The sequence below is a fragment of the Escherichia sp. MOD1-EC6819 genome (assembly GCF_002965765.1).
Classification (GTDB): Bacteria; Pseudomonadota; Gammaproteobacteria; order Enterobacterales; family Enterobacteriaceae; genus Escherichia; species Escherichia ruysiae.
Genome location: NZ_PTRG01000001.1, coordinates 1 through 230,686 on the forward strand (window position 1 = coordinate 1; position 230,686 = coordinate 230,686).

The 230,686-nt window shown below is 51.3% G+C and carries 206 protein-coding genes, 4 tRNA genes and 2 rRNA genes; 121 read left to right on the forward strand and 91 right to left on the reverse strand.

All coding sequences use genetic code 11. The features are described from left to right. Both A7Z06_RS00005 and rrf read left to right on the forward strand, forming a co-directional pair. Positions 1–115: ribosomal RNA gene (locus tag A7Z06_RS00005) — 23S ribosomal RNA — on the forward strand; the annotation flags it as partial. A 98-nt stretch (positions 116–213) separates the two neighbouring features. Beyond that, positions 214–329 (forward strand): 5S ribosomal RNA (rrf, locus tag A7Z06_RS00010). Between the two features lie 285 nt (positions 330–614). On the opposite strand, the gene A7Z06_RS00015 is transcribed toward rrf, so the two are convergent. Further along, complete coding sequence (locus A7Z06_RS00015) at positions 615–1,058, reverse strand: acetyltransferase (RefSeq protein ID WP_000236982.1); 444 nt, start codon at positions 1,056–1,058, stop codon at positions 615–617. A gap of 156 nt (positions 1,059–1,214) precedes the next feature. Here A7Z06_RS00015 and metA point away from each other — a divergent pair, with 156 nt between their 5' ends. The 4 genes from metA to aceK all read left to right on the forward strand — a co-directional run bounded on the left by metA (position 1,215) and on the right by aceK (position 7,121). After that, entirely contained in the window at positions 1,215–2,144 is a 930-nt protein-coding gene (metA, locus tag A7Z06_RS00020; protein ID WP_001122790.1) for a homoserine O-acetyltransferase MetA, read from the forward strand. A gap of 268 nt (positions 2,145–2,412) precedes the next feature. Then, on the forward strand, positions 2,413–4,014 hold the full coding sequence (gene aceB / locus A7Z06_RS00025) for a malate synthase A (protein WP_105279296.1): 1,602 nt from the start codon (positions 2,413–2,415) through the stop codon (positions 4,012–4,014). Between the two features lie 29 nt (positions 4,015–4,043). Continuing rightward, positions 4,044–5,348, forward strand: coding sequence for an isocitrate lyase (aceA, locus tag A7Z06_RS00030; protein WP_000857853.1), 1,305 nt, complete (start codon positions 4,044–4,046; stop codon positions 5,346–5,348). A 48-nt stretch (positions 5,349–5,396) separates the two neighbouring features. Beyond that, on the forward strand, positions 5,397–7,121 hold the full coding sequence (gene aceK / locus A7Z06_RS00035) for a bifunctional isocitrate dehydrogenase kinase/phosphatase (protein ID WP_001137207.1): 1,725 nt from the start codon (positions 5,397–5,399) through the stop codon (positions 7,119–7,121). A gap of 15 nt (positions 7,122–7,136) precedes the next feature. On the opposite strand, the gene iclR is transcribed toward aceK, so the two are convergent. Then, the gene (gene iclR / locus A7Z06_RS00040; RefSeq protein WP_000226416.1) at positions 7,137–7,961 is read right to left on the reverse strand and encodes a glyoxylate bypass operon transcriptional repressor IclR; all 825 of its coding nucleotides are present in this window, start codon (positions 7,959–7,961) and stop codon (positions 7,137–7,139) included. Between the two features lie 199 nt (positions 7,962–8,160). Here iclR and metH point away from each other — a divergent pair, with 199 nt between their 5' ends. Then, complete coding sequence (gene metH, locus A7Z06_RS00045) at positions 8,161–11,844, forward strand: methionine synthase (protein ID WP_000095987.1); 3,684 nt, start codon at positions 8,161–8,163, stop codon at positions 11,842–11,844. Positions 11,845–12,013: 169 nt separating this feature from the next. Next, positions 12,014–13,645 carry a Na/Pi cotransporter family protein gene (locus A7Z06_RS00050; protein ID WP_000956836.1) on the forward strand — a complete coding sequence of 544 codons (1,632 nt, stop codon included), beginning with the start codon at positions 12,014–12,016 and terminating at the stop codon, positions 13,643–13,645. An 89-nt stretch (positions 13,646–13,734) separates the two neighbouring features. On the opposite strand, the gene pepE is transcribed toward A7Z06_RS00050, so the two are convergent. The 9 genes from pepE to A7Z06_RS00095 all read right to left on the reverse strand — a co-directional run bounded on the left by pepE (position 13,735) and on the right by A7Z06_RS00095 (position 21,248). After that, positions 13,735–14,424, reverse strand: coding sequence for a dipeptidase PepE (gene pepE, locus A7Z06_RS00055; protein ID WP_000421753.1), 690 nt, complete (start codon positions 14,422–14,424; stop codon positions 13,735–13,737). A 304-nt stretch (positions 14,425–14,728) separates the two neighbouring features. Further along, a complete protein-coding gene (locus A7Z06_RS00060; RefSeq protein WP_000610345.1) occupies positions 14,729–15,541 on the reverse strand; it encodes a shikimate 5-dehydrogenase in 813 nt (270 codons plus the stop codon). Further along, positions 15,534–16,763 (reverse strand): L-sorbose 1-phosphate reductase, encoded by a 1,230-nt coding sequence (sorE, locus tag A7Z06_RS00065; protein WP_000858581.1) that lies wholly within the window; start codon positions 16,761–16,763, stop codon positions 15,534–15,536. Before sorE ends, A7Z06_RS00060 begins: the two co-directional genes overlap by 8 nt. Positions 16,764–16,814: 51 nt before the next feature. After that, positions 16,815–17,639, reverse strand: coding sequence for a PTS system mannose/fructose/sorbose family transporter subunit IID (locus A7Z06_RS00070; RefSeq protein ID WP_000437892.1), 825 nt, complete (start codon positions 17,637–17,639; stop codon positions 16,815–16,817). Positions 17,640–17,649: 10 nt separating this feature from the next. Next, positions 17,650–18,447: a PTS mannose/fructose/sorbose transporter subunit IIC gene (locus A7Z06_RS00075; protein WP_000406331.1), complete on the reverse strand. Its 798-nt coding sequence runs from the start codon at positions 18,445–18,447 to the stop codon at positions 17,650–17,652. A 65-nt stretch (positions 18,448–18,512) separates the two neighbouring features. Beyond that, entirely contained in the window at positions 18,513–19,007 is a 495-nt protein-coding gene (locus A7Z06_RS00080) for a PTS system mannose/fructose/N-acetylgalactosamine-transporter subunit IIB (RefSeq protein WP_001027842.1), read from the reverse strand. Further along, positions 19,007–19,414 (reverse strand): mannose/fructose/sorbose PTS transporter subunit IIA, encoded by a 408-nt coding sequence (locus A7Z06_RS00085; RefSeq protein ID WP_000245648.1) that lies wholly within the window; start codon positions 19,412–19,414, stop codon positions 19,007–19,009. Before A7Z06_RS00085 ends, A7Z06_RS00080 begins: the two co-directional genes overlap by 1 nt. Before the next feature lie 9 nt (positions 19,415–19,423). After that, on the reverse strand, positions 19,424–20,230 hold the full coding sequence (locus A7Z06_RS00090) for an SDR family oxidoreductase (RefSeq protein WP_001195443.1): 807 nt from the start codon (positions 20,228–20,230) through the stop codon (positions 19,424–19,426). A 70-nt stretch (positions 20,231–20,300) separates the two neighbouring features. Next, positions 20,301–21,248: a sugar-binding transcriptional regulator gene (locus tag A7Z06_RS00095; protein ID WP_105279297.1), complete on the reverse strand. Its 948-nt coding sequence runs from the start codon at positions 21,246–21,248 to the stop codon at positions 20,301–20,303. A gap of 348 nt (positions 21,249–21,596) precedes the next feature. Between A7Z06_RS00095 and rluF the strand changes: the two genes are divergently transcribed. Next, positions 21,597–22,469 (forward strand): 23S rRNA pseudouridine(2604) synthase RluF, encoded by an 873-nt coding sequence (gene rluF / locus A7Z06_RS00100; RefSeq protein WP_000936363.1) that lies wholly within the window; start codon positions 21,597–21,599, stop codon positions 22,467–22,469. Here rluF and A7Z06_RS00105 read toward each other — a convergent pair whose 3' ends face one another. Further along, entirely contained in the window at positions 22,470–22,742 is a 273-nt protein-coding gene (locus tag A7Z06_RS00105; RefSeq protein ID WP_001207630.1) for a DUF3811 domain-containing protein, read from the reverse strand. A gap of 303 nt (positions 22,743–23,045) precedes the next feature. On the opposite strand from A7Z06_RS00105, the gene A7Z06_RS00110 reads away from it, so the two are divergent. Then, positions 23,046–23,834, forward strand: coding sequence for a nucleotidyltransferase domain-containing protein (locus A7Z06_RS00110; RefSeq protein ID WP_001130535.1), 789 nt, complete (start codon positions 23,046–23,048; stop codon positions 23,832–23,834). 37 nt (positions 23,835–23,871) lie between these two features. On the opposite strand, the gene lysC is transcribed toward A7Z06_RS00110, so the two are convergent. Next, a complete protein-coding gene (lysC, locus tag A7Z06_RS00115) occupies positions 23,872–25,221 on the reverse strand; it encodes a lysine-sensitive aspartokinase 3 (protein WP_001112913.1) in 1,350 nt (449 codons plus the stop codon). A 293-nt stretch (positions 25,222–25,514) separates the two neighbouring features. Here lysC and pgi point away from each other — a divergent pair, with 293 nt between their 5' ends. The 5 genes from pgi to A7Z06_RS00140 all read left to right on the forward strand — a co-directional run bounded on the left by pgi (position 25,515) and on the right by A7Z06_RS00140 (position 31,573). Then, a complete protein-coding gene (gene pgi / locus A7Z06_RS00120) occupies positions 25,515–27,164 on the forward strand; it encodes a glucose-6-phosphate isomerase (protein ID WP_000789996.1) in 1,650 nt (549 codons plus the stop codon). 511 nt (positions 27,165–27,675) lie between these two features. Beyond that, a complete protein-coding gene (yjbE, locus tag A7Z06_RS00125; protein WP_001233407.1) occupies positions 27,676–27,918 on the forward strand; it encodes an exopolysaccharide production protein YjbE in 243 nt (80 codons plus the stop codon). A gap of 186 nt (positions 27,919–28,104) precedes the next feature. Then, positions 28,105–28,743 carry a YjbF family lipoprotein gene (locus tag A7Z06_RS00130; RefSeq protein WP_010344804.1) on the forward strand — a complete coding sequence of 213 codons (639 nt, stop codon included), beginning with the start codon at positions 28,105–28,107 and terminating at the stop codon, positions 28,741–28,743. Then, a complete protein-coding gene (locus tag A7Z06_RS00135) occupies positions 28,740–29,477 on the forward strand; it encodes a capsule biosynthesis GfcC family protein (protein WP_000595527.1) in 738 nt (245 codons plus the stop codon). The genes A7Z06_RS00130 and A7Z06_RS00135 overlap by 4 nt, the downstream gene beginning before the upstream one ends. Next, entirely contained in the window at positions 29,477–31,573 is a 2,097-nt protein-coding gene (locus tag A7Z06_RS00140; protein WP_000745786.1) for a YjbH domain-containing protein, read from the forward strand. The genes A7Z06_RS00135 and A7Z06_RS00140 overlap by 1 nt, the downstream gene beginning before the upstream one ends. A 46-nt stretch (positions 31,574–31,619) precedes the next feature. Here A7Z06_RS00140 and A7Z06_RS00145 read toward each other — a convergent pair whose 3' ends face one another. Continuing rightward, entirely contained in the window at positions 31,620–31,898 is a 279-nt protein-coding gene (locus tag A7Z06_RS00145; RefSeq protein WP_010344805.1) for a hypothetical protein, read from the reverse strand. A gap of 213 nt (positions 31,899–32,111) precedes the next feature. On the opposite strand from A7Z06_RS00145, the gene psiE reads away from it, so the two are divergent. Next, positions 32,112–32,522 (forward strand): phosphate-starvation-inducible protein PsiE, encoded by a 411-nt coding sequence (psiE, locus tag A7Z06_RS00150; RefSeq protein WP_000202898.1) that lies wholly within the window; start codon positions 32,112–32,114, stop codon positions 32,520–32,522. A gap of 93 nt (positions 32,523–32,615) precedes the next feature. Here psiE and malG read toward each other — a convergent pair whose 3' ends face one another. From malG to malE, 3 genes are all read right to left on the reverse strand, one after another. Beyond that, on the reverse strand, positions 32,616–33,506 hold the full coding sequence (gene malG / locus A7Z06_RS00155) for a maltose ABC transporter permease MalG (protein ID WP_001252058.1): 891 nt from the start codon (positions 33,504–33,506) through the stop codon (positions 32,616–32,618). Positions 33,507–33,520: 14 nt separating this feature from the next. Next, entirely contained in the window at positions 33,521–35,065 is a 1,545-nt protein-coding gene (malF, locus tag A7Z06_RS00160) for a maltose ABC transporter permease MalF (RefSeq protein ID WP_010344809.1), read from the reverse strand. 380 nt (positions 35,066–35,445) lie between these two features. After that, positions 35,446–36,636 carry a maltose/maltodextrin ABC transporter substrate-binding protein MalE gene (gene malE, locus A7Z06_RS00165; RefSeq protein WP_000695405.1) on the reverse strand — a complete coding sequence of 397 codons (1,191 nt, stop codon included), beginning with the start codon at positions 36,634–36,636 and terminating at the stop codon, positions 35,446–35,448. A gap of 364 nt (positions 36,637–37,000) precedes the next feature. Here malE and malK point away from each other — a divergent pair, with 364 nt between their 5' ends. The 5 genes from malK to ubiA all read left to right on the forward strand — a co-directional run bounded on the left by malK (position 37,001) and on the right by ubiA (position 42,362). Then, positions 37,001–38,116 carry a maltose/maltodextrin ABC transporter ATP-binding protein MalK gene (malK, locus tag A7Z06_RS00170; RefSeq protein WP_000179160.1) on the forward strand — a complete coding sequence of 372 codons (1,116 nt, stop codon included), beginning with the start codon at positions 37,001–37,003 and terminating at the stop codon, positions 38,114–38,116. Between the two features lie 72 nt (positions 38,117–38,188). After that, positions 38,189–39,529, forward strand: a complete 1,341-nt coding sequence (gene lamB / locus A7Z06_RS00175; RefSeq protein WP_105279298.1) for a maltoporin LamB — start codon at positions 38,189–38,191, stop codon at positions 39,527–39,529. Positions 39,530–39,861: 332 nt separating this feature from the next. Further along, positions 39,862–40,800: a maltose operon protein MalM gene (gene malM, locus A7Z06_RS00180; protein ID WP_010344810.1), complete on the forward strand. Its 939-nt coding sequence runs from the start codon at positions 39,862–39,864 to the stop codon at positions 40,798–40,800. 179 nt (positions 40,801–40,979) lie between these two features. After that, positions 40,980–41,477, forward strand: coding sequence for a chorismate lyase (gene ubiC, locus A7Z06_RS00185; RefSeq protein ID WP_000019215.1), 498 nt, complete (start codon positions 40,980–40,982; stop codon positions 41,475–41,477). A gap of 12 nt (positions 41,478–41,489) precedes the next feature. After that, the gene (gene ubiA, locus A7Z06_RS00190) at positions 41,490–42,362 is read left to right on the forward strand and encodes a 4-hydroxybenzoate octaprenyltransferase (protein ID WP_000455237.1); all 873 of its coding nucleotides are present in this window, start codon (positions 41,490–41,492) and stop codon (positions 42,360–42,362) included. Between the two features lie 166 nt (positions 42,363–42,528). Here ubiA and plsB read toward each other — a convergent pair whose 3' ends face one another. Beyond that, positions 42,529–44,952, reverse strand: coding sequence for a glycerol-3-phosphate 1-O-acyltransferase PlsB (plsB, locus tag A7Z06_RS00195; protein ID WP_016159874.1), 2,424 nt, complete (start codon positions 44,950–44,952; stop codon positions 42,529–42,531). A 169-nt stretch (positions 44,953–45,121) separates the two neighbouring features. Here plsB and dgkA point away from each other — a divergent pair, with 169 nt between their 5' ends. The 4 genes from dgkA (at position 45,122) to A7Z06_RS00215 (ending at position 47,931) form a co-directional block, all read left to right on the forward strand. Beyond that, the gene (gene dgkA, locus A7Z06_RS00200) at positions 45,122–45,490 is read left to right on the forward strand and encodes a diacylglycerol kinase (RefSeq protein WP_000002906.1); all 369 of its coding nucleotides are present in this window, start codon (positions 45,122–45,124) and stop codon (positions 45,488–45,490) included. Between the two features lie 109 nt (positions 45,491–45,599). Next, positions 45,600–46,208, forward strand: a complete 609-nt coding sequence (gene lexA / locus A7Z06_RS00205; RefSeq protein WP_000646078.1) for a transcriptional repressor LexA — start codon at positions 45,600–45,602, stop codon at positions 46,206–46,208. Positions 46,209–46,280: 72 nt separating this feature from the next. Beyond that, positions 46,281–47,606, forward strand: coding sequence for an MATE family efflux transporter DinF (gene dinF, locus A7Z06_RS00210; RefSeq protein WP_000874978.1), 1,326 nt, complete (start codon positions 46,281–46,283; stop codon positions 47,604–47,606). 115 nt (positions 47,607–47,721) lie between these two features. Continuing rightward, positions 47,722–47,931 (forward strand): CsbD family protein, encoded by a 210-nt coding sequence (locus tag A7Z06_RS00215; protein ID WP_001030603.1) that lies wholly within the window; start codon positions 47,722–47,724, stop codon positions 47,929–47,931. Positions 47,932–47,972: 41 nt separating this feature from the next. Here the strand turns inward: A7Z06_RS00215 and zur are convergent, their stop codons facing one another. After that, positions 47,973–48,488 carry a zinc uptake transcriptional repressor Zur gene (gene zur, locus A7Z06_RS00220; RefSeq protein ID WP_000416266.1) on the reverse strand — a complete coding sequence of 172 codons (516 nt, stop codon included), beginning with the start codon at positions 48,486–48,488 and terminating at the stop codon, positions 47,973–47,975. A 154-nt stretch (positions 48,489–48,642) separates the two neighbouring features. Between zur and dusA the strand changes: the two genes are divergently transcribed. Both dusA and pspG read left to right on the forward strand, forming a co-directional pair. Then, positions 48,643–49,638 (forward strand): tRNA dihydrouridine(20/20a) synthase DusA, encoded by a 996-nt coding sequence (dusA, locus tag A7Z06_RS00225; protein WP_001272043.1) that lies wholly within the window; start codon positions 48,643–48,645, stop codon positions 49,636–49,638. Between the two features lie 135 nt (positions 49,639–49,773). Further along, positions 49,774–50,016 (forward strand): envelope stress response protein PspG, encoded by a 243-nt coding sequence (pspG, locus tag A7Z06_RS00230; protein WP_000891404.1) that lies wholly within the window; start codon positions 49,774–49,776, stop codon positions 50,014–50,016. A gap of 163 nt (positions 50,017–50,179) precedes the next feature. Here the strand turns inward: pspG and A7Z06_RS00235 are convergent, their stop codons facing one another. Continuing rightward, positions 50,180–51,163, reverse strand: coding sequence for a quinone oxidoreductase (locus A7Z06_RS00235; protein ID WP_000235546.1), 984 nt, complete (start codon positions 51,161–51,163; stop codon positions 50,180–50,182). An 82-nt stretch (positions 51,164–51,245) separates the two neighbouring features. On the opposite strand from A7Z06_RS00235, the gene dnaB reads away from it, so the two are divergent. The 6 genes from dnaB to A7Z06_RS00265 all read left to right on the forward strand — a co-directional run bounded on the left by dnaB (position 51,246) and on the right by A7Z06_RS00265 (position 57,165). Continuing rightward, the gene (gene dnaB / locus A7Z06_RS00240; protein ID WP_000918355.1) at positions 51,246–52,661 is read left to right on the forward strand and encodes a replicative DNA helicase; all 1,416 of its coding nucleotides are present in this window, start codon (positions 51,246–51,248) and stop codon (positions 52,659–52,661) included. 52 nt (positions 52,662–52,713) lie between these two features. Then, complete coding sequence (gene alr, locus A7Z06_RS00245) at positions 52,714–53,793, forward strand: alanine racemase (RefSeq protein ID WP_001147290.1); 1,080 nt, start codon at positions 52,714–52,716, stop codon at positions 53,791–53,793. A gap of 242 nt (positions 53,794–54,035) precedes the next feature. Further along, a complete protein-coding gene (gene tyrB / locus A7Z06_RS00250) occupies positions 54,036–55,229 on the forward strand; it encodes an aromatic amino acid transaminase (protein ID WP_000486927.1) in 1,194 nt (397 codons plus the stop codon). A 335-nt stretch (positions 55,230–55,564) separates the two neighbouring features. Then, a complete protein-coding gene (aphA, locus tag A7Z06_RS00255) occupies positions 55,565–56,278 on the forward strand; it encodes an acid phosphatase AphA (RefSeq protein WP_010344812.1) in 714 nt (237 codons plus the stop codon). 110 nt (positions 56,279–56,388) lie between these two features. Next, positions 56,389–56,805 carry a secondary thiamine-phosphate synthase enzyme YjbQ gene (locus tag A7Z06_RS00260; RefSeq protein ID WP_000270381.1) on the forward strand — a complete coding sequence of 139 codons (417 nt, stop codon included), beginning with the start codon at positions 56,389–56,391 and terminating at the stop codon, positions 56,803–56,805. Between the two features lie 3 nt (positions 56,806–56,808). Further along, positions 56,809–57,165, forward strand: a complete 357-nt coding sequence (locus A7Z06_RS00265) for an MmcQ/YjbR family DNA-binding protein (RefSeq protein WP_000155671.1) — start codon at positions 56,809–56,811, stop codon at positions 57,163–57,165. A gap of 165 nt (positions 57,166–57,330) precedes the next feature. On the opposite strand, the gene uvrA is transcribed toward A7Z06_RS00265, so the two are convergent. After that, positions 57,331–60,153, reverse strand: a complete 2,823-nt coding sequence (gene uvrA, locus A7Z06_RS00270; protein ID WP_000357757.1) for an excinuclease ABC subunit UvrA — start codon at positions 60,151–60,153, stop codon at positions 57,331–57,333. A gap of 250 nt (positions 60,154–60,403) precedes the next feature. Between uvrA and ssb1 the strand changes: the two genes are divergently transcribed. The 6 genes from ssb1 (at position 60,404) to avs4 (ending at position 71,171) form a co-directional block, all read left to right on the forward strand. Beyond that, on the forward strand, positions 60,404–60,940 hold the full coding sequence (ssb1, locus tag A7Z06_RS00275; protein WP_000168309.1) for a single-stranded DNA-binding protein SSB1: 537 nt from the start codon (positions 60,404–60,406) through the stop codon (positions 60,938–60,940). 158 nt (positions 60,941–61,098) lie between these two features. Next, positions 61,099–62,346 (forward strand): tyrosine-type recombinase/integrase, encoded by a 1,248-nt coding sequence (locus A7Z06_RS00280; protein ID WP_000654660.1) that lies wholly within the window; start codon positions 61,099–61,101, stop codon positions 62,344–62,346. Beyond that, positions 62,333–63,895, forward strand: a complete 1,563-nt coding sequence (locus tag A7Z06_RS00285) for a site-specific integrase (RefSeq protein ID WP_021571019.1) — start codon at positions 62,333–62,335, stop codon at positions 63,893–63,895. The genes A7Z06_RS00280 and A7Z06_RS00285 overlap by 14 nt, the downstream gene beginning before the upstream one ends. Beyond that, a complete protein-coding gene (locus A7Z06_RS00290) occupies positions 63,888–65,921 on the forward strand; it encodes a hypothetical protein (protein WP_000807724.1) in 2,034 nt (677 codons plus the stop codon). The genes A7Z06_RS00285 and A7Z06_RS00290 overlap by 8 nt, the downstream gene beginning before the upstream one ends. After that, positions 65,914–66,333 (forward strand): hypothetical protein, encoded by a 420-nt coding sequence (locus tag A7Z06_RS21850; protein ID WP_001062124.1) that lies wholly within the window; start codon positions 65,914–65,916, stop codon positions 66,331–66,333. Before A7Z06_RS00290 ends, A7Z06_RS21850 begins: the two co-directional genes overlap by 8 nt. Before the next feature lie 74 nt (positions 66,334–66,407). Further along, the gene (avs4, locus tag A7Z06_RS00300; protein ID WP_105279299.1) at positions 66,408–71,171 is read left to right on the forward strand and encodes an AVAST type 4 anti-phage nuclease Avs4; all 4,764 of its coding nucleotides are present in this window, start codon (positions 66,408–66,410) and stop codon (positions 71,169–71,171) included. 537 nt (positions 71,172–71,708) lie between these two features. Here avs4 and A7Z06_RS00315 read toward each other — a convergent pair. Next, a complete protein-coding gene (locus A7Z06_RS00315) occupies positions 71,709–72,530 on the reverse strand; it encodes an abortive infection system antitoxin AbiGi family protein (protein ID WP_001272931.1) in 822 nt (273 codons plus the stop codon). A 405-nt stretch (positions 72,531–72,935) separates the two neighbouring features. Next, a complete protein-coding gene (locus A7Z06_RS00320) occupies positions 72,936–73,217 on the reverse strand; it encodes a YjcB family protein (RefSeq protein WP_000224317.1) in 282 nt (93 codons plus the stop codon). 447 nt (positions 73,218–73,664) lie between these two features. Here A7Z06_RS00320 and A7Z06_RS00330 point away from each other — a divergent pair, with 447 nt between their 5' ends. After that, positions 73,665–75,251 carry an EAL domain-containing protein gene (locus A7Z06_RS00330; RefSeq protein ID WP_000019888.1) on the forward strand — a complete coding sequence of 529 codons (1,587 nt, stop codon included), beginning with the start codon at positions 73,665–73,667 and terminating at the stop codon, positions 75,249–75,251. A 2-nt stretch (positions 75,252–75,253) separates the two neighbouring features. Here A7Z06_RS00330 and soxS read toward each other — a convergent pair whose 3' ends face one another. After that, a complete protein-coding gene (gene soxS, locus A7Z06_RS00335; protein ID WP_000019357.1) occupies positions 75,254–75,577 on the reverse strand; it encodes a superoxide response transcriptional regulator SoxS in 324 nt (107 codons plus the stop codon). A gap of 85 nt (positions 75,578–75,662) precedes the next feature. On the opposite strand from soxS, the gene soxR reads away from it, so the two are divergent. The 3 genes from soxR (at position 75,663) to A7Z06_RS00360 (ending at position 79,824) form a co-directional block, all read left to right on the forward strand. After that, positions 75,663–76,127, forward strand: coding sequence for a redox-sensitive transcriptional activator SoxR (gene soxR, locus A7Z06_RS00340; protein WP_000412428.1), 465 nt, complete (start codon positions 75,663–75,665; stop codon positions 76,125–76,127). 547 nt (positions 76,128–76,674) lie between these two features. After that, the gene (ghxP, locus tag A7Z06_RS00355) at positions 76,675–78,024 is read left to right on the forward strand and encodes a guanine/hypoxanthine transporter GhxP (RefSeq protein ID WP_000106864.1); all 1,350 of its coding nucleotides are present in this window, start codon (positions 76,675–76,677) and stop codon (positions 78,022–78,024) included. 150 nt (positions 78,025–78,174) lie between these two features. Continuing rightward, positions 78,175–79,824, forward strand: a complete 1,650-nt coding sequence (locus tag A7Z06_RS00360; RefSeq protein ID WP_000402198.1) for a Na+/H+ antiporter — start codon at positions 78,175–78,177, stop codon at positions 79,822–79,824. A 35-nt stretch (positions 79,825–79,859) separates the two neighbouring features. Here A7Z06_RS00360 and A7Z06_RS00365 read toward each other — a convergent pair whose 3' ends face one another. Then, a complete protein-coding gene (locus A7Z06_RS00365; RefSeq protein ID WP_000354952.1) occupies positions 79,860–80,744 on the reverse strand; it encodes a LysR family transcriptional regulator in 885 nt (294 codons plus the stop codon). Positions 80,745–80,847: 103 nt separating this feature from the next. Between A7Z06_RS00365 and A7Z06_RS00370 the strand changes: the two genes are divergently transcribed. Then, on the forward strand, positions 80,848–81,258 hold the full coding sequence (locus A7Z06_RS00370) for a CidA/LrgA family protein (protein ID WP_000109436.1): 411 nt from the start codon (positions 80,848–80,850) through the stop codon (positions 81,256–81,258). Next, positions 81,251–81,940 carry an LrgB family protein gene (locus tag A7Z06_RS00375; RefSeq protein WP_000181102.1) on the forward strand — a complete coding sequence of 230 codons (690 nt, stop codon included), beginning with the start codon at positions 81,251–81,253 and terminating at the stop codon, positions 81,938–81,940. Before A7Z06_RS00370 ends, A7Z06_RS00375 begins: the two co-directional genes overlap by 8 nt. Positions 81,941–81,978: 38 nt before the next feature. Here the strand turns inward: A7Z06_RS00375 and actP are convergent, their stop codons facing one another. The 3 genes from actP to acs all read right to left on the reverse strand — a co-directional run bounded on the left by actP (position 81,979) and on the right by acs (position 86,073). After that, positions 81,979–83,628: a cation/acetate symporter ActP gene (gene actP / locus A7Z06_RS00380; RefSeq protein ID WP_000832546.1), complete on the reverse strand. Its 1,650-nt coding sequence runs from the start codon at positions 83,626–83,628 to the stop codon at positions 81,979–81,981. Beyond that, complete coding sequence (locus A7Z06_RS00385) at positions 83,625–83,939, reverse strand: DUF485 domain-containing protein (protein ID WP_001296646.1); 315 nt, start codon at positions 83,937–83,939, stop codon at positions 83,625–83,627. The genes actP and A7Z06_RS00385 overlap by 4 nt, the downstream gene beginning before the upstream one ends. Positions 83,940–84,114: 175 nt before the next feature. Next, the gene (acs, locus tag A7Z06_RS00390; protein WP_000078202.1) at positions 84,115–86,073 is read right to left on the reverse strand and encodes an acetate--CoA ligase; all 1,959 of its coding nucleotides are present in this window, start codon (positions 86,071–86,073) and stop codon (positions 84,115–84,117) included. 393 nt (positions 86,074–86,466) lie between these two features. Here acs and nrfA point away from each other — a divergent pair, with 393 nt between their 5' ends. The 8 genes from nrfA to gltP all read left to right on the forward strand — a co-directional run bounded on the left by nrfA (position 86,467) and on the right by gltP (position 94,498). Continuing rightward, positions 86,467–87,903 (forward strand): ammonia-forming nitrite reductase cytochrome c552 subunit, encoded by a 1,437-nt coding sequence (gene nrfA, locus A7Z06_RS00405; protein WP_000196872.1) that lies wholly within the window; start codon positions 86,467–86,469, stop codon positions 87,901–87,903. Positions 87,904–87,948: 45 nt separating this feature from the next. Continuing rightward, positions 87,949–88,515 carry a cytochrome c nitrite reductase pentaheme subunit gene (gene nrfB, locus A7Z06_RS00410; protein WP_010344836.1) on the forward strand — a complete coding sequence of 189 codons (567 nt, stop codon included), beginning with the start codon at positions 87,949–87,951 and terminating at the stop codon, positions 88,513–88,515. Continuing rightward, on the forward strand, positions 88,512–89,183 hold the full coding sequence (gene nrfC, locus A7Z06_RS00415; RefSeq protein WP_000220269.1) for a cytochrome c nitrite reductase Fe-S protein: 672 nt from the start codon (positions 88,512–88,514) through the stop codon (positions 89,181–89,183). The genes nrfB and nrfC overlap by 4 nt, the downstream gene beginning before the upstream one ends. After that, positions 89,180–90,136: a cytochrome c nitrite reductase subunit NrfD gene (gene nrfD, locus A7Z06_RS00420; RefSeq protein ID WP_105279301.1), complete on the forward strand. Its 957-nt coding sequence runs from the start codon at positions 89,180–89,182 to the stop codon at positions 90,134–90,136. The genes nrfC and nrfD overlap by 4 nt, the downstream gene beginning before the upstream one ends. Before the next feature lie 19 nt (positions 90,137–90,155). Continuing rightward, positions 90,156–91,874: a heme lyase CcmF/NrfE family subunit gene (locus A7Z06_RS00425; RefSeq protein WP_105279302.1), complete on the forward strand. Its 1,719-nt coding sequence runs from the start codon at positions 90,156–90,158 to the stop codon at positions 91,872–91,874. Beyond that, on the forward strand, positions 91,867–92,250 hold the full coding sequence (gene nrfF / locus A7Z06_RS00430) for a heme lyase NrfEFG subunit NrfF (protein WP_001032546.1): 384 nt from the start codon (positions 91,867–91,869) through the stop codon (positions 92,248–92,250). Before A7Z06_RS00425 ends, nrfF begins: the two co-directional genes overlap by 8 nt. Continuing rightward, positions 92,247–92,843 (forward strand): heme lyase NrfEFG subunit NrfG, encoded by a 597-nt coding sequence (gene nrfG / locus A7Z06_RS00435; RefSeq protein ID WP_000812885.1) that lies wholly within the window; start codon positions 92,247–92,249, stop codon positions 92,841–92,843. The genes nrfF and nrfG overlap by 4 nt, the downstream gene beginning before the upstream one ends. A 341-nt stretch (positions 92,844–93,184) precedes the next feature. Beyond that, entirely contained in the window at positions 93,185–94,498 is a 1,314-nt protein-coding gene (gene gltP, locus A7Z06_RS00445) for a glutamate/aspartate:proton symporter GltP (RefSeq protein ID WP_000789605.1), read from the forward strand. 307 nt (positions 94,499–94,805) lie between these two features. On the opposite strand, the gene yjcO is transcribed toward gltP, so the two are convergent. The 7 genes from yjcO to yjcS all read right to left on the reverse strand — a co-directional run bounded on the left by yjcO (position 94,806) and on the right by yjcS (position 104,967). After that, positions 94,806–95,495 (reverse strand): Sel1 family TPR-like repeat protein YjcO, encoded by a 690-nt coding sequence (gene yjcO, locus A7Z06_RS00450; protein WP_000719884.1) that lies wholly within the window; start codon positions 95,493–95,495, stop codon positions 94,806–94,808. A 93-nt stretch (positions 95,496–95,588) separates the two neighbouring features. Continuing rightward, positions 95,589–97,736 carry a formate dehydrogenase subunit alpha gene (fdhF, locus tag A7Z06_RS00455; RefSeq protein WP_077629703.1) on the reverse strand — a complete coding sequence of 716 codons (2,148 nt, stop codon included), beginning with the start codon at positions 97,734–97,736 and terminating at the stop codon, positions 95,589–95,591. A gap of 197 nt (positions 97,737–97,933) precedes the next feature. Continuing rightward, positions 97,934–99,400 (reverse strand): multidrug efflux transporter outer membrane subunit MdtP, encoded by a 1,467-nt coding sequence (gene mdtP, locus A7Z06_RS00460; RefSeq protein WP_000610617.1) that lies wholly within the window; start codon positions 99,398–99,400, stop codon positions 97,934–97,936. Next, complete coding sequence (gene mdtO, locus A7Z06_RS00465) at positions 99,397–101,448, reverse strand: multidrug efflux transporter permease subunit MdtO (RefSeq protein ID WP_001275237.1); 2,052 nt, start codon at positions 101,446–101,448, stop codon at positions 99,397–99,399. Before mdtO ends, mdtP begins: the two co-directional genes overlap by 4 nt. Then, positions 101,448–102,479: a multidrug efflux transporter periplasmic adaptor subunit MdtN gene (gene mdtN, locus A7Z06_RS00470; RefSeq protein WP_000446395.1), complete on the reverse strand. Its 1,032-nt coding sequence runs from the start codon at positions 102,477–102,479 to the stop codon at positions 101,448–101,450. Before mdtN ends, mdtO begins: the two co-directional genes overlap by 1 nt. Positions 102,480–102,497: 18 nt before the next feature. Continuing rightward, a complete protein-coding gene (locus tag A7Z06_RS00475) occupies positions 102,498–102,773 on the reverse strand; it encodes a YtcA family lipoprotein (RefSeq protein WP_010344852.1) in 276 nt (91 codons plus the stop codon). Positions 102,774–102,981: 208 nt separating this feature from the next. Next, positions 102,982–104,967: an alkyl sulfatase YjcS gene (gene yjcS, locus A7Z06_RS00480; protein ID WP_010344854.1), complete on the reverse strand. Its 1,986-nt coding sequence runs from the start codon at positions 104,965–104,967 to the stop codon at positions 102,982–102,984. Between the two features lie 290 nt (positions 104,968–105,257). Here yjcS and A7Z06_RS00485 point away from each other — a divergent pair, with 290 nt between their 5' ends. Continuing rightward, positions 105,258–105,965, forward strand: coding sequence for a response regulator transcription factor (locus A7Z06_RS00485; RefSeq protein ID WP_000805926.1), 708 nt, complete (start codon positions 105,258–105,260; stop codon positions 105,963–105,965). On the opposite strand, the gene A7Z06_RS00490 is transcribed toward A7Z06_RS00485, so the two are convergent. Genes A7Z06_RS00490 through A7Z06_RS00505 form a run of 4 tightly spaced genes read right to left on the reverse strand, consistent with a single transcriptional unit; the run spans position 105,962 to position 110,487 of the window. Then, the gene (locus A7Z06_RS00490) at positions 105,962–106,963 is read right to left on the reverse strand and encodes a carbohydrate kinase family protein (protein WP_000970595.1); all 1,002 of its coding nucleotides are present in this window, start codon (positions 106,961–106,963) and stop codon (positions 105,962–105,964) included. The genes A7Z06_RS00485 and A7Z06_RS00490 overlap by 4 nt on opposite strands. 60 nt (positions 106,964–107,023) lie before the next feature. Further along, on the reverse strand, positions 107,024–107,965 hold the full coding sequence (locus A7Z06_RS00495; RefSeq protein WP_001237473.1) for an ABC transporter substrate-binding protein: 942 nt from the start codon (positions 107,963–107,965) through the stop codon (positions 107,024–107,026). Positions 107,966–107,995: 30 nt separating this feature from the next. Continuing rightward, complete coding sequence (locus A7Z06_RS00500) at positions 107,996–108,970, reverse strand: ABC transporter permease subunit (RefSeq protein WP_000213467.1); 975 nt, start codon at positions 108,968–108,970, stop codon at positions 107,996–107,998. After that, positions 108,967–110,487 (reverse strand): sugar ABC transporter ATP-binding protein, encoded by a 1,521-nt coding sequence (locus A7Z06_RS00505; RefSeq protein ID WP_001089396.1) that lies wholly within the window; start codon positions 110,485–110,487, stop codon positions 108,967–108,969. The genes A7Z06_RS00500 and A7Z06_RS00505 overlap by 4 nt, the downstream gene beginning before the upstream one ends. A gap of 113 nt (positions 110,488–110,600) precedes the next feature. On the opposite strand from A7Z06_RS00505, the gene A7Z06_RS00515 reads away from it, so the two are divergent. The 3 genes from A7Z06_RS00515 (at position 110,601) to yjdP (ending at position 114,008) form a co-directional block, all read left to right on the forward strand. Further along, positions 110,601–112,865 carry a hybrid sensor histidine kinase/response regulator gene (locus tag A7Z06_RS00515; RefSeq protein ID WP_000940968.1) on the forward strand — a complete coding sequence of 755 codons (2,265 nt, stop codon included), beginning with the start codon at positions 110,601–110,603 and terminating at the stop codon, positions 112,863–112,865. 112 nt (positions 112,866–112,977) lie between these two features. Then, positions 112,978–113,610, forward strand: coding sequence for an N-acetyltransferase (locus A7Z06_RS00520; RefSeq protein WP_000636711.1), 633 nt, complete (start codon positions 112,978–112,980; stop codon positions 113,608–113,610). Positions 113,611–113,678: 68 nt separating this feature from the next. Continuing rightward, the gene (gene yjdP / locus A7Z06_RS00525) at positions 113,679–114,008 is read left to right on the forward strand and encodes a DDRRRQL repeat protein YjdP (protein ID WP_000806200.1); all 330 of its coding nucleotides are present in this window, start codon (positions 113,679–113,681) and stop codon (positions 114,006–114,008) included. A 63-nt stretch (positions 114,009–114,071) separates the two neighbouring features. Here the strand turns inward: yjdP and yjdN are convergent, their stop codons facing one another. Further along, positions 114,072–114,515 (reverse strand): VOC family metalloprotein YjdN, encoded by a 444-nt coding sequence (gene yjdN, locus A7Z06_RS00530; RefSeq protein WP_001131294.1) that lies wholly within the window; start codon positions 114,513–114,515, stop codon positions 114,072–114,074. 239 nt (positions 114,516–114,754) lie between these two features. After that, entirely contained in the window at positions 114,755–115,090 is a 336-nt protein-coding gene (locus tag A7Z06_RS00535; protein ID WP_001300891.1) for a zinc ribbon domain-containing protein YjdM, read from the reverse strand. A 399-nt stretch (positions 115,091–115,489) separates the two neighbouring features. Here A7Z06_RS00535 and crfC point away from each other — a divergent pair, with 399 nt between their 5' ends. The 4 genes from crfC to pmrR all read left to right on the forward strand — a co-directional run bounded on the left by crfC (position 115,490) and on the right by pmrR (position 120,563). Next, on the forward strand, positions 115,490–117,718 hold the full coding sequence (gene crfC / locus A7Z06_RS00545) for a clamp-binding protein CrfC (RefSeq protein WP_105279303.1): 2,229 nt from the start codon (positions 115,490–115,492) through the stop codon (positions 117,716–117,718). Further along, a complete protein-coding gene (locus A7Z06_RS00550; protein WP_000169207.1) occupies positions 117,715–118,587 on the forward strand; it encodes a diguanylate cyclase regulator RdcB family protein in 873 nt (290 codons plus the stop codon). The genes crfC and A7Z06_RS00550 overlap by 4 nt, the downstream gene beginning before the upstream one ends. 269 nt (positions 118,588–118,856) lie before the next feature. Further along, positions 118,857–120,359, forward strand: a complete 1,503-nt coding sequence (gene proP / locus A7Z06_RS00555) for a glycine betaine/L-proline transporter ProP (protein WP_032226450.1) — start codon at positions 118,857–118,859, stop codon at positions 120,357–120,359. A gap of 114 nt (positions 120,360–120,473) precedes the next feature. After that, positions 120,474–120,563: an LpxT activity modulator PmrR gene (gene pmrR, locus A7Z06_RS00560; protein WP_000797657.1), complete on the forward strand. Its 90-nt coding sequence runs from the start codon at positions 120,474–120,476 to the stop codon at positions 120,561–120,563. On the opposite strand, the gene pmrB is transcribed toward pmrR, so the two are convergent. The 7 genes from pmrB to melR form a co-directional block, all read right to left on the reverse strand. Beyond that, on the reverse strand, positions 120,539–121,639 hold the full coding sequence (pmrB, locus tag A7Z06_RS00565; protein ID WP_001052143.1) for a two-component system sensor histidine kinase PmrB: 1,101 nt from the start codon (positions 121,637–121,639) through the stop codon (positions 120,539–120,541). The two genes, pmrR and pmrB, sit on opposite strands and share 25 nt — an antisense overlap. Beyond that, positions 121,640–122,308: a two-component system response regulator BasR gene (gene basR / locus A7Z06_RS00570; RefSeq protein ID WP_000697918.1), complete on the reverse strand. Its 669-nt coding sequence runs from the start codon at positions 122,306–122,308 to the stop codon at positions 121,640–121,642. Next, positions 122,305–123,948, reverse strand: a complete 1,644-nt coding sequence (gene eptA, locus A7Z06_RS00575) for a phosphoethanolamine transferase EptA (protein ID WP_010344876.1) — start codon at positions 123,946–123,948, stop codon at positions 122,305–122,307. The genes basR and eptA overlap by 4 nt, the downstream gene beginning before the upstream one ends. A 103-nt stretch (positions 123,949–124,051) precedes the next feature. Next, entirely contained in the window at positions 124,052–125,389 is a 1,338-nt protein-coding gene (gene adiC, locus A7Z06_RS00580) for an arginine/agmatine antiporter (RefSeq protein WP_000093134.1), read from the reverse strand. Between the two features lie 136 nt (positions 125,390–125,525). Next, positions 125,526–126,287 (reverse strand): AraC family transcriptional regulator, encoded by a 762-nt coding sequence (locus A7Z06_RS00585; RefSeq protein ID WP_001217089.1) that lies wholly within the window; start codon positions 126,285–126,287, stop codon positions 125,526–125,528. Positions 126,288–126,623: 336 nt separating this feature from the next. Next, complete coding sequence (gene adiA, locus A7Z06_RS00590; protein ID WP_105279329.1) at positions 126,624–128,891, reverse strand: arginine decarboxylase; 2,268 nt, start codon at positions 128,889–128,891, stop codon at positions 126,624–126,626. A 197-nt stretch (positions 128,892–129,088) separates the two neighbouring features. Then, the gene (gene melR, locus A7Z06_RS00595; protein WP_001090775.1) at positions 129,089–129,997 is read right to left on the reverse strand and encodes a transcriptional regulator MelR; all 909 of its coding nucleotides are present in this window, start codon (positions 129,995–129,997) and stop codon (positions 129,089–129,091) included. 260 nt (positions 129,998–130,257) lie between these two features. On the opposite strand from melR, the gene melA reads away from it, so the two are divergent. Next, entirely contained in the window at positions 130,258–131,613 is a 1,356-nt protein-coding gene (gene melA, locus A7Z06_RS00600; protein WP_000986630.1) for an alpha-galactosidase, read from the forward strand. Here melA and A7Z06_RS00605 read toward each other — a convergent pair. The 5 genes from A7Z06_RS00605 to A7Z06_RS00625 form a co-directional block, all read right to left on the reverse strand. Beyond that, entirely contained in the window at positions 131,610–132,260 is a 651-nt protein-coding gene (locus tag A7Z06_RS00605) for a DUF2238 domain-containing protein (protein WP_000198775.1), read from the reverse strand. The two genes, melA and A7Z06_RS00605, sit on opposite strands and share 4 nt — an antisense overlap. A gap of 122 nt (positions 132,261–132,382) precedes the next feature. Further along, complete coding sequence (fumB, locus tag A7Z06_RS00610; RefSeq protein WP_000066143.1) at positions 132,383–134,029, reverse strand: class I fumarate hydratase; 1,647 nt, start codon at positions 134,027–134,029, stop codon at positions 132,383–132,385. A gap of 77 nt (positions 134,030–134,106) precedes the next feature. Continuing rightward, a complete protein-coding gene (dcuB, locus tag A7Z06_RS00615) occupies positions 134,107–135,447 on the reverse strand; it encodes an anaerobic C4-dicarboxylate transporter DcuB (protein ID WP_000899528.1) in 1,341 nt (446 codons plus the stop codon). A 571-nt stretch (positions 135,448–136,018) separates the two neighbouring features. Continuing rightward, the gene (dcuR, locus tag A7Z06_RS00620; protein ID WP_000611279.1) at positions 136,019–136,738 is read right to left on the reverse strand and encodes a two-component system response regulator DcuR; all 720 of its coding nucleotides are present in this window, start codon (positions 136,736–136,738) and stop codon (positions 136,019–136,021) included. Further along, on the reverse strand, positions 136,735–138,366 hold the full coding sequence (locus A7Z06_RS00625) for a sensor histidine kinase (protein WP_016159910.1): 1,632 nt from the start codon (positions 138,364–138,366) through the stop codon (positions 136,735–136,737). Before A7Z06_RS00625 ends, dcuR begins: the two co-directional genes overlap by 4 nt. Positions 138,367–138,544: 178 nt before the next feature. On the opposite strand from A7Z06_RS00625, the gene yjdI reads away from it, so the two are divergent. Then, positions 138,545–138,775 (forward strand): 4Fe-4S mono-cluster protein YjdI, encoded by a 231-nt coding sequence (gene yjdI / locus A7Z06_RS00630; RefSeq protein WP_000371863.1) that lies wholly within the window; start codon positions 138,545–138,547, stop codon positions 138,773–138,775. 11 nt (positions 138,776–138,786) lie between these two features. Then, positions 138,787–139,059 (forward strand): GNAT family N-acetyltransferase, encoded by a 273-nt coding sequence (locus A7Z06_RS00635; RefSeq protein WP_000401742.1) that lies wholly within the window; start codon positions 138,787–138,789, stop codon positions 139,057–139,059. A 71-nt stretch (positions 139,060–139,130) separates the two neighbouring features. On the opposite strand, the gene A7Z06_RS00640 is transcribed toward A7Z06_RS00635, so the two are convergent. From A7Z06_RS00640 to aspA, 6 genes are all read right to left on the reverse strand, one after another. Further along, positions 139,131–139,206, reverse strand: a tRNA-Phe gene (locus tag A7Z06_RS00640). A gap of 109 nt (positions 139,207–139,315) precedes the next feature. Beyond that, complete coding sequence (locus tag A7Z06_RS00645; protein WP_001188520.1) at positions 139,316–139,891, reverse strand: transcriptional regulator; 576 nt, start codon at positions 139,889–139,891, stop codon at positions 139,316–139,318. Between the two features lie 36 nt (positions 139,892–139,927). Next, on the reverse strand, positions 139,928–141,625 hold the full coding sequence (dsbD, locus tag A7Z06_RS00650; RefSeq protein WP_000068988.1) for a protein-disulfide reductase DsbD: 1,698 nt from the start codon (positions 141,623–141,625) through the stop codon (positions 139,928–139,930). Continuing rightward, complete coding sequence (cutA, locus tag A7Z06_RS00655; protein ID WP_000883314.1) at positions 141,601–141,939, reverse strand: divalent cation tolerance protein CutA; 339 nt, start codon at positions 141,937–141,939, stop codon at positions 141,601–141,603. Before cutA ends, dsbD begins: the two co-directional genes overlap by 25 nt. Before the next feature lie 115 nt (positions 141,940–142,054). Continuing rightward, positions 142,055–143,356 carry an anaerobic C4-dicarboxylate transporter DcuA gene (gene dcuA, locus A7Z06_RS00660; RefSeq protein WP_000961959.1) on the reverse strand — a complete coding sequence of 434 codons (1,302 nt, stop codon included), beginning with the start codon at positions 143,354–143,356 and terminating at the stop codon, positions 142,055–142,057. A gap of 117 nt (positions 143,357–143,473) precedes the next feature. Then, entirely contained in the window at positions 143,474–144,910 is a 1,437-nt protein-coding gene (gene aspA / locus A7Z06_RS00665; RefSeq protein ID WP_010344893.1) for an aspartate ammonia-lyase, read from the reverse strand. Between the two features lie 336 nt (positions 144,911–145,246). On the opposite strand from aspA, the gene A7Z06_RS00670 reads away from it, so the two are divergent. Continuing rightward, positions 145,247–145,723, forward strand: coding sequence for an FxsA family protein (locus tag A7Z06_RS00670; protein WP_001267446.1), 477 nt, complete (start codon positions 145,247–145,249; stop codon positions 145,721–145,723). Between the two features lie 15 nt (positions 145,724–145,738). On the opposite strand, the gene yjeH is transcribed toward A7Z06_RS00670, so the two are convergent. After that, a complete protein-coding gene (gene yjeH, locus A7Z06_RS00675) occupies positions 145,739–146,995 on the reverse strand; it encodes an L-methionine/branched-chain amino acid transporter (RefSeq protein WP_000015831.1) in 1,257 nt (418 codons plus the stop codon). Positions 146,996–147,270: 275 nt separating this feature from the next. Here yjeH and A7Z06_RS00680 point away from each other — a divergent pair, with 275 nt between their 5' ends. The 3 genes from A7Z06_RS00680 to A7Z06_RS00695 all read left to right on the forward strand — a co-directional run bounded on the left by A7Z06_RS00680 (position 147,271) and on the right by A7Z06_RS00695 (position 149,745). After that, positions 147,271–147,564 (forward strand): co-chaperone GroES, encoded by a 294-nt coding sequence (locus A7Z06_RS00680; protein ID WP_001026276.1) that lies wholly within the window; start codon positions 147,271–147,273, stop codon positions 147,562–147,564. A gap of 43 nt (positions 147,565–147,607) precedes the next feature. Continuing rightward, complete coding sequence (groL, locus tag A7Z06_RS00685; protein ID WP_000729121.1) at positions 147,608–149,254, forward strand: chaperonin GroEL; 1,647 nt, start codon at positions 147,608–147,610, stop codon at positions 149,252–149,254. 137 nt (positions 149,255–149,391) lie between these two features. Then, the gene (locus A7Z06_RS00695) at positions 149,392–149,745 is read left to right on the forward strand and encodes a DUF4156 domain-containing protein (RefSeq protein WP_000558209.1); all 354 of its coding nucleotides are present in this window, start codon (positions 149,392–149,394) and stop codon (positions 149,743–149,745) included. Positions 149,746–149,947: 202 nt separating this feature from the next. On the opposite strand, the gene A7Z06_RS00700 is transcribed toward A7Z06_RS00695, so the two are convergent. Then, positions 149,948–150,817 carry a YjeJ family protein gene (locus A7Z06_RS00700; RefSeq protein ID WP_001008064.1) on the reverse strand — a complete coding sequence of 290 codons (870 nt, stop codon included), beginning with the start codon at positions 150,815–150,817 and terminating at the stop codon, positions 149,948–149,950. 381 nt (positions 150,818–151,198) lie between these two features. After that, positions 151,199–152,227 (reverse strand): EF-P beta-lysylation protein EpmB, encoded by a 1,029-nt coding sequence (gene epmB, locus A7Z06_RS00705; RefSeq protein ID WP_000940512.1) that lies wholly within the window; start codon positions 152,225–152,227, stop codon positions 151,199–151,201. Between the two features lie 41 nt (positions 152,228–152,268). Between epmB and efp the strand changes: the two genes are divergently transcribed. From efp to sugE, 4 genes are all read left to right on the forward strand, one after another. Beyond that, positions 152,269–152,835: an elongation factor P gene (gene efp / locus A7Z06_RS00710; protein WP_000257278.1), complete on the forward strand. Its 567-nt coding sequence runs from the start codon at positions 152,269–152,271 to the stop codon at positions 152,833–152,835. 51 nt (positions 152,836–152,886) lie between these two features. Next, positions 152,887–153,012, forward strand: coding sequence for a lipoprotein antitoxin entericidin A (gene ecnA / locus A7Z06_RS00715; protein WP_000977757.1), 126 nt, complete (start codon positions 152,887–152,889; stop codon positions 153,010–153,012). Positions 153,013–153,123: 111 nt separating this feature from the next. Beyond that, positions 153,124–153,270, forward strand: coding sequence for a lipoprotein toxin entericidin B (gene ecnB / locus A7Z06_RS00720; RefSeq protein ID WP_000239596.1), 147 nt, complete (start codon positions 153,124–153,126; stop codon positions 153,268–153,270). A 176-nt stretch (positions 153,271–153,446) separates the two neighbouring features. Beyond that, positions 153,447–153,764 carry a quaternary ammonium compound efflux SMR transporter SugE gene (gene sugE / locus A7Z06_RS00725; protein ID WP_000118487.1) on the forward strand — a complete coding sequence of 106 codons (318 nt, stop codon included), beginning with the start codon at positions 153,447–153,449 and terminating at the stop codon, positions 153,762–153,764. On the opposite strand, the gene blc is transcribed toward sugE, so the two are convergent. The 6 genes from blc to frdA all read right to left on the reverse strand — a co-directional run bounded on the left by blc (position 153,761) and on the right by frdA (position 158,891). Next, positions 153,761–154,294 carry a lipocalin Blc gene (blc, locus tag A7Z06_RS00730; RefSeq protein WP_001238383.1) on the reverse strand — a complete coding sequence of 178 codons (534 nt, stop codon included), beginning with the start codon at positions 154,292–154,294 and terminating at the stop codon, positions 153,761–153,763. The two genes, sugE and blc, sit on opposite strands and share 4 nt — an antisense overlap. Before the next feature lie 89 nt (positions 154,295–154,383). Beyond that, positions 154,384–155,517, reverse strand: coding sequence for a BlaEC family class C beta-lactamase (locus tag A7Z06_RS00735; RefSeq protein ID WP_000477362.1), 1,134 nt, complete (start codon positions 155,515–155,517; stop codon positions 154,384–154,386). 62 nt (positions 155,518–155,579) lie between these two features. Beyond that, positions 155,580–155,939, reverse strand: coding sequence for a fumarate reductase subunit FrdD (frdD, locus tag A7Z06_RS00740; protein WP_010344911.1), 360 nt, complete (start codon positions 155,937–155,939; stop codon positions 155,580–155,582). Positions 155,940–155,949: 10 nt separating this feature from the next. Next, positions 155,950–156,345: a fumarate reductase subunit FrdC gene (gene frdC, locus A7Z06_RS00745; protein ID WP_000208757.1), complete on the reverse strand. Its 396-nt coding sequence runs from the start codon at positions 156,343–156,345 to the stop codon at positions 155,950–155,952. 10 nt (positions 156,346–156,355) lie between these two features. Next, the gene (frdB, locus tag A7Z06_RS00750; RefSeq protein WP_000829498.1) at positions 156,356–157,090 is read right to left on the reverse strand and encodes a fumarate reductase iron-sulfur protein; all 735 of its coding nucleotides are present in this window, start codon (positions 157,088–157,090) and stop codon (positions 156,356–156,358) included. After that, on the reverse strand, positions 157,083–158,891 hold the full coding sequence (gene frdA / locus A7Z06_RS00755) for a fumarate reductase (quinol) flavoprotein subunit (RefSeq protein WP_001192969.1): 1,809 nt from the start codon (positions 158,889–158,891) through the stop codon (positions 157,083–157,085). The genes frdB and frdA overlap by 8 nt, the downstream gene beginning before the upstream one ends. 324 nt (positions 158,892–159,215) lie before the next feature. Here frdA and epmA point away from each other — a divergent pair, with 324 nt between their 5' ends. Both epmA and yjeM read left to right on the forward strand, forming a co-directional pair. Further along, a complete protein-coding gene (gene epmA / locus A7Z06_RS00760; protein ID WP_000004775.1) occupies positions 159,216–160,193 on the forward strand; it encodes an elongation factor P--(R)-beta-lysine ligase in 978 nt (325 codons plus the stop codon). 217 nt (positions 160,194–160,410) lie between these two features. Then, on the forward strand, positions 160,411–161,913 hold the full coding sequence (gene yjeM / locus A7Z06_RS00765; protein ID WP_010344917.1) for a glutamate/gamma-aminobutyrate family transporter YjeM: 1,503 nt from the start codon (positions 160,411–160,413) through the stop codon (positions 161,911–161,913). A 149-nt stretch (positions 161,914–162,062) separates the two neighbouring features. Here yjeM and mscM read toward each other — a convergent pair whose 3' ends face one another. The 3 genes from mscM to rsgA form a co-directional block, all read right to left on the reverse strand. Then, on the reverse strand, positions 162,063–165,386 hold the full coding sequence (gene mscM, locus A7Z06_RS00770; RefSeq protein ID WP_105279304.1) for a miniconductance mechanosensitive channel MscM: 3,324 nt from the start codon (positions 165,384–165,386) through the stop codon (positions 162,063–162,065). 21 nt (positions 165,387–165,407) lie between these two features. Then, a complete protein-coding gene (gene asd, locus A7Z06_RS00775) occupies positions 165,408–166,376 on the reverse strand; it encodes an archaetidylserine decarboxylase (RefSeq protein WP_000934903.1) in 969 nt (322 codons plus the stop codon). Positions 166,377–166,472: 96 nt separating this feature from the next. Beyond that, entirely contained in the window at positions 166,473–167,525 is a 1,053-nt protein-coding gene (rsgA, locus tag A7Z06_RS00780) for a small ribosomal subunit biogenesis GTPase RsgA (RefSeq protein ID WP_000041984.1), read from the reverse strand. Between the two features lie 95 nt (positions 167,526–167,620). Here rsgA and orn point away from each other — a divergent pair, with 95 nt between their 5' ends. The 5 genes from orn to A7Z06_RS00805 all read left to right on the forward strand — a co-directional run bounded on the left by orn (position 167,621) and on the right by A7Z06_RS00805 (position 168,961). Continuing rightward, a complete protein-coding gene (gene orn, locus A7Z06_RS00785; protein WP_001275617.1) occupies positions 167,621–168,166 on the forward strand; it encodes an oligoribonuclease in 546 nt (181 codons plus the stop codon). Positions 168,167–168,376: 210 nt separating this feature from the next. Next, a tRNA-Gly gene (locus A7Z06_RS00790) sits at positions 168,377–168,452 on the forward strand. Positions 168,453–168,487: 35 nt separating this feature from the next. Continuing rightward, positions 168,488–168,563: transfer RNA gene (locus A7Z06_RS00795), tRNA-Gly, on the forward strand. 35 nt (positions 168,564–168,598) lie between these two features. Continuing rightward, a tRNA-Gly gene (locus A7Z06_RS00800) sits at positions 168,599–168,674 on the forward strand. Between the two features lie 233 nt (positions 168,675–168,907). Continuing rightward, complete coding sequence (locus tag A7Z06_RS00805) at positions 168,908–168,961, forward strand: hypothetical protein (RefSeq protein ID WP_105279330.1); 54 nt, start codon at positions 168,908–168,910, stop codon at positions 168,959–168,961. Here the strand turns inward: A7Z06_RS00805 and queG are convergent. Then, complete coding sequence (gene queG, locus A7Z06_RS00810; RefSeq protein WP_010344921.1) at positions 168,944–170,083, reverse strand: tRNA epoxyqueuosine(34) reductase QueG; 1,140 nt, start codon at positions 170,081–170,083, stop codon at positions 168,944–168,946. The genes A7Z06_RS00805 and queG overlap by 18 nt on opposite strands. Here queG and nnr point away from each other — a divergent pair. From nnr to A7Z06_RS00915, 21 genes are all read left to right on the forward strand, one after another. Next, a complete protein-coding gene (gene nnr / locus A7Z06_RS00815; RefSeq protein WP_105279305.1) occupies positions 170,082–171,629 on the forward strand; it encodes a bifunctional ADP-dependent NAD(P)H-hydrate dehydratase/NAD(P)H-hydrate epimerase in 1,548 nt (515 codons plus the stop codon). The two genes, queG and nnr, sit on opposite strands and share 2 nt — an antisense overlap. After that, positions 171,601–172,062 (forward strand): tRNA (adenosine(37)-N6)-threonylcarbamoyltransferase complex ATPase subunit type 1 TsaE, encoded by a 462-nt coding sequence (tsaE, locus tag A7Z06_RS00820; RefSeq protein WP_000981977.1) that lies wholly within the window; start codon positions 171,601–171,603, stop codon positions 172,060–172,062. Before nnr ends, tsaE begins: the two co-directional genes overlap by 29 nt. 17 nt (positions 172,063–172,079) lie before the next feature. Then, positions 172,080–173,417, forward strand: a complete 1,338-nt coding sequence (gene amiB, locus A7Z06_RS00825; protein ID WP_000990342.1) for an N-acetylmuramoyl-L-alanine amidase AmiB — start codon at positions 172,080–172,082, stop codon at positions 173,415–173,417. Between the two features lie 9 nt (positions 173,418–173,426). Further along, on the forward strand, positions 173,427–175,274 hold the full coding sequence (gene mutL, locus A7Z06_RS00830) for a DNA mismatch repair endonuclease MutL (RefSeq protein WP_001122463.1): 1,848 nt from the start codon (positions 173,427–173,429) through the stop codon (positions 175,272–175,274). Further along, entirely contained in the window at positions 175,267–176,217 is a 951-nt protein-coding gene (gene miaA / locus A7Z06_RS00835) for a tRNA (adenosine(37)-N6)-dimethylallyltransferase MiaA (RefSeq protein ID WP_001280351.1), read from the forward strand. Before mutL ends, miaA begins: the two co-directional genes overlap by 8 nt. An 85-nt stretch (positions 176,218–176,302) precedes the next feature. Next, on the forward strand, positions 176,303–176,611 hold the full coding sequence (gene hfq / locus A7Z06_RS00840) for an RNA chaperone Hfq (protein ID WP_001051883.1): 309 nt from the start codon (positions 176,303–176,305) through the stop codon (positions 176,609–176,611). Positions 176,612–176,687: 76 nt separating this feature from the next. Then, complete coding sequence (gene hflX / locus A7Z06_RS00845; RefSeq protein ID WP_000460360.1) at positions 176,688–177,968, forward strand: ribosome rescue GTPase HflX; 1,281 nt, start codon at positions 176,688–176,690, stop codon at positions 177,966–177,968. 86 nt (positions 177,969–178,054) lie between these two features. Continuing rightward, complete coding sequence (gene hflK / locus A7Z06_RS00850; RefSeq protein ID WP_000312488.1) at positions 178,055–179,314, forward strand: FtsH protease activity modulator HflK; 1,260 nt, start codon at positions 178,055–178,057, stop codon at positions 179,312–179,314. 2 nt (positions 179,315–179,316) lie between these two features. After that, on the forward strand, positions 179,317–180,321 hold the full coding sequence (gene hflC / locus A7Z06_RS00855; RefSeq protein WP_001232412.1) for a protease modulator HflC: 1,005 nt from the start codon (positions 179,317–179,319) through the stop codon (positions 180,319–180,321). A gap of 81 nt (positions 180,322–180,402) precedes the next feature. Further along, positions 180,403–180,600, forward strand: coding sequence for a DUF2065 domain-containing protein (locus A7Z06_RS00860; RefSeq protein WP_001089300.1), 198 nt, complete (start codon positions 180,403–180,405; stop codon positions 180,598–180,600). Between the two features lie 103 nt (positions 180,601–180,703). Further along, positions 180,704–182,002 carry an adenylosuccinate synthase gene (gene purA, locus A7Z06_RS00865; RefSeq protein ID WP_000527963.1) on the forward strand — a complete coding sequence of 433 codons (1,299 nt, stop codon included), beginning with the start codon at positions 180,704–180,706 and terminating at the stop codon, positions 182,000–182,002. 204 nt (positions 182,003–182,206) lie between these two features. Beyond that, on the forward strand, positions 182,207–182,632 hold the full coding sequence (gene nsrR / locus A7Z06_RS00870; RefSeq protein WP_001177639.1) for a nitric oxide-sensing transcriptional repressor NsrR: 426 nt from the start codon (positions 182,207–182,209) through the stop codon (positions 182,630–182,632). A 38-nt stretch (positions 182,633–182,670) separates the two neighbouring features. Next, positions 182,671–185,112: a ribonuclease R gene (gene rnr, locus A7Z06_RS00875; protein ID WP_000076288.1), complete on the forward strand. Its 2,442-nt coding sequence runs from the start codon at positions 182,671–182,673 to the stop codon at positions 185,110–185,112. 295 nt (positions 185,113–185,407) lie between these two features. Next, positions 185,408–186,139, forward strand: a complete 732-nt coding sequence (gene rlmB / locus A7Z06_RS00880) for a 23S rRNA (guanosine(2251)-2'-O)-methyltransferase RlmB (protein WP_001293282.1) — start codon at positions 185,408–185,410, stop codon at positions 186,137–186,139. 126 nt (positions 186,140–186,265) lie between these two features. Next, positions 186,266–186,667 (forward strand): YjfI family protein, encoded by a 402-nt coding sequence (locus tag A7Z06_RS00885; protein WP_000220148.1) that lies wholly within the window; start codon positions 186,266–186,268, stop codon positions 186,665–186,667. 18 nt (positions 186,668–186,685) lie between these two features. Beyond that, complete coding sequence (locus A7Z06_RS00890; RefSeq protein ID WP_000511939.1) at positions 186,686–187,384, forward strand: PspA/IM30 family protein; 699 nt, start codon at positions 186,686–186,688, stop codon at positions 187,382–187,384. A gap of 50 nt (positions 187,385–187,434) precedes the next feature. After that, complete coding sequence (locus A7Z06_RS00895; protein ID WP_105279306.1) at positions 187,435–188,094, forward strand: YjfK family protein; 660 nt, start codon at positions 187,435–187,437, stop codon at positions 188,092–188,094. Between the two features lie 17 nt (positions 188,095–188,111). Continuing rightward, positions 188,112–188,510 (forward strand): DUF350 domain-containing protein, encoded by a 399-nt coding sequence (locus tag A7Z06_RS00900; RefSeq protein WP_000547757.1) that lies wholly within the window; start codon positions 188,112–188,114, stop codon positions 188,508–188,510. A 9-nt stretch (positions 188,511–188,519) separates the two neighbouring features. Further along, on the forward strand, positions 188,520–189,158 hold the full coding sequence (locus A7Z06_RS00905) for a DUF1190 domain-containing protein (protein ID WP_105279307.1): 639 nt from the start codon (positions 188,520–188,522) through the stop codon (positions 189,156–189,158). A gap of 2 nt (positions 189,159–189,160) precedes the next feature. Next, positions 189,161–190,324, forward strand: a complete 1,164-nt coding sequence (locus tag A7Z06_RS00910; protein WP_000943938.1) for a glutathionylspermidine synthase family protein — start codon at positions 189,161–189,163, stop codon at positions 190,322–190,324. A gap of 83 nt (positions 190,325–190,407) precedes the next feature. Beyond that, positions 190,408–192,033, forward strand: a complete 1,626-nt coding sequence (locus A7Z06_RS00915) for an isovaleryl-CoA dehydrogenase (protein WP_024212398.1) — start codon at positions 190,408–190,410, stop codon at positions 192,031–192,033. A gap of 104 nt (positions 192,034–192,137) precedes the next feature. On the opposite strand, the gene yjfN is transcribed toward A7Z06_RS00915, so the two are convergent. Beyond that, positions 192,138–192,413 (reverse strand): DUF1471 family protease activator YjfN, encoded by a 276-nt coding sequence (gene yjfN / locus A7Z06_RS00920; protein ID WP_010348195.1) that lies wholly within the window; start codon positions 192,411–192,413, stop codon positions 192,138–192,140. 341 nt (positions 192,414–192,754) lie between these two features. Then, positions 192,755–193,084, reverse strand: coding sequence for a biofilm peroxide resistance protein BsmA (gene bsmA, locus A7Z06_RS00930; protein ID WP_000254628.1), 330 nt, complete (start codon positions 193,082–193,084; stop codon positions 192,755–192,757). Positions 193,085–193,265: 181 nt separating this feature from the next. Between bsmA and yjfP the strand changes: the two genes are divergently transcribed. Beyond that, a complete protein-coding gene (yjfP, locus tag A7Z06_RS00935; protein ID WP_000571043.1) occupies positions 193,266–194,015 on the forward strand; it encodes an esterase in 750 nt (249 codons plus the stop codon). Here the strand turns inward: yjfP and ulaR are convergent. Together ulaR and ulaG are read right to left on the reverse strand one after the other, a co-directional pair. Next, the gene (ulaR, locus tag A7Z06_RS00940) at positions 194,012–194,767 is read right to left on the reverse strand and encodes an HTH-type transcriptional regulator UlaR (RefSeq protein ID WP_000133636.1); all 756 of its coding nucleotides are present in this window, start codon (positions 194,765–194,767) and stop codon (positions 194,012–194,014) included. The two genes, yjfP and ulaR, sit on opposite strands and share 4 nt — an antisense overlap. A 107-nt stretch (positions 194,768–194,874) precedes the next feature. Next, positions 194,875–195,939, reverse strand: a complete 1,065-nt coding sequence (ulaG, locus tag A7Z06_RS00945) for an L-ascorbate 6-phosphate lactonase (protein ID WP_001295191.1) — start codon at positions 195,937–195,939, stop codon at positions 194,875–194,877. Between the two features lie 354 nt (positions 195,940–196,293). Here ulaG and ulaA point away from each other — a divergent pair, with 354 nt between their 5' ends. From ulaA to A7Z06_RS00980, 7 genes are all read left to right on the forward strand, one after another. Further along, positions 196,294–197,691, forward strand: coding sequence for a PTS ascorbate transporter subunit IIC (ulaA, locus tag A7Z06_RS00950; protein WP_001355100.1), 1,398 nt, complete (start codon positions 196,294–196,296; stop codon positions 197,689–197,691). A gap of 15 nt (positions 197,692–197,706) precedes the next feature. Beyond that, a complete protein-coding gene (gene ulaB / locus A7Z06_RS00955) occupies positions 197,707–198,012 on the forward strand; it encodes a PTS ascorbate transporter subunit IIB (RefSeq protein WP_000218362.1) in 306 nt (101 codons plus the stop codon). Between the two features lie 9 nt (positions 198,013–198,021). After that, positions 198,022–198,486 (forward strand): PTS ascorbate transporter subunit IIA, encoded by a 465-nt coding sequence (ulaC, locus tag A7Z06_RS00960; protein ID WP_000776514.1) that lies wholly within the window; start codon positions 198,022–198,024, stop codon positions 198,484–198,486. 13 nt (positions 198,487–198,499) lie between these two features. Then, positions 198,500–199,150, forward strand: a complete 651-nt coding sequence (ulaD, locus tag A7Z06_RS00965) for a 3-keto-L-gulonate-6-phosphate decarboxylase UlaD (protein WP_000056760.1) — start codon at positions 198,500–198,502, stop codon at positions 199,148–199,150. 9 nt (positions 199,151–199,159) lie between these two features. After that, complete coding sequence (gene ulaE, locus A7Z06_RS00970; protein ID WP_000949497.1) at positions 199,160–200,014, forward strand: L-ribulose-5-phosphate 3-epimerase UlaE; 855 nt, start codon at positions 199,160–199,162, stop codon at positions 200,012–200,014. Further along, positions 200,014–200,700, forward strand: a complete 687-nt coding sequence (ulaF, locus tag A7Z06_RS00975) for an L-ribulose-5-phosphate 4-epimerase UlaF (RefSeq protein ID WP_001170794.1) — start codon at positions 200,014–200,016, stop codon at positions 200,698–200,700. Before ulaE ends, ulaF begins: the two co-directional genes overlap by 1 nt. 96 nt (positions 200,701–200,796) lie before the next feature. Further along, positions 200,797–201,348 (forward strand): YagU family protein, encoded by a 552-nt coding sequence (locus tag A7Z06_RS00980; RefSeq protein ID WP_000155761.1) that lies wholly within the window; start codon positions 200,797–200,799, stop codon positions 201,346–201,348. Between the two features lie 74 nt (positions 201,349–201,422). Here the strand turns inward: A7Z06_RS00980 and yjfY are convergent, their stop codons facing one another. Continuing rightward, on the reverse strand, positions 201,423–201,698 hold the full coding sequence (gene yjfY, locus A7Z06_RS00985; RefSeq protein WP_000492914.1) for a DUF1471 family protein YjfY: 276 nt from the start codon (positions 201,696–201,698) through the stop codon (positions 201,423–201,425). A gap of 326 nt (positions 201,699–202,024) precedes the next feature. Here yjfY and rpsF point away from each other — a divergent pair, with 326 nt between their 5' ends. From rpsF to rplI, 4 genes are read left to right on the forward strand one after another with little or no spacing between them, the layout of a single operon-like run. Continuing rightward, positions 202,025–202,420 carry a 30S ribosomal protein S6 gene (rpsF, locus tag A7Z06_RS00990; RefSeq protein WP_001216676.1) on the forward strand — a complete coding sequence of 132 codons (396 nt, stop codon included), beginning with the start codon at positions 202,025–202,027 and terminating at the stop codon, positions 202,418–202,420. Between the two features lie 6 nt (positions 202,421–202,426). Continuing rightward, positions 202,427–202,741, forward strand: coding sequence for a primosomal replication protein N (gene priB, locus A7Z06_RS00995; protein WP_001296681.1), 315 nt, complete (start codon positions 202,427–202,429; stop codon positions 202,739–202,741). 4 nt (positions 202,742–202,745) lie between these two features. Next, positions 202,746–202,973: a 30S ribosomal protein S18 gene (rpsR, locus tag A7Z06_RS01000; protein ID WP_000135199.1), complete on the forward strand. Its 228-nt coding sequence runs from the start codon at positions 202,746–202,748 to the stop codon at positions 202,971–202,973. Positions 202,974–203,014: 41 nt separating this feature from the next. Then, complete coding sequence (rplI, locus tag A7Z06_RS01005) at positions 203,015–203,464, forward strand: 50S ribosomal protein L9 (protein ID WP_001196062.1); 450 nt, start codon at positions 203,015–203,017, stop codon at positions 203,462–203,464. Between the two features lie 101 nt (positions 203,465–203,565). Here the strand turns inward: rplI and A7Z06_RS01010 are convergent, their stop codons facing one another. The 6 genes from A7Z06_RS01010 to A7Z06_RS01035 form a co-directional block, all read right to left on the reverse strand. After that, a complete protein-coding gene (locus A7Z06_RS01010) occupies positions 203,566–204,843 on the reverse strand; it encodes an MFS transporter (protein ID WP_001033620.1) in 1,278 nt (425 codons plus the stop codon). Positions 204,844–204,938: 95 nt separating this feature from the next. Continuing rightward, complete coding sequence (locus A7Z06_RS01015) at positions 204,939–207,008, reverse strand: FAD-dependent oxidoreductase (RefSeq protein WP_105279308.1); 2,070 nt, start codon at positions 207,006–207,008, stop codon at positions 204,939–204,941. Then, positions 207,005–208,546 (reverse strand): acyl CoA:acetate/3-ketoacid CoA transferase, encoded by a 1,542-nt coding sequence (locus tag A7Z06_RS01020; RefSeq protein WP_001226969.1) that lies wholly within the window; start codon positions 208,544–208,546, stop codon positions 207,005–207,007. Before A7Z06_RS01020 ends, A7Z06_RS01015 begins: the two co-directional genes overlap by 4 nt. 9 nt (positions 208,547–208,555) lie before the next feature. Further along, entirely contained in the window at positions 208,556–209,332 is a 777-nt protein-coding gene (locus A7Z06_RS01025; protein ID WP_001283553.1) for an enoyl-CoA hydratase/isomerase family protein, read from the reverse strand. A gap of 9 nt (positions 209,333–209,341) precedes the next feature. Next, positions 209,342–210,184 (reverse strand): sugar phosphate isomerase/epimerase family protein, encoded by an 843-nt coding sequence (locus A7Z06_RS01030; RefSeq protein WP_001205263.1) that lies wholly within the window; start codon positions 210,182–210,184, stop codon positions 209,342–209,344. A gap of 9 nt (positions 210,185–210,193) precedes the next feature. Beyond that, positions 210,194–210,985 carry a 3-ketoacyl-ACP reductase gene (locus tag A7Z06_RS01035; RefSeq protein WP_000843399.1) on the reverse strand — a complete coding sequence of 264 codons (792 nt, stop codon included), beginning with the start codon at positions 210,983–210,985 and terminating at the stop codon, positions 210,194–210,196. A gap of 211 nt (positions 210,986–211,196) precedes the next feature. On the opposite strand from A7Z06_RS01035, the gene A7Z06_RS01040 reads away from it, so the two are divergent. Beyond that, on the forward strand, positions 211,197–211,844 hold the full coding sequence (locus A7Z06_RS01040) for a TetR/AcrR family transcriptional regulator (protein WP_010348212.1): 648 nt from the start codon (positions 211,197–211,199) through the stop codon (positions 211,842–211,844). Here the strand turns inward: A7Z06_RS01040 and ytfB are convergent. Then, positions 211,828–212,466: a cell division protein YtfB gene (gene ytfB, locus A7Z06_RS01045; protein WP_001119455.1), complete on the reverse strand. Its 639-nt coding sequence runs from the start codon at positions 212,464–212,466 to the stop codon at positions 211,828–211,830. The genes A7Z06_RS01040 and ytfB overlap by 17 nt on opposite strands. Positions 212,467–212,683: 217 nt before the next feature. Here ytfB and fklB point away from each other — a divergent pair, with 217 nt between their 5' ends. Continuing rightward, a complete protein-coding gene (gene fklB, locus A7Z06_RS01055; protein ID WP_000211237.1) occupies positions 212,684–213,304 on the forward strand; it encodes an FKBP-type peptidyl-prolyl cis-trans isomerase in 621 nt (206 codons plus the stop codon). 308 nt (positions 213,305–213,612) lie between these two features. After that, a complete protein-coding gene (gene cycA, locus A7Z06_RS01060) occupies positions 213,613–215,025 on the forward strand; it encodes a D-serine/D-alanine/glycine transporter (protein WP_000228333.1) in 1,413 nt (470 codons plus the stop codon). A gap of 44 nt (positions 215,026–215,069) precedes the next feature. On the opposite strand, the gene ytfE is transcribed toward cycA, so the two are convergent. The 3 genes from ytfE to qorB all read right to left on the reverse strand — a co-directional run bounded on the left by ytfE (position 215,070) and on the right by qorB (position 217,773). After that, entirely contained in the window at positions 215,070–215,732 is a 663-nt protein-coding gene (gene ytfE, locus A7Z06_RS01065) for an iron-sulfur cluster repair protein YtfE (protein WP_105279309.1), read from the reverse strand. 107 nt (positions 215,733–215,839) lie between these two features. Continuing rightward, a complete protein-coding gene (locus A7Z06_RS01070) occupies positions 215,840–216,805 on the reverse strand; it encodes a DMT family transporter (protein WP_010348216.1) in 966 nt (321 codons plus the stop codon). Positions 216,806–216,912: 107 nt separating this feature from the next. Next, complete coding sequence (qorB, locus tag A7Z06_RS01075) at positions 216,913–217,773, reverse strand: NAD(P)H:quinone oxidoreductase (protein WP_000560593.1); 861 nt, start codon at positions 217,771–217,773, stop codon at positions 216,913–216,915. Positions 217,774–217,861: 88 nt separating this feature from the next. Between qorB and A7Z06_RS01080 the strand changes: the two genes are divergently transcribed. Continuing rightward, positions 217,862–218,242: a winged helix-turn-helix transcriptional regulator gene (locus tag A7Z06_RS01080; protein WP_010348218.1), complete on the forward strand. Its 381-nt coding sequence runs from the start codon at positions 217,862–217,864 to the stop codon at positions 218,240–218,242. Between the two features lie 128 nt (positions 218,243–218,370). Here A7Z06_RS01080 and cpdB read toward each other — a convergent pair whose 3' ends face one another. Further along, positions 218,371–220,314: a 2',3'-cyclic-nucleotide 2'-phosphodiesterase gene (cpdB, locus tag A7Z06_RS01085; protein WP_000238254.1), complete on the reverse strand. Its 1,944-nt coding sequence runs from the start codon at positions 220,312–220,314 to the stop codon at positions 218,371–218,373. A gap of 170 nt (positions 220,315–220,484) precedes the next feature. Here cpdB and cysQ point away from each other — a divergent pair, with 170 nt between their 5' ends. Beyond that, positions 220,485–221,225, forward strand: a complete 741-nt coding sequence (gene cysQ, locus A7Z06_RS01090; protein WP_000893402.1) for a 3'(2'),5'-bisphosphate nucleotidase CysQ — start codon at positions 220,485–220,487, stop codon at positions 221,223–221,225. On the opposite strand, the gene A7Z06_RS01095 is transcribed toward cysQ, so the two are convergent. Further along, a complete protein-coding gene (locus A7Z06_RS01095) occupies positions 221,215–221,772 on the reverse strand; it encodes a YtfJ family protein (protein ID WP_000175265.1) in 558 nt (185 codons plus the stop codon). The two genes, cysQ and A7Z06_RS01095, sit on opposite strands and share 11 nt — an antisense overlap. A 324-nt stretch (positions 221,773–222,096) precedes the next feature. Between A7Z06_RS01095 and A7Z06_RS01100 the strand changes: the two genes are divergently transcribed. Further along, entirely contained in the window at positions 222,097–222,303 is a 207-nt protein-coding gene (locus A7Z06_RS01100; protein WP_000689228.1) for a DUF1107 domain-containing protein, read from the forward strand. A 59-nt stretch (positions 222,304–222,362) separates the two neighbouring features. Here A7Z06_RS01100 and A7Z06_RS01105 read toward each other — a convergent pair whose 3' ends face one another. Continuing rightward, positions 222,363–223,706 (reverse strand): hemolysin family protein, encoded by a 1,344-nt coding sequence (locus A7Z06_RS01105; RefSeq protein WP_000935031.1) that lies wholly within the window; start codon positions 223,704–223,706, stop codon positions 222,363–222,365. A 187-nt stretch (positions 223,707–223,893) separates the two neighbouring features. Continuing rightward, positions 223,894–224,532 (reverse strand): peptide-methionine (S)-S-oxide reductase MsrA, encoded by a 639-nt coding sequence (gene msrA, locus A7Z06_RS01110; RefSeq protein WP_000051459.1) that lies wholly within the window; start codon positions 224,530–224,532, stop codon positions 223,894–223,896. 204 nt (positions 224,533–224,736) lie between these two features. Between msrA and tamA the strand changes: the two genes are divergently transcribed. Genes tamA through A7Z06_RS01130 form a run of 3 tightly spaced genes read left to right on the forward strand, consistent with a single transcriptional unit; the run spans position 224,737 to position 230,593 of the window. Beyond that, a complete protein-coding gene (tamA, locus tag A7Z06_RS01120; RefSeq protein WP_032226403.1) occupies positions 224,737–226,470 on the forward strand; it encodes an autotransporter assembly complex protein TamA in 1,734 nt (577 codons plus the stop codon). Next, entirely contained in the window at positions 226,467–230,246 is a 3,780-nt protein-coding gene (gene tamB, locus A7Z06_RS01125; protein WP_105279310.1) for an autotransporter assembly complex protein TamB, read from the forward strand. Before tamA ends, tamB begins: the two co-directional genes overlap by 4 nt. Before the next feature lie 2 nt (positions 230,247–230,248). Continuing rightward, entirely contained in the window at positions 230,249–230,593 is a 345-nt protein-coding gene (locus A7Z06_RS01130) for a gamma-glutamylcyclotransferase family protein (protein WP_001219162.1), read from the forward strand. The last annotated feature ends 93 nt before the right edge of the window (positions 230,594–230,686 follow it).

A 230,686-nucleotide genomic window follows, 5' to 3' on the forward strand; every position in this document is an offset into this window, starting at 1 on the left:
TGACTCCTTGAGAGTCCTGAAGGAACGTTGAAGACGACGACGTTGATAGGCCGGGTGTGTAAGCGCAGCGATGCGTTGAGCTAACCGGTACTAATGAACCGTGAGGCTTAACCTTACAACGCCGAAGGTGTTTTGGCGGATGAGAGAAGATTTTCAGCCTGATACAGATTAAATCGACAGGTCAGAACAGGACGTGTTGATAAACAGAATTTGCCTGGCGGCCGTAGCGCGGTGGTCCCACCTGACCCCATGCCGAACTCAGAAGTGAAACGCCGTAGCGCCGATGGTAGTGTGGGGTCTCCCCATGCGAGAGTAGGGAACTGCCAGGCATCAAATAAAACAAAAGGCTCAGTCGGAAGACTGGGCCTTTTGTTTTATTTGTTGTTTGTCGGTGAACGCTCTCCTGAGCAGGACAAATCCGCCGGGAGCGGATTTGAACGTTGCGAAGCAACGGCCCGGAGGGTGGCGGGCAGGACGCCCGCCATAAACTGCCAGGCATCAGATAAAGCAGAAGGCCATCCGTAAGGATGGCCTTTTTGCGTTGGTGCAAAAAAAATGCCGGATGCGACGCTGGCGCGTCTTGTCCGGTCTACGCAGGCACGGTAGGGGGCAGCTTATTCCCCCACATACGCCAGATTCAGCAACGGATACGGTTTCCCCAGATCGTCGACTTCCGAACGTCCTGTAACCTTAAACCCCATCTTCTTATAGAACCCAACCGCCTGCGTATTTTGCTCATTAACGTTGGTTGTCAGTTCTGGTGCCCTTGAGAGCGCATGTTTCACCAGCATTCGACCCACGCCAGCGCCACGCACATCAGGATCGATAAACAGCGCATCCATATGCTGTCCGCTTAGCAACATAAACCCAACCGGCCGATCCCGCTCATTAACCGCGACCCACAATGGCGCTTCCGGCAGAAACGAACGTACCAGTTCTTCCAGTTCAGCCCGATACTCTGCTGATAAAAAATCATGGGTGGCATCGACAGAACGACACCAAATTGCAACCAGCTCTTCCCCTTCCTCATGCCGTGAGCGGCGAATACTAATAACCATTTTCTCTCCTTTTATTGGTGCTTATATCCTAACGCAATCTTTTCCTTGAAACTTTCTCACCTTCGACATGCAGGCTCGACATTGACGAATTTTCTGGTTATCTTCAGCTATCTGGATGTCTAAACGTATAAGCGTATGTAAAGAGGTAATCAGGTTATGCCGATTCGTGTGCCGGACGAGCTGCCCGCCGTCAATTTCTTGCGTGAAGAAAATGTCTTTGTGATGACAACTTCTCGCGCGTCTGGTCAGGAAATTCGTCCGCTAAAGGTGCTTATCCTTAACCTGATGCCGAAGAAGATCGAAACTGAAAATCAGTTTTTACGCCTGCTTTCAAACTCACCTTTGCAGGTCGATATTCAGCTGTTGCGCATCGATTCCCGTGAATCGCGCAACACGCCCGCAGAGCATCTGAATAATTTTTACTGCAACTTTGAAGATATTCAGGAACAAAACTTTGACGGTCTGATTGTAACTGGCGCGCCACTGGGTCTGGTGGAGTTTAATGACGTCGCTTACTGGCCGCAGATCAAACAGGTGCTGGAGTGGTCGAAAGATCACGTCACCTCAACGCTGTTTGTCTGTTGGGCGGTTCAGGCCGCGCTCAATATCCTCTACGGCATTCCTAAGCAAACCCGCACCGACAAACTCTCTGGCGTTTACGAGCATCATATTCTCCATCCCCATGCGCTTCTGACGCGTGGCTTTGATGATTCATTTCTGGCGCCACATTCGCGTTATGCAGACTTTCCGGCAGCGTTGATTCGTGATTACACCGATCTGGAAATTCTGGCGGAGACAGAAGAAGGGGACGCATATCTGTTTGCCAGCAAAGATAAGCGCATTGCCTTTGTAACGGGGCATCCGGAATACGATGCGCAAACGCTGGCACAGGAATATTTCCGCGATGTGGAAGCCGGGCTAAATCCGGATGTTCCGTATAACTATTTCCCGCACAACGACCCGCAAAACAAACCGCGAGCGAGCTGGCGTAGCCACGGCAATTTGCTGTTTACCAACTGGCTCAACTATTACGTTTACCAGATCACGCCATACGATCTACGCCATATGAATCCTACGCTGGATTAATCTTCTGCTGAGCTCGATCGTTAAGCGATTCAGCACCTTACCTCAGGCACCTTCGGGTGCCTTTTTTATTTCCGAAACACACCGCAACAGGTGAATAAATTTTATTCTTATTGTTATCAGTAAGTTAAATGCAATTTAAATTAAAAATGGAAATTGTTTTTGATTTTGCATTTTAAATGAGTAGTCTTAGTTGTGCTGAACGAAAAGCGCACAACGATCCTTCGTTCACAGTGGGGAAGTTTTCGGATCCATGACGAGGAGCTGCACGATGACTGAACAGGCAACAACAACCGATGAACTGGCTTTCACAAGGCCGTATGGCGAGCAGGAGAAGCAAATTCTTACTGCCGAAGCGGTAGAATTTCTGACTGAGCTGGTGACGCATTTTACGCCACAACGCAATAAACTTCTGGCAGCGCGCATTCAGCAGCAGCAAGATATTGATAACGGAACGTTGCCTGATTTTATTTCGGAAACAGCTTCCATTCGTGATGCTGGCTGGAAAATTCGCGGGATTCCTGCGGACTTAGAAGATCGTCGGGTAGAGATAACTGGCCCGGTAGAGCGCAAGATGGTGATCAACGCGCTCAACGCCAATGTGAAAGTCTTTATGGCCGATTTCGAAGATTCACTGGCTCCGGACTGGAACAAAGTGATCGACGGGCAAATTAACCTGCGTGATGCGGTTAACGGCACCATCAGTTACACCAACGAATCCGGCAAAATTTATCAACTCAAACCCAATCCGGCTGTTTTAATTTGTCGGGTACGCGGTCTGCACTTGCCGGAAAAACATGTCACCTGGCGCGGCGAAGCGATCCCAGGCAGCCTGTTTGATTTTGCCCTCTATTTCTTCCACAACTACCAGGCGCTATTAGCAAAAGGCAGCGGTCCCTATTTCTATCTGCCGAAAACCCAGTCCTGGCAGGAAGCGGCCTGGTGGAGCGAAGTCTTTAGCTATGCCGAAGATCGCTTTAATCTGCCGCGCGGCACTATCAAGGCGACGTTGCTGATCGAAACGCTGCCTGCCGTGTTCCAGATGGACGAAATTCTCTATGCGTTGCGCGACCATATTGTGGGTCTGAATTGCGGTCGCTGGGATTACATCTTCAGCTATATCAAAACGTTGAAAAACTATTCCGATCGTGTCCTGCCAGACAGACAGGCTGTGACGATGGATAAACCGTTCCTTAATGCCTACTCACGCCTGTTAATCAAAACCTGCCATAAACGCGGCGCATTTGCGATGGGCGGCATGGCGGCGTTTATTCCGAGCAAAGATGAAGAGCGCAATAACCAGGTGCTCAACAAAGTGAAAGCGGATAAATCGCTGGAAGCGAATAACGGTCACGATGGCACATGGATCGCCCATCCAGGCCTTGCTGATACCGCAATGGCGGTTTTCAACGACATCCTCGGCTCCCGCAAAAATCAGCTTGAGGTGATGCGCGAAAAAGACGCGCCGATTACCGCCGATCAACTGCTGGCACCTTGTGACGGTGAACGCACCGAAGAAGGTATGCGCGCCAATATTCGCGTAGCCGTCCAGTACATCGAGGCATGGATCTCCGGCAACGGTTGTGTGCCGATTTATGGCCTGATGGAAGATGCGGCGACGGCTGAAATCTCCCGTACTTCCATCTGGCAGTGGATCCATCATCAAAAAACCTTGAGTAATGGCAAACCGGTGACCAAAGCCCTGTTCCGCCAGATGCTGGGGGAAGAGATGAAGGTCATTGCCAGCGAACTGGGCGAAGAGCGTTTCTCCCAGGGGCGTTTTGACGACGCCGCACGCCTGATGGAACAGATCACCACTTCTGATGAGTTAATTGATTTCCTGACCCTGCCAGGCTACCGCCTGTTAGCGTAAACCACCACATAACTATGGAGCATCTGCACATGAAAACCCGTACACAACAAATTGAAGAATTACAGAAAGAGTGGACTCAACCGCGTTGGGAAGGCATTACCCGTCCGTACAGCGCGGAAGATGTGGTGAAATTACGCGGTTCGGTCAATCCGGAATGTACGCTGGCGCAACTGGGTGCGGCGAAAATGTGGCGTCTGCTGCACGGCGAGTCGAAAAAAGGCTACATCAACAGCCTCGGTGCACTGACTGGCGGTCAGGCGCTGCAACAGGCGAAAGCGGGTATCGAAGCGGTTTACCTGTCTGGCTGGCAGGTAGCGGCGGACGCTAACCTGGCGGCCAGCATGTATCCGGACCAGTCGCTCTACCCGGCAAACTCGGTGCCTGCAGTGGTGGAGCGGATCAACAACACCTTCCGTCGTGCGGATCAGATCCAGTGGTCTGCTGGCATTGAGCCGGGCGATCCGCGCTATGTCGATTACTTCCTGCCGATCGTTGCCGATGCGGAAGCCGGTTTTGGCGGTGTACTTAATGCCTTTGAACTGATGAAAGCGATGATTGAAGCCGGTGCAGCGGCAGTTCACTTCGAAGATCAGCTCGCTTCAGTGAAAAAATGTGGTCATATGGGCGGCAAAGTGCTGGTGCCGACTCAGGAAGCGATCCAGAAACTGGTCGCTGCGCGCCTGGCTGCCGATGTTACGGGAGTACCAACCCTGCTGGTTGCTCGTACCGATGCCGATGCGGCGGATCTGATCACCTCCGATTGCGACCCGTATGACAGCGAATTTATTACCGGCGAGCGTACCAGTGAAGGCTTCTTCCGTACTCATGCTGGCATTGAGCAAGCGATCAGCCGTGGTCTGGCGTATGCGCCGTATGCCGACCTGGTTTGGTGTGAAACTTCCACGCCAGACCTGGAACTGGCGCGTCGCTTTGCGGAAGCTATCCACGCGAAATATCCGGGCAAGCTGCTGGCTTATAACTGTTCGCCGTCGTTCAACTGGCAGAAAAACCTCGACGACAAAACTATTGCCAGCTTCCAGCAGCAGTTGTCGGATATGGGCTACAAATTCCAGTTCATCACCCTGGCCGGTATCCACAGCATGTGGTTCAACATGTTCGACCTGGCAAACGCCTATGCGCAGGGTGAAGGTATGAAGCACTATGTTGAGAAAGTGCAGCAGCCGGAATTTGCTGCCGCGAAAGATGGCTATACCTTCGTTTCTCACCAGCAGGAAGTGGGTACGGGTTACTTCGATAAAGTGACGACCATTATTCAGGGCGGCACGTCGTCAGTTACCGCGCTGACTGGCTCCACCGAAGAATCGCAGTTCTAATAACCAACGCCCCTTTCCGTAAGGCGAGGGGCGAATTAAGGAGAGGCGATGCCGCGTGGCCTGGAATTACTGATTGCACAAACGATTTTGCAAGGTTTTGACGCCCAGTATGGTCGATTCCTCGAAGTGACTTCCGGGGCGCAGCAGCGTTTCGAACAAGCCGACTGGCACGCTGTCCAGCAGGCGATGAAAAACCGTATCCATCTTTATGATCATCACGTTGGTCTGGTGGTGGAGCAATTGCGCTGTATCACCAACGGGCAAAGCACGGACGCGGCATTTTTACTACACGTCAAAGAGCATTACACCCGGCTGTTGCCGGATTACCCGCGCTTCGAGATTGCGGAGAGCTTTTTTAACTCCGTGTACTGTCGGTTATTTGACCACCGCTCGCTTACTCCCGAGCGGCTTTTTATCTTTAGCTCCCAGCCAGAGCGCCGCTTTCGTACCATTCCACGCCCACTGGCGAAAGATTTCTACCCCGATCACGGCTGGGAATCTTTGCTGATGCGCGTTATCAGCGACCTGCCGTTGCGTCTGCGCTGGCAAAATAAAAGCCGTGACATTCATTACATCATTCGCCATCTGACGGAAACGCTGGGGACAGACAACCTCGCCGAAAGCCATCTACAGGTGGCGAACGAACTGTTTTATCGCAATAAAGCCGCCTGGCTGGTGGGCAAACTGATCACGCCTTCCGGCACGTTGCCATTTTTGCTGCCGATCCACCAGACGGACGACGGCGAGTTGTTTATTGATACCTGCCTGACGACGACCGCCGAAGCGAGCATCGTCTTTGGCTTCGCGCGATCCTATTTTATGGTTTACGCGCCGCTGCCTGCTGCGCTGGTCGAATGGTTACGGGAAATTCTGCCGGGAAAAACCACCGCAGAACTGTATATGGCTATCGGCTGCCAGAAACACGCCAAAACCGAAAGTTACCGCGAATATCTCGTTTATCTACAGGGCTGTAATGAACAGTTTATTGAAGCGCCGGGCATTCGTGGAATGGTGATGCTGGTGTTCACGCTACCGGGTTTTGATCGGGTATTCAAAGTGATCAAAGATAAATTCGCGCCGCAGAAAGAGATGTCTGCTGCTCACGTCCGCGCCTGCTATCAACTGGTTAAGGAACACGATCGTGTTGGCCGAATGGCGGATACCCAGGAATTTGAAAACTTTGTACTAGAGAAGCGGCATATTTCCCCGGCATTAATGGAATTACTGCTCCAGGAAGCGCCGGAAAAAATCACCGATCTTGGAGAACAAATTGTGATTCGCCATCTCTATATCGAACGGCGGATGGTGCCGCTCAATATCTGGCTTGAGCAAGTTGAAGGGCAGCAACTGCGCGACGCTATTGAAGAGTATGGCAACGCCATTCGCCAGCTTGCCGCCGCCAATATCTTCCCAGGCGACATGCTATTTAAAAACTTTGGCGTCACTCGTCACGGTCGCGTGGTGTTTTATGATTACGACGAAATTTGCTACATGACGGAAGTTAATTTCCGTGACATCCCGCCGCCGCGCTACCCGGAAGACGAACTCGCCAGCGAACCGTGGTACAGCGTCTCGCCAGGCGATGTTTTCCCGGAAGAGTTCCGTCACTGGTTATGTGCCGATCCGCGCATTGGCTCGCTGTTTGAAGATATGCACGCTGACTTGTTCCGCGCCGATTATTGGCGCGCCTTACAAAAACGTATCCGTGAGGGGCATGTAGAAGATGTCTATGCTTATCGGCGCAGGCAGCGGTTTAGCGTGCGGTTTGTATAAATTGGAGGCGAAAAGTTACCGCATTCCACCATATGCCAGCGTCACTTCCTTCGCCGCTTTAATCACCATCGCGCCGAACTCGGTTACGCGGTCATCGGTAATACGTGAAATCGGCCCGGAAATCGAAATTGCGGCAAACGGTTCGCGGTGCTCATCGAAAATACACGCCGCGAGACAACGCAGTCCCAGCGCATGTTCCTCATCATCAAACGAATAACCTCGTTTGCGCGTTTGCGCGAGATCTTCTTTTAAATGCACAGGAGAAACCAGCGTTGCGTGGGTATAGGCATGTAAACCTTTGCGATGCAGCAGCTTCGTCACCTGGTCTTCGCTCAGTTGGGCTAAAAAGGCTTTACCGGCACCGGAAGCGTGCATCGGTAATTTACCGCCGATAGGGGCGGACATACGCATCAGATGCGTACACTGTACCTGGTCGATAATAATCGCTTCGTGATCGCTTTGATCGAGCACCGCCATATTGACCGTTTCGCCAGACTCTTCCATCAGATTACGCAGAATAGGATGGACAATGGCTAACAAATTACGGCTCTGGAGAAAGCTGCTGCCGACCATAAAAGCATGTGCGCCTATCGCCCAGTGACCCAGTTCGCCAACCTGACGGACAAAGCCTTGTTGCTGCATGGTTGTGAGCAATCGATGGGTAGTAGAGTTGGGTAATCCGGCTTGTTGCGCCAGTTCGGTTAACGCCACGCTGCCATTGGATTCGGCAATCCACTCCAGTAATTTCAGCCCACGCGTTAAAGACTGAACCTGTCCAGTCGCAGGTGTGGTGGCAACGGCGGGTTTTCTGCCGCGTTTTGCGGGAATGGGTGCGACCATGACAGCCTCCTTTTTCTGTATCGTGGAAATCATTTTCATTTTTATTGTTGGCTAATGCAATAGTTACTGAACTGATCCGATGAGTTAATGTTGAACAAATCTCATGTTGTGTGGTGGTCGCTTTTACCGCAGATGCGTTTATGCCAGTATGGTTTGTTGAATTTTTATTAAATCTGGGTTGAGCGTGTCGGGAGCAAGTGTGAGCAGCAAAGTGGAACAACTGCGTGCGCAGTTAAATGAACGTATTCTGGTGCTGGACGGCGGTATGGGCACCATGATCCAGAGCTATCGACTGAACGAAGCCGATTTTCGTGGTGAACGCTTTGCCGACTGGCCATGCGATCTCAAAGGCAACAACGACCTGCTGGTGCTCAGTAAACCGGACGTGATCGCCGCTATCCACAACGCTTACTTTGAAGCAGGCGCGGATATCATCGAAACCAACACCTTCAACTCCACGACCATTGCGATGGCGGATTACCAGATGGAATCCCTGTCGGCAGAGATCAACTTTGCTGCGGCGAAACTGGCGCGTGCCTGTGCCGACGAGTGGAGCGCCCGCACGCCGGATAAACCGCGCTATGTTGCCGGCGTTCTCGGCCCAACCAACCGCACAGCATCTATTTCTCCGGACGTAAACGATCCGGCATTCCGTAACATCTCCTTTGATCAGCTGGTGGCAGCCTATCGCGAATCCACCAAAGCACTGGTGGAAGGCGGTGTAGACCTGATTCTGATTGAAACCGTCTTCGACACCCTCAACGCCAAAGCGGCGGTATTTGCGGTGAAAACGGAGTTTGAAGCCCTGGGCGTTGAACTGCCGATTATGATCTCCGGCACCATTACCGACGCCTCCGGGCGCACGCTCTCCGGGCAAACCACTGAAGCGTTTTACAACTCTCTGCGCCATGCCGAAGCCCTGACTTTCGGCCTCAACTGTGCACTGGGGCCAGACGAACTGCGCCAGTACGTTCAGGAGCTGTCGCGTATAGCAGAATGTTACGTCACTGCGCACCCGAACGCCGGGCTGCCTAACGCCTTTGGTGAATACGATCTCGACGCTGACACGATGGCAAAGCAGATTCGCGAATGGGCGCAAGCGGGCTTCCTGAATATCGTCGGCGGTTGCTGCGGCACTACTCCTCAACATATTGCGGCGATGAGCCGTGCAGTAGAAGGATTAGCGCCGCGCAAATTGCTGGAGATCCCCGTAGCCTGCCGTTTATCAGGCCTGGAGCCGCTGAACATTGGCGACGATAGCCTGTTTGTGAACGTGGGTGAACGCACCAACGTCACCGGTTCCGCTAAGTTCAAACGCCTGATCAAAGAAGAGAAATACAGCGAGGCGCTGGACGTGGCGCGTCAGCAGGTGGAAAACGGCGCACAGATTATCGATATCAATATGGATGAAGGGATGCTCGACGCCGAAGCGGCGATGGTGCGTTTCCTCAGCCTGATTGCGGGTGAACCAGATATTGCCCGCGTGCCGATTATGATCGACTCCTCAAAATGGGAGGTCATTGAAAAAGGTCTGAAGTGTATTCAGGGCAAAGGCATTGTTAACTCAATCTCAATGAAAGAGGGCGTTGACGCCTTTATCCATCACGCGAAACTGTTGCGTCGTTACGGTGCAGCAGTGGTGGTGATGGCCTTTGACGAACAGGGACAGGCCGATACCCGCGCGCGGAAAATCGAGATTTGCCGTCGGGCGTACAAAATCCTCACCGAAGAGGTTGGCTTTCCGCCGGAAGATATCATCTTTGACCCGAACATCTTCGCGGTCGCAACTGGCATTGAAGAGCATAACAACTACGCGCAGGATTTTATCGGCGCGTGTGAAGACATCAAACGCGAACTGCCGCACGCGCTGATTTCCGGCGGCGTTTCCAACGTTTCCTTCTCGTTCCGTGGTAACGATCCGGTACGCGAAGCTATTCACGCAGTGTTTCTCTACTACGCCATCCGTAACGGTATGGATATGGGGATCGTCAACGCCGGGCAACTGGCAATTTACGACGATCTACCCGCCGAGCTGCGCGACGCGGTGGAGGATGTGATCCTCAACCGACGCGACGATGGCACTGAGCGTTTACTGGAGCTTGCCGAGAAATATCGCGGCAGCAAAACCGACGACACCGCTAACGCCCAGCAGGCGGAGTGGCGCTCGTGGGAAGTGAATAAACGTCTGGAATACTCGCTGGTAAAAGGCATTACCGAGTTTATCGAGCAGGATACCGAAGAAGCCCGCCAGCAGGCTACGCGCCCGATTGAAGTGATTGAGGGCCCGTTGATGGACGGCATGAACGTGGTCGGCGATCTGTTCGGCGAAGGAAAAATGTTCCTGCCGCAGGTGGTCAAATCGGCGCGCGTAATGAAGCAGGCGGTGGCGTATCTCGAACCGTTTATTGAAGCCAGCAAAGAGCAGGGCAAAACCAACGGCAAGATGGTGATCGCCACCGTGAAGGGCGACGTCCACGATATCGGTAAAAATATCGTTGGCGTGGTGCTGCAATGTAATAACTACGAAATTGTCGATCTCGGCGTGATGGTGCCTGCGGAAAAAATTCTCCGCACTGCCAAAGAAGTGAATGCCGATTTGATTGGCCTTTCGGGGCTGATCACGCCGTCGCTGGACGAAATGGTTAACGTGGCGAAAGAGATGGAGCGTCAGGGCTTTACTATTCCACTATTGATTGGCGGTGCGACGACCTCAAAAGCGCACACGGCGGTGAAAATCGAGCAGAACTACAGCGGCCCGACGGTGTATGTGCAGAACGCTTCACGCACCGTTGGCGTCGTGGCGGCGCTGCTTTCCGATACTCAGCGTGATGACTTTGTCGCTCGTACCCGCAAAGAGTACGAAACCGTGCGTATTCAGCACGGGCGCAAGAAACCGCGCACGCCACCAGTCACGCTGGAAGCGGCGCGTGATAACGATTTCGCTTTTGACTGGCAGGCTTACACGCCGCCGGTGGCACACCGTCTCGGCGTGCAGGAAGTCGAAGCCAGCATCGAAACGCTGCGTAATTACATCGACTGGACGCCGTTCTTTATGACCTGGTCGCTGGCCGGGAAGTATCCGCGCATTCTGGAAGATGAAGTGGTAGGCGTTGAGGCGAAACGCCTGTTTAAAGACGCCAATGACATGCTGGATAAATTAAGCGCCGAAAAAACGCTGAATCCACGCGGCGTGGTTGGTCTGTTCCCGGCAAACCGTGTGGGCGACGACATTGAAATCTACCGCGACGAAACACGCACCCATGTGATCAACGTCAGCCACCATCTACGCCAACAGACGGAAAAAACCGGCTTCGCCAACTACTGCCTTGCGGATTTCGTGGCACCAAAGATTTCTGGTAAAGCGGATTACATTGGCGCATTTGCCGTGACTGGCGGGCTGGAAGAGGACGCGTTGGCAGAAGCGTTCGAAGCGCAGCACGATGATTACAACAAAATCATGGTGAAAGCCCTTGCCGACCGTCTGGCTGAAGCCTTTGCGGAGTATCTCCATGAGCGGGTACGTAAAGTTTACTGGGGGTATGCGCCGAACGAGAACCTCAGCAATGAAGAGCTGATCCGCGAAAACTATCAGGGAATCCGCCCGGCACCAGGCTACCCAGCCTGCCCGGAACACACGGAAAAAGCCACCATCTGGGAGCTGCTGGAAGTGGAAAAACACACCGGCATGAAACTCACGGAATCTTTCGCGATGTGGCCTGGTGCTTCGGTTTCGGGTTGGTATTTCAGCCACCCGGACAGCAAGTATTACGCCGTGGCGCAAATTCAGCGCGACCAGGTGGAAGACTATGCCCGCCGTAAAGGCATGAGCGTTGCTGATGTTGAACGCTGGCTGGCGCCGAATCTGGGGTATGACGCGGACTGATTCACAAATCTGTCACTTTTCCTTACAACAAACAGGGCGCTCAATGAGTGCCCTGTCTCTTTATTAATATGAAACACTTATACTGGTCTTATATCGAACCGGAAAAGCGCAGCTCGCCCCCTTCGGTATCTGTTTCAGGAGCATATAACGATAAGGAGAACCTGAACTCGTGTTAACACTGCTTCACCTGCTTTCTGCCGTCGCCCTGCTGGTCTGGGGGACACATATTGTTCGTACCGGCGTAATGCGCGTCTTCGGTGCGCGCCTGCGTACCGTCCTCAGCCGGAGCGTCGAAAAGAAGCCGCTCGCCTTTTGCGCGGGGATAGGCGTTACCGCACTGGTACAGAGCAGTAATGCCACCACCATGCTGGTGACGTCGTTTGTCGCTCAGGATCTGGTTGCCCTTGCACCCGCGTTGGTCATTGTGCTGGGGGCCGATGTCGGGACGGCGCTAATGGCGCGTATTCTTACCTTCGATTTATCCTGGCTGTCACCGTTACTTATTTTTATCGGCGTGATTTTTTTCCTCGGACGCAAACAGTCGCGCGCCGGGCAACTGGGGCGCGTCGGTATCGGTCTTGGGCTGATTTTGCTGGCACTGGAGTTGATTGTGCAGGCAGTAACGCCGATCACCCAGGCTAACGGCGTTCAGGTGATCTTTGCCTCGCTGACTGGCGATATTTTACTGGATGCGCTGATTGGCGCGATGTTCGCCATTATCAGTTACTCCAGTCTTGCCGCCGTACTGCTGACCGCCACCCTGACCGCCGCAGGCATTATCTCCTTCCCGGTGGCGCTCTGCCTGGTCATCGGCGCTAACCTCGGCTCCGGCCTGCTGGCGATGCTCAACAACAGTGCCGCCAATGCCGCTGCTCGTCGTGTGGCGCTGGGTAGCCTGCTGTTTAAGCTGGTGGGAAGCCTGATTATCCTGCCGTTTGTCCATGTTCTGGCTGAATCCATGGATAAACTGCCTTTACCAAAAGCGGAACTGGTTATCTATTTCCACGTCTTCTACAACCTTGTGCGCTGTCTGGTAATGCTGCCATTTGTTGACCCGATGGCGCGGTTTTGCAAAACGATTATTCGCGATGAGCCCGAACTGGATGCCCATCTGAAACCGAAACATCTGGACGTTAGCGCGCTGGATACGCCAACGCTCGCCCTGGCCAATGCGGCGCGCGAAACATTGCGCATCGGTGACGCAATGGAACAGATGATGGAAGGGCTGAATAAAGTGATGCACGGCGCACCTCGTGAAGAGAAAGAGCTGCGCAAGCTGGCGGATGATATCAACGTGTTGTATACCGCGATTAAACTTTACCTGGCACGGATGCCAAAAGAGGAACTGGCGGAGGAAGAGTCTCGTCGCTGGGCGGAAATCATTGAAATGGCGCTCAATCTGGAACAGGCTTCCGATATTGTCGAGCGTATGGGCAGCGAAATTGCTGACAAATCGCTGGCAGCGCGGCGGGCATTTTCGATTGATGGGTTGAAGGAACTGGATGCGCTCTATGAGCAATTGCTCAGCAATTTAAAGCTGGCTATGTCGGTTTTCTTCTCTGGCGATGTCACCAGCGCCCGTCGTTTACGCCGCAGTAAGCATCGTTTTCGCATTCTTAATCGCCGTTATTCCCACGCTCACGTCGATCGCTTGCATCAGCAAAACGTGCAGAGTATTGAAACCAGTTCGTTACATTTAGGCTTACTGGGAGATATGCAGCGTCTGAACTCGCTGTTTTGTTCGGTGGCTTACAGCGTGCTGGAACAACCAGATGAAGATGAGGGGCGGGACGAGTATTAATACAGGAACCCTGTAGGCCTGATAAGACGCGTCAAGCGTCGCATCAGGCATTGTGTACAAGATGCCGGATAATGCATCCGGCAATTTACTTAAAAACGGTGCCCGGCTTCCAGCGGTACTGCTTCCTCACCCGCTTTAAACACATAGGTGGTATTCGGGCCGCCCAGCGTAGCGTGACCTTTACTCACCGTGATCCAGTTACCTTCCGGCAGACCAATAATCGTCAACTCTGGCGCAACCACCAGCAGTTCGCGAATACGCTGCTCGCGTGTTTCACCTTTGTGGCCTTCCGGCAGCGCGTTGGTGAAGTGCGGGTTGATTTGCAGCGGGAACAGATTTAGCGCATCGAAACCTTGCGGATCGACAATCGGCATATCGTTGGTGGTGCGGATAGTTGGGCAAGCGAGGTTAGCGCCTGCGCTCCAGCCAATATACAGCGCGCCGCGTTTCACCACGTCAACAATTGGTGCCAGCAGACCGCGCACACGACATTCCTTCAGTAACTGGAAAGTGTTGCCACCGCCGACAATCACGATTTCCGCATTTTCAATCGCGGCAACAGGATCGGCAACACTATGAATACCGGTGACAGAAACACCCAGCGGAGCGAGAACCGCAGCCGTTTTGGCGGTGTAATCATCCCAGGTTTGCGTTACGCCAGCGAAAGGAATAAACACCGCTGAACGGCGACCCTGCAACTGTTCAGCAATCAGCGGCAGCGCATGTTCCAGCCAGGCTTTTCCCGGCAGCGTCGAGTTACTCAATAAAAGCAGTTCCATTACTTCTCCGGTTAGTAAGAAATCACGGGAGCCATGCTACCACCGCGAATTTCACCACTTACTGACATGGCTCACGATGTCGTGTATTGCACCAGGCATTCTGGGGACGGTTGGCAAACAAGGCGTTGAGATTGATGACAGCGTAAGATGGCCTGATGCGCTACGCGTATCAGGCCTACCAGATAATTACAAAATATTGAATTTTCAATATTTTGTAGGCCGAATAAGGCGTTCACGCCGCATCCGGCATAAACAACGCGCACTTTGCCAGTAATCTGAGCGCCCTTTAAGGCGCTGATGTTTCTTATCCTTCTCGTGCAAATTGTGCCGCTTCAGCAATCAGCTGCGCATCGGGTCGCACGCCGGTATACATCGCGAATTGCTCGACGGCCTGTAAGGCTATCACCTCCGCGCCGCTGATCGTCTGCTTATCAAGCCGTTGCGCCAGGCGAATGAGCGGCGTTTCCGGCGGCAAGGCTACGACATCAAAAACGACGCTTGCCGTTGAGACCATCGCTTCGCTGAAGGCCAGCTCATGACTCTCTTTACTGCCCGTCATGCCAAGGGGCGTCACGTTGACCAGAATGTCGAAGGCGATACCTTCCGGCAGCGGTTGCCACTGAAACCCATACTGCTTCGCCAGCGTCGAGCCGCTCTCGCGGTTGCGGGCGGCGATGGCGACATCCGTAAAACCCGCGTCGCGAAAGGCGGCAATCACCGCTTTGCCCATTCCGCCGCTGCCGCGAATCATCACGCGTGCGGTGGTATTAAACTGGTGGTGGGCTATCAGATTTTTCACCGCGATATAGTCGGTGTTAAATCCGGTCAGCTTGCCCTCGTCATTTACAATAGTATTCACTGAATCAATGACTTTTGCCGACGGATCGATAGCATCGAGAAAGGGCATACAGCTTTCTTTAAACGGCATCGACACGGCGCAGCCGCGAATCCCCAACGCGCGGACGCCGTTCACCGCCGCTGCAATATCCTGGGTAGTGAACGCTTTATAGATGAAATTCAGCCCCAGCTTTTCATAAAGATAATTGTGAAAACGCGTGCCGAAGTTGCCGGGGCGACCGGCAAGCGACATGCAGAGTTGAGTATCGCGATTAATCATGAGTAATCGCCTCTGCATGAGCGAGCAGGTATTGCTCCGCTTCACCGGACCAGATTCCCTGATGACGCGCTAGAATCGCCGCCAGGCCTTCATCCTGAATCTGCGTGAGTGACGTCAGCAGCAGATATTTCCCGGTATACACCAGCTTTTTCCCGCCGCCGACGGCGGGCAATTCCAGCGTGGTTTCGCCCGCAGCATTCAGCCCAAGAATATGTGTAACCACTTTTGCGGCCTGCACTTTTTTCTCTTCGATCAGTTTGACCGCCGCGCGCATGTCATCGGTATTGCCGCCTGACGTGCCCACGTAATGGGTAAATGCATAATGCACATCGTAGAAATTAATCGGCGCGCTGAAGTGTTTATCCTGCGGCCCGGCGAAGAAGTTCAGGCAACCATCTGTCGCTAGCAAGGAAGAGGCGAGAGTCACCAGTCCTTCATTAGGCACAAAGACGAAAATATCATCGAAGCCGTGACCGCCACTCAGCGCCATTAACGTATCAAATGCTGCATCGGTGGCATTGAGATAATGAATCAGCGTTTGCGGCTCTGACGGATAGTGTTTCCGCGCATAGCTCAGCTTGTCGTTATTGGTATCAGTGACAATTAACAGCGACGGGTTAACCGGCCCATGCAGCGCATAATCAATCGCCAGCAGCCCCATCGGGCCAGTGCCGCCAAGGATCAGCGTCCGTCCCTGCGGGCGAATCCCCATCTTGTGGTTATAGGTGCCTTCCTGCAGATGATAGTTAGCGTTGAACGCGCCAATCACGCAGGAGAGCGGTTCAACCAGCGAGCCTTCAAAGTAGGTCTCGCCTTCGTATGCCAACAGACAATCCTGCTCCATGACCTCGTTGGGAATAACCACATGCGTTGCTTCGCCGCCCACCCACGGGAAGGAGTAACCGGGGCAGTCCGGGCGATCCGGCAGTTGCAGGTTGGCCTGAATCACATAGCGCTGGCCTGGCTGGAATTTGTGCTGCCACTTTTTACCGACGGCCAGAATATCGCCGCAAAACTCGTGGCCGATGATGATCGGGTTGGTCGCCACATCGCCGGGCACTTTTTTATGGTTTTCACCCAGGTTGGCCTCTTTCCAGGAAGAAAGACACAGGCTGTCGGTGACTACTGTCGCCAGAATTTCATCCTCCTGCATTTCAGGAAGGTCAAAGGTTTCCAGACGCAGGTCACGTTTACCGTAAAGACGCAGAGCTGTTGTTTTCATAAACCACCTCATGTTGAGCGATGGCCTCGGCAGTCGCGCCGGGGCGAAGAATCAGGACAGGAAGCCCAGCGCATTGCCGATAATCCCTAAGCCAAACAGGGCGAAGATCAGCCATACGGGGTTAATTTTTTTGTTGAGCAGACGCACCATCAGCAGTGTCAGGCCGAGCGCCAGCAGGCCAGGGCAGAGCTGGTCAAGAATGTTCTGCACGGTCATGGTGACGGTGGAACCGTCTGCGGCAGGTGTTTGCGAGACGACCAGCGGCACGTTGATTGATGTCCATTTGGTGACCAGCACTCCCATGACAAACAGGCCAAGAATCGACGCGCCCTCGGTCAGTTTTTGCAGCACATTCCCGCCCATATCGCTGACAATATTCACGCCTTTGCGAAAGCCGAGTTGTAGCCCATACCACTTCATCGCCAGACGCACCGCGTTGAAAATAAAGAAGAACAGCAGCGGGCCGAGAATGTTGCCGGACAACGCCAGCGATGCGCCGAGCGCGGCGGTAATCGGGCGCAGTGTTCCCCAGACCAGCGGGTCGCCAACGCCCGCCAGCGGCCCCATCAGGCCGACTTTGATGCCGTTTATTGCACCGTCATCAATTTCTGCACCGTTGGCTCGTGCTTCTTCCATTGCCGCCGTCACACCAATCACCGGGCCACAGGCTGCAGGCGTGGTATTGAAGAACACCAGGTGTCGCCTGAGCGCCGCAACCTGATCCTCTTTTAATGGGTAAAGTCGCTTGATGGCGGGGATCATGTCGTAGCAAAAACCCAGCCCGTGAATACGTTCAAAGTTAAAGGACGCCTGTTGCAGGTTGGAGCGCAGAAACATGCTCACCAGATCGCTGCGTGTAATTTTTCTCTGTTCCATGATGGCTCCGTTAATCGTCAAGTTGGTCAAGGGCGGTGGAGGCGGTGGCCTGGAGTTGAGGTTCAGCTTTACGCCACTGTGGATTTAGCTGGATGTAGACCAGGGCCATGATCACGCCGACGCCACCGAACGCCAGCAGACTGAGATCGAGGTAGCCACCTGCGAGGAAACCGAGGAAAAAGAAAGGCATCAAATATTTCACGCCCATCATACGTAGCACCATGGCGTAACCGACCACCACGATAAAACCGCCAGCAATCTGTAGTCCTCGGGTCACAAATTCGGGAATGGCGTTTAACATATTGCTGACCATATCGGCGCTGACGAACAGCGAGACAATCAGTGCCGGAATAGCAACGCGCAGCGCCTGCACGCCAAGCGCGGAGACATGCAGAATATCGAGAGTGCGAAACCGCGCCTCTTCCGCTGCTTTATCCGCCGCGTGCTGGAACACTACGGTGATGGTACGGGCAAACACCGTCAGCACCTGGCCTGCCGCAGCCACAGGCAACGCGATGGCGATTCCGGTGGCGATGCTTTGCTGACCAACGATAACCAGAATGGCGGAGATTATGCTGGCGAGTGCAGAGTCCGGAGATTGCGCCGCGCCGACGTTCATCCAGCCGAGAGCTATCAATTCCAGCGTGCCACCGAGCATAATTCCGGTTTTTAAATCACCGAGAATTAAACCAATCACCGTACAGGCAATTAACGGGCGGTGAGTCTGAAATTCATCCAGCACGCTGCCCATTCCGGCAATACAGGAAAAAAGAAATATTGCAATGATTTGTAGGGTACTTATTTCCATTATTTGTCACCTTTTAAGTGTCGTCATCCCTGCCTGTTAAAGCATATGTACACAGGCGCTATTATTTAATTTGCGACTAACTGTTCTTTTATTTTGTCGAGAATATTAACGGATGGGTCGGAGGCCACGACGCGTAAATCCAGTTTCACGCCCTGTTTATCCAGCGCATAAAATGCCTGTATATCGTCTTCATCCAGTGAAACCGCTTTGGTTAATTGTTTTTTACCCGGCCGCCAGGCCATTCCGCCAATATTCAGGGTATCGATTTTCACCCCCAGCCTAACCATCGCTAAAGCATCCTGTGGTCGGGTAAAGAGATAAAAAACAGTTTCATCTTTATATTGTGGGTTGTGATACACAGCGACGGCTTTTTCAATATTCACCACGTTAACCTTCATTCCCGGTGGTGCGGCCTGACGTAATAATGTCCGGCGGACTTCATCGTTATATACGTCGTCATTACAGATAATAATCCGTTGCGCGTTGGCCACTTTTGACCAGACGGTGGTGACCTGACCGTGGATCAGACGGTCATCTATGCGAGCCAGCGTAATGTTCATCAAAAATCCTCCTCGGTCGTTTCAAGTTGTTTCCAGACGACGCAGGTTTGTTGGGCAATTGTCAGCAAGTGATCGCAAAGTTCATCGGCGTTCATACTGCTCTGGTTATCCACCAGTTCCAGAGCCAGCGGGAGAGACAGGCCGCTAATCACGCGGAGTCTGGGGTTGCGCATAGCGAGCATCACTGCCGCATTCCACGGGCTGCCGCACTGTAAATCCACGGCAATCAGCCACTCATCTTGATTGTGAATGCTTACTAACTTTTCCAGCTTTGCTACGATGTCTCCGGCGTTCTCGCCGGGCACAAATTCAACGGCTTCAACATTGGCGTTGCCGTAAACCATCTGAACCGATTCCAGCATGGCGCAAGCTAATTTGCCGTGGGCACAAAAAATGGCGTTGACCATAAAGCCTCCTTATCCGCGTGTTTTTCCGCCCGCAATGTTAGTGGTTACTCCGGTGATGTAGCTGGCGCGTTCAGACAGCAGATAACAAACAAAATCAGCGACTTCTGCTAATCTTCCGGCGCGCCCAATAGGAATGGCGTTTTTGGTATAGCCTTCACGCAGCTGCTCGACGGTGATATTGCGCGTCCACGCCAGCGCCTCTTCATATTCCGGCGTGCGTAGCCCGGTTTTTTCCAGAATCCCCGGCGCGATACCGACTACACGGATACCGTGTTTACCCAATTCTTTCGACCAGGATCGCGTGAAGCTATTAAGCGCGGCTTTGGTAGCGGCGTAACAGCTTTGGCCTTCTGAGCCTTCCAGTCCACTTTCTGAGGAAACATTCACAATCACGCCATCATGTTGTTTGACCATCTGTCGCGCCACCGCCTGCGACATCAGAAAAACGCCTTTCTGGTTGATATTGACCATTTTTTCGAATGCAGCTTCGTTGAGTTCATACTGCCCGGCAGGCGCTTTCTCATCGACCAGTAGACGCGGGAAATTGACCCCGGCGTTATTGACCAGACCGTCGATGCGGCCAAAGCGTTGGATAATTTCCGCCACCGTATGATTCACTTCTTTGGCGCTGGAAATATCGGTCGGCCAGAATTGATAACCTTTATGGCCTTCATATTGACCGTCACCACCGTGAATATCGGCCATCTGCACATTCGCGCCTTGTGCTAATAATTCTTCCACAATTGCCAGACCAATGCCGGATGCGCCGCCGGTGACAATAATGGTTTTATCCTGCAAATTTAACCACGTTTGCATAACAGACTCCTGATTTTAGGTAACAGAGGCCCGCCGTAATTTTTCATTACGGTAAAAGTCGGGCAGATTTTTATTTCAGTAACAGTTCAGCTGTGTCGCTATTCGTAACCAAACAATTAATATATTTTCCGCGCAGTGCACCAATAATTCCGCTGTATTTTTCTTCACTCATGGCAATGCCAATGGAATATCGTGCCTGCTTTAATTTATTCATTTCGATAGAGAGTGTTTTTTCGCTCATATTCGTTTCAACCATTGCGCCGTGAATATCAAAAAAGCGCGAGCAAATATCGCCAGCAACCTGGCGGGCATTCAGGTCGTCACTCTCTTCACCACCATAAAACGCATGCCAGTTAGCGCCGTCGCGAATGGCCGGTGAGCCAATTCCCACCAGGGCGACATCCAGATTATCCCAGTAGGCAGAGATGGTTTTAAAGTGCTGAGACTGCATGATCCCATTACGAATTAATGGGTTATCCAGCAGAGCCGGAAAATCCGCGAGATGCGATTCCCCTTTCAGCTTCGCCGCCGCGCTGTAGGTTAATGTGTTTACATGATAGCGGCTTTCGAGTTTACCGGACGGTCCGCCAATAATTGGTACGCAGATTAACTGCCGCGATTGCCCCGCCTGCGGTAAGTTTTCAACCAGTGCGCTCACCGCGCGACCCCAGGAAAAACCGACAATATCGCCAGGCTCCAGCAAGCGATCCAGCAGTTGCGCGCCGTGTAACCCCATCATCGCCAGTTGAGTCTCTTCATCCTCATCATTTCCCGACACCACCACAACGTCTTTCAGGCCAAACTTTTGCTTCAGTTGCTGCTCCAGCCAGAGATTTTCGTTGTAGTCATAGTTGATGGCGATGGTGACAATTCCCTGATCGCGGCCTCGTTTAAGCAAGCGGCTGATGGTGGTGCGGTAAATACCTAGTTCGCGCGCAATTTGCGCCTGCGTCATATCCTGTTCGTAATAGAGTTGGGCAATCTTCACAATCAAACGGATATCGTCACTGTTTTCCATCGCCGCCTCCTGATTTTGCACATTTGTGCAAATACGCTTTTTAACCACTTGATCTGATATAACTCCATCATGGTGGCCTTTAAAAGTGATTTTTCACTCTTTGTTTGGGCTGGAATGGCGCTTTATCTTGCACATTTGTTTCTCTGCGTAGTAGTCGTCAGCACAGGTGTGCAAATATTCGTAATATATTGATTATCCTGGTTTTCGCCAGGCAAATTTGCATCGGGCTTCTGGTGACACTTTTGTGATAAAAGGCGCGGCAGATCACATTTAATTTCGACGTTGCTGCATAACCCTGTTTTTCCCCGTTAAGAGGTACGGTATATTCCGCGTTTTACAGGAGAATTTATGCTGCCCGACTCATCAGTCCGTTTAAATAAATACATCAGCGAAAGCGGAATTTGCTCACGCCGCGAAGCGGATCGCTATATCGAGCAAGGCAATGTGTTCCTTAATGGCAAGCGTGCCACCATTGGCGATCAGGTAAAACCCGGCGACGTTGTAAAAGTAAACGGTCAACTGATTGAGCCACGGGAAGCCGAAGATTTAGTGCTTATCGCCCTGAATAAACCTGTTGGCATTGTCAGCACCACCGAAGATGGCGAGCGAGATAACATTGTCGATTTCGTTAATCACAGTAAACGCGTCTTCCCGATTGGTCGCCTGGATAAAGACTCTCAGGGACTGATTTTTCTCACCAATCACGGCGATCTGGTGAATAAGATCCTCCGTGCGGGTAATGACCATGAGAAAGAGTATCTGGTGACGGTGGATAAACCGATTACCGATGAATTTATTCGTGGCATGGGCGCAGGCGTACCGATCCTCGGGACGGTGACCAAAAAATGCAAAGTCAAAAAAGAAGCGCCATTTGTCTTTCGCATAACCCTGGTGCAGGGGCTGAACCGTCAGATTCGTCGCATGTGTGAGCACTTTGGCTACGAAGTGAAGAAGTTGGAACGCACACGCATCATGAACGTCAGCTTAAGCGGCATTCCACTGGGCGAGTGGCGCGATTTAACTGACGATGAACTCATCGATCTTTTTAAGCTCATCGAAAATTCCTCTTCCGAGGCAAAACCCAAAGCGAAGGCCAAACCGAAAACGGCGGGTATCAAGCGCCCGGTGGTGAAGATGGAAAAAACGGCGGAAAAAGGGAGTCGCCCGGCATCAAACGGCAAGCGTTTCACCTCGCCGGGGCGGAAGAAAAAAGGGCGTTAATCAGCGTCTGCCGCGCGTCGATGTATTTGCCGACCAACTGAATGACGCTTCAGGGTCCGGTTTGTAAGCCTGCTTTTTCTTCAACTGGCGGGCTTTTTTCGCCTCAGCCTCACGCTCAACCATCAGCTTATCAATGTACTCTTTTTTAATGCTGTTGGTTTCGGCATTGGTCAACACACGACCATGCGCAATACGCGCCCGATCCAGTAGCGTCTTTAATTCGCGCTGTTCACGCTCGGTCATCTCTTTTTGTGTAATACGGGGGAGTGCCATGATGGTGCCCTCTGTTAATCGGATAGTTCAGTGTACGGGAATTTATTTGCAAGCAGAACTGATAAGATTCATTTGCCTTCTCTTTATTTTTATCTGCTTAGATAATTGGCGATAAATACAGATAAAAATTTAACGAAAATAAATGACCGCTAACTTATCAAATTTGATTAATTCTTTTTTATTCAATGCATTAAAGTTGTGATTTTACTTCTGGCCTGTTTCTCGCATTAACGCTATCGCATTGATAATATCTCTGTTTTCAGTGGTCTGGTACGGGGTAGTTAATATCAAAGGATGAGTCACATGCCATTAAATGGAGTCAGTGCTGCGATGCGCGAACGGGTATCGCAGCAGTTAAAAGAAATTGAACGGCGCTATGGCGTGAAAGTGCTGTACGCCTGCGAATCGGGGAGTCGCGGTTGGGGATTTGCCTCACCCGACAGTGACTATGATGTGCGTTTTTTGTATGCCCATCCGCTGGAATGGTATCTGCGGGTGGAGTCACCGCGCGATGTTATCGAACTGCCCATCGACGATGAGCTGGATGTTTCAGGTTGGGAGTGGCGTAAGGCGCTGGGATTATTGAAAGGCGCGAACCCGACGCTGATTGAATGGCTGGATTCACCGGTGGTCTATCAGCAAGACGAAGAAACGATAACGGCGCTAAAGGCGATGGTGCCGAAGTGGTTTTCTCCGCTACGTGCGCGCTGGCATTATTATTCGATGGCGCGGAAAAACTTTCGCAGTTATTTGCAGGGCGACGAAGTTCGGCTGAAAAAATACTTTTACGTGCTGCGTCCATTGCTGGCTGTACGCTGGGTTGAAGCGGGTAAAGGTGTACCGCCAATGCGTTTTGCCGAGCTACTGGCGGGAAGCGAACTTGATGCGGCGTTACGCGCAGAAATAGACGAATTGCTGGAACGTAAACAGCGGGCGGGAGAAGCGGTGTATGATTCGCGGCGTCCTTTGTTGCATGAGTTTATTCGTGCGGAACTGGCGCGCGGGGAAATTCCTCCGATGTTACAGGATAGCAGGGACGGAGATGTCAGGGAACTGGATGGGTTGTTATATCAAACGGTAATGGGGAAATAAATACGACCCGGGGCACTTCATCCGGGCCGCACTGTTTTTACTCAAACAAATTACTATGCAATGTCTGCACCACCTGTTCCGCATCAGCACCCGGCACCAGGAAGCACAGGTTATTGCTGGAAGCGCCGTAGCAAATCATGCGGATGTTGAACGGTTCCAGCACGCCAAATACTTCTTTGCCGACGCCGCAGGCTTTTGACAGGTCATTACCAATCAGCGCCACCAGTGCCAGGCCTTCTTCCACTTCCACGCGGCACAGCGCCGAAAGCTCCATCAGCAGTGATTGCGTCAACAATGTATCGCCAGTGGAAGTTGAACCAGTCGTATCAAGAGTTAATGCCACGCTCACTTCGGACGTAGTAATTAAATCCACCGAAATATTATGCCGCGCGAGGATACCGAAAACTTCCGCGAGGAAGCCACGGGAATGCAGCATATTCAGGCTGTGCAGGGTTAATAGCGTTTGTTTACGGCGCAGAGCCAGTGCACGGAACAGCGGTGGATTTTCGGTTTTATTACACACCAACGTACCGCCAGCACGTGGGTCTTTGCTGGAACCGACAAACACCGGAATATCGCTGCGCACTGCGGGCAGCAACGTCGCTGGATGCAGCACTTTCGCGCCAAAGGTCGCCATTTCAGCGGCCTCTTCAAAAGCGATTTTATCAATGCGTTTTGCTGCTGGCACCACGCGCGGATCGGTCGTGTAGATGCCAGGGACGTCAGTCCAGATATCAACGCGAGATGCGTGTAAGGCTTCCGCCAACAAGGCTGCCGTATAATCGCTGCCGCCACGTCCAAGTGTTGTAGTACGCCCTTTACTTTCGCTACCAATAAAGCCCTGGGTGATGACTAAACCTTCACTGAGCCGTGGAGTCAGATGCAACGCAGACAGTTCCGCCAGTGCAACAACATCTGGCTCCGCGCGACCAAACCGGTCGTTGGTGCGCATCACTTTACGCACATCAAACCACTGCGCCTGGACATCGCGTTCGCGCAGGATTTCAACAAATAGTAGAGTAGACATCAGTTCGCCGTGGCTAACCAGTTCATCCGTCAGAGCCGGAGATGTTGCCAGCGCCGCCGCTTCGGCCAGAACGGTAATGTTCTCCAACAAACGTTCAATCTCTTCACGGATGACGTTCGGGTAACGCAGGCGCTCCAGAATGGCGAACTGAATATTGCGAATAGCATCGAGTTTTTCGAAACGCTCAACCGGTTCCAGACCTTCAGCCAGTGCAACAAGTAGGTTAGTAATCCCCGCAGAAGCAGAAAGCACAACTAAACGAACATTCTCATCAGAAAGCACAATGTCGGCGCTGCGGTTCATGGCGTCGAAATCAGCCACGCTAGTACCACCAAATTTGGAGACAACAATATCGGGCATAACAACCTCGTGTCAGGGAATGAAAGAAGCGACCTTGGCACAAAGGCAAAATAGAAACCGGTGCAGGCGCAGACCGTATTTATAAATAAAAGGTGTAGGGGAGTGTGTCAACGCCGGGATTATGCGGATTATTCATGCAGCGGGCGTGGTCAGAAATTGTGCTTATAACGTCTATACTTTTTATCCTCTTCAGTAGTTAGCTGAGCTAACGGCACTAAAACCATCACATTTTTCTGTGACTGGCGCTACAATCTTCCACAGTCACAATTCTCAATATCAGAAGAGTATTGCTAATGAAAAACATCAATCCAACGCAGACCGCTGCCTGGCAGGCACTACAGAAACACTTCGATGAAATGAAAGACGTTACGATCGCCGATCTTTTTGCTAAAGATGGCGATCGTTTTTCTAAGTTCTCCGCAACCTTCGACGATCAGATGCTGGTGGATTACTCCAAAAACCGCATCACCGAAGAAACTCTGGCGAAATTGCAGGATCTGGCGAAAGAGTGCGATCTGGCTGGCGCGATTAAGTCGATGTTCTCTGGCGAGAAGATTAACCGCACCGAAAACCGTGCCGTGCTGCACGTGGCGCTGCGTAATCGTAGTAATACGCCGATTCTGGTTGATGGCAAAGACGTAATGCCGGAAGTCAACGCGGTGCTGGAGAAGATGAAAACCTTCTCGCAAGCGATTATTTCCGGTGAGTGGAAGGGTTATACCGGCAAAGCAATCACCGACGTGGTGAACATCGGTATCGGCGGTTCTGACCTCGGCCCGTACATGGTGACCGAAGCACTGCGTCCGTACAAAAATCACCTGAATATGCACTTCGTTTCTAACGTTGACGGAACTCACATCGCAGAAGTGCTGAAAAAAGTGAACCCTGAAACCACGCTGTTCCTGGTAGCGTCTAAAACCTTCACCACTCAGGAAACCATGACCAACGCCCATAGCGCGCGTGACTGGTTCCTGAAAGCGGCCGGTGATGAGAAGCACGTTGCGAAACACTTTGCGGCGCTCTCCACCAATGCGAAAGCCGTTGGCGAGTTTGGTATTGATACCGCCAACATGTTCGAGTTCTGGGACTGGGTCGGCGGCCGTTACTCTTTGTGGTCAGCGATTGGTCTGTCAATTGTTCTCTCCATCGGCTTTGATAACTTCGTTGAACTGCTTTCCGGCGCACACGCGATGGACAAGCATTTCTCCACCACGCCAGCCGAGAAAAACCTGCCTGTATTGCTGGCGCTAATCGGCATCTGGTACAACAATTTCTTTGGCGCGGAAACTGAAGCGATTCTGCCGTATGACCAGTATATGCACCGTTTCGCGGCGTACTTCCAGCAGGGCAATATGGAATCCAACGGCAAATACGTTGACCGTAACGGTAACGTAGTGGATTACCAGACTGGCCCGATTATCTGGGGTGAGCCGGGTACAAACGGGCAACATGCGTTTTACCAGCTGATCCACCAGGGAACCAAAATGGTGCCGTGCGATTTCATCGCGCCGGCTATCACCCATAACCCGCTCTCTGATCACCACCAGAAACTGCTGTCTAACTTCTTCGCTCAGACCGAAGCTCTGGCCTTTGGTAAATCCCGCGAAGTGGTAGAGCAGGAATATCGCGATCAGGGTAAAGATCCGGCGACGCTCGACTATGTAGTGCCGTTTAAAGTGTTCGAAGGTAACCGTCCGACCAACTCCATCCTGCTGCGCGAAATCACCCCGTTCAGCCTGGGGGCGTTGATTGCGCTGTATGAGCACAAAATCTTTACTCAGGGCGTGATCCTGAACATCTTCACCTTCGACCAGTGGGGCGTGGAGCTGGGTAAACAGCTGGCGAACCGTATTCTGCCGGAACTGAAAGATGACAAAGAAATCAGCAGCCACGATAGCTCGACCAATGGTCTGATTAACCGCTATAAGGCGTGGCGCGGTTAATCATCGTGCATGTCTGATGCCGCTACGTAGGCCGGATAAGGCGTTTATGCCGCATCCGGCAACCGGTGCCTGATGCGACGCGGTCGCGTCTTATCAGGCCTACAGGTCGATGCCGATATGCACATCGTATTCGGCAATTAATACATAGCACGATTGATTAAATAACCTTAATAACAATGCCGACTATAAGTCGGCATTGTTCTATCAGATAAATCCTCTTGTCTGTGATTTAACGAAAATCATATCGTGAGGTTAATCCTAAAATAGATTTTTAGTCTGTAATTATTTCGGAAAATACGCAGGTCAATCGCTTTTGTGTTTATTTTAACCTCATGATTAACATAATTATTTATATATAATAAAAAATATATAATTGATATTTATTCCAATTATCCTAAAACCCCACCACTAATTCCTCGCGCCGTAATTCACATGCTTTAGTTGTGTATACTCGATCCCGCCCGAAATGTTTTTGGGTAAATCTCCATTCATTCAATGAAGGGAAATTGTTATGAGAAAAGTTCTGTATGGCATTTTAGCCATATCTGCGCTTGCGGCGACTTCTGCGTGGGCTGCACCTGTACAGGTGGGCGAAGCGGCAGGGTCGGCAGCAACGTCGGTTTCGGCGGGCAGTTCCTCCGCGACCAGCGTCAGCACCGTAAGCTCGGCGGTGGGTGTCGCACTCGCGGCAACCGGTGGCGGTGATGGTTCTAATACCGGAACCACCACAACCACGACCACCAGTACCCAGTAATAACGTATGTATCCCCAAAATAATTCGAGTTGCAGGAAGGCGACAAGCGAGTGAGTCCCCGGGAGCATAGATAACTATGTGACCGGGGTGAACGAGTGCGGTCACCGCATCTGCAGCTTGAAGTATGACGGGGATTAACCATAACCACACTCCGGTGTGGTTATTCTGCCCCTCTGGAGAAGAGTCGTGAAGCGACCTGCACTCATTCTTATCTGCCTGCTATTACAGGCCTGTTCAGCCACGACTAAAGAGCTGGGCAATTCACTGTGGGACAGTCTGTTCGGCACGCCAGGCGTACAGCTGACGGACGATGATATTCAAAATATGCCCTACGCCAGCCAGTACATGCAGCTTAATGGCGGGCCGCAGTTATTTGTGGTGCTGGCCTTCGCTGAAGACGGACAACAAAAATGGGTCACTCAGGATCAGGCCACTCTCGTCACACAACATGGTCGTCTGGTGAAGACTTTGCTTGGCGGCGACAACCTGATTGAAGTAAATAACCTTGCCGCCGACCCGCTGATTAAACCCGCACAAATTGTTGATGGCGCAACATGGACGCGCACGATGGGCTGGACCGAGTACCAGCAGGTACGTTACGCCACCGCACGCTCAGTCTTCAAATGGGATGGCACCGATACCGTCAAAGTCGGCAGCGATGAAACTCCGGTTCGCGTGCTGGACGAAGAAGTCTCCACCGACCAGGCGCGCTGGCATAACCGCTACTGGATCGACAGCGAAGGACAAATTCGCCAGTCGGAACAGTATCTCGGCGCGGATTATTTCCCGGTGAAAACCACTCTCATCAAGGCAGCAACACAATGATTAAACAAACTATTGTCGCGTTGATTTTGAGCGTGGGAGCGTCATCGGTCTTTGCTGCGGGCACCGTCAAGGTGTTCAGCAATGGCAGCAGTGAGGCCAAAACGCTGACGGGCGCAGAGCATTTAATCGATCTGGTGGGGCAACCGCGACTGGCGAATAGCTGGTGGCCCGGTGCGGTGATCAGCGAAGAGCTGGCAACGGCAGCAGCATTGCGGCAGCAGCAGGCGTTGCTGACACGGCTGGCAGAACTGGCCACAGATTCCAGCGCCGAGGATGCCGCCGCGATTAACGCCTTACGTCAGCAAATTCAGGCGTTGAAGGTGACGGGCAGGCAAAAAATCAATCTTGATCCCGATATCGTCCGCGTTGCGGAACGTGGCAACCCGCCGTTGCAGGGCAACTACACGCTGTGGGTGGGTTCCGCTCCGTCAACGGTCACGCTGTTCGGGCTTATCAGTCGTCCTGGCAATCAGCCATTCACCCCAGGTCGCGACGTAGCGAGCTATCTCTCCGGGCAGAGCCTGCTTAGCGGTGCAGATCGCAGCTATGCGTGGGTGGTTTACCCGGACGGGCGAACGCAAAAAGCGCCGGTGGCTTACTGGAACAAGCGTCACGTAGAGCCGATGCCCGGCAGCATTATTTATGTTGGCCTGGCGGACTCCGTCTGGAGTAAGACGCCTGATGCCCTGAACGCCGACATTCTTCAGACTCTGACGCAGCGGATACCGCAATAATGAAAAAAAGACATCTGCTTAGCTTACTGGCGCTGGGCATTAGCACGGCCTGCTATGGCGAAACGTATCCAGCGCCCATCGGGCCGTCGCAATCGGATTTCGGCGGCGTCGGTCTGTTACAAACGCCCACCGCGCGCATGGCGCGGGAAGGGGAATTAAGTTTGAACTATCGTGATAACGATCAGTACCGTTATTACTCTGCTTCAGTGCAACTCTTCCCGTGGCTGGAAACAACGCTGCGCTACACCGATGTGCGCACCCGGCAGTACAGCAGCGTCGAAGCGTTCTCTGGCGATCAAACGTATAAAGATAAAGCCTTCGATCTCAAACTGCGTTTGTGGGAAGAGAGTTACTGGCTGCCGCAAGTGGCGGTTGGTGCGCGGGATATCGGCGGTACGGGGCTGTTTGATGCGGAATATCTTGTTGCCAGCAAAGCCTGGGGGCCGTTCGATTTTACGCTCGGCCTGGGCTGGGGATATCTGGGCACCAGCGGTAATGTGAAAAATCCGCTCTGTTCAGCCAGTGATAAATATTGCTATCGCGATAACAGCTACAAACAGGCGGGATCTATCGACGGTAGCCAGATGTTCCACGGTCCTGCCTCACTGTTTGGCGGCGTGGAATACCAGACGCCCTGGCAACCGCTGCGCCTGAAACTGGAGTATGAAGGCAATAATTATCAGCAGGATTTTGCCGGTAAGCTGGAGCAAAAAAGTAAGTTTAACGTCGGGGCGATTTATCGCGTTACCGATTGGGCCGACGTTAACCTTAGCTATGAACGTGGCAACACCTTTATGTTTGGCGTTACGTTGCGCACCAACTTTAACGATCTGCGCCCGTCTTACAACGATAACGCCCGCTCGCAATATCAACCGCAGCCGCAGGATGCCATTTTGCAGCATTCGGTGGTGGCGAATCAGTTAACGCTGTTGAAATACAATGCCGGACTTGCCGATCCGCAGATCCAGGCGAAAGGCGATACGCTGTATGTCACCGGCGAGCAGGTGAAATATCGTGATTCGCGTGAAGGGATCATCCGTGCTAATCGGATCGTGATGAACGATCTGCCGGATGGGATCAAAACGATCCGCATTACGGAAAATCGCCTTAACATGCCGCAGGTGACGACGGAAACCGATGTCGCCAGCCTGAAAAATCATCTCGCCGGAGAGCCGTTGGGCCACGAAACGACGCTGGCGCAAAAACGCGTCGAGCCGGTGGTTCCGCAGTCCACCGAGCAGGGCTGGTATATCGACAAATCGCGCTTTGATTTCCATATCGATCCGGTGCTGAACCAGTCGGTTGGTGGCCCGGAAAACTTTTACATGTACCAACTGGGCGTGATGGGAACGGCGGATTTGTGGCTGACGGATCACCTGCTCACCACCGGTAGTCTGTTTGCTAACCTTGCCAACAACTACGACAAGTTTAACTACACTAATCCACCGCAGGACTCGCACTTACCGCGCGTTCGTACCCACGTGCGTGAGTATGTGCAGAACGATGTCTATGTGAATAACCTGCAAGCCAACTACTTCCAGCATCTTGGCAACGGCTTCTACGGTCAGGTCTACGGAGGTTATCTCGAAACCATGTTTGGCGGTGCGGGGGCGGAAGTGTTGTATCGCCCGCTGGACAGCAACTGGGCGTTTGGTCTGGATGCCAACTACGTTAAACAGCGTGACTGGCGTAGCGCGAAAGATATGATGAAGTTCACTGATTACAGCGTGAAAACCGGTCATTTGACCGCGTACTGGACGCCATCTTTCGCCCAGGATGTGTTAGTGAAAGCCAGCGTCGGGCAGTATCTGGCAGGGGATAAAGGTGGCACGCTGGAGATCGCCAAACGCTTTGATAGCGGCGTGGTGGTGGGTGGCTATGCCACGATCACGAATGTTTCGAAAGAAGAGTACGGAGAAGGGGACTTCACCAAAGGCGTGTATGTCTCTGTACCGTTGGATCTCTTCTCGTCTGGCCCGACACGCAGCCGTGCGGCAATTGGCTGGACGCCGCTGACGCGTGACGGTGGTCAGCAACTTGGGCGTAAGTTCCAGTTGTATGACATGACCAGCGACCGAAGCGTGAATTTCCGCTAAGCCGTGGGAAAGGTGCCAGTTTTCGCAATCACTGGCCCCCTCATTCTTAATGGCCTGTCGAGCCATCAGGAACGCAGTTCACCCCCGGTTTGCGATCTGGTGTGTAAAGGCGAAAACATTCTGTCTTCCTGTCCGTCGATATCGGTTGCAGGTCTGATTGCCTGAGCGACTGAGCCATCATTGGGCTGGAGACATTGCTTTGCGGAAGGTCGGCTTTATCAGCAGTACCGAGCGGACCGGCAAAAGCAGGAAGAACAGAGACTGATAACAACAAAGCAGCAAAATAAGGCTTCATTTTTACCACCTTTATCAGGTTACGTTTCATTTGTTCCAGAGGAACATTGTCGATTTTTCGCGCTTTGCTGGTGGCCGGGAATCACCTGAATGGGTGATTTTTTGAGGCTGTGTGTTTTGCCAGATGCGACGTTGATGGGAGATGCCCACTTAATTGAGCTGAACAAAACATACACAAAAAATATAGATCCCCGTCACATTTTTGCGTTATACAGGAAGCTCGCCACTGAGTTGGAGGGCTGTTATGACGTCGTTATCTCGTCCGCGCGTGGAGTTTATCTCCACCATTTTGCAGACCGTTCTCAATCTTGGCCTGCTGTGCCTCGGCCTGATTCTGGTCGTATTCCTCGGCAAAGAAACGGTGCATCTGGCTGATGTGCTGTTCGCCCCAGAAAAAACCAGCAAATATGAGCTGGTGGAAGGGCTGGTGGTTTACTTTCTCTATTTCGAATTTATCGCCCTGATTGTGAAGTACTTCCAGTCCGGTTTTCACTTTCCCTTACGTTACTTTGTCTATATCGGGATCACCGCCATTGTGCGCTTGATCATCGTCGATCATAAATCGCCACTGGATGTATTGATCTACTCGGCAGCGATCCTGTTACTGGTGATCACACTATGGCTGTGTAATTCGAAGCGGCTGAAGCGGGAGTAAAAAAAGGCGCTCCAGGGAGCGCCGAATAACAGTCACAAGTTGGGATAACGTAAGTTGAGGGTGCAGCGGCATAACATTGGCAGAACAACATCTTTAACCTTTCACACCACCTGCCGTCAGGCCATTGACCAGCCAGCGTTGAGCTAGCAAGAAGACGATGGTGATCGGTAATGCAGACATCACGGCAGCGGCGGCAAAATCGCCCCACAGGTAGTTTTGTGGGTTGAGGTATTGCTGCATCCCCACGGCCAGGGTGTAGCTGTTCACGTCACGCAGTAACAACGACGCGACCGGAACTTCAGTAATGGCAGCGATAAACGACAGGATGAACACTACCGCCAGAATTGGTACTGACAGCGGCAGCAGTACGAGGCGGAAGGCTTGCCACGGTGTCGCACCGTCCAGCGCCGCCGCTTCTTCCAGCGAACTGTCGATGGTTTCGAAATAACCTTTAATCGTCCAGACGTGCAGCGCAATCCCGCCCAGGTAAGCAAAGATAACGCCGCCGTGGGTATTCAGACCGATAAACGGAATGTACTCACCCAGACGGTCAAACAACGCATACAACGCCACCAGTGAGAGTACCGCCGGGAACATCTGGAAAATCAGCATTCCTTTCAGCAGCGTCGCTTTGCCTGGAAAGCGCATACGGGCAAAAGCGTAGGCGCAGGTGGTGGAGAGCGCCACGATACCAATCGCGGAAATCCCGGCGACCTTTACTGAGTTCCACAGCCACAGCAATACCGGGAACGGCGGTGGCGTAATGCGACCATCGGCCTGTTCAACGCTAAAGCCTAACGCCAGTTTCCAGTGATCCCACGAGATTTGCTCCGGGATCAGGCTGCCGGTCGCGAAGTTCCCCTGACGCAGCGAGATGGCGACGACCATCAGCAGCGGGAACATAATCGCCGCGATAAAAAGTAGCAGTAGCAGGTGAGTAATAAACAAACGTGCTTTTTGCGATTTCGGTTGGACCATTGCCATTTTTGTTATCTCCCTTAATCAAACTTCATTCGCGTGGCTTTCAGGTTCACTATCGCCAGCGCACCCACCAGCAGGAAAATCAGCGTGGCAATCGCTGCTGCCAGACCGAAGTCCTGACCCCCGCCGCCTTCAAAAGCGATACGGTAGGTGTAGTTAACGAGCAGGTCGGTATAACCGGCTGGCGTGGTGGTGCCAAGACGATCCGGGCCACCGTTGGTCAACAGTTGAATCAGCACGAAGTTGTTAAAGTTAAAGGCGAAGCTGGCGATCATCAGCGGTGTCAGCGGCTTGATCAGCAGCGGCAGCGTGATTTTAAAGAAGTTCTGGAATGGACTTGCGCCATCCATCGCTGAGGCTTCATACAGGTCGTCAGGAATCGCTTTCAGCAAGCCCATGCAGAGGATCATCATGTACGGATAACCCAGCCACGTGTTGACGATAATCAGCATCGTCCGTGCGGTGGTCGGATCGCTAAACCAGGCGGGCTTCACGCCAAACAGCGCGCTCAACATCATGTTGATTTCACCGAAGCTCTGGTTAAACAACCCTTTGAAAATCAAGATTGAAATAAACGATGGCACCGCGTAGGGCAGAATCAGCAGGACGCGATAGACCGCTTTGCCGCGCAACGCTTCCCATTGCACCAGACAGGCCAGCACCATGCCGACTGCAACCGTTAAAAAGACAGTGATCAGTGAGAACATCACGGTCCAGACGAAAATCGCGAGGAACGGTTTCTGAATGCCTTCGTCGGTGAAGACGCGGGTAAAGTTTTTCCAGCCGGTAGTCACGGTGTAACCGGGGCTGAGTTTGTCGTCGCCCCAGTTGCCATCGGCGGTGATGGACTGGTAAAAGCCGGTCTGGTCATTCGGGCGATATTTGACGCCACTCTGGTTATTGGTCAGCGTACCGTCATCGCCCAGTGTGTAGAGCGGTTGTGTGCCAGAGAACTGGCGCAGGGAGCTCATCATCACTTTGTTGTCATCCGGGAGGATGGCGGTAATGTTGCTCAGCGCCTGACGATTTTGGGTAATCACGCGCAGATTTGCGCGCTCGCCCTCAGGCTGTGTGGCACTTTCTTTCAGTTGCAGCTTTTGCTCGCCGCCAAATTTAAAGGCATCGGAGAGATAATGCTTACCGGTTTCGCCATCGGTGAGCGCCAGTTGCCACTCATCACCTGCCGGATAAAGCCCGAAGTTATAGGTTTTGCCCGCTTGCCAGGAACGATCTAACAGAACTTCCTGGGCGCGTTCAAAAGTTAGCTGGTTAGTGCTGCTGTAGTTGGTAAAAGCAATGGCGATGGTGCAGACCAGAGGGAAGAGCACGAACAGCCCCATTCCTGCCATTCCCGGATAAACATAGCGCCAGGCGTAGGCTTTCCGGTTGGCGAAAATATACAGCCCCGCAGAACTTAAAATCAGCGTGGTAATGGCGAACAGGTACTCCCCTTGTGCGTACATTAAAACAACAAGGTAACCCACCAGCAGGCCAAGCAGACCTAACACTGACCATTTCAGCGCGTCGCTTTGCCACCAATGTTTCTTTTTAATGACATCCATGGGGTTCTTCCTCATTCCTGGACGGATAAATGATTACACCGCATCCGGCAACAACCGCCTGATGCGGCGCTGGCGCGCCTTATCAGGCTTACGTACAGTTCGTTTTTCCAGGTCGGATGAAGCATTTACGCCGTATCCGACAACAACCGCCTGATGCGACGCTGACGCGTCTTATCAGGCCTACATATGCTTCGGTTTCGTAGGCCGGATAAGGCGTTCACGCCGCATCCGGCATTTAGTTTTGTATGTCGGATGAAGTATTTACGCCGTATCCGACAATAACCGCCTGATGCGACGCTGACGCGTCTTATCAGGCCTACATATGTTTTGGTTTCGTAGGCCGGATAAGGCGTTCACGCCGCATCCGGCATTTCACAGCATTACTTGGTGATACGACCCTGCGCATCTTTCAGCGCGGCATCAACAGTTTGACGACCGCTGGCGGCGTTGATCACTGCGGTACGCACGGCATACCAGAAGGCCGACATCTGCGGGATATTCGGCATGATTTCACCGTTCTTGGCGTTATCCATGGTGGCGGCAATGCGTTGATCTTTCGCCAGCTGATCCTGGTAAGACTTCAGCGCCACGGCGCCCAGCGGTTTATCTTTATTTACCGCTTCCAGCCCTTCGTCAGTCAGCAGGTAGTTTTCGAGGAACTCTTTTGCCAGTTCTTTGTTCGGGCTGGCAGCGTTGATGCCTGCACTCAGAACGCCAACGAACGGTTTGGAAGGTTGTCCCTTGAAGGTCGGCAGCAGCGTCACACCGTAGTTCACTTTGCTGGTATCGATGTTGGACCATGCCCACGGACCGTTGATGGTCATCGCCGTTTCACCTTTGTTAAAGGCCGCCTCTGCGATGGAGTAATCAGTATCCGCATTCATGTGTTTGTTTTTAACCAGATCAACCAGGAAGGTCAGACCCGCTTTTGCGCCGGCGTTATCCACACCAACGTCTTTCACATTGTATTTGTCATTTTCATACTTGAACGCATAACCACCGTCGGCAGCAATCAGCGGCCAGGTGAAGTACGGTTCTTGCAGGTTGAACATCAGCGCGCTCTTACCTTTCGCTTTCAGTTCTTTATCCAGTGCCGGGATTTCTTCCCAGGTTTTTGGCGGATTCGGCAGCAGGTCTTTGTTATAAATTAGCGATAACGCTTCAACGGCAATCGGATAAGCAATCAGTTTGCCGTTATAACGTACAGCATCCCAGGTAAACGGATACAGCTTGTCCTGTAACGCTTTGTCTGGGGAGATTTCAGCCAACAGGCCAGATTGGGCATAGCCGCCAAAGCGGTCGTGCGCCCAGAAAATAATGTCCGGACCATCGCCAGTGGCCGCAACTTGGGGGAACTTCTCTTCCAGCTTATCTGGATGCTCAACGGTGACTTTAATTCCGGTATCTTTCTCGAATTTATTACCCACTTCTGCGAGGCCGTTGTAGCCTTTATCGCCGTTGATCCAGATTACCAGTTTACCTTCTTCGATTTTGGCGAGAGCCGAGGCGGAAAACATCATCGTCGTCAAAACAGATAATGCGAGGATGCGTGCACCTGTTTTTATTTTCATAATCTCTGGTCCTTGTTGGTGAAGTGCTTGTGAAAACGCCTGAACGGACTCTAGTTTCTTTATACGGCAACCTCTTTCCATCCTCCTTGCCCCTACGCCCCACCTTTGTTTTATGTGATCTGCATCGCAGAAACGGCAGTATTGCGGTAAGGCGCACACAAAATTGCCATGTTTTTTGCAAGCAATATCACGAATTTCCTTACTTTCCCTCGGATTAGTATGCAGACCCCACCTTCTCATCCTCCCGCCTCCTCCCCCATAAAAAAGCCAGGGGGTGGAGGATTTAAGCCATCTTCCGATGACGCATAGTCACTGCATCATGAATGTTGCTGTCGATGACAGGTTGTAACGAAGGGAGAAGGGCATGGCGAGCGTACAGCTGCAAAATGTAACGAAGGCCTGGGGGGATGTGGTGGTATCGAAAGATATCAATCTCGACATCCACGAAGGTGAGTTCGTGGTGTTTGTCGGACCGTCTGGCTGCGGTAAATCCACTTTACTGCGCATGATTGCCGGTCTTGAGACGATCACCAGCGGCGACCTGTTCATCGGTGATAAACGAATGAACGATACCCCGCCAGCAGAACGCGGCGTCGGCATGGTGTTCCAGTCCTATGCGCTCTATCCCCACCTGTCTGTGGCAGAAAATATGTCTTTTGGCCTGAAATTAGCAGGCGCAAAGAAAGAGGTCATCAACCAGCGTGTTAACCAGGTGGCGGAAGTGCTGCAACTGGCGCACTTGCTGGATCGCAAACCGAAGGCGCTCTCCGGCGGACAACGTCAACGTGTGGCGATTGGTCGTACGCTGGTGGCCGAGCCAAGCGTGTTTTTACTCGATGAACCACTTTCCAACCTTGATGCCGCGCTACGTGTACAGATGCGTATCGAAATTTCCCGTCTGCATAAACGCCTGGGGCGCACGATGATTTACGTCACCCACGACCAGGTCGAAGCGATGACGTTGGCCGACAAAATCGTGGTGCTGGACGCCGGTCGCGTGGCGCAGGTCGGGAAGCCGCTTGAGTTGTATCACTATCCGGCCGACCGCTTTGTCGCCGGTTTTATCGGTTCACCGAAAATGAATTTCCTGCCGGTAAAAGTGACCGCCGTTGCAATCGATCAAGTCCAGGTTGAGCTGCCGATGCCAAACCTCCAGCAGGTCTGGCTGCCGGTTGAAAGCCACAACGTTCAGGTCGGCGCCAACATGTCGCTGGGCATTCGCCCGGAACATTTACTGCCAAGCGATATCGCCGACGTCATCCTTGAGGGGGAAGTTCAGGTGGTCGAGCAGCTCGGCAACGAAACGCAAATTCATATCCAGATCCCTTCCATTCGTCAAAACCTGGTGTACCGCCAGTCTGACGTGGTGTTGGTAGAAGAAGGTGCCACATTCGCTATCGGCCTGCCGCCAGAGCGTTGCCATCTGTTCCGTGAGGATGGCACTGCATGTCGTCGACTGCATCAGGAGCCGGGCGTTTAAGCACCCCTAAAAAAGACACAAAGCCTGTGACAGGCGATGTGAAAAAAGAAAAGCAATGACTCAGGAGATAGAATGATGATTACTCTGCGCAAACTTCCTCTGACGGTTGCCGTCGCAGCAGGCGTAATGTCTGCTCAGGCAATGGCTGTGGATTTCCACGGTTACGCTCGTTCCGGGATCGGCTGGACAGGGAGCGGCGGTGAACAACAGTGTTTCCAGACCACTGGCGCTCAAAGTAAATACCGTCTTGGCAACGAATGTGAAACTTATGCTGAATTAAAATTGGGTCAGGAAGTGTGGAAAGAGGGCGATAAGAGCTTCTATTTCGACACTAACGTGGCCTATTCCGTAGCACAACAGAATGACTGGGAAGCCACCGATCCGGCCTTCCGTGAAGCGAACGTGCAGGGGAAAAACCTGATTGAATGGCTGCCAGGCGCCACTATTTGGGCCGGTAAGCGTTTCTATCAGCGTCATGACGTTCATATGATCGACTTCTACTACTGGGATATTTCTGGTCCTGGTGCCGGTCTGGAAAACATCGACGTTGGCTTCGGTAAACTTTCTCTGGCAGCAACGCGTTCTTCTGAAGCGGGCGGTTCTTCTTCTTTCGCCAGCAACAATATCTATGACTATACCAACGAGACTGCGAACGACGTCTTCGACGTGCGTTTAGCGCAGATGGAAATCAACCCGGGCGGCACCCTGGAACTGGGTGTTGACTACGGTCGCGCTAACCTGCGTGATAACTATCGTCTGGTTGATGGCGCATCGAAAGATGGCTGGATGTTCACTGCCGAGCATACCCAGAGCATCCTGAAAGGCTTCAACAAGTTTGTTGTTCAGTACGCAACAGACTCGATGACCTCGCAGGGTAAAGGTCTGTCGCAGGGTTCTGGCGTTGCGTTTGATAACGAAAAATTTGCCTACAATATCAACAATAACGGTCACCTGCTGCGTATCCTCGATCACGGTGCGATCTCCATGGGCGACAACTGGGACATGATGTACGTGGGTATGTACCAGGATATCAACTGGGATAACGACAACGGCACCAAATGGTGGACCGTCGGTATTCGTCCAATGTACAAGTGGACGCCTATCATGAGTACCTTGCTGGAAGTGGGCTACGACAACGTCGAATCCCAGCGCACTGGCGACAAGAACAATCAGTACAAAATCACCCTCGCACAACAATGGCAGGCTGGCGACAGCATCTGGTCACGCCCGGCTATTCGTGTCTTCGCAACCTACGCCAAGTGGGATGAGAAATGGGGTTATGACTACAACGGTAGCTCCTCTTCCAACCCGAACTACGGCAAAGCTGTTCCGGCGAATTTCGAAGGCGGTAGCTTCGGTCGCGGTGATAGCGATGAGTGGACATTCGGTGCCCAGATGGAAATCTGGTGGTAATAGCAATATGTAGGCCGGATAAGGTGCTTGTACCGCATCCGGCAATCAACGCCTGATGCGACGCTGCCGCGTCTTATCAGGTCTACAACCGCTGCCGAATGTAGGCCGGATAAGGCGTTTACGCCGCATCCGGCAACCAGTGCCTGATGCGACGCAGTCGCGTCTTATCAGGTCTACAACCGCTGCCGAATGTAGGTCGGATAAGGCGTTCACGCCGCATCCGGCATAAAACAGGTTGTCATTATTTATAAGGGGCGTAAGCCCCTCTGATTATCGGGTTAAGCGCGCTATTGCCTGGCTACCGCTGAACTCCAGATTTTGAGGTGAAAACAATGAAAATGAATAAAAGTCTCATCGCCCTCTGTTTATCAGCAGGGTTGCTGGCAAGCGCGCCTGGAATCAGCCTTGCCGATGTTAACTACGTACCGCAAAACACCAGCGATGCGCCAGCCATTCCATCTGCCGCGCTGCAACAATTAACCTGGACACCAGTCGATCAATCTAAAACCCAGACCACCCGGTTAGCTACTGGCGGTCAACAACTGAACGTCCCTGGCATCAGCGGTTCGGTTGCCGCATACAGCGTCCCGGCAAACATTGGCGAGCTGACACTGACGCTGACCAGTGAAGTGAACAAACAAACCAGCGTATTTGCGCCGAACGTGCTGATTCTTGATCAGAACATGACACCATCGGCCTTCTTCCCCAGCAGTTATTTCACCTACCAGGAACCTGGCGTGATGAGTGCAGATCGTCTGGAAGGCGTTATGCGACTGACACCTGCATTAGGGCAGCAGAAACTTTATGTGCTGGTCTTTACCACTGAAAAAGATCTCCAGCAGACGACACAACTGCTCGATCCGGCAAAAGCCTATGCCAAAGGTGTTGGTAACTCGGTGCCGGATATTCCAGACCCGGTTGCCCGTCATACCACCGATGGTCTGCTGAAACTGAAAGTGAAAACCAACTCCAGCTCCAGCGTGTTGGTGGGGCCGTTGTTTGGTTCTTCCGCTCCAGCTCCGGTTACGGTAGGCAACACTGCGGCACCGGCGACCTACACGGCACCAGCCGCCGCCGCACCTGCTCCGGCACCGGCGAAGAAAAGTGAACCTATGCTCAACGACACGGAAAGTTATTTTAATACCGCGATTAAAAACGCTGTCGCGAAAGGTGATGTTGATAAGGCGTTAAAACTGCTTGATGAAGCTGAACGCCTGGGCTCGACATCTGCCCGTTCCACCTTTATCAGCAGTGTAAAAGGCAAGGGGTAATTACGCCCCACAGTGCTGATTTTGCAACAACTGGTGCGTCTTCGGGCGCACCTTTTTTTCTCTCTCTCCTGTGATTGTTGCGTTATTGTTGCGTATTAGATCACTTAATATGCTTTACATCTCCCGTTAACGCTTTTCTGCGATACAATGCCTTTACGTTATGTAACGGAGAGTTCGGCATGTCACACCCCGCGTTAACGCAACTGCGTGCGCTGCGCTATTTTGCAGAGATCCCTGCGCTGGAACCGCAACTGCTCGACTGGTTGTTGCTGGAAGATTCCATGACCAAACGTTTTGAACAGCAGGGAAAAACGGTGAGCGTGACGATGATCCGCGAAGGGTTTGTCGAGCAGAATGAAATCCCCGAAGAATTACCGCTGCTGCCGAAAGAATCCCGTTACTGGTTACGTGAGATTTTGTTATGTGCAGATGGAGAACCGTGGCTTGCCGGTCGCACTGTCGTTCCTGTGTCAACGCTAAGCGGCCCCGAGCTGGCGTTACAAAATTTGGGTAAAACGCCGTTAGGACGCTATCTGTTTACATCATCGACATTAACTCGTGACTTTATTGAGATAGGCAGTGATGCCGGACTTTGGGGGCGACGTTCCCGCCTGCGATTAAGTGGTAAGCCGCTGCTGCTGACCGAACTGTTTTTACCGGCATCACCGTTGTACTAAGAGGAAAAAAATATGGAGTGGAGTCTGACGCAAAATAAGCTGCTGGCGTTTCACCGCTTAATGCGTACGGATAAGCCAATTGGTGCGTTACTGCTGCTCTGGCCAACTTTATGGGCGCTATGGGTGGCGACACCCGGTGTTCCCCAACTCTGGATCCTGGCGGTGTTTGTCGCTGGCGTCTGGCTGATGCGTGCCGCCGGTTGTGTAGTGAATGACTATGCTGATCGTAAGTTTGATGGTCATGTTAAGCGCACGGCAAACCGACCGCTTCCCAGTGGCGCGGTGACGGAGAAAGAGGCGCGAACGCTATTTGTGGTGCTGGTGCTGATTTCGTTCTTACTGGTATTGACGCTGAACACGATGACCATTCTGTTGTCGATTGCCGGACTGGCGTTGGCGTGGGTGTACCCGTTTATGAAGCGGTATACCCATTTACCGCAAGTAGTGCTGGGTGCGGCGTTTGGTTGGTCGATTCCAATGGCTTTTGCCGCTGTGAGTGAATCGGTGCCGTTAAGCTGCTGGTTAATGTTCCTCGCCAATATTCTGTGGGCGGTGGCTTACGACACGCAGTATGCGATGGTTGACCGTGATGACGACGTGAAGATTGGCATTAAGTCCACCGCGATCCTGTTTGGTCAATACGATAAGTTGATTATCGGCATTTTGCAGATTGGCGTGCTGGTGCTGATGGCGATTATCGGCGAGTTAAATGGCTTAGGCTGGGGATATTACTGGTCAATACTGATCGCGGGCGCACTGTTTGTTTATCAACAAAAACTGATTGCCAACCGCGAGCGTGAAGCCTGTTTTAAAGCGTTTATGAATAATAACTATGTTGGCCTGGTACTGTTTTTAGGGCTGGCAATGAGTTACTGGCATTTCTGATGATGTAAAAAAGCCGGATGATCATGGTCATCCGGCTTTTTTTCTGTGAAATGCTGCCTGATGCGCTGCGCTTATCAGGCCTACATAACACATCGCAATTTATTGAATTTGCAGGTCATAGTAGGCCGGGTAAGGCGTTTGCGCCGCATCCGGCAACGCTCATCAGTTACCCTTCGCCCTGCGTCGCACTCTCAATCGTTAAGCGTACATCGGACGTAATCAACTCCGCCAGCAACTGATAAACCTTCATCGTTTCTGCCGGTTCGGCGTCGCCGCTGTCGCTGATATATCCTTCATCACGCAGCGTCAGCACCAGAGAACTGAACACCGCTTTGTCGAAGAACTCCGGTGCGTTGATGCCGTGCAGCACGGAAAGACGTTGTGCCACAGTGCGGCTCTCTTTCTCCAGCGTACCGCGATTGATCGACGGGTTGGCGCTCAACAGCCAGAAGGTAATCGCATAACGTTGCAGCGTTTCACGCGCGCCTGCGGCAAGCAACTGAAGCGTGCGGGAGTGCGCCGGATTGATATGTAACTCATCATCTTGCAGCGTAATCAGCCCCTGGCGTTGCATCTCATTCGCCAGCGCATCAATAACACCCGGCAACTCGTCACGCTCCCAGCGCAGGAACAGCTCCGCTTTTAGCATTGGGTAAAGCACATTGACGTGCTCCATCAACACTTCGCGGGAGATGTGCCGATGCTGCGTCACAATTGCTGCCATCAGCGAAGGCAGAACCAACATATGCGCAATGTTGTTGCGATAGTAGGTCATCAGCACCGCTTGCTCACGCGGCAGGATAATAATGTCGCCGATGGTGTCTTTCTCAACTTCAAACTTGTTCATTTGCAGCGCGTGATCAATCAGCTCACCGGCGCTGGCTGAAGGAACGGTAGAGTCCGTGGAGTAAGGCACGTTGCGCATCAAATCGAGATAACAATTCAGCTGCTCAGTCAATTGCTCGCGAGTGAGTGAACGCTGACGTGACGCCAGCAGCGCAGTACAGCACAGGTTCATGGCGTTAGCCGCGCCTGCGTTGTTAATGCGCACCATCAGATCGGCAGCAATGTTATTGACTGTCGGCGTTAACCAGGCCGGGCGTACAGCTTCAATGGGATCAATAGATTCACGCCAGTCTGGCACGTGCTGGTTGAGATAGGTCATCAACGGCATCGGTTCACCGAAGTTGACATACCCCTGACCGAGATTACGCAGCTTGCTTAAACCGCGCAGCATCTGCGGCAGGCTCTCTTTCTCTTTTGTCGCGCCGCGCAGTTCTTTGGCGTAAGTACCCACTTCCATGACGTGCTCATAACCGATGTAGATCGGAATCAACGTAATCGGACGCGTACCGCCACGCAGCATCGCCTGAATGGTCATCGACAGTGTGCCGGTTTTCGGATCAAGCAAACGTCCTGTACGCGAACGACCGCCTTCCACAAAGTACTCAACGGAATAACCACGGCTGAACAGTTCGCCGAGATATTCACGGAATACGGTAGAGTAGAGTTTATTGCCTTTAAAAGTACGGCGAATAAAGAACGCCCCCAGACGGCGGAAAATCGGCCCGGCAGGCCAGAAGTTCAGGTTGATCCCGGCGGCGATATGCGGCGGCACCAGCCCCTGGTGATACAGCACGTAAGAGAGCAGCAGGTAGTCCATGTGGCTACGGTGGCATGGCACATACACCAGCTCATGACCGTCGTGAGCCAGCTGGCGAACGCGTTCGGCATTATGGACGTTGATTCCCTGATAGAGCCGGTTCCAGGTGAAGCCCAGAATACGGTCAGTCAGGCGGATCATCTCGTAAGAGAAATTCGCCGCAATCTCTTCCATCAGCGCAATCGCGTTCTGCTGCGCTTTTTCATGGGAGATTTTTTTGCTGCGCGCTTCATCTTCTACCGCTTTGGCAATTGCACGCGAGGCGAGCAGCTTATTGAACAAATCCTGACGAGCAGGCAAGCGTGGACCCACGGCAGCCAGACGCTGACGGGCAAAGTGCATACGCGCCACGCGCGCCAGTTTTTGGGCGATAGTTTTATCTGTGCCGTGTTCATCAGCCATGCGGCGTAGCGAAACTGACGGCGAGAAACGCACAAAGCTATCGCGACCAAGCCACAGTACGGCGAAAAATTTCTGCACGCCGTTGAGCATACGTAGTGGCGGGTTTACTTCGCCTTTTTCACGTCCTGGCGCACGACCAAACATCACCGATACCGGCACCATCTGCACATCCAGATTTGGGTTGCTACGGTGCAGATCGAGATAGTCGTGGAACAGCTTAATAGACTCTTCTTTCGGCGTGTAATAGGTGAAAACACGCGGCCCGCCATGAATAAACACATAGCGCGGCAGTAGCGTGCCGTCTACCTCCAGCGGCTCTAATGGATCAGGCAGATCATGCGCCAGGCACTGGGCGCGCAACGTCAGCAAATCCGCTTTTGAGTTGTACGGTAAAACGTACATAATTGGACGAGAGGTATCGAGCCCCAATTCCGGGGCAGGATCTGCCGGAATAGACTTGCTTTTTACCAGGATGCTTAATGGTAAATTCAGTAATTTGTAGTAAATTCGTGGCCAGCCGGACATAAACGATGTAAAGCCTCTGGTTAATAATGCAAATGCGCGGGAAGGATAGCAGAAAGTCATGGGAAATTCTGTGGTATCCGCTCATGTTTCGCGCGGCGCTACGCTACCGGAATCATCGGATTCAACGGTACACTGATATTGACGCTCATAATGTAAAAAGGTTCTTTCAATGGCCAATAATACCACTGGATTCACTCGAATTATCAAAGCCGCTGGCTATTCCTGGAAAGGTTTACGCGCTGCATGGATCAACGAAGCGGCATTCCGTCAGGAAGGCGTGGCGGTATTGTTGGCGGTGGTCATCGCTTGCTGGCTGGATGTGGACGCGATAACCCGCGTACTGCTTATTAGCTCCGTCATGTTGGTGATGATTGTGGAAATTCTCAATAGCGCCATCGAAGCGGTGGTTGATCGTATTGGCTCTGAATACCACGAGCTTTCCGGGCGGGCGAAAGATATGGGATCCGCTGCGGTGCTGATCGCGATTATCGTCGCTGTGGCAACCTGGGTCATTCTGTTATGGTCGCATTTTGGATAACCCTTCCAGAATTCGATAAATCTCTGGTTTATTGTGTAGTTTATGGTTCCAAAATCGCCTTTTGCTGTATATACTCACAGCATAACTGTATATACACCCAGGGGGCGGAATGAAAGCGTTAACGGCCAGGCAACAAGAGGTGTTTGATCTCATTCGTGATCACATCAGCCAGACAGGTATGCCGCCGACGCGTGCGGAAATCGCGCAGCGTTTGGGGTTCCGTTCCCCAAACGCGGCTGAAGAACATCTGAAAGCGTTGGCACGCAAAGGCGTAATTGAAATTGTTTCCGGCGCATCGCGTGGGATTCGTTTGTTGCAGGAAGAGGAAGAAGGGTTGCCATTGGTAGGTCGTGTGGCTGCCGGTGAACCGCTTCTGGCGCAGCAGCATATTGAAGGTCATTATCAGGTCGATCCTTCCTTGTTCAAGCCGAATGCCGATTTCCTGCTGCGCGTCAGCGGAATGTCGATGAAAGATATCGGCATTATGGATGGCGACTTGCTGGCAGTGCATAAAACTCAGGATGTACGTAATGGTCAGGTCGTTGTCGCACGTATTGATGACGAAGTTACCGTTAAGCGTCTGAAAAAACAGGGCAATAAAGTCGAATTATTGCCAGAAAACAGCGAGTTTAAACCGATTGTCGTTGACCTTCGTCAGCAGAGCTTCACCATTGAAGGGCTGGCCGTTGGGGTTATTCGCAACGGCGACTGGCTGTAACAGATCTCTGATACCGCGATGCCGCCTGGCGTCGCGGTTTGTTTTTCATCTCTCTTCATCAGGCTTGTCTGCATGGCATTCCTCACTTCATCTGATAAAGCTCTCTGGCATCTCGCCTTACCTATGATTTTCTCCAATATCACCGTTCCGTTGCTGGGGCTGGTTGATACGGCGGTAATTGGTCATCTTGATAGTCCGGTTTATCTGGGCGGCGTGGCGGTTGGCGCAACGGCGACCAGCTTTCTCTTTATGCTGTTGCTGTTTTTGCGCATGAGCACTACCGGGCTTACTGCGCAGGCGTATGGTGCCAAAAATCCTCAGGCATTAGCGCGTGCGCTGGTGCAGCCGTTGCTACTGGCGCTGGGGGCTGGCGCGTTGATTGCTCTGTTGCGTACACCGATTATCGATCTGGCGCTGCATATTGTTGGTGGCAGTGAAGCCGTGCTGGAACAGGCGCGGCGCTTTCTTGAAATTCGGTGGCTAAGTGCACCGGCGTCGCTGGCAAACCTGGTATTACTTGGCTGGTTGCTCGGCGTGCAATATGCCCGTGCGCCGGTTGTCCTGTTAGTGGTGGGTAATATTCTCAACATTGTGCTGGATGTCTGGCTGGTGATGGGGCTGCATATGAACGTGCAGGGCGCGGCGCTGGCAACGGTCATCGCAGAATATGCGACGTTGCTGATTGGTCTGCTAATGGTGCGTAAAATCCTCAAACTACGCGGTATTTCCGGCGAAATGCTGAAAACAGCCTGGCGAGGAAACATCCGTCGCTTGCTGGCGCTTAACCGCGACATCATGCTGCGCTCCCTGTTATTGCAACTCTGTTTTGGTGCAATAACGGTACTTGGCGCGCGACTGGGAAGTGACATTATCGCCGTTAACGCGGTTCTGATGACGCTACTCACCTTTACCGCCTATGCGCTGGATGGTTTTGCCTACGCGGTTGAAGCTCATTCAGGTCAGGCATACGGTGCGCGCGACGGGAGCCAGTTACTGGATGTCTGGCGCGCAGCGTGTCGCCAGTCGGGGATCGTGGCGTTGCTGTTTTCTGTGATTTATTTGCTGGCAGGGGAACACATTATTGCGTTGCTGACGTCATTAACCCAGATTCAGCAGCTGGCCGATCGCTATCTTATCTGGCAGGTCATTTTACCGCTGGTTGGTGTCTGGTGTTATCTGCTGGACGGCATGTTTATAGGTGCAACGCGCGCCGCCGAAATGCGAAACAGTATGGCGGTGGCAGCAGCAGGATTTGCGCTGACGCTCCTCACACTGCCGTGGTTGGGTAATCATGGTTTGTGGCTGGCGTTAACCGTCTTTCTGGCGCTGCGCGGGCTTTCTCTGGCGGCTATCTGGCGTCGTCACTGGCGCAACGGAACCTGGTTTGCCGGAGCGTGACGGTTAAATATTCTGAATAAATAATCCTAAGCCAAATTCCTGACTACACTTAATCCCACGTTCAGAAGAAAAGCGAGCGTACTCTCATTCACCACCTAACGATGAGGACTTGAATATGAATAAAGACGAAGTCGGCGGTAACTGGAAACAGTTCAAAGGTAAAGTGAAAGAGCAATGGGGCAAACTGACCGATGATGATATGACGGTCATTGAAGGTAAACGTGATCAGTTAGTGGGTAAAATCCAGGAACGCTACGGTTACCAGAAAGATCAGGCAGAGAAAGAGGTCGTGGACTGGGAAACCCGCAATGAATACCGCTGGTAATTAATCCCTCCTGCCCGACGTGTACAAGGATGTACGCCCTCTTAACGCGGTTTCTTTTTCACCTGAATAGAGTGGTCATGATGGCACTGTTCAGGATGACGACACGCTTCCACTTCTACACATGCTGAACATAATCCATGCGCTTCAATCACATTATGCCGCAGGGCAAAACCCATTTTTGCCGCCAGCGTATGCATGATGTCTTCCACACCTTCCGCACACTCTTCTTTCACTGCGCCGCAGCGATCGCAAATAAACATAGCTGAAGTATGCGTTGGTTGATCGAACAGGTGACAGAGCACATAGCTGTTGGTGGACTCAACTTTATGCACAAAACCTTGTTCAAGCAGAAAATCGAGTGCGCGATAAACCGTTGGCGGCTTGGCCTGCGGCTCTGCTTCACGCAGTAAATCAAGCAGATCGTAGGCGCTGATTGCTCCTTCCTGCAGACTCATCAGGCGCAACACTTCAAGGCGCTGCGGGGTCAGGCGCACATTACGCTGTGCACAGAGTTTTTCAGCTTGCGCTAATAACTCCTGCGTTGTGGTCTTTTCCATTGGGCACCTCAAAGTGGGGTTAAGAATGTCCTTACTTTACCATAGTTCTCACTTAAACGCCGAGAACAGGGCGTCATAGCTGTCACATTGCCTGATCGCATATTCGTTATGCTATAGTAGCGCCCCCAATTCACCAGGTGCTTAAAAAAACGCCATGTCAGCAGAATCACAAACCGCTTATCCCGCATACCGTTTCTCCATTGCCCCGATGCTCGACTGGACGGACAGACATTGCCGTTATTTCCTGCGTCTGCTCTCCCGCAATACACTTCTCTATACCGAAATGGTGACCACGGGGGCAATTATTCACGGTAAAGGTGATTACCTGGCGTACAGTGAAGAAGAGCATCCGGTGGCGTTGCAACTGGGTGGAAGCGATCCAGCGGCACTGGCGCAGTGTGCGAAGCTGGCAGAAGCGCGCGGATACGATGAAATCAATCTGAATGTCGGCTGCCCGTCTGACCGGGTACAGAACGGCATGTTTGGCGCGTGCCTGATGGGTAATGCGCAACTGGTAGCCGACTGCGTTAAAGCGATGCGCGATGTGGTGTCGATTCCAGTCACGGTGAAAACGCGTATTGGTATTGACGACCAGGACAGCTATGAATTTCTTTGTGATTTCATCAACACCGTTTCCGGTAAAGGCGAGTGTGAGATGTTTATCATCCACGCGCGTAAAGCCTGGCTTTCTGGTTTAAGCCCGAAAGAAAACCGCGAAATCCCGCCGCTCGATTACCCGCGCGTCTATCAACTGAAGCGTGACTTTCCGCATCTGACGATGTCGATTAACGGTGGCATCAAGTCGCTGGAAGAGGCTAAAGCGCATTTGCAACATATGGATGGTGTGATGGTCGGACGCGAGGCGTACCAGAATCCGGGGATTCTGGCGGCGGTGGATCGAGAGATCTTTGGTTCCTCGGATACTGATGCCGATCCGGTGGCGGTAGTCCGTGCCATGTATCCGTACATTGAGCGTGAGCTTAGTCAGGGGACGTATCTCGGCCATATTACCCGGCATATGCTGGGTCTGTTCCAGGGTATTCCTGGTGCGCGGCAGTGGCGTCGTTATTTAAGTGAAAATGCCCATAAAGCGGGTGCTGACATTAACGTGCTGGAACATGCGCTCAAACTGGTGGCGGATAAGCGTTAATTTTTCACCACAAAGTAGTCAAATTCACTATGCCCTGCGCACCGTCGCGGGGCATATTTTTTGATAAATCATAATGTTAGGTTTTGGCATGATTCTTGTAATGGCTGCAAGAGATTTCATATTTGGGAGTACATCATGCTGGAACTACTTTTTGTGATTGGCTTTTTTGTCATGTTGATGGTCACCGGCGTTTCGTTGCTGGGCATTATCGCCGCGCTGGTTGTGGCGACGGCCATTATGTTCCTCGGTGGTATGCTGGCATTGATGATTAAGTTGCTGCCGTGGTTACTGCTGGCGATTGCGGTGGTGTGGGTTATTAAGGCGATTAAAGCACCAAAAGTGCCGAAATATCAGCGTTATGACCGCTGGCGTTACTAAGGGATTGTGCGGATGATCACAACCTAAGGTTTTATCCTTAGAACAAAATAGGAATTGATTATCAAATCTGTCACTATTGCGTCTCTAACAGATTCATCGTGCTGTACCCTACATACAGCCGAACTATAAAAGAAAGGGCTTCCCAGGTGGAAGCCCAATTTCTTTATGGGATCAGTAAGCTGGAACCCTGCGTCGCCCGGCTTTCCAGAATCTCATGCGCACGCCGCGCATCCTTCAGCGGATATTTCTGTTGCTCTGCGACATCGACCTTAATCACGCCGCTGGCGATCAAAGAAAACAGTTCATTACTGGCTTCGGTTAACTCATCCCGCGTGGTGATATAGCCTTGCAGGGAAGGGCGTGTCACATACAGCGAGCCTTTCTGATTGAGAATGCCTAAGTTCACACCCGTCACCGCGCCTGATGAGTTACCAAAACTGACCATTAAACCGCGACGTTGCAGACAATCCAGCGACCGTTCCCAGGTATCTTTGCCTACGGAATCGTACACCACGCGCACTTTCTTGCCGTCGGTGATCTCTTTTAATCGCTCGACCAGATTTTCGTCGCGATAGTTAATTACCTGCCATGCACCCGCTTTTAATGCACTTTGCGCTTTTTGCGCGCTACCCACAGTGCCAATAAGTTTTGCTCCTAAGGCTTTTGCCCACTGGCAGGCAATTAAGCCCACGCCGCCAGCAGCCGCATGGAACAGGAACTGTTCGTCAGGTTTGATTTCATACGTTTTGCGCAGCAGATAATAAACCGTTAAGCCTTTCAGGAACGACGCGGCAGCTTGCTCAAAAGAGATCGCCGCTGGCAGAATTGCCGCTTTATCGGCATTGACGTTATGCACAGAACTGTAAGCCCCTAACGTTGACTGCGCATAAACCACACGATCGCCCGCTTTAATATGTTTCACGCCGCTGCCGACTTTGCTCACAATGCCAGCCGCTTCGGTGCCTAATCCGCTGGGTAGCGATGGCGGTGGATAAAGGCCGCTGCGGATATAAGTGTCGATGAAATTGATGCCAATGGCTTTATTTTCGACCTGGATTTCATTCTCTGCCGGATCGGCAGGAGTAAATTCCACGGTTTGAAGTACTTCCGGGCCACCGTGCTTGTGAAATTCAATTCGTGTTGCCATGTGTCCTCCAGAACGTATCGTCAGGGTCTGCTTCATATGGTAAAGTTTCGACCCATTCTTTATCTCGGTAACTCCATTCACTATGGCAGGAAATAAACCCTTCAACAAACAGCAGGCTGAACCCCGCGATCGCGATCCACAAGTTGCCGGGCTGAAAGTGCCTCCGCACTCGATCGAAGCGGAGCAGTCGGTGTTGGGCGGTTTAATGCTGGATAACGAACGCTGGGACGATGTGGCCGAGCGAGTGGTGGCAGATGATTTCTACACCCGTCCGCACCGTCATATCTTTACCGAAATGGCGCGTTTGCAGGAAAGCGGTAGCCCAATTGACCTGATCACCCTTGCCGAATCACTGGAGCGCCAGGGGCAACTTGACAGCGTTGGTGGTTTTGCTTATTTGGCGGAACTGTCAAAAAATACGCCAAGTGCAGCGAACATCAGTGCCTATGCCGACATCGTGCGCGAACGTGCCGTTGTCCGTGAGATGATCTCAGTTGCGAATGAGATTGCCGAAGCCGGTTTTGATCCGCAAGGGCGCACCAGTGAAGACTTGCTCGACCTTGCTGAATCTCGCGTCTTTAAAATTGCCGAAAGTCGTGCCAATAAAGACGAAGGGCCGAAGAATATCGCCGATGTGCTCGACGCCACGGTGGCGCGTATTGAGCAACTGTTCCAGCAACCGCACGATGGTGTAACCGGTGTTAATACCGGCTATGACGATCTCAACAAAAAAACCGCTGGCTTGCAGCCGTCGGATTTGATCATCGTCGCCGCGCGTCCGTCGATGGGTAAAACGACATTTGCGATGAACCTCGTCGAAAACGCGGCGATGTTGCAGGATAAACCAGTGCTTATCTTCTCGCTGGAGATGCCATCGGAACAGATTATGATGCGTTCTCTGGCGTCGTTGTCGCGCGTTGACCAGACCAAAATTCGTACCGGGCAACTGGATGATGAAGACTGGGCGCGTATTTCCGGCACGATGGGCATTTTGCTGGAAAAACGAAATATCTACATTGATGACTCCTCCGGCCTGACGCCAACGGAAGTGCGCTCCCGCGCGCGCCGTATTGCCCGTGAACACGGCGGCATCGGACTCATCATGATCGACTACCTGCAATTGATGCGCGTACCGGCGCTTTCAGACAACCGTACGCTGGAAATTGCAGAAATCTCCCGCTCGCTAAAAGCCCTGGCGAAAGAACTGAATGTGCCGGTGGTGGCGCTGTCTCAGTTGAACCGTTCTCTGGAACAACGTGCTGACAAACGCCCGGTCAACTCCGACCTGCGTGAATCCGGTTCCATCGAGCAGGATGCGGACCTGATCATGTTTATCTATCGTGATGAGGTTTATCACGAAAACAGTGACTTAAAAGGCATCGCGGAAATTATTATCGGTAAACAACGTAACGGCCCAATCGGGACGGTACGCCTGACCTTTAACGGTCAATGGTCGCGTTTCGACAACTACGCGGGGCCACAGTACGACGACGAATAATAATTATTTTATGAATTAGGTAATTAAAGCAAACACTTATCAAGGAACACAAATGCAAGCGGCAACTGTTGTGATTAACCGCCGCGCTCTGCGACACAACCTGCAACGTCTGCGTGAACTGGCACCTGCCAGTAAACTGGTTGCGGTGGTGAAAGCGAACGCCTACGGTCACGGTCTGATTGAGACCGCGCGAACGCTCCCCGATGCCGACGCCTTTGGCGTTGCCCGTCTCGAAGAAGCCCTGCGGCTTAGGGCGGGGGGCATCACGCAACCTATTTTGTTACTGGAAGGCTTTTTTGAAGCAGACGATCTGCCGACGATCTCCGCTGAACATCTGCATACTGCCGTGCATAACGAAGAACAGCTTGCTGCGCTGGAAGAGGCCAATCTGGAGGAGCCAGTTACCGTCTGGATGAAACTCGACACCGGTATGCACCGGCTGGGCGTGTTACCGGAACAAGCTGAAGCGTTTTATCAACGACTTACGCAATGTAAAAACGTCCGTCAGCCGGTGAATATTGTCAGCCACTTTGCTCGTGCTGATGAGCCAAAATGCGGCGCGACTGAGAAACAACTCGATATCTTCAATACCTTTTGCGAAGGCAGACCCGGCAAGCGTTCAATCGCCGCATCGGGCGGAATTTTGTTATGGCCGCAGTCGCATTTTGATTGGGTGCGCCCGGGCATCATTCTTTATGGCGTGTCACCGCTGGAAGATGGTTCCACCGGTGCCGATTTCGGTTGCCAGCCAGTGATGTCACTGACCTCCAGCCTGATTGCCGTGCGTGAGCATAAAGCAGGTGAACCGGTAGGCTATGGCGGCACCTGGATTAGCGAGCGCGATACCCGCCTTGGCGTGGTGGCGATGGGCTATGGCGATGGCTACCCGCGCGCCGCGCCGTCCGGTACACCAGTGCTGGTGAACGGCCGCGAAGTGCCGATTGTGGGGCGAGTCGCGATGGATATGATCTGCGTAGATTTAGGCCCGCAGGCGCAGGATAAAGCCGGGGATCAGGTCATTTTATGGGGCGAAGGTCTGCCCGTAGAGCGTATCGCAGAAATGACGAAAGTGAGTGCTTACGAACTTATCACGCGCCTGACATCAAGGGTCGCGATGAAATACGTGGATTAATCGTTCTGCAATAGTTGATTGTCTGTGCCGGATGCGGTGTGAAAGCCTTATCCGGCCTGCAAATTTATGTAAATTCAATAAATTGATACACTCTTGTCGTTCGTACCTCTGAAGGTTTTGCGTTTTTTATCAGCTTCGCTGCGTTATTAATTGCTGCTCATTGCTAAACATCCTCTCGATCTTCCCCATCTTCCGGTTTATTGTGTTTTAACCACCTGCCCGTAAACCTGGAGAACCATCGCGTGTTTCAAAAAGTTGACGCCTACGCTGGCGACCCGATTCTTTCGCTTATGGAGCGTTTTAAAGAAGACCCTCGCAGCGACAAAGTGAATTTGAGTATCGGTCTGTACTACAACGAAGACGGGATTATTCCACAATTAAAAGCCGTCGAAGAAGCGGAAGCGCGCCTGAATGCGCAGCCTCATGGCGCTTCACTTTATCTACCGATGGAAGGGCTTAACAGCTATCGCCATGCTATTGCGCCACTGCTGTTTGGCGCTAATCATCCGGTGTTACAACAACAGCGCGTGGCGACTATTCAAACGCTTGGCGGTTCAGGGGCATTGAAAGTGGGGGCTGACTTCCTGAAACGCTACTTCCCGGAATCAGGTGTGTGGGTCAGCGATCCCACCTGGGAAAATCACGTAGCAATATTTGCCGGGGCTGGATTCGAAGTGAGCACTTACCCCTGGTATGATGAAGTGACCAACGGTGTGCGTTTTGACGATCTGTTGGCGACGCTAAAAACATTGCCTGCCCGCAGTATTGTGCTGCTGCATCCGTGCTGTCATAACCCAACGGGCGCCGATCTCACCAACGACCAATGGGACGCAGTCATTGAAATTCTCAAAGCACGCGAGCTTATCCCATTTCTCGATATCGCTTATCAAGGATTTGGTGCCGGTATGGAAGAGGATGCCTACGCCATTCGCGCCATTGCCAGCGCCGGATTACCTGCTCTGGTAAGCAATTCATTCTCGAAAATTTTCTCCCTGTACGGCGAACGTGTCGGCGGTCTTTCGGTGGTGTGTGAAGATGCCGAAGCCGCAGGCCGTGTGCTGGGGCAACTGAAAGCTACTGTGCGCCGTATTTACTCCAGCCCGCCGAATTTTGGTGCACAGGTAGTGGCAACGGTGCTGAATGATGAGGCGTTGAAAGCCAGTTGGTTGGCAGAAGTAGAAGAAATGCGAACCCGTATTCTGGCAATGCGTCAGCAACTGGTGCGGGTGTTGAGCACTGAGATGCCGGAGCGCAATTTTGATTACCTGCTTAAGCAACGCGGCATGTTCAGCTATACCGGTTTAAGCGCCGCTCAGGTCGATCGCCTGCGCGAGGAATTTGGCGTTTACCTGATCGCCAGCGGTCGTATGTGTGTTGCCGGGCTTAACTCTGCGAACGTGCAGCGCGTTGCAAAGGCGTTTGCTGCAGTGATGTAAGGTTAACCAGCAGGCGGTTGAAAAGCCGCCTGCTCTACTATAAATAAGGGGGGCTATGTATTATCCAGGTAAATAGTACGAAGGAGATGAAGACTTATTTCTTATAAACGTGAATAAAATAGGCGTTTCATTTCCGAACATTTTTATACTATGGAAATATATTAAGTTATTAAATAGTTACAAACACGGACTGGTCTCATGTGATCCTTCTCCCTTTCTTCACAAAAGCCGCAGATAATCCTTCCTTTCCCTCGCTGCTGGCGTTATGGTCAGATGGCTTTTCCAACACACTTCATAATAAAAAGTTTCAACTTACTGACTATTTAGGGAAAAATATGCGCAAGATCACACAGGCATTGAGTGCCGTTTGCTTATTGTTCGCTCTAAACAGTTCTGCTGTTGCGTTAGCCTCTTCACCTTCACCGCTTAATCCCGGCACTAACGTTGCCAGACTCGCTGAACAGGCACCTGTCCATTGGGTATCGGTCGCACAAATTGAAAATAGCCTTGCCGGGCGCCCACCGATGGCGGTTGGGTTTGATATCGATGATACCGTTTTGTTTTCCAGCCCCGGATTCTGGCGCGGCAAGAAAATATTCTCGCCAGAAAGCGAAGATTATCTAAAAAACCCAGCATTCTGGGAAAAGATGAACAATGGTTGGGATGAATTCAGCATTCCAAAAGAGGTCGCACGTCAGCTAATTGATATACATGTCCGCCGTGGCGATACCATCTTTTTTGTGACTGGTCGTAGCCCAACGAAAACAGAAACGGTTTCGAAAACATTAGCCGACGATTTCCACATTCCGGCAAGCAGTATGAATCCGGTAATCTTTGCGGGTGATAAACCAGGACAAAACACGAAAACGCAGTGGTTGCAGGATAAAAATATCCGAATGTTTTATGGTGATTCCGATAATGATATGACTGCCGCGCGTGATGTCGGCATTCGTGGTATCCGTATTCTGCGTGCCTCCAACTCTACCTACAAACCCTTGCCACAAGCGGGTGCTTTTGGCGAAGAGGTGATCGTTAATTCAGAATACTGATAGTGCGGGAGAGTGTGTCACTCTCCCGAATGCTGTTTTTTTAATCACACCTTTATCCTTTCGCTGTCTTGCTGCAAACTGATTAAGAGAGTTTTATCAAGGAGCAGCACATGTGGTATCAAAAGACGCTCACGCTTAGCGCCAAATCTCGCGGGTTTCATCTGGTAACGGATGAAATTCTGAATCAACTGGCAGATATGCCGCGTGTTAATGTCGGTTTACTGCACCTGTTGCTGCAACACACTTCCGCCTCTCTGACACTTAATGAGAATTGCGACCCCACGGTACGCCAGGACATGGAGCGTTTTTTCCTCCGCACTGTTCCCGATAACGGAAACTATGAGCATGATTATGAAGGGGCAGATGATATGCCTTCTCATATCAAATCCTCAATGCTGGGAGTATCGCTTGTTTTGCCAGTGCATAAAGGACGTATTCAGACCGGCACCTGGCAGGGTATCTGGCTGGGGGAACATCGTGTCCACGGCGGATCGCGTCGCATCATCGCGACACTACAAGGGGAGTAAAAAATGACCATATCGGAGTTGCTACAATATTGCATGGCAAAACCTGGCGCTGAACAGAGCGTTCACAGCGACTGGAAAGCGACGCAAATCAAAGTGGAAGATGTGCTGTTTGCGATGGTGAAAGAAGTGGAAAATCGCCCGGCGGTTTCGCTGAAAACCAGCCCGGAACTGGCGGATCTTCTGCGTCAGCAGCACAGCGATGTACGTCCCAGCCGACATCTGAATAAAGCGCACTGGAGTACCGTATATCTCGACGGATCGTTGCCGGATTCGCAAATCTATTATCTGGTCGATGCGTCGTATCAGCAGGCGGTGAATTTGCTGCCGGAAGAAAAACGCAAATTGCTGGTACAACTCTGAAAGGAAAAGACCGTTCAGAAAGCGGCCTGATATTGCTGAAAAACTGGCTTAAAAGTCAAAAGCGGCACGGTTTTCCCCCTCGCCCCGGAGGGGCGAGGGGACTGTCCGAGCACATTTTTAGACTTTGTCATCAGTCTGAGGCCGCTCAGAAAGCGGCCTTTGTGATTACAGCATTGGTTTGAGGAAGCGCGCTGTATGCGAAGCTTCGCACTCCGCGACGGTTTCTGGCGTACCGGAGACGAGGATCTCGCCGCCGCCGCTGCCGCCTTCCGGGCCAAGATCGACAATCCAGTCGGCGGTTTTAATCACGTCCAGATTGTGCTCAATCACCACAATGGTGTTGCCCTGATCGCGCAGTTTATGCAGTACGTCGAGCAGTTGCTGAATATCGGCAAAGTGCAGACCGGTGGTCGGCTCATCGAGAATATACAGCGTCTGCCCGGTGCCGCGTTTTGATAGCTCACGCGCCAGCTTCACGCGCTGGGCTTCACCACCGGAAAGCGTGGTGGCGGACTGCCCGAGGCGGATGTACGTCAGGCCAACGTCCATCAACGTTTGCAGCTTACGCGCCAGCGCCGGTACGGCATCAAAGAACTCTCGCGCCTCTTCGATGGTCATATCCAGCACTTCGTGGATGGTTTTGCCTTTGTACTTTATCTCCAGCGTTTCGCGGTTATAGCGTTTACCTTTGCACTGGTCGCACGGTACGTAAATATCCGGCAGGAAGTGCATTTCAACTTTGATCACGCCATCGCCCTGACAGGCTTCGCAGCGTCCGCCACGGACGTTAAAGCTGAACCGTCCTGGCGTATAACCGCGCGCGCGGGATTCCGGTACGCCCGCAAACAATTCGCGCACAGGCGTAAACACGCCGGTATAGGTTGCCGGGTTGGAACGCGGAGTACGACCAATTGGGCTTTGGTCGATATCGATGACTTTATCGAAATGCTCCAGCCCCTGAATATCACGGTAGGGTGCCGGTTCGGCGATAGTCGCGCCGTTCAACTGGCGTTGGGCAATCGGGAACAGGGTATCGTTAATCAGCGTCGATTTACCGGAACCTGAAACCCCTGTAATGCAGGTAAACAGGCCTACTGGCAACGTTAGCGTCACATCTTTCAGGTTGTTGCCGCGTGCGCCTGTCAGTTTCAGCACTTTTTCCGGATTCGCAGGGACGCGTTTCTTCGGCACTTCAATCTTGCGTTTACCGCTCATGTACTGCCCGGTCAACGACTCTGGCACTGCCATAATCGCTTCCAGCGATCCTTCCGCGACCACTTCACCACCGTGAACACCTGCGCCTGGACCGATGTCGATAACGTGGTCAGCCGCGCGAATCGCGTCTTCATCGTGTTCCACCACAATCACGGTATTACCAAGATCGCGCAGATGGATAAGCGTACCCAGCAAACGTTCGTTATCGCGCTGGTGCAGGCCGATAGACGGCTCATCCAGCACATACATAACGCCAACCAGCCCTGCGCCAATCTGGCTCGCCAGACGGATACGCTGGGCTTCGCCGCCGGAAAGTGTCTCTGCCGAGCGGGAAAGTGTCAGGTAATTCAGCCCAACGTTAACGAGGAATTTCAGCCGGTCACCAATCTCTTTGAGGATTTTTTCCGCAATCTTCGCGCGTTGTCCAGCGAGTTTGAGATTATTGAAAAACTCCATCGCATGACCGATGCTCATGTCAGAGATTGCAGGCAGCGGCGTATTTTCGACATAAACATGGCGCGCTTCACGGCGCAAACGCGTCCCTTCACAACTGGCGCACGGACGATTGCTGATAAACTTAGCTAACTCTTCACGTACCGCGCTGGATTCCGTCTCTTTATAACGGCGCTCCATATTGTGCAGCACGCCTTCGAACGGATGGCGGCGGATGGAGGTATCGCCGCGATCGTTCATGTATTTAAATTCAATATTTTCTTTGCCAGAACCGTACAGCACCACTTTATGCACGTTTGCGCTCAGACTGCCCCACGGCGCTTCGACGTCAAACTTATAGTGATCTGCCAGTGATTTCAGCATCTGGAAATAATAGAAGTTGCGGCGATCCCAGCCACGGATCGCCCCGCCAGCCAGCGACAGTTCCGGGTTCTGGATCACGCGATCGGGATCGAAATATTGCTGTACGCCGAGGCCGTCACAGGTCGGGCAGGCGCCCGCCGGGTTGTTAAACGAGAACAGGCGTGGTTCCAGTTCGCGCATACTGTAGCCGCAAATCGGGCAGGCGAAGTTCGCGGAGAACAGCAGTTCTTCCGCTTTGGGATCGTCCATATCCGCAACAACCGCCGTACCGCCGGAAAGCTCCAGTGCGGTTTCAAACGATTCCGCCAGACGCTGGGTAAGATCGTCACGCACCTTGAAGCGATCGATAACCACTTCAATGGTGTGTTTCTTTTGCAGTTCCAGTTTCGGCGGATCGGAAAGATCGCAGACTTCGCCATCAATACGCGCGCGGATATAACCCTGACTCGCCAGATTCTCCAGCGTTTTAGTGTGTTCGCCTTTGCGCTCTTTGATGATTGGCGCGAGTAGCATCAGACGTTTGCCTTCCGGCTGCGAAAGCACGTTATCCACCATCTGGCTGACAGTTTGCGCCGCCAGCGGAACGTCGTGATCCGGGCAGCGCGGCTCGCCGACGCGAGCGTACAGCAGACGCAAATAGTCGTGGATTTCAGTGATGGTCCCCACTGTGGAACGCGGGTTATGAGACGTCGATTTCTGTTCAATTGAGATGGCGGGAGAAAGCCCCTCAATATGATCGACATCCGGTTTTTCCATCAGTGACAGAAACTGCCGCGCGTAGGCGGAAAGGGATTCAACGTAACGACGCTGCCCTTCGGCATATAAGGTGTCGAAAGCGAGCGAGGATTTGCCAGAACCCGAAAGCCCGGTGACGACAATCAGTTTGTCGCGGGGGATAACGAGGTTGATATTCTTGAGATTATGGGTGCGGGCGCCCCGAACTTCGATCTTATCCATTCACCTTTCCCGGATTAAACACTTTTTTGCCCGGCGGCATGGCGCTACCGGCGATCACAAACGGTTAATTATGACACAAATCGACCTGAATGAATATACAGTATTGGAATGCAAAACCCGGAGTGCTGTGTAACAATGTCGGGCCATGTTTGTTTACCGGAACCGAGGTCACATCGTGGTAAAACCGCTATTGGTAATGCTACAATCGCGCGTTTACACTTATTAGAACGTTTTTTTCAGGAGACACGACATGGCCAGCAGAGGCGTAAATAAGGTTATTCTCGTTGGTAATCTGGGCCAGGACCCGGAAGTACGCTATATGCCGAATGGTGGCGCAGTTGCCAACATTACGCTGGCTACTTCCGAATCCTGGCGTGATAAAGCGACCGGCGAGATGAAAGAGCAGACTGAATGGCACCGTGTTGTGCTGTTCGGCAAACTGGCGGAAGTTGCCAGCGAATATCTGCGTAAAGGTTCTCAGGTTTATATCGAAGGTCAGCTGCGTACCCGCAAATGGACTGACCAATCCGGCCAGGATCGCTACACCACAGAAGTCGTGGTGAACGTTGGCGGCACCATGCAGATGCTGGGTGGTCGCCAGGGCGGCGGCGCACCGGCAGGCGGTAACGTCGGTGGCGGTCAGCCGCAGGGCGGTTGGGGGCAGCCTCAGCAGCCGCAGGGTGGCAATCAGTTCAGCGGCGGTGCGCAGTCTCGCCCGCAGCAGTCCGCTCCGGCAGCGCCGTCTAACGAGCCGCCGATGGATTTCGATGACGACATTCCGTTCTAGGATTTACCTAAGACGTTTATGTAATTAATTATCTATCAGGCCCCTGTTAATACAGGGGCTTTTTATTTGCCGCGTCTCAAAAGTGTCAAATCGTAATTGATATCTTCCTAACATACTGTGTACCTTGCAATTATGTAAAGTGTATGGGGTATGGGCACATGAAGGATAACTACAAGGTTACAACATTTGTCATGGACAGTGGCGAGCGATACTGCATGGTGGTGGATCGTTCTTCTTGCCTTCCCGTGTATTACCCGACTCTTTTTTTAACAACCCAAATCCGCAACAGAGGGGATGCTTTTTCAACTATGCTAGCAGCAGCTAGCAACCTTGTTGTGCTGCTACGCTTCTTAGATAATCGTGGCATTGACCTAGAACAGCGATTTTTGACCAAAAATTTCTTCAAACCTTACGAACTGGACGATCTGCGGGATTTTGCTCAGCGCAAGCAGGGAAAGAAGCTGTTAGTTGCTTCTTCTACACCTTGGTTGGAAGATGCGAGTAGCGATACTGTTGATAACGGAACATTGCATTCCCGGCTGACAACATATGCCAAATATTTAGGTTGGTATGCAATGCATATTTTAAAGACGGCAGAACCGGGCGTTGTCGAACAGATCAATGAAATGTTGCAGCACATAAAGATACGTCGACCGTCGAAAAAGCGCAGAAACAGTGAATGGCAAGACAGGTCATTGAATGATGTGCAATTGGATACGCTATTTGAAGTTATCAAGCCGGGATCAGATTTAAATCCTTTCTCAATAGATGTTCAGCGTCGCAATCGGCTGATGATCTTACTTCTGTTTTATCTTGGTATTCGAGGTGGGGAATTGTTAAACATCAGAATACAAGATATTGATTTTAGTACTAACAGGATCCGTATATTTAGGCGAGCAGATGAGCTAGCTGATTCTAGAACCAATCAGCCCCATGCTAAAACGAGAGACCGGCTCTTGCCATTGGCTGAATCCCTAGTTCAAGAACTACATAGTTATATCATCCAAGATCGCCGGAAAGTCCGAAATGCAAAGAAAAATGACTACCTCTTTGTCACTTATAAGCTAGGGCCAACAGTTGGAAACCCTATCTCTAAAGGGGGATATCATAAAATCTTTTCCGTGGTCAGGGCTGTATCACCACAATTGTATGCAGCGACAGGGCATTCGTTCCGCCATACATGGAATCGAAAGTTTTCAGAAAGAATGGATGCCATGAATGAGCAAGTCAGCGAGGAACGCCAAGAGCAGCTCCGTTCTTACTTAATGGGTTGGAGAGATGGTTCGGGAACTGCAGCGACTTACAACAAGCGTTTCATTCAGCAAAAAGGGTTTGAGGCCGCTTTGGCATTGCAGGAAGGTAATGGCACTCGCTTGCCAAAGGACATGAAGAATGATGACGAGTAAGTTCCTACCGGCATTAGTGTCCGAGCGAATCTGTGCTAGGGCTAATGGCTACTTCTTTCACTTATATGATACATCGTGGATATTGGATAAAAATACCCACGCCACTCTTGTAGATATTCACCATTACTTGTCAGGTGAGGGGCTCAATGGCTGCCTACGCACGCTAGCATTTTATGCTTCTACTCAATCTGCTCCTCATACTCTGAACATTATTATGCGGTTTCAGCACATGCTGCGAGAGACTCATGCGAGAGAAATTACTGATACGGTATTGATTAATTATCGGGCGAGACTATTGCCTGCGACGGAATGGTATCTGGCAACTATACGTGGCTTTCTTCGAACTTGGCACCAGCTTGGTTATCCCGGTATCAGCAAAGATGTGATCAGTTTGTTGGATGGCTGGAGGCTGAAGGGTAATCGTAAGGGAGATGCGGTTAAGCGTCAGGATCCTCAAGAAGGGCCTCTGACGGATAATGAGCTGACAGCGTTTAACGAGGGGGCTGTTCGGGCTTATGAAAAGAGCTTAATTACCATAGCGGAGTTGGCTTTGGCACTTAGCATCAGTCATACAGGACGACGACCCATCCAGATCTCGCTGCTTCATGCAGTCGATGTGCTTTGCGGTAAAAATGGAAAGGGAGAGCCATTCTATGTTTTGAATGTGCCGCGAGCCAAGCAGCGCAGCAGTTCTTTTCGAATAAACTTCAAGCTCTTTGCGATATCACCAGAACTATGGGTAATTCTGAACACTCAGGCAAAGAATGCAATTGCAATGGTTGAGAATCGTCTGGGGTTTGAATTGCAGGAAGATGACCGACAGCAAATCCCTCTGTTTCCAGATCTTGATGTGTTAGCTACCGTCCAGTCTCCTTATGAATTCCGCCAACTGTTTGCTACCGACAAACTCCACATTCCCGCAGCAAAGATAACCAACACACTCCAGTACATCATAGAAAAATCTGATATCCGGTCAGAACGTACTGGTGAGCTATTACATATCAATGCTCGTCGTTTTCGCTATACCACGGGCACACGAGCTGCCAAGGAAGGATTTGGCGAATTGGTGATTGCGGAACTACTTGACCATACGGATACCCAAAACGCCGGCGTTTACATCAAGAACATTCCCGAACATGTGAAAAAGCTTGATGAGGCGGTTGGCTTCCAACTAGCACCATACGCCCAGGCCTTTGTCGGGGTACTTGTCGATTCAGAGAGGGGCGCGCATCGAGGTAACGACCCTGCCAGTCGCATTAGGACCGAGATAGGCCATGGTGTAGGTACTTGTGGGGAGCATGGTTTTTGTGGTGCCAATGTTCCTATTCCTTGCTACACCTGCATGCATTTCCAGCCTTGGCTGGATGGCCCCCATGAGGATGTCTATCAGGGGCTGCTCAACGAGCGTGAACGGGTGAAAGAGATAACCGGCGATATCCAGATTGCTGCCATACTTGATCGCAGCATTATCGCGGTGGCAGATGTGATCATGCGTTGTGCAAAACGTCGTGAAGAGCTTAGTCCACAGGGAGCAATCGCCAATGGCTGAGATTTTCCAGTTTAAACCAAAGGCTACGCTGACAGCAGCACAAAACCTTGGAGTATTCATATCCAAGTGCCGAGTACAATTGATTGTATTCGGTTCCGATCTGAATTGGGAAGCTCCTGTTTGGCCAAACATAACAGTGTTTGCCAAGCTAGGCATTATTACGCGAACACCTATGCAGGGAGAGGTACAAGACCCTGCGTTCATTGATTTCGCCAAAGCCTATTTTCGTTACCAGCAGGGACATCATCCCACAGGGACAAAGAATGAAAGTAAGGCCCTCCGTGCGATTGAGGCGGCTTTAATTCAAGTAAATGGAAATGCAAATATTGATGGTCTGTCGATTTCAGTACTGGATGAAGCATCTGAATTGGCAAGGCAGCACTACTCTGATGGTGCTGCATATCATTGTGGCCGAGAGATTGAGCGGCTGGCTAAGTTTGTCGTTGAAAATCGACTTGTATCAAGTGCTGTGCAAAATTGGGTTAATCCCATTAGGCGTGCAGAGGACAAAAACAAAACAGGCAGAGAGGCTAAAAAAAATAGGGAAAAGAAACTACCGAGTGATATTGCCCTCAACGCGCTTGCGGAAATTTTTGCAAACGATCCAATGGATGAAAGAGACATATTTACAACATCGGTGTTTGCTATGCTGATGTCTGCTCCTTCGCGCATTTCTGAAGTGTTAGCACTTCCTGCAGATTGTGAGGTGTTTGAAACCGATAGCGAAGATATAGAACGCTATGGTTGGCGTTTCTTTGCAGGTAAAGGCTATGAAGGGGGCATTAAATGGATACCCACTGTAATGGTTGGCGTTGCTAAAACAGCTATCGCTAGAACCAAAATGTTATCTGAGAATGCTCGACAGCTGGCCAAGTGGATTGAGATACACCCGGATAAATTTTACCGCCATGCTAACTGTCCTGATGTCGCTGATGATGAGCCGTTGACAATGGAACAGTCTTGTATGGCTCTCGGTCTTGCTTGTAAATCCAAAAAACAATGTCGTTCTTCTCTCTTTAATCGAGGGTTAGCTCAAGAAGATGGTTCGCACACACTAAAAAGCCTGTGGCGCCATGCTATGGCGCGATTGCCTGATGGTTTTCCGTGGTTTGATAAAGACAAGGGAATTAAGTACAGCAATGCTTTGTTTGCACTTAATGTAAATCAGTTCCACGGGAATCGCCGATGTATACCGATTGAATTGTATAAACCAACCAATAACTTCTTTAATAATGATCTGACGCCTCGGGAGACTTTGAATGGAAAACATGCCAGTATCTTTGATCGCTATAATTACCATGCTGAAAACGGTGAACGGGTTAAATTAACCTCGCACCAAGCTCGGCACCTACTTAACACCATAGCTCAGCGTGGTGGGCTCTCAAACTTGGAAATTGCCAAGTGGTCTGGTCGGGCAGATATGAAACAGAATCGAGCTTACAACCACATGACTGAATATGAGTTGGTTGGCATGTCTGAACGCCTCGATCCCTCAAAAGGTCTATTTGGGCCTGCTGGAGATGTGGCTAAGCACCTTCCTGTGACTATTCAAGAGTTCAATACGTTAGATCATGCCGCAGTCCATGTGACGGAGTATGGCTACTGCGTGCATGATTACACCATGGGCCCTTGCGAGAAGTTCCGAGATTGCGTCAATTGTACTGAGCAGGTTTGTATCAAAGGCGAGGATACAGAAATATTGGATCGAATTAAGAAACGTTTGGTGAAGTCGGAACGAATGTTTTGTATTGCTGATGCAGCGGTAGAACGCGGCGAGATGGGGGCTGATCGCTGGTATCAATACCACAAGAAAACTGTCACCCGGCTTCGTGAGTTAGTCGCTATTTTAGAGAATCCAGACATTGAAAATGGTGCCCAGATTAAGCTCCGGGGCAATGATTTCAGCCAGCTTCGCCGTGTTGTCGCAAAGACGTCTATTGCGGCCATCAAGCAAAAAGGCAAAGAAAGTGAAGAAGCTGTGATGTTAGATGATTTGACAACTTTGTTAGGAGGTGGCCTTGGCTAAGCATCTGGACAATAGAGACATTAACGCCATCGTGAATCTAATTCGAGGATGGCAGGAACCAAAACTGTCCTGGTCAGTAATTTGTGAGGCGGCAGAACCATTGGTTGGAAAGTTGCCGTCAAGACAGTCCCTTAATGCACATGGGGCAATAGTGACTGCCTATCAAACAAAGAAAGAGGCGCTTAAAGGCCGTGGCCCCAAAAATCCGCGTCCAGCTAGTTTGAACATTGCAGCCGCTAGGATTGTGAATCTTGAAAGCGAAATCGAAGAGCTTAAGGAAGAGAACCGGAGGTACAAACAACAGTTTGTGATCTGGCAATACAATGCATACAAACATGGAATGACAGGACATCAACTCAATGCGCAGCTGACAAAGATTGACCGTGAGCGCTCTGATGGAGAAAGAAGATAGTTGCTGAGTACGATATCGAGGGTGCATTTCTCTGTGTAGGGGCAGTTATTTACAAAAAATAGGGGAATAATTAAATGGTCAAACCAAACTGGGATAACTTTAAAGCTAAATTTAATGAGAATCCTCAAGATAATTTTGAGTGGTTTTGCTACTTATTGTTCTGTCAAGAATTCAAAATACCCGCAGGTATATTTAGATATAAGAATCAATCTGGTATCGAAACTAATCCAATAACCAAAGATAATGAACTTATCGGTTGGCAATCTAAATTCTATGACACAAAATTGTCGGATAACAAAGCTGATCTTATAGAAATGATTGGGAAAAGCAAAAAGGCTTATCCAGGATTAAGTAAAATCATTTTCTATACTAATCAAGAGTGGGGGCAGGGGAGAAAGTCTCATGAGCCTGAAGACGATAAGAACGCTGATAATTATTTTGAAACTGTCGGAAATAGTAACGATCCCAAAATAAAAATTGAAGTTGATCAGAAAGCATATGAGTCGGGTATCGAAATAGTATGGAGAGTTGCTAGTTTTTTTGAATCACCGTTTGTAATAGTTGAGAATGAAAAGATTGCAAAACATTTCTTCTCCCTTAATGAAAGCATCTTTGATTTATTAGAAGAAAAGCGCAAGCACACAGAAAATGTTTTATATGAAATTCAAACCAATATAGAGTTCAAAGACAGAAGTATTGAAATTGACAGACGACATTGCATTGAACTTCTACATGAGAATCTAGTTCAGAAAAAAATTGTCATCGTCAGCGGAGAAGGTGGGGTTGGAAAAACAGCAGTTATCAAAAAAATTTATGAAGCTGAAAAACAATGCACTCCTTTCTATGTCTTTAAGGCTAGTGAGTTTAAAAAAGACAGCATTAATGAGCTATTCGGTGCGCATGGCTTAGCCGATTTCTCTAATGCTCATCAAGACGAATTACGTAAAGTCATAGTCGTAGATTCTGCTGAAAAGCTTTTAGAATTGACCAATATCGATCCTTTTAAAGAATTCCTGACTGTTTTAATAAAGGATAAATGGCAGGTTATTTTCACAACCCGTAACAACTACTTGGCAGATCTGAACTATGCTTTCATAGATATTTATAAGATAACTCCTGGAAACTTAGTAATAAAGAACCTTGAACGCGACGAGCTAATAGAGTTATCTGATAATAATGGATTTAGCCTTCCTCAAGATGTTCGATTATTAGAACTAATCAAAAATCCATTTTATCTAAGTGAATATCTGAGGTTCTATACCGGTGAAAGCATCGATTATGCGAGCTTCAAAGAAAAGCTCTGGAATAAGATTGTCGTCAAAAATAAACCTTCTCGGGAGCAGTGTTTCTTAGCGACTGCTTTTCAGCGGGCTAGTGAGGGCCAATTTTTTGTCTCTCCGACATGTGATACTGGAATTTTAGATGCGTTAGTTAAAGACGGAATTGTCGGCTATGAAGCTGCTGGTTACTTCATTACACATGATATATATGAGGAATGGGCATTAGAAAAGAAAATTTCCGTCGATTATATCCGTAAAGCGAACAATAACGAGTTCTTCGAAAAGATAGGAGAATCACTTCCTGTTCGCCGTAGTTTTCGGAATTGGATATCTGAACGATTACTTTTAGATGACCAGTCCATAAAGCCTTTTATCGCAGAAATAGTCTGTGGAGAAGGAATATCAAAATTTTGGAAAGACGAGTTATGGGTAGCTGTCCTTCTTTCCGACAATTCAGGCATATTTTTTAATTACTTTAAACGATATTTACTTAGTAGTGACCAGAATCTTTTAAAAAGACTTACTTTCTTATTGAGGCTTGCTTGCAAGGACGTTGATTACGATCTGCTTAAACAGTTAGGTGTAAGTAATTCAGATCTACTTTCCATTAAATATGTTCTTACTAAGCCTAAGGGAACTGGTTGGCAGAGTGTGATCCAATTTATCCATGAAAATTTAGATGAAATTGGGTTCAGAAATATTAATTTTATACTTCCAGTGATTCAAGAGTGGAATCAAAGAAACAAAGTGGGTGAAACGACTCGATTATCTAGTTTGATAGCCCTAAAATATTATCAATGGACTATAGATGAGGATGTCTATTTATCCGGAAGGGATAATGAGAAAAATATTCTGCATACGATTCTTCATGGGGCGGCCATGATTAAACCTGAAATGGAAGAGATTTTAGTTAAGGTTCTAAAAAATAAGTGGAACGAGCACGGTACCCCATATTTCGATCTTATGACCTTAATCCTTACTGACTTAGATTCACATCCGGTTTGGGTATCTCTCCCGGAATATGTTCTACAATTGGCAGATCTGTTCTGGTATCGGCCACTTAAAGAAAAAGGCGAACGTTATCACCATATGGATATTGAAGATGAGTTCGGTCTATTTAGGTCTCATCATGACTATTATCCAGAAAGTCCATATCAGACTCCTATATATTGGTTACTACAATCACAGTTCAAAAAAACAATAGACTTTATTCTTGATTTTACGAACAAGACAACGATATGTTTTGCCCACTCCCGCTTTGCTAAAAACGAAATTGAAGAAGTCGATGTCTTTATTGAAGAAGGAAAGTTTATAAAGCAATATATATGCAATCGTCTGTGGTGCTCATATCGAGGAACACAGGTCTCTACCTACTTACTTTCATCAATTCATATGGCATTGGAAAAAATTTTTCTTGAGAATTTTAAAAATGCAGACTCGAAAGTGTTGGAAAGTTGGCTTCTCTTTTTGTTGAGAAATACCAAGTCAGCTTCTATCTCCGCAGTAGTTACTAGTATTGTACTTGCATTCCCTGAGAAGACATTCAATGTAGCTAAAGTACTATTCCAGACAAAGGATTTCTTCCATTTTGATATGAATCGAATGGTTCTAGACAGAACACATAAAAGTTCATTAATCTCCCTCAGGGATGGCTTTGGCGGTGCAGATTACAGAAACTCTTTGCACGAAGAAGATAGAATTAAAGCTTGCGATGATGTGCATAGAAATACTCATCTTGAAAATCTTGCCTTGCATTATCAAATTTTCAGAAGTGAAAATGTAACGGAGAAAGATGCCATAGAAAGGCAACAAGTGCTATGGGATATTTTCGACAAATACTATAATCAGCTTCCAGATGAAGCTCAAGAAACTGAAGCCGATAAGACGTGGAGGCTCTGCTTGGCAAGAATGGATCGGCGAAAGATGAATATAACTACTAAGGAGAAAGATGAAGGGATTGAGATATCATTCAATCCTGAGATTGACCCAAAACTAAAGCAATATAGTGAGGAAGCAATAAAGAAAAATTCCGAGCATATGAAGTATATGACGCTGAAGCTATGGGCAAGCTATAAAAGAGAAAAGGATGAACGTTATAAGAATTATGGAATGTATGAGGACAATCCGCAAATTGCGATACAAGAGACCAAAGAAATAATAAACAAGCTTAATGAGGAGGAGGATGAAGATTTCCGACTATTAAACAGTAATATACCAGCAGACGTTTGTTCTATATTACTATTAGAGAATTTTAATCAGCTGAATAATGAAGAGAGAGAATACTGTAAAGATATTGTTCTAGCGTATTCTAAACTTCCGTTGAAGGAAGGCTATAATTATCAGGTGCTAGATGGAACAACCTCGGCAATTTCAGCCTTACCTGTGATTTATCATAATTATCCAGTCGAAAGGGAGACTATAAAAACAATATTACTTTTGACACTGTTTAATGACCACTCTATTGGAATGGCAAGTGGGCGCTACTCAGTATTTCCTAGTATGGTGATTCATAAATTATGGCTATACTATTTTGATGATATGCAGTCTCTATTGTTTGGTTTTTTGATTTTAAAGCCAAAATATGTAATCCTTTCAAGAAAAATCATTCATGAAAGTTATCGTCAAGCAGACTATGACATTAAAAAAATAAATATTAATAAGGTGTTTTTAAATAACTATAAGCATTGCATATCAAATGTCATCGATAATAAAATATCTATAGATGATTTGGGAGGTATCGATAAAGTTGATCTGCATATTTTGAACACGGCTTTCCAATTAATTCCAGTTGATACTGTCAATATTGAACATAAGCAATTGGTTTCCTTAATTGTTAAAAGATTTTCTACAAGCCTATTGTCAAGTGTTCGAGAAGATAGAGTTGATTACGCTCTTCGGCAGTCTTTCTTGGAAAGATTTGCCTACTTTACGCTTCATGCGCCCGTGAGCGATATTCCTGATTATATAAAACCTTTTCTTGAAGGTTTCAACGGTTCAGAGCCTATTTCAGAGTTATTTAAAAAATTTATTCTCGTCGAAGATAGATTAAATACTTACACCAAATTTTGGAAGGTTTGGGATTTGTTTTTTGATAAAGTGGTTACTTTGTGCAAGGATGGAGATAGGTATTGGTATGTAGATAAAATTATAAAAAGTTACCTTTTTGCTGAATCTCCATGGAAAGAAAATTCAAATGGTTGGCACACATTTAAAGATAACAATAGTCAATTCTTTTGCGATGTATCTAGGACTATGGGTCATTGCCCTTCAACTGTATATTCTCTTGCCAAATCATTGAATAACATTGCCAGTTGCTATCTTAATCAAGGTATAACCTGGCTTTCAGGAATATTGTCGGTTAATAAAAAGTTATGGGAAAATAAATTGGAAAATGATACTGTTTATTATTTGGAATGTTTGGTTAGGCGGTATATCAACACTGAGCGTGAGAGAATTAGACGAACCAAACAGTTGAAAGAAGAGGTCTTAGTAATATTAGATTTTTTGGTAGAGAAAGGATCGGTTGTTGGTTATATGTCACGGGAAAATATTCTGTGATGTAGTTGAAAATAATAGTTTTAATGAGAGTTTTTCCAATTTAGGCTCCAAGGATTGGAGCCTTTTATTATCGAAAAGATTAATATTTTATAAGTCAATCAGTAAAACGCAGCAAAGCTCGTTGCTCTTGAATGTTCACTCCGTGATGAATTCTTTGATTACCACAAAAATAACAAGAACAAGCACAAGGGGGGCAGTAAATTTTCCCTACAACTTTTTCAGTTTTAGCCAACACAATTCGATATGTTTTTCTCTTAGATTTTAACCGAGATATATGATGACGACGCCATGCCCGATTTCTAACCATTTCCATTCACTCCAATTTTCTACCGCGGTGTTATACCGCGCCCGTATCAATCTTTGGAGTTCGATATCGACCTGACCTTTCATGAATACCTCGGTATTTATCAATAAAGTGAGTGCTATATCATAGCTTATGGGATGAAAGTTTGCTAATTGGCACTTTTCAGCTTTAGGTAAAGTTGTCCTCAAGAAAGCTAATTTCTTGTTTATTAATGAAATTTCTATGTAGAAGTGTTAAAAATCTTGTTTTACCTTATCCATCGTTAAAACTTTACTTATTATATAAGGATCATAATTTCTTATACTCATAAGGCAAGTTATCAATTTGGAAATGTGGCTATCATCAGGAACAAGTATATATTTAATGTCATCGAAAGAAAAACTAATACCAAATTCAGAGAACTTTTTACTTAAGACGGCCTTCTGGTTAGGTTCCACCACTCGCTCTAAATTTAGGCTAGGCCATAAATCGCCAACAAATGGATGCGGTACATATCTCCATTCTTTTTCGTCAGCGTAGATATAATTCTCAATGGGTTTTTCGTTCGTCCTTTCTAATTTTCCTTTATAATTTTTCATATAACGTAATAAATTATAAAGGTCAGCGTACTCTTCTTTAAGGCTTTCAAAATACTTACGCTCTTTATTATCAGGGATATGCCTTTTCGACCATAGAGGAATTAACGCATCCTTTAGTTTTCTAATTCTTTTATTATACTTTGAAAATAATTCACTGCCTTGATTCATGTATAGAACAGGATGGAGATCATTTTTCTCAGCCCATTCTTTTGTTAACCCAAATCCAAATTCACCATATTTTTCACTATGATCTTTAATCTGAGACAGCTTGATGTCACAGAATGAAACCATTGGTACTGCGAAATTTCTTCTTCCTTTTACTCCGACTATGCGTTCACGGGCAAGGAAAGGTTTAAAATAAAGTTCTGTTAAAATGCTATAGAATGCCTCTTCATTTTTAGTAAAGTGAAACAACGTTGTTGGATGTAAACTATTAACTGCTTGTATAACTGTTTCTTGGTTTTCTATAGCACTCATATATTAACTGTTCCATAGTGTAAAACCTGACTTAGCAAAGGTTATCATAGTTGTCTTTGTACTGTAAGCACACTTGGTTTAGTTCCTCGCACTTTTTGAGATTTCCGGTTTTTTCATCTCTTCCCAATATCTATGCCAGATTGAATCAAAGGTCCGAGCTGGGTCACCAAAAAAGTAAAATTATGCACTTTGATAGTTTATATTTTAACTAAATTCTTAACAGTTCAATCATTCTCTATCTCTTATCTTCTGATAAAAAAGGTTTTTTTTACGATTTATAAGTATCAGGTTATCTGAACCGTTCTGATTTGTCATTAAAACAATAGGTTATATTGTTTTAATGTGGGTGATTAAAGCATCCACCAGCCATAAAAAAGAAGCCTCCGTTATGGAGGCTTCTACATATCAGGTCAAAATCATCGGCCACTGTGGTGGAGTTTGACCCATCCCTTCCACCATCACCGACTCAATGTTGTGCCAGATGGCAGTAATATCGGTCATTGTGATGCCAAGCAACCCCATTGCGAACCAACAGGCGGAAACCACGCCCAGACCGCTACTGATCACTGCCAGCCCGACATAATCAGAGCGCCGGAAACGGATGTTGAGCGTGCTGGCCAGAAACATCAATATGGCGCTAAGAAGCTGCCAGCGAAGGAGAACCACGCCAGTGGTGAGGGTAGCCATCAAACATTTCCTCTGAAAATTACCAAGCCCTGGATAGCACGGCATTACTCACGGGGGGCGTGATACACTCTGGCTATCGCGGGACTTTCAGAACATAAAATGAAACACTTAGTTTGTTTCATAAATTTTTGTGAACTATATCACAATTGCTCGTTTGTTAGCCAGATTATGCTGCTACTTTTATTGCTGCACTAATTATGTGGTTTTTCAGTGAAATCGAGACAATGCATAATAAAGAAATATTTTAACTTCCTGCCTGACCTGCATTTTTTCAGCAAAGCCCTTTTGATATCAGCGAGTTATTTTTATTTAAACAAAGATTATGAAGGTATCAATTTCAAATCAGGCAAAAGTGCTATTTATACCGTAAGATTTATCTAACGTCGTCGGTAGCCAGGGTTTTAACCTTGCAATGACCAGGTATAACCAGGCAGGGAATTGATAGAAATGAGTCATAGTGTGCGACACAAATTGCTGGCGTTGCCGGGTATTATCTTTGTAGTCCTCCTTCCCATCATTCTGTCGCTATGGATCGCCTTTCTTTGGGCTAAAGCGGAAGCGAATAATCAACTTCGTGCTTTTGCCCAGTTGGCACTGGAGAAATCCGAGCTGGTCATTCGCCAGGCAGATTTAGCAAGCGACGATGCGGAACGCTATCAGGGACAAATTTGTACTCCCACTCATCAACAACAAATGTTGAATATTATCCGTGGTTATCTTTATATCAACGAATTGATCTATGCCCACGATAACCTTTTTTTATGCTCAACATTAATGGCTCCCGTTAACGGCTATACGATATCGCCAGCGAACTATAAGCGTGAACCTAATGTCTCAATCTATTATTATCGCGACACTCCTTTTTTTGCCGGTTATAAAATGACCTATATGCAACGAGGAAACTATGTCGCGGTAATTAACCCTTTATTCTGGAGCGAGGTGATGTCTGACGATCCAACGCTGCAATGGGGGGTATATGATACGGTGACGAAAACCTTTTTCTCTTTAAGTAAACAAGCCTCAGCAGAAAAATTCTCACCATTGATTCATCAAAGGGAAATAACCGTACAGCAGAACGGTTATTTATATGCGATAGTCCATTCAACAAAACGTCCCATTGCTGCTATCGTTGCAACCTCCAATCAGCGTATTTTGTCACACTTTTATAATCACCTTGTATTTGCCTTACCGGCAGGCATTATGGGCAGCCTGGTGCTGCTTTTACTCTGGCTGCGTATAAACCAGAAGTACCAGTCACCTAAGCGTAAATTGCAACGTGCCCTCGAAAAACGGCAGCTTTGTCTCTATTACCAACCGATTATTGATATTAAAACGAATAAATGTATTGGTGCTGAGGCATTGCTACGCTGGCCGGGGAATCAGGGACAGGTAATGACGCCAGCAGAGTTTATTCCGCTGGCGGAACAAGAGGGTCTAATTACGCAGGTGACAGATTATGTCATTAATATGGTGTTTGACGATCTCGGTTCCTGGCTGGCAAAACACCCTGAATTATCTACTTCAATTAATTTGTCTGCCTCCGATTTTCATACTTCAAGGGTGATTGCCTTAACTAATCAAAAAATAGAACAATTCACCGTGCGTCCGCAGCAAATTAAATTTGAAGTCACTGAACATGCATTTTTAGATGTCGCCAAAATGACACCGATTATTCTGGCTTTCCGTCAGGCTGGTTACGAAGTGGCGATCGATGACTTTGGTATTGGCTACTCCAACCTGCATAACCTTAACTCATTGAATATTGATATCCTGAAAATCGATAAATCGTTTGTTGAGACGTTGACCACGCATAAAACCAGCCATTTGATTGCGGAACACATCATCGAACTGGCACATAGTTTGGGTCTAAAAACGATTGCAGAAGGGGTGGAAACGGAGGATCAGGTCAACTGGCTGCGCAAACGCGGCGTGCGCTATTGTCAGGGCTGGTACTTTGCAAAGGCGATGCCGCCGCAGGTTTTTATGGCATGGGCAGGGCAATTACCCGCGCATGACGCCATGCGCGGGCAGTAACCCTAGATCCGGTGGCGGTAATCACTGGGAGTGCGATCAAATTGCCGACGGAAAACGCGGGAAAAGGTCTGCTGTGAAACGTAACCCAGATCCATCGCGATATCAAAAATAGGGCGCTCGGTGGTGCGCAGTTCAACGGCAGCCAGTAGCAGTCGGCGTTGACGAATGTAATCGCCAAGCGTCTGATGCGTCACAGTGCGGAACATTCGCTGTAAATACCACTTTGAATAACCTGATTTTTTCGCCACCACATCAATGTTCAGCGGCTGGTCGATATGCTCGTCAATCCATGCGATAAGATCCTGAATAATTTTCTGATGGGACATAAATCTGCCTCTTTTCAGTGTTCAGTTCGTTAATTCATCTGTTGGGGAGTATAATTCCTCAAGTTAACTTGAGGTAAAGCGATTTATGGAAAAGAAATTACCCCGCATTAAAGCCTTGCTTACTCCAGGCGAAGTGGCGAAACGTAGCGGCGTGGCGGTATCGGCGCTGCACTTCTATGAAAGCAAAGGATTGATTACCAGTATCCGCAATAGCGGTAATCAGCGGCGATATAAGCGTGATGTGTTGCGATACGTCGCAATTATCAAAATTGCTCAACGCATTGGCATTCCGCTGGCGACCATTGGTGAAGCGTTTGGTGTGTTGCCCGAAGGGCATACGTTAAGTGCGAAAGAGTGGAAACAGCTATCTTCGCAATGGCGAGAAGAACTGGATCGACGCATTCATACCTTAGTCGCGCTGCGTGATGAACTGGACGGTTGTATTGGCTGCGGCTGCCTTTCGCGTAGCGACTGCCCGTTGCGTAACCCGGGCGACCGCTTAGGGGAAGAAGGCACCGGCGCACGCTTGCTGGAAGATGAACAAAACTAAAGCGCCACAAGGGCGCTTTAGTTTGTTTTCCGGTCTTTGTCTTTCACTCTATCCCGCTGGTACACGGGAGGGTTTCCCCCGACGTCAACACACCTCATTCGAGCACGTGGTGGAGGTTCCGGTTAGTGTTGATACTTTAATTGTATGTCACCGCTGTTTCTTCGCCAGTGCAAAGTGATCCTTTTTAACCGCAATATTTTTGCCATCTTGCGTGATTTTTTACCGTAAACCTTCGCCACAAGTTGCCTACAAATGCCGTAATTTTGCGCATCCACGATAACGTTTGCGCATCAATTGCCTGGTTTTTCATCGTCAACACAAGAAAAGGGAAAAAAGCAGCAAACTTCGGTTGAAAAAGCCGCTATGATCGCCGGATAATCGTTTGCTTTTTTTTACCACCCGTTTTGTATGCGCGGAGCTAAACGTTTGCTTTTTTGCGACGCCCCAGATTGTCGCAAACCTGAAGCAGGAAGAATAACGTTTCGCTGGCAGGGGATTGTCCGCCACGCATCTTGACGAAAAATAAACTCTCAGGGGATGTTTTCTTATGTCTACGCCATCAGCGCGTACCGGCGGTTCACTCGACGCCTGGTTTAAAATTTCACAACGTGGAAGCACCGTCCGTCAGGAAGTGGTTGCCGGGTTAACAACGTTTCTGGCGATGGTCTACTCGGTTATCGTCGTTCCAGGTATGTTGGGTAAAGCGGGCTTCCCGCCAGCGGCAGTTTTTGTTGCAACTTGTCTGGTTGCCGGGATTGGTTCTATCGCGATGGGGTTATGGGCCAATCTGCCGTTGGCTATCGGCTGCGCCATCTCTCTGACGGCGTTTACCGCATTCAGCCTGGTGCTGGGGCAACATATTAGCGTACCTGTCGCGCTGGGTGCCGTGTTCCTGATGGGTGTTCTGTTTACGGTAATTTCTGCCACGGGTATCCGTAGCTGGATTTTGCGCAACTTACCGCACGGCGTGGCGCACGGCACGGGGATTGGTATCGGCCTGTTCTTGCTGCTGATTGCCGCTAATGGTGTCGGTCTGGTGATTAAAAACCCGCTCGACGGTCTGCCCGTTGCGCTGGGTGATTTCGCGACCTTCCCGGTGATTATGTCACTGGTAGGTCTGGCGGTGATCATCGGCCTGGAAAAACTGAAAGTCCCTGGTGGCATTCTGCTGACCATTATCGGTATCTCAATTGTCGGTTTGATCTTCGATCCTAACGTCCATTTCTCTGGCGTTTTCGCCATGCCTTCATTGAGCGATGAGAACGGTAATTCGCTAATTGGTAGCCTGGATATTATGGGGGCGCTGAACCCTGTGGTTCTGCCGAGCGTACTGGCGCTGGTGATGACTGCTGTTTTCGATGCTACCGGAACCATTCGTGCGGTAGCCGGTCAGGCGAACCTGCTGGATAAAGACGGGCAGATTATCGACGGCGGTAAAGCACTGACCACCGACTCCCTGAGCAGCGTTTTCTCTGGCCTGGTCGGTGCGGCTCCGGCTGCGGTATACATTGAGTCTGCGGCGGGTACAGCGGCGGGCGGTAAAACCGGTCTGACGGCAATCACGGTTGGCGTGCTGTTCCTGCTGATTCTGTTCCTCTCTCCGCTCTCTTACCTCGTTCCGGGTTACGCAACAGCTCCGGCGCTGATGTACGTTGGCCTGTTGATGTTGAGTAACGTGGCGAAAATCGACTTTGCTGATTTCGTCGATGCAATGGCGGGTCTGGTAACAGCAGTATTCATCGTGCTGACCTGTAACATCGTAACTGGCATCATGATCGGCTTCGCGACCCTGGTGATTGGTCGTCTGGTTTCTGGCGAATGGCGTAAGCTGAACATCGGTACGGTCGTTATCGCCGTGGCGCTGGTCACCTTCTATGCTGGAGGCTGGGCTATCTAAGCTTTAATAAGATTCTGAAAACGGGTGGCAATGGCTGCCCGTTTTTATTTTCTCCGTACATTGTGTGAGCTTTTGCGATATTCTGAAAAACTGAGAGTCCGGGCATAACGCCTTTCTCAAATCATAAAAAACATTGCAAACAGGGAACGCATGGAAATCTTCTTCACCATACTGATAATGACCCTCGTGGTCTCGCTGTCCGGGGTGGTCACTCGTGTCATGCCCTTTCAGATCCCGCTTCCGCTTATGCAAATCGCCATCGGTGCGCTACTGGCGTGGCCGACGTTTGGTTTGCATGTGGAGTTTGATCCTGAACTCTTTTTAGTCTTGTTTATCCCGCCGTTGCTGTTTGCTGATGGCTGGAAAACACCAACCCGCGAATTTCTCGAACATGGTCGGGAAATATTCGGCCTCGCGCTGGCGCTGGTGGTGGTCACTGTGGTCGGCATTGGCTTCCTTATTTACTGGGTGGTGCCGGGTATCCCGCTGATACCCGCCTTTGCGCTGGCGGCGGTGCTCTCTCCGACCGATGCCGTGGCGCTCTCCGGGATTGTTGGCGAAGGGCGTATCCCGAAAAAAATCATGGGTATTTTGCAGGGCGAAGCGTTGATGAATGACGCCTCCGGCCTGGTGTCGCTGAAGTTTGCCGTGGCAGTTGCGATGGGGACGATGATCTTCACCGTTGGCGGCGCGACGGTTGAATTTATGAAAGTGGCCATTGGCGGTATTCTCGCCGGTTTTGCGGTGAGCTGGCTGTATGGTCGCTCGTTGCGTTTCCTCAGCCGCTGGGGCGGCGATGAACCCGCGACGCAGATCGTATTGCTGTTCCTGCTGCCGTTTGCCTCTTATCTGATTGCCGAACACATTGGCGTTTCCGGCATCCTTGCAGCAGTTGCCGCCGGGATGACCATCACCCGTTCCGGCGTGATGCGCCGTGCGCCGCTGGCGATGCGACTGCGCGCGAACAGCACCTGGGCGATGCTGGAATTTGTCTTTAACGGCATGGTGTTCTTGCTGTTGGGTCTGCAACTACCGGGTATTCTGGAAACGTCGCTGGTTGCGGCGGAAATTGACCCTAACGTCGAAATCTGGATGCTGTTTACTGACATCATCTTGATTTATGCGGCGCTAATGCTGGTGCGTTTTGGCTGGCTGTGGACGATGAAAAAGTTCAGCAACCGGTTCCTGAAGAAGAAGCCGATGGAGTTTGGTTCGTGGACGACACGAGAAATCCTTATCGCTTCTTTCGCCGGGGTGCGCGGGGCAATTACTCTTGCTGGTGTGCTCTCTATTCCTCTGCTGTTGCCGGATGGAAATGTCTTCCCGGCGCGTTATGAGCTGGTGTTCCTGGCGGCTGGTGTCATTCTCTTTTCGCTGTTTGTCGGCGTAGTGATGCTGCCTGTTCTGCTACAACACATTGAAGTCGCAGACCATTCACAACAGTTGAAAGAGGAGCGAATCGCGCGCGCGGCAACCGCTGAAGTGGCAATTGTGGCGATCCAGAAAATGGAGGAGCGTCTGGCGGCGGATACCGAAGAGAATATCGACAACCAGTTGCTCACTGAAGTCAGCTCTCGCGTCATTGGTAATCTGCGCCGTCGCGCCGATGGACGTAATGACGTTGAAAGTTCGGTTCAGGAAGAGAACCTGGAGCGTCGCTTCCGTCTGGCGGCGCTGCGTTCTGAACGCGCTGAACTCTACCACCTGCGCGCCACGCGGGAGATCAGCAACGAAACGCTGCAAAAATTACTGCACGATCTCGATTTGCTGGAAGCGTTGTTGATTGAGGAAAATCAATAATCTGCAGGGTTGGCGGGCTTGCCCGCCAACCCGTCTTACTCTGGCGTTAACCAGTATCCTTCACAACAGGTCAGCCACGCCTGGGCACAGTGGGAAAGGTAAACGCCCTCACGCCAAATCATTCCTAATTTCCAGCGTAGTTCGCTTTCCAGCGGCAGCCATTTTAAGGTGTTTTTATCTAATCGCTGGCAAATGGGTTCCGGCAAAATGGCTATTCCGACACCGGACTGAACCATCGCGGCGAGAAAATCCCATTGTCCGCTGCGAACCGCAATCCTCGGCTTAACGCCATGTTCATCGAATAACGCCATCAATTGCTTACTTAAGGCAAAATCTTCGTTATAGATAAGAAGAGGATGTTCCGCCAGTGTCTCTGGTGAGACGGCATCACGCTCAAGCCATTTACCTGAACGCGGCACCAGAACACAAAGCGGATGACTAAACAGCGATAACGTTGTCAGGCCACTTTCTTCTACTGGCAGGGCGGTCAGTGCCATATCCAGTTCGCCGTTCATTACCGCTTGTTGTACCGTCAGACCACCAAACTCCGAAATCTTCAGTTCCACGCCGGGGTAACGCTGGCGGAACAAGCCAATCGGCCCGGCCATTAACATCCCAACCATCGGCGGGATCCCCAACCGTAAAACGCCGGTTTTAAGCTGATTGATATCGCTAAGCTCAGCTTCCAGTTGCCGAAACTCAGCCAATATAGCCAGCCCGCGCTCAAATACGACGCGACCAGTATCAGTGAGAAGCAGCCGACGACCATCGCGGATCAACAATATACAGTTCAGCTCATCTTCGAGATTCTTCAGCATCTTGCTGATGGTGGGCTGGGTCACAAACAACTTCTCCGCTGCGCGGGTGAAGCTTTGCTGGCGCACGACTTCGACAAAATAACGCAGCGTTCTGATATCCATAACTATTCCCTTTGACTATACCTGCAATGATTTTAATTCATTTCAGTAGCGGCATGAGGCTCTCTATACTTAACGTTCTGTTTTATTTTCAGGATATCCCCTCATGTCCGTGGCGCTTCGCCGCATTACCCCTGCCGTTGTGCAATCTCTTCAGGTATTTGTGCAGGTTGTGCTGTATGCAGGTTTATTTATTTTTGCGCAATATCTCGTCTCCTGGCTGCATTTGCCGCTGCCTGCCAACCTGGTGGGGATGATCCTGATGCTGGCGCTGATTGTTTGCCGCATTATTCCTCTGCAATGGGTACGTGCCGGGGCGCGCTGGTTACTGGCTGAAATGCTGCTGTTTTTTGTTCCTGCCGTGGTGGCGGTGGTGAACTATGCACAACTATTGCTGGTGGATGGTTGGCGTATTTTTGCAGTGATCGCGTTGAGCACGGTGATGGTATTGGGCACGACCGCCTGGGTAGTGGAAAAAGTCTATCGCTATGAAATGCGCAGGTTAAACCGTGACTAATTTTCAGTTAAGTGTGCTTTGTCTGGCGATAACCCTGGTTATCTACTTTCTCAATAAACGTCTTTATCGCCGCTTTCGTAAACTGCCGTTGATGCCTCTGGTGCTGACGCCTGCACTACTGGTTATGCTGCTGGTTTTCGGCAATATTTCCTGGCAAAACTATATTGGCGAAGCGCACTGGCTACTATGGTTATTAGGCCCGGCAACCATCGCCTTTGCGGTGCCGGTGTATGACAATCGGGCGATCATTAAACGTCACTGGATGTCGCTGACGGCGGGCGTACTGACGGCAACGGTGGTGGCAGTGACCAGCTCGGTGTGGCTGGCACGATTATTTACCCTGTCGGATGAGATCCAGCGTAGCCTGGCGGTGCGTTCGGTCACTACACCATTTGCTCTGGCAGCGAGCCAGTCGCTCGGCGGACAGCCTGATCTGGTGGCGTTGTTTGTGGTGGTCACCGGCGTGTTTGGCATGGCGATTGGCGACGTGCTGTTTTTACGTCTCTCGATTCGCGAAGGGATGGCGAAAGGTGCCGGATTTGGCGCGGCGTCTCATGGCGCCGGGACCGCGCGATCGTATGAATTGGGTCAACAAGAGGGCGTGGTTGCCAGTCTGGTCATGATGCTTTCTGGCGTATTAATGGTACTGGTTTCGCCGCTGGTGGCCTGGATGATGTTCTGAAGAAATTCCCCGGTCGCCTGACCGGGGAAGGGTAGAGATTAATGTGCGCGGCCTTGCTCAACGCCAAAGCCTGTCTGGGAACGGATAAACTGCGCACGGAACAGTTCACGCTCACGCGCCCCTTCCGCTGAATTATCGGTTGCCGAGAAGAACCAGATGCCGAGGAATGCCACGGTGATCGAGAACAGCGCCGGGTATTCATACGGGAAGATGGCTTTTTCGTGACCAAGGATCTGTACCCAAATAGTCGGGCCGAGGATCATCAGCACTACAGCGGTAATCAGCCCCAGCCAACCTCCCAGCATCGCACCACGCGTGGTCAGTTTCGACCAGTACATAGAAAGCAGAATGATTGGGAAGTTACAGCTCGCCGCGATGGCAAACGCCAGACCCACCATGAAGGCGATGTTCTGATTTTCAAACAGGACACCGAGGATAATGGCAATCACGCCCAAAATCAGGACGGTGATTTTCGATACCCGCAGCTCTTCACGTTCGGTCGCGCCTTTTTTGAAGACGTTGGCGTAAAGGTCATGCGAAACCGCCGATGCACCTGCCAGCGTCAGACCGGCAACCACCGCGAGGATGGTGGCGAAAGCAACCGCTGAAATAAAGCCGAGGAACAGGTTACCGCCTACCGCATTGGCCAGGTGAACCGCCGCCATGTTGTTACCGCCAATCAGCGCCCCTGCCGCGTCTTTATAGGCCGGATTCGCACCGACCAGCATGATCGCGCCAAAACCGATAATAAAGGTCAGGATATAGAAGTAGCCCATAAATCCGGTGGCGTAGAACACGCTCTTACGCGCTTCACGGGCATCGCTGACCGTAAAGAAGCGCATCAGAATATGCGGTAAGCCAGCCGTACCAAACATCAGCCCCAGCCCCAGCGACAGCGCAGATATTGGATCTTTCACCAGCCCGCCCGGCTTCATGATGTCGACACCTTTCGGGTGCACCGCCATCGCTTCGCTGAACAGATTGTTGAAGCTAAAGCCAACATGTTTCATCACCATAAAGGCCATAAAGCTGGCACCGAACAGCAACAGTACGGCTTTGATAATCTGTACCCAGGTGGTCGCCAGCATTCCGCCGAACAGGACGTACATCATCATCAGTACGCCGACCAGAACCACCGCAATGTGATAGTTAAGGCCAAACAACAGTTCGATCAGTTTACCTGCGCCTACCATCTGGGCGATAAGGTAAAGCGCCACGACCACCAGAGAACCACAGGCCGAAAGAATACGAATCGGCCCTTGTTTCAGACGGTACGAGGCCACATCCGCAAAGGTATAGCGACCGAGGTTACGCAGACGTTCGGCAATCAGGAACAGAATAATTGGCCAGCCCACCAGGAAGCCCAGCGAGTAAATTAAGCCGTCATAGCCGGAGGTAAACACCAGCGCGGAGATGCCCAAAAATGAGGCGGCAGACATATAGTCACCCGCAATCGCCAGCCCGTTCTGGAAACCGGTGATATTGCCGCCTGCGGTGTAGTAGTCATTACGAGAACGTACACGTTTTGACGCCCAGTAGGTAATACCGAGCGTAAACACGACGAAAATCAGGAACATAATAATCGCCTGCCAGTTCGTCGGCTGGCGCTCTACGGCCCCGCTAATAGCATCCGCCGCGTTAGCTGCGAAAGGGAGTGTGGCGGCAAGCGCCGTCAGAACTCTTTTCATGATGCTTGTACCTCATGCAGGACTTCATTATTAAGACGGTCAAATTCGCCGTTCGCCCGCCAGATGTAGATACCAGTGAGAACAAAGGAGATCACAATCACTCCAACACCGACTGGAATCCCGCGTGTGACGCTGGTGTTTGGGTTCAGCGGAGTGCCCAGCCAGCCGGGCGCGAAGGCGATCAGTAAAATAAAGCCGATATAAACTGCCAGCATAATAATCGACAGGATGGTGGCAAACCGTTGCCGTTTTTCGACTAACTCCCTGAAATGCGCATTGTCTTCTATCCGCTGATAAATAGTGCCATTCATCACAGATTCTCCAGAGGTAATGTAGGGATTGTTTTAATTCCCGCTCCCTTATGGGAGAAGGTTATCGCTCAGGTAACCCATTGCCTGATGCGCCGCTGTCGCGTCTTATCCGACCTACAACCGTTGCCGAATGTAGGCCGGATAAGGCGTTTACGCCGCATCCGGCGCTTGAGGGTTACGACGGCATTGCGATAGCCTGCTTCTCTTCAAGCAGCTTCTCGACTACGCCAGGATCGGCAAGCGTCGAGGTATCGCCCAGGTTGCTGGTATCGCCCGCCGCAATTTTGCGCAGAATACGGCGCATAATTTTGCCGGAGCGGGTTTTAGGCAGGGAGTCGGTCCAGTGCAGCACGTCTGGCGTTGCCAGCGGGCCAATCTCTTTACGCACCCAGTTGCGGACTTCTGCGTACAGTTCTGGTGACGGTTCCTCCCCGTGATTAAGCGTGACGTAGGCGTAAATCGCCTGACCTTTAATATTGTGCGGAATACCGACGACAGCGGCTTCGGCTATCTTCGGATGCGCCACCAGCGCCGACTCAATCTCTGCCGTTCCCAGACGGTGACCGGAGACGTTCAACACGTCGTCCACGCGCCCGGTGATCCAGTAATAGCCATCTTCGTCACGACGCGCGCCATCGCCACTGAAATACATATTTTTGAAGGTGGAAAAGTAAGTCTGTTCAAAACGCTCGTGATCGCCAAACAGCGTGCGCGCCTGACCCGGCCAGGAGTCGGTGATCACCAGGCTGCCTTCGGTAGCGCCTTCCAGCGGGTTACCTTCGTTATCGACCAGCGCCGGTTGCACGCCGAAGAACGGACGTGTTGCCGAACCGGCTTTCAGCTCGGTAGCGCCAGGTAGTGGGGTAATCATGAAACCGCCGGTTTCGGTCTGCCACCAGGTATCGACCACCGGACATTTCTCGTTGCCGATCTTCTTCCAGTACCACTCCCACGCTTCTGGGTTAATTGGCTCGCCCACAGAACCAAGAATGCGTAGCGACGAACGATCGGTGCCTTCAATCGCTTTATCGCCTTCCGCCATCAGTGCGCGAATCGCCGTGGGTGCGGTATAGAGAATATTGACCTGATGCTTATCCACCACCTGTGCCATACGGGCAGGCGTCGGCCAGTTCGGTACGCCTTCAAACATCAGCGTGGTTGCCCCGCAGGCCAGCGGACCATACAGCAAGTAACTGTGTCCGGTAACCCAGCCCACATCGGCGGTGCACCAGTAGATATCGCCCGGATGATAATCAAAGACATATTTAAAGGTCAGCGCCGCGTACACCAGATAACCGCCGGTAGTGTGCAGCACGCCTTTCGGCTTACCGGTAGAACCGGAGGTGTAGAGAATAAACAACGGATCTTCGGCGTTTACTTCTTCCGGCTGGTGCTGATCGCTCGCTTGCTCAACCAGGTCGTGCCACCACAGGTCGCGCCCTTCCTGCCAGTCGATTTTCCCGCCAGTACGCTTCAGTACAACCACATGTTCAATGCTGGTGACGTTCGGATTTTTCAGCGCGTCATCGACGTTTTTCTTCAGCGGAATGCTGCGTCCAGCGCGTACACCTTCGTCGGAAGTGATCACCAATCGTGAGTTGGAATCGATAATACGTCCGGCAACGGCTTCCGGCGAGAAGCCGCCGAAAATCACCGAATGCACCGCACCAATGCGGGCGCAGGCCAACATCGCGACTGCGGCTTCCGGCACCATCGGCATATAAATCGCCACCACATCACCTTTTTTAATGCCCAGCTCAAGCAGGGTATTGGCGAAGCGGCAGACGTCGCGGTGCAGCTCTTTATAGCTGATATGTTTGCTCTGGCTGGCGTCATCGCCTTCCCAGATGATAGCAGTGCGATCGCCGTTTTCTTGCAGATGGCGGTCGAGGCAGTTGGCCGCCAGATTTAGCGTGCCGTCCTCGTACCATTTAATGGACACATTACCCGGGGCAAAGGAGGTGTTTTTCACCTTCTGGTAGGGTTTGATCCAGTCGAGAATTTTTCCCTGTTCGCCCCAGAAGGTATCTGGTGCGTTAATAGATTGTTGATACATCGCCTCGTACTGCTGAGGGTTTATCAGGCAACGGTCTGCGATGTTGGCAGGAATGGTGTGTTTGTGAATTTGACTCATGCTTTTGTTCTCCTTGTAGGATGTTAATAATATGTGGCATAAGCGTTAAATGTAGGGGTATTGGCAGTTTTGTTTAGTATTTGGGCGACAGATCACGCAAAAGTAGAATTGTGCAAATAAACGGCAGGGTAATTTTTGAAGGACACCAACAAAAGTTGATTAATTCTTTGAGGAACATGCAGTTATGCATGCTGTTGAAAAAGAGGAAGATACCGACTAACTCTAAAGTGGTATTTTACATGCACTTACAATTGATTAAAGACAACATTCTGAGTGTGGTTATTTGTTACACATAGGGGCGAGCAATGTCATAACAGTGTATGTGCGGTTACTGTTATGAAAAAACAATAAAAACTGCCATTTCCTCAATGGCAAAATTTGGATGAAGCCCCTATGACAAGGATAAAAATAAACGCACGCCGTATCTTCAGCTTATTGATTCCTTTTTTCTTTTTCACTTCTGTTCACGCTGAACAAACGGCCGCTCCCGCGAAACCTGTAACTGTGGAAGCGAAGAATGAAACCTTTGCCCCGCAGCACCCCGATCAATATCTCTCCTGGAAAGCCACCTCGGAACAATCAGAGCGTGTTGACGCACTGGCGGAAGATCCACGTCTGGTGATCCTGTGGGCGGGGTATCCCTTCTCACGCGATTACAACAAGCCGCGTGGACATGCCTTTGCTGTGACCGATGTACGTGAAACTTTGCGTACCGGTGCGCCGAAAAACGCTGAAGATGGTCCGCTACCGATGGCATGCTGGAGTTGTAAAAGCCCGGATGTAGCGCGTCTGATCCAGAAAGACGGTGAAGATGGCTACTTCCACGGTAAATGGGCGCGCGGCGGCCCGGAAATCGTCAACAATTTAGGTTGTGCCGATTGCCATAACACTGCCTCACCAGAGTTCGCCAAAGGCAAGCCGGAGTTAACCCTTTCCCGTCCGTATGCGGCTCGCGCGATGGACGCCATTGGTAAACCTTTTGAGAAAGCCGGACGTTTCGACCAGCAATCGATGGTTTGCGGTCAGTGCCATGTGGAGTATTACTTCGACGGCAAAAACAAAGCCGTTAAATTCCCGTGGGATGACGGCATGAAAGTCGAAAACATGGAGCAGTATTACGACAAAATTGCCTTCTCTGACTGGACTAACTCCCTGTCGAAAACGCCAATGCTGAAAGCGCAGCACCCGGAATATGAAACCTGGAGTGCGGGCATTCACGGCAAAAATAACGTGACCTGTATCGACTGCCATATGCCAAAAGTGCAGAACGCCGAAGGCAAACTCTACACCGACCATAAAATTGGCAATCCGTTTGATAACTTCGCCCAGACTTGTGCGAACTGCCATACCCAGGACAAAGCCACGCTGCAAAAAGTGGTCGCGGAGCGTAAACAGTCGATTAACGACCTGAAAATCAAGGTCGAAGATCAACTGGTTCACGCCCACTTCGAAGCGAAAGCGGCGCTGGATGCTGGCGCGACGGAAGCCGAAATGAAGCCGATTCAGGACGATATCCGTCATGCTCAGTGGCGTTGGGATCTGGCGATCGCTTCCCACGGCATTCATATGCACGCGCCGGAAGAAGGTCTGCGGATGCTTGGCACGGCGATGGATAAAGCGGCGGATGCGCGTACCAAACTGGCGCGTTTGCTGGCGACCAAAGGCATCACCCATGAAATCCAGATCCCGGATATCTCGACCAAAGAGAAAGCCCAGCAGGCCATTGGCCTGAACATGGAACAAATCAAGGCCGAGAAGCAGGACTTCATCAAAACGGTGATCCCACAGTGGGAAGAGCAGGCACGTAAAAACGGTCTGTTAAGCCAATAACCCCCGTTCCGCCTCGCAAGGGGCGGAAAACACAATGGAGTGAATATGAGCGTATTACGTTCGTTATTAACTGCCGGGGTGCTGGCGTCGGGCCTGTTGTGGAGCCTGAACGGAATTACCGCTACCCCTGCGGCGCAGGCATCTGGTGATCGCTACGAAGTTACCCAGCAGCGTAACCCGGATGCCGCCTGTCTGGACTGTCATAAGCCAGACACCGAAGGTATGCATGGCAAACATGCTTCCGTTATCAACCCGAATAATAAATTGCCGGTTACCTGCACCAACTGTCACGGCCAGCCGTCACCGCAACACCGCGAAGGGGTGAAAGATGTGATGCGCTTTAACGAGCCGATGTACAACGTTGGTGAGCAGAACAGTGTTTGTATGTCCTGCCATCTGCCGGAACAGTTGCAAAAAGCGTTCTGGCCGCACGATGTCCACGTGACTAAAGTGGCGTGCGCCAGCTGCCATTCCCTGCATCCACAGCAAGATACGATGCAGACGTTAAGTGACAAAGGACGGATTAAGATTTGCGTCGATTGCCACAGCGATCAGCGCACCAATCCGAACTTTAACCCGGCGTCTGTTCCGTTGCTTAAGGAGCAGCCATGACCTGGTCTCGTCGCCAGTTTCTCACCGGCGTCGGCGTGCTGGCAGCCGTCAGCGGCACCGCAGGACGCGTGGTGGCGAAAACGTTGAATATCAATGGCGTGCGTTACGGCATGGTGCATGACGAGTCGTTATGCATCGGCTGTACCGCCTGTATGGATGCTTGTCGGGAAGTAAACAAGGTGCCGGAAGGTGTCTCGCGCCTGACGATTATTCGTAGCGAGCCACTGGGCGAATTTCCTGATGTGAAATATCGCTTCTTCCGTAAGTCTTGCCAGCACTGCGACCATGCGCCGTGCGTTGACGTCTGCCCGACCGGCGCGTCTTTTCGCGATGCCGCCAGCGGGATTGTCGATGTTAATCCGGATCTCTGCGTCGGTTGTCAGTACTGCATCGCCGCTTGTCCGTACCGCGTGCGCTTTATCCATCCGGTCACAAAGACGGCGGACAAATGTGATTTCTGCCGTAAGACCAATTTACAGGCCGGTAAGCTGCCCGCGTGCGTTGAAGCTTGCCCGACGAAAGCACTGACGTTTGGCAATCTGGACGATCCTAACAGTGAGATTTCGCAACTGCTGCGCCAGAAGCCCTCTTACCGCTACAAGCTGGCGCTGGGAACCAAACCGAAGCTGTACCGCGTACCGTTTAAATACGGGGAGGTGAGTCAATGACGCAGGCTTCCGCATTTCATTTTGAATCACTGGTGTGGGACTGGCCGATTGCCATTTATCTGTTTTTGGTGGGGATTTCTGCCGGGCTGGTGACGCTGGCGGTGTTGCTGCGTCGCTTCTACCCGCAGGCGGGCGGCGCAGACAGTACGTTGCTGCGTACCACGCTGATTGTCGGGCCTGGCGCGGTGATCCTCGGTCTGTTGATCCTCGTCTTCCACCTGACGAGACCGTGGATCTTCTGGAAGCTGATGTTCCACTACAGTTTTACCTCGGTGATGTCGATGGGGGTAATGCTGTTTCAGCTCTACATGGTGGTGCTGGTGCTGTGGCTGGCGAAAATCTTTGAACACGATTTGCTTGCCCTGCAACAACGCTGGTTGCCGAAGCTGGGGATCGTGCAAAAGGTTCTGAACCTGCTGACGCCCGTTCATCGCGGACTGGAAACGCTGATGCTGGTGCTGGCGGTGCTGCTGGGGGCTTATACTGGCTTTCTGCTGTCGGCGCTGAAATCGTATCCGTTCCTCAATAACCCGATCCTGCCGGTGCTGTTCCTGTTCTCCGGCATCTCGTCCGGTGCGGCGGTGGCGCTGATCGCCATGGCGATACGCCAGCGCAGTAATCCGCATTCCACGGAAGCGCACTTTGTTCACCGTATGGAAATCCCTGTGGTATGGGGTGAAATCTTCCTGCTGGTGGCGTTTTTTGTCGGCCTGGCGCTGGGCGATGACGGTAAAGTGCGTGCACTGGTGGCGGCGTTGGGCGGCGGTTTCTGGACGTGGTGGTTCTGGCTTGGTGTCGCCGGGCTGGGGCTGATTGTGCCAATGTTGCTCAAACCGTGGGTGAATCGCAGTTCCGGCATTCCTGCCGTGCTGGCGGCGTGTGGAGCCAGCCTGGTCGGTGTGTTGATGCTGCGTTTTTTCATTCTCTACGCCGGACAGCTGACGGTGGCGTAAACCAGAAAAGAGGTGGTTTCTGGACGTATTCCTTCCTGAAGTCGGTTTTCTGGCGTTGTTGTTAAGTCTTGGGGTCAACGTGTTGACCCCGTTGACAACCTTCGCGGGTGTGCGGTTGCGCTGGCCTGCGATGATGCGGCTCACCAGCATCGGCATTCTGGCGCAGTTCGCGCTCCTGCTGCTCGCCTTTGGCGTGCTGACGTATTGTTTTCTCACCAGCGATTTTTCGGTCATTTATGTCGCCCAACATAGTTACAGCCTGCTGTCGTGGGAACTTAAACTGGCGGCGGTGTGGGGCGGCCATGAAGGTTCGTTGCTACTTTGGGTGCTGCTACTTTCCGCCTGGAGCGCGCTGTTTGCCTGGCATTATCGGCAGCAAACCGATCCGTTATTTCCGCTGACGTTAGCCGTTTTATCTCTCATGCTCGCCGCGCTGCTACTGTTTGTGGTGCTGTGGTCCGATCCCTTTGTACGGATATTTCCGCCAGCAATCGAAGGCCGCGATCTCAATCCGATGCTGCAACATCCCGGTCTTATCTTTCATCCGCCGCTGCTCTATCTCGGCTATGGCGGTTTGATGGTGGCGGCGAGTGTGGCGCTGGCGAGTCTACTGCGCGGCGAGTTTGATGCGGCCAGCGCCCGAATTTGCTGGCGCTGGGCGTTACCTGGCTGGAGTGCATTAACGGCGGGGATCATCCTCGGTTCCTGGTGGGCCTACTGCGAACTGGGCTGGGGCGGCTGGTGGTTCTGGGATCCGGTGGAAAACGCCTCTTTATTACCCTGGCTTTCTGCCACTGCGCTGCTGCACAGTTTGTCCCTGACACGCCAGCGGGGGATTTTCCGCCACTGGTCGCTGTTACTGGCGATAGTTACTCTGATGCTGTCGCTGCTGGGCACCTTAATTGTCCGTTCTGGCATTCTGGTTTCGGTTCATGCGTTCGCGCTGGATAACGTCCGCGCCGTGCCGTTGTTCAGCCTGTTTGCACTGATTAGCCTTGCGTCTTTGGCTCTGTATGGCTGGCGAGCGCGGGACGGTGGCCCGGCGGTGCGTTTTTCGGGGTTATCGTGGGAAATGTTAATCCTCGCTACGCTGTTGCTGTTTTGCGCAGTGCTACTGATCGTGCAGGTGGGAACGCTCTACCCGATGATTTACGGCCTGCTGGGCTGGGGACGCCTCTCCGTTGGCGCGCCGTATTTTAACCGCGCGACGTTACCGTTTGGTCTGTTGATGCTGGTGGTGATTGTGCTGGCGACGTTTGTCTCTGGCAAACGCGCGCAGCTTCCGGCGCTGGTAGCTCATGCGGGCGTGCTGTTATTTGCCGCCGGGATCGTGGTCTCCAGCGTCAGCCGTCAGGAGATCAGCCTGAATTTACAGCCGGGTCAGCAGGTGACGCTGGCAGGATACACCTTCCGTTTTGAGCGCCTCGATCTACAAGCCAAAGGTAATTACACCAGCGAAAAAGCGATAGTGGCGTTATTTGACCATCAGCAACGCATTGGTGAACTGACACCGGAGCGGCGTTTTTACGAAGCACGTCGTCAGCAAATGATGGAGCCGTCAATTCGCTGGAACGGCATCCATGACTGGTATGCGGTCATGGGTGAAAAAACCGGAGCGGATCGTTACGCTTTTCGTTTGTATGTACAAAGCGGTGTGCGCTGGATCTGGGGGGGAGGATTGTTGATGATTGCGGGCGCATTGTTAAGCGGATGGCGGGGGAGGAAGCGCGATGAATAAAGGACTTCTCACGCTACTGCTGTTATTTACCTGTTTTGCGCGCGCTCAGGTTGTAGACACCTGGCAATTCGCCAATCCGCAACAACAGCAACAGGCGTTAAATATTGCCAGCCAGTTACGTTGTCCGCAGTGCCAAAATCAGAACTTACTGGAATCCAACGCGCCGGTGGCAGTCAGTATGCGCCATCAGGTTTACAGCATGGTGGCGGAGGGGAAGAACGAAGTCGAAATCATTGGCTGGATGACCGAACGCTACGGAGATTTTGTTCGCTATAACCCACCGTTAACGGGTCAGACGCTGGTGTTGTGGGCGCTGCCTGTGGTGTTGTTACTGCTGATGGCACTGATCCTCTGGCGAGTGAGGGCGAAGCGATGAAACAGCCCAAAATACCGGTGAAAATGCTGACAATACTCACGATTTTGATGCTATTTCTCTGTGTCGGCAGTTATCTGTTAAGCCCAAAATGGCAGGCGGTACGTGCGGAGTATCAGCGTCAGCGCGATCCGCTACATCAGTTTGCCAGCCAGCAAACCCCGGAAGCGCAGCTTCAGGTATTGCAGGATAAAATCCGCGCTAATCCACAAAACAGCGAACAATGGGCGTTACTGGGCGAGTACTATCTGTGGCAAAACGATTACAGCAATTCGCTGCTGGCGTACCGTCAGGCGTTGCAACTACGTGGTGAGAACGCTGAACTGTATGCGGCGCTGGCGACGGTGCTTTATTACCAGGCCAGCCAGCATATGACCGCCCAGACTCGCGCAATGATCGACAAAGCCCTCGCGCTGGACGAAAACGAAATTACCGCCCTGATGCTGCTGGCTTCCGATGCGTTTATGCAGGCGAATTACGCGCAAGCCATCGAACTATGGCAAAAAGTGATGGATCTCAACTCACCCCGGATCAACCGGACACAGCTGGTCGAGTCGATTAATATGGCGAAACTGTTGCAGCGGAGATCGGATTAATCATCTGGTGATGAAGATTATGTTATTGAGCTGCATAAAAAATAATCGAATGAACATATGGCAAAAATAATCACCAATCAGTATTATTGCAGATTAAACAAATAAAAATCTTTCCATAACAAATGGTTATTCATTAATCCTGCCATAAACTCGCGTTATTATGCATTAATGCAGCGAAAAGCTCTGTTGTTAAAGGGTTGCGCAACATACCGCGCAAATGATACTGATCATAAGCGTTAAAAAAATCTACAAACCAACGCAACACAATTCATGCCCTGGCAGTATGTCACGTTCTCGCGTTTCTGAACGGGGAACGGTGCTCCATTGAGGAAGTCATTCATATGAAAAATATAAAATTCAGCCTGGCCTGGCAGATTCTGTTTGCTATGGTGCTGGGCATTCTCCTGGGAAGCTACCTGCACTACCATAGCGACAGTCGCGAATGGCTGGTCGTCAATTTGCTCTCTCCGGCGGGTGATATCTTCATCCACCTGATCAAAATGATTGTTGTGCCGATTGTGATCTCCACGCTGGTGGTAGGTATCGCGGGTGTTGGTGATGCCAAACAGCTTGGGCGTATTGGCGCGAAAACCATTATCTACTTTGAAGTGATCACCACCGTCGCCATCATTCTGGGGATCACTCTGGCAAACGTCTTCCAGCCCGGTGCCGGGGTGGATATGTCGCAGCTGGCGACCGTCGATATCTCGAAATATCAGAGCACTACGGAAGCGGTACAAAGCAGTTCCCACGGCATTATGGGCACGATTTTGTCGCTGGTGCCGACGAACATTGTGGCGTCGATGGCGAAAGGCGAAATGCTGCCGATCATCTTCTTCTCGGTGCTGTTTGGTCTGGGGCTTTCCTCCCTGCCCGCGACGCATCGTGAACCGCTGGTGACCGTGTTCCGCTCCATCTCTGAAACCATGTTTAAAGTGACTCACATGGTGATGCGTTATGCACCGGTGGGTGTGTTTGCGCTGATTGCGGTGACGGTGGCTAACTTTGGTTTCTCTTCTCTGTGGCCACTGGCGAAACTGGTGCTGCTGGTGCATTTCGCCATTCTGTTCTTCGCGCTGGTAGTGCTGGGAATTGTGGCGCGCCTGTGCGGGTTAAGCGTCTGGATCCTGATTCGTATTCTGAAAGATGAGCTGATTCTGGCGTACTCCACTGCCAGCTCTGAAAGCGTACTGCCGCGAATTATTGAGAAGATGGAAGCCTACGGAGCACCGGCGTCGATCACCAGCTTCGTGGTGCCGACCGGTTACTCCTTTAACCTCGATGGTTCGACGCTGTATCAAAGTATTGCCGCTATCTTTATCGCGCAGTTGTATGGAATTGACCTGTCTATCTGGCAGGAAATCATTCTGGTGCTGACGCTGATGGTGACCTCGAAAGGGATTGCTGGCGTGCCTGGCGTGTCGTTTGTGGTGCTGCTGGCAACGCTGGGTAGTGTCGGTATTCCGCTGGAAGGTCTGGCGTTTATTGCCGGTGTTGACCGTATCCTCGACATGGCGCGTACCGCGCTGAACGTGGTGGGTAATGCGCTGGCTGTGCTGGTCATTGCCAAGTGGGAACACAAATTTGACCGCAAAAAGGCGATGGCCTACGAACGTGAAATGCTGGGCAAATTTGATAAGACTGCGGATCAGTAATTGAAGATTGCCGGGGGGTATATCCACCCGGCAATGTATGGATGCCTGATGCGACGCTGTCGCGTCTTATCAGGCCTACGCCAGACAGAGCAATAGCCTGATTTAGCGTGATTTTGTAGGTCGGATAAGGCGTTTACGCCGCATCCGACATCAATGCCTGATGCGACGCTTGCCGCGTCTTATCAGGCCTACGCCAGACAGTGCAATAGCCTGATTTAGCGTGATTTTTGTAGGTCGGATAAGGCGTTTACGCCGCATCCGACATCAACGCCTGATGCGACGCTTAACGCGTCTTATCAGGCCTATCTTAACCGTTGGTTAATTTTTCAAACTCTTCACATCCGGTATCAAACCCTTCCATACAGCTCAGGTTCAACCAATGCAGCGCCTTTTGTTTGTTCTTCTCGATAAAACCCTCTTCACCGTTTAAGAACATCATCCCCGCCCAGTACTCGGAATAACCGGTACGGGAAATCGCGGAGCTGCGTTTGAAATACCAGGTTGCTTTGTCGTCGTCAGCCGTGATGCCTACGCCGTTGGCGTAAATCAAGCCAAGCAGCATCTGGGCATCAACGGCGGTATCATTCTCTAAATCTTCCGAGGCGTTTTCTAACAGCGAAATCGCCTTCGGATAATCTGGTTTACCCGCCTGGCTATTAACCAGAATATGCGCCAGCGTCACTTCACCTTCTTTACTGCCCGCCTGCGCTGCTTTCTCGGCGAGCACTTTTGCTTGTGGATAGTCCAGACTGACCGGATTGGTGATTTTGATCTGCGCTAACAGCGCGCAGGCATCAGCATCACCGCTGTCGGCGGCTTTCTGTGCCCAATATTCGGCTTTGCTCAAATCGCCGGAGCTAAACCAGCTGTCGGCAAGAAAATATTGTGCGCGTCGATCCCCGGCCTCTGCTGCCTTTAAATACTGGCTGCCAGGCTCGGAGTCGTTCGCGTGGGCAAAGAATGTCAAAAACAACATCAATGCGATAATTTTTTTCATTTTGATAATACGATTGGGTAGGGAGTAACCAGTATAAAGAGTTCGAATGGATAAAAAAACAGCCTCCGAAAGGAGGCTGTAAGAGGGACTGATTTACGCCAGTGCCGCTTCGCGCAGGCGAGTTTTCAACTTGTTGTACTCGTCAATCACGTACTGCTCGGCGGCGCGCTGATCGGCGATCGGCTCGACGCGCACGGCGCAGTATTTGTACTCCGGCGTTTTCGTAATCGGGCTTAAGTTCTCGGTAACCAGCTCGTTACAGGCACCAATCCACCACTGGTAAGTCATGTAAATCGCCCCTTTGTTCGGACGATCGCTGACCTGCGCACGGGTGATAATTTTGCCTTTACGCGAGTGCACCCAAACCAATGCCTCATCTTCAATACCCAGACGTTTGGCGTCTTCGGTATTAATTTGTGCGTAGCCAGGTTCATCAGCCAGCGCCGCCAGCGCCGCACAGTTACCAGTCATCGAACGACAAGAGTAGTGACCGACTTCACGCACCGTTGACAGCACCATCGGGTACTCGTCGGTGAGTTTGTCGATTGGCGCTACCCAGTCGCAGGTGAAGAACTGCGCCAGACCGTTCGGGGTATCAAACTTCTCTTTAAACAGATAAGAAGTCCCCTGATCGGCATCTGAAGTATCGCGGCAAGGCCACTGAATGAAGCCCAGTTCGCCCATTTTCTCGTAAGTCGCACCGTAGAAATCCGGGCACAGATGACGCAACTCATCCCAGATCTCCTGGGTGTTGTTGTAGTGCATCGGATAACCCATACGGGTGGCGATTTCACTGATGATTTGCCAGTCCGTTTTCAGATCCCATTTCGGTTCAACTGCTTTGAAGAAACGCTGGAAGCCACGGTCAGCCGCAGTAAACACGCCTTCATGCTCGCCCCACGAGGTTGACGGTAAAATAACATCCGCCGCCGACGCGGTTTTGGTCATAAAGATGTCCTGAACGATGACCAGTTCCAGATCTTCAAAGGCTTTACGTACTGCCGACAGTTCCGCGTCCGTTTGTAGCGGATCTTCGCCCATAATGTACGCCGCACGGACTTCGCCATGCGCTGCGCGGTGCGGCAGTTCGCTGATGCGATAACCGGTATGGGCCGGCAGGCTTTCCACGCCCCAGGCTTTGGCGAATTTCTCGCGGTTAGCCGGATCTTTCACGTACTGATAGCCCGGATACGTATCCGGCAGCGCGCCCATATCGCAGGCACCCTGCACGTTGTTCTGACCACGAACCGGGTTAACGCCCGCATGTGGCTTACCGAGGTTACCGGTCAGCATCGCGAGGCTGGTCAGAGAACGCACGGTTTCCACGCCCTGATAGAACTGGGTAACACCCATGCCCCACAGAATGGATGCGCTTTCGGCCTGGGCATACATCCGCGCCGCCTGACGAATCTCACTGGCGCTGACGCCGGTGATATCTTCAACCGACTCCGGCGTGTAGCCTTCAACGATTTTACGATACTCTTCAAAGCCTTCTGTGCGAGAAGCGACGAACGCTTTGTCGTACAGATTTTCTTCAATAATGACATGGCCCATCGCATTCAACAGCGCGATGTTCGAGCCGTTTTTCAGTGCGATGTGCATGTCAGCAATGCGCGCGGTTTCAATTTTGCGCGGATCGCAGACGATAATTTTCGCCCCGTTACGTTTAGCGTTAATTACGTGATTCGCCACGATTGGGTGGGAATCTGCCGGGTTGTACCCGAAAACGAACACTAAATCGGTATTATCAATTTCGTTAATGGCATTGCTCATTGCGCCGTTACCGACCGATTGGTGCAGACCTGCAACCGATGGGCCGTGTCAGACGCGAGCGCAGCAGTCAACGTTATTAGTACCAATAACGGCGCGCGCAAATTTTTGCATTACATAGTTGGTTTCGTTACCCGTACCACGCGAGGAGCCGGTCGTCTGGATGGCATCCGGACCGTACTTCTCTTTGATGGCGCTCAGGCGCTCGGCAACGTAATTCAGTGCCTCATCCCAGGAAACAGGTTCGAGTTTGCCGCCACGCTGGCGACGGATCATGGGGGTTTTCAGGCGCGGGGTCAGGATCTGGGTATCGTTAATGAAATCCCAGCCATAATAACCCTTCAGACACAGAGTACCCTGGTTGGTTTTCCCCTGCGCTGCCTCCGCCCGGACGATTTTGCCGTTATCGACGACCAGGTTGATTTTGCAACCTGATGCGCAATATGGGCAAACCGTGACGACTTTTTTCATCGGTCTCGCTCCAGTTAATCAAATCACGCATACGCGCTCTCGACTACAGTATGCATCTTTTATGCCACATTTTATTTGGGGACATTCCTTGATATTACGGGCACTATTTATTCAAAACTCTGACGAAAAACAGGCTGTCGTCAGTTTTGACGTGACGAAACGAAATACCGCGTGACAGCCATCACGCGGCAGACATTTTATTTTTTCTCGATGCCGGGAGCCGCCTGATACCCGCCGCCCAGCGATTTCATCAACTGAATGCTTTGGATCACGCGGCGGCTATCCAGCATCAGTAATGACATCTCTTCGGCAAGCACCGGCAATTCGGCTTCGGTTGCCTGTAAGCGGCTGGTTAAACCGCGCTTGTAGGCGGCGTCGGCGGCGCGCTGGGTGAAGCGGGTCGCTTCTACGCGTTCTGCCTGCATCTTCCGCTCGTCATTCAGCGTTTGCAGACGCGTGCCATTGACTGCAACGTCGCGCACTGCGTTCAGCACGGACTGGTTGTAACGTTCAATCATCATGTTGCTGGCGGCACGAGTGCCTTCGAGATTGGCATTCAACCGTCCACCGTCAAACAGCGGCAATTTCAGGCCTGGAATGAAGTTGAACTGGCGACTGCTTTTTTTGAATAAGGTATCCAGGTGGATGGAATCCAGGCCGAAAAACGCTTTGATATCAAAGCTTGGGTAGAACAGCGCCCGCGCGGAATCCACCTGATTTAATGACGCCTGAACATACCAGCGCATGGCTTGCAGATCCGGACGTCTGGCGAGCAACTCATAAGAGAGTGTCGCCGGAATGCCGGTCTGTACCTGTGGTAACGCCACTGGTTTGATCTCCGGCATATCGCTGGCGCCCGCGCCAGTCAATGCGCGCAGAGATTCTCGTGTTTCAGTGATTTGCCCTTTGACGGCAGCAATTTGTTTATCGACCGCCAGAATCTGCGCCCGCGCGCCGTGGAACGGTACTTGCGCTTCCAGGCCGTGCGCCACTTTGCTCTGATGCGCTTTCACCGCGTAATCAATCACGCTGCGGGTTTGCTCTAACAGATCGAGCATCTGGTAGCTGGCCTGCATACTGTAATAAAGCTGCGCTACGCCTGTAGTGAGCGACAGTTCCACTGCCGCAGTTTCTGCCAGCGCGGCGTTATGCGCGCCAATGGCGGCGGCAACCGCTGAGCGATGTACGCCCCATAAATCGAGATCCAGTCCAGCAAATAAACCTACGGTGGCTTCGGTGTAGTACGGACCATCCATTCCCAGTGCGGGCGCATCCATCGCATAAGGGCTTAAAAAGCCGTTGGCAGAGACGCGCTGGCGGTTGAGCATCCCTAACGCCGCCACCTGCAATTGTGAACCAGCATCTAACAAATCTGCCTGCGACTGCGCTTTTTCTTCCCGCAATTTCGCTTCGGCGAGGGTGTGAGAACCGCTTAACGTCCGTTGGATCAGCGCATCCAGTTGTGGATCATTAAACTGTCTCCACCACTGCGCTTGCGGCCAGCCGGAACTGGCAAGATGAATATCATCGGCAAGTTTGATCTGCTCTGGTTTAAGCTGTTGATGAGGGGCTGAATCCTTACGCACTAACGCACAGCCGGAAATCAGCGTCGTGCTGCCGAGAATGCTGCACAACAACAAGCGTGAAAGTTGACGATTGATCATTGAGTGGCTCCTTGTGCCTGTTCCGTGGCGGGCGTTAATGCCGGGGCTGTCCAGTCTGGCAAGCGGGCGATGAGCTGACAGACGTGTTGCTCCTGTTTTAATAAGGTGGGCAGGATGGCCTGCGAGGCGGGTATCTCTTCAAGCGTTATTTGAGGAGAACGGCTGAGCGCGGTTGCCAGACCGGCAGCGTATTTCTCCAGTGCGTCGGCAAAGTGGCTGGCTCTGTCCGGCTGGAGCGCGTGATCCAGCGCCTGAGCCGAGTTCCAGGTGGCATCCCAGGCGTGAAGAATGTCGCGTCCCTGACGAATAACTGTTTGCGAGCGTTCAATCAGTAAGGCGCGTTCATCGCCGTCCAGTTGACGTTCAAGCGCCACGCGTTGGCACATTTCTTCACAGGCATTAAACGCCGCATGTAGACCTATACGAATTTGCAGATAAGTGCGCAGAGCCGTGACTTCCTGCTGGCGCGGGATACGCATCAGTTTGCTTAACATACCCAGCGCGCCAGCCAGTTTTTGCGGCAGTGCACGCGCTTCGCTTTCAGGCCAGACAAAGGTGTAAATCACCGCCGATACCGCCGTACCGATAAGAATGCCGATGGCACGATCGCGTATTTCCACCAGGTCGTAAACCGGACCAAAGACGTTTTCGAGCGTGGCGAGAGCAAAGGTCACCACCATCTGCGTGCCGATATAAGAAGAACGCTCAGAGCTGGTGGCGAACCACGCGCCCACCAGGAAAATCGGTGCCAGTACGAGCAGCAATTCGACAATGTTGTCCAGCCATGGCATGACCAGTAGCGTAAACAGCAACGCCAGAATTGCACCACAAAAAGCTCCGCCAAAACGTAGCGCCATCTTCTGGTACGAAGAACCGATATTGGGGTTAGCGACGATCACGCAGGTCAGCATACAGGTGTGAATGCCTTCCCAGTCCACGCCGCTGTAGAAGGTGTAACAGATCAAACAGGCCAGCAGCGTTTTTACCGCGTAACGCATATAGTCCGGATTAGTAAAGGCATCGGCGACCATTGACGGCGGTTTGGCGGCGGGCGTTGGCGGCGTGTGCGGGTCCATCTGACCAAGCTGTAACAGTGTCTGGCAAATATTCTCCAGGTTACATTCCCGTGCCGCCATCGCTTCATCTTCACTAAGCCGCCAGTCGCTTTGCCAGCACTGCCCTTTGGCAATAGCATGTTGCAGCTTGTTGATTTCAATGGCTAATTTTTGCCGAAACTCAATGATCGCCTGCGAATCAGCAAAAGAGGTGGGATCGTAGCGATTCAGCGTCGAGTAAATGTAGGTTACCGTTGCCACGCAGCTTTGCCACCATGCATTATGGGTTCGCCAGTCGGCGTCGTCCGCGAGGCAAAAGACATTCAGTTTTTGCAGCGCCAGCGCCTCTCTTTCAATCCGCGTTTCGGGTAGCGGCGCAAGGCTTTCTGTCAGGTGACGTACCGCGTCATCAAGCCGATCATTAAGCGCCTGATGCATCTGCGTAATAGCGCGGCTGGGAAACCACAGCACGCCGATTAACGTCATCAGCAAGGTTGGATAGAGGCCGACAACGATACACCACAGCGTTAAGCGCACGACCACTTCCGGATAGTCGAGCATGGCGGGGAAGGTTTGCCCGTAAATGGCGACAATGGCGACGGCGAAAAAGACCAGTCCCAGCCGATGGGTGCGCATCAAAAACATGCAGCCCATCAGGACAGGACCTGCGATGATCAATCTGATCAACGGTTCGCCGTATGACCATTTGTAGATCAAAAACAGGCTGCCGATCTCCAGCACCGTGGCAACCACAAACAAGATCGCCACAAATTTGGTGTAAAACGCGTTCGACTGAATACCGTAAAACAGCACCGCTAGTGATAACGCCACGAAGGGGATCTCGAAGGTCATTGAGATCAGAATCACCAGCAGGCAGCCTACCCAGAGCTGCACGGTCTGCGGCACACGACCAGGTCGCCGCTCGCTTAACTCTTCATGAAAGAACGCCAGCAGCCTGACCACCGGTAATGGCAGGGAGTTGAGCGCGCTCATTATTGCGGCTCAAGATTAGCGACTGCCGACGCGCCAATACGGAACATTTCCGGGTCAGGTTTATCGACCATGATTTTGACCGGAAAACGCTGGGCAACGCGAACCCAGTTAATAGAGCGAGACACTTTCGGCAGGCCGCCCAGCACCAGACCGCCGTCATCCGGCAGCACGCCGTAGCCAATGGAATCCACTTTACCCTCGAAGGTTTTGCCGCTGTCGCTCATCAGGCGAATCGTCGCAGGCGTACCGGCATGAATATTTTTCAGATCGGTTTCGCGGAAGTTGGCGATAACGTACCAGTGACGAGTGTCGATTAGCGTGAAAATAGGGCGCATGGCAGAAGCAAATTGCCCAACCGAGGTTTTGAGGGAAATGACCCGACCATCAAACGGCGCGCGGACGGTTGCCATTTCCAGATGCAGTTTGGTTAGCGCGATATCCGCTTCCACCGCCGCACGTTGGGCGACCAGCGCATCGACGCCGCTGACGCCGCTGGCGGCTGACTGCGCCTGTAACAATACGGCATTAAGATCCGCTTCTGCGGCGCGCTGCGCCGTTCTTGCACGGTCAACGTCTTCCGCTGAGACAAAACCTTCTTTCAGTAATGGCTCGGTGCGGCGTAATGTATCTGTGGCCTGTTTCGCGGCGGCACGGGCTTTTTCTACCGTGGCATTAACCGAGTCGGCACCAAACTGTTGCGCGTCAACGCTACGCTGGGTGAGCATAATTTGCTTATCCAGCGCCGCGAGGGAGGCTTCGGCTTTCGCCAGATTCGCTTCGTATGGGCGAGGGTCGATGCGGAACAGCAAATCGCCCTGTTTGACTGCCTGGTTGTCTGTGACTGCCAGTTCCACAATACGACCGCTGACTTCCGGCACTACATCGATGGTATCGGCAGAAGCATAAGCGTCGTTGGTTGATGGCGCACTGTCTACGCGCCAGATAACGAAAACGAGGGCAACAAGCGCCAGCGCAACGACCAGCAGGGCAGGGATCTTACTGCGAGGAGCTTTTTTCGGCGTACTTTCCATGAGCGCATCTCAAATAGATTAGAAAAATGCCAGCCAGAACAGCATGGCGTAGAGAGCAAAAAGGGCGGTATAAATAATTCCGACAAATGCCAGATTGATATTTGCCCTCTGAATAATTCGCCTCGTGATGAGTGTCACAATAAGGCTGGCAATAGCGCAGAAAAACCAGCTGGGATAATAAGCGCCAATCACCGGGATCGCCGGAGATAATGAGCATCCCGAAACCATGATGACGGGAATTATCCAGGCTGCTTTTTTGAATTGCATCACCATGCGAGAGAGAACTGTTGGCATAATAAATACATCCTGTCTGCTGCGAACAATATCTGTAGTGAATATCAATATCCATTGAAGGCGTCAGTATGGCTATTTTCTTGATGAATAAAAATAGCTTTATTCAGCCACCGCATTCATAACTTATATATATTGTGTATTAATTTTCTGTATGTATTTTTAATATAAATACTTTCGGGGGCTTGAATGCCCCCGAAAATGAGTGGAATTAATTCGGGGTTACAATATTCACCCACAAATCGAAATTATCCAGACAAGCAATAATTTCTTCCAGTTTCGCACCATTGCCAATAATTTTGGCTTTCTTCGCTTTTACCAGATCCGCCATTTTTGCCTGTCCGGTCAGCACGGCGTGCAGATCTTCACGGCTAATGTAGAAGGACGCATTGGCTTGCGGTTGCAGCGTTTTACGGTAGTTAAGCACGCTATCGTTCAGGGTCAGGTTGAGGTTATCGCCGTTACTCATATTGAAGTTCAGGCTGATGTTCTTCCCGGCGGCTTTTTCGCTATCGAGGCGAACAGCCATAAAGTCGAACAGCATTTCGACCGACATCCCGCGAATGGTATCCGGGGAACCGGTGGTGCCGTGGCTGAACTTATGTACCCCTTCGCGCAGCTCTTTCGCGCCAGTCAGGTAGAAACCGCGCCAGGTGGCTGACTCCGCCTGATAACCAAGCTGTTCAAAGTTATTGGCTTGCAGATTCTTCGCCACGTGGTCGCCCGGATTGGCGGCAATCACCTGTTTCAGTAACTCTGCCGACCAGCGATAATCTCCCTGCTTGTTTGCTTCTTGCGCCAGGCTGATGACGCGTGCGGAACCGCCCAACGCCTGTACATAACGTTTACCCATCTCCACCTGACCATACGGATGCAGGTTTGCCGGGTTACCGTCGTAATAGCCGAGGTAGAAGTTATATACCGCACGGGCGTTGTGGCTGACAGAACCGTAATAGCCACGGCTGGCCCAGTTATTGGCAAGCGCAGGTGGCAGCTTAATCATGTCGCCGATTTCATTCATGGTGTAGCCCTGGTTTGCCAGGTGCAGGGTCTGGTCGTGAATGTACTTGATAGTATCGCGATATTTACCAATATAATCATTGATATGCTTATTGCCCCATACCGGCCAGGTGTGCGGCATAAACAGGACTTCCGCTTCGTTACCCCACATATCCAGCGTTTCGTTCAGGTACTCGGTCCATTTGCTGGTATCGCGGGTTTTCGCGCCGCGCAGAGTGTAGAAGTTGTGCAGGGTATGAGTGGCGTTCTCGGCGGTACACAGGGCTTTCAGTGCCGGAATATAGAAGTGCATTTCCGCTGGCGCTTCGCTGCCTGGGGTCATCAGGAAGTCAAACTCCAGGCCGTCGATAATCATCTTCTCGCCAGTTCTGACGATCGTTTTGGTTGGCGCAATAATGCTTGGGTCACCGGTTGCCAGCGTCACGCCAAGGCCATTACCCACGTTACCCTGCGCGTTGTGCGGCAGTAACAGGCCGTAAGAGTAGAGCGCACGGCGGCTCATAATGTTACCCGCCAGTACGTTTTCACTGATGGCTTCGTCCATAAATCCAGCAGGGGCAATCACCTGCACTTTGCCCGATTTAACATCGGCTTCAGAGATAATACCTTTCACGCCACCATAGTGGTCAGTGTGGCTGTGGGTGTAGATAACCGCAACAATCGGTTTTTGCGGACGATGCTGGAAGTAAAGGTCAAGGGCGGCTTTTGCGGCAGGCGGCGTTACCAGCGGGTCGATAACAATAATGCCTTTCTCGCCTTCCACGAACGTAATGTTGGAGATGTCCTGACCACGCACCTGATACATTTTATCGGTGACTTTGAACAGGCCAGAAATACCGTTGATCTGTGACTGACGCCACAGGCTGGGGTTTACGGTTTCCGGCGCAGCGGCATTAATATCAAATTTGTAATCGTCTGCGCGGTAGTAAACTTTACCGTTCGCATCACGCAGAATACCTTCGTTCAGCAGCGGAGCGATAAATCCACGCTGGGCATCGTCAAAATCCTGACGATCGCTAAACGGTAATGATTTGGCGTAATTCTGATTAACCTGTTGCGTATATTGGGAGGCGGCTTTCGCTTCCTCTTTCGCGTAAGCGGTATTTACCATCATGCCGCTGGCGGCGGTTAACGCAATAACAATCCTGCTCAAACGGAATAACCGAGAGTTATTCATATAAATCTCCATTTATCATTTGTGTCGTAAATATGTAATCCATGCAAAATACGTCATTTAAAGCTGGCGATATCATAATTGGGAAACGACGACTTTAATAAACGGAAGTGTGAGCGGAACGAGCCATTTTATTAGGCATTTGTGCTGAAGGTGAAAAAGTACGGCATATCTATTAACAATATCAATAATGTGACATGAATTATATTTTCATTATATATATTGCTTTCCTCTTTCACTTCGCCAGGAAGTACGCACAATGATTAATCAGGTGAATAATGCGGAGTGTAACCATGAAACCCGTGGTGCTGGTGGTGGATGATGACGCAGCTATCTGTGCACTGTTGCAGGACGTGTTAAGCGAACATGTCTTTACGGTTTCAGTCTGCCATACCGGACAGGCGGCAATATCGTGTATTGAAGGCGATCCTGATATTGCGCTGGTGGTGCTGGATATGATGTTGCCTGATACCAACGGCCTGATGGTATTACAACAACTACAGAAAATGCGTCCTGCATTGCCGGTGGTGATGCTGACCGGTCTGGGCAGTGAGTCTGATGTGGTGGTCGGGCTGGAAATGGGCGCGGATGATTACATCTGCAAGCCATTTACCCCACGGGTAGTGGTCGCGCGACTAAAAGCGGTGTTACGGCGCGTTGGCGTGCTGGCGGTCAATGAGGAGAAAAATGCCGGGCTGTCATTTAATGGCTGGTATCTCGATACCACACGCTGCCAGCTACACAATCCGCGACAGCAACTTGTTGAGCTGACTCAGGGCGAATATTGCTTGTTGCTGGCTCTGGCACAAAACGCCCGTCGGGTATTGAGCCGTGAGCAGTTGCTGGAGTTTACCCATAGTGACAGCATAGAGGTGTTTGATCGCACCATCGACGTATTAATCATGCGACTACGACGCAAAATCGAACTGAACCCGCATCAGCCAATGTTGATTAAAACTCTGCGCGGTCTGGGTTATGTCTTCGCTGCCGACGTGCATTAATCCGACATTTCTGTTTGCAGCTCTTCCAGTGTTTTTGCCCCGTCGATGGCGTTGGCGCATAACAGGCTCGCGCGTGCGCAGGCATGTGCCAGTTTGATGCTCTCGGTAAGCGTCCAGCGTTCGTGGCAGCCATACAAAAATCCGGCACAAAACGCATCACCCGCGCCGACGCTACCGATAATCTCGCGCGGTTCTAATTTCCGTGAGGGTATCCACATGCCGCCCTGTTCCGGCGTCTCTCCCCATGCGCCTTCCGCGCAGTGAATCACCACGCGCTGGCGCACGCCCGCATCTAACAGTTCGCGCGCGGCGGCGGCAATATGCGCGATATGTGGCTCGCCGTTAGGCAAACGAATCTCCAGCCCGCTAAATTCCCCAGCCTCCAGTTCGTTAATCACCAGATAATCCAGATGACGCAACGCGGGCAATACCAGCGGCTGATAGCGCGGATCGCCCTTGCGGGAAACCAGATCGAGACAGGTTTCATAGCCAGCGTCATGCATCTGCGCCAGCAGGCGGGCGCTGCGAGTGCCATAAACATCGTCTGGCATATCCAGGCTTTCGAGCAACAGCAGATAACCGAGATGGAAGATTTTCATGCTGCTATCAAGCTGGTCGAACGCCGGAAGATCCAGCAGCCGGTTAGCGCCCGGTGAATGGAAAAATGTGCGCTGTCCGCTGGGATCGGTCATCACCTGCGACATCGACGTCGGCGCAAAAGTGGTGCGCTGCACATGCTGGCGGTTGACGTGATATTGCTCCAGCATCGCCATAATGTAATCGCCATCGCTGTCCTGACCGATTAGCCCGACCGCCTGCAAAGGCAGCCCGGCGCGCATTTTCGCCAGCGTCAGCAGGACGTTAAGCGGCGCGCCGCCGGTGGAGCGTTCGCTGTGGGTGATCTCAGCCAGCCAGCCGCGCTCCGGCCACTGGATAATCTGGTGGACGTGGTCAACCAGCATATTTCCTGCTGCGATAATACCTTTACGTTCCATCATGCCCGCTCCTGGATTAGCTAATGCGCTGTCGCCGGGCAGCGTCGCCGCCCGGCTTCGGACTTATTTCACCGTCCAGCCTTTGTAATTGCCGACGTTGTCTTTGTCGATCATCGTCACCGGGATCAGCACCGGCTCTTTCGGCGCGGGTTTGCCCTGCAAAATGTCATAACCGATCTCGACGGCTTTCGCCGCCATCACCTGTGGGTCTTGTGCGGGAGTCGCGACAAACAACGAGTTCTCACGTTTCAGCGCCTCTTCGGCGTCCGGGCTACCATCCACGCCAACAATAAAGAACTCGTTACGTTGCGCCTGTTTTGCTGCCAGATCGGCGCCGATCGCGGTGGGATCGTTAATCGCAAACACGCCGTCGATCTTCGGATTCGCCGCCAGCAGCCCGGTCATCACCTCCAGCCCGCCTTCACGACTGCCCTTGGCGTTTTGGTTGTCAGAGAGCTCCTTGATGTCAGGATGGCGTTTAAATTCGGTCTGGCAGCCTTCGACGCGGTTCTGCACGGCGGACACCGGCGGCCCGTTGATGATCACCACGTTGCCTTTGCCTTTCAGGCGATCGGTGATGTATTTACAGGCCATTTCGCCCGCCTGGGTGTTATCGGAAGTAATGGTGGCGTCGGCACCTTCTGCCGCTACGTCAACCGCCACCACCACGATCCCGGCGTCTTTCGCCCGTTTTACCGCCGGGCCGATCCCTTTTGAATCGGCAGCGTTAAGGATGATCATATCGACGTTAGCGGCGATAAAGTTGTCAATTTGCGACACCTGCTGGCCTAGATCGTAGCCGCTGGAAACCAGCGTCACTTTGACGTTATCGCCTGCCAGTTTACGCGCTTCCAGCTCCGCGCCTTTGGTTATCTGTACGAAGAACGGGTTCGCCAGGTCGCCTACCGTTACGCCTATCGATTTCAGTTCTTTCGCCTGGGCGAACGGTGCCGCAGCCAGCAGCGCGCCTGCACAGAGCGCGGTCACTAAGGGCTTCAATCTCATACTGTATTCCTCATGTGTAGGGTATTGTTGTTATGCGCTTTGATGATGTCGGGTACGGTATTTGTCGATCAGCACCGCAATGATGATCACCGCCCCTTTGATCACCAACTGCCAGAAGTAAGAGACGCCCATTAAGGTCATGCCGTTGTTGAGCGTGGCGATAATCAGCGCGCCGACCAGCGTGCCGGTGATGGTGCCGATCCCGCCAACAAAACTGGTGCCGCCGAGGATCACCGCCGCAATGGCGTCCAGTTCGTAACCCATGCCTAAGTTGCCGTTGGCGCTGTATAGCCGCGAGGCGCTCATAATCCCGCCCAGCCCTGAAAGCAGGCCGCTCATGCCATAAACAAACAGCAGCACCAGCCAGACCTTAATGCCGGTAAGACGCGCCGCCTGCATATTGCCGCCGACGGCGTAGATATGAACGCCAAGTGTGGTGCGGCGCAGAATAAACCAGCACACCACGATCACCGCCAGCGCAATCACCACCAGCCACGGGACCGGCCCGAGATAGTTATTACCTATCCACTCGAAATTAATGTTGGAGTTGATGACCGTGGTGCCGTCTGCCAGCAGATACGCCGCCCCGCGTAGCGCCGTATAGGTGCCGAGCGTGACGATAAATGGCGGCAATCCGGCAAAGGCCACCAGTGCGCCGTTGAACAACCCCAGCAGCAGGCCGAGCATCAGCGCCGCTGGAATCGACAGCATGGCGAACTCCGGGCTAAGGGAGACGACCATTGCCGCCACCGCCGTGGTGCCGAGAATTGAACCTACAGAAAGATCGATCCCGCCGGTCAAAATGATGAAGGTCATTCCTGCCGCCAGCACAATGTTGATCGACGCCTGGCGGGTAATATTCAGCAGGTTACTTTCGGTAAAAAAGTTTGGCGCGATAAAGCCAAAAACCGCCACGATCAGGATCAGAATCGGCAAAATGCCGACCGTTTGCATCAGATCGCTCATTAACATTTTTTTGGCAGAGGTCTTTGCAGATGTCGTCATGAGCGCACCGCCTGGGAATGGGCGTCGTTGACGCCGGTCGCTAAGGTCATAATGTTTTCCTGGGTGATGTTGTTGCCGTTTAACTCACCGGCAATGCTGCCTTCGCGCATTACATAAACGCGATCGCTCATCCCGACTATCTCCGGCAGTTCGCTGGAGATCATCAGGATCGCCACGCCCTTGCGCGCCATCTCGTTCATGATCCGGTAGATCTCGCTTTTTGCGCCGACATCCACGCCGCGCGTGGGTTCATCGAGCAGTAAAATGCGTGGGTCAATCGCCACCCAGCGGGAGATCAACAGTTTTTGCTGATTACCGCCCGAAAGCCCACCTGCTCGCACCTGGGCATGAGGCACGCGGATGTTGAGCAACTTAATGGCGTCATCGGAAATGGTTTGTGCTTTTTTGCGATTGAGCATCCCCCAGCTGGCATCGCGCTCCAGGGTTGCCATGGTGATGTTTTCGGCTGCCGCCATTTCAAGGAACAATCCCTGTTCTTTGCGGTTTTCGGTGAGAAAACCAATGCCAAGATCGATGGCTTCGCGCGGGGAGTGGATCACCACCGGTTCGCCATCGACTTCAATCATTCCGCCTGTCGCTTTCCGCACGCCGAAAATTAACTGCGCCAGTTCGGAACGTCCGGCGCCCACCAGCCCGGCGAGGCCGACAATTTCGCCGGAACGCACCAGCAGGCTACTCGGCTGGACTTTGCCGCCGTCGGTCAGGTGGTGAACGTTCAGGCGGGCTTTGCCGAGCGGGATATCGCGCTCTTTATTGAACAGATCGCTCAGCGGCCTGCCGACCATCATCCGCACCAGTTCCCCGGCGTTGAGATTGTCGCGGGTCAGGCTGCCAACGTATTGCCCGTCACGCAGCACGCTGACGCGATCGGAAAGCTCATACACTTCTGCCATGCGGTGGCTGATGTAGATAATCGCCATCCCTTCATCGCGCAGTCGCATAATCAGTTCAAACAGGCGGTGAGTTTCGCGGGAGGAGAGGGCGGCGGTAGGTTCGTCCATCACCAGAATGCGGCTGTTGCGATGCAACGCGCGGGCGATTTCGACCTGCTGTTGCTCGGCGATGGTCAGCGTCATGACTTTATCGCTGGCGTTAAACTGCGCGCCGAGGCGGTCGATCACTTTTTGCGCCTGCACCAGCATCTCTTTACGCTGCACCAGCCCGCCGTGGGAAAGCTCGCTGCCGAGGAAAATATTTTCTGCCACCGTCAGATTCGGTGCCAGCTGCATCTCCTGATAAATCAGCGTAATACCGGCGCTTAAGGCATCTTTCGGTGTGCGAATGTGAAAGGGCTTGCCGTCTATCAGGATCTCGCCGCTGGTGGCGGTATACGCCCCCGCCAGCACCTTCATCAGCGTGCTTTTTCCGGCGCCGTTTTCCCCCATCAGGGCATGGATCTCGCCAGGGTAAACCGTCAAATCCACCCCTTTGAGCGCGTAAAATTTGCCGAAGGCTTTGGCAATATTGCGCATCTCCAGAACTGGCGTGCTGTTCATGGCGGACTCCTGCGAGGTTGTCGATATCAGCACTCCATCACAGGAAAGTAAATGCAAAATGTCAGAAGCCGTTCATATTTGTCATATTGCGATTTTTCTTTACGGAGCGTGATATGGCGCACCCCGGACGTCACTTTTTTGCCAGCGCGCGCGGGCGGTTGCTGCTTTTAAATTTGCTTGTGGTGGCGGTGACGCTGATGGTCAGCGGCGTGGCGGTAATGGGCTTTCGTCATGCCAGCCAGATGCAGGAGCAGGTGCAGCAGCAAACGGTGGATGATATGACCGGCAGCCTGAATCTGGCGCGCGACACCGCAAACGTGGCGACAGCGGCGGTGCGATTATCACAGGTGGTGGGGGCGCTGGAATATAAAGGTGAAGCCGAGCGATTGCAGGAGACACAGCGGGCATTAAAAAGCTCGCTTGCACAACTGGCGAACGCGCCTTTAGCACAGCAGGACGCCGGGCTGGTGGCGCGAATCATCCAGCGCAGCAATGAACTGCAAACCAGCGTCGGCGGAATGCTGGAGCGGGGGCAAAGGCGACATCTGGAGCGTAACGCGCTGTTAAGTTCGCTATATCAAAACTTAAGTTATCTGCGGCATCTGCAAAAAGTCACTTACGCGGAAGATGATCTTTTGCTTAACGAGATGAACCGGCTGATCGTTGCCGCCATTGCCACTCCAGCACCGCAGGCGATTATTCATCAACTGGTTGAAGTGATGTCTGCGCTGCCGACTCATAGTGATACGCCGTTAGTAAATACGCTACTTACTGATTTCAATGATGAACTACGTAAACTCGCGCCGCTTTCGGCGTCACTGGAGCAAAGCGATCTGGCGATTAGCTGGTATATGTTTCACATCAAAGCTCTGGTGGCGATCCTTAACAGCGATATAAACCATTATGCCGAACAGGTGGCGATGCTTTCCGGTCAGCGGGTAGCACAAAGTTACCAGGATCTGCGCTCCGGCGAGAGGGTGATCATGATTTTTGCCCTGTTAGCGGTGGTGATCACCGCATTTGCAGGTTGGTACATCTATCGCAATCTCGGCTCAAACCTGACGGCGATTTCCCGCGCCATGAGCCGTCTGGCGCACGGTGAAGCAGACGTCAGCTTTCCGGCGTTACAGCGGCGCGATGAGTTAGGTGAACTGGCACGCGCCTTTAACGTCTTCGCCCGTAATACCGCATCGCTTGAGCGGACGTCACGGCTGCTGAAAGAGAAAACCACGCAGATGGAGATTGCCCAAACCGAGCGGCAGGGGCTGGAAGAGGCGCTGTTGCATAGCCAGAAACTAAAAGCGGTCGGGCAACTGACGGGGGGACTGGCGCATGATTTTAATAATCTGTTGGCGGTGATTATTGGCAGCCTGGAGCTGGTGAACACGGACTCGCCCGACGCGCCGCGAATACAACGGGCGCAGCAAGCCGCCGAACGTGGCGCGCTACTAACCCAACGGCTGCTGGCGTTTTCCCGCAAGCAGTCCTTACATCCACAAGCCATTGAACTGAAAACATTACTGGAAGAGTTAAGTGAATTGATGCGCCACTCCTTACCGACAACGCTGACGCTGGAGATTGAAGCACAGTCTCCGGCGTGGCCTGCGTGGATTGACATCAGCCAACTGGAAAACGCCATCATCAACCTGGTGATGAACGCTCGTGATGCGATGGAAGGGCTGACGGGAACCCTCAAAATCCGCACCTGGAACCAGCGTGTCACCCGTAGCGGTGGGCAGCGTCAGGACATGGTGGCTCTGGAGGTTATCGATCATGGCTGTGGAATGTCGCAGGAGGTGAAAAGCCAGGTATTCGAGCCGTTCTTTACCACCAAACAGACGGGCAGTGGCAGCGGGCTGGGCTTGTCGATGGTCTATGGTTTCGTGCGTCAGTCCGGCGGGAGGGTGGAAATCGAAAGCGCGCCGGGGCAGGGAACGACAGTCAGACTACAGCTTCCCCGTGCGTTGTTGGCGGCGAAAAATGTATCGTCAGCGGTGGTAGAACAGACAGCCGTCAGCGGCGATAAGCTGGTGTTGGTGCTGGAAGATGAAGCTGCAGTACGCCAGACAATCTGCGAACAGTTGCACCTGCTGGGCTATTTGACGCTGGAAGCCAGCAGCGGCGAACAGGCGCTGGATCTGCTGGCGGCATCAGTGGAAATCGATATTTTTATCAGCGACTTAATGCTCCCAGACGGTATGAGCGGCGCAGAAGTGGTCAATGCAGCACGCAAACGCTACCCACACCTGACGCTGCTGCTCATCAGCGGTCAGGATTTACGCCCCAGCTATAACCCCGCGTTGCCAGAAGTGGCGCTGCTGCGCAAACCTTTTACCCGCGTGCAACTGGCGCAGGCATTGGGGCAAATTGAGGGATGATTTTCAGAATTTATCAAGAGGCCTGGAGCAAACGTGCTGTTATTGTGAGCAATTCTGCTCTGAATGGGATATAAAAGGAATTATGTCAGTACTGACAAGAGGCGATTCACATATGATCGTGATGCCAACCACCTATAGCCCAATGACGGTTGCTCGTTCTTTTCGCGTGGTGGAAGAGATCGAGCTTTCCGGGCGTCTGTTACAGGTGATTTATGACAGCCAGACGCCAAGAGCGGCCATCATTGAAGCGGACATTGAAGTTTTTGCAGGCGTGCCACGTCATCGGGTACTCGCCGCTCTCGACCTGCAGCGTAAAAAAGAGTTCGGCAGCGATATTATTGCCGTTGAACGCTGGTGGGAAGACTCGGATCTGGTACAAGTGGAAGGTATCTGCGTCTCCCCAGGTGAACGTGATAAAGGTCTGGCAACGCGACTGTATGAAGCGTTAATCCTGCAATGCGGAATCACACTCATCAGCGATTTTGATCAGTATGATGGCGGGAAGATGCTCTGGCAGAAGATCGCGCGCGAGTCCGATCAGATTTCGGTGTTTATATTAGACACTGAACAAGAGACATTTTGGCCTTACGATGGCACGAAAGTGATCTACGATGGTGGCTGCATTCCGGAAGAACGTATCTGGAGTATTTCTCCGGATCAAAAATGTCATAGCATTGTGCTGGTGGCGGAAAATAAACGGCGAGCTATCCAGCTAATGGAAGAGTCTGCGCCTTACCGTATTTGAGATTACTCCGCTACTCCGGTTATTCACACTCAACTAACGTTAAGCCAGTCCATCACAGAGACTGTCTTATGAAACCTTACTCCACGCTCTTTCTTTTCACCCTGCTCACGCTGACCACCGTTCCGGCTCAGGCCGATATTATCGACGACACGATTGGTAATATTCAGCAGGCGATTAACGACGCTTATAACCCTGACCGTGGGCGTGACTATGAAGATTCGCGCGACGACGGCTGGCAGCGTCAAGTGAGCGACGATCGTCGCAGACAATATGACGACCGCCGCCGCCAGTTTGAAGATCGCCGCAGGCAGCTGGACGACCGCCAGCGCCAGCTTGATCAGGAGCGTCGGCAGCTGGAAGATGAAGAGCGGAGAATGGAAGATGAGTATGGGCGGTGATGTTGGGTATGGGGCAGGCATCGCCCCTCCCCCTAATTCTCCCCATCAGCTATTAAAGCCCGGCTATTGTGTTGACTGCTGCTTAACGACATTAATCATCCACGGCACTCCAAATTTATCGGTAACTTTGCCGAAGCCATGTGCCCAGAAGGTTTCCTGCCAGTCCATTTCGATTTTTCCGTTGGCGGCAAGGTTGTCAAACCAACGTTTCCCTTCCTCGACCTGTTGCGAATCGAGCACCAACGTAAATCCGGAGTAGTTGGCTTTTCCTGACGGTATGGCATCGCTCATCATGATGTCGCTTCCGGCAATGCGCACGTTAGCATGGGCGATGGCAGTATCGGGAAATTGCATCCCTGAAGGACAACCTTCGGAGCTTTCCTGCGCGGGTTTCGGCATTTCCCCAAAGCTGATTTTATAGAGCAGTTCCGCATCTAACGTGCGTTGGTAATAGGCTATGGCGTCGGCACAGTTACCGGCAAAAGAGATATAGGGGCTTAACGGCATGATGGTGACCTCAGTTAAGAGAAGTCAGTTAAGTGTAGTTTGAATTTTGTACAGATGAAGAGTAGGCCTCATAAGACGCGCAAGCGTCGCATCAGGCATTGGCACCGTTGCCGGATGCGGCGTAAACGCCTTATTCCGGCCTACGGATGGCGCGGGAATTTGTAGGCCTGATAAGACGCGCAAGCGTCGCATCAGGCATTTGGCACCGTTGCCGGATGTATCGCACCCGGCATTCGAAATCAATTCTTTTTCACAAACTCAGATTTCAGTTTCATCGGACCAAAACCGTCGATTTTGCAATCGATGTTATGGTCGCCTTCAACCAGGCGGATGTTTTTCACTTTGGTGCCGATTTTCAGCATCGAAGAGCTACCTTTCACCTTCAGATCTTTAATGATGGTAACGCTGTCGCCGTCAGCCAGCAGGTTGCCGTTAGCATCTTTAACGATCAGCTCGTCGCTTTCCTGCGCAGGTTCAGCGTCGTTCCATTCGTAGGCGCATTCCGGGCAGATGTACATGCCGTTATCTTCGTAGGTGTATTCGGAGTTGCATTTCGGGCAGTGTGGTAATGACATGTGGATTTCCTCAAAAGTCAGCAGGGCAAAAGCGCCAAAAAACGGCAGATTGCCGAAAAAGGCCGCAATTATACACAAAATCCCTGAGTTTGTCGGGGGTACTGCTGATTTTAGTCGACGATCGTTTTCATTTGAAAGACAACGCAAAAAGAAAATAATCTTTTTGCCTCTGTTTATTATTTAAGTTAAGGTTAACTCTCTTCTTGTTCTTTTTTTAATTAAATTGTTATTTTATCTTTCTGACTTTTAACTTGTCGGAAGAGATTTATTCATCCGAATAAAAACAACATATTAAATATAAAAATTATTTCCTGCAGTAATTATAAAAGCCGACAACAGAACGAAAAAACGATCTGGCTAAATAAAAATAATGAAATTTGCTTTAAGGAAGAATTTTCCATGTACACACAGACAATATATGAGTTAAGTCAGGAGGCTGAACGTCTGTTACAGCTTTCCAGACAACAGTTGCAGTTACTGGAAAAAATGCCGCTCTCTGTGCCCGGAGAAGATGCACCACCACTGGCTTTACCCTGGAGTCAGCCTAATATCGCCGAGCGTCACGCAATGCTGAATAATGAGCTGCGAAAAATTTCCCGTCTGGAAATGGTGCTGGCGATTATTGGCACCATGAAAGCAGGGAAATCAACCACCATTAACGCTATTGTTGGCACTGAAGTTCTGCCTAATCGCAATCGCCCTATGACTGCGCTGCCGACGCTTATTCGCCATACGCCGGGGCAAAAAGAACCGGTGCTGCATTTTTCGCATGTCGCACCAATCGACTGTTTAATCCAAAAATTACAACAACGCCTGCGCGATTGCGATATTGAGCATCTGACCGAACTGCTGGAAATAGATAAAGATATGCGTGCGCTTATGCAGCGGATCGAAAATGGCGTTGCTTTTGAAAAATATTATCTTGGTGCCCAGCCAATTTTTCATTGCCTGAAAAGTTTGAATGATTTGGTGCGTCTGGCGAAGGCGCTGGACGTCGATTTTCCTTTTTCTGCTTACGCCGCCATTGAGCATATTCCTGTAATTGAAGTGGAGTTTGTCCATCTGGCAGGGCTGGAGAGTTATCCCGGGCAGTTGACGCTGCTGGATACCCCCGGACCGAATGAAGCCGGACAACCGCATCTGCAAAAAATGCTTAACGAGCAACTGGCGCGCGCCTCCGCAGTGCTGGCGGTGCTGGACTATACGCAACTGAAGTCAATCTCCGATGAAGAAGTGCGTGAGGCGGTTTTAGCGGTGGGGAAATCAGTACCGCTGTATGTGCTCGTCAATAAGTTCGATCAGCAGGATCGTAACAGTGACGATGCAGAACAGGTGCGGGCGCTGATTTCCGGGACGTTGATGAAAGGTTGTGTTACGCCAGGGCAGATATTTCCGGTATCGTCGATGTGGGGCTATCTGGCAAATCGGGCACGTCATGAGTTAGCTAACAATGGTAAGTTGCCAGCACCGGAGCAACAACGCTGGGTGGAGGATTTTGCCCATGCCGCGCTTGGCAGGCGCTGGTGCAATGCCGATCTGGCAGATATCGACCATATTCGCCATGCTGCCGATCAACTGTGGGAAGATTCGCTGTTCGCCCAACCGGTTCAGGCATTACTCCATGCCGCCTACGCCAACGCGTCGTTATATGCACTGCGATCTGCCTCGCATAAGTTGTTGAATTATGCCCAACAAGCGCGGGAATACCTTGATTTTCGCGCGCACGGGCTGAACGTCGTTTGCGAGCAATTGCGGCAAAATATCCTCCAGGTTGAAGAAAATATGCAGCTATTGCAGCTTAATCAGGTGCAGGTGAGTGGCGAGATTAAACATGAAATCGAGGTGGCTCTGGCATCAGCCAACGACTTTCTGCGTCAGCAGCAAGACGAGGTGAATACCCAGTTAGCAGTGCTGTTTCAACATGATTCATGGCCGTTAAGCGAGATTCGTACCCGCTGCGAGACGCTGTTACAGGCGGCACAGACCAAAATCAGCCGTGACTTTACGCTGCGTTTTGCTGAACTGGAATCAACCCTTTGCCGGGTGTTAACCGATGTTATTCACCCCATCGAGCAACGGGTAAAAACAGAATTGAATGAGTCCGGGTTTCGCCCCGGCTTTCATTTTCCTGCTTTTCACGGCGCAGTCCCACACTTCAATACTCGCCAGCTGTTCAGCGATGCAATATCCCACCAGGAAGCAATGGATGAGCAGAGCAGCCGTTTTGGCATTGTGCGTGAGACGTTCTCGCGCTGGCTGAATCAGCCTGACTGGGGACGGGGTGGTGAGAAATCACCGCCAGAGGCCGTTGATTACAGTGCGCTACAACGAACGTTAACCGAAGAAGTAGACCTTTATTGCCAACAAATGGCTAAAGCTTTGGCGGTTCAGGTCGATGATTCTGTCACGGCAGGCATGAACACTTTTTTCGCTGATTTCGCGTTATGTTTGACGGAATTACAGGCGCGTTTACGCGATAGTCTGGCTCTGCGTCAACAAAATGAATCCGTGGTCAGGATGATGCAGCAGCAATTGCAACAGACCGTGATGATTCATGGCTGGATTTATACGGACTCTCAGTTGTTACGCGATGATATTCAAACTCTTTTCATGGCAGAACAGTATTGACAAAGACGTTACTGGACGGCTCTGGTCGCGTACTGGAGTCGGTTTATCCCCGCTTTTTGGTGGATCTGGCGCAGGGCGATGATGCCCGCTATCCACAAACCCATCAGCAGCAGCTTCGTGAACGACTGATGCAGGAACTTCTTGCGCGCGCACAACTTCAGACGTGGGCGAATGCCGGAATGTTAAATGCGCCACTTAGCCTGCGCCTGACATTGGTGGAAAAACTGGCGGCGATGCTTGATCCCGGTCATCTGGCGCTGACGCAGATCGCGCAACATCTGGCACTATTGCAAAAAATGGATCACCGTTCGTACTCTGCTTTCCCGGAACTTCCCCAGCAAATCGCCGCGTTGTATGAGTGGTTTTCTGCCCGCTGTCGCTGGAAGGAAAAAGCGTTAATGCAACGAGGGTTACTGGTTCAGGCAGGTGAGCAGAGTGAGCAAATTTTTACCCGCTGGCGTGCTGGTGCGTATAACGCCTGGTCGCTACCGGGACGTTGTTTTATTGCTCTGGAGGAGCTGCGCTGGGGAGCGTTTGGCGATGCCTGCCATCTGGGAAGCCCGCAAGCGGTGGCGTTGTTGCTGGGTGATTTGCGCGTGAAAGCGACGCAATATCTGGCAGATAGTATCAATGCGGCACCGACCACTCGCCATTATTACCATCAGTGGTTTTCCCCTCCTGGAGCCTCGACAGGCGGGGATCATGCAGACTTTTTAAGTTGGCTGGGCAAGTGGTCGGATGCCGATAAGCAGCCTGTTTGCTGGTCAGTAACCCAACGCTGGCAAACCGTCGCGCTGGGGATGCCACGGCTCTGTTCAGCACAACGTCTGGCGGGGGCAATGGTCGAAGAAATCTTCTCTGTAAATTAACTGTAAATAATCAGTTACATCAATGAGTGCTCAACGAAATCCATGTGTGAAGTTGATCACAAATTTAAACGCTGGTAGGGTAAAAAGGTCATTAACTGCCCAATTCAGGCGTCAACAGGTTTGATTGTACAATCCTTAATCGGATCGTGTAAGCAAACCAGCTACGCTTGTTACAGAGATTGCACCCTGCAATTCCCGCTCCCCTTTTGCGGGCGCCGCGTCTATTTGCCTGACGCGTGCGGAAATGGGCTTACTCTGCGAGGAAAGCTATGCTGAAAAGGAAAAAAGTAAAACCGATAACCCTTCGTGATGTCACCATTATTGATGACGGTAAACTGCGAAAAGCCATTACTGCAGCATCGCTGGGTAATGCAATGGAATGGTTCGATTTTGGTGTTTATGGCTTTGTTGCTTACGCATTAGGTAAAGTATTTTTCCCGGGGGCTGACCCCAGCGTGCAGATGGTTGCTGCACTTGCCACCTTCTCCGTTCCCTTTCTGATTCGACCGCTTGGCGGACTCTTCTTCGGTATGTTGGGCGATAAATATGGTCGCCAGAAGATCCTCGCTATCACTATTGTGATTATGTCGATCAGTACGTTCTGTATCGGTTTAATACCGTCCTACGCCTCTATTGGTATTTGGGCGCCGATTTTGCTGTTGATCTGTAAGATGGCACAAGGTTTCTCGGTCGGCGGTGAATATACCGGAGCGTCGATATTTGTTGCGGAATACTCACCTGACCGTAAACGTGGCTTTATGGGCAGCTGGCTGGACTTCGGTTCTATTGCCGGCTTTGTGCTGGGTGCGGGCGTGGTGGTGTTGATTTCGACCATCGTCGGTGAAGAGAACTTCCTTGACTGGGGCTGGCGTATTCCGTTCTTTATCGCGCTGCCGCTGGGAATTATTGGGCTTTATCTTCGTCATGCTTTAGAAGAGACGCCAGCGTTCCAGCAACATGTTGAGAAACTGGAACAGGGTGACCGCGAAGGTTTGCAGGATGGCCCGAAAGTCTCGTTTAAAGAGATTGCCACCAAACACTGGCGCAGTCTGTTGACATGTATTGGTCTGGTGATCGCCACCAACGTGACTTACTACATGTTGCTGACTTATATGCCGAGTTATTTGTCGCATAACCTGCATTACTCCGAAGACCACGGGGTGCTGATTATTATCGCGATTATGATCGGTATGCTGTTTGTTCAGCCGGTGATGGGCTTGCTGAGTGACCGTTTTGGCCGTCGTCCGTTTGTGATCCTCGGCAGTGTTGCGTTGTTTGCGCTGGCGATCCCGGCGTTTATCCTGATTAACAGCAATATTATCGGCCTGATTTTCGCCGGGTTGCTGATGCTGGCGGTGATCCTTAACTGCTTTACGGGTGTTATGGCCTCTACCTTGCCAGCGATGTTCCCGACACATATCCGTTACAGTGCGCTGGCGGCGGCATTTAATATTTCGGTGCTGGTTGCCGGTCTGACGCCAACGCTGGCGGCCTGGCTGGTGGAAAGCTCGCATAATCTGATGATGCCTGCCTATTACCTGATGGTAGTGGCGGTGGTTGGTTTAATCACTGGCGTGACCATGAAAGAGACGGCAAATCGTCCACTGAAAGGTGCGACGCCTGCGGCGTCAGATTTGCAGGAAGCGAAGGAAATTCTCGTCGAGCATTACGATAATATTGAGCAGAAAATCGAGGATATTGACCAGGAAATTGCCGATTTGCAGGCGAAACGTACCCGCCTGGTGCAGCAACATCCGCGAATTGATGAGTAAGCTGAAACGGATTGCCTGATGCGACACTCTCTTATCAGGCCAACAATCGAACTCTTAAGGTTCACTTAATCTCTGACGCGCATACTCTCCTCCAGGACAACGGAGGAGAGTGCAATGAAAAACCGTGTGTATGAAAGTTTAACGACTGTGTTTAGCGTGCTGGTAGTCAGCAGCTTTCTCTATATCTGGTTTGCCACGTACTGATCTTTTTTCAGCCGTACCCAGGCGCGCGTGCCGGAAGCCTCTTCCCGGTTTTGCAGGAAAAACTGCCCGTGATGCAACTGTGTGATGCGGCTGACAATACTTAATCCCAGACCAATCCCGCCATAACGGCTGTCCATTCGTACAAACGCTTTGCTCAACTCTCCGCATTTACTCTCATCAATGCCAGGCCCTTCGTCTTCAACCGCCATTACCGCACCGCCATCTTCTTGCAGCTGAATCATAATGTTGCTGCCTGCTGGACTATAGCGATGGGCGTTTTCTACCAGGTTACGCAATAACATCCGCAGCAGGGTCGCGTCGCCCTGAACAGTGATGTCAGCGGCGCTCTCTGGTAACAGCAAAGTTTGTTGACGCTGGTCGAGCATGGTGCTGAGTTCGTCATAGGAGGGCAGGATCACATCTTCCAGCAGTTTTACATGCTGATAATTACCGGAAGAAAATGACTGTCCGGCGCGCGCCAGTTGCAACAACTGGGAGACGCTCTCCATCATCTGATCAAGCCGTGCGACTAACGGCGCTACATCAATGTGATGCGTTTTCGCCAGCAGTTCCAGATGCAAACGCACCCCCGCCAGCGGCGTTCGCAGTTCGTGAGCGACGTCAGCGGTAAACAACCTTTCGTTATCCAGCGTGCTGGTCAGGCGACTGACCAGATCGTTCAACGCCGAAACCACCGCTTCGATTTCGAGGGTGGCACTGTGAATGGCTATGGGCGTTAAGTTGTCAGCGGTGCGCGCTTCCAGTTCTTTTTGCAGTTCCGCCAGCGGGCGAGTGATGCGGTGCACTGCCTGATAGCAGATAAATAGTGTCAGGCTGACCATAAATACGCCGGGAACAATCAGGCTGGCAACCGCTTCGCGGATCTCACGCATGATGTGGCGATCGTTGTTGCGATTGTCACGTAGCGCCTGCTCAAAGAGCTGAATTTGCTCGGTACTTTCATGCCATAGCCAAAAGACGCTAATCAGCTCAAAAACCAGCAGAATAGCGCCGATGGTCAATATCAGCCGTTGACGCAGCGACATTGGTCGGCGCAGAAAACGCATCAGATTCAATTAGTTTTCCTCATTCGCGACCAGCATATAGCCAAAGCCGCGCACGGTGCGGATACGTGTTTTGCCCACTTTGTCGCGCAGGTTGTGGATATGCACTTCCAGGGTGTTGGTCGAGGGTTCGTTATCCCAGTTATAGATATCGTTGTAGAGAATTTCCCGATGCACCGGGCTGCCTGCTTTGAGCATCAGCCGCGATAGCAGAGCATATTCTTTGGGCGTCAGAATCAATTCTTCGCCGCCCATCCATACCTGACGGCGCCCCATATTCAGCGTCAGATTGCCAACAATCAACTCGCTTTCGCCCTGATTATTATGGCGTCGCAGCAGGGCGCGGATGCGGGCGTGTAACTCTTCCAGCGCAAAAGGTTTTACCAGATAGTCATCGGCACCGACATCCAGCCCGGCGATTTTGTCGGTCAGGGTGTCGCGAGCGGTGAGGATCAGTACCGGCAGGGTGTATTTTTTCTGCCGGATACGGGCGAGAAAATGCAGCCCATCTTCGTCGGGTAAACCTAAATCCAACACCACCAGGCTGTAGTGCCCGGCTTCCAGGCTTTGTTCCGCCATCCGCGCGGTCGTGACGCCATCGCACGCGTAGCCTTCGGTTTGTGCCGCCAGAATCAGCCCCTGCAATAACAGCGTATCGTCTTCAACAATCAGTATTTTCATTCAGTCACTCTCCTGCAAGTTTGCAGAATATCATCCGCAGCCTGGTAATACTTCGTCTCGACGCCGGTTAATCCCAACAGGGTTGAGAATAAATTGTCCTGTGAATAGTGCTGTATTTGTGCCTGTTTTTGCAGGCAGCTCTGGTCAATCTGATACCGCTTTTGATAATCCTCCGACAACCACAGCAGCATCGGTACTTGTTTTTGGCTATCAGGCGCGATGGCATAAGGCAGGCCGTGTAGATAGATGCCATTTTCACCTAACGATTCACCGTGGTCAGAAAGATAAACCAGGCTGGTGGTAAATTTATCCTGATGTTCTTTCAGCAGATTAATTGCTTTATCAACAATATAGTCGACGTAGAGCAACGTATTATCGTAAGTGTTCACCAGTTGTTCTTTGGAACAGGTCTGGATCTCGTTGGTGTCGCAGGTGGGGGTAAATTTCCTGAACTGCGGCGGATAGCGGTTGTAATAGGTCGGGCCGTGGCTACCGATGGTGTGTAAGACAATCACGCCATCACCTTGCAGGTTATTGATGTACTCTTCCAGCCCGTGGAACAGCACCTCGTCATAGCATTCGCCGTTGATGCACTGGCCGGGCAGGTTCAGCGCGGTGACATTCTGGTGCGGTACGCGGTCGCAGACACCTTTGCAGCCACCGTCGTTGTCATTCCACAACACATTAATGCCCGCTCGCTGAATGATATCCAGCACGCCTTCCTGGTGCTGTGCCAGCTCTTCTTTGTAATGCTCACGCGGCATATCCGAGAACATGCATGGCACAGAGACAGCCGTTGCCGTGCCGCAAGACGCGGTATTGGGGAAATAGACCACATTATCTTTCGCCAGCCGTGGATTGGTTTCACGTGGGTAGCCGTTGAGTGAGAAATTCTCTGCCCGCGAGGTTTCGCCGACGATCAAGATGGTCAGATTTTTACGTTTCTCGTTTTGCATTAACGGGTTGCGGTGTGCATCCTCGCCAATGCGAACCAGCGGTAGATTTGCCAGTCGCTGGTGGGAATACCATGACCAACTGGCAACAATGCTGTTGGAGGGGCTTAAGGATTTCACCAGCTCTTTGTTGTTGCGAAACAGCGAGGCGTAGTCTTTATAAAACAACGCGGCGACCAGCAGAATCAGCAGCACAGAAATCAGAATATTGGCTCCACGGAAAAGAACGCTACGCAGGCGTGAGGCTGCGGGTTTGATTTTTACCCAGCAGGCAATCAGTGCAGCAAGAACCCCGCTTAACCCTAGCGTTAATAACATCTGCGGTGTCATTAACGCGTAGCTTTCCGCAGGTGTGGTATCCATGATATTGGCAATCATCGAACGGTCGATGACGATGCCATAAGTCATTATGAAATATTGCGCAGACGCGCCGACAAGAATAAACAGGCAGGCCAGTGGACGATTAAGCCATAAGAAAGAACCTAGCGTCAGGACAATATTAATCACGCTGAACGCGACGACCGGCATCGACAAGAAAACCAGCACGTTATGCATTGAATCCAGCGGTAGCGCCTGTAAAACCTGTTTAAAAAAGGCAATGTTCAGGCAGATAGCAATATAAAAAGAGGCCAGCAATAGCCAGGCGAGTAAATTCAAAGAGGGTCTTTTTAGAAGGCGCTTCAACATCACGGTGTTTCCATCGAACAAAGTGCGCATATGCTCGCAAAGCAAAGTTAAGCCAACCTTAAGTTCTTAAGGTTGGCTTTTATGTTTGCTGGATTAAGGGGGCTTAATCTTTGCTTATTGGTGCATCTAAAGGATAGGGGTTTTTATGCAGCCGGTTGTAGTTCAGTGTGTACATTGCGGTGATCACCATCAGCGTGACGAATGACCACATGACCTCTTGTGCGCCAGAACCGACTACCGCCCAGATGCAGTAAAGGAAGGCGATAGTGGTGATGGTCAGATACGCCGGACGCGCTTTACCAAAGTGACCGTGGCCTAAAAGCAGTAAAGCGGCACAGGTATAAAGATAAGGCACCAGGGTAAAGATTACCGATACGGAAGAGACCAGACCGAACTCTTTGGTTGCGTTTGGCGAAATGCTGCTGAACTGGAAGATAGTCATCAGGATACCGACGATAATCAACCCGGCTACCGGTGTGCCTGCTTTGTTGACGCGGGCAAAAATCGGTGGGAACAGACCGTCATCGGCAGCGGCTTTCGCCGTTTGCCCGGCCAGTAGTGTCCAGCCACCCAGCGAACCTAAGCAACCAGCCGCCGCACAGAAGGAGACAATGGCTCCTGCGGTATCACCCAGCGCCATCCGTGCAGCATCACCGAAAGGTGAGGCGGAAACGCGCAGTGCGGCGTTGGGGATCATCCCCATAATCGCGGTGGTCGAGAGCACATAGCAAACGGCGGCAATCAATACCCCGCCAATGGTGGCGATAGGGACGTTGCGTTTCGGGTTTTTCACCACACCCGCTGCAACAGACGCACTTTCCACCCCGATAAATGACCACAGCGTAACGTTTAAGGTGCTTTGAATCGCGCCGAAGGTGCCCAGGCCGCTGACGTTCCATGCCGCCATATAGGTTTCTCCGTGGAACCAGAACCAGCCGAATACGGCAATCCCGACGATGGGAATCAGCGCCAGCACGGTAGCGACGGCCTGCACGCGGGTGATCATTTTCGGACCGACGATATTAAGCAGAACGAAGATCCACAGCACCACCACGCAGGTGATGGTTAATACCCACGGATCTTTGAGGAGCGGGAAGAAATAGCTCAAATAGCCGACGCCAATGACCACCATGGCGATATTGCCGATCCAGCAGGCCAGCCAGTAGAGAACGTTGGTTTGATATCCGAGAAAAGGACCAAAACAGCGGCGCGCGTAGGCATATGAACCGCCAGGGCTGGGATCGAGGAACGACATTTTGGCGTAGACCATCGATAAAGCCAAAGCACCGATAATCGTCACCAACCAACCATATATAGCAATACCGCCAGTCGAGGCCAGGTTTGCAGGTAACAGAAAGACACCTGACCCCATAATATTCCCCGACACCATCAGAGTAACGGGGATTAAGCCCACTTTGTGAGCATCAGCATCCGAAGACATAATTAAACTCCTGCGAAGGCGAGCTTCGTGACAATAAATTACGTCATATCATACGCCTGCATTCGCGCATTGAATTATCGTCAGTCGGGTTATCGCTGATGCCGTTATTAATATATCTCTTTGTAAAGGTTATAAATCAGGCGACAGAACGTTCTCTGTGTTGGCTAACATAATGGAGTGGCGTCATGCCATAGAAGTCTTTAAATACAGAAATAAAGTAAGACGTGCTGTTGTAGCCACAGGACTGTGACACCTGTGAGATATTTTTTCCATCCATCATTAATTCATTTACAGCATAACGCATCCGGCAGGTGGTTATTATTTGGCTATAACTGGTGTTTTCGCTTTTCAGCTTTTTCTTTAACAAACTTGGGCTAAGACATAAACAACTGGCTACCATACTAAGATTCCAGTCTTTATGGATATCGCTTTCAATGATTTGATAAACGCTGTCGCTAACACAATTACGTAACATATACATAAGTAGAGAAAGGAATTTTTTACTGTCGAGAAAGCGAGAGAGCACAGTGAATAATAATGCACGTGTTCGTTCTTTTTCCGACTCTGTTTCAGCAGGCTCTGTGCTATGTTGCGCTGCAACGCGAAACACCTCTGGTGTAAGGCATGGCAGGGAAATAATCGGTGTGGCGCTACGTTGCCAGACCGGTATTTTCGAGAGATCTTTATTCAGAAAACGGAGATAATCTTTGATGATGTCGAGGCTAATATAAGCAATCAAAGTGTTATTCAGAGAGGAGGCGTCGATAATATTATTTTCACAACTTAATAACGCCATATGGTTAGCTTTTAAACTTATAGGCTCTTTCCCATTCACTCTTAGCCAGACATCTTTTTCAGTTAATAAAACTATACAAGGTTGGTTGCTGCAAATCCTCATACATGTACTCCTGAAATGCAAAGAAAAATAGTGGATCTCGCCAACATAGAGAGATACCGGGAACGGGTTATATAATTGTATGACGAATCAAAACATGCATAAAAATAACGTGTTTTACTAATATTACAAATTTTTATAGTAATTTCTCATGTACAAAAAATTTTACAGAGTAAATAAGGGTAAATAATAAACAAAAAAAAGCGCGGGGTGGGACCGCGCAAAAAGCATGACATTTTTGTTTGCAGCAATTTTTATGAAAACGTTGCCATACTCAAAAGGCCTCAGGCCAGGCGGCGTAATGTTATTAAAACAATTACGCCTTCAGCGGAATAGTGGTTACGCTTTCACACACATTACGTGGTAAATACCGTCAATAATTTCAGTACCTTCAGTTTCGTGTTCAAATCCAGGGAAATGATGATCCCAGGATTGCAGCGAGCGTAAATAACTTACCTGCGGACTGTTTTTATCGCCGAAGTTTTCACCAGACAGCAGCATCGGGATTCCTGGCGGATACGGGATAATTGAGTTCGCCGCAATGCGTCCTGGCAGATTTTCAATGGATACCAGCTCAACGTTGTTGTCGACAATCGCGTTGTACGCTTCACGCGGAGTGATTTCCGCCACCGGCAGGCCGGAATAGGCTTCGTTCAACCGTGCTCCTGGGTTGTTTTCTTTCAGCCAGGCAAACATTTTGTCACCCAGATCGTGAATCCCCATGTTCGCGTAAGTGTCAGGATATTGTTCAACAAGTTCCGGCATCACCTGCGCCAGTGGTGTGTTGGCGTCGTAGTGGCGTTTGAAGGAACAGAGGGTGTTAACCAGAGTTCCCCATTTCCCTCGGGTCACGCCCATTGAGAACAGGAACATAATCTGGAAATCGGTGGTGCGAGTTGGCACGATGCCGTGGTGGCCAAGCCATGCGGTAACCAGTGCGGCAGGTACGCCTGTCTCTTCCAGTTCACCGTCTTCACCCATCCCCGGTGCGAGGATGCTGACTTTAATCGGGTCGAGCATACTCCAGTTGTCCGGGATATCTTTAAAGCCGTGCCAGCTTTCGCCCGGATGCATTACCCAGCAGTCCTGAACGGTGGTCAGCAGTTTGCGCGGCGCGTCAGCAAAGTCATAGGTTTTGCCGGTTTCCGGATCGGTAACCATTTCTTTATTCCACGGTTTAAAGAACCAGCTACCTTCGTCAGTAAACTCTTTATACAACCGTGCCATTGCCTGGCGGAAATCGACCGCTTCGTCGATCACTTCCTGAGTCAGTGACAGACCGCTGTTGCCGTCCATCATTGATACAGCCACATCGTTTGATGCGCAGATGGCATACAGTGGGGAAGTGGTGGCATGCATCATGTATGCCTGATTAAAGCGGGAGAAGTTAATCGCGCCCCGGCCTTCACGTACATGAATATAAGACGCCTGCGACAACGCATTCAGCAGCTTATGTGTGGAGTGGGTAGCGAAAACGGTTGGGCCATTGTGATCGCCCGGTTCACCGCGCATTGCATAGTGATCGGCATAGATTGGGTTAAACCGTGCGTAGCCATACCAGGCTTCGTCGAAGTGCAGACGGTCAGAGGTTTTTTCCAGCAGATCCTGCGCGTCTTTGGCGTTATAACACACGCCGTCGTAGGTGCAGTTGGTCACCACGCAGTAAGACGGTTTTTGCCCGACTTTGTCTTTAGTCAGCGGGCTTTCGCTGATTTTCTTCTGCAAGGTTTCAGGCTGCATTTCCTGCGGATAGATTGGCCCGATAATGCCGTAGCGGTTGCGGCTTGGCACCATGTATACCGGTTTCGCGCCAGTCAGCATTAAGCCTTGTTCAATGGATTTGTGGCAGTTACGGTCAACAACGACCACGTCGTTATCCGTCATGCAGGCTTGCATGATGGTGCGGTTAGAACCTGAAGTGCCAACAACGACTGACCAGGAGCGATCGGCACCAAATACGCGCGCGGCATATTTTTCACTTTCGCCAAATGCGCCAGTATGGTCGAGCAAAGAACCGAGAGAAGTTCGTTCAATACCCATATCGGTGCGGAACAGGTTTTCACCATAATAGTCATGGTAGAAACGTCCGGCTGGCGTTTTAGTGAACCCCACACCGCCCTGGTGACCCGGCGCGGCCCAGGAATACTCATGGATGTCGCTATATTTCATTAGCGCGCTGAACAGTGGCGGTAACAACTGTTGACGGTAGCGGGTCATCGCGGCGATGGCGCGCCCGGCAATAAAATCGGCAGTATCTTCCAGAATCCAGGCGAATTCATCGACAAGCTCCAGCAGGTCGCGATCCAGCGCGGCGATTGATTTTTCCCGATCGCCTAACAGGAATACCGGCACGTTTTGCTGGCGTTCATGAAGTTTACCGATCAATTCTCTGACGTTTTGATGTTCGTCCGGATGCTCCATTTGATAACTGAACATCAGACAATCAATGGCTTCATTTGAAGAGAGAATGGCAAAACCATCATCAAATGAGGTTGATTTAATGACGGTAACATTTTGTTGACTCAAGGCATTCGCCAGACGCTCAACGGCGCTACCGACCCAGGTGTCCTGATGTAGAAACTCGCTTTCAACAATTAATACTTTCATCATTGTTTACCCGGTTGTGAAGGAATCTTCGTTGCGGGCAAGTATCTTCCGGGCATTTCAGGCTGTAAAGCGATTGAAAAATAAACGTTTTTAATTTTTTATTATTATAAACAGAAGCTTATATTAATTTTTCAATTAATTTTCAATGTTTATTATCGACAGCTAAATTATTTTTTTGGCTGATACTGATATCGTTTTTAACCGGGAAGCGTCTGGCGGCGTTGTTGGCTAAGTTTGCGGTATTGTTGCGGCGACATGCCGACATATTTGGCGAAAGTACTGTAAAAACGACTGCTCGAACGAAAACCTGCCGTCAGGGCAATATCGAGAATACTTTTATCGGTATCGCTGAGTAACGCGCGAACGTGGTTGATGCGCATTGCGGTAATGTACTGTTTCATCGTCAACTGCATGACTCGCTGAAATATCCCCATCGCATAGTTGGCGTTTAGTTTGACGTGCTCAGCCACGTCGTTGATGGTCAGCGCCTGGTCATAGTTTTCTGCAATAAAGCCCAGCATCTGGCTGACATAAAATTGCGCATGACGCGAGACGCTGTTTTTGTGCGTGCGCGAGGTTTTATTGACCAAAATCGGTTCCCAGCCGGAGAGGCTAAATCGCTTGAGCATCAGGCCAATTTCATCAATGGCGAGCTGGCGGATTTGCTCATTCGGGCTGTTCAATTCCTGCTGCCAGCGGCGCACTTCAAAGGGGCTAAGTTGCTGTGTCGCCAGCGATTTAATCACCATGCCGTGAGTGACGTGGTTTATAAGGTCTTTATCCAGAGGCCAGGAGAGAAACAGATGCATCGGCAGATTAAAAATCGCCATGCTCTGACAAGTTCCGGTATCGGTTAGTTGGTGCGGCGTACAGGCCCAGAACAGCGTAATATGCCCTTGATTGATATTCACTTGTTCATTGTTGATCAGGTATTCCACATCGCCATCGAAAGGCACATTCACTTCAACCTGACCATGCCAGTGGCTGGTGGTCATGACATGCGGCGCACGAAATTCAATCTCCATTCGCTGATATTCCGAGTACAGCGACAGCGGGCTGCGGGTCTGCTTTTCATCACTGCTGCACATAAACGTGTCTGTGTTCATGGATGGATCTCTTTCCTGGATTATCAGAATTATGGCATGAGTAGCTGAGGATGACTGCGAATGACGACACAAAACATAAAGAGAGAGGATTTTATAAGGGCTAATTACTCTGTTTTTCAGTCAATTTAGTCCCAAAAACTCATATTTACTGCTAAGTAACCCTGGATCTGAGCTTTTGGGAATGCTCAACGGGGAAGCCGGAGGTTTTCTGCGACATCGCCTGCCATGATGAAATCATTCAAGCAAGCCTGGAGACCTGAATGATGTCTGCACCCAAAATTACTTTTATCGGCGCTGGTTCGACAATTTTCGTAAAAAATATTCTTGGTGATGTGTTTCATCGCGAGGCGCTGAAAACGGCGCATATTGCCCTGATGGACATTGATCCAACTCGCCTGGAAGAGTCGCACATTGTGGTGCGTAAGCTGATGGATTCAGCAGGAGCCAGCGGCAAAATTACCTGCCACACGCAACAGAAAGAAGCCTTACAGGATGCCGATTTTGTCGTGGTGGCATTTCAGATTGGTGGTTATGAACCTTGCACGGTGACTGATTTCGAGGTCTGTAAGCGCCACGGTCTGGAACAAACTATTGCCGATACGTTAGGGCCGGGCGGCATTATGCGCGCACTGCGTACCATTCCGCACCTGTGGCAAATTTGCGAGGACATGACGGAAGTCTGCCCCGATGCCACCATGCTCAACTACGTTAACCCGATGGCGATGAATACCTGGGCGATGTATGCCCGCTATCCGCATATCAAACAGGTAGGGTTGTGCCATTCGGTGCAGGGAACGGCGGAAGAGCTGGCGCGCGATCTCAATATTGATCCCGCCACGCTGCGATATCGTTGCGCGGGTATCAACCATATGGCGTTTTACCTGGAGCTGGAGCGCAAAACCACCGACGGCAGTTACGTGAATCTCTACCCGGAACTGCTGGCGGCTTATGACGCAGGTCAGGCACCGAAGCCGAATATTCATGGGAATCCTCGCTGCCAGAACATTGTGCGCTATGAAATGTTCAAAAAGCTGGGCTACTTCGTCACGGAGTCGTCAGAACATTTTGCCGAATATACGCCGTGGTTTATTAAGCCAGGCCGTGAGGATTTGATTGAGCGTTATAAAGTACCGCTGGATGAGTACCCGAAACGCTGCGTCGAGCAGCTGGCGAACTGGCACAAAGAGCTGGAGGAGTATAAGAACGCCTCCCGGATTGATATTAAACCATCACGGGAATATGCCAGCACAATCATGAACGCTATCTGGACCGGAGAGCCGAGCGTGATTTATGGCAACGTCCGTAACGATGGCTTGATTGATAACCTGCCGCAAGGATGTTGCGTGGAAGTGGCCTGTCTGGTTGATGCAAATGGCATTCAGCCGACCAAAGTCGGTACGCTACCGTCGCATCTGGCAGCCCTGATGCAAACCAATATCAACGTACAGACGCTGCTTACCGAAGCCATTCTCACCGAAAACCGTGACCGTGTTTACCACGCCGCGATGATGGACCCGCACACCGGCGCCGTGCTGGGAATTGACGAAATATATGCCCTTGTTGACGATCTGATTGCCGCCCACGGCGACTGGCTGCCAGGCTGGTTGCACCGTTAAGAGGTAATCGCGTCCGGCGCTTTGGTGATTAAGCCATAGCGCCGGAGCTGGCGACAGTGAAGGCGAGCAAGCAATATCACCGTAGTTAATGCGCCCAGCAGCGCGCAGAACATATCGGACTGCGTGTCCCACTGGTCGCCTTGGGTGCCGAGAAAATCATCCGCTCCCTGACCCATCGCCAGTGCCGCCCACCACTCGATCAACTCATACATGGCGCTTATCGCCAGTGCCACGCAGCAGACCAGAAACGCGACCATTTTGCGTCCGCGCACGTACATCCCACGCACGAGGATTTCTCGTGCCACCAGTGCAGGCACCAGCCCCTGGAAAAAATGCCCCAGCTTGTCATACGGATTACGGCTTAACCCCAGCCATTCCTGCACTTCAAAACCGATGGGGACTTTCGCGTAGGTGTACTGACCGCCGACCATCAGGATGATGGCGTGAAAGAAAATCAGTGCATAGAGCAGCGGCGTTAACGGATAACGTCTGGCGGTGGTAAGCAGCAACGGTACGACAATAATTACCGGCGTCACTTCCATCAACCAGGTGAGTTTGTCATGGGCCGAAATTCCGGTGTACATCAGGATTAACGTCAGCGCCAGTGCGCTAGTGTTAAGAACTAACGGCTTGAGTGTGCGGGTCATGGTGAGTTCGCAAGTCAGGGAAAATACTGACTATTCACCAGCAAGCGTGAAATTACAATCGCAAAAGAGGTGGCCCAGGGGGATCACCTGGCAGTATGCCGCCAGGCGCTGGGCCAAAGAAGTTACTTAGTGCAGTTCGCGCACTGTTTGTTGACGATTTGCTGGAAGAAGTCGTTGCCTTTGTCATCGACCAGGATAAACGCCGGGAAATCTTCTACTTCGATTTTCCAGATAGCTTCCATACCCAGTTCCGGATAAGCGACACATTCCAGATGCTTAATGCTCTGCTGTGCCAGCACTGCCGCCGGGCCGCCAATGCTGCCGAGGTAGAAGCCGCCGTGTTTATGACACGCGTCGGTGACTTGCTGACTGCGGTTACCTTTCGCCAGCATGATCATGCTGCCGCCGTGGGATTGCAGCAGATCCACGTAAGAGTCCATACGGCCTGCGGTGGTTGGGCCTAAAGAACCCGATGGATAACCGGCTGGCGTTTTTGCCGGACCTGCGTAGTAGATCGGATGATCTTTGATGTACTGCGGCAGCTCTTTACCGGCGTCGATCAATTCTTTCAGCTTGGCGTGCGCAATATCACGACCAACGATAATGGTGCCGGTGAGTGACAGACGAGTAGAGACCGGATACTGCGAAAGCTGGGCGAGGATCTCTTTCATCGGACGGTTGAGATCGACTTTCACCGCGTCGCCTTCACCCGCCTGACGCAGTTCTTCCGGAATGTACTGGCCTGGGTTGTGTTCCAGTTTTTCGATCCAGATGCCTTCGCGGTTAATTTTTGCTTTGATGTTACGGTCAGCGGAGCAGGAGACGCCCATACCCACCGGGCAGGATGCGCCGTGACGAGGCAGGCGAATCACGCGGATGTCGTGAGCGAAGTATTTACCACCAAACTGTGCGCCGAGGCCGAGTTTCTGAGCCTCGATCAGGAGTTCTTGTTCTAACTGGACATCGCGGAAAGCCTGACCGTGTTCGTTCCCTTCAGTCGGCAGCTCATCGTAATAGTGAGCACTTGCCAACTTGACGGTTTTCAGGTTGGTTTCCGCAGACGTGCCGCCAATCACAAACGCGATATGGTACGGCGGGCAGGCTGCGGTGCCGAGAGTACGCATTTTCTCAACGAGGAAGTTTTTCAGTTTACCCGGAGTCAGCAGGGCTTTGGTTTCCTGATAGAGATACGTTTTGTTGGCAGAACCGCCGCCTTTGGCGACGCAGAGGAATTTGTACTCGTCGCCATCCACTGCGTACAGGTCGATTTGCGCAGGCAGGTTAGTGCCGGTGTTGACCTCTTTGTACATGTCCAGCGGTGCGTTTTGTGAATAGCGCAGGTTATCTTCGATATAAGTGTTATAGACACCTTTTGATAAGGCTTCTTCATCACCGCCGCCGGTCCACACTCGCTGACCTTTTTTACCGACGATGATGGCGGTGCCGGTATCCTGGCAGGTCGGCAATACACCTTTGGCTGCGATTTCGGAGTTTCTCAAGAATTGCAGCGCCACATACTTATCGTTTTCGCTGGCTTCAGGGTCATGAAGAATAGAAGCTACCTGTTGCTGGTGTGCCGGGCGGAGCATGAAAGAAGCGTCATGGAAGGCTTGCTGCGCCAGCAAGGTCAGGGCTTCAGGTTCCACTTTCAGGATGGTTTCGCCGTTAAATTCGGCAACACTAACGTAATCGGATGTGAGCAGATAGTACTCGGTATTGTCTTTCCCCATCGGGAAAGGCGCCTGATAAATAAACTCTTTATTTGACATAGCTTCCAGCCTGTAACTCTGTATTTGTTATACGAAAATGGCGTGCCGCACAGCGACGGGCAGCACGCAGAGTGCAATTACAAGAACCCGTACATCGCAGCGAAGATCCAGCCGAAGACGCACGATACGCTCACACCAATCAACCCTGGCAAAATAAAGCTGTGGTTGATGACGAAGCGGCCGATGTGGGTGGTTCCGGAACGGTCAAACTGAATCGCTGCCAGATCGCTCGGATAGGTCGGCAGGATGTAATAACCATAGCAAGCCGGTGCTGAAGCCACGATGTATGCCGGGTCAACGCCAATCGCCAGTGCAACCGGAACAATTGCTGCCAGTGCAGCGGCCTGGGAGTTAACAAACTTGGAGACCAGCAACAGAACAATGGCATAAGCCCACGGATACTCTTTCACCATTTCGCCCAGTACGCCCTGAATTTCAGACATATGCGCACCGAACATGGTTTCGGCCATCCACGCGATACCGTATACCGCCACGATGGCAATCATACCGGAACGGAAGACTTCATTTTTTGAGATGGACGCGGGATTGGTTTTGGTCAGGATAATAATCAACGCCCCGGTCAGCAGCATAAACATCTGGATAACCAGTACCATCGACAGCGGCTTGCCGCCAAAAGACGGACGCAGGTCAGAATCAGCACCAAGAAGTGCGACCACCGCGATTGCCCCGAGGAAGATCCACATTGCCAGCCAGTTGCTTTTCGGTAGTTTTTTATCCAGCAGCGTGGCGGTGTCACCGTAAACGTACTCACGGTTTTCCGGTACGGAGATGAATTTCTGGAACTCTTCGTCTTTATCCAGATCTTTACCACGGAACCAACTGAAAATACCGATCGCCAGGATACCTAACAAGGTAGAGGGGATGGTAATCGCAAGCAGGTCGAGGAACTCAAGGTGACGACCATCAAAGGTTACGTTCCCCAGCATTGCGACCAGCGATACTACGGCAACCGACACCGGACTGGCGATAATCCCCATCTGCGCGCCGATAGAGCTCGCCGCCATTGGGCGTTCCGGACGGATGTTGTTCTTAATCGCAACGTCGTAGATGATCGGCAGGATGGTGTAAACCACGTGACCCGTACCGCAAAGAATGGTCAGCGTACAGGTGACAAACGGCGCGACGATGGAAACATATTTCGGATTGCGACGCAGCAGTTTTTCGGCAATTTGCAGCATAACATCCAGGCCGCCAGAGGCTTGCAAGGTCGCCGATGCTGCCACCACCGCAATGATGACCAGCATGACATCAACCGGTGGTTTACCCGGCTGAAGATGGAAGACGAAGACCAGAATGACCAGGCCGATACCGCCTAATAAACCCAGCGCGATACCGCCCTTTCTGGCACCATAAAACAGACATATCAGTATTATGATAAGTTGGATGGTAAATAACATGTGTAAACCCTCGCGATAATCCCATTTAAATTCTTGCCAAATAGATCACAGCCACATTCTGTTTTGGATGAACTGTTATCAGAGACTGACTAAATATCCGTTTGGTCGTTGCTGGCTCGAGCAAATACTTCACAGTGAATATTGGCTGATTCAGGCAGCAGTAAATTTATGCACTGTGATAAGTGTTTTTTTCAGAGAAAAATACTCTCTGGCGATGGGGTTATAGTTTGTGTTTCGCAGATGTTAATGGTCTGTTTTTGCGCTATCTTGTTGATATTTATTGGTCTATTTTTTGTTCTACAGACGGATGTCATCAACTTTATAGATTATTCTGATCTACCTATTTATGGGTAAAAATACACATAATACGGGTGACATAATAGTTAATTAACTTTTGTTAGCGTTTTGAAATTAAAAACTCTATTTATCCGAATTGATATTAATTCGCAGGGGATGAAGAGGGATAATTATATTTGATCTGGCACAAGTTTTACTGATGGCTGATGTAACTTGTGCCAGTGCTGGTTTGCATTACTGCAATAATTGTTACTTCCAGATAACTAATAACGCGTTATTGGCAATATTGCTTCAGTAATGAGTAATGCTCTGCCTGAATACGGTAGCGATAAACCGGACGACCGGTGACGCCATAATGGATACTGGTAACTAAGATGTGACAATTCACTAGCCAGATCAGATATTTGCGGCAGGAAACGCGAGAGATGTTAACCTCGTTGGCCAGCTCGTCGGTTGAAAATTCATAGTCCTGGTGAGCGTCAATCCACTGGCACAGCGTGCGTAAAGTCTGCGGCGTTAAGCCTTTTGGCAGACGGCGGGTATCCTGTTCGTTAGATGAATTGCCATGAATTAGCTGATCCAGCTCGGCCTGGTCATAGTATTGATGTTTCTCCAGCGCCATTTTCTTTTGTCGCCAGCCGATGAGCGCCTCTTCAAAACGTGATGCCTGGAACGGTTTGATTAGATAATCAACGACGCCATAATGCAGAGAATCCTTAATGGTTGCGGCATCAGCAGCTGAGGAGATGACAATCACATCGCTTTTGCATCGAGCGTTGTGCAGGACAGGCAGTAAATCGAGCCCGTTTTCTTTTTGCATATAGATATCGAGCAAGATCAGGTCGATAGGCGTTTCGTTGTTGAAGATAATCTCTTTGGCTTTCTCCAGTGTCGAGGCTGTTCCGCAGCATTGAAAACCAGGGATCTGCGCCACGTATCGGCGATTCAACTCCGCCACCATTGCGTCGTCATCGATAATTAATACATTGATCATTTGCTCGACCTCTCCCCATCCCAGGGTAACTGGACAAAAAATTGTGTGAAAATCCCGGGTTCCGATTCCACGGCAATGCTGCCGCCGAGATTTTCAACCTGTTGTTTGACAAGTGCCAGACCGACGCCTCGTTCACTTCCTTTTGTCGAGACACCTTTTTCAAAAATGTGATCGATTTTGTCAGGGGAAATTCCCGGACCATCATCGTTAATTTCACAGTGCAGCCAGCCGTGACGGTAGTGCAACGTAACGCTGATTTCACCACCGGGTTCTTGCCCTAATGCCTCCAGCGCGTTTTCTATCAGATTTCCCAGCGCGGTAATTAACGTTGCGACTTGATCTTCACTACCGCTGTCTGGCAACTGGCTCTCACTATTTAATATCAGCGTATGGCCTAAATCGGTCGCGCGGTTAATTTTGCTGATTAAAAAACCAGCGATAACCGGAGATTTGATTTTTCCCAGCAAAGAGCCAATCTCTTCCTGATAGTTGTTGGCTGTTTTTAGAATGTAATCTTCCAACTGCTTATAACTCTTCAGATGTAATAATCCGAGAATCACGTGTAATTTGTTCATAAATTCGTGGGAGCGTTCACGAAGTGCGTCGGCATAGTTGACCAGCCCATCCAACCGTTGCATTAGCTTACGAACTTCCGTTTTGTCCCTGAAGGTAGAGATGGCTCCGATGATAACGCCATTGCTGCGTACGGGTACGGTGTTGATGAGTAATAGCCGATCTTTGACGGTAACCTCTTCATCTCGTCGCGGCGTGCCGTCGCGTAATACTTCCGAGACATCCACCACCTGCGACCATGCCTGACTCAGTGTCGACAGCTTTTCATCATCCTGGGATTTGTGATAATTAAGCAGTTCTTGCGCGGCATCATTAATTAGTGTGACTTCGCCGCGCGCGTCTACGGCAACGACACCTTCTTTGATCGATTGCAGCATTGCCTGGCGTTGCTCAAACAGAGTTGAGATTTCGTAAGGTTCCAGGCCGAACAGGATGCGCTTAAGTACTTTGACTAAAATCCATGTACCCAGCCCGCCAACCAGCACACCGAATAAAATTGACCAGATAATGCTCCAGCGACTGTCATTGATCTGCTGCGTTACGCGGCTTAACTCCAGGCCAATCGCCACCACGCCGATCTGCTTATGATTTTCGTCGTAGATAGGGGTAAATACGCGTAAAGCCTGCGCCAGAAAACCGCGATTAATAGCGACATTTTCCTCGCCGTTGAGCGCCTTCAGGATGTCGTCCCCTTTAAAGAGCTGACCAATGCGTTGGGTTTCAGGGTGCGAGTAGCGAAGACTTTGCATATTGGTAACGACAATAAACAGCAGATCGTTGCGTTTGCGTACAGCTTCGGCGATGTCCTGGATACCGCTCTCCTGCGGTTTTTTCTGCAAGCCCTGGCGAATTTCTGGCGAGTCGGCAAGGGTACGCGCCACGGCCAGCGCCTTGTTAGCCAGCCCGTCACGCGTCATGTCGCTGATTTGCGAGAAGTAAACCAGATGCACTACCAGCAGCACCGAGAACAGCACTGCGCTGACCATTAAGATCACCGTGGTACTGAGTTTCATCGGACGTTTGCGTAACATGCGGCAGGGCAGTGAATGTCTCATCAGCTTCCTTGTATGACAAATTTCCTAAGCATTATCTCTGATGCTGCGGGTAATTCAAAGGGAGTAAGGGGATTGGCCATCCGGGGAAGCGGATTTGGTAACTGAAACTTCCGGTGTCGTCTGGCGATTCGAGAGCTATGCTTATAGCGAAAACCATACTTATGAGGGAGAGAAGGTCATGGATCAGGAACTACTGGATGTTGGTTATCGCTGCTATACCGGCGAAAAGGTCGATGTCTATTTCAACACCGCAATATGTCAGCATTCCGGTAATTGTGTGCGCGGTAATAGCAAACTGTTTAATCTCAAACGTAAGCCGTGGATCATGCTGGATGAAGTAGACGTCGCTACCGTCGTGAATGTTATTGATACGTGCCCGAGCGGCGCGCTGAAATACCGTCTTAAATAAGCGAGGGGAAAATGGAAATATGTGAGGGTCATAATAAATTTTACATCAATGATGCGCAGGGAAATCAAATAGCTGAAATTGTCTTTGTGCCGACCGGAGAGAATTTAGCGATTATCGAACATACCGATGTTGATGAAAGCCTGAAAGGGCAGGGGATTGGTAAACAACTGGTAGCGAAAGTCGTGGAAAAAATGCGCCAGGAAAAACGGAAAATTATCCCGCTGTGCCCGTTTGCAAAACACGAATTTGATAAAACGCGTGAGTATGATGATATTCGCAGTTGATGGGGCGAAGGCAGGAAGGACGTATTCCCAAAAGCAAAAACCCGCCTTGTAGGCGGGTTCTCAAGAATTAGTGGTGCCCGGACTCGGAATCGAACCAAGGACACGGGGATTTTCAATCCCCTGCTCTACCGACTGAGCTATCCGGGCAACGGGGCGCATTAAACCGTAATATGCACATCTCGTCAACCTAATTTCAGTAAAAGCGATTCAACTGCTTAAGATTGCGGCAAATCGCTTCTTTTCTGTGTTTCTGTCATCAGGTCAGTGCGCCACCCTGGCGGCAGCGGGCGAAGCGCAGAATATCTTCCGCCAGCCGGTGTGCGGTGTCGACATCCGCCTGGCTACGATTCACCAGCATTCGGCTTAAACAGCCTTCCAGCACCAGTTCCATCTGCTTTGCTACCATCGCCGGATCGTCAACTTCCAGCGTGGTTAATAGTTCGTGGGTGAAATCGTAGGCCGCGCTTTTTTGCTGATCGGCCAGTTGATGAATAGGGTGACCAGGATCGGGATAAAACGTACAGGCAGCGATAAACAGACAGCCCGGATAGCGGTTGTTTTTAACGCACTCTGATAACGCCTGATAACGCGCCAGCAGCTTTTGTTCGGCGGTTTGCGTTTCGTCCAGCATCAGCTGACGACGCCAGACATCTATCTGTTGGCTAAGATAACGCAGCGCATCGTAGAGGATTGCCTCTTTGTCTGGCCAGAAGCGGCGCAGCTCGTCCAGTGGATAATCCACACGTTCAGCAACCATCTCCAGCGTGGTGTTGGCAATCCCTTGTAATTCTAATAATTTCAGGGCTTCTCCCAGTACATCTTCACGTTGCACGCTATTTTCCTCCGTCTTTCCCACTGCAAGTGTCGTTCACGGTTGGCGATCGCGCAAATGTGCGCTGAAGGTTTCAGCATCCATAAAGCCCGTGACGCGTGCTTGTGGATGCTCCTGGCCTTGTCCGTCAAAAAAGAGAATTGTCGGCAGTCCAAGGACATTTAGATGTTTTAACAGCGCCACATCTTGTGCGTCATTAGCGGTGACGTTGGCCTGAAGTAAGACTGTGTCAGCCAACGCTTTTTGCACCTGTGGGTCGCTAAAGGTGTATTTCTCGAACTCTTTACAGGCAACGCACCAGTCGGCATAGAGATCTAACATTACAGGTTTGCCTTTGGCTTCAACGAGCGCCTGATTTAACTCATCCACCGTTTTGATTGGTGTAAAGTTGAGATGCGCCTGAGTTTGTGCGGTATGCGTCGCACCAAATGCCCAGTCCTGGAGTGGGCGCACGCTAACCAACGCCGCTGCCAGTAGGATTATTTGCACAATGCGCATCCAACCGCGTTTGGCCTGTAAGCTGGTGACAAAGGCCCAGCTAAAGAATGCGACGCCAAGCGCCGACCACAAGCGTAATCCCCATATATCGCCAATCACTCGCTCAAGCAGGAAGACCGGCAGTGCGAGGATCACAAAACCAAACGCGGTTTTGACCTGTTCCATCCACGGACCGCTTTTCGGCAGCAGACGGTTGCCAAAGACGGTAATTAACATCAGCGGTAGACCCATGCCCAGCGCATAGAGATAAAGTGTGCCGCCGCCCAGCCACATGTTTCCGCTTTGGGCGATATATAGCAGAATCGCGCTAAGCGGCGCGGTGGTGCATGGTGAGCAGATCAAACCGGCAATCGCCCCCATAACAAACACACCGCCGGGCGAGCCACCCTGTTGGCGATTGCTCATCAGCGTGAGGCGCGTTTGCAGTGAAGAGGGGAGTTGCAGGGTAAACAAGCCAAACATCGACATCGCCAGCAAGGTAAAGACGATGGCGAGGCCAATAAGCACGTAAGGATGCTGTAGCGCCGCCTGGAACTGTAACCCTGCGGCGGCAACCACCAGACCCAGCGCCGTGTAGGTCAGCGCCATCCCTTGCACATAAATAAAGGTCAGCAACAATGCTCTGGTGGTGGAGAGCCGCTGTTTACCGCCCAGCACGATGCCGGAAATCAGTGGGTACATCGGCAGTACGCAGGGGGTGAAGGCGATGCCGATGCCTATCAACAATGCCCAGAGCGCAGAAAAGGGCAATTGCGCGGCGGACTGCTCTTGCTGCGGAACAGCCGCAGGTTGTGGCGCTGCGTTGCTGGCGAGCACTTCGCTTAACGGTACGGTTTTGGTTTCTGGCGGATAGCAGAAACCAGCGTCAGCGCAGCCCTGGTAAGTGACAGTTAATGTCGCGCCAGCCGTAGCCTGGTTGATGGTTACAGGAAGCGTCAGTCGCTTGCGATAAATCTCGCTTTTGCCGTAAAACTCATCGTCATGCCAGACGCCTGGCGGTAACTGCACGTCGGCAATTTTCGCGTGTTCAGGCGTGATGCGGATCTGTTTACGGTAAAGGTAATAACCGTCTTTGATCTGCCAGGTCAGATTAAGATCATGTTGGTTTTGCTGAAAATCAAAAGCAAAAGCCTGATCAGCCGGGACAAATTGTGAGCGTCCTGGCGTGTCGAATAATCCGGCAAAAACGGAAGTGCTGCAAAGTAGCAGGATCAGCGTAAAGATGCGTTGAGCCATGAGAGGTAATCTGTGTCTCCGTGTATAACAGGTAAAACCAGAAGCTCTGGGGTTTGATACGGATGATGAGACTTCAGGCATTCCAGCAGAGCTTGCTGGTGAGCGTTGTCGGTTTTTAAGATCATCTGTACTTCATATTCCTGTTCCAGCTTACCTTCCCAGTAATAGAGTGAGGTTGCGCCGGGGAGCAGGGTTGCACAGGCCGCCAGTTTTTCTGCCAGCACTTTGGCGGCTAAATCCTGGGCTGTCGCTTCATCCGGTGCGGTACACAGCACCACGACAGACGCGGTATTCGAACTTTTATCATCAAGCATAAACACCTCGCAAGAACAGATGGAACCGCAAGAGAGAGGTCACTATACAACGGACGAGGGAATGATGTTAGTCGGCGGGAAAGAAAGCGGGGCGTGAACGCCCCGCGATTGGTCATTACAGCATGAAGCTACCCAGCACGAAGCCGAAGCAAACGGCCAGGGCAACACCCAGAGTACCTGGGATGAAGAACGGATGGTTGAAGACGAATTTACCGATACGAGTTGTACCCGTGTCATCCATCTGTACCGCAGCAACCAGCGTCGGGTAGGTCGGCAGAATGAACAGACCAGACACCGCAGCAAAAGAAGCAACAGCGGTCAGCGGAGAAACGTTCAGCGCCAGAGCCATCGGCATCAGTGCTTTTGCGGTTGCAGCCTGAGAGTACAGCAGAGCAGAAGCAAAGAAGAAGATGACGGCCAGCAGCCACGGATGGCCCTGAATTACTTCACCAGCGGTATCTTTGATCCAGTCGATGTTGTTGGAAACGAAAGTATCGCCCAGCCATGCAACGCCCAGGATACAAATACAGGCGCTCATACCTGCTTTGAAGGTGCTGGAGTTGAGGATGTTGTCGGTATCAACTTTACAGATAACGGTGGTCAGAGTTGCAACGCTGAGCATGATGATCAGGATTGCGTTAGTGGTGTTCATCAGCGGTTTCTCAACCAGGCCCATGCTCGGGCTGTTGATGATTGCATAGATAACCACGCCAACTACGCCCAGCAGGAACAGCCAGACGGAAGTTTTTGCACCGGATTTGATTTCAATCTGCTTTTCACCGCGCAGTTCAACCAGACCTTCTTCCAGACGCTTGCGATAAATCGGATCGTCAGACAGTTTGGAGTTGAACAGCATAGTGACCAGGAAGGACATCACCAGAACCGCCAGCAGGGTGGACGGGATGACCACAGAGAGCAGATGAAGGTAGCTGATGCCATGACCTTCCATTACGGAAGACATGTAAACCACTGCCGCCGAGATTGGCGATGCGGTGATCGCAATCTGCGCGGAAACCACCGCAGTAGACAGCGGACGGCAAGGTTTAACGCCTTGTTCCTTCGCAACTTCAGCGATAACTGGCAGCGTTGCCAGAGAGATGTTGCCAGTACCCGCAAAAATTGTCAGGAAATAAGTCACGATAGGTGCGAGGATCGTGATGTATTTCGGATTACGGCGCAGCAGCTTTTCTGTCTGATGAACCAGATAGTCCAGACCGCCAGCAACCTGCATGGCAGAAATAGCGGCGATAACCGCCATGATAATGGAAATGACATCGAACGGGATGTTACCAGGTTTGACGCCAATAGCGGCAAGAACCAGCACCCCCAATCCGCCTGCAAAACCAATACCTATTCCCCCCAGTCTGGCGCCCAAGAAGATCGCCAGCAAAACTATGATGAGTTCTACAACTAGCATATTAGCCTTCCTTGTTTTTTAACAAGTTGATATTAGATTGTTATTTTTAAGTTACTGCTCACAAGAAAAAAGGCACGTCGTCTGACGTGCCTTTTTTATTTGTACTACCCTGTACGATTACTGTTCGCTTTCATCAGTATAGCGTTTTGCTTTGTAAGCCGGGTGCATCAGATTCTGTACGGAGAAAATATCGTCTAGTTCCGCTTCAGTCAACAGACCGCGTTCCAGAACGACTTCACGTACACTCTTACCGGTTTCGGCACAGATTTTACCCACGATGTCACCGTTGTGGTGGCCGATGAACGGGTTCAGGTAAGTGACGATACCGATAGAGTTGTAAACGTAACCTTCGCACACTTCTTTGTTAGCAGTGATGCCGTTAACGCATTTTTCCAGCAGGTTGTAGCAAGCGTTGGTCAGAATGTGAACGGATTCAAACATGGCCTGGCCAATGACCGGCTCCATAACGTTCAGCTGCAGCTGACCTGCTTCTGCTGCCATGGTAACAGTGGTGTCGTTACCGATGACTTTGAAGCATACCTGGTTAACCACTTCCGGAACAACCGGGTTTACTTTAGCTGGCATGATGGAAGAGCCCGCCTGCAGTTCCGGCAGGTTGATCTCGTTCAGGCCGGCACGTGGGCCAGAAGAGAGCAAGCGCAGGTCGTTACAGATTTTGGACATCTTCACAGCCAGGCGTTTCAGCGCACCGTGAACCATAACGTAAGCGCCGCAGTCAGAGGTCGCTTCGATCAGGTCTTCAGCCGGAACGCATGGGAAGCCAGTGACTTCAGCCAGTTTTTTCACTGCCAGCGGAGAGTACTCTTTCGGCGTGTTCAGGCCTGTACCGATTGCCGTTGCGCCGAGGTTAACTTCCAGCAGCAGTTCAGCGGTACGTTGGATGTTTTTCACTTCTTCTTTCAGCAGAATGCTGAAAGCGCGGAATTCCTGACCAAGGGTCATCGGTACTGCGTCCTGCAGCTGGGTACGACCCATTTTCAGGATGTCCTGGAATTCGACAGCTTTACGTTCAAAGCCTTCGCGCAGTTGGTTAATCGCATCTACCAGTTTAATCAGGGAAGAGTAAACCGCGATACGGAAACCGGTCGGGTAGGCGTCGTTAGTGGACTGACATTTGTTAACATGGTCGTTCGGGTTCAGGTACTGATATTCACCTTTCTGGTGACCCATCAGTTCCAGACCGATATTGGCCAGCACTTCGTTGGTGTTCATGTTTACGGAAGTACCTGCGCCGCCCTGGTAGACGTCTACCGGGAACTGATCCATGCATTTTCCGTTATTCAGGACTTCATCACATGCGGCAATGATTGCATTCGCTACACTTTTAGGAATGGTTTGCAGCTCTTTGTTTGCCATAGCTGCGGCTTTTTTAACCATTACCATACCGCGAACAAATTCAGGAATATCGCTGATTTTGCTGTTGCTGATATAGAAGTTTTCAATCGCTCTCAGAGTGTGAACACCATAGTAGGCATCAGCTGGAACTTCCCTGGTACCCAACAGATCTTCTTCGATACGAATGTTGTTTGACATGTGAACCTTCTTTTTCAAGCTGCCAATGATTTGCTTTAAACACACAGAATATATGTGGTTTCGAATGTTTTTCGACCGACGATTATCCCCTGCATCGGACGAATACCCAGGATCATATGCTGCTTGAGGATTTCTACCGTAATCTGGATCACTTTAAGTGTCGGTTTTTACCCCTTAATTATTAATTTGTGAAATAGATCACCGCTTTGGGATTACTACCAAAAATAGTTGCGCAAACATCTTGAAATTTTGCTAATGACCACAATATAAGCTGAACGCGATTCGCAACCCATTCAGGCGCCCGGATTTAACCGGTTGCTATTACAGGAGAAACCTTTGCGCTGGTTACCTTTTATTGCCATTTTCCTTTATGTCTATATTGAGATTTCAATTTTTATTCAGGTTGCCCATGTCCTGGGGGTATTGTTGACCCTCGTACTGGTTATATTCACGTCGGTTATCGGTATGTCACTGGTACGTAATCAGGGCTTTAAGAATTTTGTGCTGATGCAACAAAAAATGGCGGCGGGTGAAAACCCTGCGGCGGAGATGATTAAAAGTGTTTCGCTGATCATTGCCGGTTTGCTGCTTTTATTACCGGGCTTTTTCACCGATTTCCTCGGTCTTCTTCTTTTATTACCGCCGGTGCAAAAGCATCTGACAGTGAAGCTGATGCCGCATTTGCGTTTCTCCCGGATGCCGGGCGGCGGTTTTAGCGCCGGAACCGGTGGCGGTAATACTTTTGATGGTGAGTATCAGCGAAAAGATGATGACCGCGACCGCCTTGATCATAAAAACGATCGCCAGGATTAATGTCAAAACGCCGGATTATGTGGTTATGCCATTTTCCGGCGTTTTTCGTTTTGGCAGAAACAGCCATAACCCCGCCAGCATGATTAGCGCATAGAGACTTTTCCAGCCGACCATTGCCAATAACAGAACGCATAACAGCCCGCCAACCACCGCCAGTACGCGATAACGTCCTTGTAATAATTTACAGCCTGCCAACATGCACAATAGGTAAATCATAATAAAGATGCCGTTGGCATAAATAATGAGTGCGTCCAGATTGATCTCTAAAGCATGAATCACCAACGTACTCACCACGCAACAGCCGAGCACGGCATTAAGGGCATTATTCGGGATATGGCGAGAAGAGAGGCGTGCCAGGTAGTGGTCAGGATTATGTTGCGCCTGCGACCAGACCAGGCGGGCGAAGCTCTGTATATAAATGTTGAGGCTGGCAAAGCAGGCCAGATAGCCAATCACGCAGGCAATCCATAACGCCCCTACACCGAATAGCTGCACCACAATTTTGGGAAGCGATGCAGCCGCCGCCATTTTTTCACCATAGGCGTCGAAGTGTAAGACGACTACCGTACAGCCCCAGTAGACTAATCCTGCCAGCAGCAGACCTATCATCAAAGCGCGCGGAAAATCACGCTCTGGATTTTTAAATTCCGAGGCAAGATGGGCAAATGCTTCCAGACCGACAAAGCACCAGAACATCACCGATAACGCAGCAAATAACCCGGTAAGTTCGATATCACCTGGCGCAGGGAAGGGGATGTTCGCAGGTTTGATATCGCCCGCCCACCAGATGGCGACAATCAGTGCGACGATAAGCCCGGCAATGACCGTTTGTAGATTAGCACTGGAACTGGCACCGCGAGTACCGATATACCACACCAGCGCCAGCGTACCGAGTTCTGCCAACAACAGTTGCCAGCTATGCCAGCCAAACATCGCCTGGCCGAATCCGGCGGCAATTTGTAGCGCGGCGGGCAAACCTACGGGAATGACTGATAAAAACAGCCAGCCGGTGACTCTCTCAAGCCGCGAGCCGAACGCCATACCGACGAAGTGCGCAACACCGCCCGCGCTGGGATAGTGGCGACCCAGAATCGCAAACACAATTGCAATCGGGAACACTAAGATAATCAAAACAGGCCACGCCCAGAGGCTGTTATTGCCCGCTACCAGTGCAGCTAACGCAGGAACGGCAAACACGCCAGTGCCTAATAATGACGTCGATAGCAGGCCGATACCCTGGGCCAGCCCCAATTCTTGTTTGAGTCCACTCATGGGTTGATGTCCGATTGCGCCCAAATATTGGGCAACTGCGCAGGATTTCGATGGTAGCACAATCAGATTCGCTTATGACGGCGATGTCGAAATTGCGATGAAACGTGAGGTGAATCAGGATTTTTACCCGATTTTGTGCTGATCAGAATTTTTTTTCTTTTTCCCCCTTGAAGGGGCGAAGCCTCATCCCCATTTCTCTGGTCACCAGCCGGGAAACCACGTAAGCTCCGGCGTCACCCATAACAGATACGGACTTTCTCAAAGGAGAGTTATCAATGAATATTCGTCCATTGCATGATCGCGTGATCGTCAAGCGTAAAGAAGTTGAAACTAAATCTGCTGGCGGCATCGTTCTGACCGGCTCTGCAGCGGCTAAATCTACCCGTGGCGAAGTGCTGGCTGTCGGCAATGGCCGTATCCTTGAAAATGGCGAAGTGAAGCCGCTGGACGTGAAAGTTGGCGACATCGTTATTTTCAACGATGGCTACGGTGTGAAATCTGAGAAGATCGACAATGAAGAAGTGTTGATCATGTCCGAAAGCGACATTCTGGCAATTGTTGAAGCGTAATCCGCGCACGACACTGAACATACGAATTTAAGGAATAAAGATAATGGCAGCTAAAGACGTAAAATTCGGTAACGACGCTCGTGTGAAAATGCTGCGCGGCGTAAACGTACTGGCAGATGCAGTGAAAGTTACCCTCGGTCCGAAAGGCCGTAACGTAGTTCTGGATAAATCTTTCGGTGCACCGACCATCACCAAAGATGGTGTTTCCGTTGCTCGTGAAATCGAACTGGAAGACAAGTTCGAAAACATGGGTGCGCAGATGGTGAAAGAAGTTGCCTCCAAAGCGAACGACGCTGCAGGCGACGGCACCACCACCGCAACCGTACTGGCTCAGGCTATCATCACTGAAGGTCTGAAAGCTGTTGCTGCGGGCATGAACCCGATGGATCTGAAACGTGGTATCGACAAAGCCGTTACCGCTGCAGTTGAAGAACTGAAAACGCTGTCCGTACCGTGCTCTGACTCTAAAGCTATTGCTCAGGTTGGTACTATCTCCGCTAACTCCGACGAAACTGTAGGTAAACTGATCGCTGAAGCGATGGACAAAGTCGGTAAAGAAGGCGTTATCACCGTTGAAGATGGTACTGGTCTGCAGGACGAACTGGACGTGGTTGAAGGTATGCAGTTCGACCGTGGCTACCTGTCTCCTTACTTCATCAACAAGCCGGAAACTGGCGCAGTAGAACTGGAAAGCCCGTTCATCCTGCTGGCTGACAAGAAAATCTCCAACATCCGCGAAATGCTGCCAGTTCTGGAAGCTGTTGCAAAAGCAGGCAAACCGCTGCTGATCATCGCTGAAGATGTTGAAGGTGAAGCACTGGCAACTCTGGTTGTTAACACCATGCGCGGCATCGTGAAAGTCGCTGCGGTTAAAGCACCGGGCTTCGGCGATCGTCGTAAAGCAATGCTGCAGGATATCGCAACCCTGACCGGCGGTACTGTAATCTCTGAAGAGATCGGTATGGAGCTGGAAAAAGCGACCCTGGAAGACCTGGGTCAGGCTAAACGTGTTGTTATTAACAAAGACACCACCACCATCATTGATGGCGTGGGTGAAGAAGCTGCAATCCAGGGCCGTGTTGCTCAGATCCGTCAGCAGATTGAAGAAGCAACTTCTGATTACGACCGTGAAAAACTGCAGGAGCGCGTAGCGAAACTGGCAGGCGGCGTTGCAGTTATCAAAGTAGGTGCTGCTACCGAAGTTGAAATGAAAGAGAAAAAAGCACGCGTTGAAGACGCCCTGCACGCGACCCGTGCTGCGGTAGAAGAAGGCGTGGTTGCTGGTGGCGGCGTTGCGCTGATCCGCGTAGCGTCTAAACTGGCTGACCTGCGTGGTCAGAACGAAGACCAGAACGTGGGTATCAAAGTTGCACTGCGTGCAATGGAAGCTCCGCTGCGTCAGATCGTCCTGAACTGCGGTGAAGAACCTTCTGTTGTTGCTAACACCGTTAAAGGTGGCGACGGCAACTACGGTTACAACGCAGCAACCGAAGAATACGGCAACATGATCGACATGGGTATCCTGGATCCAACCAAAGTTACCCGTTCTGCTCTGCAGTACGCAGCTTCTGTGGCTGGCCTGATGATCACCACCGAGTGCATGGTTACCGACCTGCCGAAAAACGATGCAGCTGATTTAGGCGCTGCTGGCGGTATGGGCGGTATGGGTGGCATGGGCGGCATGATGTAATTGCCCTGCACCTTGCAGAAATAAAGAAACCCTCAGGCAGAAATGTCTGGGGGTTTTTCTTTTGGTCATCTTTCTAGTATAAGATTCAGACACGGACGACACGAGTTGCGTCCAGCTCATTGATTATGGGGAATAACATGCACGTAAAATACTTAGCAGGGATTGTCGGTGCCGCGCTACTGATGGCGGGTTGTAGCTCCAGTAACGAATTGAGTGCTGCCGGTCAGAGTGTGCGCATTGTTGACGAGCAACCAGGTGCAGAGTGCCAACTGATTGGTACTGCGACAGGTAAGCAAAGTAACTGGCTTTCCGGGCAACATGGTGAAGAAGGCGGTTCTATGCGCGGCGCAGCAAACGATCTGCGCAACCAGGCGGCTGCAATGGGCGGTAACGTGATTTATGGCATCAGCAGCCCGTCGCAGGGAATGTTGTCCAGTTTTGTCCCGACGGATAGCCAGATTATCGGTCAGGTTTATAAGTGCCCGAACTGATGTGATCCAGAGGCTGGATGACAAACGTGTAATTGCCTGATGCGCTTCGCTTATCAGGCCTACATCGGGCATTGCAACTGATTGAATGCTCGAGAATTTGTAGGCCAGATAAGGCGTTTACGCCGCATCCGGCATGATCAACGATCACGTTATCAGTAATTTCAGGCTGGAGGGCTCCAGCCTCGCATTCAAAAAGATGAGATTATTTCGCCTGTGGCGCGGCCTTGCTGATGGACTGAACTCGTAAGTGATGTATTGCGCGTAAGCATTGATCCTGAGTCAGTGGTTGGGCGTTATTTGCTGCTACTGTACGAACGTAGACCTGAGATGGCACACCCGCGAGTTTTTTCAGCCGTGGGCTGAAATCAAGCATCCGGCGTGTGATAGCCTCAATTTCTTTACCCGCTGTCGCTTCACGCGTTTTCACCACCGCGCCGCTAAATTGTTCTTTACCACTTTCATCTTTAAAGCGATAAAGCACCGCCAGATAATGGCTAAACAGATTATGTTTCCATTCCGGCTGAGAATAGGTGTCATATTCCAGATTGCCATTGTCCTGGCAGTCGACGTCATATAACGGCAGGAAATCTAATAGCGATGTAATACGCAATGCCAGTTCACGCATTTCAGCATTATTAATTGCATGAATGATTGCTCGCGCCAGCATTTCAATCTGCAACTCATTGACAATTAATTCACATTTGCTGCCATCATGCAGAGTTAATGTGAATGTGAGATTTTCGCCCTGGTTATCGGTAAGTTCCAGAGTGTTGACCCGGCGATTAATATCGGCATTTTTAAGCTCATCAACCAGAATTTCTGGGATATTCTCTGCCATTTTCTTCATGACTTTATCGCGAGCCTGCTCATACTGAATACGTGTATCAGCATCCAGTTTATGCTTTTGATGCAGACGACTTTCCAGCGCAATCAGCAGGTCTCGCAGTTCCATGACAGACATAAAGAATAACGACTCTTTATTGCGAGGCTCTTTAATTTTCAGTGCCAGTGCAATGAAATTATTACTTTTGCGAATAACACCGGTATTAACACCCTTGATGCTTATGGCCATGTAGGTTCTCCCTAACCATTTCTCAATAAAATAATTAATTTTAATTTATAAGCCAGATAAATGGGCTTGGTAGTAATAGTTGTTAAAATAACATAAATAGCCGTGCTCACTCTATATAAACAGAAAAGAAAGGTTAATTATTGGTGTTAGTTATATAAAGAGTAACAACAGCAATGCATATGAATAATTAAAGGTTATGCAACGTGCAAAGATTAAATTTCCCAGTTTAATGACAGGTTGCTGTACTTGCGTTTGTTGCTCTTGCCGGATGCGGCGTAAATGCCTTATCCCGCCTACAGCTCATTGAGTTTCAATGCACGATGTAGGCCTGATAAGCGAAGCGCATCAGGCAATTTTCTGTTTAACTTCCCTGTTAATCAGTTACTGCTGGCGTAGCTGGAGATCCAGAGGCGTTTTGCTGGGTTCACCGCCAATCTCCCGTGCCAGTTTCGGCACCAGATATCCCGACACCAGTGTCAGTAACTCACGCATAATCTGCCGTGCTTCATCATCACTCACCATAAAATGCGCTGCGCCCTGCACTTTATCGAGCACATGCAGGTAATAGGGCATCACGCCCGCATCGAACAACGCATTACTCAGGTTTGCCAGCGTTTGCGCGTTGTCATTCACGCCACGTAACAGAACGCTCTGGTTCAGCAAAGTAACGCCCACGCGGCGCAACTTAGCCATTGCCTGACGGAATGTTTCATCTACTTCATTGGCATGGTTGATGTGATTCACCAGCAAGATTTGCAACGTAGAACGGGCAAAGCGTTCAGCCAGCGACTCTGTGATGCGCGCCGGGATCACAATCGGCAGACGGCTGTGAATCCGCAGACGTTTGATATGCGGGATCGCCTCCAGTTGCGTCAGCAGCCAGTCCAGCTCGTGATCTTTCGCCATCAGCGGATCGCCGCCGGAGAAAATAATCTCGTCCAGTTCCGGATGCGCCGCAACATACTCAAGCGCCGCCTGCCAGTTACGCTTGTTGCCCTGATTTTCGGCATACGGGAAGTGGCGACGGAAACAGTAGCGACAATTTACCGCGCAGCCGCCTTTAACCAACAGTAGCGCCCGGTTGTGGTATTTATGCAACAAACCAGGCACTACGCTGTGCTGTTCTTCCAGCGGATCGGTGGAGAATCCGGGCGCGACGACAAACTCATCTTGCGAGGTAAGTACCTGACGCAAAAGTGGATCGTCAGGATTGCCTTTCTCCATGCGATCGATAAATGAGCGGGGCACGCGCAGTGCAAACAGCTTTTTGGCGCTGCGTCCGGCCAACAGTTTTTCGTCCGCGTCTATATTCAAAAGACGCAGAAGTTCATCAGGATCGGTCACAACATCGGCAAGTTGCGTTAACCAATCTTCTCTGGATGGGGTATTTAGGGTTACAATATGCGCCATTTTGTGGCTTAGCTACCAATTAACAAATTTCAGAGGGCCTTATGGCAACGTACTATAGCAACGATTTTCGTGCTGGTCTTAAAATCATGTTAGACGGCGAACCTTACGCGGTTGAAGCGAGTGAATTCGTAAAACCGGGTAAAGGCCAGGCATTTGCTCGCGTTAAACTGCGTCGTCTGCTGACTGGTACTCGCGTAGAAAAAACTTTCAAATCTACTGATTCCGCTGAAGGCGCTGATGTTGTCGATATGAACCTGACTTACCTGTACAACGACGGTGAGTTCTGGCACTTCATGAACAACGAAACCTTCGAGCAGCTGTCTGCTGATGCAAAAGCAATTGGCGACAACGCTAAATGGCTGCTGGATCAGGCTGAGTGCATTGTAACTCTGTGGAATGGTCAGCCGATCTCCGTTACTCCGCCGAACTTCGTTGAACTGGAAATCGTTGATACCGATCCGGGTCTGAAAGGCGATACCGCAGGTACTGGCGGCAAACCGGCTACCCTGTCTACTGGTGCTGTGGTTAAAGTTCCGCTGTTCGTACAGATCGGCGAAGTCATCAAAGTGGATACCCGCTCTGGTGAATACGTCTCTCGCGTGAAGTAATGCGGTTGTGGTGCGGCCTGCTGGCTGCACCATCACTTATTCAGGTCAGAGATGATGAAACGCCTTATCGTTCTTGTTTTGCTTGCCAGCACGCTGCTTACGGGCTGTAACACCGCTCGGGGGTTCGGCGAAGACATCAAACATCTTGGTAATTCCATCTCCCGCGCTGCCAGCTAATTTATTCTTCACTTCCGAAAAATCATCAGATTTCCGTCATTTTTGGTGATGTTGTCTATTATTAATTTGCTATAGGCAAACACAAATAACATTACCTAAAAGGAAGACGTTATGGTTAAGAAGACAATTGCAGCGATCTTTTCTGTTCTGGTGCTTTCAACTGTATTAACCGCCTGCAATACCACGCGCGGCGTTGGTGAAGACATTTCTGATGGCGGTAACGCGATTTCTGGCGCAGCGACGAAAGCGCAGCAATAAGCAATAACGGTACGGCAGATTTGTCGTGCCGTTTGTTTTTCTCGGCGGTAATCACTGTCGTAACCGTTGAAATTTCCTCTTAAATCGGCAAAATACCTCCTTCACCATCTGCTTTGCAGGACGACCTGCAAACGCTTCTTTTCACCGGGGACGGCCCCAAATCTCCGGAGCCTGATATGTCCTGGATAATCTTAGTTATTGCTGGTTTGCTGGAAGTGGTATGGGCGGTTGGCCTGAAATATACGCACGGCTTTAGTCGCCTGACACCAAGCGTTATTACCGTGACGGCGATGGTTGTTAGTATGGCGCTACTTGCCTGGGCGATGAAATCGTTACCAGTAGGGACGGCTTATGCCGTGTGGACGGGAATTGGCGCAGTCGGGGCGGCGATTACCGGCATTGTACTGCTCGGTGAGTCCGCTAACCCGATGCGCCTGGCGAGTCTGGCGTTAATCGTACTGGGGATTATTGGTCTGAAACTTAGCACCCATTAACTGCCGGGCTGCTGTACCCAAATAAACTTACTGACATCAAACCCTTCCCGGGTCGCGACTGCCAGCATCTCCTGTTTAACTTCGTCAGAAATGGTTGGCGTGCGAGAGAGAATCCACAGGTAATCGCGATCCGGGCCGCAAACCAGCGCATGGCGGTACTCCCGATCTAGCGCAATGACGTTATAGCCGCCATAGAAAGGGCCAAAGAACGACACTTTCAGCGCGGCGCGATGCGGGTCTCCCGTAAAGTACGCTTTTCCTTCGCTTTGCTGCCACATCTCTCTGTCCGGATTATAACCCTTGTTGATGACATTCAGGCCGCCGTCATCCCGCAGGCTATACGTCGCAGTCACTTTCTCCAGCCCGCGTTCAAAACGGTGATCAAAACGGGCAATCTCATACCACGTACCCAAATAGCGTTTGGTATCGAAATTATTTACCACAGTAACGCCACGAGGCGGTGTGGGAGAACTACAGGCAACGACCAGAAATGCCGCTGTCGCTGCGGCAACGAGAGGGAGCAGGCGCATAGATGTTTCCTTACTGGTTTTTTTTCTAAGTGTAGATGACAGCAAGGAAAAGCGGATAAAAGGTCCGAAAATTCGAACCATCTGCGTTGTTATTGCAAAGCGTTGAGAATCTGCCAGGCGGCAGCGACTCTCGCTGGATTGGGATAGTTTATGTTAGCCAGCATCACAATCCCCAGCTCTTTCTCTGGAATAAATGCGATGTAGCTACCAAATCCGCCGGTCGCGCCTGTTTTATGTACCCATGATGCTCGTACCGCAGGGGCGGGGGGCGTAATCGCTTTTACTGGTCGTGCTGCCAGCGCAATTTTACTGTCGCTGCCATTAATGATGCTGTCTGGATCTACCGGCCAGTCGAGCATTTCCCAGCCCAGACCTTGATACATGTCGCCAGTTTGCCAGTAGCGTGACTGCGCCAGCTGGATACCTTGCTGAAGTGTTTTGTCGTTGATATCACGGGGATTCATATTGCTCTGCGCCCAGCGAGCCATATCTTCAATGGTTGATTTCACACCGTAAGCTTCAGCATCTAACGCCCCTGGCGAAACATGCACGGCCTTGCCTTCACGATATCCCCAGGCGTAATTCTTTTCTTCTGCGGGCGGCACATTAATCCACGTATGGGTGAGTTTGAGTGGCTGGAAAACACGAGTTTGCATCGCCTGTTCAAAGCCCAAACCGGATGGTTTCACTGCCAGCGCACCGAACAAACCGATGCTGGAGTTAGCATACAGACGCTGTGTTCCTGGTGCCCAGGTGGGTTGCCAGTTTTGATAGAAACGTAGCAAGTCGCCTGAGGACTTCACTTCATCGGGCACCTGTAACGGCAGCCCGCCAGCGGTGTAGGTTGCAAGATGTAATAGCGTGATTCCGTTCCACTGTTTAGCAGTAAGTTCAGGCCAGTATTTTGTTGCGGGATCGCTTAGGTTGATTTCCCCTCGTGCAATAGCATCGCCACCGAGCACACCCGTAAATGTTTTGCTGACAGAACCTAACTCAAACAACGTTTGCTGTGTGACGGGCTGCTTTTTTGCTACGTCCGCATAGCCCCAGGTAAAGTAATAAGGTTTACCCTGATAAATCACCGCCACCGCCATGCCAGGGATTTTGTGTTGCTCTATAAGCGGAGTCATTGTGCGATGCACAATATCGTTGAGCTGTTGGGGGGCGGAGAGTGCGGAGCAAGAAGCGGTAATTAATAAGGCGCAGAGCGTCGTTTTGAACATAGGGTCTGGTTTCCATACAAAACGGCCCGCCTATGGCGGGCCGGATTTACATTGGTGATGCGTTAGATTGTAACGATACCAATCAGCGTGACAACTGTCAGGATAGCAGCCAGACCGTAGAAAACCCATTTGCCCGCAGGCACGTGGATTTTCAGATCGTGCATCGCGTGATGCATACGGTGTAAACCACACCACAGCGGCAGGACGATCATCAGGAACAGGAATACGCGACCAATGAAGCTCTGTGCAAACGCCAGAATGCGCTCATAGCTCAGTGCATCGCCCGGAAACAGGCCCAGTGGTAGCAGAATGCCAACCAGCAGGATCATCACCGGCGCAATGATGGCGCTCCACATACCACCGGCCCCGAAGAGGCCCCAGAATACCGGTTCGTCAGAACGCTTTGGATTTGGATTAATCATCTCAGGCTCCTTACCAGTACAGGGCAACAAACAGGATTACGATGGTGGCAACCACAGTTACCGCCCAGAGACTTTTGATAATTGGCTCTGGTCCCATTTTTTCGTCTTTTACAATGATATTGGCCGCTTTCGGTGCCAGCTCAAACCAGGTTTTGGTGTGCAGCAGGGCTGCCGCCAGAGTAATCAGGTTGATGATCACGATAACCGGGTTTTGTAAAAAGTCGACGAATCCCGCCCAGGCTTCCGGGCCATTTTTCAGGGCAAACAGCCCGAAAATCAGTTCAATGCTGAACCACACAGCCGGAACCGCCGTGCCTTCGCGCAGCATGTAAAAGCGATAAAACGGCAACTTCTTCCACCAGGTGGACGTCATTGGCCGTACATACGGTTTACGTTTAGTCGTCATGTTGCACTCCTTAGCGTGGTTTCAGGGTCGCGATAAGAAAGTCTTTCGAACTTTCTACTTTGCCCTGCTGAATGGCCGCAGCCGGATCGACGTGTTTCGGGCAGACTTCGGAGCAGTAGCCCACGAAAGTACAGCTCCATACGCCGTTCTGGCTGTTTAACTGCGCCATACGCTCCTTCTTACCGTGGTCGCGGCTATCTTCGTTATAACGATGCGCCAGCGTAATGGCAGCCGGACCAATGAACTCTGGGTTCAGGCCAAACTGCGGGCACGCGGCGTAGCACAGACCACAGTTGATGCAACCGGAGAACTGGTGATATTTCGCCATCTGCGCCGGGGTCTGGATGTTAGTACCCTGATCCGCAGTGCGGGAGTTGCCGATGATGTACGGTTTGATCGCTTCCAGACTTTCGATGAAGTGGGTCATATCGACGACCAGATCGCGTTCGATCGGGAAGTTAGCTAACGCTTCAACCTTCATACCGTCGGTGTAGTCACGCAGGAAGGTTTTACATGCCAGTTTCGGTACGTTGTTAACCATCATGCCGCAGGAACCACAAATCGCCATACGGCAGGACCAGCGGTAGCTCAGGTCTGGTGCCAGGTTGTCTTTGATGTAGCCCAGCGCATCCAGTAATGAGGTGGTTGCGTCATAAGGCACTTCGTAGAATGCGCTATGCGGTGCGGTATCGACTTCCGGGTTATAGCGCACCACCTCGATTTTCAGGTTCTTCATCTCAGCCATTCGCCTTCTCCTTCTTATTGGCTGCTTCCGCCTTATCGGCTGCATCCGCTTCGCCACCGTAAACGCGTTTAGCTGGCGGCAGCGTAGTAATCTTCACGTCGCTGTACTCCAGGCGGGTAGTGCCATCAGCATCGCGGAAGGCGAGGGTGTGTTTGAGGAAGTTGACGTCGTCACGCTCGGTGCAACCTTCGTCCAGACGCTGGTGTGCGCCGCGAGATTCTTTACGTGCCATTGCGGAGTGCGCCATACATTCAGCAACGTTCAGACCGTGACCCAGTTCAATGGTGTAGAGCAGGTCGGTGTTGAACACGCTGGAGGTATCGGTGATGCGCACGCGCTTGAAGCGTTCCTGCAGCTCCGCCAGTTTGTCGATGGTTTTCTGCATCAGTTCCGGTGTACGGTAGATACCGCAACCTTCTTCCATGGACTGACCCATTTCGTCGCGGATCTTCGCCCAGTTTTCGCCGCCATCCTGGTTAACCAGATCTTTCAGACGCTGCTCAACGCCAGCAACCTGGGCATTGATTGCCGCATCGTTGCCATTACCGGCGGTAGATGCGCGTTCCATAGCTTGCTCACCCGCCAGACGACCGAAGACCACCAGTTCTGCCAGCGAGTTGGAACCCAGACGGTTTGCACCGTGCAGACCAACAGAAGAACATTCGCCAACGGCAAACAGACCTTTAATACGGGTTTCGCAGTTCTGATCGGTTTCGATACCGCCCATGGTGTAGTGTGCGGTCGGACGTACCGGAATCGGTTCTTTAACCGGATCGACGCCAACGTACGCTTTCGCCAGTTCACAGATGAACGGCAGACGTTCGTGCAGTTTTTTCTCGCCCAGATGACGCAGGTCGAGATAAACCACATCGCCACGTGGCGTGGAGATGGTGTTACCTTTACGCCATTCGTGCCAGAAGGCCTGAGAAACTTTGTCGCGCGGACCCAGTTCCATATATTTGTTTTTCGGCTCGCCCAGCGGCGTTTCCGGGCCCATACCGTAGTCTTGCAGATAACGGTAGCCGTTTTTGTTGACCAGAATACCGCCTTCACCACGGCAACCTTCGGTCATCAGGATACCGGAACCTGGCAGGCCGGTCGGGTGATATTGAACGAATTCCATATCACGCAGCGGAACGCCATGGCTCAGCGCCATACCCATACCGTCACCAGTTACGATACCGCCATTGGTGTTGTAGCGATATACACGACCCGCACCGCCGGTTGCCATGACTACCGCATTAGCGCGGATCTGTACCAACGTACCTTCCATCATGTTCATGGCTACCAGGCCGCGAACATGACCATCATCGACCAGAATATCCAGCACGAAGTGTTCGTCAAAACGCTGGATCTGCGGGAATTGCAGAGAGGTCTGGAACAGCGTGTGCAGCATATGGAAGCCGGTCTTATCGGCGGCGAACCAGGTACGCTCGATTTTCATGCCGCCGAAGCGACGTACGTTGACGCTACCATCCGGGCGACGGCTCCATGGGCATCCCCACAGTTCCAGTTGGGTCATTTCGGTTGGGCAGTGGTGGACGAAATAATCCACGACATCCTGCTCACACAACCAGTCGCCACCCGCTACTGTATCGTGAAAGTGATATTCGAAGCTGTCATGATCCTGCGCGACAGCGGCGGAGCCCCCTTCAGCGGCAACGGTATGGCTGCGCATCGGGTATACTTTTGAGATTAGTGCGATTTTTGCATTTGGATTTGCCTGCGCGGCAGCAATTGCAGCACGTAATCCCGCGCCACCGGCACCTACAATGGCAAGATCGGCTTGAAAGGTTTGCACGACATTCCTCCAGATTGTTTTTATCCCGCAGCACCGTACTTCAGGGTAAGTATCTGAAAGTTACGGCCTGCGAACGCTATTCCACTGCTCCTTTATAGGTACAACAGTATAGTCTGATGGATAAGTCTGAAATTTGACGAGATCGATTTTTTTAGCGTGCCAGGGGGCTAAATTATCACTGAAGATGATTAATTTAATTACTAAACCATCATATTGCGGTTTTTTTAGTCGCCGTCCACCGTTGATTGATTCCTGCGTAAAATTTGTCTCGCCGCCGCGTTGCGAGTAGACTTCGTGCCCTTGTTAAAAACTGGAGATTTTACTATGAGCGAAACGGCATCCTGGCAGCCGAGCGCGTCTATTCCTAACTTATTAAAACGTGCGGCGATTATGGCGGAGATCCGTCGTTTCTTTGCCGATCGTGGAGTGCTGGAGGTGGAGACGCCTTGTATGAGCCAGGCAACGGTAACCGATATTCATCTGGTCCCGTTTGAGACACGTTTCGTTGGCCCCGGGCATTCGCAGGGGATGAATCTCTGGTTAATGACCAGTCCGGAATACCACATGAAACGCCTGTTGGTGGCCGGTTGTGGTCCGGTATTCCAGCTGTGCCGCAGCTTCCGTAATGAAGAGATGGGGCGTTATCACAACCCTGAGTTTACTATGCTGGAGTGGTATCGACCGCACTATGATATGTACCGGTTGATGAACGAGGTGGACGATCTTCTGCAACAGGTGCTGGACTGCCCGGCAGCAGAAAGCCTCTCTTATCAGCAAGCCTTCTTGCGTTATCTGGAAATTGATCCGCTCTCTGCTGATAAAACGCAGTTGCGGGAAGTGGCGGCAAAGCTGGATCTCAGCAACGTTGCAGATACCGAAGAAGACCGCGACACGCTGCTGCAACTGTTGTTTACCTTTGGCGTGGAACCGAACATTGGTAAAGAGAAACCAACTTTTGTGTACCATTTTCCAGCCACTCAGGCATCACTGGCACAAATCAGTACCGAGGATCATCGGGTCGCAGAACGCTTCGAGGTCTACTACAAAGGTATTGAGCTGGCGAATGGTTTCCATGAATTGACGGATGCCCGTGAACAGCAACAACGCTTTGAACAGGATAACCGTAAACGTGCGGCACGTGGTTTACCGCAGCATCCTATCGACCATAACCTGATCGAAGCTCTTGAAGTTGGTATGCCCGACTGTTCCGGCGTGGCGTTAGGCGTTGACCGCCTGGTGATGTTAGCACTGGGCGCGGAGACACTGGCAGAAGTGATCGCCTTTAGTGTTGACCGGGCATAATTCTGAAAAATTGGCTAAAATCCAACACAGAATGGCGTAGCTGACGCCATTCTGTAGCATATGTTTTCATTTTTCCGCTAAAGCGCACAATTTAAGACTGGATGTTTGCTATCATCCAGGTATCAATTCTGTTTTAGTTTTATTGTTGCCCACCAATCGGTGGGTAGTGCAGTTAGTTGGCGCGTTTAATATGCGCGCTGAAATGAAGGATGATTTCATGCCTCACACGATAAAAAAGATGAGTCTAATTGGACTCATACTGATGATCTTTACTTCAGTATTCGGTTTTGCGAATAGCCCTTCGGCTTATTATTTAATGGGATATAGTGCGATTCCGTGGTATATATTTTCTGCATTATTATTCTTTATTCCATTCGCCTTAATGATGGCTGAAATGGGGGCTGCCTATCGCAAAGAAGAGGGCGGTATCTATTCCTGGATGAATAATAGCGTTGGACCACGTTTTGCTTTCATCGGCACATTTATGTGGTTTTCCTCTTATATCATTTGGATGGTGAGTACCTCCGCTAAAGTCTGGGTGCCGTTTTCTACTTTCCTCTATGGTAGCGATATGACCCAGCACTGGCGCATTGCTGGGCTTGAGCCTACGCAGGTGGTTGGGCTGCTGGCTGTAGCATGGATGATTCTGGTTACCGTCGTTGCCTCGAAAGGGATTAATAAAATTGCCCGTATTACTGCGGTGGGCGGTATTGCAGTAATGTGTCTTAATTTAGTATTGCTGTTAGTAAGCATTACTATTTTGTTATTAAATGGTGGGCATTTCGCGCAGGATATTAATTTCCTGGTATCACCGAATCCGGGATATCAGTCCGGTCTGGCGATGTTATCTTTTGTCGTATTTGCCATTTTTGCTTATGGCGGAATTGAGGCTGTAGGTGGGCTGGTAGATAAAACGGAAAACCCAGAAAAGAACTTTGCTAAAGGTATTGTTTTTGCCGCTATTGTTATTTCAATCGGTTATTCGTTAGCAATATTCTTATGGGGCGTCAGCACTAACTGGCAGCAGGTATTAAGTAATGGTTCTGTTAACCTTGGTAATATTACTTATGTGCTGATGAAGAGCCTGGGGATGTCTCTGGGTAATGCACTGCATTTATCACCTGAAGCGTCATTGTCGCTGGGCGTATGGTTTGCGCGTATTACCGGACTTTCCATGTTCCTCGCCTACACCGGTGCGTTCTTTACGCTTTGCTACTCACCACTGAAAGCGATTATTCAAGGGACGCCGAAAGCCTTGTGGCCGGAGCCGATGACGCGCCTGAATGCCATGGGGATGCCATCCATTGCTATGTGGATGCAGTGTGGGTTGGTTACTGTCTTCATCCTGCTGGTTTCCTTTGGCGGTGGCACCGCATCGGCGTTCTTTAACAAGCTGACGCTGATGGCGAACGTTTCCATGACCATTCCATATCTGTTCCTCGCGCTGGCTTTCCCGTTCTTTAAAGCGCGTCAGGATCTCGACAGACCGTTTGTGATTTTCAAAACGCATATGTCGGCAATGATCGCAACTGTGGTTGTTGTACTGGTGGTGACATTTGCGAACGTCTTCACCATCATTCAGCCTGTAGTTGAAGCCGGAGACTGGGACAGCACATTGTGGATGATTGGCGGGCCTGTCTTCTTCTCGCTGTTAGCGATGGCGATTTACCAGAACTATTGCAGCCGCATGGCGAATCAGCCTCAGTTAACTTTAGATTGATTATCTGCAATAACAACTCATCGCCAGTCCGGCGATGAGTTGTCAGGAAGAAATGCGTTATGGATGATACTCTCCGGAGCCGGAGATAACTGAAGATGAAGTTAAGCTGCTAAATTAGCCACGTTGGCGTCATTTGGCAGCTTCACACATTACAAACTTCCCGCCTGGCGACGTCTACCCGCAGAAGTTAATGTCCTTCCCGTTTGTTTACCGTTCAGACTTTCCAGACGCATCTGGAAAGGCGGGAATGGCATATCGATACCGTGGGCGTGGAAGCCTGCCAGAATCAGCTGGTGGATCTCATGGCGTAGCGGCATACGGTGACCCATCTCAGCGGCGTAAATACGCAGCTCGAAAATCTGAATCCCCTGTTGCAGATCCACCAGGAAGACTTCCGGTGCCGGATTGTCGATCACCAGCGAGCAGCGACGTGCTGCGGTGAGCAGGATCTCCGTCACTTCTTCACTGTTGGCATCGGCAGGAGCCGGAATCGTCAATACCACGCGCGTGACCGAGTCAGAGAGCGACCAGTTGATAAACTGCTCGGTAATAAATGCCTTGTTCGGCACGATAATCTCTTTACGATCCCAGTCGCTGATGGTGGTGGCGCGGGTGTTAATTTTCGTCACGCTACCAGTGAGATCGCGAATCGTCACCGTATCGCCAATGCGAATCGGTTTTTCGAACAGGATGATCAGGCCAGAGATAAAGTTGGCGAAAATCTCCTGCAAACCAAAACCGAGACCAACACCGAGCGCAGCGACCAGCCACTGCAATTTCGACCACTCAATACCAATCATTGAGAAGCCGACCAGCCCGCCAATCAGCATCAGCAGATATTTGGTGATGGTGGTGATGGCGTAACCCGTACCCGGCGTTAAATCGAGGTGCTGCAAAATTGCCAGCTCCAGCAGCGCGGGCAGGTTGCGCACAAGCTGCGTGGTGATAATAAATACCAGAATGGCAATCAGCACCGCACCGAGGGTAATCGGTTCCAGACTTTCCACGCCCTGCACTGTTGATGTGACATCCCATAGCGAAATATTTTCGAGGAAGCCAAAAGCAGAATGGATTTCTGACCACAGCACGATGACCGAAAGCAGGGCGATCAGCATCAGGATTGAACGCACCAACCGCAAGGATTGCGCGCTGATAGCATCGAGATCGACTTCGCTTTCATCGACTTCAATTGCCCCTTCCGGGCTACTGTGATGATGCGCTTCTTCTTCGCCACGCGCACGTTGCGCTAACATCTCTGCCCGTCGATGCTTCGCCCGGTCAAACGCCAGCCTGCGGCGCTGGATCAGCATCCAGCGGCGGATAACGTGATAAACCACCAGCAACAGGAACCAGATGGCGACCGACGTTTCCAGCCTTGCCAGCAGAGCTTGCGCCGTTGCCAGATAACCCACCGCAGCGGCGAGAATTGCGACCAGCGGCGCGCCAATCATCATGTTCCACAACATATGGTTGGCAATATTGTCACCGCTACCTTCTTTGTTGAGATACAGCGGGATACCGGCTTTTTTCAGGCTGAGTGTGACTACCGCCAATGCACCGCAAATGAGGATAAAGCAAAGACGGCCCAGCGAACCGGAAAACTCGCGGTCGTCGAGATTATCGAACATCATCAGCGCCATAATCAGCGGCACAATAAGCCCGATGCTCATCAGATAGTAGCGCATCCCACGGGAAACCCGTTCGCGCGGCCAGCCAAAATGAGCGATAAACAAGCCGTTCGGGCGGGCAAAGGTGGCGCAAATCATCACTACCCACAGCAATGGCACGGTGGCCGTAACGCCATCGCCAATCGCCACCGCCAGCGGATAAGGCCACGCCTCGCGCAGCCCGTAGCCGAGCGTCATCCACAGCACTGGCAGCGGTGACGCGACGAGAATCGACCAGAAAAGAGTGCGTAACGTCAGCCAGAAGTGATCCTGAGTCACTTTGCCGACTTTCGCCGCCGAACGTTCAAGAAAACGGGTGAAATAGCGGCGCGAGTAAATACTGCAACCGACCAGAATCAAAGCGCCAAACAGTGGCAAAATCGTCTCTTTGCTGGTCAGCATCATCATGGTGGCTTTACCCAACTGACTGAAGGTGTCCAGCGAGATCAGACGGCGTAGATCCTGGGCGATTTCCAGCGGCCAGGCGATGGTCATCGGGCGCACGTCAGAAGTCCAGAACAGATAGCGGTGCGTCGCTTCATTGACCTCTTTCAGTGCATCTTCCAGTTGTCCGTTGGAGACTTTCAGCTTGGTCAGTTCAAGCAGTAGCGTGTCGCCACCCTGGAGTAAGGAGTTCAGTAACTCACGCTGAGTGCGTAGCTGTGCTTCCAGAATACGGTTTTGCTCGGCGGTCAGCGGCTGACCGTCGGCCTGATGGATTTGCCGTAGCAGCGGCTGTTTATTGAGGAGATCCTCATAACGTAACCGTTGCACGCGCAACTGCGCCATTTCAGTATCCAGTTGCTGCGGTTTGGGCATTTCCGGCAGTCGTGCCACTTGTGCCCGCAGTGCTTCGCCGAGCAGGTTTGACGAACCCAGCCATTGTGATTGTTCGCGTAGCGTATTCAGCGCCTGCCGAACCTGCAACGTCTGGCTGGTAGCCTGACGTTGCTGTGAAGCGACGAGCTCCATCCGCTGCGCCTGCTGATTCAACGCCGCCGACAGCTCGCGGTTAATTTTGAATTGAGCGACGATATCTTTCGGCAAATCGGCACTGCTTTCTGCCAGTAATTCGGTGCTTTCCAGCGCCCGTTCCGCTTCCAGTTGGCGTTGGCTATTCAACTGGTTACGCAATGCCTGCAAATACGCATCCAGTTGTTGACTCTCTTTTTCTGCCAGTGCCGAACGCAGACGCGCCAGTTCCTGACGATTATTGGCAGAAAGTTGCGCCAGTTCGAGTTCATCGACCAATGACTTCAAACGCGCGGAGTCGGCCTGCAACGCGAAATTTTGCGCCTGATTAAGCGGACTATTTCCCGTGAGTGTTCCCAGACGGCGCTCGATTTCATTCAACTGGCGGCGGGCGTCGGTTTGCTGTTGCGGTAGTTGATTTAGTGAATCCGCAATCTCGCGGGCGCGCTCCTGTTCTTGCTGAGCCTGACGGCTTTTATCCAGCAATTGACTACTGACCTGGAGAATTTCCTGATTCAGCGCGTCGGTAGACATCCCCGGCGACACGCTGCGCGGCTCATCACGCATGTTGTTCAACTGTGCGCGCAGAGTAGCGGAGAGTTTCGGGTAATTATCGATAACTTGCTGATATTGCTTGATGCGCCCAAGGGAGCTTTTTTGCTCCTCAAGCGCATTTAAGGCGGACTGGAGCGCCTCTACGACTTCTGGCTGCGCGGGCTTCGCCGCTTTTGCCTGCTCCAGTTCTTGTGAGATTTGTTTACTATCGGGGGCCGTCGCGGCGTACGCCCCCCAACTGAGGCACCAGGCCATCAGAAAAGTGATAATCAGGCGCACGTCAGCGTTTCCTTTGATGGATTAGACCTGGTCTTTTTTGTCGTCAACCAATGGGCTGGCGTCGTGTTCTGCCTCGATCTCTTCAGCAGGAAGCGGGGCTGGTTCAGCTTCTGGCGTAACAAAGGTTTCGGTAGATACTGCCAGCGGCTGACCAATTTTCGTGACAGACAGGCTTGCCAGTTGCTCAACCAGATTCACTTTACCTGGCGCAAACAAGTTGATAACGGTAGAGCCGAGTTTAAAGCGACCCATTTCCTGGCCTTTCAGCAGTGCCACCGAACCGTCGTTTTCCCCGGCAGGCCAGGTCCAGCGTTTGATGATGCCTTCGCGCGGCGGCGTAATGGTGCCAGCCCAGACAGTTTCAATGCTGCCAACAATCGTCGCCCCGACCAGAATCTGCGCCATCGGGCCAAATTCGGTATCGAACAGGCAGATTACGCGTTCGTTACGGGCAAACAGATTTGGCACGTTCTGGGCAGTGAGATGGTTAACGGAGAAGAGATCGCCCGGCACGTAGATCATCTCACGCAGGATACCGTTGCATGGCATATGTACGCGGTGATAGTCACGCGGGGAGAGGTAAGTGGTCACAAACGTACCATTACGGAAGAGATCCGCCATCAGGTAGTTACCCGCCAGCAGGGCTTCGAGGCTGTAGTTGTGGCCTTTCGCTTGCAAGATTTTATCTTCTTCGATTTTACCTAACTGGCTAATAACGCCATCGGCAGGCATGACCAGGACATTGGGATCGGTATCGATTGGGCGCACATCGTCACGCAACGGACGGACAAAAAATTCGTTAAAGGTGCGGTAACTGGCGGTGTCCGGTTTCTGCGCCTCTTTCATGTCGACCTTGTAGTATTTAACGAACAGATCGATAACCAGTTTTGTCAGCCATCCTGCCCGCTTGCTTGCGCCCCAACCCGCCAGGCGAGTAAGCCATAGTTTTGGCAGAATGTACTGTAGCGAAAGTTTAAATGAATTTAACAAGGTAGCCTCCAGGCCATTGTTTTGTCGTTCCTGATCCGGCGTTCATGCCGGATCCTGAAAAAAAGGGGACGATTCTAACGACGGTTAGCTTAATTGTCAGTCATCCGTATCAGAAAAGTTTTTACGCGTTTTTACCTGCGCCATGCTTTCCAGAATACGGTGATAGTTTTCGAAACGAGTTTCCGCGATTTTCCCCTCATCAACCGCTTCACGGATTGCGCAGCCCGGATCGGTATCGTGTTTGCAATCGCGATATTTACACAGGCCTAAGTAATCATGAAATTCGACAAAGCCTTGAGTGATTTGTTCCGGCGCCAGGTGCCAGAGGCCGAATTCACGCACGCCAGGGGAATCAATCACATCGCCTCCGTGCGGGAAGTGATACAGCCGGGCAGCAGTGGTGGTGTGCTGGCCGAGACCGGAGTTGTCTGAGACATCGTTGGTCAGGATCTCTTTTTGCAGACCCAGCAGCGCGTTAAGCAGACTCGATTTGCCGACGCCGGACTGTCCGGCAAAAATGCTGATGCGCCCGGTCAACGCCTCTTCCAGCGGTTTCAGCCCATCCTGAGTATGACTGGAAACCATCAATACGCGATAACCGATATTGCGGTAGATATCCATCTGTTCGTTGACGAATGCCATGCCTTCGTCGTCCAGCAGATCTATCTTGTTGAGCACAATAATCGGCTCAATCTGCAAGGTTTCGCAGGCCACCAGGTAACGGTCGATAATATTGAGCGACAGCTCCGGCAAAATGGCGGAGACAATAACAATCTGGTCGATGTTGGCGGCAATAGGTTTCACGCCGTCGTAAAAATCCGGGCGCGTCAACACTGAGGTGCGCTCATGTACTGCTTCCACGATCCCTTTGACATTTACGCCTTCCGCCGCCGGTTTACCCGGACGCCAGACCACGCGATCGCCGGTCACCAGCGAACGGATAGTACGGCGAATATTGCAGCGGTGAACTTCGCCGTCTGCGGATTCCACATCAGCGTGCATACCAAAACGGCTGATGACGATACCTTCATCAGGCTCGCCAAACAGATTGTCGTCGTAGTCGGGCTTCTCCTTAGACGTTTTAAGACGACGCTGGTGATTGGCGTTCACACGGCGCTGTTGGCCTTTGGAGAGTTTATTTTTACTCAATCGTACTGACTCCTGGTCGCCCCTGATGGGCAAAACATCTATGATACACGCAATTGTGGATCAATATAGTCACTGTGAATGGGTGGAAAAATAGCATGAGTGCCAATGAAAACAACCTGATTTGGATCGATCTTGAGATGACCGGTCTGGATCCCGAGCGCGATCGCATTATTGAGATTGCCACGCTGGTGACCGATGCCAACCTGAATATTCTGGCGGAAGGGCCGACCATTGCAGTACACCAGTCTGATGAACAACTGGCGTTGATGGATGACTGGAATGTCCGTACCCATACCGCCAGTGGGCTGGTGGAGCGCGTGAAGGCGAGCACAATGGGCGATCGCGAAGCAGAACTGGCGACGCTCGAGTTCTTAAAAGAGTGGGTGCCTGCGGGGAAATCGCCAATTTGTGGTAACAGCATCGGTCAGGATCGTCGCTTCCTGTTTAAATATATGCCGGAACTGGAAGCCTACTTCCACTACCGTTATCTCGATGTCAGCACCCTGAAAGAGCTGGCGCGCCGCTGGAAGCCGGAAATTCTTGATGGTTTTACCAAGCAGGGGACGCATCAGGCGATGGATGATATCCGTGAATCGGTGGCGGAGCTGGCTTACTATCGCGAGCATTTTATCAAGCTGTAAAATTTTTCCTGGTCACGTAACCGCCGGATTCCACTTGCGGCGGCGTAGGTTTGGCGCTAAATTGAACGTCTTGCTGATAATTTCAGCACTTGAGATAAAAACTCAAAAAAAAATTTTTAGGGGGGTTGCAGAGGGAAAGATTTCTCGTATAATGCGCCTCCCGTAACGACGCAGAAATGCGAAATTACGAAAGCAAAAATTAAGTAGTACGCGGGAATAGCTCAGTTGGTAGAGCACGACCTTGCCAAGGTCGGGGTCGCGAGTTCGAGTCTCGTTTCCCGCTCCAAAATTTGAAAGTGTTGTAAAGCACAGACTACCCAAGCGGGAATAGCTCAGTTGGTAGAGCACGACCTTGCCAAGGTCGGGGTCGCGAGTTCGAGTCTCGTTTCCCGCTCCAAAATTTGAAAGTGCTGTAAAGCACAGACCACCCAAGCGGGAATAGCTCAGTTGGTAGAGCACGACCTTGCCAAGGTCGGGGTCGCGAGTTCGAGTCTCGTTTCCCGCTCCAAATTCTCCTCCCAATAAAATATCCACAGCGACGCGATGCGTTATTGCTGGTTTTTGTTGTCTCTGACAAACTCTTGTAAACAGAGTTATCCACAGGTTCAGGCTGTAATCTTAATTTCAGAAAAACTTCGCACGGTGAATGGTAATTTTTCAACCTCTTGATATATAAGTTGAAAATTAAGATTGTGTTTTGTCGTATCGATCACTTGACGATGATATTCGTCTTGAATTGCAATGCGTTTTTATTTTTATTCACAAGCTGTGGATGAATCAGGCATCACGTGGTAGTCCCTTTTCAATTACACGAACCAGACGCTGTTTTTTCGGTAATTGTACTTCGACCACGCAGGCATTTCGTCTCTCGATTTGCTGCGCAATCGCCCACGCTATATGCTCATCAAGAAGTGGATGCTCACCTTTACGACTTTCCAACGCCGTCAGAATCGCTTCATCCCAGGGCGCATTGCCTAATGCCACGGCGATATTACGCAGCCAGCGCAGGTGGCCTATACGGCGAATCGCCGAACCTTCCGTTATTTTTAAAAACTTCTCTTCGCTCCAGGCGAATAACTCAATGAGTTCCGGTGCGTGTAGTGGCTTGCGCGGGTTGAAATCATCTTCAGTTGTCAGTTGCGAATAGCGATTCCACGGGCAGATAAGCTGACAGTCATCGCAGCCGTAAATACGGTTTCCCATTAATGGGCGTAACTCTTCCGGGATTGCCCCTTCCAGTTCGATGGTGAGATAAGAGATACAGCGGCGAGCATCAACGGTATATGGCTCGACAATGGCGCCGGTCGGGCAAATCGTCATACAGGCCACGCATTTATCGCATCCTTCCTCGACTGGTTGATCCACAGGTAACGGAATATCAACCAGCAGTTCGCCTAAAAAGAAGAACGAGCCGGCTTCGCGATTGAGGATAAGTGAGTGCTTACCTGTCCAGCCAAGTCCCGCTTTTTCAGCCAGCGGGCGCTCAAGAACAGGCGCAGAATCGACAAACGGTCTAAAATTCAGCGAAACACAATGTTGCTGAATCATCTCGCCCAGCTTTTTGAGTCGGTTGCGCAGAAGTTTGTGGTAGTCACGACCCAGCGCATAACGGCTAACATAGCCGAGTTTGGGATTTTTCAGCGTGCTGGCAAATGCGGCGTTGGCAGGCAGGTAGTTCATCCGCACGCTGATCACGCGCAGCGTACCGGGCAATAACTCGTGGGGGCGGGCGCGCAGCATACCGTGACGCGCCATCCAGTCCATTTCGCCGTGGTATTGTTTGTCCAGCCATGCTTGCAGTTTTGGCTCGGACTCGCTGAGATCGGTATCGGTAATACCCACCTGCTGAAAGCCCAGTTCCAGCCCCCACTGTTTAATTTTTTGCGCTAACTGATTGAGATCGAGGGGCTCTGACATGACGGACCATACAATGAAGAAAAACCCCGTAAGTATACCACACACCGTCTGGCACGCCGACGATATCCGACGTGGTGAACGCGAAGCGGCAGATGCGCTGGGGCTAACGCTTTATGAACTGATGCTTCGTGCGGGTGAAGCCGCGTTTCAGGTGTGTCGTTTGGCTTATCCTGACGCCCGCCACTGGCTGGTGCTGTGCGGTCATGGCAATAACGGCGGCGATGGCTACGTGGTCGCGCGGCTGGCAAAAGCGGTCGGTATTGAGGTTACGTTACTGGCCCAGGAGAGCGAGAAACCGTTACCGGAAGAGGCTGCGCTGGCACGCGAAGCATGGTTAAACGCGGGAGGCGAGATCCATGCCTCGAATATTGTCTGGCCTGCGCCGGTGGATTTGATCGTTGATGCACTGCTCGGCACCGGATTGCAGCAAGCACCCCGGGAATCTGTTAGCCAATTAATCGACCATGCTAATTCCCATCCGGCGCCGATTGTGGCGGTTGATATCCCTTCCGGCCTGCTGGCAGAAACCGGCGCCACGCCAGGCACGGTGATCAACGCCGCTCACACCATCACCTTTATTGCCCTTAAACCTGGTTTGTTAACCGGCAAAGCACGGGATGTTACCGGGCAACTGCATTTTGACTCGCTGGGACTGGACAGTTGGCTGGCAGGTCAGGAGACGAAAATTCAGCGTTTTTCGGCAGAACAACTTTCTCACTGGCTGAAACCGCGTCGCCCGACTTCGCATAAAGGCGATCACGGGCGGCTGGTGATTATCGGTGGCGATCACGGCACGGCGGGGGCTATTCGTATGACGGGGGAAGCGGCGCTGCGTGCTGGCGCTGGTCTAGTCCGAGTACTGACCCGCAGTGAAAACATTGCGCCGCTGCTGACCGCACGACCGGAATTGATGGTGTACGAGTTGACGGAGAAATCTTTAACTGAAAGCCTGGAATGGGCCGATGTGGTGGTGATTGGCCCTGGTCTGGGCCAGCAAGAGTGGGGGGAAAAAGCCCTGCAAAAAGTTGAGAGTTTTCGCAAACCGATGTTGTGGGATGCTGATGCATTGAACCTGCTGGCAATCAATCCCGATAAGCGTCACAATCGCGTGATCACGCCGCATCCTGGCGAGGCCGCACGGTTGTTGGGCTGTTCCGTTGCAGAAATTGAAAGTGACCGCTTACATTGCGCCCAACGTCTGGTACAACGTTATGGCGGCGTAGCGGTGCTGAAAGGTGCCGGAACCGTGGTCGCCGCCCATCCTGACGCTTTAGGCATTATTGATGCCGGAAATGCAGGGATGGCCAGCGGCGGCATGGGTGATGTGCTCTCTGGTATTATTGGCGCATTGCTTGGGCAAAAACTGTCGCCGTATGATGCAGCCTGTGCTGGCTGTATCGCACACGGCGCGGCGGCTGACGTGCTGGCGGCGCGTTTTGGTACGCGCGGGATGCTGGCAACCGATCTCTTTTCCACGCTACAGCGTATTGTTAACCCGGAAGTGACTGATAAAAACCATGATGAATCGAGTAATTCCGCTCCCTGATGAGCAGGCAACATTAGACCTGGGCGAGCGGGTAGCGAAAGCCTGCGATGGTGCAACCGTAATCTATCTGTATGGCGATTTAGGCGCAGGTAAAACCACCTTTAGCCGGGGCTTTTTACAGGCTCTGGGTCATCAGGGTAATGTCAAAAGCCCCACTTATACGCTGGTCGAACCCTATACGCTCGACAACTTAATGGTTTATCACTTTGATTTGTACCGCCTTGCCGATCCCGAGGAGCTGGAGTTTATGGGGATCCGCGATTATTTTGCCAACGATGCCATCTGCCTGGTGGAGTGGCCACAACAAGGTACAGGTGTTCTTCCTGACCCGGATGTCGAAATACACATTGATTATCAGGCACAAGGCCGTGAGGCGCGCGTGAGTGCGGTCTCCTCTGCGGGTGAATTGTTGCTGGCGCGTTTAGCCGGTTAACCTTTGAAGGTGGCGGGATGATGTATCGCATCAGAAATTGGTTGGTAGCGACGTTGGTGCTGCTGTGCGCGCAGGCTGGCGCCGCGACGCTCTCTGATATTCAGGTTTCTAATGGCAATCAACAGGCGCGGATAACGTTAAGTTTTATTGGCGATCCTGACTATGCATTTAGCCATCAAAGCAAACGCACCGTGGCGCTCGATATCAAACAAACGGGCGTGATTCAGGGGCTGCCGTTGTTGTTCAGCGGTAATAATCTGGTGAAGGCGATTCGCTCTGGAACGCCAAAAGATGCGCAAACGCTGCGGCTGGTGGTCGATCTCACCGAAAACGGTAAAACCGAAGCGGTGAAGCGGCAGAATGGCAGCAATTACACCGTCGTCTTTACGATTAATGCCGATGCGCCACCACCGCCTCCGCCGCCGCCCGTGGTTGCTAAACGTGTTGAAACGCCTGCGGTTGTCGCACCGCGCGTCAGCGAACCGGCGCGTAATCCGTTTAAAACCGAGAGCAACCGGGCTACGGGTGTCATCAGTAGCAATACGGTGACGCGTCCGGCAGCGCGCGCGACGGCTAACACTGGCGAAAAAATTGTCATCGCCATTGATGCCGGACACGGTGGTCAGGATCCTGGCGCTATCGGCCCTGGCGGTACGCGGGAGAAAAATGTCACCATCGCCATCGCGCGTAAATTGCGTACTTTGCTCAATGATGATCCGATGTTTAAGGGCGTTTTAACCCGTGACGGGGATTACTTTATCTCGGTGATGGGGCGCAGCGATGTGGCACGTAAGCAAAACGCCAATTTCCTTGTGTCGATTCACGCTGATGCCGCACCGAACCGCAGTGCTACCGGCGCTTCCGTGTGGGTGCTCTCTAACCGTCGCGCAAACAGTGAAATGGCAAGCTGGCTGGAACAGCACGAGAAACAGTCGGAGCTGCTGGGCGGGGCAGGCGATGTGCTGGCGAACAGTCAGTCTGACCCGTATTTAAGCCAGGCGGTGCTGGATTTACAGTTCGGTCATTCCCAGCGGGTAGGGTATGATGTGGCGACCAGTATGATCAGTCAGTTGCAACGCATTGGCGAAATACATAAACGTCGACCAGAACACGCCAGCCTTGGCGTTCTGCGTTCGCCGGATATCCCGTCAGTACTGGTCGAAACCGGTTTTATCAGCAACAACAGCGAAGAACGTTTGCTGGCGAGCGACGATTACCAACAACAGCTGGCAGAAGCCATTTACAAAGGCCTGCGCAATTACTTCCTTGCGCATCCGATGCAATCTGCGCCGCAGGGGGCAACGGCACAAACTGCCAGTACGGTGACGACACCAGATCGCACGCTGCCAAACTAAGGATAATTGATGCCAATTCAGGTCTTACCGCCACAACTGGCGAACCAGATTGCCGCAGGTGAGGTGGTCGAGCGACCTGCGTCGGTAGTCAAAGAACTGGTAGAAAACAGCCTCGATGCGGGTGCGACGCGCATCGATATTGATATCGAACGCGGTGGGGCGAAACTTATCCGCATTCGTGATAACGGCTGCGGTATCAAAAAAGATGAGCTGGCGCTGGCGCTGGCTCGTCATGCTACCAGTAAAATTGCCTCTCTGGACGATCTCGAAGCTATTATCAGCCTGGGTTTTCGCGGTGAGGCGCTGGCGAGTATCAGTTCGGTTTCCCGCCTGACGCTCACTTCGCGCACTGCGGAACAGCAGGAAGCCTGGCAGGCTTATGCCGAAGGGCGTGATATGGACGTGACGGTTAAACCAGCGGCGCATCCGGTGGGAACAACGCTGGAGGTGCTGGATCTGTTCTACAACACTCCGGCGCGGCGCAAATTCCTGCGCACCGAGAAAACCGAATTTAACCATATCGATGAAATCATCCGCCGCATTGCGCTGGCGCGTTTCGACGTCACTATCAACTTGTCGCATAACGGCAAAATTGTGCGCCAGTACCGCGCAGTGCCGGAAGGCGGGCAAAAAGAACGCCGTTTAGGGGCGATTTGTGGCACCGCTTTTCTCGAACATGCGCTGGCGATTGAATGGCAGCACGGCGATCTCACGCTGCGCGGCTGGGTGGCTGATCCGAATCACACCACGCCTGCACTGGCGGAAATTCAGTATTGCTACGTGAATGGGCGCATGATGCGCGATCGCCTGATCAATCATGCGATCCGCCAGGCCTGCGAAGACAAACTGGGCGCCGATCAGCAACCTGCGTTTGTGCTGTATCTGGAGATCGACCCGCATCAGGTGGACGTCAACGTGCACCCCGCCAAACACGAAGTGCGTTTCCATCAGTCGCGTCTGGTGCATGACTTTATCTATCAGGGTGTGCTGAGCGTGCTACAACAGCAACTGGAAACGCCGCTGCCGCTGGATGATGAACCACAACCTGCATCGCGCGCTATCCCGGAAAACCGCGTAGCCGCAGGGCGTAATCATTTTGCAGAACCGGCAGTTCGTGAACCGGTAGCTCCACGCTACACTCCTGCGCCAGCATCAGGCAGTCGCCAGTCTGCTCCCTGGCCGAACGCGCAACCGGGCTACCAGAAACAGCAAGGCGAAGTGTATCGCCAGCTTTTGCAAACGCCTGCGCCGATGCTCAAACCAAAAGCGCCAGAACCGCAGGAACTTACGCTGGCCTCGAATGGTCAAAGCTTTGGTCGGGTGTTGACTATCGTCAATTCCGACTGTGCGCTGCTGGAGCGTGACGGCAACATTTCACTTTTAGCCCTGGCGGTAGCGGAACGTTGGTTGCGTCAGATGCAACTGACGCCGGGTGAGGCGCCGGTTTGTGCCCAGCCGTTGCTTATTCCGTTGCGGCTAAAAGTCTCTGGCGAAGAAAAATCGGCATTAGAAAAAGCGCAGTCCGCTCTGGCGGAGTTAGGCATTGAATTTCAGTCTGATGCGCAGCATGTGACCATCAGAGCCGTGCCTTTACCCTTACGCCAACAAAATTTACAAATCTTGATTCCTGAACTGATAGGCTACCTGGCGAAGCAGTCCGTATTCGAACCTGGCAATATTGCGCAGTGGATTGCACGAAATCTGATGAGCGAACATGCACAGTGGTCAATGGCTCAGGCCATTACCCTGCTGGCGGATGTAGAACGGTTATGTCCGCAGCTTGTGAAAACGCCGCCGGGTGGTCTGTTACAATCTGTTGATTTACGTCCGGCGCTAAAAGCCCTGAAAGATGAGTGATATCAGTAAGGCGAGCCTGCCTAAGGCAATTTTTTTGATGGGGCCGACGGCCTCCGGTAAAACGGCGTTAGCCATTGAGCTGCGTAAAATTTTACCAGTAGAGTTGATAAGCGTTGATTCTGCCCTTATTTACAAAGGGATGGATATCGGGACGGCGAAGCCGAACGCTGAAGAGTTACTCGCCGCGCCGCACCGATTGCTGGATATTCGCGATCCGTCGCAGGCTTATTCGGCTGCTGATTTTCGTCGCGATGCGCTGGCGGAAATGGCCGATATCACGGCGGCGGGGCGAATCCCGCTGTTAGTGGGCGGTACTATGTTGTATTTCAAGGCGTTACTGGAGGGATTGTCGCCGCTACCGTCGGCGAACCCCGAAGTACGAGCCAGAATTGAGCAACAAGCGGCAGAGCAAGGTTGGGAGTCATTGCATCGTCAACTTCAGGAGATCGATCCTGTTGCGGCAGCAAGGATTCATCCAAATGATCCACAAAGGCTTTCCCGGGCACTGGAAGTTTTTTTCATTTCGGGTAAAACTTTAACGGAACTGACGCAAACGTCAGGAGACGCTCTACCGTATCAGGTGCATCAGTTCGCCATCGCCCCGGCGAGCCGTGAACTGCTCCATCAACGAATTGAGCAGCGTTTTCATCAGATGTTGGCTTCAGGTTTTGAAGCAGAAGTCCGGGCGCTTTTTGCCCGAGGAGATTTGCATACGGATTTGCCTTCCATTCGTTGCGTGGGTTATCGCCAGATGTGGTCTTACCTTGAAGGCGAAATCTCATACGATGAAATGGTTTATCGAGGTGTTTGCGCCACGAGACAGTTGGCGAAGCGGCAGATAACCTGGCTGCGTGGTTGGGAAGGGGTTCACTGGCTTGACAGTGAAAAACCAGAACAGGCGCGTGACGAAGTATTACAGGTTGTTGGTGCTATCGCAGGCTGAATGTGTACAATTGAGACGTATCGTGCGCAATTTTTTCAGAATCGAAAGGTTCAAAGTACAAATAAGCATATAAGGAAAAGAGAGAATGGCTAAGGGGCAATCTTTACAAGATCCGTTCCTGAACGCACTGCGTCGGGAACGTGTTCCAGTTTCTATTTATTTGGTGAATGGTATTAAGCTGCAAGGACAAATCGAGTCTTTTGATCAGTTCGTGATCCTGTTGAAAAACACGGTCAGCCAGATGGTTTATAAGCACGCGATTTCTACTGTTGTCCCGTCTCGCCCGGTTTCTCATCACAGTAACAACGCCGGTGGCGGTACTAGCAGTAACTATCATCATGGTAGCAGCGCGCAGAATACTTCCGCGCAACAGGACAGCGAAGAAACCGAATAAGGTTTCGGGCTGTTTTTTTTACACGGGGAGCCAGCGATCCTGCGTTCCCCGCTGATCTATTTAGAGGGTTTTACGCTTGTTTGACCGTTATGATGCTGGTGAGCAGGCGGTGCTGGTACACATCTATTTTACGCAAGACAAAGATATGGAAGACCTCCAGGAGTTTGAATCTCTGGTTTCTTCCGCCGGTGTCGAAGCATTGCAGGTGATTACCGGTAGCCGTAAAGCGCCGCACCCAAAGTATTTTGTAGGTGAAGGTAAAGCAGTTGAAATTGCGGAAGCTGTCAAAGCGACGGGTGCTTCGGTCGTTCTTTTTGACCATGCCCTGAGCCCAGCGCAAGAGCGTAACCTGGAGCGTTTGTGCGAGTGTCGTGTCATCGATCGCACCGGCCTTATTTTAGATATTTTCGCCCAACGTGCGCGTACCCATGAGGGTAAGTTGCAGGTTGAGCTGGCGCAGCTGCGCCATCTGGCTACGCGCCTGGTGCGTGGCTGGACCCACCTTGAAAGACAGAAAGGCGGGATCGGTTTGCGTGGTCCGGGTGAAACCCAGCTCGAAACCGACCGTCGTTTGTTGCGTAATCGCATCGTGCAGATACAGTCGCGCCTGGAAAGAGTTGAAAAGCAGCGTGAGCAGGGGCGGCAATCGCGTATCAAAGCCGACGTTCCTACTGTTTCGCTGGTGGGATATACCAACGCCGGTAAATCTACCCTTTTCAATCGCATCACCGAAGCGCGGGTCTACGCGGCAGACCAGTTGTTTGCCACCCTCGACCCGACGTTGCGGCGTATTGATGTCGCGGATGTCGGTGAAACCGTGCTGGCAGATACCGTAGGGTTTATTCGCCACTTGCCGCACGATCTGGTGGCGGCGTTTAAAGCCACGTTACAAGAGACGCGGCAAGCCACATTGCTGCTGCACGTCATTGATGCGGCAGATGTGCGTGTACAAGAAAACATCGAAGCGGTGAATACGGTTCTTGAAGAGATTGATGCTCACGAGATCCCAACCCTGCTGGTGATGAACAAGATCGATATGCTGGAAGATTTCGAACCGCGTATTGATCGGGACGAAGAGAACAAACCGATCCGTGTCTGGCTTTCTGCGCAGACCGGAGCGGGGATACCACAGCTTTTTCAGGCTTTGACGGAGCGGCTTTCCGGTGAGGTGGCGCAGCATACATTGCGTCTGCCGCCGCAGGAAGGGCGTCTGAGAAGTCGTTTTTATCAGCTTCAGGCAATAGAAAAAGAGTGGATGGAGGAGGACGGCAGTGTAAGTCTGCAAGTTCGTATGCCGATCGTTGACTGGCGTCGCCTCTGTAAACAAGAACCGGCGTTGATCGATTACCTGATCTAACCGGCAAAGCGTCTGAAGCGTGGAGTCATATCCTCTGGCGTCGAAAGACAACAGGGATCACCGCATAACAAATATGGAGCACAAACATGGCGTGGAATCAGCCCGGTAATAACGGACAAGACCGCGACCCGTGGGGAAGCAGCAAACCTGGCGGCAACTCTGAGGGAAATGGAAACAAAGGCGGTCGCGATCAAGGGCCACCTGATTTAGATGATATCTTCCGCAAACTGAGCAAAAAGCTCGGTGGTCTGGGCGGCGGTAAAGGCACTGGATCTGGCGGTGGCAGTTCATCGCAAGGCCCGCGCCCGCAGCTTGGCGGTCGTGTCGTTACCATCGCAGCGGCAGCGATTGTCATTATCTGGGCGGCCAGTGGTTTCTACACCATTAAAGAAGCCGAACGCGGCGTGGTAACACGCTTTGGTAAATTCAGCCATCTGGTTGAACCTGGTCTGAACTGGAAACCGACGTTTATCGACGAAGTTAAACCGGTGAACGTGGAAGCCGTGCGTGAACTGGCTGCTTCCGGCGTGATGCTGACGTCTGACGAAAACGTGGTGCGCGTTGAGATGAACGTGCAGTACCGCGTCACCAATCCGGAAAAATACCTGTATAGCGTAACCAGCCCGGATGACAGTCTGCGCCAGGCTACCGACAGCGCCCTGCGTGGGGTTATCGGTAAATACACCATGGACCGCATTTTGACGGAAGGTCGTACCGTGATTCGTAGCGATACTCAGCGCGAACTGGAAGAGACGATTCGTCCGTATGACATGGGTATCACTCTGCTGGACGTCAACTTCCAGGCTGCTCGTCCGCCGGAAGAAGTAAAAGCAGCGTTTGACGATGCGATTGCCGCACGTGAAAACGAACAGCAATACATTCGTGAAGCAGAAGCGTATACCAACGAAGTTCAGCCGCGTGCGAACGGTCAGGCGCAACGTATCCTCGAAGAGGCGCGTGCGTACAAGGCTCAGACTATCCTGGAAGCCCAGGGTGAAGTCGCGCGCTTTGCTAAACTTCTGCCGGAATATAAAGCTGCGCCGGAAATTACTCGCGAGCGTCTGTATATCGAGACGATGGAAAAAGTGTTGGGCAACACCCGCAAAGTGCTGGTTAACGATAAAGGTGGCAACCTGATGGTTCTGCCGTTAGACCAGATGCTGAAAGGGGGTAACGCGCCAGCGGCGAAGAGCGACAACGGCGCCAGCAATCTGCTGCGTCTGCCGCCAGCCTCTTCCTCCACGACCAGTGGGGCAAGCAACACGTCGTCCACTAGTCAGGGCGATATTATGGACCAACGCCGCGCCAACGCGCAGCGTAACGACTACCAGCGTCAGGGGGAATAACGATGCGTAAGTCAGTTATCGCGATTATCATCATCGTGCTGGTAGTGCTTTACATGTCTGTCTTTGTCGTCAAAGAAGGTGAGCGCGGTATTACGCTGCGTTTTGGTAAGGTACTGCGTGACGATGACAACAAACCTCTGGTTTATGAGCCGGGTCTGCATTTCAAGATACCGTTCATTGAAACGGTGAAAATGCTCGATGCGCGTATTCAGACCATGGACAACCAGGCCGACCGCTTTGTGACCAAAGAGAAGAAAGACCTGATCGTCGACTCTTACATCAAATGGCGCATCAGCGATTTCAGCCGTTACTACCTGGCAACGGGTGGTGGCGACATTTCGCAAGCGGAAGTGCTGTTGAAACGTAAATTCTCTGACCGTCTGCGTTCTGAAATTGGTCGCCTGGACGTGAAAGACATCGTCACCGATTCCCGTGGTCGTCTGACTCTCGAAGTACGTGACGCGCTGAACTCCGGTTCTGCGGGTACAGAAGATGAAGTTACTACCCCTGCGGCAGATAACGCCATTGCCGAAGCGGCAGAGCGCGTAACGGCTGAGACGAAGGGCAAAGTACCGGTCATCAACCCGAACAGTATGGCGGCGCTGGGTATTGAAGTTGTCGATGTGCGTATCAAGCAGATCAACCTGCCGACCGAAGTGTCTGAGGCGATCTACAACCGTATGCGCGCCGAGCGTGAAGCGGTAGCGCGTCGCCATCGTTCACAAGGTCAGGAAGAAGCGGAAAAATTGCGCGCAACTGCCGACTATGAAGTGACCAGAACGCTGGCAGAAGCAGAGCGTCAGGGTCGCATCATGCGCGGTGAAGGTGACGCAGAAGCTGCCAAACTGTTTGCTGATGCATTCAGCAAAGATCCGGACTTCTACGCATTCATCCGTAGCCTGCGTGCTTATGAGAACAGCTTCTCTGGCAATCAGGACGTGATGGTCATGAGCCCGGACAGCGATTTCTTCCGCTACATGAAGACGCCGACTTCCGCAACGCGTTAAGATAACGACTGCGGTACAGGTCAATAAAGCCACCGCATCCTCAGGGATGTCGGTGGTTTTCTTTTTCTATAAGGACAATGAATGAATTCGACAATCTGGCTGGCGCTTGCTCTGGTTTTGGTGCTGGAAGGTTTAGGACCGATGCTTTACCCGCAGGCGTGGAAGAAGATGATCTCTGCGATGACCAATTTACCCGATAATATTTTACGTCGTTTTGGTGGTGGACTTGTGGTTGCGGGCGTTGTGGTCTACTACATGTTGAGGAAAACGATTGGCTGAACAAAAAATAGACTGATTAAGGTCATTTTTGGATGCAAAAAGTGCTGTAACTCTGAAAAAGCGATGGTAGAATCCATTTTTAAGCAAACGGTGATTTTGAAAAATGGGTAACAACGTCGTCGTACTGGGCACCCAATGGGGTGACGAAGGTAAAGGTAAGATCGTCGATCTTCTGACTGAACGGGCTAAATATGTTGTACGCTACCAGGGCGGTCACAACGCAGGCCATACTCTCGTAATCAACGGTGAAAAAACCGTTCTCCATCTTATTCCATCAGGTATTCTCCGCGAGAATGTAACCAGCATCATCGGTAACGGTGTTGTGCTGTCTCCGGCCGCGCTGATGAAAGAGATGAAAGAACTGGAAGACCGTGGCATCCCCGTTCGTGAGCGTCTGCTGCTGTCTGAAGCATGTCCGCTGATCCTTGATTATCACGTTGCGCTGGATAACGCGCGTGAGAAAGCGCGTGGCGCGAAAGCGATCGGCACCACCGGTCGTGGTATCGGGCCTGCTTATGAAGATAAAGTAGCACGTCGCGGTCTGCGTGTTGGCGACCTTTTCGACAAAGAAACCTTCGCTGAAAAACTGAAAGAAGTGATGGAATATCACAACTTCCAGTTGGTTAACTACTACAAAGTTGAAGCGGTTGATTACCAGAAAGTTCTGGATGATACGATGGCTGTTGCCGACATCCTGACTTCTATGGTGGTTGACGTTTCTGACCTGCTCGACCAGGCGCGTCAGCGTGGCGATTTCGTCATGTTCGAAGGTGCTCAGGGTACGCTGCTGGATATCGACCACGGTACTTATCCGTACGTAACTTCTTCCAACACCACTGCTGGTGGCGTGGCGACCGGTTCCGGCCTGGGCCCGCGTTATGTTGATTACGTTCTGGGTATCCTCAAAGCTTACTCCACTCGTGTGGGTGCAGGTCCGTTCCCGACTGAACTGTTTGATGAAACTGGCGAGTTCCTCTGCAAGCAGGGTAACGAATTCGGCGCAACTACGGGTCGTCGTCGTCGTACCGGCTGGCTGGACACCGTTGCCGTTCGTCGTGCGGTACAGCTGAACTCCCTGTCTGGCTTCTGCCTGACCAAGCTGGACGTTCTAGATGGCCTGAAAGAGGTGAAACTCTGCGTGGCTTACCGTATGCCGGATGGTCGTGAAGTGACTACCACTCCGCTGGCAGCTGACGACTGGAAAGGTGTAGAGCCGATTTACGAAACCATGCCGGGCTGGTCTGAATCCACCTTCGGCGTGAAAGATCGTAGTGGCCTGCCGCAGGCGGCGCTGAACTACATCAAGCGCATTGAAGAGCTGACCGGTGTGCCGATCGATATCATCTCTACCGGTCCGGATCGTACTGAAACCATGATTCTGCGCGACCCGTTCGACGCGTAATCCTGGTACGCCTGGCAGATATTTTGCCTGCCGGGCTAACAGTGTGATACATTGCTGTGTCGGGTAAGCCATTATGCTATCCGACACAGTGTTAAATCCTCGCTTTTTTCCTTCCCCAAACTGAAATAAATTAGCGACACAGCTTGTGGCTGGTTTATCATCAATATAAATGTATTTTTTCCCGATTTCCCTTTTGAGGTTGATGTGCAGTTAACGAGTTTCACTGATTACGGATTACGTGCGCTGATCTACATGGCGTCATTGCCAGAAGGGCGGATGACCAGTATTTCTGAAGTGACTGACGTCTACGGCGTCTCCCGTAATCATATGGTCAAAATAATCAATCAACTTAGTCGTGCCGGCTACGTGACTGCTGTTCGTGGAAAAAATGGCGGCATTCGCCTGGGTAAACCGGCGAGTGCGATACGTATTGGTGATGTGGTGCGCGAGCTGGAACCCTTATCGCTGGTGAATTGCAGCAGTGAGTTTTGCCACATTACACCTGCCTGTCGGTTGAAACAGGCACTTTCTAAGGCCGTGCAAAGTTTTCTTACGGAACTGGATAACTACACGCTTGCCGATTTGGTTGAAGAGAATCAACCGCTTTATAAATTATTGCTGGTGGAGTGACGAAAATCTTCATCAGAGATGACAACGGAGGAACCGAGATGTCACAAGATCCTTTCCAGGAACGCGAAGCTGAAAAATACGCGAATCCCATCCCTAGCCGGGAATTTATCCTCGAACATTTAACCAAACGTGAAAAACCGGCCAGCCGTGATGAGCTGGCTGTAGAACTGCACATTGAAGGCGAAGAGCAGCTTGAAGGCCTGCGTCGCCGCCTGCGCGCGATGGAGCGCGACGGTCAACTGGTCTTCACTCGCCGTCAGTGCTATGCGCTGCCGGAACGCCTCGATCTGGTGAAAGGTACCGTTATTGGTCACCGTGATGGCTACGGCTTTCTGCGGGTTGAAGGACGTAAAGATGATTTGTATCTCTCCAGCGAGCAGATGAAAACCTGCATTCATGGCGATCAGGTGCTGGCGCAGCCGCTGGGCGCTGACCGTAAAGGCCGCCGTGAAGCGCGTATTGTCCGTGTACTGGTGCCAAAAACCAGCCAGATTGTTGGTCGCTACTTTACCGAAGCGGGCGTCGGCTTTGTGGTTCCTGACGACAGCCGTTTGAGCTTCGATATCTTAATCCCGCCAGATCAGATCATGGGCGCGCGGATGGGCTTTGTGGTGGTGGTCGAACTGACCCAACGCCCGACTCGTCGTACCAAAGCGGTGGGTAAAATCGTCGAGGTGCTTGGCGATAATATGGGCACCGGCATGGCGGTTGATATCGCTCTGCGCACCCATGAAATCCCGTACATCTGGCCACAGGCTGTTGAGCAACAGGTTGCCGGACTGAAAGAAGAAGTGCCGGAAGAAGCAAAAGCAGGCCGTGTCGATCTGCGCGATTTACCGCTGGTCACCATTGATGGCGAAGACGCCCGCGACTTTGACGATGCAGTTTACTGCGAGAAAAAACGCGGCGGCGGCTGGCGTTTATGGGTCGCAATTGCCGATGTCAGCTACTATGTGCGTCCGCCAACGCCGCTGGACAGAGAAGCGCGTAACCGTGGTACGTCGGTGTACTTCCCGTCGCAGGTTATCCCGATGCTGCCGGAAGTGCTCTCTAACGGCCTGTGTTCGCTCAACCCACAGGTAGACCGCCTGTGTATGGTGTGCGAGATGACGATTTCGTCGAAAGGCCGCCTGACTGGCTACAAATTCTACGAAGCGGTGATGAGCTCTCACGCGCGTCTGACCTACACCAAAGTCTGGCATATTCTGCAGGGCGATCAGGATCTGCGCGAGCAGTACGCCCCGCTGGTTAAGCATCTCGAAGAGTTGCATAACCTCTATAAAGTGCTGGATAAAGCTCGTGAAGAACGCGGCGGGATCTCGTTTGAGAGCGAAGAAGCGAAGTTCATTTTCAACGCTGAACGCCGTATTGAACGTATCGAACAGACTCAGCGTAACGACGCGCACAAATTAATTGAAGAGTGTATGATTTTGGCGAATATCTCGGCGGCGCGTTTCGTTGAGAAAGCCAAAGAACCCGCACTGTTCCGTATACACGACAAGCCGAGCACTGAGGCGATTACCTCTTTCCGCTCTGTACTGGCAGAGCTGGGGCTGGAACTGCCGGGCGGTAACAAGCCAGAACCGCGCGACTACGCGGAACTGCTGGAGTCGGTTGCCGATCGTCCTGACGCAGAAATGCTGCAAACCATGCTGCTGCGTTCAATGAAACAGGCGATTTATGATCCGGAAAACCGTGGTCACTTCGGCCTGGCATTGCAGTCCTATGCGCACTTTACTTCGCCGATTCGTCGTTATCCTGACCTGACGCTGCACCGCGCCATTAAGTATCTGCTGGCGAAAGAGCAGGGGCATCAGGGCAACACCACTGAAACTGGCGGCTACCATTATTCGATGGAAGAGATGCTGCAACTGGGTCAGCACTGTTCGATGGCGGAACGTCGTGCCGACGAAGCAACGCGCGATGTGGCTGACTGGCTGAAGTGTGACTTCATGCTCGATCAGGTTGGTAACGTATTTAAAGGAGTAATTTCCAGCGTCACAGGCTTCGGTTTCTTTGTTCGTCTGGACGACTTATTCATCGATGGTCTGGTTCACGTCTCTTCGCTGGACAACGACTACTATCGCTTTGATCAAGTCGGACAACGCCTGATGGGCGAATCCAGCGGCCAGACTTATCGCCTGGGCGACCGCGTGGAAGTTCGCGTCGAAGCGGTTAATATGGACGAGCGCAAAATCGACTTTAGCCTGATCTCCAGCGAACGTGCACCGCGCAACGTCGGTAAAACGGCGCGCGAGAAAGCCAAAAAAGGCGATGCAGGCAAAAAAGGCGGTAAGCGTCGTCAGGTCGGCAAAAAGGTAAACTTTGAGCCAGACAGCGCCTTCCGTGGTGAGAAAAAAGCGAAGCCGAAAGCGGCGAAGAAAGACGCGAAAAAAGCGAAGAAGCCATCGGCTAAAACGCAGAAAATAGCCGCTGCAACCAAAGCGAAGCGTGCGGCGAAGAAAAAAGTGGCAGAGTGATCATAACCCTCTTCAAACAGAAGAGGGTTAGTATTATGACCAACGCAAAAATTCACTCGGACAGTCCCCTCGCCCCTTTGGGGAGAGGGTTAGGGTGAGGGGAACAGGCCAGCACTGGCGCGTATAATTGCCCTCACCTGGGCCCATTCGCCTTCCAGGGGGAGAAAACCGTGCCCACGTTAACGAGTGAACTTGTTTGTCAGCAATCTCGCTCTCTTCAAAAAGAAGAGGGTGAATTATCCGTAGGCCAGATAAGCGTAGCGCATCAGGCAAAACGTAAACAACGAGTACATTAATGAGCGAAATGATTTACGGCATCCACGCAGTGCAGGCCCTGCTGGAGCGCGCCCCTGAACGTTTTCAGGAAGTCTTTATTTTAAAAGGCCGTGAAGATAAACGTCTGTTGCCGCTGATTCACGCCCTTGAGTCCCAGGGCGTGGTTATCCAGCTGGCAAACCGCCAATATCTCGACGAGAAAAGCGACGGTGCCGTGCATCAGGGCATTATCGCCCGTGTGAAGCCAGGACGGCAGTATCAGGAAAACGATCTGCCAGATCTGATTGCTTCGCTCGATCAGCCGTTCCTGTTGATCCTCGACGGCGTAACCGATCCGCATAACCTTGGTGCGTGCCTGCGTAGCGCGGATGCCGCTGGCGTTCATGCAGTGATTGTGCCGAAAGATCGCTCCGCTCAACTCAACGCCACGGCGAAAAAAGTGGCCTGTGGTGCGGCAGAAAGCGTTCCGCTGATTCGGGTGACTAACCTGGCGCGCACTATGCGTATGTTGCAGGAAGAGAATATCTGGATCGTCGGTACGGCAGGTGAAGCGGATCATACGCTTTATCAGAGCAAAATGACCGGGCGCCTGGCGCTGGTGATGGGCGCGGAAGGTGAAGGTATGCGTCGCCTGACCCGTGAACATTGCGATGAACTGATTAGTATTCCGATGGCAGGTAGCGTTTCTTCCCTGAACGTTTCGGTTGCGACCGGAATTTGCTTATTTGAAGCAGTTCGCCAGCGTAGCTAATTTCTCTGAATTATAAAAAACCATCCATATTTGGATGGTTTTTTTTTATCTATAGCTGGTAAGATAATTACGCTCTATGAATATTCATTTTATTAATAATTAAATTTAATCTATATGGAATAATATATGACATGGAATCCGTTGGTGCTGGCGACGGCGCTGCAAACTGTACCTGAACAAAATATTGATGTAACAAATAGCGAGAACGCATTAATTATTAAAATGAATGATTATGGCGATTTGCAAATCAATATTCTTTTTACTTCCCGCCAAATGATTATCGAAACCTTTATTTGTCCGGTAAGTAGTATCAGCAATCCAGATGAATTTAATACCTTCTTATTAAGAAATCAGAAGATGATGCCGTTGTCATCGGTAGGAATCTCCAGCGTGCAACAGGAAGAGTATTACATTGTTTTCGGGGCGTTATCGCTTAAATCTTCCCTTGACGACATCCTGCTGGAGATAACCACGCTGGTGGATAACGCATTGGATCTGGCTGAAATTACTGAAGAATATTCACACTAATTACAAGGATTCGTATTTATGGGGATTTTAAAAAGTTTATTTACGCTGGGTAAATCATTTATCGCGCAGGCGGAAGAGTCCATTGAAGAAACCCAGGGTGTGCGGATGCTGGAACAACATATTCGCGACGCTAAAGCTGAACTGGATAAAGCCGGGAAATCTCGCGTCGATCTGCTGGCACGAGTGAAATTAAGCAACGACAAACTGAAAGACTTACGTGCACGTAAAGCGGGTCTGGAAGCCCGTGCGCTGGAAGCGTTAAGTAAGAACGTTAATCCATCGTTGATTAATGAAGTTGCTGAAGAAATCGCGCGTCTTGAGAATCTTATTACCGCTGAAGAACAAGTATTGTCGAATCTGGAAGTTTCCCGCGATGGCGTGGAAAAAGCGGTTGCGGCGACGGCACAGCGTATCGCTCAGTTTGAGCAGCAAATGGAAGTTGTTAAGGCCACTGAAGCTATGCAACGTGCGCAGCAGGCTGTGACGACATCTACAGTTGGCGCGTCTTCCAGCGTTTCGACAGCGGCAGAATCCTTAAAACGCCTGCAAACGCGTCAGGCCGAACGTCAGGCTCGTCTGGATGCTGCCGCACAGCTGGAGAAAGTCGCAGACGGTCGCGACCTCGATGAAAAGCTGGCGGAAGCCGGAATTGGCGGCACCAATAAAAGCAGTGCCCAGGATGTGCTGGCAAGACTGCAACGCCAACAGGGTGAGTAATTTTTTTGCCAGCCTCACTGCAAGGCTGGCAACTATTTTAAGGATAAAATATGTCTGGTTTTTTCCAGCGCCTGTTTGGCAAGGATGATAAGCCTGCTATTAATCGTGGTCCGCTGGGACTCCACCTCAATAGTGGCTTTACGCTCGACACGTTAGCGTTTCGTTTGCTGGAAGAGGCATTGCTGATCGAGTTACCGGGTGAAGAATATACCGTGGCCGCCGTCAGCCGCATCGATCTGGGCGGCGGTAGTCAGATTTTTCGCTATTACACTTCCGGCGATGAATTTCTGCAAATCAACACCACCGGCGGCGAAGATATTGATGACATTGATGATATCAAGCTCTTTGTCTATGAAGAGAGCTACGGTATCAGCAAAGAAAGCCACTGGCGCGAGGCGATCAACGCCAAAGCGATGGGGGCGATAACCTTAAGCTGGCAGGAAAAACGCTGGCAGCGATTTTTTAACAGTGAAGAACCGGGAAATATTGAACCCGTTTACATGCTGGAAAAAGTAGAAAATCAAAACCATGCCAAATGGGAAGTGCATAATTTTACCATGGGCTACCAACGGCAGGTGACCGAAGATACCTGTGAATATTTGCTGTTAAATGGTGAGGAATCTTTTAACGACCTCGGTGAACCGGAGTGGTTATTTTCTCGCGCGCTGGGTGTCGATATCCCACTGACATCACTTCATATTATTGGTTAATTACAGGGACGTTTACAATGCATATACTGGATTCACTCCTCGCTTTTAGCGCCTATTTTTTTATCGGCGTAGCTATGGTGATTATCTTTCTTTTTATCTATTCCAAAATTACTCCGCATAATGAATGGCAGTTGATCAAGAATAATAACACTGCGGCGTCGCTGGCGTTCAGCGGCACGTTGTTGGGTTACGTTATTCCATTATCCAGTGCGGCAATCAATGCGGTGAGTATTCCAGATTATTTTGCCTGGGGCGGAATCGCACTGGTAATTCAGTTACTCGTTTTTGCTGGCGTCAGACTTTATATGCCGGCATTAAGCGATAAAATTATTAATCACAACACTGCGGCAGGAATGTTTATGGGAACCGCCGCGCTGGCTGGCGGTATTTTTAACGCAGCTTGTATGACATGGTAATGGACGATCATGGCCAGAAAACGCAAATCAAGAAATAACAGTAAAATTGGTCACGGAGCGATCAGTCGCATTGGTAGACCGAATAATCATTTTGAACCGCGTCGCAATCGCTACGCACAAAAATACTTAACGTTGGCGCTAATGGGCGGTGCCGCTTTTTTCGTATTGAAAGGTTGTGCCGATAGCGGCGATGTCGATAACGACGGCGACGGAACGTTTTACTCGACTGTGCAGGATTGTATTGATGACGGTAATAATTCAGACATCTGTGCGCATGGCTGGAACAACGCCAAAGCGGCGTTTTATGCCGATGTTCCGAAGAATATGACTCAGCAGAATTGTCAGTCTAAGTATGAAAATTGTTACTACGACAACGTTGAACAGAGTTGGATCCCGGTAATATCTGGATTTTTATTAAGCCGGGTTATTCGTAAAGATCGCGATGAGCAGTTTGTTTATAACAGCGGCGGTTCCTCTTATGCTTCGCGCCCCGTCTGGCGCAGCACTTCCGGTGATTACTCCTGGCGCTCCGGTTCTGGCAAAAAAGAGTCTTACTCCTCGGGCAGCTTTACCACCAGAAAAGCCTCAACGGTTTCGCGCGGCGGCTATGGTCGCTCCTCCAGCGCCCGTGGGCATTGGGGAGGCTAATCATGCTGAGACATAACGTCCCTGTGCGGCAGGATCTTGACCAGATCGCCGCCGACAACGGTTTCGACTTTCATATCATCGATAATGAGATCTATTGGGATGAGAGTCGAGCCTATCGCTTTACTCTGCGCCAGATTGAAGAGCAGATCGAAAAACCAACCGCAGAGTTACATCAGATGTGCCTTGAGGTGGTGGATCGTGCGGTTAAAGATGAACAGATCCTGACGCAACTGGCGATCCCGCCGTTGTACTGGGATGTGATTGCTGAAAGCTGGCGGGCGCGCGATCCTTCGCTGTATGGTCGGATGGATTTTTCCTGGTGTGGTAATGCGCCGGTGAAGCTGCTTGAGTACAACGCCGATACGCCGACTTCGTTGTATGAGTCGGCATATTTCCAGTGGCTATGGCTGGAGGATGCGCGGCGCAGCGGCGTTATTCCACGTGACGCCGATCAGTACAATGCCATTCAGGAACGCCTCATCTCGCGCTTTAGTGAACTTTACAGTCGGGAGCCGTTTTATTTTTGCTGCTGTCAGGACACCGATGAAGACAGGAGTACCGTGCTGTACTTGCAGGACTGCGCCCAGCAGGCAGGGCAGGAGTCGCGGTTTATCTACATTGAAGATCTTGGCCTGGGCGTCGGCGGCGTGCTGACCGATCTTGATGATAACGTCATCCAGCGTGCATTTAAGCTGTATCCGCTGGAGTGGATGATGCGTGACGATAACGGTCCTCTGCTGCGCAAGCGCCGTGAGCAATGGGTGGAGCCGCTATGGAAAAGCATATTGAGCAATAAAGGGTTAATGCCGTTGCTTTGGCGCTTCTTCCCTGGTCATCCTAACCTTCTGGCCTCCTGGTTTGAGGGCGAAAAACCGCAGATTGCCGCTGGCGAAAGTTATGTGCGTAAACCGATCTACTCGCGCGAAGGCGGCAACGTCACCATTTTCAACGGTCAGAATGATGTCGTTGACCATGCTGATGGTGATTACGCCGATGAACCGATGATCTACCAGGCATTTCAACCGCTGCCGCGTTTTGGCGATAGCTACACACTGATTGGTAGCTGGATTGTCGATGATGAAGCGTGCGGAATGGGTATTCGCGAAGATAACACGCTGATCACTAAAGACACTTCGCGTTTTGTTCCGCATTACATTGCGGGTTAAGAATGTTTTAGCAATCTCTTTCTGTCAGGAATCCGTGGCAGTGACCATACTAATGGTGACTGCCATTGATGGAGGGAGACACAGTGCACTGGCAAACTCACACCGTTTTCAATCAACCTATACCATTAAATAACAGCAACTTATACCTGTCTGATGGCGCGCTCTGTGAAGCGGTAACGCGTGAAGGTGCTGGCTGGGATAGCGATTTTCTTGCCAGTATTGGTCAGCAGTTAGGAACGGCTGAATCCCTTGAACTGGGGCGGCTGGCAAATGTGAATCCGCCTGAATTGTTGCGCTATGACGCGCAGGGGCGCCGTCTGGACGATGTGCGTTTTCATCCTGCATGGCACCTGCTGATGCAGGCGCTATGTACTAATCGGGTACACAATCTGGCCTGGGAAGAAGACGCTCGCTCCGGCGCATTTGTGGCGCGGGCGGCGCGTTTCATGTTACATGCGCAGGTTGAGGCTGGGTCGTTATGCCCGATAACGATGACCTTTGCCGCCACGCCATTGTTGTTACAGATGCTACCCGCGCCGTTTCAGGACTGGACCACGCCACTGTTGAGCGATCGCTACGATTCCCACTTATTGCCAGGCGGGCAAAAACGCGGCCTGTTGATTGGCATGGGAATGACGGAAAAGCAGGGCGGCTCTGATGTTATGAGCAATACCACACGTGCAGAGCGTCTGGAAGATGGCTCTTATCGGCTGGTGGGGCATAAATGGTTTTTCTCGGTGCCGCAAAGCGATGCGCATCTGGTGCTGGCGCAGACCACGGGCGGTCTGTCCTGCTTTTTTGTGCCGCGATTTTTGCCTGACGGGCAACGCAATGCGATTCGCCTCGAGCGGCTGAAAGATAAGCTGGGTAATCGCTCTAACGCCAGTTGCGAAGTGGAGTTTCAGGACGCCATTGGCTGGTTGTTGGGGCAGGAAGGAGAAGGTATTCGCCTGATCCTGAAAATGGGCGGGATGACGCGTTTTGATTGCGCCCTGGGTAGCCATGCCATGATGCGCCGTGCATTCTCGCTGGCGATTTATCATGCACATCAACGCCATGTTTTTGGTAATCCATTGATCCAACAGCCTCTGATGCGTCATGTCTTAAGTCGTATGGCGCTTCAGCTTGAAGGGCAAACGGCATTGCTGTTTCGTCTGGCGCGGGCGTGGGATCGACGCGCCGATGCCAAAGAAGCCCTGTGGGCGCGCTTATTCACCCCAACGGCGAAGTTTGTGATTTGCAAAAGTGGTATTCCGTTTGTGGCTGAAGCGATGGAAGTGCTGGGCGGAATTGGCTATTGCGAGGAGAGCGAGCTGCCGCGTCTTTATCGGGAGATGCCGGTAAACAGTATTTGGGAAGGTTCTGGCAACATCATGTGTCTGGATGTGCTGCGCGTTCTCAATAAGCAGGCGGGCGTATACGACTTACTGTCGGAAGCGTTTATGGAAGTAAAAGGGCAAGATCGTTATTTTGATCGTGCGGTTCGTCGATTACAGCAGCAACTGCGCAAACCTACTGAAGAGCTTGGGCGAGAGATCACTCATCAGCTATTCCTGCTGGGTTGCGGCGCACAAATGTTGAAATATGCTTCACCGCCAATGGCACAGGCGTGGTGTCAGATAATGTTAGATACGCGCGGTGGCGTGCGGGTGTCAGAGCAGATCCAGAATGATTTATTACTGCGGGCGACGGGAGGCGTGTTTTTGTAAGCGAGTACGCCTGATACGACGCTGGCGCGTCTTATCTTAGGATCTGTAGGCCGGATAAGGCGCAGGCGCCGCATCCGGCATTGTTTATTCGATGTTGATGACATTCATGCATACAGTATCGCCTGTACGCGCCAGTTATCGGGCTGCTGGTCTTCGTACATGGTAATAATGCGATACCATGATGCCCCCTGTTCATCGGCCTTTAACGCCACGATACGTTCCACGTCCTGCGGATCCCCTGAAATATTGTTAACCGAGATCTGACCTATTTCATTCAGGCCCGTCACGCAGTCAGCACTGGCGAATTCTGCAGACTGTGCCGTGGCGCTCGCAGGATAAGTCACTAATTGTAGCGAGGGTGAGGCAAGTAATTGTTTCATCGTCAGCTCCATTTTTCGTTTCCCCACATGATGCAGGGCATTCCATCGCGGTAATAAACGCCCGAGCTTCCAGCCGGTAATTTATTGTGCACAGGTAAACGCATAGGGACGCAAAGCAATGTAAAGCTGGCTATGTAAGTTGTCTGATTTATTTACGGTATATACTCGTCATACTTCAAGTTGCATGTGCTGCGCCTGCGTTCACTCACCCCAGTCACTTACTTATGTAAGCTCCTGGGGATTCACTCGCTTGTCGCGTTACTCGGCCTGAGGCCTCGCCCTTTCAGGGCCAACGCAAGCGTTGTTCAAAACGCCCCTGCCGTTTTGTCCTGCAACTCGAATTATTTAGAGTATAAAATGGCTTGTGAATACCACTGTCCTGTCACGATGGTTTCATCCACCATGACGACAACGTAATAATCAGCTTTTGCAGCGACAGCTTTCGCTCTGATTTCTGCTAATGCGTCATCCGGAGAGCCCCGAACCATCGTGCTTACGCTGCCTATTCGCTGCAACCCCTGGGTTTGGTCGCGGCGAATCTCTTGCGGATGATCCGTTACTGGCGGCGCTGGCTGTGGCGTACCTTGCAGTGCGCTACAGGCGCTTAACATCAACACCAATAATAAACTGGCAAACCGGGAAATAACGCTATTACGTTTCCTGCTAACCATAGTGTAGTGCCTTATTAATTTAACTTTGGGGGAATGTTCCCGAATTGTTACCTGGTACGCGATTTTCGAATGAAAACTTAGCGAAAGCGTAATCCACATCTCAACATTATGAACTAATACTGCCAGCAGAAACTTGTGCTAAGGATTTGTTCATGTCATACCAGACCCAAAGGAGAAATAGATGATTGAATTAGAATCGCGCGTGCTGGCAGATATTCCCGTTCTTCACGCTTATCCCACAGGGCAAAAAGAAACACCGTTACCATGCGTGATTTTTTATCACGGTTTTATTTCATCCAGCCTGGTGTATAGCTATTTTGCCGTCGCGTTGGCACAGGCTGGTTTGCGGGTGATTATGCCGGATGCGCCCGATCACGGTAGCCGTTTTAGTGGCGACGCACCGCGACGGTTAAATCAATTCTGGCAAATCTTGCTACAAAGTATGCAGGAATTCACTACCTTACGTGCGGCAATAGCCGAAGAAAAATGGCTGCTTGATGAACGCCTGGCGGTTGGTGGCGCATCGATGGGCGCGATGACGGCGCTGGGGATTGCCGCTCGCCACCCCACGGTGAAATGTACCGCCAGCATGATGGGATCGGGCTATTTCTCATCGCTTGCCCGTTCTCTGTTTCCGCCGCTAATACCCGAAACCGCAGCACAGCAGAATGAATTTAATAACATTATCGCGCCACTGTTGGAGTGGGAAGCAACAAACCACCTGGAACAACTCGGGGACAGGCCGCTCCTGCTGTGGCATGGCCTTGACGACGACGTCGTGCCTGCCGACGAATCACTACGTTTGCAGCAGGCATTAAGAGAAACGGGACGGGATAAACAGTTAACCTGTTCATGGCAGCCAGGCGTGCGCCACCGTATTACACCTGAGGCGTTAGATGCCGCCGTGACATTTTTCCGCCAGCATCTTTAAACACGCAGAATGCTGACCCCTTGTGCTTCCAGCTGTTGCAGGATTTCCGGGTTAGCATTTTTGCCGGTGATCAGCATATCGATTTGATCGGCACGGCTAAAGAGCATCCCCGCACGTTCGCCAATCTTACTGCTATCGACCAGCACCACCAGTTTCCCTACCACGCTCAGCATCTTCTGCTCTGCCATTGCTGTCAGCATATCGGTTTTATATAACCCTTCTGCGGTCAGCCCTTTGCCACTGGTAAACATCCAGTGCCCGGCATAGAGACTATTTTCGCTGCCCTGTGGACTTAAGGTGATGGACTGACTTTTGTTATATTGCCCGCCCATGATGATCACGCTTTCATGTTCTTGATCGATCAGGTAATTTGCCAGAGGTAGGTAATTAGTGATGATTTGCACCGGCTTGCCACACATTTCCCGTCCGAGCAGGAACGCGGTGGAACCGCAGTTAATGACCACGCTTTCGCCTGGGTTGACCAGTTGTGAGGCCGCTTTGGCGATACGTACCTTTTCATCGTGATTTTGCGCCTGATGCAGATTCATCGGCGTCCAGCGCGGTCGCTGCTGGGTAATCGCTTCTGCGCCATTGCGCACTTTTTTCAGTTTGCCGCTTTCGTCGAGTTTATTGATATCGCGTCGCGCGGTAGCAGGGGAAATTCCCAGACGCTCAACGACTTTCTCAACAGTCACAAAGCCCAGTTGTGCGAGCATTTCCAGGAGAATTTGATGTCTTTGTGCTTCAGTCATGAGCTATTCCGATAAAATTTGATTTTTTTAGATGATATTTGAAATAGCCAGAAAATACTACGCCGGATAGCGCGAACATCTTTACGCTATCCGGTATAAGCGACAGATTACAGGAACGATTTGAACGGCAGATCCGGTTCAATGGTGAAGCAATCGTCAAAACCGCGCGGATAATGGTACTCGAAATTGTCTTTATCCAGCGGCCATGTGAACTTGCCGCCAACCTGCCAGATAAACGGCTTGAAGCCATACTTCAGACGATCTTTTTTCATCTCCCACAGCACGCGGATCTCTTGCGGATCGGCCTGGAAGTTTGACCAGATATCGTGGTGGAACGGGATAACCACTTTCGCATTAAGGGCTTCACCCATACGCAGCATATCGGCACTGGTCATTTTGTCGGTAATACCGCGTGGGTTCTCACCGTACGAGCCTAACGCCACATCGATCTGATGCTCGTTACCATGTTTCGCATAGTAGTTAGAGTAGTGGGAATCGCCACTGTGATACAGGGAGCCGCCAGGCGTTTTGAACAGGTAGTTCACCGCGCGATCGTCCATGCCGTCCGGCAGTACGCCAGCCGCTTTTTGATCCGCAGGCAGAGTGATCAGTGCAGTACGGTCGAAAGCGTCAAGCGCATGAATTTCAATGTCTTTCACTTTTACTACATCGCCCGGTTTGACCACGATGCAACGTTCTTTCGGCACGCCCCAGCCAATCCATAAATCCACGCAGGTTTTCGGCCCGATAAACGGTACGTCATCAGCGCAGTTCTGCATCACGGCGGCTGCCACGTTCACGTCGATATGATCGTTGTGATCGTGAGTCGCCAGCACCGCGTCGATCTGGCGAATCGCAAACGGATCAAGAACAAACGGCGTGGTACGCAGGTTTGGTTGCAGTTTTTTCACGCCCGCCATGCGCTGCATCTGGTGACCCTGTTTCATCAGCGGGTTGCCGTGACTTTGTTTGCCAGTACCGCACCAGAAATCGACGCAAACGTTGGTGCCACCTTCTGATTTCAACCAGATCCCGGTACAGCCGAGCCACCACATCGCGAATGTGCCTGGTGCGACCTGCTCCTGTTCAATTTCTTCATTCAGCCAGCTACCCCACTCCGGGAAAGTACTCAGGATCCAGGATTCACGGGTGATACTTTTCACTTTACTCATCGCCATTTACCTTCATGATGGTTCAATTTGAATCAATAATTGATTGGTTTTGATTAATCCTGACACTATTTTTTCAGGAAGGCAATGACCATTTTTTGACTTTCGGCCTGGTGAGTTGTTGTGAATTTTGGCTGTGGAAAGATTTAATGGAATGTGTAATCAAATTAACTGAATGAATTTAAATGATTAATTGTTTCTTTATGTGAATCACATACTTTCGTTGTGGAATTATTTGCGTGCCGCGTCACATTTAATCATAAATAATCTTGTTGTGATTACTTTTGAAAATTAGAGTGAGTGCACAACATTCCGGGTGTGTGGAATACCCGGTTACCTCTTCTTCAGGAGATCGTTATGGAGATCCTCTACAACATCTTTACCGTGTTTTTTAACCAGGTCATGACCAATGCCCCGTTACTGCTGGGTATTGTGACCTGTCTGGGCTATATCCTGCTGCGCAAAAGTGTCAGCGTGATTATCAAAGGTACGATTAAAACCATTATTGGTTTCATGTTGTTGCAGGCAGGGTCCGGCATCCTGACCAGCACCTTCAAACCGGTGGTGGCGAAAATGTCGGAAGTTTATGGTATTAACGGTGCGATTTCAGATACCTATGCCTCAATGATGGCCACTATCGAGCGTATGGGCGATGCCTATAGCTGGGTGGGGTACGCGGTGCTGTTGGCTCTGGCGTTGAACATCTGTTATGTGCTGCTGCGTCGTATTACCGGCATTCGCACCATCATGCTGACTGGTCACATTATGTTCCAGCAGGCCGGGCTGATTGCCGTTACGTTGTTTATTTTCGGCTACTCCATGTGGACGACCATTATCTGCACTGCGATTCTGGTTTCGCTCTATTGGGGCATCACCTCCAACATGATGTACAAGCCGACTCAGGAAGTGACGGACGGCTGCGGTTTCTCCATTGGTCACCAGCAGCAGTTTGCATCATGGATTGCTTATAAAGTCGCGCCGTTCCTGGGCAAAAAAGAGGAGAGCGTTGAAGACCTCAAATTGCCGGGCTGGTTGAACATTTTCCACGATAACATCGTCTCCACGGCGATTGTGATGACCATCTTCTTTGGCGCCATTCTGCTCTCCTTCGGTATCGACACCGTACAGGCGATGGCAGGCAAAGTGCACTGGACGGTCTACATCCTGCAAACCGGTTTCTCCTTTGCGGTAGCGATTTTCATCATCACTCAGGGCGTGCGCATGTTTGTGGCGGAACTCTCTGAAGCATTTAACGGTATCTCCCAGCGACTGATCCCTGGTGCGGTTCTGGCGATTGACTGTGCGGCTATCTATAGCTTCGCGCCGAACGCCGTGGTCTGGGGCTTTATGTGGGGCACCATCGGTCAGTTGATTGCGGTTGGCATCCTGGTCGCCTGTGGCTCTTCGATCCTGATTATTCCTGGCTTTATCCCAATGTTCTTCTCCAACGCCACCATCGGCGTGTTCGCTAACCACTTCGGTGGCTGGCGCGCGGCGCTGAAGATTTGTCTGGTGATGGGGATGATTGAAATCTTCGGCTGTGTCTGGGCGGTGAAACTCACCGGTATGAGCGCCTGGATGGGGATGGCGGACTGGTCGATTCTGGCGCCGCCAATGATGCAGGGCTTCTTCTCCATCGGTATCGCCTTTATGGCCGTCATCATCGTCATTGCACTGGCTTATATGTTCTTCGCTGGCCGCGCGCTGCGCGCAGAAGAAGATGCAGAAAAACAACTGGCAGAACAGTCTGCTTAATAAGGAGTTTTGATTATGACCGTACGTATTCTGGCTGTGTGTGGCAACGGACAAGGCAGTTCCATGATCATGAAGATGAAAGTGGATCAGTTTTTAACCCAGTCGAACATCGACCACACGGTAAATAGCTGCGCGGTTGGCGAATACAAAAGCGAGTTGAGCGGTGCGGATATCATCATCGCATCCACACATATCGCGGGTGAAATCACCGTTACTGGCAACAAATATGTGGTTGGCGTGCGCAACATGCTCTCTCCTGCCGACTTTGGCCCGAAACTGCTGGAAGTGATCAAAGAGCATTTCCCGCAGGACGTGAAGTAAGGGCGCGCTATGAAATTACGTGATTCGCTGGCGGAAAATAAATCCATCCGTCTACAGGCTGAGGCTGAAACCTGGCAGGAAGCGGTAAAAATTGGTGTTGATCTGCTGGTGGCGGCGGACATTGTCGAGCCGCGTTACTACCAGGCGATTCTGGATGCGGTTGAACAGCACGGCCCGTACTTTGTGCTCGCGCCAGGCCTGGCAATGCCGCACGGACGCCCGGAAGAGGGCGTCAAAAAAACCGGCTTTGCACTGGTGACGCTGAAAAAGCCGCTCGAGTTCAACCACGAAGATAACGACCCGGTAGATATCCTCATCACGATGGCGGCGGTCGATGCCAACACTCACCAGGAAGTGGGCATCATGCAAATCGTCAACCTGTTTGAAGATGAAGAGAATTTCGACCGTTTACGTGCCTGCCGTACCGAGCAGGAAGTACTGGATTTAATTGACCGCACCAACGCGGCTGCTTAAGAAGGAATTGAAGATGTCATTACCCATGTTGCAAGTCGCGCTGGACAACCAGACTATGGATAGCGCCTACGAAACCACTCGCCTGATTGCTGAAGAAGTCGACATTATCGAAGTGGGCACCATTCTTTGCGTAGGCGAAGGCGTGCGTGCGGTTCGCGATCTGAAAGCACTCTACCCGCATAAAATTGTGCTGGCAGACGCCAAAATTGCCGATGCGGGCAAAATTCTTTCTCGTATGTGTTTTGAAGCCAACGCTGACTGGGTGACCGTGATTTGCTGTGCGGATATCAATACCGCCAAAGGCGCGCTGGACGTGGCAAAAGAGTTTAACGGTGACGTACAGATCGAACTGACCGGTTACTGGACCTGGGAACAGGCGCAGCAGTGGCGCGATGCAGGCATTCAGCAAGTAGTATATCACCGCAGCCGTGACGCGCAGGCCGCAGGCGTGGCGTGGGGCGAAGCGGACATTACCGCGATCAAACGTCTTTCCGATATGGGCTTCAAAGTGACCGTCACCGGTGGCCTGGCGCTGGAAGATCTGCCGCTGTTCAAAGGTATTCCGATTCATGTGTTTATCGCAGGTCGCAGCATCCGTGACGCTGCGTCTCCGGTTGAAGCCGCGCGTCAGTTCAAACGTTCCATCGCCGAACTGTGGGGCTAAGGAGCGGATATGTTGTCCAAACAAATCCCGCTTGGCATCTATGAAAAAGCACTCCCCGCCGGGGAGTGCTGGCTGGAACGGCTGCAACTGGCAAAAACGTTAGGCTTCGATTTTGTCGAGATGTCGGTGGATGAAACGGACGATCGCCTGTCGCGCCTCGACTGGAGCCGCGAGCAGCGTCTGGCGCTGGTGAATGCGATTGTTGAAACCGGCGTGCGCGTGCCGTCTATGTGCCTTTCTGCCCACCGTCGTTTCCCGTTGGGCAGTGAAGATGACGCGGTGCGGGCGCAGGGGCTGGAAATTATGCGCAAAGCTATCCAGTTCGCGCAGGACGTCGGCATTCGCGTGATCCAACTGGCGGGCTATGACGTTTACTACCAGGAAGCCAATAACGAAACGCGTCGTCGTTTCCGTGATGGGCTGAAAGAGAGCGTTGAGATGGCGAGCCGTGCACAGGTGACGCTGGCAATGGAGATCATGGATTACCCACTGATGAACTCCATCAGCAAGGCGCTGGGCTACGCGCACTATCTCAACAACCCGTGGTTCCAGCTCTACCCGGATATCGGCAACCTGTCGGCGTGGGACAACGACGTGCAGATGGAATTGCAGGCTGGAATAGGGCATATCGTCGCGGTGCATGTGAAAGACACCAAACCGGGCGTCTTCAAAAACGTACCGTTTGGCGAAGGCGTTGTGGATTTCGAACGTTGCTTCGAAACGCTCAAACAGAGTGGCTATTGCGGGCCGTACCTGATTGAGATGTGGAGCGAAACGGCGGAGGACCCGGCGGCGGAAGTGGCAAAAGCGCGTGATTGGGTGAAAGCGCACATGGCCAAAGCAGGCATGGTGGAGGTGGCATAATGCAAAAGCTGAAACAGCAGGTGTTTGAAGCCAACATGGATCTGCCGCGTTACGGGCTGGTGACCTTTACCTGGGGCAACGTCAGCGCCATTGACCGCGAACGCGGGCTGGTGGTGATCAAGCCCAGCGGCGTCGCCTACGAAACCATGAAAGCAGACGATATGGTGGTGGTTGATATGAGCGGTGAAGTGGTAGACGGGCGGTATCGTCCCTCTTCAGATACCGCAACGCATCTCGAACTCTACCGTCGTTACCCGTCGCTTGGCGGTATTGTCCATACCCACTCTACACATGCCACCGCATGGGCGCAGGCGGGGCTGGCTATCCCTGCGTTAGGCACCACGCACGCCGATTACTTCTTTGGCGACATCCCGTGTACGCGTGGATTAAGCGAAGAAGAAGTGCAGGGCGAGTATGAACTGAACACCGGCAAAGTGATTATCGAAACGCTGGGCGATGCCGAGCCGCTGCATACGCCGGGAATTGTGGTGTATCAGCACGGGCCATTTGCCTGGGGGAAAGATGCTCACGATGCGGTGCATAACGCGGTGGTGATGGAAGAAGTGGCAAAAATGGCGTGGATTGCGCGCGGCATTAACCCACAACTGAATCACATCGACAGTTATCTCATGAACAAACACTTCATGCGTAAGCACGGACCCAACGCCTATTACGGGCAGAAGTAATCAGTGCGCCCCGGAATTATTACCTCCTGAGGGATGTAATTGGTCTGATTCCGGGGCCTCTTCAGTTAAAAAATCGTATAAACAACAGGTGTTTTTATGACTATCAGTGGATTGTTTGTCAGAACTGATCCGCAACGTCGCCGGTATGGCGTGGCGTTACTGGTGGGGGTTCTTTCAGGAATTATTTCGGCATTTGTTAAATGGGGAGCAGAAGTTCCGTTGCCGCCACGCACATTTTCCGGTGGTCGTGATGAATTTAATCCGCCGTATATCTTTTTACGGGATTATTTAGGCATCGATCCAACACAAACGGTGTATACATTCTCGGAACATATCATTAACCCGGTAATGGTAACGCATATCATCTTCTCACTGGTTTTTGCGATAGGCTATTGTGTGGTCGCGGAAATTTTCCCGAAAGTGAAATTATGGCAGGGGGTATTAGCAGGGCTTATTGTGACAGTAGCAGTTCACGGTATTTTTTGCCCGGCGCTGAATTTAACGCCGCCGCTCAGTCAACTGCCTTTTGACGAATATGTCTCTGAAATTCTTGGGCATATTTTCTGGTTCTGGGTAATAGAAATAATGCGCCGCGACTTACGTAATCGCATTACCCATGAGCCGGACCCGGAAGTCGTTATTCGTTGAATGTCCGCGTAAAAAAGCCCCCTGCGAAGGGGGCAAAGCAAACTATGGCAATGTTTCGTTGGTTATACCTGGTGCTAGCGATAAATATCCGCGCTGGCGTGCATGTTGCCGTTACTCCCCGGTTCCCGCATCAGAATCACGTGGTAGTACGTTGCGCCCTGCGCATCGGTCTCTTCATTTAATGCCTGACGTGCTTCACTCTCAGTGGCGAAATTATGATTGATATAAATCACGCCTAAGCTTTGCACATCGTCCATATTTCTGGCCTGGTGGTTATTAATTTCAATAGCTGCCCATGTATTTGCACTTAGCAAAAGCACAGCCAGAAGGGCTAAAACACGACTGAACATAGATACCTCCTCGACGGCTGTCTTTGTACGCGCTCCTCTGTGATGATCTTCTGATTTAATTTTAATCAATGATAAAGAAGTTGATGGTGACCATTTCTGATGCAGTTGTTCAAAAAAATACCGTAATGGAATGTGATGAACTTCAAATCAGCGGGTTAGTACGATTTGGTGAAAGATGAGATTTATTTGTCGGCTGGCCTTGAGTTTAACGGAGCATACCAGTACTATAACGCGTCATTTTTCAGCCGACCTTTAACACGTTCCTTGCCTCCCCGGGATTCGGCTGACCCAGACAGGAGGCTGAATAATCCGTAAGGAGCAATTCGATGCGTCATTACGAAATCGTTTTTATGGTCCATCCTGACCAGAGCGAACAGGTTCCGGGCATGATCGAGCGCTACACTGCTGCCATCACTGGTGCAGAAGGCAAGATCCACCGTCTGGAAGACTGGGGCCGCCGTCAGCTGGCTTACCCGATCAACAAACTGCACAAAGCACACTACGTTCTGATGAACGTTGAAGCTCCGCAGGAAGTGATCGATGAGCTGGAAACTACCTTCCGCTTCAACGATGCCGTTATCCGCAGCATGGTTATGCGTACCAAGCACGCTGTTACCGAAGCATCTCCGATGGTTAAAGCGAAAGACGAGCGCCGTGAGCGTCGCGATGATTTCGCAAACGAAACCGCTGATGATGCTGAAGCTGGGGATTCTGAAGAGTAATTTCTGATGACCAACCGTCTGGTGTTGTCCGGCACCGTGTGCAGGACTCCCCTTCGAAAGGTCAGTCCATCAGGAATTCCTCACTGCCAGTTCGTGCTTGAGCATCGTTCTGTGCAGGAGGAAGCCGGTTTTCACCGGCAGGCGTGGTGCCAAATGCCCGTTATTGTTAGCGGACACGAAAACCAGGCCATTACTCACAGTATAACGGTCGGCAGTCGCATAACCGTTCAGGGGTTCATTTCATGCCACAAGGCAAAGAACGGACTGAGCAAAATGGTTTTGCATGCCGAGCAGATTGAATTGATAGATTCTGGAGACTAGCCATATGGCACGTTATTTCCGTCGTCGCAAGTTCTGCCGTTTCACCGCGGAAGGCGTTCAAGAGATCGACTATAAAGATATCGCTACGCTGAAAAACTACATCACCGAAAGCGGTAAGATTGTCCCAAGCCGTATCACCGGGACCCGTGCAAAATACCAGCGTCAGCTGGCTCGCGCTATCAAACGCGCTCGCTACCTGTCCCTGCTGCCGTACACTGATCGCCATCAGTAATCGGTCACGGTCCATTAATACGACTTTGAGAGGATAAGGTAATGCAAGTTATTCTGCTTGATAAAGTAGCAAACCTGGGTAGCCTGGGTGATCAGGTAAACGTTAAAGCGGGCTATGCTCGTAACTTCCTGGTACCGCAGGGTAAAGCTGTTCCAGCTACCAAGAAAAACATTGAATTCTTCGAAGCACGTCGCGCTGAACTGGAAGCTAAACTGGCTGAAGTTCTGGCAGCTGCTAATGCTCGCGCTGAGAAAATCAATGCACTGGAAACTGTTACCATCGCGTCTAAAGCTGGCGACGAAGGTAAGCTGTTCGGTTCCATCGGTACTCGCGACATCGCTGACGCTGTAACTGCAGCTGGCGTTGAAGTGGCTAAGAGCGAAGTTCGTCTGCCGAACGGCGTTCTGCGTACCACTGGCGAACACGAAGTGAGCTTCCAGGTTCACAGCGAAGTATTCGCGAAAGTGATCGTAAACGTAGTAGCTGAATAATTCGTTATTCAACGAGACGTAAAAACGCCGACCATTGGTCGGCGTTTTGCTTTATAGCGAAAGCGTTACAACTGACAATATAACGCTCTGATATCTATTAATTAGCTTGTCGCTAACTGTACTTGCGGTTCTTCATCTTTAACTTTGATAAGCGTCCATAACGCAATAGCGCCAATAATGTCAAAGAAAGCCAGGGCAATAAAGAACGGCGCGAAGCCGATAATGTGAACGAATGCCCCGATGAACAGGTTGAAAATCAACTGACCGCTCCACGCACAGGCTCCTGCCATACCCACTGCGGTAGCGACTTCGTCTTTTTTGAACAGATCGCCACCCAGAGTTGCTGCCACAGTAGAAAGACATTGATGCGAGAACGCGCCAATACTAATCAGTAATACGGCAATGTAGGGATTTTCGACAATACTCACCAGACCAATCGTCATCATAATGACGGCTGCAATAGTGAAGGTAATTCTTCGTGAGTTAATTAAACTCACGCCGCGATCGTGGAAGAACTTCGCGACAAAACCACTGGCTAAACAGCCGAGGTCGCCCAGCAGGAAAGGCAGCCAGACGAACATGGCAATTTCTTTCAGGCTAAAATGCAGCGTTTCGACGAAGAAAATCGGCACCCAGAAGTTAATGGTTCCCCATGCCGGGTCTGCGAGAAACCGCGCGATGCCAATCCCCCAGAAATTACGTTGGCTGAGGATATGCTTGATTGACGTTTTTTCTTTCTTATCTGTTTTAAGATGCTGTTCTTGCCCTGATTCAATATAGTGGCGCTCTTCATCAGAAAGGCGTTTGGCATCTTTCGGATCTTTATAACAAAAGAACCAAAATAAAGCCGCGAGCAAAGCAAGGCTACCTGAGACAATAAACGCAAATTGCCAGCTATGAAACATAATGCACCAGGCAATCAACGGTGGTGCAAGCATCGCGCCGAGTGAGGTGCCCATATTGAAAACACCTGTCGCCACGCCACGCTCTTTTGCCGGGAACCATGTTGATGCGGTTTTTACACCCGCCGGAATGGCCGACGCTTCGCTGAAACCCATCAGGGCGCGCATAAATGCCAGACCTGACCATGTTCCGGTCAACGCATGACCCATTGTTGCCAGCCCCCAGACTGCGGCACATATCGCAAAACTTAACTTCAAACCCACGGTATCAATAAATAAGCCCATTACCGGTTGCCCTAATGTATAGGCCAACTGGAATGCACTGACAATCCATGAATATTGCTCTTTGGTTATTCCAGTTGTCTCCATAATAGTTGGAGCTGCAATACCTAACGCCGTTCTGTCCAGATAATTGATTACAGTGATAAAGCATACGAGGGCAATCATATGCCACCGATAATTCTTTATTTTATTCATGTTTAAACCTTTTAATTATATTAATAAACCCTGGTTGTTGGTAATTCCGTGTAATAGTTAATAAAAATCAGGTACAGAGAACATATTAAAAATTATTATGTGTAAATCTCTCCCTTTAGGAAATCTGGCCAGTTTTTTTCAAAGTAAATACCATTAATACGCGGTAGCACACGTAACGACTTCACTTCGGTAATAAAAGAACCTTGCGAATATTGAATCGTTAATTTGTGATTTTTGTCTTCAGCGAGTTCAGAGCGAAAGCGCCATTCTTCTTTTGCGCCGCAACGAGTTTGTGGTAGACATTCGCCTTGTGGATCAATAATCATCCTCGCCCCACGACTGCCGCCGCCTGCATCAATATAATGCGTCAACTGTGTCAATACGGCGGCAGACGTCAGCGCCATATGCCGCCACATAAACAATTCGGCAACTTCGCCCACGTGTTTGATAGCCAAACCATGCCGTTGTACAAATTCATTCAATAGCAGGGCATCGCGAGTGGCGCGCCGGACTTTATCGCCATGGCAAATAAACCCAGCGTAGTCAGACATTCGTGCCTGGATTTTTTCCCTCACCGCAGACAACAGCATCCCGTTTCCATTATCGTGCGCCTGAGTGATGATCTCTCTGATTGAATTTAGTGCCGGAGATGCCAGTTGTGCGACATCATCTTCAACAGATCGCTTTTGTGTGCAGCCAATAAAACGCGCCAGACGCACGGCAAAAACTTGTCCGGCATTCAGCGCCGCGCCGCCAGGTCGGGTAACACCGTGAGTTCCGGCGACTTCTCCCACTGCAAAACAACCAGGCAGAGACGTTTGCCCCCAGATATCAACCTCAATGCCGCCATTCATATGCTGATTGTTCATGGCAAACTGCAACGGCTGTGTGGTGAGATCGTAACCGTGCATCTTATACAGTGAGATGGACAGCGGATTCATTCTTTGCAGGCGTTCGATAGGCGATGGCGCCAGAGCGTCGTTATTTTCCAGATATGCGCGAACGTCGTCGTCCAGTCGATCTAATGAGAATGGCAAATCACCAGGCACCGCTTCAGGATTTCGCTTGAAATCCATAAAAACCAGGTGGCCTGATTGCTGCTCTTGTGCCACCGCCATATCTAACAGGCTTGAGCCGAAATCCATCACTCGCGTAGCGTGGAACGGCCACTGATAGCCTTTACGGAAGATGTTTGAAGCCAGTTCCTGGGTGGTGCGATAGTAATCTGCGAGGAAGTTATACTCGTTGCCCTCGGCATCCACGGAATAGATATACGGGATCACCTGCACATAGGTGCCAGACAAATTCCACGGGAACGTGCTGCGCGGCGTGCCTATACCAAACTGGCTTTCGGTCAGATTGGTTAGCGTCAGACCTTCCTCCAGCGCCAGCCCCAGCGAGCCGAAACATTTGTGTGGGTACACACTGTCGCGATAAAGCTCGCCCGGCCCACCTGTTGCCAGTACCACATTGGGCGCAGTGACAATTGCCAGCCCCCACGGGTTATGGGCGCGGGAACCGGTTGCGAGGATAGCCCCGGCCACACGATCTTCGCCGTTTTCACCGCGTTGATGCAGCAGTTTAATCACCGTTGCACTGGTCAACAGTGGGATGGCGAGGCGCTGCACTTCTTCGAGCAATACTTTCACCATCAGACGAGAAGTGCGCGGTCCACAGGAGGTTGCGCGTCCGGCTTCGTCATGGTCGGTCTGATAACGGAGAATTGCACCATAGCGATCTTCCGGTAATTCCAGACCGAGATATTGCAGCCCGCCAAGGGTATGTAGGGAACCGACCGCTTCGACATACGCCGTGTCGTGATCCATCGCACCGCCGCTCGCCAGTGCTTCAGCAAGTTTTGCGAAGTTATCGCCGTTGCCCGCCGTTGCGGCGGTAAACAGCGTCTGTTTATCGGAACCGGAGCAGGCCGATGTTCCCATGTATAACCCGGCGGTGGCGATTAGCACATTTTGCTGGCGACGTTTCAGTTCAACCGCCGCACGTAATCCTGCCGCGCCGCTACCAACGACCAGAGCATCAACTTGCCAGAGTGGGTAATCAACACCGTCCACCGTGACAATTGACGTTGGCTCTGCTGACACAAAACCCTTCGGGAAAGTGACGTGCGTCAGCGCATCGAGGATGGCGTCATCAGTCTGGCTCATGCGTCCTCCATTGGCGTAAACAGGCTACTTTCCATCAGACGCGGCTGGTTGATAATAGGACGGAAAGCCATGAACGGCAGAATGTCGCGGTCAATCTCCACGCCCGGCGCGATTTCAATTAATTCAACGCCTTCTGCCGTTAACTGAAACACCGCGCGTTCAGTGATATACAACACTTCCTGACCGCTGTGCTGTGCGTAGGCGGCGCTAAAAGTGATTTTTTCCACCTGAGTAACCAGTTTAGGGATTTGACCTGACTGGGCGATATGCAAGCCATCTGGCGTTACATCAATCTTGCTGCCTTTGGCGTCGAACGTGCCGCAGAACACCACCTTACGGGCGTTTTGCGCAATTTCGAGAAATCCGCCGGGGCCGATTAAATTGCCGTTCAGGTGTGAGACGTTGACGTTACCATGTTGATCCATCTCGCCCATGCCGAGGAAAGTAATGTCGATGCCGCCGCCGCTGTAGAACTCGAATTGATCCAGCGAAGGGATAATGGCGTCGGCGTTACGGGCGCAGCCGAAAAACGCGTCATCCAGCATCATACCGTTATGCACTCCTTGCTCGACGCTTAGCCATAAACTTTGGTAAGGAACGCCTTCACGCAGCGCAACCCCAGGAATACCGCCGGGGATACCAAAGCCAAAGTTGGTTGAAGCGCCTGCCACCAGCTCGCGCGCTGCCCGACGGGCAATTAAGCGACGTACCGGATGACTAACCAGTTCAATAGCGTCGTTAGAACTCAGACGGCGATGTTGACCGCTGATCGTCAGGTCGTAACCGCCAAGATAGGTTTGCGGTTGTTCGCGGTATTCAACGATGCCATCAACCAGAATCCCCGGTAATTTGACCCGGCGTGGTTCAATGGCACCAGCTTCCAGCACATCGCGTACCTGTACGAACACTTTGCCGCCGCTGTTGTGTGCTGCCAGCGCCATCGAATAGCTATCCATATCAATCGCTTCTTCTTCGAGGCTGACGTTGCCACGTGGGTCGGCATAAGTGCCACGCAAAATGGCATAGTCCACTTTGAAAGGGCGATAGCGGAGTTTGGTTTCACCATCGATTTCAATCAGTTCTACCAGGTCGTCGGTAGTGCATTCATTCGACTTTCCGCCGCCATTGCGTGGATCAACAAACGATCCCAGCCCAACGTGGGTAAAAAGCCCCGGACGTCCAGCACCGATCTCCCGCAGCAATGCCTGAATCACACCGCCAGGGAAGCAGTAGGCTTCAATGGCATTGTTCTTCACCAGTTCCTGCATTTTGGGTGACCAGGTAAAGTGTCCGGCAATAATGCGTTTGAGCATTTCAGCATGAGCGAAGCGGTTCGTGCCTTTGCAGTCGCGATCGCCAATGCCCAGCGAGTGGATTAATGTCAGATCGCGCGGGTGTCCGGTTTGCAGGAAACGCGCTTCAATGGCTGCCAGAATATGGTCGGCTTCCACCATGCCGCCGCCGTTACCGCTAATGGCAATGGTTGCGCCATCCTGAATTTGCGCCGCCAGTGCCTCGGCGGTTGTTATCTTACGCATACAATTTCCTTATTGATTATGGAAGCTCACGCTACTTTTTTCGGCAAATGCCTGCGTCGCCTGCTGGCAATCCTGAGTGGCGGACATTAATCCAGCCAGTAACTGGTGTGGGTATTCAGCGTGTTTATTTTCCAGTGCCAGAATCAGCTGCTTAATATGCGCCAGTGCCACCGGACCACATTTTTCCAGCTGCGCTAACTGGTTCGCCATCCAGCTTTCCACCTGTTCTTTTTCTACTACTTCATCAATTAAATTCGCCGCCTGGGCTTCATGCGCCGTCAGACGTTTACCTAGCATCAGCATCTGGCGACCGACCACTGGGCCGACCTGATTAAGCACGCGTTCAATGCCCATCCAGCCAGGCACCATGCCGAGCATGACTTCCGGGTTAGAAAATTTCGCGTTGGGGCGAGCAATACGAATATCGCAGCACAAGGCAAGTTCAATACCGCCGCCGATGGTATGACCGTTGAGATTCGCAACTGTTAATTGCGGTAAATTGCGCAGACGATTAAAAACGTCATTACCGCGTTTAATCCATTTCCTGCCCATATCTAATGGCGAATAGGCTGACCACGATTTAATATCACCGCCCGCACAAAAGAATTTATCGCCGGTTGCCGTTAATTCGACTAATCGTAATGTGGTGTCGTTTTCAATTTCATTTAAATAATGGTCGAGAGATTCAATCATCTCTTCGTTAATAGCATGACATTTATCTTCACGGTTCAACGTCAGGCGGCAGGAAGCCGCCGCTCTGCTGAACAGAACGGGTTGGTCACTCATGATTATTCCTTAGCAATAATGCGCGATGCGATCGACGCTAATATCCAGCGTGCTGTTAATATCTTTCTGCCACCAGTACGGTGAGAATATTTCCAGTTCAATAGCGCCATTAAATCCGGCGTTTTCAACCAGTCGACGAATTGACGGAATATTTATCACGCCATCTCCCGGCATTCCCCGGTCATTGACCAGATCGGTAGTCGGCACTAACCAGTCGGAAACATGAAACGCGAGAATACGTTTTCCGGCGCGCAGGATCTGGCTGGCCAGATCCGGATCCCACCAGACATGGTAAACATCCACAGCCACGCCGAGGCCAAATTCGCCATCGGGATCGAGTTCATCACACCAGTCCAGCGCCTGGCGTAACGTGCACAGGCAAGAGCGATCGGCAGCAGTCATCGGGTGCAGCGGCTCCAGCGCAATTGGCACGCCGACATCTTTCGAATGTGGCAGCAGCTGGCGAATCCCTTGTTTCACTTGTTCTCGCGCTTCATATAGATCTTTAGTGCCCGTTGGCAGACCGCCAACCACCTGCATATAACAGGCGGCGTTCAGCACCGCTGCGTCGTCCAGCGCCCGGCGGTTATCATCAATTGCCAGTTTGCGTTCCGCCAGCGTCGGCGCGGTGTAGTAGGTGCTACGGCATAAACCGGAAACGCGCATGTTATTGACGGCAAGCTGGCGGGCGATCTGCTGAAGATCTTCACCCTGCAACTCTCTGCGCCAGGGGGCGATCGCACCGATACCGCGTGCGGCACAGGCATCAATAATGGCGGGCAGCGGCACTTTATAGCCCAGCGTCGCGGTATTGATACTGAATAAATCCGGGCGTTGTAACAGATCTCTCATGGTTTAGCCTCAGAAGCGCGGCATACTTAAGCCACCGTCGATGGCGACTGCCTGACCACAGGTGTAAATCAGTTTGCCTTCCGCCATCGCGCGGACAGTGGAGGCGATATCCGCCGGATAACCCCAACGTCCCCACGGCACCAGTCCTTTGGCAATCAATTCGTCGTAATAAGCCGTTGCCGGAATAGTCATATCGGTTTTGATGAGACCAGGGCGCACTTCATAGACGCCAATTTGTTCGTTGCAAAGGCGAGCAGCAAACAGACGAGCAGCGGCAGAAACGGCGGTTTTGGCAATTGTGTATTCGCCGCGATTCATCGCCAGCATGATGGCGTTGATGGAACTGACAAAAATAATTGAGCGGTGCGGGAATTCTGTTTCTGGTTTTGGCTGTGCGAGCAGACGTTTACTGAATGCCTGTGCGAGGAAGAACGGCGCGCGGGTATTAATGGCAATGTTTTGGTCGAAGCTGTCCGGTTCGAGGTCGAGAAGGTCACCGCGCTTTTTCACTGAAATGCCCGCGTTATTGAGCAGGCAGTCCAGACGCCCCCACTGATTTTGCGCCGCGTCGAGCATCTCTTCATGCAGGGAGAGATCGCCAACATCGGCAGGGAAGCAAATCACTTCCACGCCTTCTGCCATACATTCCTGTTGCGTGGCATGTAATTTTTCTACGCTGTCGGCATCGGGGCGATCGTTAATCAACAGATTAAATCCGCCACGGGCAAGCTCCAGCGCGCACCCCTTACCAATGCCACGTGCGGCTCCAGTGATGACGGCAACAGGACGAGTGGATTTCATACAATAGCTCTCTTTTTGAATATTGTTTCCCTAAGTGACGATTAGCTTGCGACGTGCGGCAAGAAAGATCAACCATCTGGTTGGTTGATATGCGATAGTGATCACAGGACATTTGATAACCCGATGAAAGTACAAGTTTTTAGCCTTTTTACTGGAGCTTCTAATTAATCGGGTTAAGATAGTCATCTTGAAGAGGTCGTGGGGAAGCGTTATGTATCTTGATACCAGCAACGTACAGAGCCTGAAGGAAAAGCTGCTGTTATGTGCGGTTAATGAATTTGCCGAATATGGTTACGAAGGAGCCAGAGTCGATAATATTGTTAAGGCCGCAGGGTGCAGTAAACAGACGGTTTATCACCACTTTGGTAATAAAGAAAATTTATTTATCGAAGTGCTGGAATATACCTGGAACGATATTCGACAAAAAGAAAAATCCCTGGATGTTTCAGGTCTTCCTCCACAAAAAGCAATTGAAAAAATCATCGATTTTACCTGGGATTATTACATTGCTAACCCCTGGTTTTTAAAAATTGTGCATAGTGAAAACCAGAGCAAAGGTGTGCATTATGCAAAATCACAGCGTCTTTTAGAAATTAACCATGCGCACTTGCAGTTAATGGAATCTTTGTTGGCTGAAGGGAAGAGACTCAATATTTTTAAGCCAGATATCGACCCGTTGCAGGTGAATATTAATATTGCCGCGCTTGGGGGATATTATTTGATCAACCAGCATACGCTTGGCCTGGTTTATCACATCAGTATGGTTTCACCCCAGGCACTGGAAGCCAGACGTAAGGTCATCAAAGAGACAATCCTTAGCTGGCTTCTCGTTGACCCTTCATCTACCGCGCACGAATAAAACTGCCATCCGGCTGGCGGGTAAACAGAACCTGTTGATTATTCCCCGTATCAATGGTTAAGCCCGTCACTACGCCGCTGGCGTTCTGGCGGATTTTCACCATCTGCCCGTTTTGCAAATTACTCAGTGGCTTACCCGCGCCTTCTACCTGCGCCATCGCATAGACATCGGTGGCGGGTAGTCCGTGGTCGCGGAATAGCTGCGCCATCGTTTTACCTGGTTCGACACGATAAGAGCGCCACTGATTATCTATTCCACTATCTGGCTGGAATGGTTGCGTTTGCGAGGTTTGTGGCTGATCTTCCGGTTGGCCTTCCTGTATCGGTTCAGGGGCGACCGGAGCCACCTGATCAGGATCATTTTGTGGTGTGACTAATTGCGCCCGCAGCTGTTCTTCTGTCGGCGGTTGTGATTGCGACTGAATATCTAACTGCGCTTCACGCGTCACTACCGGCGCGTTGGGCGTATCATCAGATGGAAGCAGAAATCCGACCACCAATATAATGGCGGCAATAATGATCCCCCGACGATGCATCGGCGGCAGCGGGTCCATGAAGCGAAAATTGTCCGGCGCGTGCCAGACTTTCTCCAGGGTTGGTTTTAGTTCAAAGCGCCCGGGCATGGTTTCCTCCTGCTCCGCGTCTTGTTCCTCAATCATAGCCTATGAATAAGCTAACGCTATGATGTCCGTGGTAAACCCGCCTTTATTATATTCATACGGGATATTGCTATTGTTTCTTTTTCCCCGGGATTTGTCATCATTCCCGCGACAAAGTTTTACCCAAAGAAGTGTGGCTGATATGCTGCCCGCTACTTTATACCCGAAGAAAGGAAATACGATGACCACCCCAACTTTTGACACCATCGAAGCGCAAGCAAGCTACGGTATAGGTTTGCAGGTAGGGCAACAACTGAGTGAATCTGGCCTGCAAGGGTTGCTGCCAGAAGCACTGGTTGCAGGCATTGCCGATGCACTGGAAGGTAAACATCCGGCTGTTCCGGTTGATGTGGTGCACCGCGCGCTGCGTGAAATTCACGAACGTGCCGATGCCGTTCGTCGTCAGCGTTTCCAGGCGATGGCTGCTGAAGGTGTGAAATACCTGGAAGAAAACGCTAAAAAAGAGGGTGTGAATAGCACCGAATCTGGCCTGCAATTCCGCGTGATCAACCAGGGTGAAGGCGCAATTCCGGCACGTACCGACCGCGTTCGTGTTCATTACACCGGTAAATTGATCGACGGTACTGTATTTGACAGTTCCGTTGCCCGTGGCGAACCGGCTGAATTCCCGGTTAACGGCGTGATCCCTGGCTGGATTGAAGCACTGACTCTGATGCCGGTAGGTTCTAAATGGGAACTGACCATCCCGCAGGAACTGGCATATGGCGAGCGCGGCGCTGGCGCCTCCATCCCTCCGTTCAGCACCCTGGTGTTTGAAGTCGAACTGCTGGAAATCCTCTAAGCAGCGCATTCTGTTCCCCTCGAACCAGAGGGGAGCAGGCATTCAGCAATAAACCCTTCAGTTTGCCAAACGACGCTATTTTGTGTTGAAAAGACCCCGTAAGCGTGTATTTTTGTGAGCTGTTTCGCGTTATCACCGTGATATGACACCCACTTTAAACATAAAATTAACATTAGATCTAAATCTTAGTATTCATCCCGCGTATTGTTACCTAATATCGATGAGTCCCGATACAGATTCGTCGTATCATAGACTGACTAAAGGCCGCAGAGCCTGAACAACACAGACAGGTACAGGAAGAAAAAAACATGGTAGATCAGGTAAAAGTCGTTGCCGATGATCAGGCTCCGGCTGAACAGTCGCTACGGCGCAATCTCACAAACCGACATATTCAGCTTATTGCCATTGGCGGTGCCATAGGTACAGGGTTGTTTATGGGTTCCGGTAAAACAATCAGTCTTGCCGGGCCGTCGATCATTTTCGTTTATATGATCATCGGTTTTATGCTCTTTTTCGTGATGCGGGCAATGGGGGAATTGCTGCTTTCGAATCTGGAATACAAATCTTTTAGTGACTTCGCTTCCGATTTACTGGGGCCGTGGGCGGGATATTTCACCGGCTGGACTTACTGGTTCTGCTGGGTTGTAACCGGTATGGCAGACGTGGTGGCGATCACGGCTTATGCTCAGTTCTGGTTCCCCGATCTCTCCGACTGGGTCGCCTCGCTGGCGGTGATCATTCTGTTGCTGGTTCTTAATCTCGCCACCGTGAAAATGTTTGGTGAGATGGAGTTCTGGTTTGCGATGATCAAAATCGTCGCCATCGTGTCGCTGATTGTCGTTGGTCTGATCATGGTGATGATGCACTTCCAGTCTCCGACCGGTGTGGAAGCGTCGTTCGCGCATTTGTGGAATGACGGCGGCTGGTTCCCGAAAGGCTTAAGCGGCTTCTTTGCCGGATTCCAGATTGCGGTTTTCGCTTTCGTGGGGATTGAACTGGTCGGTACAACGGCTGCGGAAACGAAAGATCCGGAGAAATCACTGCCACGCGCGATTAACTCCATTCCGATCCGCATCATTATGTTCTACGTCTTCGCGCTAATTGTAATTATGTCTGTGACGCCGTGGAGTTCTGTGGTCGCGGAGAAAAGCCCGTTTGTTGAACTGTTTGTGTTGGTAGGTTTGCCTGCTGCTGCCAGCGTAATTAACTTTGTGGTGCTGACCTCTGCGGCTTCTTCCGCTAACAGCGGCGTATTCTCTACCAGCCGTATGCTGTTTGGTCTGGCGCAGGAAGGCGTCGCGCCGAAAGCATTCGCTAAACTCTCTAAACGCGCAGTACCCGCGAAAGGGCTGACCTTCTCTTGCATCTGTCTGCTCGGCGGCGTGGTGATGTTGTACGTGAATCCAAGCGTGATTGGTGCGTTCACGATGATCACAACCGTTTCCGCGATTCTGTTTATGTTTGTCTGGACGATTATCCTTTGTTCGTACCTGGTGTACCGCAAACAACGTCCGCACCTGCATGAGAAGTCGATCTACAAGATGCCGCTCGGCAAGCTGATGTGTTGGGTATGTATGGCGTTCTTTGTATTCGTCATCGTGCTGCTGACGCTGGAAGAGGACACCCGCCAGGCGCTGCTGGTTACCCCGCTGTGGTTTATCGCGCTGGGGTTGGGCTGGTTGTTTATTGGTAAGAAGCGGGCTGCTGAACTGCGGAAATAACCGCATTATCATGCTGGATGGCGCAATGCCATCCAGCTTTTAGATCACTTACCTGCCAGCGCGCGTGGGAACAGTACATTGTTTTCCAGACTGATGTGATCCATCAGGTCATCAATCAGTTCATTAATGCCGTTATACATCGCTTTCCAGGTGGTGCAGGCTTCCGGCGGCGGTGTGACGTTATTGGTCGTGTGTTTAATCACTTCCAGCAGTTCGCCCGCTTCATCGTGCTCGCTTTCCATCACACTGATAGGCCCCATTGCCTGGCTACCCATGCCTTGTTTAATCATCGGGAAGAGGATCTGCTCTTCTTTCATCATGTGGCTGGAAAGCTCTTCATGCAGCATAGTCAGGTATTTTGTCAGCCCTTTTGGCACACTTGGTTTGTCGGCGTGAACGCGCTCGACTTTAGTAGCTTGCAGGATCAGTTCCGGCAGTTGTTCGCGGTGACGATCGTGGTAGCGCACGATGATATGGTCGATGATTTCCGCCAGCGGCGCGCTACGCCAGTCTTTCTCAATCGGTTGTTCAGCAAGCTTTGCCAGTTCGGCTTCAATGACGTCAACATCCAGCTCTTTACGTGCTGCCGCGCGCGCCAGCGTCTGCTTACCGCCGCAGCAGTAATCCATATCATATTTACGAAACAGAGCCGAAGCGCGAGGAATAGAGAGCGCCAGTTCACCTAAAGGTTGGTCGCGATAAGCCATAGCTGATACCTCATTCTTAATAAGATAAGGTGCATTTTAAATGCATCTTTAAATTAAAAGCTATAACCCTTACGTAGCAGAGGCTTATTTAACAGACTGGCAAGGTGTCAACTTTCAGAGACAGATTCAATTAAAGGTTTTTCGGGTTTTGCTCTGACTGCAATGACCACGCCAACCACTAACAGCGCGATACCGCTCAGCGTCATCAGCGGCGGCATTTGCTGGCGGAGTAAAAAGGTGTACAGCAAACCTGCCAGCGTTTCGAAAACAATCAGCGGCCCGAGAATCACTGTCGGTAATCGCTGGCTGGCGACGTTCCAGCAGAGTGCGCCGACCCATGAGCAAAGCACGGCTATCGCAATCATCAGACTAATAAACACCAGCGGGCGGGGGCCAAAGGGTAGGGAGAAGTCCGGCGTTTGCGTATTCAGCCAGTAACAAGCGACGAGATAGCCGATAAGTGAAACCGGCAGCGTGACCAGCGCCTGCGCCGTTGCCCACATCATCGGATGTTTGTCGGGATTTTCCCGCAGCCAGCGGGCGTTGCGCAGGGCATACCATGCCCAGCAGACCACGGAAACTAACGCCAGCACGATGCCAGAGGTATAACGTGCCCAGTCAAAATCGGGGAGTCCGTGGTTTAACTCAGCAATATTCACGCACGCAAGGCCAATGCCAATACAAACCAGCGCCGGGGCGAGTTTCCCCCATGCGAGTTTGCCGTCGCGCTGGCTATAAAGCAGATTGGCAAAGACAGGAATCACCACCGGCAGGGTGCCGATAATCATCGTGGAAACAGGCGCGCCGGTACGTTGAATGGCACTGGCAAGGCAGAAATAATAGATGAGGTTGCCCATCATAGTGAGCATCAAGGCAGTAAGCCAGTCGCGACGCGCCAACTGACGCAGACGCACGCGTCCCAGCCAGGCAATGGGCAGCGCAATTAACCCTAACGCCAGATAACGCCCCATCGACTGCAACATTGTCGGGTATTCCGGCACGATCAACGGCCCGACAAAAATAAGCCCCCACATCAACCCTGCTAACAGGGCGTACAGCACGCCGCTAATCATTACTGGCATCCATTGATCTGTCAGAAGAAAGTTCAGGAAGCAGACATGATTGCTCCCGGCATCCCGTCATTATCAGAGAGGATGCGGGAGGATGCCACTTTAATTAACTAGTTATTAACATTAAAAAGATTGCTTACGCTTTCGGCTAACGTTGTCGTCGGGCGACCAATCAGTTTACTCAGCGTTTTGCTGTCATCAAACAGACCGCCTTTTGACGCGCCAACGTCAGAATCCGCCAGCATATCCGCCAGTCCGTCGGGCAGTCCGACGCTTTTCAGTGCAGCGGCGAAATCGGCTTCGCTCAGATTTTGATAGGTAACCTGTTTGCCGCTCTGTTTGCTTAGCTCTGCCGCTAACTGTGTCAGCGTCCAGGCGCTGTCGCCCGCCAGTTCGTAAACCTTGCCTTCGTGACCAGCTTCGCTAATCACGCGCGCGGCAGCGGCTGCATAATCTGCCCGCGTTGCTGAGGCAATGTTGCCATCGCCCGCCGCACCGATAAATACGCCGTGCTCCAGTGCTGCCGGGGCGCTGGCAAGGTAGTTCTCGGTATACCAGCCGTTGCGCAGCAGGGTATAAGCGATGCCAGAATTAGCCAGCATTTTCTCCGTCTCGATGTGCTCATCGGCGAGGCCGAGCGGGGAGGTATCTGCATGTAGCAGGCTGGTATAAGCGATAAATTTCACGCCAGCCGTCTTTGCGGCATTAATAACATTACGATGCTGCGGGGCACGTTGACCCACTTCGCTGGAAGAGATCAGCAGTAGTTTTTCCACGCCCTGTAGCGCAGATGTCAGTGCGGCTTCATTGCCGTAGTCAGCCTGACGCACGGTAATGTCTTGCGCGATTAATGCCTGGGCTTTTGCCGGGTTACGTGCGATAGCCACTATTTGGCTGGCAGGAACGGTTTTCACCAGGGACTCAATAACATAGTGACCAAGTTGGCCGGTTGCGCCGGTAATAGCAATCATGGGATGCCTCCATCGGTTTGTCTTGTGTTTAAATACGCTAACACCTAAACTTACTTTTAGTAAGTACACACAAAAAGGTAAGTATGAAATGAGTCAGGTTAGTCTGTCGCAACAACTGAAAGAGGGAAATCTCTTCGCTGAACAGTGCCCGTCGCGCGAGGTGCTGAAACACGTTACCAGCCGTTGGGGGGTATTGATTCTGGTGGCGCTGCGTGAAGGCACTCATCGCTTTAGCGACCTGCGCCGTAAAATGGGCGGGGTGAGTGAAAAGATGCTAGCGCAGTCGTTACAGGCGCTGGAGCAGGATGGTTTTGTTAACCGTATCTCGTATCCGGTGGTGCCGCCGCATGTGGAATATAGCCTCACGCCGCTGGGCGAGCAGGTGAGTGAAAAGGTTGCTGCGCTGGCGGACTGGATTGAGATTCATCTGCCAGAGGTGCTGGCGGTGCGGGATGAACGTGTGGCATAACTGCCGGATGCGCTGCGCTTATCCGGCCTACGGTTTATGGCTTGTAGGGAGGATAAGATACGGTAGCATCGCATCCGCCAATAAATGCCGGATGCGGTTGATGATTTGTAGGCCGAAAAAGATGTCTATTACTGACTCAAATCCACCTGATAAATCGCAAACCCGATATCATCGGTCGCGACTTTATTCATCGGATACTGCCCCTTCTCTTTAATAAACGCTGCGGCTTTATCTGACGGGGATGTTTCAAAACGGATATCCAGTTTCTTATCGCCGGGGATCGGTGCCAAACGCCAGTTGTTATCTGCTGCCGGGTGAATTTCCCCCGCACGCTTCGACTCTTCAGCAATCCACGCTGCCAGCACCGAGCGGTTCTCATCAGGTGAAGCAAAAGCAATATGGCTATCGCCGGTTCCGGCAAATTTGCCGCCGTAAGCGCGATAGTTATTGGTGGCAACGAGGAACATCGCGTTCGGATCAATCGGTTTGCCATTAAAGGTCAGGTTCTTAATCCTTTCCGCATTGGCATTAATCACCTGACATTCACCGTCATAGCGGGCGGGCTGGGTGACGTCAATCTGGTAATTCACGCCATCAATAACATCAAAGTTATAGGTGCGGAAACCGTCCCAGTTAATTAAAGACTGCGGTTGAGTGCTGTTGGGATCAATCTGGTTAAACTGTCCAGCGGAGCATTCCAGCCACTCTTTCACCTCTTTACCGCTGGCTTTTACCACAATCAGCGTATTGGGGTAGAGATAGAGATCGGCGGCATTACGGAAGGTCAACTGGCCTTTTTCCACCTCCACATAGCTTGCCGGGTCATTTTTGCGACCGCCAACTTTAAACGGTGCAGCAGCAGAGAGTACCGGCAGTTTTGCCAGATTCGGGTCGCCCTGAATGTAATGTTCGACATACGCTTTTTGCGCGTTGTTCACCACCTGAACGGTCGGATCGTCCTGCACCAGCGCCAGATAGCTATACATATTGTCGGCAGATTTTCCGATAGGTTTGCTGACAAACTGGCGGGTGGCATCGTGATCGGCTTTCAGCGTTTCGACCAGCTTGCTGTCTTCCGCAGCCAGTGATTTTTTGTTGGCGATGTCGTAAATCGGTCGTGCTTCCGCTTTTGCCTGCGTCACCTGCCATTTACCGCTGTCATTACTGAGTTGCAGATCGACCACACCGAGATGATCGCCCCACATGCCAGGCATCACTGCCGGAACACCGTTCAGCGTACCTTTGGCGATATCAGCCCCTTTGATATCAGCAAAATCTTTACTCGGGAAAACGGCGTGAGCATGGCCAAACATAATGGCGTTAACGCCCGGAATTTCACTGAGATAATAAACTGAGTTTTCCGCCATTACTTTATACGGATCGGCAGACAGCCCGGAATGCGCCAGAACGATAACGACATCGGCACCTTTCTCGCGCATTTCAGGCACGTATTTGCGCACGGTTTCGGTAATATCATTTACCGTCACTTTTCCGGATAAATTAGCTTTATCCCAGCCCATGATTTGCGGCGGCACGACGCCAATATAGCCAATCTTCAGCGTCTGTTTTTTTCCGTCTTTATCGACCACTTCGGTATCTTTAATTAAATACGGTGTAAACATTGGCTGTTTGGTTCTGGCGTCAATGACGTTGGCATTTACATAAGGGAATTTCGCTCCCGCCAGCGCATTTTTCAGGTAATCCAGACCGTAGTTAAATTCATGATTGCCGAGTGTACCGACCGTATAATCCAGCGTATTCAGCGCCTTATAGACCGGATGAACATCACCCGCTTTTAATCCTTTCGCCGACATGTAATCCGCCAGCGGGCTACCCTGGATCAGGTCACCGTTATCGACCAGTACGCTATTTTTCACTTCATTGCGCGCGTCATTAATCAGGCTCGCAGTGCGTACCAGTCCAAATTTTTCTGTGGATGTATCTTTGTAATAATCGAAATCCATCATGTTGCTATGCAAATCAGAGGTTTCCATTATGCGGAGATCGACTGTTGCCGCATTCACACTGGCGGCAATCAGCGTAGCAAGAAGCGTTGCACTAAACTTAACCATCTGGGCATCCTTTTATGAACGAGAAGATGAGACGTCTTTCATACGGAGCGTGAAGGATGCCATAAATAATAAATCAGGAAACGATGACGCCATCACAGTTGGCGGATTCTTTAACGATAGGGTATAAGTAAAACAACAAGTTAACACCACTGAAACAAAAGAGGTGGAGAATGTTAGAACAAGTATGTCAACTCGCACGGAATGCGGGCGATGCCATTATGCAGGTCTACGACGGGACAAAACCGATGGACGTCGTCAGCAAAGCGGATAACTCACCGGTGACGGCGGCGGACATTGCCGCGCACACCGTAATCATGGACGGTTTACGTACACTAACGCCGGATATTCCGGTTCTTTCCGAAGAAGATCCTCCCGGTTGGGAAGTCCGCCAGCACTGGCAACGTTACTGGCTGGTAGATCCGCTGGACGGCACCAAAGAGTTTATTAAACGAAATGGTGAATTTACCGTTAACATTGCGCTAATTGACAAAGGCAAACCGGTATTAGGTGTGGTGTATGCGCCGGTAATGAACGTCATGTACAGCGCGGCGGAAGGCAAAGCCTGGAAAGAAGAGTGCGGCGTGCGCAAGCAGATTCAGGTACGCGACGCCCGTCCGCCGCTGGTGGTCATTAGCCGTTCCCATGCGGATGCCGAGCTGAAAGAGTATCTGCAACAGCTTGGTGAACACCAGACGACATCTATCGGCTCTTCACTGAAATTCTGCCTGGTGGCGGAAGGTCAGGCGCAGCTCTACCCGCGTTTCGGGCCGACAAATATTTGGGATACCGCTGCCGGTCATGCCGTGGCCGCCGCCGCCGGAGCACACGTTCACGACTGGCAGGGCAAACCGCTGGATTACACTCCGCGCGAATCCTTCCTGAATCCTGGATTCCGGGTTTCTATTTATTAAGCAATTTTTGCAGCAAGTCCATGACTTGCTGCACTTCTTGCTGGGTTAACGCCCCGTCCTTCGCCCATTGCACGCGACCGTCTTTATCCAGCACTGCAATGGAAGAACTCTCTTCATCCAGTTGCCAGGCTCCGCGCGCGACGCCATTGCTGTCGACAATAAACTGCGACCACGGATAGAGCTTTTTATTGCTCTCCAGGCTGCTGCGCACAAACATACCTGAGCCGGGAATAGCGTCGTCGGTGTTGACAATGGTGGTGGTCTGGTAGCGGTCGTGCGGCAATTTCGCCGATTTAATTGCTTCAATCAGCGTCGCATTTTTCTCTTTTGCGGAGGTGCGACCGGCAATATGTTGCAGTACTCGCACTTTTCCCGCTAACTGCGCACTGTTCCAGGTTTTGTAGCTAAACTGATCTTTATCAAACACCAACTCGCCACGATCGGTAATACCAATCGGCGGTACGCGCTGACCAGTTTCGAATTTATGCGCGGAGGCCATCATCGGCAGTAGCAAGCAAGTCAGCGCGAGGATCTTGCGTAGGGTCATAGTGTTTCCTTCTTATCGTATGCAGGTGATCCGACCACTTGGGTCTGGCTTTTAATCATATGTGCTATTTATCGAATTTCCCGCAAGTGCGGTGCCAGTTTGCGGACAAGCGCACAAATCATATGAAAAATGAATGTTTATACTGAAGATTGTGGTTAGGTGAAGAGATAATTCTGAATAATTGTAACAGTGGGGTAAAAAAATTTATACACGCTGGAAACATTACCCCGATAGTCTATAGTCATTAGGCATTAAAATTTGCGCCTCATAATAGTTGGGCCGATTGTGGCACCGCAAAGGCGTAATACTCAGCAGGAGACAACAATGAAAATTTTCCAACGGTACAACCCACTTCAGGTGGCGAAGTACGTGAAGATCCTGTTCCGTGGACGGTTATACATCAAGGACGTTGGCGCTTTTGAATTTGATAAGGGTAAGATTCTTATCCCAAAAGTGAAGGATAAACTGCATTTGTCAGTGATGTCCGAAGTTAACCGTCAGGTTATGCGTCTGCAAACAGAGATGGCTTAACCAAGTGCTATGCAGTAATAAGACGGCTCCTGATTCAGGAGCCGTTGATGTTTCTGGGGTTATGCGACGCTTTCTTCTTTATCTTTGGCGTCAGGCAGTTTTGGCGAAAGGGCGGTGGCTTTACTGTCGATTCGCGTAACCAGTAGCTGGTCGATGCGGTAGTTATCAATATCCACCACTTCAAATTTGTAACCGGAGAACTTCACCGAATCAGTGCGTTTCGGGATCTTACGCAACATAAACATCATAAAGCCGCCGATGGTTTCGTAGTTGCCCGACTGCGGGAACTCGTCGATATCCAGCACGCGCATCACGTCGTCAATCGGCGTACCGCCATCGATTAGCCATGAATTCTCATCACGCGCCACAATCTGTTCTTCCAGCCCCTGACCGACCAGATCGCCCATCAACGTGGTCATCACGTCGTTGAGGGTGATGATCCCCACCACCAGTGCGTACTCGTTCATGATTACCGCAAAGTCTTCACCCGCAGCTTTAAAACTTTCCAGCGCCTCAGAGAGGGTCAGCGTATCAGGCACGATCAGCGTATTGCGAATTTGCACGCCGCTGTTCAGTGCCAGGCTTTGATTGGCCAGCACGCGGTTCAGCAGATCTTTTGAATCGACATAACCGATAATGTGATCGATATCTTCATTACAGACGAGGAATTTCGAGTGCGGATGCTCCGCCACTTTATTCTTCAGGCTTTGCTCATCTTCATGGAGATCGAACCAAATCACGTTTTCACGCGGCGTCATGGAAGACGGCACGGTACGGGATTCCAGTTCAAACACGTTTTCGATCAGTTCGTGTTCCTGTTTACGCAATACCCCAGCCAGCGCACCGGCCTCCACGACTGCGTAGATGTCATCAGATGTGATGTCATCTTTACGTACCATTGGCAATTTAAAGATACGGAAGATCATGTTCGCCAGTCCGTTGAAAAACCACACCAGAGGGGTGCAGACGAACAGGCAGAAGCGCATCGGGTTGATGATACGCAAAGCCACAGCTTCTGGCGCAATCATACCGATGCGTTTCGGGGTTAAATCCGCAAACAGAATAAACATGCCAGTCACTAACGAGAAAGAGAGAATAAAGCTCAGTTGCTCAGAGAGTTCCGCCGATATATAGCGGGAGAACAGGCTATTAAAAGCCGGAGAGAACGCCGCATCACCGACGATACCGCCGAGTATTGCCACCGCGTTCAGACCAATTTGCACCACGGTAAAGAACATGCCGGGATTTTCCTGCATATCCAGAACGCGCTGGGCGTTTATATTGCCTTCATCAGCCAGCAGTTTAAGTTTGATTTTGCGTGAGGCGGCAAGCGAGATCTCGGATATCGAGAAGAACGCACTCACAGCGATCAAGCAGAGTATGACTAAAATACTGTTTAACATATCTTATCCGACCGTTCAGGTCAGATCCTCGGAAGGGGAAGTTGATTAATTTGTGTGAAATACACATTGAAAGCCGGTTCGAAGAGAGTGAACCGACATTTTCAGTGGCTAGTATAGCGTAAGGTACTGTAAAGTCGCCAGAGGGTTAAATTTTTGCTTCATTTCGCTTTAGTTCGGCCTTTTATTGCTACGCTTCAGGCGGCAGGCAAACGCCGATCCCACCAATTCCGCAATAACCATACGGGTTTTTATGCAGATATTGCTGGTGGTCATCTTCGGCATAATAAAACGGTGTCGCGTTAGCGATTTCCGTGGTGATGTGACGATCGTCATCGGCGGCAAGCATCGCGGCCTGGAAACGTTCCAGACTGGCGCGGGCGGCAGCATCCTGTTCTGGTGTTAGCGGATAAATCGCGGAACGATACTGCGTGCCATGGTCATTGCCCTGACGCATCCCTTGTGCGGGATCGTGATTCTCCCAGAATACTTGTAACAGTTGTTCGTAGCTGATCACTGACGGATCGTAAACCACGCGTACCGCTTCGGCGTGGCCGGTATCACCAGAACACACTTCCCGATAAGTCGGGTTTGGCGTGTAGCCGCCGGTATAACCTGCGGCGGTGCTGTAAACACCGGGAAGTTGCCAGAAAAGGCGTTCCACGCCCCAGAAACAGCCCATAGCAAAAATGGCGATTTCCATTCCGTCAGGCACATTTGTCATTGAGTGACCGTTGACTGCATTCAACGTGGCTACGGGCATCGGGGTATTACGTCCAGGAAGGGCATCGGCGGGGGAAACCAGATGCTTTTTATCAAATAAACTCATGGTATCGCTCTCCCGAAATCGGTCTTTGGGGTTTAGGTTGTAACAAGAGACGTATTTGCACACAATAACTCTCGTGAATGTGTATAAAGTAAAACATAAGAAATATTTTGGATTTAGTCTGCTTTTAAATCCATATTGCTGGTTTTTTGTTAAGCCGTTTAACGGGGTTCCAGGGGCAGGAACAAAGGATATTCAGGAGAAAATGTGCGCTATATCCGACAGTTATGTTGTGTAAGCTTACTCTGCTTTGGTGGTTCTGCTATCGCCGCGAACGTCCGTCTACAGGTCGAAGGGTTATCAGGACAGCTGGAAAAAAATGTTCGTGCACAGCTTTCTACGATTGAAAGTGATGAAGTGACGCCAGACCGGCGATTTCGCGCGCGTGTCGATGATGCCATCCGCGAAGGCCTGAAGGCGCTGGGCTATTACCAGCCGACCATTGAATTTGATCTCCGACCACCGCCAAAGAAAGGGCGACAGGTTTTGATCGCCAAAGTCACGCCCGGCGTACCCATTTTGATTGGCGGCACCGATGTTGTGCTGCGCGGTGGTGCACGGACCGATAAAGACTATTTGAAGTTGCTCGATACTCGCCCGGCTATAGGCACGGTGCTGAATCAGGGTGACTACGAAAATTTCAAAAAGTCCTTAACCAGCATCGCGTTGCGCAAAGGCTATTTCGATAGTGAATTTACCAAAGCCCAGTTGGGTATTGCACTTGGCTTGCATAAAGCCTACTGGGATATTGATTACAACAGTGGCGAACGCTACCGCTTTGGGCATGTGACCTTCGAAGGCTCACAGATCCGCGATGAGTATCTGCAAAACCTTGTTCCGTTTAAAGAAGGTGATGAATACGAGTCAAAAGACCTGGCAGAGCTGAACCGCCGTCTCTCCGCCACTGGTTGGTTTAACTCGGTGGTGGTCGCACCGCAGTTTGATAAAGCGCGAGAAACAAAAGTATTGCCGCTTACCGGCGTCGTTTCGCCGCGCACGGAAAATACGATTGAAACCGGGGTAGGGTACTCAACGGACGTAGGTCCACGTGTTAAAGCGACGTGGAAAAAGCCGTGGATGAACTCTTACGGTCACAGCCTGACCACCAGCACAAGTATCTCTGCACCGGAACAGACTCTCGACTTTAGCTATAAAATGCCGCTGCTTAAGAACCCGCTGGAACAATATTATCTGGTACAGGGTGGTTTTAAGCGCACCGATCTGAACGATACGGAATCCGACTCTACAACTCTGGTGGCCTCCCGTTATTGGGATCTCTCCAGCGGCTGGCAGCGCGCCATTAACTTACGCTGGAGTCTTGACCACTTTACCCAGGGTGAAATTACCAACACCACGATGCTGTTTTATCCAGGCGTGATGATTAGCCGCACGCGTTCACGCGGCGGCCTGATGCCGACCTGGGGCGACTCGCAACGCTACTCAATCGACTATTCAAACACGGCCTGGGGCTCGGACGTCGATTTCTCTGTGTTTCAGGCGCAAAACGTCTGGATACGCACACTCTACGATCGCCATCGTTTTGTCACGCGCGGCACGTTGGGCTGGATTGAAACGGGTGACTTCGACAAAGTGCCGCCTGATCTGCGTTTCTTTGCCGGGGGTGACCGTAGCATTCGCGGCTATAAATACAAATCTATTGCGCCGAAATACGCCAATGGTGACCTGAAAGGGGCATCAAAACTGATAACCGGATCGCTGGAGTATCAGTACAACGTGACCGGAAAATGGTGGGGCGCGGTGTTTGTCGATAGCGGCGAAGCGGTAAGCGATATTCGCCGCAGTGACTTTAAAACTGGCACCGGGGTTGGCGTGCGCTGGGAATCGCCAGTCGGGCCGATCAAGCTCGATTTCGCGGTTCCGGTCGCTGACAAAGACGAGCATGGTTTACAGTTTTACATCGGTCTGGGGCCAGAATTATGAGTTTATGGAAAAAAATCAGCCTCGGCGCGGTTGTCGTCCTCTTACTGTTGCTGGGGTCGGTGGCATTTCTGGTGGGCACCACCAGTGGTTTGCATCTGGTATTTAAAGCGGCAGATCGCTGGGTGCCAGGGCTGGATATCGGTAAGGTGACCGGCGGCTGGAGCGACCTTACTCTGTCTGACGTTCGTTATGAGCAGCCAGGTGTGGCGGTTAAAGCGGGTAATCTGCATCTGGCGGTTGGGCTGGAGTGCCTGTGGGACAGCAGCGTTTGTATTAATGACCTGGCGCTGAAAGACATTCAGGTCAATATAGACAGCAAAAAAATGCCCCCTTCAGAGCAGGTTGAAGAAGAGGAAGACAGCGGCCCGCTGGATCTCTCCACGCCGTATCCCATCACCCTGACGCGGGTGGCGCTGGATAACGTCAATATCAAAATTGATGACACCACGGTGTCGGTGATGGACTTCACCTCCGGTCTGAACTGGCAGGAGAAAACCCTGACCCTGAAACCGACATCGCTGAAAGGCCTGCTGATTGCACTGCCGAAAGTGGCGGAAGTGGCGCAGGAAGAAGTCGTCGAACCGAAAATTGAAAATCCGCAGCCGGATGAAAAACCGCTCGGCGAAACGCTGAAAGATCTCTTTTCTCGCCCGGTATTGCCGGAAATGACCGACGTGCATTTGCCGCTCAACCTGAATATTGAAGAGTTTAAGGGCGAGCAGCTGCGCGTGACGGGCGACACGGACATCACCGTGCGCACCATGTTGCTGAAAGTGAGCAGCATCGACGGCAATACCAAACTGGACGCGCTGGACATCGACTCTAACCAGGGGAGCGTTAACGCCAGCGGTACGGCGCAGCTGTCCGGTAACTGGCCGGTAGATATCACCCTCAACAGCACACTGAACGTGGAGCCGTTGAAGGGTGAAAAAGTGAAGCTGAAAGTGGGCGGTGCGCTGCGCGAACAACTGGAGATTGGCGTTAACCTTTCTGGTCAGGTGGATATGGATCTGCGTGCTCAGACGCGGCTGGCGGAGGCTGGACTGCCGCTCAATGTCGAAGTCAACAGCAAGCAACTTTACTGGCCGTTTACCGGCGAGAAGCAGTATCAGGCGGACGATCTGAAACTGAAACTCACCGGCAAAATGACCGATTACACGCTCTCTATGCGCGCGGCAGTGAAGGGACAGGAGATCCCGCCAGCCACCATTACCCTCGATGCGAAAGGTAATGAACAGCAGGTGAATCTCGACAAACTCACCGTCGCGGCGCTGGAAGGGAAAACTGAGTTGAAAGCGTTGCTCGACTGGCAGCAGGCGATTAGCTGGCGTGGTGAGTTAACGCTTAACGGCATTAACACCGCGAAAGAGTTTCCGGACTGGCCGTCGAAACTCAATGGTTTGATCAAAACGCGCGGCAGCCTGTACGGCGGCACCTGGCAGATGGACGTGCCGGAGTTGAAGCTGACTGGTAACGTTAAACAGAACAAAGTGAACGTTGACGGTACGCTGAAAGGCAACAGTTATATGCAGTGGATGATCCCTGGTCTGCATCTGGAACTGGGATCTAACAGTGCCGAAGTGAAAGGTGAACTGGGAGTAAAAGATCTCAATCTTGATGCCACGATCAACGCGCCGGGTCTGGATAACGCGCTGCCAGGGCTGGGCGGTACAGCGAAAGGGTTGGTGAAGGTTCGCGGTACGGTGGACGCGCCGCAGTTGCTGGCGGATATCACCGCGCGCAACCTGCGCTGGCAGGAACTCTCCGTGGCGCAGGTTCGCGTGGAAGGCGATATAAAATCCACCGATCAGATTGCGGGTAAACTCGATGTGCGCGTTGAGCAAATTTCGCAGCCGGATGTGAATATCAACCTCGTCACCCTGAATGCGAAAGGCAGCGAAAAGCAGCACGAGCTACAACTGCGGATTCAGGGCGAGCCGGTTTCCGGACAGCTCAATCTGGCGGGCAGTTTTGATCGCAAAGAAGAACGCTGGAAGGGAACGCTGAGTAATACCCGCTTCCAGACGCCAGTCGGCCCGTGGTCGCTGACCCGCGATATTGCGCTGGATTACCGCAATCAGGAGCAAAAAGTCAGCATCGGGCCGCACTGCTGGGTAAACCCGAACGCGGAACTGTGCGTGCCGCAAACCATTGATGCCGGGGCTGAAGGGCGTGCGGTGGTGAATCTCAATCGTTTCGACCTGGCCATGCTGAAACCGTTTATGCCGGAAACCACTCAGGCAAGCGGCATCTTTACAGGTAAAGCAGACGTTGCCTGGGACACCACCAAAGAAGGGCTGCCGCAGGGTAGCATCACCCTTTCCGGGCGTAACGTGCAGGTGACGCAAACCGTCAACGACGCGGCGCTGCCGGTGGCGTTTCAGACACTGAATCTGACGGCGGAACTGCGCAACAACCGCGCTGAACTGGGCTGGACCATCCGCCTGACTAATAATGGTCAGTTCGATGGTCAGGTGCAGGTGACCGATCCACAAGGCCGCCGCAATCTCGGTGGCAACGTCAACATCCGCAACTTTAACCTCGCGATGGTAAACCCCATCTTTACGCGTGGGGAAAAAGCGGCGGGGATGGTGAGTGCTAATTTACGTCTGGGCGGTGATGTACAAAGTCCGCAGCTTTTTGGTCAGCTCCAGGTTACGGGGGTGGATATCGATGGCAACTTTATGCCGTTTGATATGCAGCCGAGCCAGCTTGCGGTCAACTTTAACGGTATGCGCTCGACGCTTGCGGGCACCGTGCGAACCCAGCAGGGTGACATTTACCTGAACGGGGATGCAGACTGGAGTCAGATTGAAAACTGGCGCGCGCGGGTGACGGCAAAAGGCAGTAAGGTGCGGATCACCGTACCGCCGATGGTGCGTATGGATGTGTCGCCAGATGTCGTATTCGAAGCCACACCAAGCCTGTTTACCCTTGATGGTCGCGTTGATGTACCGTGGGCGCGCATTGTGGTGCACGATCTGCCAGAAAGTGCGGTGGGCGTCTCCAGCGATGTCGTGATGCTCAACGATAACCTACAACCGGAGGAGGCGAAAACTGCGTCGATTCCGATTAACAGCAACCTGATTGTCCACGTCGGCAACAATGTGCGCATTGATGCCTTTGGCCTGAAAGCGCGGCTGACGGGCGATCTCAATGTCGTACAGGACAAACAGGGACTGGGGCTGAACGGACAGATCAACATTCCGGAAGGTCGCTTCCATGCCTATGGTCAGGATCTGATCGTTCGCAAAGGCGAGTTGCTGTTCTCTGGTCCACCGGATCAACCGTATCTTAATATCGAAGCAATTCGTAACCCGGATGCTACAGAAGACGACGTAATCGCCGGTGTTCGCGTCACCGGACTGGCGGATGAACCGAAAGCGGAGATCTTCTCTGACCCGGCGATGTCGCAACAGGCTGCGTTGTCTTACTTGTTGCGTGGACAAGGGCTGGAAAGCGATCAGAGCGACAGCGCGGCGATGACCTCGATGCTGATTGGTCTGGGGGTTGCACAAAGTGGTCAGATTGTGGGTAAAATCGGCGAGACATTTGGCGTAAGTAATTTAGCTCTCGACACCGAGGGAGTAGGCGACTCCTCCCAGGTGGTGGTCAGCGGCTATGTATTACCAGGTCTACAAGTGAAATACGGCGTGGGGATATTTGACTCTATAGCAACACTCACGTTACGTTATCGCCTGATGCCAAAGCTATATCTGGAAGCCGTGTCTGGTGTAGATCAGGCACTGGATTTGCTCTATCAGTTCGAGTTTTAGCGATGCGAATATTTGTCTACGGCAGTTTACGTCACAAACAAGGCAACAGCCACTGGATGACCAATGCCCAGTTGCTGGGCGATTTCAGTATCGATAACTATCAACTGTACAGCCTGGGCCACTATCCAGGCGCAGTTCCGGGTAACGGAACGGTACACGGTGAAGTTTATCGTATTGACAACGCCACGCTGGCCGAACTTGATGCCTTGCGCACCAGGGGCGGTGAATACGCGCGCCAGTTGATTCAGACGCCGTACGGGAGTGCATGGATGTACGTTTATCAACGACCCGTCGATGGATTAACGCTGATTGAAAGCGGCGACTGGTTAGACAGGGATAAGTCATAATATAAACACGCCACCTTCGGGTGGCGTTGTTTTTTCGAGGTATCTCGCATTCTTTTTTGTAACTTCCCCGCCTGTTTCTTTTCCTTCCGAGCC

Coding starts and splice junctions, on each gene's coding strand:
- A7Z06_RS00015 (WP_000236982.1), bottom strand. CDS start 1,058: ATGGTTATTAGTATTCGCCGCTCACGGCATGAGGAAGGGGAAGAGCTG.
- metA (WP_001122790.1), top strand. CDS start 1,215: ATGCCGATTCGTGTGCCGGACGAGCTGCCCGCCGTCAATTTCTTGCGT.
- aceB (WP_105279296.1), top strand. CDS start 2,413: ATGACTGAACAGGCAACAACAACCGATGAACTGGCTTTCACAAGGCCG.
- aceA (WP_000857853.1), top strand. CDS start 4,044: ATGAAAACCCGTACACAACAAATTGAAGAATTACAGAAAGAGTGGACT.
- aceK (WP_001137207.1), top strand. CDS start 5,397: ATGCCGCGTGGCCTGGAATTACTGATTGCACAAACGATTTTGCAAGGT.
- iclR (WP_000226416.1), bottom strand. CDS start 7,961: ATGGTCGCACCCATTCCCGCAAAACGCGGCAGAAAACCCGCCGTTGCC.
- pepE (WP_000421753.1), bottom strand. CDS start 14,424: ATGGAACTGCTTTTATTGAGTAACTCGACGCTGCCGGGAAAAGCCTGG.
- A7Z06_RS00060 (WP_000610345.1), bottom strand. CDS start 15,541: ATGATTAATCGCGATACTCAACTCTGCATGTCGCTTGCCGGTCGCCCC.
- sorE (WP_000858581.1), bottom strand. CDS start 16,763: ATGAAAACAACAGCTCTGCGTCTTTACGGTAAACGTGACCTGCGTCTG.
- A7Z06_RS00070 (WP_000437892.1), bottom strand. CDS start 17,639: ATGGAACAGAGAAAAATTACACGCAGCGATCTGGTGAGCATGTTTCTG.
- A7Z06_RS00075 (WP_000406331.1), bottom strand. CDS start 18,447: ATGGAAATAAGTACCCTACAAATCATTGCAATATTTCTTTTTTCCTGT.
- A7Z06_RS00080 (WP_001027842.1), bottom strand. CDS start 19,007: ATGAACATTACGCTGGCTCGCATAGATGACCGTCTGATCCACGGTCAG.
- A7Z06_RS00085 (WP_000245648.1), bottom strand. CDS start 19,414: ATGGTCAACGCCATTTTTTGTGCCCACGGCAAATTAGCTTGCGCCATG.
- A7Z06_RS00090 (WP_001195443.1), bottom strand. CDS start 20,230: ATGCAAACGTGGTTAAATTTGCAGGATAAAACCATTATTGTCACCGGC.
- A7Z06_RS00095 (WP_105279297.1), bottom strand. CDS start 21,248: ATGGAAAACAGTGACGATATCCGTTTGATTGTGAAGATTGCCCAACTC.
- rluF (WP_000936363.1), top strand. CDS start 21,597: ATGCTGCCCGACTCATCAGTCCGTTTAAATAAATACATCAGCGAAAGC.
- A7Z06_RS00105 (WP_001207630.1), bottom strand. CDS start 22,742: ATGGCACTCCCCCGTATTACACAAAAAGAGATGACCGAGCGTGAACAG.
- A7Z06_RS00110 (WP_001130535.1), top strand. CDS start 23,046: ATGCCATTAAATGGAGTCAGTGCTGCGATGCGCGAACGGGTATCGCAG.
- lysC (WP_001112913.1), bottom strand. CDS start 25,221: ATGCCCGATATTGTTGTCTCCAAATTTGGTGGTACTAGCGTGGCTGAT.
- pgi (WP_000789996.1), top strand. CDS start 25,515: ATGAAAAACATCAATCCAACGCAGACCGCTGCCTGGCAGGCACTACAG.
- yjbE (WP_001233407.1), top strand. CDS start 27,676: ATGAGAAAAGTTCTGTATGGCATTTTAGCCATATCTGCGCTTGCGGCG.
- A7Z06_RS00135 (WP_000595527.1), top strand. CDS start 28,740: ATGATTAAACAAACTATTGTCGCGTTGATTTTGAGCGTGGGAGCGTCA.
- A7Z06_RS00140 (WP_000745786.1), top strand. CDS start 29,477: ATGAAAAAAAGACATCTGCTTAGCTTACTGGCGCTGGGCATTAGCACG.
- A7Z06_RS00145 (WP_010344805.1), bottom strand. CDS start 31,898: ATGAAACGTAACCTGATAAAGGTGGTAAAAATGAAGCCTTATTTTGCT.
- psiE (WP_000202898.1), top strand. CDS start 32,112: ATGACGTCGTTATCTCGTCCGCGCGTGGAGTTTATCTCCACCATTTTG.
- malG (WP_001252058.1), bottom strand. CDS start 33,506: ATGGCAATGGTCCAACCGAAATCGCAAAAAGCACGTTTGTTTATTACT.
- malF (WP_010344809.1), bottom strand. CDS start 35,065: ATGGATGTCATTAAAAAGAAACATTGGTGGCAAAGCGACGCGCTGAAA.
- malE (WP_000695405.1), bottom strand. CDS start 36,636: ATGAAAATAAAAACAGGTGCACGCATCCTCGCATTATCTGTTTTGACG.
- malK (WP_000179160.1), top strand. CDS start 37,001: ATGGCGAGCGTACAGCTGCAAAATGTAACGAAGGCCTGGGGGGATGTG.
- lamB (WP_105279298.1), top strand. CDS start 38,189: ATGATGATTACTCTGCGCAAACTTCCTCTGACGGTTGCCGTCGCAGCA.
- malM (WP_010344810.1), top strand. CDS start 39,862: ATGAAAATGAATAAAAGTCTCATCGCCCTCTGTTTATCAGCAGGGTTG.
- ubiC (WP_000019215.1), top strand. CDS start 40,980: ATGTCACACCCCGCGTTAACGCAACTGCGTGCGCTGCGCTATTTTGCA.
- ubiA (WP_000455237.1), top strand. CDS start 41,490: ATGGAGTGGAGTCTGACGCAAAATAAGCTGCTGGCGTTTCACCGCTTA.
- plsB (WP_016159874.1), bottom strand. CDS start 44,952: ATGTCCGGCTGGCCACGAATTTACTACAAATTACTGAATTTACCATTA.
- dgkA (WP_000002906.1), top strand. CDS start 45,122: ATGGCCAATAATACCACTGGATTCACTCGAATTATCAAAGCCGCTGGC.
- lexA (WP_000646078.1), top strand. CDS start 45,600: ATGAAAGCGTTAACGGCCAGGCAACAAGAGGTGTTTGATCTCATTCGT.
- dinF (WP_000874978.1), top strand. CDS start 46,281: ATGGCATTCCTCACTTCATCTGATAAAGCTCTCTGGCATCTCGCCTTA.
- A7Z06_RS00215 (WP_001030603.1), top strand. CDS start 47,722: ATGAATAAAGACGAAGTCGGCGGTAACTGGAAACAGTTCAAAGGTAAA.
- zur (WP_000416266.1), bottom strand. CDS start 48,488: ATGGAAAAGACCACAACGCAGGAGTTATTAGCGCAAGCTGAAAAACTC.
- dusA (WP_001272043.1), top strand. CDS start 48,643: ATGTCAGCAGAATCACAAACCGCTTATCCCGCATACCGTTTCTCCATT.
- pspG (WP_000891404.1), top strand. CDS start 49,774: ATGCTGGAACTACTTTTTGTGATTGGCTTTTTTGTCATGTTGATGGTC.
- A7Z06_RS00235 (WP_000235546.1), bottom strand. CDS start 51,163: ATGGCAACACGAATTGAATTTCACAAGCACGGTGGCCCGGAAGTACTT.
- dnaB (WP_000918355.1), top strand. CDS start 51,246: ATGGCAGGAAATAAACCCTTCAACAAACAGCAGGCTGAACCCCGCGAT.
- alr (WP_001147290.1), top strand. CDS start 52,714: ATGCAAGCGGCAACTGTTGTGATTAACCGCCGCGCTCTGCGACACAAC.
- aphA (WP_010344812.1), top strand. CDS start 55,565: ATGCGCAAGATCACACAGGCATTGAGTGCCGTTTGCTTATTGTTCGCT.
- A7Z06_RS00260 (WP_000270381.1), top strand. CDS start 56,389: ATGTGGTATCAAAAGACGCTCACGCTTAGCGCCAAATCTCGCGGGTTT.
- A7Z06_RS00265 (WP_000155671.1), top strand. CDS start 56,809: ATGACCATATCGGAGTTGCTACAATATTGCATGGCAAAACCTGGCGCT.
- uvrA (WP_000357757.1), bottom strand. CDS start 60,153: ATGGATAAGATCGAAGTTCGGGGCGCCCGCACCCATAATCTCAAGAAT.
- ssb1 (WP_000168309.1), top strand. CDS start 60,404: ATGGCCAGCAGAGGCGTAAATAAGGTTATTCTCGTTGGTAATCTGGGC.
- A7Z06_RS00280 (WP_000654660.1), top strand. CDS start 61,099: ATGAAGGATAACTACAAGGTTACAACATTTGTCATGGACAGTGGCGAG.
- A7Z06_RS00285 (WP_021571019.1), top strand. CDS start 62,333: ATGATGACGAGTAAGTTCCTACCGGCATTAGTGTCCGAGCGAATCTGT.
- A7Z06_RS00290 (WP_000807724.1), top strand. CDS start 63,888: ATGGCTGAGATTTTCCAGTTTAAACCAAAGGCTACGCTGACAGCAGCA.
- avs4 (WP_105279299.1), top strand. CDS start 66,408: ATGGTCAAACCAAACTGGGATAACTTTAAAGCTAAATTTAATGAGAAT.
- A7Z06_RS00315 (WP_001272931.1), bottom strand. CDS start 72,530: ATGAGTGCTATAGAAAACCAAGAAACAGTTATACAAGCAGTTAATAGT.
- A7Z06_RS00320 (WP_000224317.1), bottom strand. CDS start 73,217: ATGGCTACCCTCACCACTGGCGTGGTTCTCCTTCGCTGGCAGCTTCTT.
- A7Z06_RS00330 (WP_000019888.1), top strand. CDS start 73,665: ATGAGTCATAGTGTGCGACACAAATTGCTGGCGTTGCCGGGTATTATC.
- soxS (WP_000019357.1), bottom strand. CDS start 75,577: ATGTCCCATCAGAAAATTATTCAGGATCTTATCGCATGGATTGACGAG.
- soxR (WP_000412428.1), top strand. CDS start 75,663: ATGGAAAAGAAATTACCCCGCATTAAAGCCTTGCTTACTCCAGGCGAA.
- ghxP (WP_000106864.1), top strand. CDS start 76,675: ATGTCTACGCCATCAGCGCGTACCGGCGGTTCACTCGACGCCTGGTTT.
- A7Z06_RS00360 (WP_000402198.1), top strand. CDS start 78,175: ATGGAAATCTTCTTCACCATACTGATAATGACCCTCGTGGTCTCGCTG.
- A7Z06_RS00365 (WP_000354952.1), bottom strand. CDS start 80,744: ATGGATATCAGAACGCTGCGTTATTTTGTCGAAGTCGTGCGCCAGCAA.
- A7Z06_RS00370 (WP_000109436.1), top strand. CDS start 80,848: ATGTCCGTGGCGCTTCGCCGCATTACCCCTGCCGTTGTGCAATCTCTT.
- actP (WP_000832546.1), bottom strand. CDS start 83,628: ATGAAAAGAGTTCTGACGGCGCTTGCCGCCACACTCCCTTTCGCAGCT.
- A7Z06_RS00385 (WP_001296646.1), bottom strand. CDS start 83,939: ATGAATGGCACTATTTATCAGCGGATAGAAGACAATGCGCATTTCAGG.
- acs (WP_000078202.1), bottom strand. CDS start 86,073: ATGAGTCAAATTCACAAACACACCATTCCTGCCAACATCGCAGACCGT.
- nrfA (WP_000196872.1), top strand. CDS start 86,467: ATGACAAGGATAAAAATAAACGCACGCCGTATCTTCAGCTTATTGATT.
- nrfB (WP_010344836.1), top strand. CDS start 87,949: ATGAGCGTATTACGTTCGTTATTAACTGCCGGGGTGCTGGCGTCGGGC.
- nrfC (WP_000220269.1), top strand. CDS start 88,512: ATGACCTGGTCTCGTCGCCAGTTTCTCACCGGCGTCGGCGTGCTGGCA.
- nrfD (WP_105279301.1), top strand. CDS start 89,180: ATGACGCAGGCTTCCGCATTTCATTTTGAATCACTGGTGTGGGACTGG.
- nrfF (WP_001032546.1), top strand. CDS start 91,867: ATGAATAAAGGACTTCTCACGCTACTGCTGTTATTTACCTGTTTTGCG.
- nrfG (WP_000812885.1), top strand. CDS start 92,247: ATGAAACAGCCCAAAATACCGGTGAAAATGCTGACAATACTCACGATT.
- gltP (WP_000789605.1), top strand. CDS start 93,185: ATGAAAAATATAAAATTCAGCCTGGCCTGGCAGATTCTGTTTGCTATG.
- yjcO (WP_000719884.1), bottom strand. CDS start 95,495: ATGAAAAAAATTATCGCATTGATGTTGTTTTTGACATTCTTTGCCCAC.
- mdtP (WP_000610617.1), bottom strand. CDS start 99,400: ATGATCAATCGTCAACTTTCACGCTTGTTGTTGTGCAGCATTCTCGGC.
- mdtO (WP_001275237.1), bottom strand. CDS start 101,448: ATGAGCGCGCTCAACTCCCTGCCATTACCGGTGGTCAGGCTGCTGGCG.
- mdtN (WP_000446395.1), bottom strand. CDS start 102,479: ATGGAAAGTACGCCGAAAAAAGCTCCTCGCAGTAAGATCCCTGCCCTG.
- A7Z06_RS00475 (WP_010344852.1), bottom strand. CDS start 102,773: ATGCCAACAGTTCTCTCTCGCATGGTGATGCAATTCAAAAAAGCAGCC.
- yjcS (WP_010344854.1), bottom strand. CDS start 104,967: ATGAATAACTCTCGGTTATTCCGTTTGAGCAGGATTGTTATTGCGTTA.
- A7Z06_RS00485 (WP_000805926.1), top strand. CDS start 105,258: ATGAAACCCGTGGTGCTGGTGGTGGATGATGACGCAGCTATCTGTGCA.
- A7Z06_RS00490 (WP_000970595.1), bottom strand. CDS start 106,963: ATGATGGAACGTAAAGGTATTATCGCAGCAGGAAATATGCTGGTTGAC.
- A7Z06_RS00495 (WP_001237473.1), bottom strand. CDS start 107,965: ATGAGATTGAAGCCCTTAGTGACCGCGCTCTGTGCAGGCGCGCTGCTG.
- A7Z06_RS00500 (WP_000213467.1), bottom strand. CDS start 108,970: ATGACGACATCTGCAAAGACCTCTGCCAAAAAAATGTTAATGAGCGAT.
- A7Z06_RS00505 (WP_001089396.1), bottom strand. CDS start 110,487: ATGAACAGCACGCCAGTTCTGGAGATGCGCAATATTGCCAAAGCCTTC.
- A7Z06_RS00515 (WP_000940968.1), top strand. CDS start 110,601: ATGGCGCACCCCGGACGTCACTTTTTTGCCAGCGCGCGCGGGCGGTTG.
- A7Z06_RS00520 (WP_000636711.1), top strand. CDS start 112,978: ATGATCGTGATGCCAACCACCTATAGCCCAATGACGGTTGCTCGTTCT.
- yjdP (WP_000806200.1), top strand. CDS start 113,679: ATGAAACCTTACTCCACGCTCTTTCTTTTCACCCTGCTCACGCTGACC.
- yjdN (WP_001131294.1), bottom strand. CDS start 114,515: ATGCCGTTAAGCCCCTATATCTCTTTTGCCGGTAACTGTGCCGACGCC.
- A7Z06_RS00535 (WP_001300891.1), bottom strand. CDS start 115,090: ATGTCATTACCACACTGCCCGAAATGCAACTCCGAATACACCTACGAA.
- crfC (WP_105279303.1), top strand. CDS start 115,490: ATGTACACACAGACAATATATGAGTTAAGTCAGGAGGCTGAACGTCTG.
- proP (WP_032226450.1), top strand. CDS start 118,857: ATGCTGAAAAGGAAAAAAGTAAAACCGATAACCCTTCGTGATGTCACC.
- pmrR (WP_000797657.1), top strand. CDS start 120,474: ATGAAAAACCGTGTGTATGAAAGTTTAACGACTGTGTTTAGCGTGCTG.
- basR (WP_000697918.1), bottom strand. CDS start 122,308: ATGAAAATACTGATTGTTGAAGACGATACGCTGTTATTGCAGGGGCTG.
- eptA (WP_010344876.1), bottom strand. CDS start 123,948: ATGTTGAAGCGCCTTCTAAAAAGACCCTCTTTGAATTTACTCGCCTGG.
- adiC (WP_000093134.1), bottom strand. CDS start 125,389: ATGTCTTCGGATGCTGATGCTCACAAAGTGGGCTTAATCCCCGTTACT.
- A7Z06_RS00585 (WP_001217089.1), bottom strand. CDS start 126,287: ATGAGGATTTGCAGCAACCAACCTTGTATAGTTTTATTAACTGAAAAA.
- adiA (WP_105279329.1), bottom strand. CDS start 128,891: ATGAAAGTATTAATTGTTGAAAGCGAGTTTCTACATCAGGACACCTGG.
- melR (WP_001090775.1), bottom strand. CDS start 129,997: ATGAACACAGACACGTTTATGTGCAGCAGTGATGAAAAGCAGACCCGC.
- melA (WP_000986630.1), top strand. CDS start 130,258: ATGATGTCTGCACCCAAAATTACTTTTATCGGCGCTGGTTCGACAATT.
- A7Z06_RS00605 (WP_000198775.1), bottom strand. CDS start 132,260: ATGACCCGCACACTCAAGCCGTTAGTTCTTAACACTAGCGCACTGGCG.
- fumB (WP_000066143.1), bottom strand. CDS start 134,029: ATGTCAAATAAAGAGTTTATTTATCAGGCGCCTTTCCCGATGGGGAAA.
- dcuB (WP_000899528.1), bottom strand. CDS start 135,447: ATGTTATTTACCATCCAACTTATCATAATACTGATATGTCTGTTTTAT.
- dcuR (WP_000611279.1), bottom strand. CDS start 136,738: ATGATCAATGTATTAATTATCGATGACGACGCAATGGTGGCGGAGTTG.
- A7Z06_RS00625 (WP_016159910.1), bottom strand. CDS start 138,366: ATGAGACATTCACTGCCCTGCCGCATGTTACGCAAACGTCCGATGAAA.
- yjdI (WP_000371863.1), top strand. CDS start 138,545: ATGGATCAGGAACTACTGGATGTTGGTTATCGCTGCTATACCGGCGAA.
- A7Z06_RS00635 (WP_000401742.1), top strand. CDS start 138,787: ATGGAAATATGTGAGGGTCATAATAAATTTTACATCAATGATGCGCAG.
- dsbD (WP_000068988.1), bottom strand. CDS start 141,625: ATGGCTCAACGCATCTTTACGCTGATCCTGCTACTTTGCAGCACTTCC.
- cutA (WP_000883314.1), bottom strand. CDS start 141,939: ATGCTTGATGATAAAAGTTCGAATACCGCGTCTGTCGTGGTGCTGTGT.
- dcuA (WP_000961959.1), bottom strand. CDS start 143,356: ATGCTAGTTGTAGAACTCATCATAGTTTTGCTGGCGATCTTCTTGGGC.
- aspA (WP_010344893.1), bottom strand. CDS start 144,910: ATGTCAAACAACATTCGTATCGAAGAAGATCTGTTGGGTACCAGGGAA.
- yjeH (WP_000015831.1), bottom strand. CDS start 146,995: ATGAGTGGACTCAAACAAGAATTGGGGCTGGCCCAGGGTATCGGCCTG.
- A7Z06_RS00680 (WP_001026276.1), top strand. CDS start 147,271: ATGAATATTCGTCCATTGCATGATCGCGTGATCGTCAAGCGTAAAGAA.
- groL (WP_000729121.1), top strand. CDS start 147,608: ATGGCAGCTAAAGACGTAAAATTCGGTAACGACGCTCGTGTGAAAATG.
- A7Z06_RS00695 (WP_000558209.1), top strand. CDS start 149,392: ATGCACGTAAAATACTTAGCAGGGATTGTCGGTGCCGCGCTACTGATG.
- A7Z06_RS00700 (WP_001008064.1), bottom strand. CDS start 150,817: ATGGCCATAAGCATCAAGGGTGTTAATACCGGTGTTATTCGCAAAAGT.
- epmB (WP_000940512.1), bottom strand. CDS start 152,227: ATGGCGCATATTGTAACCCTAAATACCCCATCCAGAGAAGATTGGTTA.
- efp (WP_000257278.1), top strand. CDS start 152,269: ATGGCAACGTACTATAGCAACGATTTTCGTGCTGGTCTTAAAATCATG.
- ecnA (WP_000977757.1), top strand. CDS start 152,887: ATGATGAAACGCCTTATCGTTCTTGTTTTGCTTGCCAGCACGCTGCTT.
- ecnB (WP_000239596.1), top strand. CDS start 153,124: ATGGTTAAGAAGACAATTGCAGCGATCTTTTCTGTTCTGGTGCTTTCA.
- sugE (WP_000118487.1), top strand. CDS start 153,447: ATGTCCTGGATAATCTTAGTTATTGCTGGTTTGCTGGAAGTGGTATGG.
- blc (WP_001238383.1), bottom strand. CDS start 154,294: ATGCGCCTGCTCCCTCTCGTTGCCGCAGCGACAGCGGCATTTCTGGTC.
- A7Z06_RS00735 (WP_000477362.1), bottom strand. CDS start 155,517: ATGTTCAAAACGACGCTCTGCGCCTTATTAATTACCGCTTCTTGCTCC.
- frdD (WP_010344911.1), bottom strand. CDS start 155,939: ATGATTAATCCAAATCCAAAGCGTTCTGACGAACCGGTATTCTGGGGC.
- frdC (WP_000208757.1), bottom strand. CDS start 156,345: ATGACGACTAAACGTAAACCGTATGTACGGCCAATGACGTCCACCTGG.
- frdB (WP_000829498.1), bottom strand. CDS start 157,090: ATGGCTGAGATGAAGAACCTGAAAATCGAGGTGGTGCGCTATAACCCG.
- epmA (WP_000004775.1), top strand. CDS start 159,216: ATGAGCGAAACGGCATCCTGGCAGCCGAGCGCGTCTATTCCTAACTTA.
- yjeM (WP_010344917.1), top strand. CDS start 160,411: ATGCCTCACACGATAAAAAAGATGAGTCTAATTGGACTCATACTGATG.
- orn (WP_001275617.1), top strand. CDS start 167,621: ATGAGTGCCAATGAAAACAACCTGATTTGGATCGATCTTGAGATGACC.
- nnr (WP_105279305.1), top strand. CDS start 170,082: ATGACGGACCATACAATGAAGAAAAACCCCGTAAGTATACCACACACC.
- queG (WP_010344921.1), bottom strand. CDS start 170,083: ATGTCAGAGCCCCTCGATCTCAATCAGTTAGCGCAAAAAATTAAACAG.
- tsaE (WP_000981977.1), top strand. CDS start 171,601: ATGATGAATCGAGTAATTCCGCTCCCTGATGAGCAGGCAACATTAGAC.
- amiB (WP_000990342.1), top strand. CDS start 172,080: ATGATGTATCGCATCAGAAATTGGTTGGTAGCGACGTTGGTGCTGCTG.
- mutL (WP_001122463.1), top strand. CDS start 173,427: ATGCCAATTCAGGTCTTACCGCCACAACTGGCGAACCAGATTGCCGCA.
- miaA (WP_001280351.1), top strand. CDS start 175,267: ATGAGTGATATCAGTAAGGCGAGCCTGCCTAAGGCAATTTTTTTGATG.
- hfq (WP_001051883.1), top strand. CDS start 176,303: ATGGCTAAGGGGCAATCTTTACAAGATCCGTTCCTGAACGCACTGCGT.
- hflK (WP_000312488.1), top strand. CDS start 178,055: ATGGCGTGGAATCAGCCCGGTAATAACGGACAAGACCGCGACCCGTGG.
- hflC (WP_001232412.1), top strand. CDS start 179,317: ATGCGTAAGTCAGTTATCGCGATTATCATCATCGTGCTGGTAGTGCTT.
- A7Z06_RS00860 (WP_001089300.1), top strand. CDS start 180,403: ATGAATTCGACAATCTGGCTGGCGCTTGCTCTGGTTTTGGTGCTGGAA.
- purA (WP_000527963.1), top strand. CDS start 180,704: ATGGGTAACAACGTCGTCGTACTGGGCACCCAATGGGGTGACGAAGGT.
- rnr (WP_000076288.1), top strand. CDS start 182,671: ATGTCACAAGATCCTTTCCAGGAACGCGAAGCTGAAAAATACGCGAAT.
- rlmB (WP_001293282.1), top strand. CDS start 185,408: ATGAGCGAAATGATTTACGGCATCCACGCAGTGCAGGCCCTGCTGGAG.
- A7Z06_RS00885 (WP_000220148.1), top strand. CDS start 186,266: ATGACATGGAATCCGTTGGTGCTGGCGACGGCGCTGCAAACTGTACCT.
- A7Z06_RS00890 (WP_000511939.1), top strand. CDS start 186,686: ATGGGGATTTTAAAAAGTTTATTTACGCTGGGTAAATCATTTATCGCG.
- A7Z06_RS00895 (WP_105279306.1), top strand. CDS start 187,435: ATGTCTGGTTTTTTCCAGCGCCTGTTTGGCAAGGATGATAAGCCTGCT.
- A7Z06_RS00900 (WP_000547757.1), top strand. CDS start 188,112: ATGCATATACTGGATTCACTCCTCGCTTTTAGCGCCTATTTTTTTATC.
- A7Z06_RS00905 (WP_105279307.1), top strand. CDS start 188,520: ATGGCCAGAAAACGCAAATCAAGAAATAACAGTAAAATTGGTCACGGA.
- A7Z06_RS00910 (WP_000943938.1), top strand. CDS start 189,161: ATGCTGAGACATAACGTCCCTGTGCGGCAGGATCTTGACCAGATCGCC.
- yjfN (WP_010348195.1), bottom strand. CDS start 192,413: ATGAAACAATTACTTGCCTCACCCTCGCTACAATTAGTGACTTATCCT.
- bsmA (WP_000254628.1), bottom strand. CDS start 193,084: ATGGTTAGCAGGAAACGTAATAGCGTTATTTCCCGGTTTGCCAGTTTA.
- yjfP (WP_000571043.1), top strand. CDS start 193,266: ATGATTGAATTAGAATCGCGCGTGCTGGCAGATATTCCCGTTCTTCAC.
- ulaR (WP_000133636.1), bottom strand. CDS start 194,767: ATGACTGAAGCACAAAGACATCAAATTCTCCTGGAAATGCTCGCACAA.
- ulaG (WP_001295191.1), bottom strand. CDS start 195,939: ATGAGTAAAGTGAAAAGTATCACCCGTGAATCCTGGATCCTGAGTACT.
- ulaA (WP_001355100.1), top strand. CDS start 196,294: ATGGAGATCCTCTACAACATCTTTACCGTGTTTTTTAACCAGGTCATG.
- ulaB (WP_000218362.1), top strand. CDS start 197,707: ATGACCGTACGTATTCTGGCTGTGTGTGGCAACGGACAAGGCAGTTCC.
- ulaC (WP_000776514.1), top strand. CDS start 198,022: ATGAAATTACGTGATTCGCTGGCGGAAAATAAATCCATCCGTCTACAG.
- ulaD (WP_000056760.1), top strand. CDS start 198,500: ATGTCATTACCCATGTTGCAAGTCGCGCTGGACAACCAGACTATGGAT.
- ulaE (WP_000949497.1), top strand. CDS start 199,160: ATGTTGTCCAAACAAATCCCGCTTGGCATCTATGAAAAAGCACTCCCC.
- ulaF (WP_001170794.1), top strand. CDS start 200,014: ATGCAAAAGCTGAAACAGCAGGTGTTTGAAGCCAACATGGATCTGCCG.
- A7Z06_RS00980 (WP_000155761.1), top strand. CDS start 200,797: ATGACTATCAGTGGATTGTTTGTCAGAACTGATCCGCAACGTCGCCGG.
- yjfY (WP_000492914.1), bottom strand. CDS start 201,698: ATGTTCAGTCGTGTTTTAGCCCTTCTGGCTGTGCTTTTGCTAAGTGCA.
- rpsF (WP_001216676.1), top strand. CDS start 202,025: ATGCGTCATTACGAAATCGTTTTTATGGTCCATCCTGACCAGAGCGAA.
- priB (WP_001296681.1), top strand. CDS start 202,427: ATGACCAACCGTCTGGTGTTGTCCGGCACCGTGTGCAGGACTCCCCTT.
- rpsR (WP_000135199.1), top strand. CDS start 202,746: ATGGCACGTTATTTCCGTCGTCGCAAGTTCTGCCGTTTCACCGCGGAA.
- rplI (WP_001196062.1), top strand. CDS start 203,015: ATGCAAGTTATTCTGCTTGATAAAGTAGCAAACCTGGGTAGCCTGGGT.
- A7Z06_RS01010 (WP_001033620.1), bottom strand. CDS start 204,843: ATGAATAAAATAAAGAATTATCGGTGGCATATGATTGCCCTCGTATGC.
- A7Z06_RS01015 (WP_105279308.1), bottom strand. CDS start 207,008: ATGAGCCAGACTGATGACGCCATCCTCGATGCGCTGACGCACGTCACT.
- A7Z06_RS01020 (WP_001226969.1), bottom strand. CDS start 208,546: ATGCGTAAGATAACAACCGCCGAGGCACTGGCGGCGCAAATTCAGGAT.
- A7Z06_RS01025 (WP_001283553.1), bottom strand. CDS start 209,332: ATGAGTGACCAACCCGTTCTGTTCAGCAGAGCGGCGGCTTCCTGCCGC.
- A7Z06_RS01030 (WP_001205263.1), bottom strand. CDS start 210,184: ATGAGAGATCTGTTACAACGCCCGGATTTATTCAGTATCAATACCGCG.
- A7Z06_RS01035 (WP_000843399.1), bottom strand. CDS start 210,985: ATGAAATCCACTCGTCCTGTTGCCGTCATCACTGGAGCCGCACGTGGC.
- A7Z06_RS01040 (WP_010348212.1), top strand. CDS start 211,197: ATGTATCTTGATACCAGCAACGTACAGAGCCTGAAGGAAAAGCTGCTG.
- ytfB (WP_001119455.1), bottom strand. CDS start 212,466: ATGCCCGGGCGCTTTGAACTAAAACCAACCCTGGAGAAAGTCTGGCAC.
- fklB (WP_000211237.1), top strand. CDS start 212,684: ATGACCACCCCAACTTTTGACACCATCGAAGCGCAAGCAAGCTACGGT.
- cycA (WP_000228333.1), top strand. CDS start 213,613: ATGGTAGATCAGGTAAAAGTCGTTGCCGATGATCAGGCTCCGGCTGAA.
- ytfE (WP_105279309.1), bottom strand. CDS start 215,732: ATGGCTTATCGCGACCAACCTTTAGGTGAACTGGCGCTCTCTATTCCT.
- A7Z06_RS01070 (WP_010348216.1), bottom strand. CDS start 216,805: ATGATTAGCGGCGTGCTGTACGCCCTGTTAGCAGGGTTGATGTGGGGG.
- qorB (WP_000560593.1), bottom strand. CDS start 217,773: ATGATTGCTATTACCGGCGCAACCGGCCAACTTGGTCACTATGTTATT.
- A7Z06_RS01080 (WP_010348218.1), top strand. CDS start 217,862: ATGAGTCAGGTTAGTCTGTCGCAACAACTGAAAGAGGGAAATCTCTTC.
- cpdB (WP_000238254.1), bottom strand. CDS start 220,314: ATGGTTAAGTTTAGTGCAACGCTTCTTGCTACGCTGATTGCCGCCAGT.
- cysQ (WP_000893402.1), top strand. CDS start 220,485: ATGTTAGAACAAGTATGTCAACTCGCACGGAATGCGGGCGATGCCATT.
- A7Z06_RS01095 (WP_000175265.1), bottom strand. CDS start 221,772: ATGACCCTACGCAAGATCCTCGCGCTGACTTGCTTGCTACTGCCGATG.
- A7Z06_RS01100 (WP_000689228.1), top strand. CDS start 222,097: ATGAAAATTTTCCAACGGTACAACCCACTTCAGGTGGCGAAGTACGTG.
- A7Z06_RS01105 (WP_000935031.1), bottom strand. CDS start 223,706: ATGTTAAACAGTATTTTAGTCATACTCTGCTTGATCGCTGTGAGTGCG.
- msrA (WP_000051459.1), bottom strand. CDS start 224,532: ATGAGTTTATTTGATAAAAAGCATCTGGTTTCCCCCGCCGATGCCCTT.
- tamB (WP_105279310.1), top strand. CDS start 226,467: ATGAGTTTATGGAAAAAAATCAGCCTCGGCGCGGTTGTCGTCCTCTTA.
- A7Z06_RS01130 (WP_001219162.1), top strand. CDS start 230,249: ATGCGAATATTTGTCTACGGCAGTTTACGTCACAAACAAGGCAACAGC.